Below are 229,236 nucleotides of genomic sequence, written 5' to 3'. Positions count from 1 at the left end.
GGTCGCCATTCCCGCCGAAACGACCTTCCGCACCTGCTTCATCATCGGCGCCGGTGCCGCCCTGGCCGGGGCGCTGGTCGTCCTGTTCATCCGCCGCAACCACCCCCGCGCCGAGGTGGTCGAGACGTCCGAGCACGCCGAATCCCTCACCTGACGACTCCCGTCCCCCAACGGCATCGCGCCTTCGAACCGAGTTCCCAGACGTCGACGCGGCCCCTTTCGCCGGTCTCCGCCGGTGAGTAGTGTGGGCCCCCCACGTCACTCAACGAGGAGACCGACCGTGCGCATCATCATCACTCAGAACATCACCCTCGACGGTCGCGTCGAGATGCTCGACGACTGGTTCGACCCGCAGGCCCAGGACGAGGAACTCTCCGCCGAACTCATGCGGCAGTCCGCGAATGAGGATGTGCTGCTGCTCGGGCGGCGGACCTTCGAGGACTTCCGCGGCTACTGGCCCGACCAGACCGACGACACCACCGGGATCGCGGAGCATCTGAATCAGGTCGACAAACGCGTCGTGTCATCGACGTTGGCCGAACCGGGGTGGCAGAACACGCAGATCATCAGCTCCGATCCCATGCGGGCGGTCGCCGACCTGCGCGAGGAACCGGGCCGCGACGTCATCGTCACCGGCAGCATCACCCTCACCCACGAGCTCATCGCCGAGGGGCTGATCGATGAGTATCGGATGTTCACCTACCCGGTCTGGCAGGGCCGCGGTCGCGGCTATTTCCACGACGGAGCACACTCGGCCAGACCGCCCCGACTGCGGCTCATCGATTCGAAAGCCTTCCCCAGCGGCATCGTGTATTCGGCCTACGAACCGAGCGAGTGACGAGCATCCTCCAGGAACTCGTCTGTATTCGTCCCACTCTCGTCCCCGGCCAATCTTGTGAGCCTGCTAGCGTTTCTGTTCATGGAGAGAACCGAGCTTGTCGTCTATGACCTCGACGGCGTCATCACTCGCAAGGACACGTTCACCGCTCTCGTCATAGGTCGACTCGTCCGCTCCCCATCGCGTTTCCTCCGGGCGCTGCCGGCATGCCTGACTTTCTTGTCTGGGCGGAAGGCACAGGCTTCACGACGCATTGCCGAGATCGCATTGTCCGGCATGTCCGACGACGACTACAGCACGCTTGCCGAACGCTTGGGCCAAAAGTTCGGTGCGGATTCGAGATGGATGCGCAGTGACGCCGTCGAACGCGTTCGCCGCCAACACGCATACGGTTCACGGATCGTCATCGCCACTGCGACAGAGCATCGACTCGCTTCGGCATTGCTTGCAACCGCGGAAATCCCCTTCGACGAGCTTTCCGCGTCGCGACTCGAAGTCACCACAGCCGGACCCAAAGTTGCCGATCACAGGGTCGGAGCACGAAAAGCGGACGCCTTGCGCAGTCTGGGCATTCCTCTCGAACGTGTGGAATTTGTCACCGATTCGCTGACCGACCTACCCACTGCCCGAGCGGCCGCCCGAGTAGTGCTCATGGGAGCGTCAGCTCACACACGACGACGATTCGACAAACACGGTATCCGAGTATCGAGAACGTCCTGACCTGAATTGATCGATCGACCCTGCTGCCTGCACCGCCCAGCAGCTCGCCCTGCCGGTTCAGTTCTCTCGGAGGCTCAGTCCGCTTGGTTCGCCGCGAAGTCCTTCCCCCACTCATTCATCGCCATCACGATCGGCTCAAGGCTGCGCCCCAGGTCCGTCAGTGAGTACTCGACCCTCGGCGGCACTTCCGGGTAGGCGGTGCGCAACACCACAGCGTCCTCCTCGAGCTCCCGCAGCTGCCTAGTGAGGGTCTTCGTATTCGCCAACGGCACCAACCGACCGAGTTCATTGAATCGACGCGTCCCGTCAAGGAGATGCTTGACAATGGTGAGCTTCCACGTGCCGCCGACCGCCGAAACCGCGACCTCGACAGGGCAGACCTCCATCGCACGACGCACAGGCAACCGCATACACACCTCCACAGGGACATAAATGTCCGTACTAGACAGTCTTACGCTAAGCGGCAACCATGGAACCATGCAAGGAGACAACACCCCTCGGACAGTCCTCTGGCTCAGCGCGCATCCCGAACCCTGGTCACTCAACGGAAGCCTGCGCAGCGCGGGAATCACCCATCTGCGGGAGGCAGGCCATGCCGTCCTGACATCCGATCTCTACGCCATGGGCTGGGATCCGGTCCTGAATCGGAGCGACGGTGCTCATCTCGCGAGCACCGATCAACCGAGCGCTGAGGCGACCGACACCGATTCCGTCCGCGCCCCCGCCCGCTTCCGCGTCAGCGCCGACACCCGCACCGCCCAGGTCGACGGCACCCAACCGCACGAGATCACCTGCGAACAGGAGAAGCTTCAGCGCGCCGACGCTGTTGTGGTTCAGTTCCCCCTGTGGTGGTACGGGATGCCCGCGATCCTCAAAGGCTGGTTCGACCGTGTCTTTGTCAGCGGCTTCGCCTTCGGCACCGACTCGCCCACGGGTCGCCGCCTTCGCTTCGAACAGGGACCGTTCGCAGGCAAGCGGGCTCTCGTCGTCACCACCCTCGGCGATCGTCCTCTGGCCATCGGGCCCCGAGGCAAGTCCGGTGAACTCCGGGAACTCCTCTTCGGCCTCCTCCACGGCACCTTCGCCTACACCGGCATGAGCGTACTCGAGCCCTTCGCCGCCCCCAGCGCCGACCGGATCGACGACTTCGACGCAGTCCGCGACCGCCTCGTCGGACGCCTCGACGGACTCTTCACCGAACCCGTCATCCCCTACCGACCGCAATTCACCGGTGACTACACACCTGAATGGGAACTCGCACCCCGTGTCTGCCCCGACGAACACGGGGTTCGCATCCACACCGCCGGCTGACCGAACACATTCGCGCTCTCCGTGCAACCGCCACCGACTCCAGGAGGAAACCCGTGATGCCCAACTCCGACGACGCCCGTCCAGCCACCGAAGTCCAACCAGCCGACATTGCCCAAGCAGCCGACGCCGCCCTAAGTAGTGAAGCCATCCAGGGATTCGACTCACGCATTCCCGAAGCCGACCTCGACGATCTCCGTGCCCGACTGCAATCGGCCCGCCTGCCCGAACCCGAGACCGTCGCTCGACCAAGCCCCGACCCGCGACGGTGGGACCAAGGCATACCGCTGAACGACCTCATGGAGCTCGTCGACTACTGGCGAACGGTCTACTCGTGGCGGGACTTCGAAGACCGCCTGAACGACATGGGCCAATTCCGCACCACCATCGACGGCCTGGGCATCCACTTCCTCCACCGTCGCTCGTCCCGATCGAACGCGACCCCGCTGATCCTCACTCACGGATGGCCAGGCAGCATCGCCGAATACATCGACGTCGTCGACGAACTGGCCGAGCCGACAGATCCCGATGCACCGGCGTTCCACTGCGTCGTGCCCTCGCTGCCCGGTTTCGGGTTCAGCGACAGACCGAGTGTCACCGGCTGGTCCACGGATCGAATCGCCGAGGCGTGGGTGACACTCATGAGCAGGCTCGGCTACGACCGGTTCGCGGCTTTCGGCGGCGACTGGGGTGGGGTGATCACAACCATCCTCGGTGGGCGCTTCCCCGACCACCTGATCGGAATCCACACCACCTATGCGCCCGGAATCCCGGGAGCCTCACTGGAGGGCCTGACGGCAGACGAGCGTGCCTGGGCCCTCGACGCCGAAGACTTCTGGACGCATCGGGCCGCCTATGCCCACCAGCAGGCGACGCGACCGCAGACCATCGGCTACGCCCTCGTCGATTCACCCGTCGGCCAACTCGCGTGGATCCTCGACAAGTTCGCCGAGTGGACGGACACCGTAGACTCCCCGTTCGAGACGATATCCCGCGACCGCCTGCTCGACAACGTCTCCCTGTATTGGCTGATGCGCACAGGCGCCTCGTCGGCGCGGATCTACTTCGAAAGCCACAACTCTCTCGACCCCGACCTGCGCGTCGACGTTCCCACCGCGATCACTATGTACCCGTACGACATCGAAAAGTATCCGCGTGCCCTCTCAGAGCACCGGTACCGCTCCATTGTGCGCTGGAGAGCCGCGGATCGCGGCGGACACTTTCCCTCGCTCGAAATGCCCGATGAGTTCGTCGCCGATCTCAGAGCCGGACTCTCAGCGATCCTCGCTGCGGACCGCTGAAGCACCTGGAACCATGCATCTGCCTTCGAGCCAACGGTGGAGCGCCGAAACACCTGTGTGCACCGTGGTCTCGGCTCTCTGCCTGTGTCTCGAGCAGAACTGTGCCTCACGCGGTGCCGAACATGACCTTTCGGCCGTCGGGGTCCTCGACGGTGACGACGACATCGTCGACCGCGACGATCGGCACACCCGCATGGCGGATCCGCTCGAGGAACCCCGCCTGATCGGGGATCCGGAAATACAGGTGCGTGAGGTTCGACTCGGCCACCGGCGGGAACGCATAGTCGGCGAATGCTTCGGCGGAGTGGAAGGCGATCTGGACTCCCTCGGTCTCAACGAGGAAGTAGGTGTACTCATCACTGCCGGCCGTCGTCAGCGGCTGACCGGCGATGTCACGGTAGAAGGCGGCGGTCGCCTCGGCGTCGGCGCAGGTGAGGAACACCCCACGGAACGTCGACTCCATTTCGGCCCCCTTCATGGTCGATCTCCGGTCGCATCCGACCGGTAGCCGAAGTGTACCCGCCGAGGCGGACGCGGGGCAGTCCTCATCGCGGACCCGCCGGCTGGGTTGATGTGCCTCCCGAGACCCCGATGCAAACACCCTTGCCAAGCGACACACATACTCCACACATTCTTCGGGGAGTCGCCCCTGCTAGCCTGGCAGGCTGTATCCGAGAGCAGGAGTGATTGTGCGAACCAACCGGTGGTTGCTGGGCCTGGCCATGTCCGTCTCCGTGGTGGCGCTGGCCGCGTGCGGAAGTCAGGGCGACGACGCGAAACCGCAGGAGTCCTCGGCTGCCGCCGAGCAGTCCCCCGGCGCCGATTCCGGCGAGCAGGGCCAGCAGGGCAAGCCCAACACGAAGGACATCCCCAAGGTGGTCGCCGAGGTCAACGGCGAGAAGATCATGAAGGACGACTTCGTCCCTCTCTTCGAGACCCAGTACCAGCAGATGCAGATGCAGGCGCAGCAGTCGGGACAGCCCGTCGATGAGAAGGATCTGAAGAAGCAGACCGCCGAGAACCTCGTGAGCACCGAAGTGCTCGTCCAGGAAGCCGACAAGCGCAAGATCTCGGTGACGGACAAGGACATCGACAAGGGGCTCAAGGAGTCCGCCAAGTCCGGGCAGATGAGCGAGAAGGACTTCCTCAAAGCCATGAAGGACCAGGGCATGGACGAGAAGAAGGTCCGCTCGGAACTGAAGAATCAGCTGAAGATCGAGGGCCTCGTCGAGGACGAGTACGGCGAGTTCGAGGTCAGCGGCGAAGAGATCGGGCAGGCCTATGAACAGGCCAAGGCCCAGCAGGAGCAGATGGCGCAGCAGGGCGGGCAGCAGCAGGAGATGCCCTCGCTGGACGAGATGCGGCCTCAGCTCAAGGAACAGGTGAAGAGCCAGAAGACCGACGAGGCGACGCAGAAGTTCGCGAAGAAGCTGCGCAAGCAGGCCGACGTCACGCTCCACCTCTGAGACCACCCCGGCACGGAAGTCCCATCTGACGGGAAACTTCGGCGTTTTCCGGAGAAAACGCTGAGCATTCCTCGCAATCTGCTTGTGTGAGCTCTACCCTTTAGTGGAATATCGGGTCGGTTGATTCTTCACAGACCCCGCGTTCGTCCGCTCTCCGTTGTCGACGGCGAGACGAGTTCCACCAACAGAAGGACTTCCCGTGGCTTCCATTCTCACGCGTTCGGCGATCGTTGCGCCGAAGCACTTCAACCGGTGGCTGATCCCGCCGGCGGCCCTGGCCATCCACCTGTGCATCGGGCAGGTCTACGCATTCAGCGTGTTCAAGATCCCCTTCATGACGCACTTCGACGCCGGTGAGGTCTCGATCGGCTGGATCTTCTCGATCTCGATCCTCATGCTCGGCATCTCCTCGGCCGTCTTCGGTCCCTGGGTGGAGAAGAAGGGTCCGCGCGCATCGATGGTCGCGGCCGGAACCTGCTGGGTCGTCGGCTTCTTCATCGCCTCGCTGGGCATCGTGTCCGGACAGCTGTGGCTGGTCTACCTCGGCTACGGCGTCATCGGCGGCATCGGACTGGGCATCGGCTACATCTCGCCGGTGTCGACCCTGATGAAGTGGTTCCCGGACCGTCCGGGCCTGGCCACGGGTCTGGCGATCATGGGCTTCGGCGGCGGTGCGCTCATCGCCAGCCCGATGTCGAACCAGCTCATGGCCTTCTACGGCGGCGGTGTCGAACCCGAGAATCTCGTCGCCGGCCTCACCCCGACGTTCATCACCCTCGGCATCGTCTACGCCGTCGTCATCGCCGCCGGCGCATTCGTCATCCGCGTCCCCCACCCGGAGTGGACGCCGAAGGGCTTCGACCCCTCGACGGTCGCGGCGAAGCCGATGCAGACCGAGGGCAATGTCGCTGTCCGCAACGCCATCCGCACTCCGCAGTTCTGGCTGCTGTGGGTCGCCCTCTTCCTCAACGTCACCGCGGGCATCGGCATCCTCGAGAACGCCGCCCCGATGATCCAGGCCTACTTCGGCATCACCGCCGCCGCGGCCGCGGGCTTCGTCGGTCTGCTCTCGATCGGCAATATGGGCGGTCGCTTCATCTGGTCGACGACCTCGGACTACCTGGGTCGGAAGAACAACTACATGCTCTACCTCGGCGGTGGAGCGGTGCTCTACCTGCTCGTCGCGTTCTTCGGCGGCGGATCGATCATCCTCTTCGTGCTCGCCACGCTCATCATCATCTCCTTCTACGGCGGCGGCTTCTCCACGGTGCCCGCCTACCTCAAGGACCTCTTCGGCGTGTACCAGGTCGGGGCCATCCACGGTGCGCTGCTCACCGCCTGGTCGGCCGCCGGAGTGGCCGGTCCGCTCATCGTCAACTCCGTCGTCGAGGCCGGCGAGGCGGCCGGCAAGTCCGGCCCCGAGCTCTACACCCCGGGCATGTTCATCATGGTCGGCGCCCTGATCATCGGCTTCATCGCCAACGCGCTGATCCGCCCGGTCAGCGAGAAGCACTTCGAACGCGAAGAGGACGTCGCCGCCAGGCAGGCCGCCGCCCTCGAAGAGAACTGAGGAAGAGCAACGATCATGACTGACTCCACCCCCATCGCCCACGTCCCCGACTCCGGTTCGCCGCAGTCACCCGTCGGCGGCGCCTACAAGACCGTCGGCACGGCCCTGACCGTCGTCGTGGCCGGCGGCCTCGTCTGGGGCCTGTCCCTGACCGCGATCAAGGCAGTGGCGATCTTCACCGGCTGACCCCTCGCCGAGGCGGCCCTGCGCAGCCGCGAGAATCCATCGAAAACCCCTTGCCGACCATTAACTTAAGTGCTTAACTTACTTCATGGATCTCGCTCATGAACTTCACGACCTGGTCCGCACACTCGATCGGTGGGCGGAGCAGATGCTCCGTCCCGAGGGGCTGACCTACAACCAGTACGTCGCTCTCGTCATCCTCGGCCAGCACCCGGGCATCACGGGACGGACACTGTCGAAGTCTCTCGGCGTCACCGAGGCCGCCGGGTCCGGGATCGTCACAGCGCTGCTGACCGACGGCCTCATCACCGACGGTGCGGCTCCGGGGTCCGGCAATCGACGGGAACTGCGACTCACCTCGGCGGGCGAGGACAAGCACGCGCACTGCGCACGCCTGCTCGGACACTCCCTCGACGACAATGCCCGAGCGATCGGCATCGACCCGAGCTCACTGGCCTCCACGATCCGCGCACTCCACGACGAGGTCCGCACCATCCGCTCCGACAACCCCAAGGACCGCTCATGACCCTCATCCTCGCTGCACTCGCGGCCGTCTGCGGACTGGTCCGCCTCGTTCTCTTCCTCGCCCTCCACCTCGTGCGGAGCGAGTATTCGTTCATCAGCCATGCCGTCAGCGACTATGCCGTCGGCAGCACGAGGCGCCTGAGCAGCGCGATGACCTGGGTGACGGTGCCGTTCTGGGGCCTGCTGGCCGCGGCCGTCGCCATCGGCATACCGGAATGGCCCGATTCGACGCTCGTGAGCATCGCCCTTGCCGTCCTCGCGCTCATCTTCGCCTTCCTGCCCTTCGTCCCCACCGACCTGGAAGGTGAGAAGCTGAGCACGACCGGCCGCCTGCACTACCTGATGGCCATCGCCTGGTTCGCCATCAGCTACGCCTGCATGGGCAACTTCGTCAGGCTCTTCACCGCCGAGGGGCCAGCACCCTTGGCGCAGACCCTGCACGCGATCTCCTGGATCGCGCTCGTGTCGCTGGTCATCAGCGTCGTCGCGCTCATCATCAGGCCCCTTCGTGCGAAGGCCTTCGGCATCGCAGAACGTGTCTTCATCCTCTCCGTCAGCCTCTTCTACATCGGCACGGCCCTCGGCATCATCGTCATCGCCGCCTGAGCGGGTCTCACCCCTCTCAGCACTCGACTGGCAAAGTCGAAGCTTCGCTCCAGCTGCGCCACAGCCTGGCCACAGCCTCCGGGTACTGAATGGGAGTCATCGGACACTCACACTCAGCACAGAAAGGCAGAGCCATGAACGAGTCGAAGCGCACGGGGTCAGCACACGCACGGACCGGCGCTGGGCACACGGGTGAGAATACATCCGGCACCGAGACGGCGGCGACAGCCGTCACCCGCTCCCGCCCGCACAGGCATCGATTCGCTCTGGCAGTGACAGGAGCGGCCGCGGCTCTGGCGCTGAGCATCGGGTCTGCCGCGGGCCTGTCGGCCTCCGCCGCGGGACACGCCCGAACGGTCGCGGCCGGGACCACCCAATCAGTCATCCCCTTCACCGGTCAGCCCACCGACCCCAGCCAGGGCGGCGACGGTTCGACGCAGCAGGACGCCGCACCGGCGAGCGCGGAAGAGTCCTCCGGTGTCGTCCTCATCGACATCCAGCTCGGCTACGAGAAGGCCGAAGCGGCCGGCACCGGCATCGTGCTGAGCAAGGACGGTCTCATCCTCACGAACAATCACGTCATCGCGGACTCGACCAAGATCGCGGTCACCGTGGCCACGACGGGCAAAACCTACGAAGCCAGCGTCGTCGGTTCCGACTCGGCTCATGACGTCGCCGTGCTCAGACTCAAGGACGCCACCGACCTCACACCGGCCGCCGTCGACGACGAGACCGTCCATGTCGGCGACGACATCACCGCCGTCGGCAACTCCGAGGGCGGCGGGCAGCTCCAGGCAGCCGATGGAACGGTCACCGACCTCGGCGCTTCGGTCACCACGACCGCTCAGGGCACCGAGGATTCGGAGACCCTGGACGGCATGATCCAAGTCCAAGCCGATATCGTCTCCGGCGATTCGGGCGGAGCCCTGCTCGATGATGAGGGCGAGGTCGTGGGCATGAACACCGCAGCCTCCTCCGGCACCCCGGTGGTCACCGGCTACGCCATCCCGATCGATTCCGCACTGACGACCGCCGAGTCGATCATCGCCGGTCAGCAGACGAGCACGAACACGCTCGGCTATCCGGCCTTCCTCGGTATCGGCGTCGGCCGGACCGAACGGTCGGACCAGCAGGACCGATCCGGACAGCCAGCACAGTCCGGCCAGCCCGGGCAGGGCATGCAGTCCGGGCAGACCGGGCAGGGCACGCAGTCCGGCCAGCCCGGGCAGGGCACGCAGTCCGGGCAGACCGGAACCGATGCGGTCGCAGGCGCCGTCGTCGCCGGGGTCTATGAGGACACCCCCGCCGCGAAGGCCGGACTGACCGCCGGTGACACGATCACCGCGATCGATTCGACGCAGATCAGCGACGGCACCGCGGCCTCGAGTGCGATCGCCGAGCACAAACCCGGCGACAGAGTGTCCCTGACCTGGACGGACACCACCGGTCAGAGCCATACCACCGAGGTGACCCTGACCGAAGGTCCCGCGTCCTGACACCAAGCCGGCCACGCTTCGGCCTCTGCCTGCAGTTCGACCGCAGGCAGAGGCCCGGCCCGTGTGCCCGCGATTGCCGTCCCACCCCGGCCGGGACGTAAGATCGGTCCATGCCCGGACACGAAGACAGCCCACCCCCGGAGCGACCGCACCGCCCCGGCCAAGCCGCTCGTGCCCGCGATACCGCTGCCCAGCGCACGCGGAACAGCCGCTCCCGCCTCGACTGGCCGACGATCCTGCGCAACATCGCCCTCGGCCTCGCGCTGCTGGCCGGAGTGTGGGCGGTCTTCAATGTCCGCCTGCCCTCCATCGACGTACTCCAGGAAGACATCCTCGCCGCCGGCTTCTGGGGCTTCGGTGTCTTCATCCTCATCTACATGGCCGTCGCCGCCACCCCGATCCCCGTGACGATCATGGCCACCGCCGGCGGCCTGATCTTCGGTCTGCCCTTCGGTACCCTGCTGTCGATGATCGGGGTCGTCGCCGGCTGCTGGATCGGATACTGGATCGCCAGGGCACTGGGCCGGGAGACGGTCATGCGGCTGCTCGGCTCCCACGCCGAGGCCGTCGAGTCCCGCCTCACCGGCGGTGGGTTCTACGCCGTGTGCGCACTGCGGCTCATGCCCGGCTTCCCCTATTGGCCGGTCAACTACGGCAGCGGGGCGCTGGGCATCGACAACCGCACGTTCCTCACCGCCACCGTCGTCTCCTCCCTGCCCGGCCAGCTCTCACTCGTGGCGGTCGGCGCCTTCATCGGCGAGCCGAATCTCATCAACGCCGTCGCCGTCGGCGTCTCCTGGGTGCTTGTCATCATCCTGACGATCATCACGATGCGTCGGTGGAAGTCCGCCCGCCACGACGATTCGCCTGAGCAGAGCAGCGATCATTGACTTCGCCCCGGTGATCGGCGCACGCTGAGACGGTGCAGCATCGCCCCTCCCCGGACATCCGGTGAGCCATCCTCCCTCCCGACGTGGGCTACGCGACGCCGCGCAGAGAGGACGACGCGATGACCGCCACCTACACCTGGGATCTCTTCACCACCGTCGACGGCTTCGGCTCTTTCACACCGGAGGGCGATTGGGGCGGCTACTGGGGCAAGCAGGGACCGGAGTTCCTCGCCCGCCGTGCCGCCCAGTACGGTCAGGAGCAGCGGCTGGTCATCGGGGCACGCACCTTCTGCATGTTCGAGAAGTTCCTCGCCCACCTCACCCCCGCATCCGAGGCGGAGGACCCGATCAACACCCGGATGAAGCACCTGCCCACGACCGTCATCTCCACGAGCCTGAGCCCGGGCGTCGACTGGCCCGATGCGACGGTCGAGACCGGCGCCCCCGCCGAGGTGGTCGCCCGGTTGAAGCGGGAATCGACGATCCCCCTACGCTCCCATGGCAGTCCCACACTCAACCGCGCACTCCTGGCCGCCGGTCTCATCGACCGCATCCAGGTGACGATGTTCCCCGTGATCAGCGGCCGCACCGGGGCCGTGCCGATGTTCGCGGGCGCACCCGATCTCGACCTCGAGCTGCTCGAGACGGTGACGCTGGACGACGGCATCGCCGAAGTGAATTACCGGCCAACGCTCCACGACGGCCGGCACAGCTGAGACCTCATTCGAAGTTCGGAGCCCGACGTTCCTGGAAGGCCCGGAACCCCTCGACGTAGTCCGGCGTCTGCCGGGCCGACTCCTGGAGGACGGCCTCCTCGGCGAGCAGATCGGCCATGCTCGGACGTTCGTCGGCGATCTTCTGCACGAACCCCTTCTCCATGGCGAAGGCCTCAGCCGGACCGGACACGATCTTCTCGAGCTTCGCTTCGACGAATTCGCTCAGGTCCGCGGCTGGGACCGCGCGGGAGACGATCCCGGCGACGGCCGCCTCGGCGCCGGTCATGAAGTCACCGGTGACGATGAGGTCCATGGTCCGGTGGTAGCCGACCCGATCGAGGAACACGTGATGGGCACCGGAATCGAGCATCGCACCGATCGCGGCGAACGGGGACCCGAACTTCGCGTCATCGGCGGCGAAGATGATGTCCGCGGCCGCCGCGACACCGAAGCCCAGCCCGAGAGCGGCCCCTTGGACCTGGGCGATGACGGGGATCGGCAGCGCCCTGATCGCCTGGAAGACGGGGGCGAAGGACTCGGCGAGGAACGCGTGTGCGTCATCGGTCTCGGCGTCGACGCCGCTGATATCGCGACCGGAGCAGAAGACCTTGCCCTCCCCGCGGATGAGGAGCACGCGCACACTGGGCACCGCCTCGGCGACCTTGGCCACGGCTGCCGCAAGGTCGCGGAGGTTGTCCGCATCGAGAGCGTTGCGGGAGGCGGGCCCGTCGAGGATGATCTCGGCGATGCGGCCGCGGTTCTTCAGCTGGATCTCGGTCATGGATGCTCCTTTGCGTGTCCTAACAGTGGTGCCGGCGCCCGTGGCGGGACTCCGGAGTGCGCCCGTGAGCGCGGGGTGTCACCAGGCGTAGAAGCCCTGCCCGGATTTCCGGCCGAGTTCGCCGGCCGCGACCTTGTCCTTCAGGATCTGCGGAGGGGCGAAACGCTCACCGACCTCGGCGGCGAGGTGTTCGGCGATGCCCAGGCGCACATCGAGTCCGACGATGTCCGTGGTCTTCAGCGGCCCGGCCGGATGCCGGTAGCCCAGCGTCATGGCACGGTCGATGTCCGCAGCCTCGGCGACGCCTTCTTCGACCATCCGCATCGCTTCGAGGGCGAGAGATACGCCGAGGCGGGAGGACGCGAATCCGGGCGAGTCCTTGACCGTGATCGCCGTCTTCGACAGTCCCGCGACCCATCCCTTGGCGACTTCGACGAGGCCGGGGTCGGTGTGGGTGCCGACGACGACCTCGACGAGTTCGGAGACGGGAACCGGGTTGAAGAAGTGGAGGCCGATGAGCGCCTGGGGGCGCGGCAGGGCGGCGGCGAGTTCGTCGATGGACAGCGCCGAGGTGTTCGTGCCGATGCTTGCCGCGGGTGCGTGCTTCGCGATGGCCGCGAGGATCTCCTGTTTGAGTTCGAGGACCTCGGGTACGGCTTCGACGACGAGGAGCGCTTGGTCGAGCATGGTCGGGTCGCGGACGACCTCGACGGTGCCTGGGACGTCGATGCCCTTGGACTTCGACTTCTCGACCGAGGCCTCGATGCGTTCCCGTGCGGCGGCGACGGTGTCTTCGGTGTTCTCGATGACGATGACCCGGGCGCCGGCGGTGGCGAAGGCGTGGGCGATGCCCGCTCCCATCCGGCCGCCGCCGTAGACTCCGACGGCTTCGGGCACGCGCGCGGCAGGGGTGCCGGCGGCCGCAGCATCTGCGGCCGGGGTGTCGGGGGTGGACTCGCTCATTCGCTCTCGCCTTCCTGCTGTGTCTGCGCACCGGTCTCGGCCTGGGCGGCCCGTTCGGCGGCCTTCTTCGCCCTCTTCGCCTCGCGCTTGGACAGGAACGCATCCATGCGGGCGAACTTCTCTTGCGATTCGAACAGCACGGCCTGGGCCAGATTATCAATGAGCGGGTGGGCTTCACGAGGAGCGTGGAAGGCGGATTTGCTCAACCGGACTGCCAAGGGCGCGAAGCTTGCGATCCGATCGGCCAGCGCCTGGCCGGCGAGTTCGAGATCCTCGGGGTCGACGACGTCGTTGAGAAGTCCGATCGCCTTGGCCTCATCGGCCTGGAGGGTGCGACCGGCGAGCAGGATCTCCTTGGCCCGGGGTTCGCCGACGAGTTCGCGCAGACGCCAGGCGGCTCCGGCGGCGGCGAGGATGCCGAGCCCGGTCTCCGGGTTGCCGATCTTCGTCGACGGTGTCCCGATGCGGAAGTCTGCGGCGAAGGCGAGTTCGGCACCGCCGCCGAGGGCGAATCCCTCGACGAGGGCGATGACCGGCATCGGCAGCTGTTGGATGCGGGAGAAGATCTTCGAGTTGATCCCGGCCAGGGCGTCGTCACGGCGGCGGTTGCGCAGCTGGGCGATATCGGCGCCGGCGGCGAAGACCCCGGAGGTGCCGGTGAGGATCGCGACCTTCGGTTCGGCTTCGAGCTCGGCGCACACGGAGTGGAGGGCGTCGACCATCGCCTGATCGATGGCATTGCGCACCTGAGGCCGGTTGAGCCGGATGACCGTGCGGTCGGGAAGGCGCTCGACGAGCAGCGGGGAGGCCGCTGCGTTCGTGCCGGCGCCCGAACCATTCGCTGCGTCGCCACCCGTACTCATGCGCGCTCCAGCAGCAGGGCCGAACCCTGGCCGACGCCCACGCACATCGTCGCCAGCCCCTTCTTCGCCCCGGCCTGTTCGAGCCGGTTGAGCAGGGTCACGGTGATGCGGGCTCCCGAGCAGCCGAGCGGGTGGCCGAGCGCGATCGCTCCGCCGAAGCCGTTGACGGTGGCCGGGTCGAGTCCGAGATCTCCCATGCACGCCAGCGACTGCGAGGCGAAGGCCTCATTGAGTTCGACGGCTTCGAGTTCGCCGACCCTCCATCCGGTGCGTTCGAGCACCTTCCGGGTTGCCGGTACGGGACCGACGCCCATGATCTCCGGGGACACTCCGGCATTCGCACCGGCGACGACGCGGGCGCGCGGGTTGAGGCCGTGCCTGTTCGCATAGTCCTCGCTGACGAGCACGACCACGGCGGCACCGTCGTTGAGCGAGGAGGAGTTGCCGGCGGTGATGAGCCCGCCTGGGCCGTGGATGGGCCGCAACCTGCCGAGCTTGTCCACGGTCGTATCCGCACGCGGTCCCTCATCGGCGGTGACCTCGCCGATGGGCAGGATCTCCGGATCGAAGCTGCCTGCGGCGGCAGCGGCCAGCGCCTTCTGGTGCGAGTCAAAGGCGAATTCGTCGAGGGCCTCGCGGGTCAGCTTCCACTTCTCGGCGACGCGCTCGGCCGTCTGCGGCATCGACAGGGTCGTGTCCTCACCGAAGGCGGGGTTCGTGAACCGCCATCCGATCGAGGTGTCCCAGGTCCGGCCGGGCTTCGACCAGGCGCGGCTCGGCTTCTCGCTCACCCAGGGGGCACGGGTCATCGATTCGACGCCCCCGGCCACGACCACCTCGGCGTCTCCGGCGGCGATCATCGCACGAGCGGTAGTGATCGCGGTCATTCCCGAAGCGCACAGGCGATTGACGGTGAAGCCGGGCACGGACTCGGGCAGGCCGGCCAGGAGCACGGCCATGCGGGAGATGTTCCGGTTGTCCTCACCGGCCTGATTCGCCGAGCCGAGGATGACCTCGTCGACGTCGGCCGGGTCGATTCCCGTCCGGTCGATGACGGTCCTCATCGTCGTGGCGACCAGGTCGTCGGGGCGCTGATCGGCCAGGACACCTCCGTAGCGGCCGATGGGGGTGCGCAGTCCGTCCAGAATGAATGCCTCAGGCATGGGTCTCCTCGTTGACAGGGGTGACGATCAGGTGGGTGACGGTCGAGTCCGGGGTGGGCGCGGGACGCGACCGTTCAGGGTCGTTCAGGAGTCGAAGTCGACGACGACCTCATCGCTGACGGGGAAGGTCTGGCAGGTGAGGACGAAGTTCGCCTCGACCTCGGCGTCCTCGAGGGCGTAGTTGCGGACCATGTCGACCTCGCCGCCGCAGATCTTCGCGCGGCAGGTTCCGCACACCCCGCCCTTGCAGGCGAACGGCAGATCGGAGCGCGATTCCTGTGCGGAATCGAGGATGGTCTTGCCCTGCGACATCGCCGAGGTGGTGCGGCGTCCGTCGATGACGACCGTGACCTCGCTGGTGGCGCCTTCGACGACCTTGTCGGCGTGGACGACCTCCGGCGGCGGTTCGTCGACGTAGAAGAGTTCGAAGTGGATCCTCTCCTTCGGCACGTCGAACTCGGCGAGCACCCTGCGGGCGTCTTCGAGCATCCCGAAGGGACCACACAGCCACACATGGTCCATGCTGCCGATCGGGACGATGGCGCTCAGCAGCTGCCGCAGCTTCTCCTCGTCGAGGCGGCCGGAGAAGAGTTCGACTTCGCGGGGTTCGCGGGAGAGGACGTGGACGAGGTCGAGCTGCTGGTTGCGGGCGTCCTTGAGGTCGGCGAGCTCCTCGGCGAACATCACGGTGTTCGTCTTCCGGTTGCCGTAGAGCAGGGTCACCGAGGCTTCGGGGTTCGACAGCACGGTCGACGCGATCGAGAGCATCGGGGTGATCCCGGATCCGGCCGCGATGCACAGATGCCGTCCGCCCTGGTCCGGGTCGGCCCGGAAGCTGCCCGAGGGCGGCTGGACCTCGATGACGTCGCCGGCACGGACCTCACGCACGAGCCAGAGGGAGAAGAGCCCTTCGGGGACCTCACGCACACCGATGCGCGGGTCGGATCCGGCCGGGGCGCAGATCGAGTAGGTGCGGCGGTGCTCCTGCCCGTCGATGCGGCGGCGCAGGGTCAGCGACTGTCCGGCGGCGAAGTCGAAGAGCTCGGCGTACTCCTCGGGCACATCGAAGGTCACGGCCGCGGAATCCTCGGTGAGGTGGTCGACGGACTTCACGGTCAGCGGGTAGAAGCTCGACCGGGAGGAGCCGTCGGCGCGCTGGGCGGTGGGGGCCGCCTCGGCGGTCTGATCGATCGTCTGGGTCATCAGATCTCCTTCACATGGTCGAACGGTTCCAGGCAGTCGAGGCACTGGTACATGGCCTTGCACGCGGTCGGGCCGAATTCGGAGGACAGTCTCACGTTCTCCGACCCGCACAGCACGCAGCTCACGGCGCGGCGGGTGGGCATGAGGGTCAGTGCCACCGGCCCCTGCCGGTGCGGTGCGGCTCCGGGCGGGGAGATGCCGGCATCCCTGAGTGCCTTCTTGCCGCGTTCGGTGATCCAGTCGCTCGTCCACGCCGGGGACAGGGACACGCGCACCTCGGCGTCGGGGAAGCCGGCGTCGAGGAGTTCGCGCTGTAAGTCATCGCGCATCGTCGCCATCGCCGGGCACCCCGAATAGGTGGGGGTGATCGTCGTGATGACGCGGCCATCCTCGATGCTCACATCACGGAGCACGCCGAGGTCGAGCAGCGTAAGCATCGGCATCTCGGGGTCCGTCACGCGTTCGGCGGCGGCACGGGCACGATCGATCGCCTCGGCGTCGGTGCCGGTCGGGTGGGTCTGCAGCATGGCGGTCACCACTGTCCCTCCGGATGCTCCCGGGCGACGACCTGCATCTCCGCGAGCAGCTTCGACAGGGCTTCGGTGTGGAGTCCGTCGCGGCCTTTGCGACCGTGCACGCCGACCCCGGCCAGCGATCCGCGGCCGGGACGATCGATGCCGGCGGCGGCGAAGACCTGGTCGATGATGACTCCGGCTTCGTCGGCCACCTCGGCGGGGTCGACGCCGATTCCGGCTTCGGCCACGGCGGCCTCGACCGGGTGGGATTCGAAGAGTTCGGTCCACAGCGGCCACAGCCCGTTCAGCGCGCTGAGCAGGCGGGACTTCGATTCCTCGGTGCCGCGGGCCAGGGTGAGGACCCAGCGTCCGGCGAAGTCGCGGTGGTAGGACATCTCCTTGACGCCCTTCGCCGCGATCGCGGCGAGCACGGTGTCGCGGCTGGTCGTCAGGCGTTCGAAGATCGACAGGCGCCAGGTGGAGTAGATGAGGATCTTCGCGACCGCCTCGGCGAAGTCGCCGTTGGGGACCTCGGCCAGGCGGACGTTGCGGAAGGCGAGGTCGTTGCGGAAGTACGCGAGCCGATCCTCATCGGGCACGGGTGAGCCCTCGGGCAGTTCGGGCACGAGCTCCGGATCGGCGGCCGCGGCGCGGGCGAGCAGGAGTCGGGCCTGCCCGAGGAGGTCGAGGGCGATGTTCGCCAGCGCGATATCCTCTTCGAGGTCGGGGGCGTTCGAGCACCATTCGGAGATCCGCTGGGAGAACACGAGCGCGTCATCGCCGAGCATGAGGCAGTAGGCGCCGAGGTCCTTCGCGTCGACCCCGTCGGGCACGGTCGTGTCGACGCCGGCCAGCGGGTCCTCGAAGTCGGTGCCGAAGGCCCAGTTCGCATCGTTGACGAGCAGGCCCGAGTAGGCGTTGTCGTGGGTGCCGTGGTCGACGTTGGTTCCCGCTTCATCGTGTTCGACGTGAACGGTGGGTTCGTTGTTCGCAGTCATTCGTCTCCCCTTCTCACATGTGGGGGACATCGTCGGGGATGTCGTAGAAGGTCGGATGCCGGTAGACCTTGTCGCCGCTGGGGGCGAACATCGGATCCTTCTCGTCCGGGCTCGAGGCCGTGACATCGGCGGAGCGGACGACCCAGATGCTCACGCCCTCGTTGCGTCGGGTGTAGACGTCGCGGGCATGGTGGATGGCCATCTGGTCATCGGTCGCGTGCAGCGACCCGACGTGGACGTGGTTGAGTCCGCGCTTGCCGCGCACGAAGACTTCGTAGAGCGGCCATTCGCCGCGGGTCGCACTCGCCGAGGCGGTGCCGGGGTTGGTCTCGGTCATTTCGCTGCCTCCTCGGCGGTGGTGGTGGAGCCGTCGGCGGACGGCACGGTGGGGGCGGCCGCAGTGGTGGCGTTGCCCGCGGTGGGGGCGGCCGCCTCGGCGTTCTGGTTCTCGGCGAAGGCGAGCGCGGCTTCGCGCACCCAGGCACCGTCGTCCCAGGCGCGCTTGCGGTGGGACACACGCTGTTCGTTGCAGGGCCCGTCGCCCTTGACGACGGCCCAGAACTCGTCCCAGTTCGGTGTCGAGAAATCATAGTGTCCGCGCTCTTCGTTCCACTTGAGGTTCTCGTCGGGGAACGTCACGCCCAGCGCCTCGGCCTGCGGAACGGACATGTCGACGAACTTCTGGCGCAGTTCGTCGTTCGTGTGGGTCTTGATACCCCAGGCCATCGACTGCTCGGTGTTCGGGGAGTTGTCATCGGGAGGGCCGAACATCATCAGCGAAGGCCACCAGAAGCGGTCGACCGACTCCTGGACCATGGCCCGCTGCTCGTCGGTGCCGCGCATCATCGTCATGAGCAGTTCGTAACCCTGACGCTGGTGGAAGGACTCCTCCTTGCAGATGCGGATCATGGCGCGCCCGTAGGGGCCGAAGGACGTCCGGCACAGCGGCACCTGGTTGCAGATCGCCGCACCGTCGACGAGCCAGCCGATCGTGCCCACGTCGGTGTAGGACAGGGTCGGGTAGTTGAAGATCGAGGAGTACTTCTGGCGGCCGGCGATGAGCTTCTCGGTGAGTTCGTTGCGCGTGGCGCCGAGGGTCTCTGCGGCCGAATAGAGGTAGAGGCCGTGACCGGCTTCGTCCTGGACCTTGGCCAGCAGGATCGCCTTGCGCCGCAGCGAGGGGGCACGGGAGATCCAATTGCCCTCGGGCTGCATGCCGATGATCTCCGAGTGCGCGTGCTGCGCGACCTGGCGGATGAGCGTCTTGCGGTAGGCCTCGGGCATCCAGTCCCGCGGTTCGATCCGGTCCTTGGCCTCGATCGTCGCGTCGAACTGCGCTTCGAGTTCCGCTTCATCGTAGCGATTGTCGTTCACTTGAGTCGTCATGACCACTCCACCCTTGGATGTGCCCTTGTCAGGACCTGCCTCGGTCAGCGGCTGCCGACCTCCCCATCGGTCCGACCATCGTCAGACCTCTGATCCAGGGCATCCATTTACTGACCATTTGTTCTGTATTGTTGCCACCAGTGTCGCACACCCCCGGCCCGGGTGCAATGCCGCCCCCGCGAACGGCTTCTATGCGCCTATCTTTCGCACACAGGCGCCCACCCGGCGCATCTGCCGGTCGATCCAGAGCGGCCTCGGCGCCTCGGGTTCAAGGAGTCGTCGCAACACCTGTCGGATCGACCAGACAAACTTCCTCCGGCCCAAGCGGCGCCTGCCGAATTTAGGTCAGCATCGGATACTTTCAGCGCCGGAAAATGTCCGATAGCGACCTATATTTCTCGGAAACTATCCGATAGCGACCTATTCCCGCTTCCGCTTGACGATGCGTGCGCGATTCGCAGGCCGGATCATCGTGTGACTTGACAGCGGCGACTATCGGAACGATATTTATTGACCAGATGGTCGTTTATTCTCCGACGGGCTGACCGTCCGGGATCACGGGGAACTCTCACCGTCGTCCACACGCAGCGGCGCAGGCACTCCTCGTGCACCGGCGCCAGAACCCGCGACTCGAGGAGGAGCCGACCTTGGGACAGCCCACCCACGATACGACGACCGCGGAGTCACAGACCCCGAACACCTCCACCCCCACCGAGGCGGCTCCACAGCCCGATCCCACAGGATCCACCGAGGCATCCAGCACCGGGGCAGCCCCACACGCTCCCATACCCACCGGCGCCGCCGCGATGTTCGCCAATGACCGCGCCTCACAGCACTTGGGCATCAAGGTCGATGACCACGGACCCGGCTGGGCGCAGTGCTCGATGACGATCACCGAGATCATGACCAACGGCCACGACATCACGCACGGCGGCTACGTCTTCCTCTTCGCCGACACCACCTTCGCCATGGCCTGCAACTACCCGGGCTCGATCACGGTCGCCTCGGGCGGAGACATCGACTTCCTCAAACCCACCTTCATCGGCGACGAACTCATCGCCCACGGCCGTGAGGTCATCAAACAGGGACGCTCGGGCATCTACGACGTCACCGTCACCCGCGGTGACGAGATCGTCGCCACCTACCGCGGTCGCTCCCGCACCCTGCCTCCCCGCACACCGTGACCGGCAGCAGGCGGGCGCAGCGCTGACGCGGCCGATGCCGCCGCCTGCCCACCCCCAACCACCCGCAGAGGACACGACGCCGGAGTCGGTGCCCCTCCTCGGCGGTCAGCGGATCGGACGCCCCGTCCGAATCCGGCACAGAGAAGAATTTCGCAAGGAGACGATGATGACTGACACCGACCTCGACGCCGGCGAACGGATGAGCCTCGACGAGCTGCGCGCCGACCAGCTGAAGAACCTCAAGACCACGGTGACCTCCGTATATGAGCAGGTGCCCTTCTACCGGAAGGCCTTCGACGAACTCGGCGTCAGCCCTGCGGACATCACGAGCCTCGACGACATCGCGAAGCTGCCCTTCACGACCAAGCAGGATCTGCGCGACAACTATCCCTTCGGGCTCTTCGCGGTGCCGCAGGAGCAGGTCGCACGCATCCACGCCTCTTCGGGCACGACCGGCCTGCCGACGGTCGTCGGGTACACGATGGGCGACCTCGACCGATGGGGTGCCCTCATCGCGCGGTCCATCCTCGGCGCCGGCGGCGAGCGCGGACAGATGATGCACAACGCCTACGGCTACGGACTGTTCACCGGCGGCCTGGGCGTCCACGGCGCCGAACGTCACGGCTTCACCGTCGTGCCGATCTCCGGCGGGCAGACTCCGCGCCAGGTGCAGCTCATCCAGGACTTCAAACCGGACATCATCACGGCCACGCCGACGTATCTGCTCACCATCCTCGACGAGTTCCATCGCCAGGGCATCGACCCGACGTCGACGAGCCTGAAGACCGCGATCTGCGGTGCCGAGCCGTGGACGGACGAGATGCGCAAGGAGATCGAGCAGTCCTTCAACATCAACGCCGTCGACATCTACGGCCTCTCCGAGGTCATGGGACCCGGTGTGGCCTGCGAGTCGGCCGTGACGAAGGACGGTCCGACGATCTGGGAGGACCACTTCTACCCGGAGATCGTCGACCCCTTCACCGGAGAGGCGCTGCCCGACGGCGAGGAGGGCGAGCTCGTCTTCACCTCGCTGACGAAGGAGGCGCTGCCGATCATCCGCTACCGCACGCACGATCTCGCGACCCTGCTGCCGGGAACCGCACGCCCGAACTTCCGCCGGATCTCGCGCATCACCGGCCGCTCGGACGACCTCATGATCATCCGCGGGGTGAATGTCTACCCGGCCAACGTCGAATCCGTGCTCTTCGAGTTCAGCCCGCTGAGCCCGCATTTCCAGCTCCTCCTCACCCGCCCCGGCCGGATGGACGAGATGACCGTCGAGGTCGAAGCCCGCGAGGGCGTCGGTGCGATCGAACTCGAGGGCCTCGACCGTCTCGTCGCGGCCCGCATCAAGGAGCGCCTCGGCGTCTCCTGCGGCGTCGACATCAAGCTGCCCGGCGACCTGCCGCGCTCGGTCGGCAAGATGAAGCGCATCATCGACCGCCGCGAAGGCATCCGCTGAGATGACGTGCGTCTCCGTGCGTCACGCGGCAGCCGATTAGACTGATCAGCATGCCCGAATCGTCCTCATCCGCGTCGGATTCCCTCGCCGAGGCGGCCGCCCGGTCCCCGCGCTCCGCCGAGTCGACATCGTCGACCGCCGCCCCCAAGCGCTCGCGCCGCGGTCGCCCCGGCTATGACCGGGAGACGCTCATCAACAGGGCCACCGAGGTGTTCGTCTCCCGCGGCTACGACGGCACCTCGATGGACACCGTCGCCCGGGAGCTCGGCATCACGAAGTCGGCGATCTACCATCATGTGAAGTCGAAGGAAGAGCTGCTGCGGTTGGCGATCAACCGCGGCATCGACGCCTTGGACTCAGCCGTCGAAGCCGAGAGCCATCGGACCGGGATCACCGCCCTCGAACGGCTGCGTCTGGCCGTGCGGGCCAGTGTGCTCATTCTCATCGAGTACCACCATTCGGTGACTCTGCTGCTGCGCGTTCGCGGGAACTCGGCCATCGAGCTCGAGGCCCTCGATGCGCGTCGCGCCATCGACGAGAAGATCCGCAGTCTCGTCTCCGCGGCGATCGACGAGGGCGGACTCCGCTCGGACTTCAGCCCCGGGCTCATCACTCGCCTGCTCTTCGGCATGGTCAATTCGATCACCGAGTGGTACCGCTCGAGCTACCCCATCGACCCCGACACCATCGCCGAGGCGGTCACCACGATGGCGTTCCAAGGGCTCGAGGCCTGAACCACCGGCCCTGGCCCGCCCAACAAAGTTGCGGGCTTGCGGAGCACTCAGCTGCGGGCCGTGGGGCACTCGGTTGCGAAATTGTGGGGCACTCAGTCGAAGTCGGTCGCCGCACCGGCAGCGAGAATCCACCCCAGCGTCGCCTCCGTCTCGGCCAGTAGCCGATCGCGCGGAGGCTCGTAGCCGCTGATGACCCAGTCGACGACCACCTGCAGCCCGGCACCGACGAGGACGTCGCCGAGGACCCGCCGTCGAGCCGGTGTCAGCGGCGGGCCCGCAGTCACCTCCGCCAGACGACCCACGAGCTCGTCGCCGATGGCGCGAGCGTATGAGCGGTACAGCTCATCGACCCGGGCGCTGACTCCCAGGACCTCGAAGAGGTGGACGCGCGCCCAGACCGGGTTGGCCTGCACCCAATCGAGGAAGCCGGCGACGAAACCGCGCAGCACCTCGCGAGCCTCACCACCGCCGCCTGCGAGCACCGCCTCGCGCAGATCGGCGACCACCCGCGCATAGACGGCACAGAGAAGGTCCTCGAGCGTCGCAAACGACTCATAGAAATAGCGCTTATTCAGCCCCGCCTCGGCGCAGACCGCACCGACGGTCGCGGCCCGATAGCCGTGGAGGCCGAAGATCTGCGCACCGGCGGCGATGATTCGTTCGCGCCGTGCACTCTCGCGGGCTCGGCGGCTGGCACCGGCATAAGGTCGTCCATGGTCGCTCACACTGTGATGTTGACAACATTCCACGCCGATTGCAAACTGGTACGACTCAGTACCAGAAGGAGCGAGGATGCCCGAGGATGCCTGACAGAACCCATGGAGACGCGGCGCTCAATGCCGCTCGGCGAGCGCGGGACCTCGCGGCGGCCACCGCCGACGACACCGTCGACCTCGTGGTCATCGGCGGCGGATTCACCGGTGTCGGCGTCGCCCTCGACGCCGTGACCCGGGGACTCAGCGTGGTCCTCATCGAACGCGGCGACCTCGCCTCGGGCACGAGCAGCTGGTCATCGAAGCTCGCCCACGGCGGTCTGCGCTATCTGGCCAAGCTCGACTTCTCCATCGCCTGGGAATCCGCCCTCGAACGCGGTCGGCTGATGGGCAGGATCGCACCGCATCTCATCCGTCCGCTGCCATTGGTCATGCCCCTCCATTCCGGGGTCGGCCGCCTCGATGCCGCGATGTTCGGAATCGGCTTCTTCGCCGGCGACGTCCTGCGCAGGCTCGCACGCACTCCGGCATCCCTGCTGCCCCGTCCCAGTCGCGTCTCGGCCGCCGCCGTGCGCGAGCAGGTTCCCGCCGCGGACGCCGAGGGACTCCGCGGCGGCCTGCTCAGCTGGGACGGTCAGCTCATCGACGACGCCCGCCTCGTGGTGGCCCTGGCCCGCACTGCCGCCGTCCACGGCGCACGCATCATCACCTACGCCGAGGCCACCGATATCGAACCCGGTCAGGTCGGTTTCGTCGACGAGCTCACCGGCGACCGGCACACGGTGCGTGCGAAGCAGATCGTCAACGCCACCGGAGTCTGGGCCGATACCTTGGCCGATGAGGTCGAACTCGCACCCAGCAAGGGGTCCCACCTGCTGGTTCGAGCCGAGCGCCTCGGCGACCCGGAGGTCGCGATCACGGCACCGGTGCCCGGCCATTTCGGTCGCTTCGTCTTCGCGGTCCCCTGGCACGAGGGGCTCGTCATGGTCGGTCTCACCGATTCCCCGCACCATGGTGCGGTTCCCGACCGGGCGATGCCCGATGACGAGGACCTCGACTTCCTGCTCGCAACCATCAACACCGCCCTGGCCGAGCCTCTCGCCCTGGACGACATCGTCGGCAGCTACGCCGGGTTCCGGCCGCTGCTGAAAACCTCGGGCTCTTCCAGCGCCGATCTCTCCCGCAGGCACGCACTGCTGCGGGACCCGCGCACCGATGCGCTGACCATCGTCGGAGGCAAACTCACGGAGTATCGGCGCATGGCCGAGGATGCCGTCGACGCCGTCGTCGAAGGCGGAGGCCTCACGGCCGGCCCGTCTCGGACGAAGTCGCTCGGACTCGTCGGCATCGGCACCCCCGATCCGAACCTGCCGGAGGCGCTGATCCGCCGCTACGGCACCGACGCGGCCAGCGTCGCGGCCTATGCCGAGTCCGATCCGACCCTCGGCGGCCCGGTGCGCACGGGCATCCCCTACAGCGGCGCCGAGGTCCGCTTCGCCGTCGACCACGAACTGGCCATCACCGTCGACGATGTCATCGACCGCCGTTCGCGGTGGGGGCTCGTTGAGGCCGACCGCGCCGATTTCGCCTCTGCCGTTCGCAGGCTGGCACCCGAACTGATCGTGAACACACAGGAAGAAGGATGACGCTGATGGACACCCCTCAACCGAGGATGCGCTGGTGGGGCTGGGGCGAGGACGGACACGACGGTCCCGTCAAACCTGGAGCGAAGAAGATGCTGAACAAGGTCTGCGGTCGGTCCGCCGGCGTCGTCAATCCGCCCATCGATCTCGACGACGTGCAGCTGCCCGCCCCGGCACTTCCGCGCGAGGCGTTCGCGCGCATCGCCGAGCTGCTCGGCGCCGGTCACATCCGCGACGATCATGCCCGGCGGGTCTCGCACTCCGTCGGTCGCAGCACCCCTGACCTCATCCGTCTGCGCAGCGGTGTGCTGAGCTCGGCCCCGGATGCTGTGCTCTATCCCGGCACCGACGCCGAGGTGGACGAGCTCCTGGCCATCTGCCAGGAGGAGCGGATCTCGGTCGTCCCCTTCGGAGGCGGCACCAGCGTCGTCGGCGGCATCGAGACCGTGCGCGGCGAGTTCAGCGGCAGCGTGTGCATCAGCCTGGCCCGGCTCGATGAGGTCGTCGACATCGATGAGGAGTCGCTGACAGTGACCGTTCAGGCCGGCGTCTTCGGCCCCGACCTCGAGGAGAAGCTCCAGGCAGCCGGCTTCACGCTCGGACATTTCCCGCAGTCGTTCGAGTTCAGCACCGTCGGAGGCTGGGTCGCGACCCGTTCGGCCGGTCAGCAGTCGACCGGATACGGACGCATCGACGCCAAGGTCCTCGGTCTGCGCTGCTCGACGCCCACCGGTCCCGTCGAGCTGCGCCCCTCCCCCGCCTCGGCGGCCGGCCCCGATCCTCGGCAGCTGATCGTCGGCTCCGAAGGCACCCTCGGCATCATCACCGAGGTGACGCTGGGCATCTCGCGCCTGCCGGAGGTCAGCCTGCCCGATGCCTGGTTCTTCCCCGATTTCCATTCCGGTGCGGCGGCGCTGCGGGAGATGGAGCAGACCGGTCTGCGACCGGATATCGCCCGGCTCTCCGACGTCAACGAGACGGCCTTCGGGCTCGCGCAGCTCGGCAGCGGGGTTCAGCGCAAGGGTGTTCTCGCCGTCCTCAGGGCCCGCGGCATCACGACCCCGTGCCTGCTGGTGCTGCGCTATGACGGGCAGAGGGCCTCGGCGCGGATGCGGCGGGCCGATGGACGCGACATCGCCAAGAGACACAAGGGCGTGAGCGTCGGCGGCTCCCCGGAGACCATGTGGGAGAAGCACCGCTTCTCGACGCCGTATCTGCGCGATCAGCTGCTCACGGAGGGAACGCTCGTCGACACCTTGGAGACCTCGGCTCCGTGGAGCGCGATCGAACAGCTCCACGACTCGATCGGTCAGGAGATCGAGGAGTCATTGGCGAAGCGGGGCACCCCTGCACTCGTGCTGTGCCACATCTCCCACCTCTACTCGACCGGCTGCTCCCTCTATTACACGATCTTCGCGCGCCAGGAGGAGGGCCGGGAGATCGCCCAGTGGAAGGCGCTGAAGACCGCGGCCAGCGATGCCATCATCGCCGGCGGCGGCACGATCACGCATCACCATGCCACCGGCCGCGACCACGCTCCGTGGATTCCCCGTGAGACCGGTGAGCTGTGGGTGCGGATGCTGCGCGCGGCGAAGGCCGAAGCGGATCCGGTGGGGATCATGAATCCCGGCAAGCTCATGAACGGACCGGATCAGCTGTGACAGCCGCTTCGCCTCCGCCGCTGCCGGTGATCCTCAACCCGACCGCCCGTCACGGAGAGGTGGGGCGGCGGATCGGGCCGATGAAGGCCGCCTTCGCTCGGAGGAGCTTGCAGGTCGAGGTTGTCGAGAGCCGCAGCGAGGCGCACGCGGGGGAGCTCGCCGCCGAGTTCGCCGGCCGCGGTGCGCCCCTCGTCGTCTCGCTCGGTGGAGACGGCCTGGTCCGCGCCGTCGGTGCCGGACTCCTCGGGACGCAGACGTCCCTGGGCATCATTGCCGGTGGCCGCGGCAATGATTTCATTGCGAAGCTCGGCATTCCGAAGGACGTCGAGGCGGCCGTCTCCGTCATCGCCGACGGATATGACCTTGCCATCGACACCCTCGACCTCGACGGGCTCATCTGCGTCGGCAATGTCAGCCTCGGCTTGGACACGACGGTGCAGGACTACGCCGATTCGACTCGCCGCATCAAGGGGCACTGGGTCTACCTGTACGGACTCATCCGCGCGATCAGGAGACCGACGCCCATCGACCTCGTCCTCACAGTCGACGGCGAGAGGCGCGGATTCCATGGGCTCTCGGCAGGTTTCGCGAACTCCGGCCGCTACGGCGGCGGGCTGAAGCTGTCCCCCGATGCGCAGGTCGACGACGGACTCATCGACGTGGTCCTCTTCGAAGACACGCTCGTGCCGCGCCTGGCCGCGGAGCTGGTCTCGTTCATGCTGGTCAGGCTTGGGTGGCACCCGCACATCAGCCTCAGTCACGCCACCGAGATCCGCATCGACACACCCCCGGGCGTGGATCCGGTCGTCATCATGGCCGACGGCGATGCGGTCGCTCGGACGCCGGCCACGCTCACGATCCGACCGGCCTCACTCAAGGTCCGCGTTCCACAGGACCGGAGAGCGTAACCGACCCGATGCTCCTCGTCTGCCGCAGGCAGAGACGGGGTTGCCCCACGCGAGCCCGGATGCCCTCAGTACTCCTTGGCCACCAAGGTGAGCACATCGTAGTTCGCGACGGGCTCCTCGTTCTGGTTGACGACCTGAGCGTCCCAGCGGACCTCCCCGTACTCGTCGGTCTCGCGCGGGGTGATGCGCTTGGCGGTCAGCGTCACCTTGAGCTTGTCGCCCGGGGAGACGGGCGTGATGAAGTTGAGCCCCTCGAGGCCGTAGTTCGCGAGCACCGGGCCGGGGTCCGGCTGGACGAAGAGTCCGGCGGCGAAGGAGACGATGAGGTAGCCGTGGGCCACGCGTCCCGGGAAGAACGGGTTCGCGGCGGCCGCCTCCTCATCCATGTGTGCGTAGAACGTGTCCCCGGTGAAGTTCGCGAAGTGCTCGATATCGTCGAGCGTGACCTCGCGCCATTCCGAGTCGAGGGTGTCGCCGAGGCGCAGGTCCGCAAGCGACTTCGTGAACGGATGCTCGCCGAGGCGGCGCTGCGATCCGCTCACCCATTCCCCGCCGATCGCGGTGAGCATGTCCGGGGAGGCCTGGATCGCGGTGCGCTGCATGAAGTGTTCGACACCGCGCAGTCCGCCCATCTCCTCGCCGCCCCCGGCCCGTCCGGGACCGCCGTGGATGAGGTTCGGCAGAGGCGAACCGTGGCCGGTCGACTCCTCGGCGTCGTCACGGTCGAGGACGAGCACTCGCCCGTGCCAGGGTGCGATCCTGCGGACGAATTCGGTGGCGAACTCGCGGTCGTGGGTGACGACCGAGCCGACCAGGGAACCGCGTCCGCGGGCGGCCAGACGGACGGCCTCCTCGGTGTCGGAATACGTGATGATCGAGGTCACGGGGCCGAAGGCCTCGATGTCGTGGACGGCATCGGCCCAGGCGTCATCGGCCTGGAGCACGGTGGCTGCGACATAGGCGCCGCCGTGTTCGGCGGCGAGGCGATCTGACTCCTCACGCCCGCCGGTGAGCAGGTGCGCTCCGCCGGCGAGGATCTCGTCGATGGAGTCGAGCACGTCGGCGCGCTGCTTGTCGGAGACCACCGGGCCCAGGCGGGTCGACTTCTCACGCGGATCGCCGACGCCCTGGGTGGCGAGCTTCGCGACGATGGCTTCGCTGACCGCCTCGGCGTGGGCAGCGGGGACGAAGGTGCGGCGGATCGCGGTGCACTTCTGGCCGGCTTTGACCGTCATCTCGGCGACGACGCCGGAGACGAACAGGTCGAATTCTTGCGTGCCGGGTCCGGCATCGGGACCGAGCAGGGAGAAGTTGAGCGAGTCCGCCTCGGCGAAGAATCGGGTGCCGCGCTCCGTGACGCAGTCGAGCCCGGACAGGCGGCGGGCGGTGTCCGCCGAGCCGGTGAAGGCGATGGCGTCCTGCTCGGCGAGGTGGTCGAAGAGCGGGGTGACGTCGCCGCTGACGAGCTGGATGGCACCTTCGGGCAGCAGGCCGGAATCGATCATGTCGGCAACGACCGCGCGCGTCAGGTGAGCGGTGTCGGTGGCGGGCTTGACGACGACGGGGACGCCGGCGACGAACATCGGGGCGAACTTCTCGAGCATGCCCCAGACGGGGAAGTTGAACGCGTTGATCTGCAGTGCCAGACCCTGTCGGGAGGTCAGGATGTGGCGACCGACGAAGGTGCCGTTCTTCGACAGTCGCTCGACACCGCCGTCGAGGTGGACGGTCGAGTTCGGCATCTGGCGACGGGCGACGCCGGAGTAGGTGAAGAGGGTGCCGATGCCGCCCTCGATGTCGACGAAGGCGTCGCGCTTCGTCGTGCCGGTGGTGAAGGAGATCTCGTGGTAGTCCTTCGTCCGCTCCATGAGGTGGGCGCCGAGCTGTTTGAGGATCACACCGCGCTGATGGAAGGTGAGCTTCTGCAGTTCGGGGATGCCGACCGTGCGCGCATGTTCGTCGACGGCGGCGAAGTCGAGGCCGGCCGAACTGACCTGGTGAAGGAGCTCACCGGTGGCGGCGTCGTGGACGGAGCGGGCGGACTCGGTCGCACCGGGCGTGTGCCAGGATCCTGCCACATAGGAACTGAGAATTTCGGTCATGCTTTGCTCTCCCTGGTGAAACGACGTCTCCCGGTTCACGGCGACCGCATTCGGCACCGCTGCCGATTCCTCCACAATATACTAACCAATCGGTCGGTAATTGTCATCGGACGACGGCGGAGGCGGAGCCGCGCTCAGGATGCGGCCGACGCCTCTGCGCAGGAGTGACACGGCGCATGTTCTGCCCTATGATCGAGACCAATTACTGACCAGACAGTCAGTCCCCCGCCACCTGTTCACCGACGGCACCGGCGATCACTCACGGTCGAGTATCACCGCCACCGGTGAGGTGCACGGCAATGTCGCCCAGCAACCGAAAGATCCGCTTATGTCCACGACAGCATCCGGCCCGTCCGCATCGCATCCGGCAGCACCCGCATCGATCACCCGCGAAGAGCGCAAGGTCCTCGCCGGCACCCTCGTCGGCACCACCATCGAGTGGTACGACTTCTTCATCTACGCGCAGGCCGCCGGGCTCGTCCTCTCGGCCCAGTACTTCGGGCCGCTGGCCTCAGACAATCCGGCACTCGGCCAGATCATGGCGTGGGCGTCTCTGGGCATCTCGTTCCTCTTCCGACCGTTGGGCGCGATCATCGCCGGCCACCTCGGCGATCGCATCGGACGCAAGAAGATGCTCGTGCTCACGCTCATTCTCATGGGGGCGGCGACTTCGCTCATCGGTCTGCTGCCGAACTACGCGATGATCGGCGTCGGCGCCCCGATCCTGCTCACTCTGCTGCGGATCCTTCAGGGCTTCTCCGCCGGCGGCGAGTGGGGCGGAGCCGCACTGCTGTCGGTCGAGCATGCACCGATCTCCAAGCGCGGCATCTTCGGTGCCTACCCGCAGATCGGCGTGCCGGTCGGCATGATCCTGGCCACCGGCGTCATCTGGATCCTGACCACCGTGCTCAGCCCCGAACAGTTCGCGAGCTTCGGCTGGCGCATTCCGTTCCTCTTCTCCGTCGTCCTCGTCCTCGTCGGCTATTACATCCGGCGCCAGGTCGAAGAGAGCCCCGTCTTCGCTGAGCTGGCCGAACGCAAGGCCGAATCCTCCGCGCCGCTGGGCACCCTGTTCAAGAAGAACACGAAGGAAGTCGTCCTCTCCGCGCTCATCTTCATCGGCAACAACGCCGTGGGCTACATGATCATCGCGTTCTTCGCCGCCTACGCCTCCCGACCGATCGAGGACGGCGGATCCGTCGGCCTCGACCGCGCACCCGTGCTGCTGGCGACGACGCTGGCAAGCTTCGGCTGGCTGATCTTCACGATGTGGGGCGGGGCGCTGTCGGACAGGCTCGGCCGCGTGCGCACCTTCCAGATCGGCTACATCCTCCTCATCGTCTGGCTCATCCCGACGTTCCTCATGATCGACATGGCCAACATCTGGGCCTACGGCATCGGCATCTTCGTCCTCACCGTCGGTATGGGCCTGTCCTACGGTCCGATGTCGGCGATGTACGCGGAGATGTTCCCCGCCCAGGTCCGCTACTCCGGTGTGTCGATCGGCTACGCGCTCGGCGCGATCCTCGGCGGCGCCTTCGCCCCGACCATCGCCGAAACGCTGCTCGCGGAGACCGGGAAGTCCATCTCGATCGCGATCTACATGATCATCGTGTGCATCATCTCGCTCATCGGCGTCAGCCTCGTCAAGGAGACCAAGGGCGTCGACCTCGGCATCACCAAGCACACGAGCTGAAACGCCCGGAGTGGTCCCGTTCGCTGCCTCTATGCTGGTGACGGGCCCGATCTGACCGGCAGGACGAGCCCTGGATCGACGACGAGGAGGATGCCCGCATGCCACCGGCCACGGAGCTGAGCCACACCGACATCGAGGCGGCCGCCGCACGGACCGGCGGGCGGGTACGGCCGGTCACGGTCACCTCGGCGCCGGAGGACGGGATCTTCTTCGCGCTCGAGTTCCTCCAGCACACGGGCACGTTCAAGGCCCGCGGTGCGCAGAATTTCATCCGCGCACACCTGGATGCCGGCACCTTCCCCGAGGCAGGGGTGACGATCGCCTCGGGCGGGAACGCGGGGCTCGCGTGTGCGTGGGCGGCCCGTGCGGCCGGGGTGCCCGCGACCGTGTTCCTGCCGACCACGGCCCCGAGCGTCAAGGTCGATCGGCTGCGCTCCTACGGGGCTCGCGTCGAGCTCGTCGGCAGCGAATTCGCCGAGGCGGCCGCCGCCTGCGACGAGTTCGTCGAGTCGTCCGGGGCGCTGGCCTCCCATGCCTACGACCACCCGCTCATCGCCGCCGGCGCGGGCACGCTCATGACCGAGATCCTCGGGCAGGTGCCCGATCTCGACACGGTCGTCGTCTCGGTCGGCGGGGGCGGGCTGTTCGCCGGAGTCGCGACGGCCGCTGCCCATCACGGAGTGCGCACGGTCGCGGTCGAGCCCAAGAACTGTCGGGCGCTCAATGCTGCACTCGAAGCGGGCGAACCGGTCGATGTCACGGTCGATTCGGTGGCAGCGGATTCGCTCGGAGCCCGGCGGGCGACGCCGCTGGGGGTGGCGGCTGCGCGGTCGGATCTGGTCACCTCGGTGCTGGTCGACGATGCGGCGATCAACGCCGCTCGGGAGCACCTGTGGGACGAGCATCGGCTCGCCGTCGAACATGCGGCGGCGACTGCACTTGCGGGGATCGACGGACCGCACCGCTCCGGTCAGTCGCGTGGATCGGACCGTTCCGACAGTTCAGGCGCCTCTGGCCCAGGCGCCTATGTGCCGGCTGCGGGCGAGAAGGTCTGCGTCATCCTGTGCGGGGCGAACACCAGCCTCGGAGATCTGTGACGCCGGCGGATTCCCGGCCCGAATGATTCCAGTGCTGACGGTCCTTAACTCTGGCGGTCCTTCGACCTCAGCGAGGCTTTGATGAGACCGAAGATCGCCATCGCGACAACCACGGCAATGATGGCCTTGACGAGGAACCACGCGATCGAGAACGCGATGTTGACCACCCACCAGGCGATGATGACGGCGATGATCGCGCCGATGATGCTCCACACGGTACTCATCTTCATGCCTCAAGCCTAGGCTCGAGCGCGGGTGGGTGCAATGACGGCCCGCACCATCCCAGCCGATCACCAGCTCCGGCTCATATGGCGATTCATCCCGGCAGCCCTCATCCCAGCGGCTGACATACCCGCCCTCATCCCGCCAGCTGGCGTTCCGGCACCCCTCATCCCGCCAGCTGGCTGGTCTCACCCCTTTAGTGCACTTCGCCATCAGGTTTGGTGCAGAACACCGTCACATTACGTACGGGCCATCAGTTCGCGTCATGATGATATGGACGAAATGTGGAAGTGCGACGCAACGTCGGCCGACGCACCAGCAAAACGCCGACTCAACCGACCGACGCGCCTCGACCGACGCACCTCAGCAAAGCGCCGACTCGGCCGGCGCCCCAGCAGAGCGCCGCCTCGGCAGAGCGCCGGGTCAGCCGACCGGCTCGGCACCGGCGGTGCTGACGGCTCGCACGGCTCCGGCCGTACGCACGGCGCGGGCCGACCAGCGACGGTCGGCGAAACCGACCTCGATCGGATGGTCGAAGGCGGCGGAGACCTTTTCGGAGGTGAGCACCTCGCCGATGGAGTCCGCGGCGGTCAGTCGTCCTTCGGAGATGAGTGCGGCGTGCGTCGTCGTCTCGGGGATCTCCTCGAGGTGGTGTGTGACCAGCAGTGTCGCCAGCTGCGGCGAGCGCACCGACAGGTCGTCGATGGTCTCGAGCAGCTGTTCGCGTGCTGCGACGTCGAGGCCGGTGGTCGGTTCGTCGAAGAGCAGCAGCTGCGGATCGGCGATGAGCGCACGAGCCACGAGCGTCTTCCCCCGCTCCCCCTGCGACAGCACCTTCCAGCCCGCGTCCGCACGCGAGGTCAGCCCCACCTCGGCGATGAGGGAGTCGGCTTTCGCCACCTCGTGCGGTTCCGGTTCCCAGCGCAGGGGGCGTTCGACGGTGCCGGTCAGGCCGGTGAGGACGACCTCGCGCACGGACAGGTTCGAGCGCAGCGGATGGCGCGGATTCACGTGCCCGATGAAGCGGCGGAGGGCGGCGAGTTCGACGCGGCCCATCCGGGATCCGAGGATGTCGACGGTGCCGGAGGTCGGGAACACCTGCGCCGAGGCGAAGCTGAGCAGAGTGGACTTTCCGGCCCCGTTCGGTCCGATGAGCACCCAGTGTTCGCCGGCTCGCATGCGCAGGTCGATGCCGTGGAGGATATGCGTCTGCCCCCGTCGGAACGTCACCCCGGCAATATCGAGGACGGTTTCGGCCACGTCCCACTCTCCTCTTGAGTTCGCTGCTCGGCGGGTTCCACGCCGAAGGTCCCGCCGTTCGGCCGGGCCCATTCGAGTCTAGGCCCACCCCTTGTCGAAGCCGCCGCCATCGGTCGCGGCCGCGTTCCACATATTGGATCGCGGAGTAAGACCTCTGACTCGTCGACGATCGCAGAATGAGACGCTCGACGCGCGTTCTTGGCCTGATGCCCCGCGGTCCGACCCTTCATTCCGCCGCTCGGGCGCACGGGCCATAATGGGGGCATGCACAATGGCGCCGACCCGAATGAGGAACTCCGCGAGGAACATCGCATCAGGATGCGTGGTCGACTCCTCCGCCGCTCCGCGTCGTTCAATGTCGCTCATGCCGTCGACTCGCTCGAGCCCGGCACCGGCGCCCAGAGCATCCAGCGCGCACTGACGCTGCTCAACCTCGTCGGCCTCATCGCCGGTGAGCGACGCGAAGGCGCAAGCCTGTCCGAACTCGCCTCGATCAGCGGCCGCCCGAAGGCCAGCGTCCACCGCATGCTCCAGGCGCTCATCGCCATGGGTTATGTCGAACGGCTCGAGGAAGGCGGGTACCGCCTCGGCGTGCAGTCCCAGATCCTCGGGCAGCTGGCGCAGAAATCGGTCGACCCCCTGGTCACGGAGTCCGAGTCGAGCCTGCTGCGCCTGGCCGAGCTCAGCCACGACACCGTGTTCCTCACCCTGCGCACCGGCAGCTACTCGATCTGCGCGCGCCGCGAGGAGGGCTTCGGCGAGATCTTCAACAACGCCCTGTCCGTGGGCGACCGGCACCCGCTGGGCATCGGGGCCGGGTCCTTGGCGATCCTGTCCGAGCTCTCCCCCGCCGAGGTGGACGCCCAGTTCGAGGCCAACGCCGAGATCCTCGCCGAACGGTATCCGAAGGTCTCGGTCCCGCACCTGCGCGACATCATCGACCAGGCCCGCATCGACGGCTTCGTCCACAATCCCGGGCTCTTCGCTCAGGGATCGTGGGCCGTGGGAGTGCCGTTGCGCATCCGCGGCTCCCGACCGCGCGCGGCTCTGTCGATCGCGAGCATCGCCGACCGCGTCACCGGGTCCCGGGTCGAACGCCTCGTCGCCCTGCTCCGTCGTGAGGCGAAGGCCATCTCCGAGGCGCTGAGCTCGCAGACCGACCCGGCCCCGGACTCCGGCGACCTCTGAGGCCCTGTCTCATCTGGCTCGTCCGCCCGGCCCCTTCCCTCCGCCCCGCCGCGCGGCCCTTTCGTTCCGCCGGCACACCTCACCCCGCCGAGGCGGCCCCGCGTTCGGCTGCCACCGTTTCGAGGATCTCTCCCATCCATCCGACCGCTGCCGGGTTCGGTCCCGTGCGGGTGACGAAGGAGACCCGTCTGGTGCCGAGGTCCTGCTTCGCCGGTCTGATCTCAACGGCGAAGCCCGTATCGACGGCGGCCTCCGTCGTCAGCGCACAGCCGAGTCCTTCGGCGACGAGTCCGTGGATCATATAGAGGTCGTCGCTGCGCATGAGCTCACGGACCTCGAGTCCGAGTGACCGGTAGACGCGATTGAGCACGCGCACCGAGGCTTCGGACTCATTGCGGCTCGACACCCACGCGACCTCACCCATCTGCTCGACGTCGAGCACGTGCTGCTTCGCCAGCTGCCCGTCACGGGCGACCATGACCCGGTAGGGCTCGTCGAGCAGGGTGCGCAGCCTCAGTTCGGGTCCGGCGAATTCGGGCAGTTCGGGGATGTCGTAGATGAGGCCGGCATGGACCTCACCGCTGTGGAGCATGCGCACCACCTCGCTGGGTTCGGCCTCGACGACCTCGACGCGCACCGACTTCTGCGCCTGCAGTTCGGCGATCGCGGCCGGCAGCAGGCGTGAGCCGATCGAGGAGAAGGATCCGATCCGCAGGGTGACCACGCCCGCGTCGCGCTGCGCGGTCACGAGCTGTTCGGCGCGGTCGATGCGCTCGAGCACGGGCGCGATCTCCGCAGCGAAGGACTCGCCCAAGGGCGTCAGCCGGGCTCCGCTTCGGGCCCGCTCGACGAGCTGCACGCGCAGATGCGATTCGAGTGTTCGCAGGTGGTGGGTCACGGTCGGCACTCCGTGGCCGAGCACCTCGGCGGCGCGGTTGAGGCTCCCCACCTCCCGGACGGCCTGGAGGACCCGGAACTGCTGCAGATTCATCATGGTATAGACACTATGACAGTGTGACCGATTTCTTGCTATAGCGTAGATCTCTTCGCTTCCGTAGCGTGAGTTCCATGCGCACCGATTCCCAGCTCTCCGAACTGCCCTCCGGCACCGTGGCCCACATCGACCCGCGCCAGCACGAGGCCCCGTACGCGGATGCCCTCCGCGCCCTGGCCGCCCAGGACTGGCAGCGTCTTCACGTCCCGGCTCATCAGGGCTCGGGCGCACATGCCCCGGGCCTGGCGGACATTGTCGGTGAGAGCGGCATGAGCATCGACTTCCCGATGCTCTTCAGCGGCATCGATCAGCAGAGTTGGCGGATGATCGATCACGATCGCCGGACTCCGATCGCGGCCGCCCAGAAGCTCGCCGCCGAGGCCTGGGGAGCCTCGCGCAGCTGGTTCATCACGAACGGCGCTTCCGGCGGCAACCACATCGCCACCACCGTCGTGCGCGGGCTGGGACGAGAGTTCGTGCTCCAGCGCAGCGTCCACTCCTCCGTCATCGACGGCATCATCCACGCCGAGCTGCGCCCGCATTTCGTCCACCCCCGGGTCGACGCCGGTCTCGGGTCCTCCCACGGCGTCACCGTCGCCCAGGTCGAGTCCGCACTCCGGCAGCACCCCGACAGCTCCGCCGTCTATCTGGTCTCTCCGAGCTACTTCGGTGCCGTGGCCGATATCGCCGCCATCGCCGAGGCGGCCCACTCCCACGATGTCCCGCTCATCGTCGATGAGGCCTGGGGCTCCCACTTCGGCATGCACCCGGATCTGCCGGTCAACGCGGTCCGCCTCGGCGCCGACCTCGTCATCTCGAGCACGCACAAGGGTGCGGGTTCGCTGGCCCAGTCCGCGATGATCCACCTCGGCCACTCCCGGCACGCCCGCCGCATCGACGGTCTCGTCGATCGGGTCGTGAAGTCCTACCAGTCGACCTCGAGCAGCTCTCTGCTGCTGGCTTCGCTCGACGAGGCCAGACGCCATCTGGTCACCCGCCCCGAGGCGATCGGCGCGGCCCTGGACACCGCCGCGGAGCTGCGCTCCCGGGTGAAGAGCGACACCCGCTTCCGTGATGCCACGCCCGATATCCTCGGCGGACACGATGCGATCGACCACGATCCGTTCAAGGTCGTCATCGACACCCGCGGCGCCGGAATCACGGGTGCCGAGGCCCAGTACCGGCTCATCCGCGACCACCGCATCTACTGCGAACTCGCAACCCCCTCGGCGCTGCTCCTGCTCATCGGTGCCACCTCGCCGGTCGACGTCGAACGGTTCTGGTCCGCCCTGCAGGCGCTGCCGCGATCGGAGTCCGAGCCGGAGCGTCCGATCGTCGTCCCCGGCAGCTGCGTCAAGCGCATGGAGATCAGCCAGGCGCATTTCGCGGACTCACAGGTCGTGGACTCCGCCGAGGCCATCGGTCAGGTCTCGGCCGACGCCCTGGCCGCTTATCCGCCCGGAGTGCCCAATGTGCTGCCCGGGGAAGTCCTCAGCGCCGAGGTGGTCTCCTTCCTCCGCATGACCGCGGCCGCACCGTCGGGATACGTCCGCGGCGCCCAGGACTCACGGATGGACACCTTCCGGGTCGTGAGCGATCGCTCCCGGGCCCGAGCCTGAAGCACCGAGGGGACCACTTGGTGTCGACCGGACCAGGCGCAACCCGCTCGCTCGAAGCCAAGTGGTCCGCTCGGCGAAGCGGGCTCGCGCCCCGCACTCAGCGCAGACTCAGCGCAGAACCACCGTCCTCTTGCCCGAGAGGAAGACACGGCCGTCGCAATGCCACTTCACGGCATTGGACAGCGCCTTGCATTCGGCGTCGCGGCCGGCAGCGACGAGATCCTCGGGGGCGAAGGAATGGTCGACCTCGACGAGCTGCTGGGCGATGATCGGCCCCTCATCGAGCTCGCTGTTGACGAAGTGCGCGGTCGCTCCGACGGTCTTGACCCCGCGCTCCCACGCCTGGTGGTAGGGCTTGGCGCCCTTGAACGAAGGCAGGAACGAGTGGTGGATGTTGATCGCGCGTCCGGTGAGCTCGCGGGCGAGATCATCGGAGAGGATCTGCATATAGCGGGCGAGCACCACGAGGTCGACTTCGAAGCGGTCGACGAGTTCGAGCAGCTTCGCCTCGGCCGCCGGTTTCGTCTCCTTCGTCACTGGGATCCGGAAGAACGGGATGTGATGCCATTCGACGAGTTCACGGTGGTCGGGGTGGTTCGACACGACGGCGGCGATCTCGATCGGCAGCTCGCCGACGCGGGCGCGGAAGAGCAGATCGTTGAGGCAGTGCTCGAACTTCGAGACCATGATGAGCACCCGTCGCTTCTCGCCCTGCGGCCACAGCTGCCAGGTCGCCCCGAACTCCTCGCCGATCGCCGCGAAGTCGGTCCGCAGCGCCTCGATCCCGTTGCCCGGCTCCTCGGAGACGCGGAAGTCGATGCGCAGGAACAGCTGCTGCGTCGACTGGTCATCGAACTGTTTGAACTCCTTGATGTCCCCGCCGTGGGTGAGCAGCGCACCGGTCACCGCATGGGTGATACCGGGACGCTCGGCGCATTCGAGAGTGAAGATGAAGTCCTGCATGTCTCTTTCCTTCTGCAGTCGGGGTTCGGCTGGATCGCGGCCGCTCAGCATTCGACGACGTTGACGGCGAGGCCACCGCGCGATGTCTCCTTGTACTTGGATTTCATATCGGCTCCAGTCTGCCGCATGGTTTCGATCGCCTGGTCGAGGCTCACTCGATGCGAGCCGTCGCCGTGCATGGCGAGCCTCGCGGCGTTGATCGCCTTCACCGAGGCGATGGCATTGCGTTCGATGCAGGGGACCTGCACGAGTCCGCCGACCGGATCGCACGTGAGTCCGAGGTTGTGCTCGAGACCGATCTCGGCGGCGTTCTCCACCTGCTCCGGCGTCCCGCCGAGCACGGCGCACAGGCCCGCGGCAGCCATCGCACAGGCCGACCCGACCTCCCCCTGACAGCCCACCTCGGCGCCGGAGATCGAGGCATTGCGTTTGAACAGGATCCCGATCGCCCCGGCCGTGAGCAGGAACTCGACGACCGCGTCGTCGCTCGCCGCACCGGGATCACCGGGGGCGTCGTCATCGACGGCTCCCTCGCAACCCGGCCCGTCCCCGATGACGAACCGGTCCATGTAGTGGAGCACCGCGGGGATGATACCCGCCGCCCCGTTCGTCGGGGCGGTGACGATGCGCCCGCCCGAGGCGTTCTCCTCATTGACGGCCAGGGCATAGAGATTCACCCATTCGAGGGCATCGAGGGAACCCGAGGCACGGTATTCGGCGGCCTCGAGCGTCGATCGCAGCTGCGGGGCCCGCCGCCCCACTTTGAGACCGCCGGGCAGGGTCGTCTCCGTGCGTGTGCACCCGTTGTGCACGCATTCGCGCATCACCGCCCAGATGTCGAGCAGCTGTTTGCGCAGCAGCTCGTCGTCCTGGCGCTGACGTTCGTTGACCGCCATCAGCTCGGCGATGCTCAGCTGGTGCGCACGGCACTGTGCGACAAGCTCATCGGCCGTGGAGAACTCGATGGCGTCCCCGTCCCGACCATGCCCGTCCCGATCGTCCGCGACTGTGTCGATCGCCTCGGCGGCCTCCTTCTCCGCGGCGAGCTCCTCAGCAGTGACGACGAATCCCCCGCCCACCGAGTAGCACTCGCGCTCGATGAGCCCACCGTCGACCTCGGCGCTGATCCGCATCCCGTTGGGATGGCCGGGCAGCGATTCGCGCAGGTGCAGGGTGAGGTCGGTCTGTGCGTCGAAGGGCACGGACATTCGCCCGCCGAGGTGGAGCGTGCCCTTCTCACGCACCTCGGCGACCAGCGGTCCCACCGAATCCGGGTCGAGGGTCTCGGGTTCCAATCCGCTCAGTCCCGCGAGCACGGCGGAATCCGAACCGTGTCCGATTCCCGTCGCTCCGAGCGAGCCGTAGAGTCCGACCCGGATCGCTTCGACGCGGCCGAGCAGCCCTGCGGCCTCGAGTTCCCGGACGAAGCGCACCGCCGCTCGCATCGGCCCCACCGTGTGCGAGGAGGAGGGGCCGATGCCGATGGAGAACAGGTCGAGGACCCCGAGCGCCATCAGCCGGTCCTCTCCGCTGTCACGCCGCGGTCGGCACCGGTCGCACCGTCGGCACCGTCGCCGAGGAACTCCGCCATGCCGTCGAGCAGCCAGCGGACCAGGTAGTCGGCGAAGCTCGCGCGCGGGTAGACGCGGTAGGTCTCCTCCGAGGAGTGGTGGAGGATGACCGGCACGGGGCCCAGCTGGGTGACGATCGCGGTGCCGATTCCGAAGGCGCGCGGGTGGAGGTCGGCGCGACAGCTCTTCTCGAGCACCTCGCGAGCTCTCCCACCGGAGAGTTCGAGGATCGTGCGGTTGGCCGAGAGGTCGACGGCCTGTCCGGGTAGCCCTTCGAGGCCCGCCTCGGCGACGAGGGTCTCCCCCGGCTGCTGCCGGCGGGAGACGTCGACGGCGAGGAATTCGTCGGGGCTCAGCCACAGGATGTGCAGCCCTGCACTGTCGCCGGTGACCTCGCCGACCCGGCGGGGCAGCGGCAGACCGAAGGCGTCTTCGAGCACTCGCCCCGAGGCTGAGTCGGGTTCGGCTCGGGCACCGAGCTGGACGGCGAACGGCAGTTCGCGCAGGGCCACGGCTCGGCCCCCAGCGGCCGATGCCTGAGCCATCTCGTCGGCCAGGTGAGCCGCCGGGGAGATGCGCAGGTCCTCGAGCGAACCGGCATCGGTGCGGTCGCGAACCGTTTGGGCAGCACTCCCCTGAGCAGTGCGGGCGGTGTCGGTGGAATAGGTGGTGTCAGCCATCGCGGCGGTTTCCTTCCGGGTCGTAGAAGACGGGCGAGGTGATCTCGACGTCGACGAGGGTGTCGCCGAACGGGGATTTCACGATCTCGCCTTCGCGGTTGCGGCCGTTCTCGACGAGGGCGAGTCCGAAGGGACGGTCGAGGCTGGGCGAGATGTAGGAGGAGGTGACGTGGCCGATCATCGGCACGGGTCCCTCGTCCGGCGTCACCGGCGTGGCCGAGGTGATGAGCTGTGCCCCCTCGGCCAGACGCGTGGTTCCGTCGACGGGCAGCACGCCCACGAGGTGCTTGCGGTCCTCCCGGGCCGTGTCGACACGGGAATAGGAGCGTTTGCCGATGAAGTCCTTGAACTTCGAGACGATCCATTCCATGCCGGCGTCGGCCGGGGTCACGGTGCCGTCGGTGTCCTGGCCGACGATGATGAAGCCCTTCTCGGCGCGCAGCACGTGCATGACCTCGGTGCCGTAGGGGGTGATGTCGAACTCGGCCCCCGCCTCGGCGACGGCCTCCCAGACGGCGAGCCCGTAGAACGTGTCGACGTTGATCTCGAAGGCGAGCTCACCGGAGAACGAGATCCGGCAGATCCGTGCGGGGATGCCGTTCGCCAGCGTCGTCTCCCGGAAGCCCATGAACTCGAAGGCCTCGTTCGACACTTCGAGGTTGGGGGCGAGTTTGGCGATGACCTCACGCGACCGGGGGCCGGCCACGGCGACGGTCGCCCACTGTTCGGTCACCGAGGTGAAGACGACGTCGAGTTCGGGCCACTCGGTCTGGTGCCATTCCTCGAGCCATTCGAGGACGGTCGCCGCCCCGCCGGACGTCGTCGTCATGTAGTAGTGGTCCTCGGCCACGCGCAGGGTCACGCCGTCGTCGAAGATCATCCCGTCGGGCTTGCACATCAGCCCGTAGCGGCCCTTGCCGACCTTCAGCTTCTTGAACCCATTCGTGTAGATCCGACCGAGGAACTCTCCGGCATCCGTGCCGCGGATCTCGATCTTGCCGAGCGTCGAGGCGTCTTGGAAGCCGACGGATTCGCGCACGGCCTTGCCCTCGCGCAGCACCGCCGCGTCCATGTCCTCACCCGGCTTCGGGTAGTACCAGGGACGCTTCCACTGTCCGACGTCCTCGAACTCGGCGCCGTGGGCGACATGCCAGGAGTGGATCGACGTGATGCGGGCCGGGTCGAACAGCTCGCCCTTGCGACGTCCGGCCAGAGCGGCGAACGGGACGGGGGCGAAGGGAGCACGGAAGGTCGTGTGACCGACCTGTCCGAGGTCCGCGGCTTCGCCCAGCACCGAGGCGATCGCGCCGATCGCGTTGACCGCCGAGGTCTTGCCCTGGTCGTTCGCCGTCGAGATCGAGGTGTAGCGCTTGATGTGCTCGACCGAGCGCATCCCCGCATTCATCGCCCGCTGGACGTCGGCGACGGTCTGATCGCGCTGGAAGTCGATGAAATGCGTGGTCAGAGCCGTGTGATCGTCCTTCGCCGAGGTGACCAGCCACAGCGGGCGGGCCGGGGCGCAGGCCATCGGCGCGGCGGCCGGAACGTTGAGTTCGATGGGGAAACCGGTGCGGTCGGCTGCGGCATTGCCGGCTTCGGCCCCCTGCCTGAGGGCCGCTTCGAGCGAGTAGTCGCCGTTGATCGCTCCTGCCGTGGACTGGTTCGGCACGGGGGCCGTCGGGACGAAGGCGGCGATGTCGGCTCGCCAGTGGATCGGGCCCTTGCGCTGGCCGTGGAGGTGGATGACCGGTGAGTGTCCGCCGCTGACGGCGAGCAGATCGACGGCGATGTCCTCACCATCGTCCTCTGCGACACCGTCCTCGTCGAGACCGGAGACCGTGATCGCACTGATCCGTCCCGCCGGGCCCTCACCTGCGGTGCCGCTGACGGCGGAGCCGAGGATGAGTCGTACGCCCGTCTCCTCGCTCACGCGCTTCGCCGCCGCCGAGGCGGTTGTCCGGGAGTCGATGACCGCGGGGATGTCGATGCCGGCTGCATGCAGGTCCGCGACGAGCTCGTAGGCGGAGTCGTTCGTCGTGGCCACGGCGATCGAGTCACCGGCGGCGACTCCGTAGCGGTTGAGGTAGGTGCGCACCGCCGTGGCGAGCATGATGCCGGGGCGGTCGTTGTCGGCGAAGACGATCGGACGATCATGGGCACCGGTGGCGAGCACGACCTGTCCGGCTCGAATGTGCCAGACGCGCTGGCGGGTGCCGGGGCGGGCCGATGCGGTGCCTGTGCTGTCCGGATCTCCGGCCCCGTCGGCGCCGACGAGCTCGACGGTGCGGTCTTCGAGGGCGACGAAATAGTTCGAGTCGTAGCTGCCGAAGACCGTGGTGTTCGGCACGCAGCTCAGTTCCTCGTCCTCGGCGAATCCGGCGAGGGTGGTCTCGATCCACTCGACGGGGTCCTGTCCGTCGATGGTCTCCGCGGCCGAGCTGCCCGAGGAGGGCGTCGATGCCGACAGCAGCGATCCGCCGGGGGCGGGACCATCATCGAGCAGCAGTGTCCGGGCACCGGATCTGCCTGCCTCACGGGCCGCGGCCAGGCCTGCCGGTCCCGCTCCGACGACGAGGACATCGGTGTGGACGTGCTTGTGTTCGTAGACGAGCTCGTCCTGGCCGGGGTCGAGGATGCCCAGACCCGCGAGGTATTCGGCTTCGAGCCCCTCGGTGATGGCGACGCGTGTGGCCGGCAGCATCGATTCGGAGACGTCCCCGGGGACGCGGGCCTTGACGCGCACCAGAGCGTTCGACTCTTCGATGCCTGCGCCGAGGATTCCGCGGGCCCGCGACAGGTAGGTGGAGTTGCCGCAGTCGACGCGGCCGGCGGCGATGAGGGCGCTGGCGATGGTGTCTCCGGCGAAGCCCGAATAGGACTGTCCGTCGACGGTGAAGGAGATCGGGCGGCTGCGATCGATGCCGCGGGCTCCGGCGATCCGGGTGTCGGTCAAGCGTGGGTCTGTCATTGTCCGGCCTCGCCTTCGAGTGTTGTCGGTCGGTTATCGCCCATCGGGTAGACGGCGATGAAGTCATAGGTCACGGTGTCGCGGACGGCGTTGAACCATTTGCGGCAGCCTGCGCTGTGGCTCCACATCTCCGCGTAGGCACCGCGGTCGTTGTCGCGGTAGAAGAGGTATTCGGCCCACTCCCTGTCGCTCAGGGCGTGTGGGTCGGCGGGGTAGGGCACGTGGGCCTGACCGCCGTAGTGGAATTCGGTTTCGTCGCGCGGCCCGCAGTTCGGGCAGTCGATGAGAAGCATGTCGGTCCTTTCCGTCTCGTATCGGCTCAGTGGGCCACGGCGGCAGCGCCGTGCTCGTCGATGAGGTGGCCGGTCTCGAAGCGGTCGAGTGCGTAGGGGGCGTTGAGCGGGTGGGGTTCGTCGTTCGCGATGGTGTGGGCGAAGGTGAGACCTGCCGCCGGAGTTCCCTTGAAGCCTCCGGTGCCCCAGCCGCAGTTGGCGTAGAGTCCTTCGACTTCGGTCTTCGACACGATCGGCGAAGCATCGAGGGTGACGTCGACGTTTCCGCCCCAGGTGCGCAGCACATGGGCTCGGGAGAAGATCGGGAACAGTTCGACCGCGGCGGCCAGCTGCTCCTCGATGACGTGGAAGCCGCCTCGTTGGCCGTAGCCGTTGTATTGATCGACTCCGGCGCCCATGACGAGTTCGCCCTTGTGCGCCTGGGAGACGTAGACGTGGACGTGGTTGGACATGACGACGGTCGGGTGCACGGGTTCGAAGAGCTCGGAGACCAGGGCCTGGAGCGGGTGGGACTGGATGGGCAGGCGGATGCCGGCCATCTCGGCGAGCACCGAGGAGTCTCCGGCCACGCACAGGGCGACCTTCTCGGTGGCGATCGGCCCGCGGGTGGTCTGGACTCCGACGACCTTGTCGCCGATGCGCTCGATATCGGTGACTTCGCAGTTCTGGATGATGTCGACGCCCATCTCATCGCATTTGCGGGCGAAGGCCCAGGCGACGTGGTCGTGCTTGGCGATGCCGGCGCGCGGCTGGAAGGTCGCGCCCATGACCGGGTAGCGCAGGTCGTCGCCGATGTTGATGATGGGGCAGACTTCCTTGACCTGTTTGGGGTCGAGCCATTCGGCGTCGACGCCGTTGAGGACGTTGGCGTTGACCCGTCTCTGGGATTCGCGGACGTCCTGGAGGGTGTGGGCGAGGTTGAGCACACCGCGCTGGGAGAAGAGGAAGTCGTAGTCGAGCTCTTCGGGCAGCTGTTCCCACAGCTTGAGTGACTTCTCGTAGATCGCGGCCGATTCGTCCCACAGGTAGTTCGAGCGGATGATCGTCGTGTTCCGGGCCATGTTGCCCCCGGCGAGCCATCCGCGTTCGAGGATCGCGATGTTTCTCATGCCGTGGTTCTTCGCCAGGTAGTACGCGGTGGCCAGTCCGTGTCCGCCCCCGCCGACGATGACGGCCTCATAGGACTTCTTCGGTTCCGGATTGCGCCACAGGAAGTCTGGGTGCTCGGGTAGCTGGTCAGCCATCAGCGTGCTCCGATCTCTGAGATGGTGGGGTAGAGCGGGTGGTCGTTCGCGAGTCGGGTGACCCGGCGGCTCAGTTCGGCAATGGTCTCGGGGCTCGCGCCGCCTTCGGTCGCACCGGCTTTGAGCACTTCGGCGATGATGTCGGTCACCTCGGCGAAGGCAGCGGATCCGAAGCCGCGGCTGGCCAGGGCCGGGGTGCCGATCCGCAGCCCCGAGGTGACCATCGGCGGGCGGGGATCGTCGGGCACGGCATTGCGGTTGACGGTGATGCCGATGGCGGCGAGCAGGTCTTCGGCCTGGGCGCCGTCGAGGACGGACTCTCTCAGATCGACGAGGACGAGGTGGACGTCGGTGCCGCCGGTGAGGACCGCGATGCCGCGCTCGGCGACATCGTCTTCGGTCAGGCGGCGCGCGAGTTCCGAGGCTCCGGCCAGGGTCCGTCTCTGCTTGTCGGCGAAGGTGTCGGTGGCAGCCAGGCCGAAGGCCACGGCCTTGCCGGCGATGACGTGTTCCAGCGGTCCTCCCTGCTGGCCGGGGAAGACAGCGGAGTTGATCTTCTTCGCAATGTCGGCCTCATTGGTGAGGATGATGCCGCCGCGGGGACCGCCGAGGGTCTTGTGCGTCGTCGAGGACACGACGTGGGCGTGCGGGACCGGTGAGGGGTGGAGGCCAGCGGCGACGAGACCGGCGAAGTGGGCCATGTCGACCATGAGGTAGGCGCCGACGGCATCGGCGATGCGGCGGAACTCGGCGAAGTCGAGCTGCCGGGTGTACGCCGACCAGCCGGCGACGATGAGCTTCGGCTCGTGCTCGTTGGCGAGTCGTTCGACCTCGGCCATGTCGACGCGTCCGGTCTCTTCGTCGAGGCCGTACGGGACGATCGAGTAGAGGCGACCGGAGAAGTTGATCTTCATTCCGTGGGTGAGGTGGCCGCCGTGGGCGAGGTTGAGGCCGAGCACGGTGTCGCCGGGACGGATGAGGGCGTGCATGACCGCGGCGTTGGCCTGGGCGCCGGAGTGCGGCTGGACGTTGGCGTACTCGGCGCCGAAGAGGGCCTTGACCCGATCGATGGCGATGCGTTCGATCTCGTCGACGTGTTCGCAGCCGCCGTAGTAGCGGCGTCCCGGGTAGCCCTCGGCGTACTTGTTCGTGAGCACCGATCCCTGTGCGGCCATGACCGCTGCGGCGGTGTGGTTCTCCGAGGCGATCATCTCAAGCCCCTCACGCTGCCGGGCCAGTTCGGCGTCGATGAAGCCCGCGATCTCGGGATCGAGTTCGGCGATCGCTGTGCTCAGTTCGACAGGCTCACGACTGGGGAAGACGGACTCCGGGGTCGCCTCGGCGAGGCTGTCAGGACGGGAGACGAGCTGCTCTGTCATGGATCTCCTTCGATCTGTGGCGATCAGACCTCGGCGTCTGATCGGCAACTAATATATCAGCTGTGTTCCTGTAGTCTATGCAGAGGAATCCGCTCAGTGCAACAGATTCGCCAGCACTTTCTTCAGGAGTCACCCCATGGCCACGCCCGCCGACGCGACGTCACCGACGCCGACTCTGGCGAATCGCGCCTATGAGATCCTTCGCCACCGGCTCATCATGCTCGACATCGGCCCCGGCGACCCGATCAACGAGGCGGCACTGAGCGCGGAACTCGAAGTCGGCCGCACCCCCATCCGCGAGGCCCTCAAGCGACTCGAGCGCGACCACCTCGTCGTGTCCTACCCGCGCCGGGGGACCTTCGCGACCAATGTCGATCTCACGGATCTGGCGACGATCTCCGAAATGCGGGAGGCTCTCGAGCCGATCGCGGCCAGACGGGCCGCACGCAGCCTCACCCCCGAGCGACGCCAGGACTTCACCGCAGCGATCTCCGACCTCAGGGCCCTCGGCTCGACCGACGAGCAGCGCACGCTCATGGAACGCGACCTCGAGGTCCATCGCCTCATCTACAGCTCAGTCGACAATCCGCACCTGTCCGAGACGCTCATTCGGCTCGATGATCTGGCCACCCGCATCTGGTGCCTCGTCATCCCTGGGATCCCCGATCTCATCGGCCACATCCGCGAGCACATCGATCTGCTCGAGGCGATCCTCGACGGCGATGAGGAATCGGTTGCCGCCCGTGCCGCCGAGCACGTCCGCGAGTTCGACAAGACCGTCCGCTCCACCCTGGGCTGAGCCCTCACCGAGGCGGAACCGACTCCAGTCGGAGGGGATCGATCCGCGTCGCACCCTCTCCGCCCGTTGACGCATCGGAGCTGCGGCACTAACGTTTGTCCAGGTGATATATCAGTTGTCGATCTGATGATCGGCGATCGCTCCATCCCTCAAAGAAGAAGGACTTCCATGACTGACACCTCTGCTGCCGCCCATCTGGCCACGACCGAGAAGACCAGCATCCTGCGCGTCATCACCTATGCGGGGGCGATCATCGCGTTCCTCATCGGCTCGGGCTTCGCGACCGGTCAGGAGATCCTCCAGTACTACGCGTCCTACGGATTCTGGGGTGTCTTCGGCACGGGCCTGCTCGTCCTCGTGCTCATCTCCTACGTCGCTGTCGAATTCTTCCTCACCGGCCGCCGCGAGCAGTTCGAGAAACCCTCGGGAGTCTTCTACCACTACTGCGGCAGGTACCTCGGCACGTTCTTCGACTTCTTCTCGATCCTGTTCGTCTTCCTGAGCTTCACGGTCATGATCTCCGGCGCCGGAGCAGTTTTCGAGGAGTACTACGGTCTGTCGAAGTACATCGGCGGTGTCGCCCTGGCCGCCGCCGTCGGACTCACGGTGTGGTTCGGGCTGACGAGCCTCGTCGATGTCATCGGAAAGATCGGACCCGTCATCGTCGTCGTGGCGATCGCTCTGGGCGTCTACGGCATCATGCGCGACCCGGAGGGGATCTCGACCGGGAATGCGATCCTTCCGAGCCTCGATGTCACGCAGGCCTCGTCGAACTGGTTCCTGGCGGGCCTGTCATACGTCGGCTTCTGCATGCTCTGGCTCGCGGCCTTCCTCTCAGCACTGGGCAAGACAGTGAAGAACCGTCGTGAAGCCACCGGCGGAGCACTCCTCGGCGGAATCGCGTTCTCGGCCGCGTGCATGGTCGTCGGCCTCGGACTGCTGGCGAACATCGAACAGGTCTACGATGCGGAGATCCCGATGCTCGTCCTCGCCGGCGACCTCGGCCCCTGGGTCGGCGCGCTCATCTCGGCGATGATCCTCGCCGGCATCTACACCACGGCCATTCCCCTGCTGTGGACGGTTTCTGCACGGTTCTTCGATGACAAGACGAAGAAGTTCAAGTACCTCACGATCGCCCTCGCGGCCCTCGGCACGATCGTCGGCCTGGTCCTACCGTTCTCGCAGATGGTCAACATCGTCTATGTCATCAACGGCTATGTCGGGATCGTGCTCCTCGCACTCATGATCATCCGCACGATCAGACATCTCACTGCCCGCAGCAGTCACTGACCTCACCGAGGTGATGCGACTCAACCGCCTCCCAGACGTCGGGTGATGGCGTCTGCCGCATGCACGCAGGCCTCACCGAGGTCTGCGATCCGGGCGGTATCTGCCCGGAATTTCGGCGCCGCGATGAGTACGGCCGCAACGACCTCTCCGCGATGATCGCGCACGGCCGCGGCCACCCCGACCTCGTGCGGGGAGGTCTCGGCGTCGTTGAGTGCGAAGCCGACGTCCCAGGTCGCCTCCTCGCCGCTCTCTGCGGCGAGGAAGACCTGGACCGATGCGCTCTGCTCGGTCCGATAGCGCGAGCCCAGCGTCGAGGTGTGTTTGACCGGCTGCGGACTCGGAATCTGTTCGACGGTGATCGCTTCGGACCCGTCCCAGACCATGAGGGCGCTCGTCTCTCCGGTCCTCTGCGTGAGGTCCTGCAGGATGGGATAGGCCGCTCGTCTCACATCCAGGTCCGCCAGCAGGGGACCGGCGATCGCAATGATTCCGAGTCCTAACCGGTATCGCCGTGATGCCCCCTGTTCGACGATGCCCTCCTGCTCGAGCGATGCGAGGATGCGAGACACCGTACTCTTGTGCAGCCCCACGCGCGGTGCGATCTCGGTGACACCGAGCTCCTGTCGATCCGGTGCGAAGCAGCGCAGGATGGCGACGGTGTTCTCGATGACCGAGGCACCACGGCGTGGATTGTCGGGCGATTGTCGGGACATAGTGTGAGTATATTCGCCCCCCGAGGGATCAGGCCGGGATGATGTTGTGCTCGGGCCCGAACGGGAACTTCGTGATGTCTTCGGACTCGTTCTCGCCGACGATGACAATGTCGTGTTCACGGTATCCGCCGGCGCCGGGCTGCCCCTCGGGGACGGTGATCATCGGCTCCATGGAAACGACCATGCCCGGTTCGATGACCGTGTCGATGTCCTCACGCAGCTCGAGCCCGGCCTCCCGACCGTAGTAGTGGCTGAGCACACCGAAGGAATGCCCATATCCGAACGTCCGGTTGGCCAGCAGCCCGTGCTCGATATAGATCTCGTTGAGTTCGGCAGCGATGTCCTTGCACACCGCCCCTGGTTTGATGAGTTCGAGGCCGCGCTGATGCACCTCGACGTTGACGTTCCACAGCTGAAGTGATCGCTCATCGGGTTCACCGTAGAAGAGCGTCCTCTCCAGCGCTGTGTAGTAGCCCGAGGGCATCGGGAAGCAGTTGAGGCTGAGGATATCGCCCTTGCGGATCTTCCGTGTCGTCGCCCAGTTGTGCGCGCCGTCGGTGTTGATTCCGGACTGGAACCACACCCAGGTGTCTCGCACCTCTTGGTCCGGGAAGGTCTTCGCGATCTCATGGACCATCGCTTCGGTGCCGATGAGAGCGACCTCGTACTCGCTGATGCCCTCGGTGATCGCGGCCTTGATCGCCTCACCGCCGAGGTCGCCGATCCGAGCACTGTGCTTGATGACCTCGATCTCTTCGGCCGATTTGATCATCCGCTGGCGCATGGCCGCCTGTGCGACGTCGACGAGCTCGGCATCGGGGAAGGCCGCTTGGATTCGGTTGCGGTTGTCCAACGGCAGGTTGTCGTCTTCGACGCCGAGTCGGCGAGGATTGCCGATGCCGCGCTGGCGCAGACCCTCCTGGATTGCGTAGTAGTAGTTGTCGCGGCGCCAGTCAGTGTAGACGATGTTCTCGCCGTAGCTCGTCCGCCACGGCATTCCGGCGTCGATGTTCGCAGTGATGGTCACCGTGTCATCGGCGGTGACGACCATCGCATAGGACCGTCCGAAGTAGGTGAAGAGGAAGTCCGAGTAGTACTTGATGTTGTGATACGAGGTGAGGACTACTGCGTCGAGCTCTTTCTCCGCCATGATCGCACGCAGGCCGGTCAGCCGCCGCTCCATCTCCGCATCGGAGAAGGTCAACGGCGTCTTGGCCCCGTTGTGGAGGACCTTGAGGCGGTCGAGGTCGGCGACGGAGGTGGTGTCGGCAAAAGTGGTCATTGATTTCTCCTGTTCCTTGGGCACGGTTGCACACTTGGTCCAACCGTGAGGGTGATTCTGCGCAGGTTCAGACTTCGCGCAGGGGTTTGTGGAAGGTCTCCTTGGCGCAGACGACGGCGCCGAGACAGATGGCGGCCGCAGCCATGAGATACCAGCCGGGGGCCAGGTTCGAATCGGTCAGACCGATGAGCAGTGTCGCCATGAAGGGGGCGGTGCCGCCGAACAGCGCGTTCGAGACGTTGAAGCTCACCGCGAAGCCGGTGTATCGGATCCTCGTCGGGAACATCTCGGCAAGGAAGCTGGGAAGCGTCCCGTCGTTGAGCGTGAGCATCGCGCCGAGTCCGACCTCGACGAGGATGACGACGGTGAAGCTGCCGGCGTCGAGAAGCATGAAGGCGGGAACCGTGAGGACGATGAAGGCAATGGAGGCGATGGTGAGCATCCGCTTGCGACCGAACCGGTCCGAGGCCAGCCCGGTGAGCAGGATGAAGCCGATGTAGGTCACGAGCGCGATGGTCGTGGCGATGAATGACTCGGTCGCCGCGTAGCCGAGTTCGGTTGTCAGGTACGTGGGCATGTAGGTGAGGACGACGTAGAACCCGACCGCGTTGAGCAGAACCGCGCACATCGCGATGAGGAGCGGTCGCCAGTAGTCGCGGAACATCGCAAAGACGGGCGCCTTGATGACCTCGTCCTGCTGTGCGAGTTCGCGGAACGCCGGTGTGTCTTCGAGCCGAGTGCGGATGTAGCGGCCGATCAGCCCCATGGGCGCGGCGAGGAAGAACGGCAGTCTCCAGCCCCAGCTCTCCAGCTGGCCATCGCTGAGCGTGGCCGAAAGCACCGCCGCGAGCACAGAGCCCAGCAGCAGCCCCGTCGCGGTGCTGGCAGGCACCACGGCCGCATAGAGCCCGCGGCGGCGAGGAGGGGCGTATTCGACGAGGAACGCCGAAGCGCCTGCATATTCGCCGGCGGCCGAGAAGCCCTGCACGAGGCGGACGATGAGCAGCAGAACCGGGGCGAAGAAGCCTGCCATGGCATAGCTGGGCAGGAGCCCGATCGCGAAGGTCGCGACGGACATGATGAGGATCGAGATCGACAGTGCCGAACGTCGCCCGATCTTGTCACCGATGTGCCCCCAGATGAAACCGCCGATGGGACGGACGACGAAGGAGACGGCGAAGACCGCGAAGGTCGACAGCAGAGCGAGGTTGCCCTCGGAAGCGGGGAAGAAGACGAGCGCGATGGTGGTCGCAAAGTATCCGTAGACGCCGTAGTCGAACCATTCGACGAAGTTGCCGACGAAGCTTGCGGAGACGACGCGCCGCAGGGTGCGCTTCTGTTCGAGCGTGGGCTGGGCGGGTGAAGACCCTTCGGTCTTCGCCGCATCATTGTCCTCTGGAGCGAGGTCGGACTTCATTGTCTTCTCCATCGTCGTGAACGGTGACGCTTCGACCATGTTGCATTCTTTACAACGTGGTTGCATTTAAGGCTATTGTGTCACCGGTCCCCGGTCAAGAGATTTTTCCCGGCAATGCGCAGAAGGCATGCGAAAGGCCCCGCCGGATCGAATGTCCGACGGGGCCTTTCGCCTGTGAGTCCCGGCCCTCCGGTGCCGCGGCACCGGAATCGGGCGCTTCCGCCTACCTGCTCGAGACGCGCCCGAAGAGGTTCGCGATCGGTGCCAGCAGCAGCGGCCTGGCCGCGAACCACCCGGCCACAACCACGACCATGGCCACGATGAACCAGATCAGTCCGGCCCATCCGACCACGTCGGTTCCCGCGAACATGTAGCCGAGGTTCTGTCGCAGTCCGGTCGTGAACACGAGGAACACGTGGACGAGGATGAAGAACACGAAGAACAGCATCGTCGGGAAGTGGATCGCCCGAGCCAGCGGCGCCGGGTAGATCTTGTTCAGCGTCGAAGCGTCCTTCGGCCACCATTCGCTCATGCGCACGCCCGTGATCGCTGCCAGAGGCGCGGCGATGAACACGACGATGAAGTACATGAGCTGTTGGAGCGCGTTGTAGTTGACCCACGCGTCTTCCATCGGCCATTCCATCGTCGCGTACTGCAGCATCGCCGACAGAGCATTCGGGAACACTTCCCAACTGGTCGGCACGATGCGCGCCCAGTGTCCGGAGACGAAGAGCAGCACCACGAAGACGACACCGTTGGCCAACCACAGCAGGTCGAGACCCGTGTGCAGCCAGAGGTTGATGCTGACCTTCTTCCCGCCCTTCTTCGGGGTGTAGAACGCCGGCGGCTTCTGCTGATGGCGCACCTGCAGACCCGAGCGGATGATGAGCACCATGAAGAAGATGTTGAGGAAGTGCGTCCACCGCACCCAGCCCGGGAAGCCCGGATCAACGAAGTCCGGGATGTGGTATTCGCCCGGGTAGCGTTCGAGGAACTCGGGCACGCCCGGCAGAGTCGTGACTCCGCGCGCGGCGAGGATGAGGATTCCGGCCACGACGATGAGTCCGCCGAGCCCCAGCCCGACGAGCTTGGACCACTGTCCCAGCGACTTCGAACCGATCATGACCGGTTCCTTCTTCGCTGCAGGCTTCGCCGAGGCAGTACTGGCCGAACCAGAAGACGCGGCCTTCGCAGCCGGTGCCGATTTTGCGGCCGGCTTGTCCGCGGTGCGTGCCGCAGACTGCTCCGACGACTTCGCGGCGGGCTTGGCCATCGGCTTGCGCTGCGTGGTTTTGGCCGTGGCCTTGGCTGCTGGCTTGCCCATGGGTTGGCGCTGCGCGGGCTTCTTCTCGGTCGCGTCGGAGGACTTCTCCGAACTCGCCGAGGCGGCTCCCGCTGCGGCGGCACCCGCACCGGCGGCGGCTCCCGCACCTGCGGCGGCCGCACCGGCGCCTACGCCGCCGATGCCGGTGCGTCGGCCCTGGGGCTTCTTCTCGCCCGATTCGTCACCGGGGGTCGGCTTCGAGTCCTGCTTCGTTTCAGCGGTCGACTGCGCATCATCGGCAGGCTTGTCTGCCTGAGCCGATGCGGTGTCGGTCGAGGGCGAATCTGCCGCGTCTCCCGGTGCCGAAGCGGAGGCTGGCTGCCCGGCTCCGGCAGTCTTCACTGCCGTTGCGGGGGCAAAGCCTTCCGGCGGCCAGGGGTCTCCCCCGGCGGTGCGGGGGAGTCCGCGGCGCAGCGGAACGTCCGAGAGCTCTCCGGAGCCCGAACCGCTCGCGGCGGCTGCGGCAGCTGCAGGAGCCGCGGACGACGACTCGGAGGCGGAATCGGCTGACGTGTCAGCTGAAGCGGTTTCGGCAGAGTCGGCCTGCGTTGCGGTGTCGTCCGCGGCCCGGTCGACGGGCGCAGCCGCTGCCGGAGCAGCGGCGCCGGCGGACGTGCCTCCTGCGGCCTTGACCCCGGCAGGCGCAAAGCCTTCCGGCGGCCAGGGCTCTCCGCCTTCGACACGGGGCAGACCACGACGCAGCGGAACCTCGCTCGCGGCCGCAGGTGCAGCCTCGGCGGCAGGTTCAGCGGTAGGTTCGTCCGACGATTCGGCTTCGACCGATTCGGTTTCTGCGCCGGTCGCAGCGGCGGCTCCGGCACCAGCGGTCGCAGCGGCTGCAGCCGGAGCTGCGGACGCCGACTCTTCGGTCGGCTCGTCGGCTTCTTCGGTCGGTTCATCGCTCGGGGTCTCAGCCTCGACGTCCGAGTCGGCAGCGGGTGCCGCAGACGCGCCGGTGGCTTTCACTCCGGCAGGAGCGAGGCCCTCCGGTGGCCATGGTTCGCCGCCTTCGACGCGTGGCAGACCACGACGCAGCGGAACCTCGACGGACTCAGCGGCAGTCGACTCAGCGGCCACCGGCTCAGCGGCAGTCTGCTCAACGTCGGTCGTCTCGGGCTCGGCCGCCTCGGCGGGGGAACCTTCATCCAGTTCCTCCGACTCGGACGTCGCCGCGATCCACGATGCGCCCTCTTCCAAGGGCTCACCGACGGTGCCCTCCGGGGGCCAGGGGTCACCACCTTCGACCCGGGGCAGGCCCGAGCGCAGTGAACTGGAATAGGTCGCCATATCAGGACTTGTTTTCGTTCAGTGTTTCGATCGCCTGCGGAACGACCTTGAACAGGTCGCCCACGACGCCGAAGTCGGCGATGTCGAAGATCGGAGCTTCGGCATCCTTGTTGACCGCGACGATGGTCTTCGATGTCTGCATTCCGGCCTTGTGCTGGATCGCGCCCGAGATGCCCAGTGCCACATAGAGCTGCGGGGACACGGAGACACCGGTCTGGCCGACCTGATGCGACTGTGCGATGTAACCGGCGTCGACGGCCGCACGCGAAGCACCGACAGCGGCACCGAGGACGTCGGCGAATTCGCCGACGAGTTCGAACGACTCTTCCGAGCCGACGCCGCGACCGCCGGAGACGACCTTCTGCGCACCGCGCAGTTCGGGCCGCGAGGAGGTCTCGACGATGGCTTCGAACGAATCGATCGAGGCGGCACGCTTACCGGAATCGGCGACCTCGAGGGCCTGCGTGTTCTCAGGCTGGGCTTCCGCACGGGTCTCGATCGCACCGAGGCGCACCGTGATGACGGGAGCGCCGAAGGTCGGAGCCGACGAGGCGGTGTAGCCGCCGCCGTAGACAGAGTGATCGGCCACGATGCCTTCGGAGTCGCGCTCGACGCCGATCGCGTCGACGGACACGGCCGAACCGCTGCGCACTGCGAAGCGGCCGGCGATATCGCGGCCGTCAAGGGTGTTGGGCACGAGCACGGCGTCGGGGGCGGTGAGCTCGGCGGCCGAAGCGACAGCATCGACGGCGGAGTTGCCGAGGTTGCCCTCGGCGACTTCTGCGGTCAGAGTCGCTGTGGCACCGAGTTCGGCGGCCTTCTGCGCCGCGGCATCGGCACCGCCGGAAGCGGAGAGGACGAGCGCGACGGGCGAGCCGATCTCAGAGGCGCCGCCGAGCAGTTCGGCGGCCGGCTTCTCCAGCTGGCCTTCGGCATCGGCGGTGAGGACGACGAGAATGGAGTCCTGCGGGAATTCTGACATGACGATTCTCCTTAGGCCAGACGGTTCTTGGTGAGGTACTCGGCGAGCTCGGCGCCGCCATTGCCTTCGTCGACGACCTTCTCGCCGGCTTCGCGCGGCGGCTTCTCAGCGACGGTGACCATGATCGAGCGAGCCACGGACTGGTCCTCGGCATCGATGCCCAGATCGGACAGGCCGATGACCTCGAAGGGCTTCTTCTTCGCGGCCATGATGCCCTTGAAGTTCGGGAAGCGGGCTTCGGGCAGCGCCTCGGTGATCGAGATGACGGCGGGCAGTTCGGCCGAGACCTGCTGCTTGCCGCCTTCGATCGCGCGGGAGCCCGAGACCTTGCCGTCGGTCAGTTCGACGGTCGCCAGGCCGGTCACGTGCGGGTAGTCGAGGTGCTCGGCGAGCATCGCCGGCATCATGCCGCCGTTGCCGTCGGTGGAGACGTTGCCGGTGACGACGACGTCGTATTCGCCGCGGCGGATGGCGGCGGCGAGCACCTCGGCGGTCAGACCGAGATCGGCACCGGCCAGGCCCTCGTCGGCGACGTGCACGGCGTTGTCGCCGCCCATGGCCAGACCCTTGCGGATCGTGGCGGTCGCGGTGTCCGGGGACATCGAGATGACGGTCACCTCGGTGTCGCTGTCGCTGTCCTTGTGTGCCAGTGCGACCTCGAGGGCGCGCTCACCGATCTCATCGAGGACGGCTTCCGAGGCACCGCGATCGGCAAGCCCGGTTTCCAAGTTCAGTTTCCGGTCACCGTACGTATCCGGGACCTCTTTGACCAATACCGCGATCTTCAAGGATGACTCCTTAGTTTCGTGAAGCAGTTGGGCTGCAGTGAGACTTCTGTCTCATAATCTACAGGTGGCTGTTTGTCGACGGTTAACCGGGTCCGGCCGGATCCGATCATCTCTTCAGTCACCAATGGTACGTGGTACGCACCACAGACATCCTCGTTACTGTACGAACGATCGACAGAATTTGTCCAATGCCTCGGACCGCGGCCCCACTTCCCCGCTTCCGCGCACCGGCCCGTTTCCCCGCACCTCGCAGACGCCCGAGCCTGCCCGGTGTGGCGCAGAACCCTCGCCGAGGCGGGGCTCTAGAATCGAGGAGGGACTCTAGAATGGGGTCAGACCGACAGGACACGGTCAGACCGACCCTTGCCTCCCGGTGCCGATCCGAACCCGGGCGGACAGGACGCGAACATCAACGGTGAAGGAGCGCCCCGTGGCTTTCGACCTCGACGACATCGACCGCAGCATCATCGCTGCCCTCGTCGAGGATTCGCGCCTGAGTGTGCGCCAGCTGGCCGAGCGCGTCCACATCTCCCGCTCGGCGGCGCACAAGCGCTTCACCACCCTCGTCGAATCGGGTGCGATCAGGAAATTCACCGCCGAGGTGGACCGCCGCGCCCTCGGCATGACCGTGACCGCGGTCGTCGTCGTCAAGATCGGCGAGCGCCCCTGGCCGCAGGTCCGCGACGACCTGGCCGAACTGCCGTTCGTCGAGAAGGTCCAAGCCGTCAGCGGCGACATCGACGCCCTGGTCACGGTCAACGCCCCGGACAATACGGCACTCTCACAGGTCATTCTGCGCCGGATCCACGAGGTGCCCGGCGTCGTGTCCTCCCGCTCGCTGCTCATCCTCGACGAGGCCGAGGGACACAGGCCCGGCGCCGGCTGAGCGATTCACCGGCTACGACTCACCGGCAGGGCGACTCACAGACAGGGCATCGGCCCCGCAGATGAACCGTGCGGTGAATCGTCGAAGCCCCCGGCACCGGAATTTGCGCCGAGGGCTCCATGACGTGAAACAGAGAGAATCACCACCATCGTGTCCAACACTTCAAGCCAGCGTGTCAACCGCCTTAGGCAAGACCGATGTTTCGTAATTCTCATAGGCTAGCCTAACCCGCAGCACGGCAACGCACAACAGGTCGTCGGCAACTATTTTCCCGAGACCGGCCGAATCCTCAGCGCGAGAGCAGCATGAGAGCGGCACCGGCGACGATGCGCCGGTACACCGGCTCTACGGACACCGTGTCTCCGTCTGCCTCAAAGAGCCCGAGCTCGGTCAGCTCCTGCAGCTCGTCCGCCAGCAATGTGGAGATCCGGCCGGCGCGCACCTCGTCGATGTCGAGCTCGGGAGGCTCGGGTGCGGAGTCGGGAGTGAGGATCTCGATGAGACGCTGGGCGATCGTGATCGCCGGGGCACCATAGTCCTCGCCGGGAACCAGGTTGATCACGTCGAGCAGCCGCTCGTAGATGAACGCGCCGATGACCGGCAGTGCCGCATCCGCGCTCACCACACCAGAGCGCCACTGGTCAGCGGCGTCGGCGGGCCTGACCTTCGTCCCAGTGATCTCGATGATCTCCGCGCTCTGCATGACGGCCCACATCGCCTCGAGGACGGGCACCTCATCCGCGCTGCGCGCATAGTTCACGCCGTCTTCGTACCGGGCGTTCGAGGCCACACCGACGGCATCGATGCCGAACTGTCCGGCCGCCTCGGCGATATCCGCTCGCTTCACCCGTCCCGTTCCGGTCACCTGTCGGGAGTCGCCGATCCACTCGAGGATTCCGGCGATGCCGGTGACGAGGCGGTTCTGCGTCATGGGCTGCGCGAGCTGCTCCTCGCTCAGTGCATTGGCTTCGACGGCGGCCATCAGGGCCGAGGGCAGCGGGTCGGTGCGCATGCTCGCGGCCTCGGCTCGGGCGCGAGCGGCGTTCCAGCGTTCGGGGGTCTCGTCGGTGTCCATGCGGAAGCGGAGATAGTTGTCGAGAGCTTCGAGGCTGTCGAGGAAGATCACCGTCGAAGGCGATTCGCCGTCGGCATTCTCGGCGCCCTCCTGTCCGTCGACGGCGAAGCTTTCAAGGACGTCGAGGAGGTCGTCGATTCCCTCCGGCTCGTCGATATCTGCGCGGGAGGATACGGCGATGCAGAACAGGAGGTGGGCGATGTCGAAGACCTCTGAGTCTTCATCGCCGTCGTCGTAGGCCTCGGCCAGCCAGTCGCGGAAGCGCTGGTAGAGCGGCATCTCGTAGACGGTCTTTTCGACCTCGTCCATTCGCTCATCGATGTCCCGCGGGTCAGCGGCAGCACCGGCTGCATTATCGGCAGCGTTCGATCCGCCGAGCCACTCGGGCAGGTCCTGCTCCACAGCGGGGCCGTCCTGAGCTTCCTGACCATCCTGGATCACTCGGTCGGTGGGGCTGTAGGTGCCGGCGACCGGTTCCGGATAACCGTCGAGGGGCATGAGTTCGTCGACGACGTCCTGCGCCGAAACCTTGTTTCGCTTGGTCAGGCGCACGACCACGGCGGCCACGGCGAGCATGGACCCTTCGAGGACGTGAAGTCCGCTGTTGCTGTTGATGAGGCGGTCGAGGCTGTCGACGACGCGCCCCTTGTGCGCCAGCGCCAGGATGTCGCGTGCCACGGCACGGGACTTCTTCGTCGGCCACTTCGGCGCCATCACTCCGCCCAGTTTGGGTCCGTGGGTCTCGTCGGTGAACCATTCGTCGACCAGGCCCATCGCCACCCCGGTCACCTGTGCGACGCTCGGATTGAAGTCCTCAGGATCCGAGGGCAGGGAGGCCACAACAGCCTCGGCGCGCTTGGTATCACCCTCGGCGAAGGCAAGGGAGAAGGACCGCAGCTTCCCCACCGCCAGTCCGCGATGGGCACCGACCGGAGTGAACAGACGGCGGTTGTACGCCACCTGTGCCCCTTCCATGGCTGCGTGGAATTCGGCTTCGGTGAAGTCCGCATCCGGATCGTCGATGTCGACGCCTTCAGCTTTGAGGAACGGCGCCAACTCCCGCATCATCCGATCGCCCATGCCGGGGTTGTGGCTGATTTTGCCGCCCGCTGCCATACCGTGGAATTCGGGACTGTCGAAGAAAGAAGACACGCACTGCTCCTGCCGAGGATGAACTGAAGCAATAACGGTAACAAGCCAGACCTCGTCCGCCCCAGAACCGACCCGGCATGGCCCCGCGTCTTTACCGAGATCACACTCCGGGCGAGCCCAGGGTCTTCCGCACCGCCCTGATGGTCAGCTCGAGGGACTGGGCGCGCGCGGTCGGATCGTCAACGCCGACACTCACGCTGAAGAGGTGTCCGGAGCCGATAGTGAGGTAGACGAATGCCGCCGCCCATCCGATCGGCACGCCCTCATCGATGGAGCCGTCCGCCTGCCCCCTTGCGATGACGGCTTCGAGCGGATCGTCCTCGTCGCCCGCAACTTCCGCGCCACCGCCCGCAGATTCTGCATCCGCACGGGACTCGGTGGCCGCCTCGGCGAAGGTCTCGTCGGTGATGATCGGGTTGTCGGCGAAGAGCAGGGTGAGCACATCGGGCAGCGTGAACAGCTCCGCGCAGATCCGCTCGAGCGCGGCCAATCCATCGCCGTCGCCGGGCCGGGCCTTCATGACCGCCTCACCGAATCGCCGGGCACCGAGCCGGGCCGCCGCGGAGACGAGCGCCTCCCGATCACCGAAATGCCGATAGAGAGTGGTGCGGCCGACGCCGATCGACTGCGAGAGCTCGATCATCGACGCCCGCGGGTTCGCAGCAAGCTGGGTCAGCGCCTCGCTGACCAGGGCATCTCGGCCCAATCGACGCATGCCCTGCACCGGCACACCCCCTCCCTGACTCGGTGAACGATACAGAGCAGTCTACTTGTGGAACACGCTTGTTCCACTTTGGTATCATGGAGTACCGCAAAGGCCTTCGAGGATTGAGCATGTGATGGATCAGCCCCGACAGAAGAACGACCCCACCGCCCGGCAGCCCCATACCGCTGCAACGTTCGCACTCAGTCGGACCGACGTCGTCGTCATCGGCCTCGTCTGCATCGGCATCGGCGTGGCGCTCGGATTCTTCCTGCCCGCACTCGGATCGATCGCCGCGACATTCCCCATTCCCTTCGGAGACGTCATCGAGAAGCTCAGCCGGTTCGACCAGGCGTGGGTTGTCATCGCCCGTCCGATCATCGGCGGGGCGCTCGGGCTCATCGCCACGTTCGTCATCGCCGCCTCGACGACTCCCCTGCGCATCGACGAGCACGGAATCACCATCGGACGAGACGACGACCACCCGCTGCGCATCTCCCGCTCCTCGTTTTCGACCGCATATTTCGCCGAGGGCAAACTCGTCGTCGTCACCGAAGGCGGGCATCAGGCCTTCAAGGGAACCGTCGAAGGCAAGAAAGCTGCGATCGCCGAGGCCTTCACCTCCCACGGCTATCGTTGGGGTGAGATCTGAAGACCGTGGCACCGGCGCGCCCGCGTGAATGAACCCCCGACCGCCCAGCCAAATGTCCACTCGGCCTGCCGGAACCGGCCCCTTCGTCCCGAGTTCGCGACACGTTTGGCCGCCCGTCCTCACCTGGCGTGACGCCATGGAATCGTGACTCGGCTCACGTCACCATGGGGGCATGACCATTGACGTTCCCACCACAGGCCGTTCACTGCCCCAGCTGCAGCCGATCAGCTTCATCGGCGCAGATGGCCGGCTCACCGACACCCCGACCGAGGGGCTGCGCATTCCCAGCGATCGCACCCTGACCGGGCTTTACCGGCAGATGGTCCTCGTCCGACGGTTCGAAGCACAGGTCACGCACCTGACCCGTCAGGGTCGACTCGCGACCTATCCCTCCGCGGCAGGTCAGGAGGCCGCCGAGGTGGGGGCCACCACCGCGCTGGCCCCCGGCGATTGGCTCTTCCCCACCTACCGGGACTCGGCAGCGCTGCTGACCCGTGGGGTGCCCGTGCCCGAGATCCTCGCGGCCTTCCGCGGCGACTGGCACTGCGGGTTCGACCCGCACGAGTACCACATCTCACCTGCGGCGACGCCTCTTGCGACGCAGACCCTGCATGCCACGGGATTCGCCATGGCGGCGAAACTCAAGGGAACGGATGCTGCGACTCTGACCTTCCTCGGCGACGGCGCCAGCAGCGAGGGCGATGCTCATGAGGCCCTCAACTTCGCCTCCGTCTGGCAGACGCCGACGGTCTTCGTCCTCCAGAACAACCAGTATGCGATCTCGACTCCGCTGCGGGAGCAGACGAACGCGACGATGCTCGCCGACCGGGCCGCCGGCTACGGAATGCCCGGGCTGCGCGTCGACGGCAACGATGTCGCCGCTGTGTTCGCCGCTGTCACCGCCGCCCTTGAGCGCGGCCGGAACGGCGACGGCCCCACCCTCATCGAGGCCCTGACCTACCGGATGGAATCGCACACGAACTCCGACGACCCGACGAAGTACCGCGACGCCGAGGAGGTCGAACACTGGAAGCAGTTCGATCCCATCGATCGTCTCGAGAAGTACCTGCGTCAGACCGGTGCCCTCGACGATGCCGGCGTCGATGAGATCGCCGAGGCGGCCGAGACCTTGGCCGCGTCCGTCCGCGATGCCATGAACACCGAGGCCGAGATCGACCCGCGCGAACTCTTCGCCCACGTCTACGCTCGCCCGCGCACCGCACTGGCCGAGCAGCAGCAGGTCCTCGAAGCCGAACTCGCAGCGGCGGGGCACGCATGAGCGTTGAAACGGGAACCGATTCCACCACCGATCCGACCGCGGTGAACGACGAAACCGCCACGGCCGCCTCGGCGAGCAATGTCGGGTCCGCCCCGTCCTCGGTGACGATGACGAAGGCGCTCAACCAGGCGCTGCGCGACAGTCTGGCCGCCGACGACACCGTGCTCATCTTCGGTGAGGATGTCGGCCGCCTCGGCGGGGTCTTCCGTGTCACGGAAGGACTGCGCGCGGAATTCGGGTCGAATCGGGTCTGGGACTCGCCGCTGGCGGAGTCCGGGATCATCGGCACGGCGATCGGCATGGCGATGAACGGGATGCGCCCGGTCGTCGAGATGCAGTTCGACGCCTACGCCTACCCGGCATTCGAGCAGATCGTGTCCCATGTGGCGAAGATGCGGAACCGGACGAAAGGCAAGGTCAGCCTGCCGATCACGATCCGCATTCCCTATGCCGGGGACATCGGCGGCGTCGAGCACCACTCGGATTCCTCCGAAGCGTATTGGACCTCGACTCCGGGGCTGACCGTCGTCACGCCCTCGAATCCGGCGGACGCGTATTCTCTGCTGCGCGAGTCGATCGCCTCCGATGACCCGATCGTGTTCATGGAGCCGAAGTCGCGGTACTGGATGAAGGAGACCCTCTCCCTGCCGGTGACCACGGCTGCGATGGACCGTGCTCAGGTCCTCCGCGATGGCACCGATGTCACCCTCCTCGCCTATGGTCCGACCGTGCGCACCGCACTCGATTCCGCGGAAGCCGGTGCCGAGCACGGTCTGTCCGTCGAGGTCATCGACCTGCGCACGCTGTCGCCTTTCGACGATGAGACCGTGTCCGCCTCGGTGCGCAAGACCTCGCGGGCCGCGGTCATCCATGAGGCCGCGCAGTTCGGCGGATACGGCGCCGAGGTGGCCGCCCGCCTCACCGAACGCAATTTCACGCACCTGTCGGCCCCGATCCTGCGGATCGCCGGGTTCGACGTGCCCTATCCCTCACCGAAGATGGAGGAGTACTACTTGCCGACGGTCGAACGCGTGCTCGATGCTCTCGAATCGTGGGATTGGGAGCTGTGATGAGTGCTGAGACGAGTTCTGTGCGTCGCGATGCCGGCTCCGCCGCGGCCACGCGCGAGTTCATCCTCCCCGACCTCGGCGAGGGGCTGACCGAGGCGGAGCTCATCTCCTGGAAGGTCGCCGTCGGCGATGAGGTCCAGGTCGATCAGATGGTCGTCGAGGTCGAGTCCGCGAAGTCCGTCGTCGAACTCCCCTGCCCCTACGCGGGACGCATCGTCAGCCTCCACGCCGCCGCCGGGGACACCGTCAGTGCAGGTCAGGCCCTGCTCTCCGTCGCCGAGGCGGGAGCCGAGGTGAGCGCGGGCGCTGAGTCGACAGCCGACGGCGGTTCCGAGAGCGCGGTGGCGAGCACGAGCGCAGTCGACGCAAACGGCGGAGACGACGGCGGCGAGACTGGCGCCGACGAATCGAACGGCGCGAACCTCATCGGCTACGGCACTTCGGAGCCGAAGACCAGGTCGACGAAGAAACGCTCGTTCGGCGGCAAGCACGCGGCCACACCGGATGCGACATCTACCGCCGCACCGACTGCGGCTCCCGCCGTTCCGACCGTCGTCCCGGATGCTCCAACGCAGCCGCCGACAGAGGCGCCCGCACGCGCTGATGGCTCGTTACCGTCCTCCACGGTCGACTCGTCGGTGTCCGCCGCCGACGAATCAGCGAGCGATGCGGACAACCACGTCTCCCCCGTATCCTCTCCCCTCGTGCGCAAGCTCGCGAAGGATCACGGCATCAGCGCCAAGCACCTGCCCGGTACCGGCCCAGGCGGGGTCGTGACCAGGGTCGATGTGCAATCAGCGATCGGGTCCGGGGCAGGTGCCGCTGCCCACGTCCCCGCAGGGACGTCGCCGGCAAACCAACCGCACCTGGGCACGGAACGGGGAGCCGCCTCGGCGAGCGCTTCCGCATCCCGAACAGCCGCTGCGGCGAAGTTGCCCGCCTTCGCCGGCGATGCCGCAGCAGCGAATTCCCATCGGTCCGACCGCGACACTCGCACCCCGATCACGGGGCTGCGGAAGGTCGTGTCCGAACGCCTCACGAAGTCGCGGCAGGAGATCCCCGAGGCGACGATCTGGCTCGACGTCGACGCCACCGAGCTGCTGACCACGAAGCGCGCGCTCGAGGCGCGCTCGGGAGAGAAGTACTCTCTGCTCTCGCTCGTCGCCCGCTTCGTCGTGGCCGGGCTGAAGAAGTATCCGATCATCAACTCCTCGATCGACACGGCCGCCGGTGAGATCGTCACCCACGGCGACATCAACCTCGGACTGGCCGCGCAGACTCCGCGCGGACTCATGGTTCCCGTCGTCCACGGGGCGGGCGAGATGAGCCTGCGACAGCTGCGCGATTCGGTGTCGGCGACCGTCGGCAAGGCGACGACAGGGAAGTTCGATCCGACTGAGCTCTCGGGAGGAACATTCACGCTCAACAACTACGGTGTGTTCGGCGTCGACGGTTCGGCCCCGATCATCAACCTCCCCGAGGTGGCCATGCTCGGTCTCGGCCGGATCAAGGAACGTCCCTGGGTCGTCGACGGACAGCTGACCGTGCGCAAGGTCATGTACCTGTCCTTCGTCTTCGACCACCGGGCCTGTGACGGTCAGGAACCGAGCGAGTTCCTCACCTTCGTCGCCGCCTGCATCGAGAACCCGATCTCGCTGCTCCCCGAGCTCTGAGGGCGCGGCGCCCTCAGGTAACGCGAACGTCGAAAAGGTCGTCGCTGGCGGCGCTCTTTTCGAGTTTCGCGCTACCTGAGCGACGACCAGGACAGCCGCCGGCTCCCTCCCTACCCGTCGAGCAGAGCCGCCGCGTACATGGGGCGGGCGGCATCGGCGCTCGGCGGGTGGAACAGTCCGGCCGCGGCATCGCGGAAGAGTCGGGAGAGTTCGTGCTTGTTGCCGAATCCGCTGCCGCTCGTGCACATGAGCGCGGTCTCCGTGCAGTGTCGGGCCGCCTCGGCGGATTTGATGCGAGCACCCACGAGCCGCAGCGGCCACCCTGCCCCGTGATCGACCAGGTCATCGAAGTCCCGCGCATAGGCATCGATCATCGCGGTCACCGGCATGAGGTCGAGGTGGGCGTCGGCCAGGCGGGTCCGGGCCTCGGGCACCTCGGCGAAAGCGGTGCCGGCCTTCGCGGACTTCCGCTTGTGGAGCCCGGCCGCACCGAGTTCCAGAGCCCGGCCGGCGACTCCCGCATAGACGGCGGCGATGAGCAGCTGGAAGTTGCTCGTGATGGCGAAGGTGAGCAGGTCGGGGTGTCTGCCGGCGGGGATGACCCGCGAGACCCGCTCGGGTCTCATCGGCACCTGGTCGAGGATGGTCGCCCGCGACTGCGAGGCCCGCATGCCGAGCACATCCCAGTCATCGGAGACGGTGATCCCCGGCGCCGAACGTTCGATGAAGCCGTAGACGAGTTCGCCCTCGGCCGGTTCATCGGCATCGGGTCCGGCGATGCCGTCGTCATCGGCGGCCACGGCCCCATGGACGATGAGCCGAGTCCACACGGGTGACAGCGACGTGAAGATCTTCACCCCGGTGAGTTCGAACCCGCCGTCCGCGGTGGGCACCGCCTCGGTCGTCGAGCCCTGCAGCACCCAGTCGTTCGAGGGTTCGGAGATGCCGAAGGCGAAGATCTCACCGGCCATGACCTCGTCGAAGACCCAGTTGAGCGAGTCGTCACCGCGATCATTCATCGCCTTGACCACGCCCGTGCACATGAGGTGCATGTTGATCGCCAGCGCGGTTCCCGGCGCCGCCGCGGCCAGTCGCTGCTGCAGCCGGGAGACCTCGAACAGGCTCAGCCCGGGTCCACCGTGGGTCTGCGGGACGAACAGGGTGAGGTAACCCAGTGACTTCAGCTCCTCAAGGTCCTCATCGAAGAACCGGTTCTCGCGGTCATAGACATCGGCCCGCCGCCGGAAGCGTTCGAGCGCCTCATCGGGCAGGTGCTTCTCGGCCAGTTCGCGAACGCGCATCTCACGGTCGGTCATCGTCTCTCCTCTGTTCTCAGCTGTGTTCATTCGTGCGCGCCGCACCCACCGCGGCGAGACTCCGGCTCAGGATGATCGCCCCGTTGTGTCCGCCGAAACCGAACGAAGTCGACAGCACGGTGGTGGCGGCCGCCTCGGCGAGGGTCTTGTCTTCATTCAGTTCACGGGCCTGGCCTGCGACGATGTCCCATTCGGGGAACTCGCGGTCATAGAGGTTGAGCGTCGGCGGCAGCACCTGATCGCGCAGCGTCATGATCGCGATGATCGCTTCGACCACGCCCGAAGCGCCGAGCAGATGCCCCGTCGATGATTTCGTCGCCGAAATCGGGATCGTTCGCCCGTCCTCGCCGAGGACCGCGTCGAAGGCGGCGAGTTCGGCCCGGTCCCCGGCCGGTGTGCCCGTGGCGTGGGCGTTGATGTGGTCGATGTCGCCGGGTTCCAGCCCGGCATCGGCCAAGGCCTGCACCATCGCCGAGGCGGCTCCCCGCCCATCCGGATGCGGATTCGTCGGGTGGTGGGCATCGCTGGCGGCGCCGAACCCGGCGAGTTCGGCGAGCGGTTCGGCCCCGCGTGCGGCGGCGGAGTCGGCGGATTCGAGGAGGATCGCGGCCGCCCCCTGGCTCATGACGAACCCGTTCCGGGCGCGGTCGAAGGGCCGGCTCGCTGCGGTCGGGTCATCGTCGAAGCCTGCGGCGAGGGCGCGCATGTTCGCATTCGAGGCGAGATTGACCGCGCCGAGGCAGTCCTCCATCCCGACGACGAGCACAGCCTCGGCGTAGCCGTGGCGGATGCGTCGCATGGCCTCTCCCAGGCCGATCGCCCCGGATGCGCAGGTCGCGGACACGCCTTGCCCGGGACCGCGGAGATCGAAACGCTGGCTGATGAGGGCGGCCGCCGAGTCCGGCGCACCGTGGATGGCCAGAGTCAGCGGCACCGCGCGGGGGCCGCCGGAATCGAGGACGCGGGTCGCTGACTGCATGGCATCGACGGGCCCAGATCCGGTGGCGGCGATGACGGCGGTGCGGTCACGGTCCCAGGGCAGTTCCTCGGCGGCCGAGGCGATTCCGGCCTGGCGGAGGGCCTGGTCGGCGGCGGCGATGGCCCAGTGCTGGACGGGGCTGAGACGGCGGGCGAGCGCTCGAGGCAGGATGGCCTCGGCGTCGAAGTCGCGGATCTGTCCGCCGATGCGCACCGCGAGGTCCGCGAACTGCTCACCGGCGAGGACGTCGATGGCGCTGATTCCGGTGCGGACGGATTCCCACAGGGATTCGGGGTCCTGCCCGCTCGGGGTGATGGCGCCGAGTCCGGTGACGACGACTCGGCGCGGTGGGGTGGTGGGGGTGTTCACAGTCGCTGTCCCTGTCCGTTCGTGATGAGTTCGGTGGCTTCCGTGCGCCGGATCTTCCCGCCCACGGTCCGCGGCAGTCGGTCGATCAGGTAGAACCGACGCGGCACGAACTGCGGGGCCAGGCGGGCACGCGCGTGAGCAAGCAGCGCGGCCTTGCCTGGGACAGACGGCGCAAGGCCGGCTCCGGTGGCGGACCCGGTTTCGATGACGAGGGCGACGATGCTGCCGAGGCTGTCGTCGGGCAGCGCGATCGCGCACGCCTCGCCGAGGCGGGGGCACGTCTCGAACGCCCGCTCGACTTCCGGCAGGGACACCTTGTGTCCTCCCGTGATCGCGATATCCCCGGCACGGCCGGCCAGTTGGAGCAGTCCGCCTTCGATGCGTCCCTGGTCGCCGACGCTGGCCCATCCGTCCGGGCCCTGGAGCTGCGCGTCGGTGGTGCCGGTGACGTAGCCGTCGGAGCACGCGGCGGCCCTGATCCACAGGGTGCCGATCTCTCCATCGGGCAGGGGTTGCCCGTCGTCTCCGCGCACCTCGGCCCCGATCGAGTCGTAGACGGTGATCCAGGTGCCGTCGCCGGCGCGGCTGTCGCCGATGAAGCCGATCTCGGCGGCACCGTAGTAGCTGATGAGTCGGGCCTCGGGGAGGACCTCGGCGAGACGGTCGCGGATGCTCGCGGGCAGGTTCGCTCCCCCGGTGACGAGGAGGTCGAGACCGTGGAAACGGTCGGGGGAACGCCCGGCCGCCTCGGCGAGGGCCTTGACCACAGCGGGCACGGCGACGATGCGGGTGATGGCTTCGTCCGCGATGCGCGGCCCCATGGTGAAGGGGTCGAAGTCGTCGGCGACGTGGACGCTGCCGCCGGTGGCAAGCGACTCGATGACCGCATAGAGGGTGAGGCTGTAGGACACGGGGCCGGGTGCGAGCGTGGCCACCTCGGGGAGCGGTTCGAGGTGAGCGGAGGAGACGGCCACATTGTCCCGGTACTGCTGCCGGGTCTTGATGAAGGCCTTGGGATTGCTCGTCGTGCCCGAGGAGAAGAGCATGAGGAAAGGTTCGCTCGCCTCGCGGACGGTCGGGGCCGGAGCCGGGGTGCCAGCGCTGCGGACCTGTGCCTCGCGTGTCGCGAATTCGGCCGGGGTGATCACGGTCCCGGTCCAGCCGGCGGCGGCGAGCGCCTCGGCGAGGGTGGGCGATTCGCTGATGACGAGGCCGATGCCTGTCGTGCGGATGACTCCGACCTGATGGTCGAGCGGCCACCGCGGATCGATGGTCGCCGAGACCGCGCGGTAGCCGGCGAGACCGGCGATGATGCGGGCGGTGAAGAACGCCGAGGTGGTGCTCACGGCCGTGATCGGAATTCCCTGGGTCTCCGGGGCGGGCCGCGGCGGTTCGGTCTGCGCCCGGTGGAGGGAGTCGACGACGGCGAACGCGACACGGGAGTCAGCGACGAGCTCCCCGTAGCTCAGTCGGGCCTCAGACCCGGCGAGGGCGAGCTGATCGGGGCGTTCGAGTGCCACGTCGAGGATCGTCGAGGTGATCGGCAATTCTGACCTCCAGAGTTCATGGCATTCCATCGGAGCGTTCGGCGGCACACCGGCGCACCATGTCGGCCGTTCCCACAGTACAACGTGGCCGACGCCCCCTCACCGCAGCCCTGCCACTGAGATACTTTCGAGTATTCGGATACTTCAGTGTATTCTGAAATCATGACTACCCCCTCCACACCCCGATTGACGCGCCGCGAGAGCCAGGAGCTCACCCGTCGACGCCTCATCGAATCGGCCGCCGGACTCTTCGCCGAGCACGGGGTGCGCGGCACCTCGCTCATCGCGGTCGCGGAGACCGCCGGGTTCAGCCGCGGGGCGGTCCATGGGAACTTCTCCGACAAGGACGAGCTCGCCGCGGCGGTCGTGCAGTTCGTCGTCGAGGATCTCGGGCCCGAGCTCGACCGGGCCCTGAGCTCGGCCGGGTCTGCGAACGACCGGCTCGCGGCCTATATCTCCACACACATCGACTACTGTCGCCGCGAACCGGCTCGGGCCGCAGCCATCATCGCAGCAGTGGGCTACCTCAGCCGGCCCGCTGCCCCGGCGCAGTCCTACGGCGAGCGCTCCGCCGATTCCATCGCCGACCTCGTGGCGCTCTTCGAGGACGGCCAGCGCCGAGGCGAGATGCGCAGCTTCGATCCCGCCACGATGGCCCTGGCTCTGCGTTCCGTCCTCGACACGGCAGTGCCCACCCATCCCAGCATCGAAGCGCACGAGATCATCACCCTGTTCGACCACGCCACCCGAGCCGAAGAGGCCCCACAATGACCTGGAATTTTCGCATCACCGTCCACGGGCGCTTCGCCGCACTCGACGAGGAGCAGCGCCGCAGCCTCCGTGCGGCACAGGACGATCACGACATGCTCTCCGCGCACTTCTCCCCCGAGGGCACGTTCCTCTACACGCCCGAGCTCGTGAACTATCAGCACCGATTTCTGGTCACCAGCGACGAGGCGGACCGCGATGACGCCGAAACGCTGGCGAGCATCCGAGCCGAGGAGCTCTCCGATGCCGACCTCGCCGCACGCGGCCTCGGCGGCAGGGTCGTGAGTGTCTCAGCGGTGTGCGTAGAAGAGGTCAAGGTGCGGACGAGGACACGGTCATGAGCACAGACGAAGCCGCCGACTGCGCTTCCGTGCCGAACCTCGAGGCCGCATTGACTCTGGCCTGGGCGAAGAGCTCTTTGGACACGACGGTCGGCGCGGCGCTCTCGCGCGTGGGGCTCAGCTTGGACGACCTTCGCCGACTGCGCCTCATCGATGCCCGGCCACAGGGGCTGGGCCGAGAGGACCTCGCCGAGGCGATGGGCGAGACGCTTTCACAGGCGGTGCGTGCCAGTCTGCCTCTGGTCAAACTCGGTTGGCTCTCACGCTCGGAATCGGGTGAGTTCTCCCTCACCGACAGCGGCCGCTTCCTCGTCGAGCAGTCCGAGGGCATCGCAGAGAAGGCGGCGCGCCGCTGGTTCGCCGAGAACGGCCTCGACCCCAGTGAGGTGTCGACGATCGCGGGGTCGGCCCCTGATGTCGATACTCAGTGGACCTTCGAGAGCTGAGCTCCCCAGCTGAGCGCCCCGCCGCAAGACAGCGAAAAACGGGCTGAGCGTCGAGACACACGTGCGTTCACACGTTTCTCGACGCCCAACCCGTTTATCGACGGTGTGCGGTCAAATATCAGTCAGCCACGTAGTACATGCGCTTGTTGACGAACTCGTCCATGCCGTAGGGACCGAGCTCGCGACCGAAGCCCGAACGCTTGGTTCCGCCGAACGGGATCTCCGCGCCTTCGCCGGCCGGGGTGTTGACGTTGGACATGCCGACGTCGAGGCGCTGAGCGAGCTTCGCGGCACGCTCGGGATCCTTCGCGAACACGGCACCGCCGAGGCCGAAGCGCGAATCATTGGCCAGCTCGAGGGCCTCATCATCGCTGCTGACTTTGTAGACGGTGGCCACAGGTCCGAAGAGCTCCTCGCGGTAGGCGTCCATCTCCGAGGTGACTCCGGTGAGCACGGCCGGGGTGACATAGGCCGAACCATCGGTGGCGAGTTCACCGCCGACGAGCTTCGCTCCCTGTTCGACCGCCCGATCGAGCTGCTTGCGCAGGTTCTCGGCCGCGCCCCGAGAGGACAGAGGCGAGTACTTGCCGTCGCCCGCCTCGGCGGGGGTGCCCTTCTCCCAGGACTGGGCACGTTCGGTCAGTCCGGACACGAAGTCGTCGTAGATGTCGTCCATAACGATCATCCGCTTGTTCGCATTGCACACCTGGCCGGTGTTGTAGAGGCGAGTGCCCCAAGCGGTGTCGACGGCCTCGTTCATGTCATCGGTGTCGAGGATGATGTAGGGGTCGGAGCCGCCGAGCTCGAGCACGGCCTTCTTCAGATGCTTGCCCGCCGTGGCGGCCACGGCCGAGCCGGCGCGTTCGGAACCGGTCAGGGACACGCCTTCGACGCGGTCATCGGCGATGATCGTCTCGATCTGCTCGTGCGTGGCGTAGATGTTGTTGTACACGCCCTCGGGGACGCCGGCTTCCTTCATGAGCTCGGCGATCTTCGCCGAGGAGCGGGGGCAGATCTCCGCATGCTTGAGGATGATCGTGTTGCCGAGCACGAGGTTCGGCGCGGCGAAGCGAGCCACCTGGTAGTACGGGAAGTTCCACGGCATGATGCCCAGCAGGGCACCGACCGGGCGGCGCTGGATGAACGCCTTGCCTCCGGACATCGATTCGATCGGCTCATCGGCGGCGAACTTCGGTCCGTTGTCGGCGTAGTAGTTGAAGATCGCCTCGCAGAACTCGGCCTCTTCCTCACCTTCGGCGGTGGGCTTGCCCATCTCCTCGGCGATGATCTTCGCGAGCTCGGCCTTGTGCTCACCGAACAGGGCTGCGACCTTGTTGACGACGGCAGCGCGCTCCTCGATGGTCTTGTCCCGCCAGGCCTGGAACCCCTTGTGCGCGGACTCGAGGACCTGCTGGATCTCCTCGTCGGTCGCGTTGTCGAACTTCTCGACGACTTCACCGGTGGCCGGGTTTTCGACGCGGTAGCCGCCTGCGGCGCTTCCTACATTGCTCATTCCAGACTCCTTTGACGTGGGCGCCTGTTGGCGCCGGCTAAGCAATCGCATACCTCTTCGCCGTCGGAATCGACGGATTGCGTATGCCTGTCTCACACGCTATCAACACGTGACCCGCGCAACAAGTGCCGGAACCTGGGGGAATCCTCAGTCCTGGATCGATCACCGACCCGCCACCGAGGGAGTGCGGATTCCGAATACGCTTCAACGAAATCCGCATGCCGTGAGTGCAGAACACAGCCACCTCCCAAGGGGCAGCCGCCTGCAAGGGGCAACCACCCCAAAGGGACTGCCGCCTCAGCGAAGGGAACGCACCGCAACAGCGAAACGGCCGCCCCCATACTGGGGACGGCCGCCTCGGTGAGGGAATCAGTCGAACCTGCGCGAGGAGCCGATCACGTCTCCGGCCTTCCAGTCGGCCCAACCGGGCTGATCGATCATGAACGATTCGATCGTGTCCTTGTCCGCCTTCAGCTGCGGATCGTGCTTGAGGTAGTGCTTCGTCTCCCGGGCGATGAGTCCGGAGAGGATGAGGATGCCAAGCAGGTTCGGCAGGGCCATGAGACCGTTCATCACATCCGAGAAGTTCCAGATCGGCTCGAGTTCGGTGGTGCAACCGACGAACACGACGAGGGAGAAGAAGATCCGGAACGGCAGCACTCCGCGCCGGCCGACGAGGCGTTCGACATTGCGATCGCCGTAGTAGGACCAGCCGAGCAGCGTCGAGAACGCGAAGAGGACGATGCCCAGCGTCACGACCCAGTGACCCCAATGACCGGGCAGACCGTGGGAGAAGGCCTCGCCCGTCATGAGCGCCGCACTGATCTGTTCCCCTGTCTCCGGATCGACTTCGTTCCAGGTCCCGGTGGCGATGATCGTCAGACCGGTGAAGCTGACGACGATGATCGTGTCGATGAAGGTCTGCGTCATCGACACGAGCCCCTGACGCACCGGATGCGAGGTTTTTGCCGCGGCTGCGGCGATCGGTGCCGAACCGAGTCCCGATTCGTTCGAGAACAGACCACGGGCCACGCCCATCTGCACGACGACGATGATCGCCGAGCCCGCGAATCCGCCGACGGCCGAAGTGCCGGTGAAGGCCTCGGTGAAGATCTGGGCGAAGGCAGAGGGCAGGGCGTCGATGTTCGCGATGAGGATGTAGATGGCGCTGAGGACGTAGAAGACGATCATGATCGGCACCAGGCCGGCCGTGACCCGTCCGATGGACTTGATGCCGCCGACGAGGACGACGAGCGTGAGGACCGTGAGCACAGCGCCGGTGATCCAGGTGGGAACCGACCAGCTCGACTCGACATTCGCCGCGATCGAGTTGCCCTGCGTCATATTGCCGATCCCGAAGCAGGCGAGGACGGCGAAGACGGCGAACATCAGGCCGAGGACCTTGCCGAGAGGACCTTTGATGCCGCGTTCGAGGTAGTACTGCGGGCCACCGGACTTCTCCCCGGCCTCATCGGTTCCGCGGAAGCGCACCGCGAGGAAGCCCTCCGCATACTTCGTGACCATGCCCAGCAGGCCGGTCATCCACATCCAGAACAGGGCACCGGGACCGCCGATGCCGATGGCAGTGGCCACGCCGACGATGTTGCCGGTGCCGACCGTGGCCGCCAGCGCCGTCGTCAGCGCCTGGAACTGCGAGATGTCACCCTCGGATCCGGCGTCCTTGCGCTTGAGAATGCCCAGACTCAGGGCCGGCAGCAGCTTCGTGAATTGCAGCCCGCCGAGGCGGAACGTCAGGTACAGGCCCGTGCCCAGCAGCAGCGGGATGAGTAGGAACGGACCCCAGACGAATCCGCTGATCGTATCGAAGAATTCGGCGGCAGCACCCATGATGTCACTTCACTTTCCAACGTCGGCGCGCGACGTGACCCAGATCATTGCAGAGAACAGTTCCTGACTGTACCCGATGAATGTTCTGGGAGAACACGGCGACTCCTGAGCCGACCCGGACTCAGACGCCGGGCTCAGAAGATCGAGCTGTAGGCGTTGAGCGCGAGCTGACCGCCGAGGTGGGCGTAGAGGACCGTGGAGTCCCTGTCGATGCCGCCCTGACCGACGAGATCGAGCAGCCCGGCCATCGATTTGCCCTCGTAGACGGGATCGAGGATGACGCCTTCGAGCTGAGCGGTCGTGCGGATCGCGTCGACGGTCGACTCGTCGGGGATGCCGTAGGCCGGCCCGGCCCAGCCGGAGCGGATGTCGATCTCGTCCTCGCGAATCCTCCGACCGAGTCCGATGAGCTCGGCAGTGGAGTTCGCAATGCGCCGGACCTGGTCACGGGTCTTGTCCAGGGTCGCCGAGGCGTCGATGCCGATGATCCGACGGGGACGCCCGCCGGCATCCTCGAGAGCCGCGAACCCGGCGATCATGCCCGCATGGGTCGAGCCCGTCACGGTGCACACGACGATGGTGTCGAAGAAGACCCCGAGCTCCTTCTCCTGCTCGGCGACCTCATAGGCCCAGTTCGCGAAGCCGAGTCCGCCGAACCTGTGCTCGGAGGCCCCGGCCGGGATCGGATAGGGCCTGCCGCCGGCCGCTTCGACCTCGGCGAGCGCATTCTCCCAGCTCGAGCGGATGCCGATGTCGAATCCGGCCGAGTCGAGGCGGACGTCGGCGCCCATGATGCGCGAGAGTTCGATATTGCCGACCGTGTCATTGCCCGGATCCTCCCAGTCCACCCAGCGCTCCTGGACGAGACGGGCCTTCAGGCCGAGATGGGCAGCGACGGCCGCGACCTGCCGCGTGTGGTTGGACTGGTAACCGCCGATCGAGACGAGCGTGTCCGCGCCCGAAGCGAGGATGTCGGGAACGATGTACTCGAGCTTGCGGGTCTTGTTTCCGCCGAACGCGAGTCCGGAGTTGACGTCCTCCCGTTTGGCCCAGACCCTCGCCCCGCCGAGGTGGTCCCCGAGCCTGCCCAATTCATGCACGGGGCTCGGCCCGAAGGTGAGCGGATAGCGGTCGAAATCGGTGATGGCCATGGGGACCCCTTCGTCGTCGTATCGTTCGACCGCGATCCCTGCTCTCTGCCGGAGACGACCAGCACATCGCGGCCAGTGATATGCAATATATTGCATTTCGGGCCTGTCTACAATGAGGTCGGCACCGCATCCCAGACTTCCACGACCGGTGCCGACCGCCATCCCGATGCCGACGAAAGGACCCCCGGTGCCGATTCCCGCGCATTCGCCCTCCCCGCAGCGCACTCTCCTGCGGGATGACGTCTACCGGTCGATCCGCGATGCGATCGTCCGCGGGCAGCTGGCCCCCGGAGAGCAGCTGCGCGATCAGGAGCTCGGCGCCTGGCTGCAGGTCTCGCGGACTCCGGTGCGCGAGGCCCTGCAGCGCCTGGCCCAGGCCGGTCTTGTTGTGGCCCAACCGGGGAGGATGACCCGGGTGGCGCCGGAGAATCCCGAGGCCATCGTCCATGCACGTCAGATCGCCGCCGAGCTGCATGCCCTGGCCATGAACCTCGCCGTCGCGGACCTCACCGGCGCGGACCTCGACGCCATGGAGCGAGCGAACGAGCGGCTGCGCGCGGCCCTCGACACCGCCGACATCGACGCAGCCATCACCGCCGATGACGAATTCCACGAGGTGGCCCTGTCCCGCAGCGGCAACCCGCTCATCGCCGATCACCTCGAGCTCGTCACGGCCACCCTGCGCCGCACCGAGTACCTCCACTTCGATTCGGTCGCCGGTTCGGCCTCGCCTGAGAAACACACCGAAATCATCGCGGCCGTCCGCGCCGGCGATCACGGCCTCGCCGTCGATCTCACGAGGCAGAACTGGGCTTCGCTCTCCGGTCGGCAGTCTCGACGATCGGAGTCACCGGCAAGTCCTTAAGTCATTTTATGACTTGTGCTAGAGTCCTGCTCACGATCACCGACGATCAAAGGACTCACGATGCAATCGACGACGAGACGCACCCCGACCGCCATCCTCGCAGCGGCATCCGCCGTGGTTCTCACCTCGAGTCTCCTGGCTCTGGGGCCGGCCCTTGCCACGAGCCCGGGCAGGGCGGCCGAGGCCGCCGCCCCGACGCTGGAGGCCGCCCCGTCCGCAGGCTGCGGGAGCGAGCAGACTCCGGGCAATGACGAACGGACGATCACCTCGGCGGGCGAGGATCGGACCTATCGGATCAACATCCCCCGCGACTACGAGGAGTCGACGCCGATGCCGCTGATCCTCGGCTTCCACGGCAACGGATCGGACGGAGCCGAGCTCCAGAACTACACGGGCCTGCCCACCCTCCCCGCCGTCACCGTCTTCCCCGATGGTGCACTCGACGACGGCAAACGCTCCTGGCAGGGTGCCCCCTATGCTAGCGGTGCCGACGATGTCCGCTTCGTCTCCGATCTGCTCGATTCGATCGAGGACGAGCACTGCATCGACCTCAATCGCGTCTATGCCACCGGCAAGTCCAACGGAGGCGGCTTCGTCTCGGTGCTCGCCTGCCATCTGCGCGACCGGTTCTCGGCCTTCGGCATCGTCGCCGGGGCCTACTATCCGCAGTCGACGAACGGCTGCGACTACTCGGAGCCGACGCCGATGCTCGCCATCCACGGCACCGGCGACGCGACGATGCACTACGACGGGGGCGAGCGCCAGGGCGAGACCTATCCGGGCGTGCGCGACTGGATCGAGCCCTGGGCCGAGGCTTCGGACTGCACGGCCACGACCGAGCGCAGGGTCGGCAAAAGGGGCGAGGATGTGCTGCGCACGAGCTGGAAGAACTGCACGGCTGGGACCTCCACCGCCAGAGGGAAGAGCTCGGGCGCCGAGGTCGAGCTCTATTCGGTCACCGACGGCGGCCACGTCTGGCCGGGTGAGGTGGTCTACAGCGGCGGCGGGTACGTGACGAAGCACTTCTCGGCGACCGACACCCTGTGGGCGTTCTTCGAGAACCACGCGGGACCGACACGTGACCGTTGACACATCCGCACCAAAGTGATTAGATGACTTAAACACTTGAAGGAGAGTGGCATGACACCATCCATCGGACTCGTCGAACGACTCACCCGTGAGATCGTCCAGACGATTCGTGCCGAGAACCTGCAGCCCGGCCAGACACTGCCCTCGGCGAAGGTTCTGGCCGAACGCTTCGAGGTCACCGTGCCCACGGTCCGCGAAGCCCTGCGTCGGCTCGAGGCCACGGGCTCGGTCGAGCTCATGCACGGCTCGGGGACCTATGTGCGCGAGGCGATCAATCGCCGCATCCTCGACAATCCGCACTATGTGCCCGTCGACCTCGCTGCGGCGATCGAGCTCCTCGACGCCCGCGTCGCAATCGAGCCGGGCATCGCCGAGCTGGCGGCCCAGATCCAGAGCGCCGAGGCGGTCGCCTCGATGGAATCCGCCCTCGACAATGCCCTGCAGGTCGAGACCGCGGTCCCAGCAGGCCACTTCCACGTCGAGCTCGCACGGGCTTCGGGCAACCGCGCCCTGCACGAGATGCTCGTCTCGCTGCTCGCGATCCACTCGCGCACTCAGCAGGCGGCGCGGACCACCTACGACCGGCTGCGTGACCACGATGAGCATGCGGACATCCTCGACGCGATCAAGCGCGGCGACGGATTCGAAGCCGCTCATCGCACCCGCAAGCACCTCGAGGCGATCAAGACCGTCGTCCTCGCGGACTGGGCCGATGATCCTCAGACAGACGACGCGGCGAACAAGGAGGCCGAACAGTGACCAGACAGCAGGTGAGCGAGATCCGCCCGGACATCCGCAGGTACGGGGAGCTCACTTCGCTCGAAGTCGAAGTCGCCAAGGAGCAGGGCAGCCTCCTCATCCTCCCGGTGGGCGCCTGTGAACAGCACGGCGATGCGCTGCCGCTGAGCACCGACAGCATCCGCGCCGAACATGTCGCACTCGCCGTCGCCGAAGAACTCGCCGCGAGGGCAGCGGCCGATGATCCGGCAGGCCGGGCCTTCGTCCTCCCCAGCGTCGACTACGGGGTCTCCCCGCACCACACCTTCCTCCCGGGCACGATCAGCCTCGACCCGCGGACCTTCATCGACATCGTCACCACGATCGCGGCCCGGCTCGCCGACTCGGGATTCGCCAAGCTCCTCGTCATCACCGGCCACGGCGGCAATCAGGCCGCGCTCGGCGTCGCCCAGCAGGTGCTGCTCGACTCCCATCCGAACCTCGTCTTCGCCCATTCCCCCGTGAGCGCGCTGGCGACCGAGACCACCGCCGCACTGCCCCGCACCGAGGTCAGCGGACACTGCGGGGAGTCCGAGACTTCCCAGGTCCTGGCCATCGACGACCGCCTCGTCGACTCCCCTCGGCTCGCGCCAGGGGCCACGAGACTCGACGAGCTCGACGACCGCGCACGGCTCAGCCGCACGAAGACCCCCGCGAGCGCAGTCACCTTCGACCGATATGCCGACAACGGGGTCCTCGGCGACCCCCGAACCGCCACTGCCAAGGCCGGTCGCGACCTCCTCGGCGAAGTCATCGCGAAACTCGTCGCCTACTCCCGAGACATGCTGCGCCTATGAGACATGCTGCGCCCATGACAGCCGAGATGAACTGACACCACCACTGACCACCCGCCCTCTCAGACCGATGGAGCTCACGGGCCCGCGATGAGTCATGCCCTTTTTCGCTCCTCCGCCATCCACCTGGAGACCCTGGAGACCGACATGGAAACGAGCACCACCGAGCGGACGCAGGAGAAGCTGCCGTTCGTCATCCGCGCCCTCAACGTCATCGAAGTCGTCGGCAACAAGCTGCCGAACCCCTTCTGGCTGTTCTGGATCCTTGCGGGGATCCTCGCCGCACTCAGCCTCGCCCTCTCCTTCGCCGGTGCCGGTGTCGAGGATCCCGAAACCGGGGAATGGACCCCGGTGAACAACCTGCTCAGCGGCAAGGGAATCGCCATGGCCGTGAGCACCGCACTCGAGGCCTATGAGACGTTCCCACCGCTCATCACGATCATGGTCGTCATCATGGGGGTCGCCCTGGCCGAGCGCACGGGGCTGCTGTCGACGGCGATGAAGGTCTCGATCGCCCGCGTTCCTGCCGGGCTCATCGTGTTCACGGTCGCGTTCATGGGCACGATCTCGCATGTCGCCTCGGCGGCGGCCTATGTCATCCTCGTCCCGCTCGGCGGGATGGTGTTCAAGGCGGTGGGGCGCTCCCCCGTCCTCGGTGTCATCGTCGCCTACACCTCGATCGCCTCGGGCTACGACGCCAGCCCCATTCCGACGCCCAACGACGCGATCTTCGCTGGCATCACAACGGCCGCGGCGAACATCATCGACCCCGACTACATCGTCACCCCGATCGGCAACTGGTACTTCAACATCACCAGCTCCATCCTGCTGGCCGTCGTCATCACCATCGTCACCGAACTCGTGCTCATGAAGCGCGACAACCTCGATGCCGACGAGGATGCCGAATTCGAAGACCTCGTCATCTCCGACAAAGAGCGCTCGGCTCTGCGTCTGGCCATGTTCGCCGTCAGCGCGGCGGTCATCGCCATCGTCGTCCTCGTCGTCCCCGAGGGGGCTCCCCTGCGCGGCGACGGCCCCTTCGGCGAGTCCCCGTTCCTCACCGGCATCGCCTTCCTCATCGCCCTGCTCTTCGGCATCGGCGGCATCGTCTACGGCTTCCGCGAGGGCACGATCGAGACCTGGTCCGACGTCCCGAAGCTCATGGGTCAGGGCTTGGCGTCGATCTCCGGAGTCCTCGTCCTCTTCTTCGCCATCGCGCAGTTCCTCGAGTACTTCGAGTGGACGAACATCGGCATGCTCGTCTCGGTCTCCACCTCGGAGCTGTTCATCGGACTCGGCCTGCCGACCTGGGTGGTCTTCGTCCTCGTTCTGCTCGTGCTCTCCGTCGTCAATGTGCTCATCACCTCCGGTTCGGCGATGTGGGCGATCATGGCCCCGGTCATCGTTCCGCTGCTCATGCTCCTCGAAGTTCCGCCGGAGACGAGCCAGGCGATCTTCCGCATCGCCGACTCCGGTTCGACGGCGATCACCCCGATGAGTCCCTACTTCATCCTCGCGCTGGGCTTCATGCAGAAGTATCAGAAGAAGGCCGGCATCGGCACGCTCGCCTCGCACACCCTGCCGCTGGCCGTGTGCATGACGATCACCTGGAGTCTCCTGTTCTTCCTGTGGTGGGGTCTGGGCATCCCGCTCGGTCCCGACGCCCCTGTGCGCTGACTCCATGTCCCCGTGCGCTGACTCGACTCCTCCGCCAGCGACATGACCAGGGTTTTCATGCCACACGGGCACCCGTCGCCGGTCGGCATCCGCACCCGCAGGCGGACTCCCGCGCGGCGACTGCATCGCGGACAGGTTCGCACGGCCCGCAGAAAGTCGCGAAAATTACAGATGTGAAACCTGTTGACGCACAAGTTTCGGGCACGATACTGTCCAGTAACACCCCGTGGTAACTTACGTCACAAAGTTCATGCCGGCGCAGGCGCCGGTGCCCTAGGAGGATCAATGAAGTTCCGCAATTCCGGCCTCGTCCGCAGGCTCGTCGCATCCCATGCCGGTCGCATCGCACTGGTTGCTGTCCCCACCGGCGTCGTGTCGGCCATGCTCATGGGCGGAGTCGCCCAGGGCGCCGTGCCCGTCTCATTCGCAGTCTCGGGCACACAGTTCAAGATCACCTCGTCGCAGCTCGAGGGCACCGGCTTCTCGCAGTACAGCGGCGTGGCCAAGGATGCCGACGGCGGCAAGCACCCGGTCGTCACCGCGAACATCAAGGACGCCACGCTCGAGAATCTCTGCCAGTCGGCAGCCGTCGACACCCCGATCGGCAAGGTGGGCGTGCTCATCAAGGCCGGCGGCAAGGGCACCCCCGCCTCGGCGAAGGACCTGCAGATCGGCATGACGGGACTCAAGGGCGACGCGGAATTCGAGAACATCCGCATCGGCGTCGATGCCTCTGATGTCAACACGAAGGCCAAGGGTTCGAAGGGCGACTTCGCTCAGGACGCGGACACGATCTCCATCAAGGACCTCAAGCAGGACTCGTGGAGCACGACCGCCTCGGTGTTCACCCTCAAAGACATGGCGCTGAAACTCACCGACGGATCGGAGACGTGCTCCTGATGAGGGAGACAACAGCCGACGGGCAGCCGACCGATGAACGGGAGGCAGCCGACCAGGACGCCACCGTGCAGAAGACGAGCCTGCTCGCGCTGTCCCGACGGAGTCGACGCGCCGGTGAGCAGAATGCCCACCTCGAATCCGATGTCGAGACGGCGGAATTCGCCGGTCCGGCATCGGAATCGAGGGCTGCTGACAGGAGCGAAGGAGCCGAGATGAGCGACGGCGCGAAGAAACGCCGCGGATTCAAGCAGTGGCGTCGGCAGCGGCCCTTCATCGGCGGCGTGCTGGCCGTGCTCGGAGGAATCGAGCTGTTCTTCTCAGGACAGCTGGATCTCGGGAACATGCAGATCCAGTTCGGCATCGAGGGACTCCAGGCGACGGTCATCCCGATCGCGATCGTGGTGCTCGCGCTCTTTGCGATCCTCAAGCCCACGCATCACGTGTTCTACGGGATCATCGCGCTCATCCTCTCCGTCTACTCGCTCATCGGGGTCAACCTCGGCGGGTACCTTCTGGGGATGCTGCTGTCGACCATCGGGGCGATCCTCGTCGTCGCCTGGATGGGACCGCGCGGACCGAAGCCCGGCCGGAGGGGAGACTCCGGAACCGCCGAGGAAGAAGGGGAGACTGCATGAGTGCGCCCAGCCGCCGAACGGCCGCCATACTGGCGGCAGCTGCCCTCGTCGTCCCCACCACCATCGGGGCCGGAACGATGACCGCCGCCCACTCGTCTCCGCTGTGCTCACTCGTGGGCACGTGCGATGACTCCGACGATTCCGCCAAGGACAAGACTCCCGCACCCGCGGGAACGATGTCTCCGGGCATGCCGCTGAAGCCGACGGATCCGCCGACCTCGGATCCCACGGTCCCCGCACCCACATCGCCGGGGCCGACGGACGAACCGAGCGAGGAGCCGTCGGATCCGGCCTCACCGGAGCCCACGGACCCCGGCGGTCTGGGTGTCGATGAGCCGGATGACGAACCGAGCGACGAACCGAGCGACGAGCCGAGCGACGAGCCGAGCGACGAGCCGAGCGACGAGCCGACAGACGAGACCAACGGCGAGTTTCCGGATCATGCGAAGCAGGACGAGAAGGCACCGATCTTCACGGACACTCCGGCCGCCATGGGTTCGGAGGGACTGTCGTTCAAGGGACTCAAGGGCATCTCGTTCGTCTCGGTGCCCACCGCCGACGGCGGGAGCGTCGTGACGCTGAAGCTCCAGGCCGAGGAGATCAAGATCACCGGCTTCTCGCTCACAGTGCGCCCGCCGGAGGAGGACCACGGCCTGGTGACGAAGGCCGACACGATGACGCTCAAGGGCGATGTCTCGGTCTACATCGGTTCGATCACCGCGACGACGAAGGACGGGAAGTCACTGACCCTGGGCCCGGAGACCCCTCCGCCCATGGATGACGTCGAACCGGGCCTGCTGCGAGTGACGATGGGACTCGTCGGATCCACCGCCGATTCGATCGCCTACTCGAACACGGATCAGAAGCTCAAGCACGCGGACTGATCTGCCTGACACCCAACGGGGTGGGGCACGGTCGGTCAGGGCCCGAAGGCCGCGGACTCAGTCCGCGGCCTTCTCGCGTTCCTGCTTCTTCCGACGCAGCGTATCGCGGACCTCACGCAGCTTGTCGCGCTTGCGTCTGCGTCCCGCCTCGGCGGCTCTGATCTGCTCCGGGGTCGGTTCGTGATCGCCCATCCCGACCTGCAGCTCCACGGGGGTGACCTCTCGGAGGACCCCCGCGTCGATCTTCGTGCGCAGCCGCAGGACCTCGAGGCGGAGGATGCGGGCCAGGAAGTAGATGCCGAGCAGGTTGGGGAAGGCCATGAGGAAGAAGATCGCGTCGGAGAAGGCGATGACCGAGTCCAGCGACATCGAGGCGCCGATGATGACGGCGACGATCCAGAAGATCTGATACGCCTTGTCGGCCTTCTTCGAGTTGCCGGTGAGATACCCCAGGGCCTGCTGGCCGTAGTAGCCGTAGGCGAGGATCGTCGAGAACGCGAAGAGCACGACGGCGATGGTGAGCAGGATCGGGAACCAGCTCGACACCGTGCCGAAGGCCTCGGCCGTCAGGCCGATGCCGTCCTCGGTGCTTTCGCTGTAGAGACCGGTGGTGATGATCGCCAGCGAGGTCAGGGTGCAGATGATGACGGAGTCGATGAGCGGCTCCCACATCGCCACGAAGCCTTCGGTCGCCGGCTTCGTCGTCTTCGAGGCTGCGTGCGCCATACCGGCCGAACCGATGCCCGCGGCATTGGAGAACAGGGCCCGCTGGATGCCGACGATGGCGACGCCCACGGCGCCGCCTGCGACGCCGCTGGGGCTGAAGGCACCGGTGACCATGAGGCCGAAGGCGTGCGGGATCTGACCGGCGTTGAGGACGAGGATGACGATGACGGACACGAAGTAGAGGATCGCCATGAGCGGGGTCAGCTTCGAGGTCCACTGGCCGATCTTCTTGATCCCGCCGAGGATGACCAGGGCGGTGAGTGCGGCGATGATCGCTCCGATGAGCCAGAGTTTGTCGGCGAAGAAGCTCGAGTCGCCGCCGGTGGCCTGGACGAGGATCGCGGCAGCCTGGTTCGCCTGGAACAGGTTGCCGGCGCCGATGACGCCGAGCACAGCCGTCAGGGCATAGAACACGGCGAGGAACTTGCCGAGCTTGGGTCGGCCGATCTCGGCCATGCCTGCCCGCAGGTAGTACATGGGACCGCCGGAGACGCTGCCGTCGTCGTTGATCTGCCGGTACTTCACACCGAGGGTGGCTTCGGCCATCTTCACGGTCATCGCGAAGAAGCCGAAGATGATGATCCACAGGGCGGCACCGGGCCCGCCGATCGTGATCGCCACGGCCACACCGGCGATGTTGCCCAGTCCCACGGTGCCCGAGAGTTCGGTGGCCAGGGCCTGGAAGCTCGAGACCTCACCCGGGTCGGTCTTGCGGGTGAACCGGCCGCGGATAATGCCGATGGAGTAGCGCAGACCGGTGATCGGCTGGAAGCGCAGGTAGACGGTGAGGAAGACGGCGGCGGCCATGAGCCACACGACGATGAGCGGGATGCCGAGATCGCCGATCTCCAGCTCGAAGAATACGATGTTGCTGAAGGTCTGTGCCGCGGGCCCGAGGAAGGATTCGATGGCCTCATCGACTCCGGCGGCGTTGAGGTCCACCGCGGGGGCGGAATGGGCGAGATGTTCAGTTATGGAAGTCATACCTGCGGGCGCGAGATTGCGTTTCGTCCGGAGGGTTGGTCCGGGACCGGCACCCGTGATCAACCTAACAACCGAAGAGGAGACTGTCAGCTTTCGCCCAGGAAAAGCGGTCAGCTCACAGGGTTTTCACAATTCGCTTCTTCATGAAGATGGCAGGGCTTGCGCCGGACGACGCGGATTCAGGGTCGCTCAGCGGCGAGGAATGCGACGAACGAATGCGCCAGGGCCCGGCCGGTCTCTTTGAGTTCCTCGTCGTGGTCGGCGACCTCGGCGATGATCGAATCCTCGGTCTTCCCTGCCGGCAGCGCGAGATCGTCTCCGTCGAGCCAGCGGGTGATCTGTCCGGCATCGGTCTCCGGGTGGAACTGCGTGCCCCAGGCGAATTCGCCGAGGCGGAAGGCTTGGACCGGGGCGTCCGATCCGGTGACGAGGAGTTCCGCACCGTCGGGCAGTGCCATCTCCTCCTGGTGGAAGAGCACGGCCGGCAGCCGACTCTCGGACAGTGACCCGAACACGGGGTCCGATTTCCCGGCCGGGGTGGCCGCAAGTTCGTAGATCCCGATCTGCGGGTGCGCCCGCCGAGTGATGGGGGCACGACCGGCGACGGCGAGCATCTCCCCGCCGAGGCAGATATTCAGGCTCGGGAACTCCCCGCCGATCGAGCGCTCCAGCAGTCGCCTGACCTCGGGGAACCACGGGTTCTCAGCGTCTTCGAGCGGTCCGGCGGATCCGCCGAGGACGATGAGGGCGTCGAAGGAGCCGACCGCGGGGATCACCTCGCCGAGGTACGGCCGGGTCACGACCACCTCGGCGCCAGCGTCTTCCAGCCACCGTCCGAAACGTTCGGGTCCGGTGCCGTGTTCGTGTTCGATGACGAGGATCCGCACAGTGCTCATGGCACCATTGTCACCCACTCAGCACGGGCGAGGATCGGCTCAGTTCGCGATCGCCGCCGTGTCTGCGTGTCCGATCGCGGCCGTGTCGGCGACGACCTTCTTGCGCAGAGCGAGGAAGAACAGGACGAGGCTGACGGACAGCGCGATGTGGCCGAGTCCCGCGATGCCGGCGATCATAGCGTTGGATTCTTCGCCGAGGACGGTCAGCGATCCGTGCCAGACCATCATGCCCGCGGTGAGCACGACGCCGATGTTGTAGGTGACGAAGAACCATGAGAAGAGCTTCGATCCCGACAGACCGAACACCTTGTCCAGGGCGAGGACGATGAGGAGGACGATGAACCCGAGTGTGAGCAGGTGAGTGTGGACGACGGCGAGCTGGGTGAACTCGCCTTCGGGGAAGTCGTTGGCCTTGGTGAACTCGCGGTAGAACAGTCCGGCGAGGACTCCGATGATCATGTACGTGAATGCTGCGTTGAATATCTTCTTCATGCTTCCACTTCATCAATTCGCGGGCGCGGTTTCCTGACCCGCAGGATTGAACTCGGAATCCAACTTTCGATTGATGTTTGTCCTCACACCCTCTCGACGCTCGAATCGGCGCATCGCAGGGCATCCGTCGGGTTAGCCTGAGCGCATGGCTATGGAGAACGTATTCTCGAAGATCGATCGCATCGCCGGAGGCAGCAAGGCGGGCATCGTCGTGGCGCCCGAGGGCCTCGAGCAGCCGAAGACGAAACGCGCCTTCTCCTGGATCACCTGGCTGCTCGCGTTCGAGCTCGCCCTCGGCTTCGGTGCCGTGGTCTATGCGATCATCATCGCCCGTGCCGGCGAGCCGGTGCCCTTCGCCGTGTGGATGCGCACCGTCGTCGTCCTCGGCATGACCGCGACGCTGTTCTACTTCTTCTGGCGAGCGACGAAGGGCCTCTACTGGGGCTATCAGCGGCTGCGCCTGTTCACGCAGATCTTCCCCGTCATCACCCTCGTCATGGCCGCGATCCCCGGCCTCTATCCGGTGTGGATGATCACCGAGCAGATCGTGTTCAGCCTCGTCATGATCGGCGTCGGCGACTTCCTCACCGGCGATCACCTGCGCGAGGTGTTCCGCAGACCCGAGGACTGATCGCCGAGGCGGCCGCCACCTGACAGATCAGCCCGCCACGAGGCGGTGCGCTTCCTGCCGATGTGCGGCGATGAGGGCCGCTTTGTCGAGTTCGACCCCGTCGGCGCCGATGGCGTTGCCGTCGATGACTCGCCACCGGCCGTCGACCATCACCCGGTCGGCCTTCTCCGCTCCGCAGAGGACGAGCGCGGGGATCGGGTCGTGAGATCCGGAGAACGCCAGCCCGTCGAGGCGGAACATCGCGAGATCGGCCCGCCTGCCCACCTCGATGGTCCCGATGTCTCCGCGACCGAGCGCAGCAGCCGAGCCCTTCGTCGCCCAGTCGAGGGCCCGGTCGCAGGTGACCGCCTCGGTGCCGTAGCGCAGACGTTGGACGTAGAGGGCCTGCCGGACTTCGCGGATGAGGTTCGAGGCATCGTTCGAGGCGGATCCGTCGACGCCGAGGCCGACGTTGACGCCGGCGTCTTCGAGTTCGACGGCGCGGGCGATGCCCGAGGCCAGGCGCATGTTCGAGGTCGGGCAGTGGGCGACGGAAGCCCCGGCGGCGCCGAGGCGGCGGATCTCCTCCTCGTCGAAGTGCACTCCGTGGGCCAGCCAGGCCCGATCGCCGAGCCAGCCCACGGATTCGAGGTAGTCGACGGTGCGCATGCCGAAGGTCTCGCGGCAGAAGTCCTCTTCGTCGATGGTCTCGGCCAGATGGGTGTGGAGGCGGACGTCGAGTTCGGCGGCCAGAGTCGCGGACTCGCGCATGAGTTCGGTGGTCACGGAGAACGGGGAGCAGGGGGCGAAGGCGATCTGGATCTGCGCTCCGTCGCCGCGTTCGTGGTAGCTCTCGACGAGGCGGCGGGAGTCGGCGAGGATCACCTCGGCGTCTTGGACGGTCTGCTGCGGCGGCAGTCCGCCGTCCTTCTCCCCCCGTGACATCGAGCCGCGGGTGAGCATGGCGCGCATGCCGAGCCTGCGGACGACGTCGACTTGGACGTCGATGGCGTCGTCCATGCCCGTCGGGAACAGGTAGTGGTGGTCGGCGGCGGTCGTGCATCCGGATTCGAGGAGCTCTGCCATGGCCACGGTCGTGGCGAGTTCGAGGGCGCGCGGGGTCAGCCGGGCCCACACCGGATAGAGGTTCTGCAGCCATCCGAAGAGGGGCAGATCCGCCACGGGCGCCCAGGCGCGGGTCAGCGTTTGGTAGAAGTGGTGGTGGGTGTTGATGAGCCCGGGTGTGATGACGTGTGCGGAGGCGTCGATGACCTCGCCGCGGAAGCCAGCCGCATCGCTGGGCTCACCACCGCTCGGCTCCCCACCGGCGGGCACGAGTTCGACGATGGTGCCCGTGGACCGGTCGATGACGATGCCGCGGGCCGCTCGATCAGGATCGACACCGGCACCGAGGTGGACGGCCAAGGGATCGCGCAGCCACAGTCGCGCTGTCGGGTCTCCGGTGTGGCCACCGGCGTTCGCGCGCTCGCTGCCTGTCATGTCGTGTGTCATATCGCCTGTCATGTCGTCGCCTTTCGGAGCTCGAAGCTCGGCCTGCGGTTCTCACTGCATGGCCCGTGATGAGTGACGACAACGCTGGGGGTCGACGCCACCAGCTCAGGTTTTCCGGCGTCTGCTGCTCCGCCGTCCGATGTCTCGGCCCTCCGATCTCTCGATCACTGGCCCGCAGATACCGATCTCACGGTTCATCTGCGCCGTCCGAACCCACGATCAGACGCATCAGCGCTGTGACCCGATCGTGCAGAGAGTCCGAACGACCCGGCTGTGCGGACCGTTCGACTCGCCTGTACGATGATCCGGAGCCACCGAACTGAGCGAACGATCAGTAGGTTGCCGTTTGACGAATACACCGACGAGCGAGACTCTAGCATGTGCCGCACGTCACGAAAACGTATTGCGCGTCGAATGGTATTCCTTTAGAGTTTTGCGATAAGGAAATCTTGTTTCGCACTTCGGAATTCTGAAACCGATTCCTCGGTCACAGTGGAGCTCCACACCGACCTTGCCGTCCAGAAACTGGAATACCAATCGGTTCGGCGCGGGGCGGAGCAGTAAGCGTTCGAGGACAACTCAACGGAGAGATAGATGTCGGTATCCCAACACTCACCTAAGAATGGCCGCGCATCGGCGGCCAAATCCCAGTCGCATCGTCCCGAGGACGAACGGCTTCCGGTCGGCAGCTCCTTCGCCTACGGCCTGCAGCATGTGCTGACCATGTACGGCGGAATCATCGCTGTTCCGCTCATCATCGGAAACGCCGCCGGCCTCGATGGCAACGGCATCAGCGTGCTCATCGCTTCGTGCCTGTTCATGGGCGGTCTGGCGACGATCCTGCAGTCGGTGGGCGTGCCCTTCTTCGGCTCCCAGCTGCCGCTGGTCCAGGGCGTTTCGTTCGCCGGTGTGGCCACGATGACGTCGATCCTCGCGGGTGGCGACGGTCTGCCCGCGGTGTTCGGTTCGGTCCTGGTCGCCTCGGTGATCGGCCTCGTCGTCGCACCCGCCTTCGCGCTCATCGTGAAGTTCTTCCCGCCGGTGGTGACCGGCACGGTCATCACGACGATCGGTCTGTCGCTCATGCCCGTGGCCGCGGGCTGGGCGATGGGCGGTGACGCGGAGGCCGCCGATTACGGCAGCATGCGCAATATCCTCATCGCAGTGGTCACCTTGGCCATCGTGCTCGTCCTCAGCCGCATCCCGGTGGCGATGGTCTCGCGCCTGTCGATCCTGTTGGCGATCGTTCTCGGCACCATCGGCTGCCTCATCTTCGGGTGGGCCGACTTCTCACACGTGCTCGATCGCGGAATCTTTGCCTTCCCGCAGCCTTTCGCGTTTGGTATGCCAACATTTTCGGCCGCCGCGATCATCTCGATGTTCATCGTCGTCATCGTCACGTTCGCCGAGACGACCGCGGATATCATCGCGGTCGGCGAGATCGTGCGGACCAAGGTCGACTCGAAGCGCATCGCCTCGGGTCTGCGTGCCGACATGCTGTCTTCGGCGGTGTCGCCGGTCTTCAACTCCTTCACTCAGTCGGCGTTCGCTCAGAATGTCGGGCTGGTGGCGATCACCGGTGTGAAGTCGCGTTTCGTGGTCACCGCCGGTGGTGCCATCCTCGTCATCCTCGGCCTGTTGCCGGTGATGGGCGGAGTTGTCGCGGCGGTGCCGACCCCGGTGCTCGGCGGCGCTGGCATCGTCCTCTTCGGCACGGTCGCCGCTTCAGGCATCCGCACTCTCGCGAAGGTCGATTATGAGGGCAACCTCAATATGATCATCGTCGCAGTGTCCCTGGCCTTCGGAATCATCCCGGTCGTCGAGCCCGATTTCTACACTTCCTTCCCCTCGTGGGTCGGCATCATCCTGCACTCGGGAATCTCCTCGGCGACGCTCATGGCGGTGCTGCTCAACCTCGTCTTCAACCACATCGGTGTGAAGTCGAAGGATCGAACGGATCGGTCGGTCTTCGTGGCGGGCACCGGACGGGTCATCCGCCAGGAGGAGCTGCAGCGGCTGATCGACAACGAGGCCATCCTCACCGAGGGCGACACCGTCAAGGACGGCAAGATCGTCGATTGCAACGGTGAAGAGATTCCGGTCGTCACCGATGCACAGCACGAGAAGGTCATCGAGGCGGCGAAGAAGGGCGAGGTCAAGACTCAGGATGACGTGCGTCGGCTGATCGAGGAGGAAGACAAGGGCTGATCCCTGTCCCTGCCAGAACCTCGGCGCGGGGTCGGTCGGAAGAACACGGGGTCGGTCGTAACAGCGCGGGGTGGGTCAGAACGGCGGCGGGTTCTCCGGATCCCAGCTCACGGTCCAGATCGACTCCTGCGCTTCCCGTGACCGGCGAGCCTTCGAACTTCGCCGGTCTCCGCCGGCGGTCGCCCCAGTGTCGGTCTCCGAAGCAGTGCCGGTCTCCGAGGTGTAACGCAGGACCGATCCCTCGCCGCCGTCCGTGCGGTCGGCCCACTCATCCCCTGCGCCCGTGCTGAGCGGGCTGTCCATACTGAGCGAGGTGTCCTTGCGCGAGGTGTCCGTGCCGGGCGGGGCGCCCGTGCGCGGGGTATCAGTGCTGGGCGGGGAACCTGTGCGCGCGGTGCAGGCAGAGTCAGCCTCGAACGGGGTGACCCTACCGCCACCCGCCCAGCCACCGAAGCCGGACAGGTCGTCGAAGTCGCACCGGTCCCCTGCTTCGGGGGCGGGCTCTTCGTCGACCGCCAGCCGGTCCGGCAATTGGTCATAGTTCTCCACCTGCCATGCGTGCTCGGCGTTGATCGGGTTATCCGGCGGGTGAATTGTCGTGACGACATCATGAGCGAAGGCATACTCCACGGCCCCAGCTGCGGTCGTGCGGATGGAGAACTTGCGGTCGGTCTTGAGCTGATGATGAGTCCGACACAGTGGGTGGAGATTGTCGAACGTCGTCTGGCCGCCTCGTACGGGATCGTCGTGGTCGAACGGGATGATGTGGTCGATTTCCGAGGTCTCGGCGCGACGGGTGCACCCCGGCACAGAACATGACTGCCACTTCCCGGTCAGCGGAGCGCGGACATCCGCCGGGATGTAGTAGCTCTTCGAGCGCGCGTCGATCGGGGTGCCGGTCGCCGGGTCGGTGAGTATCCGATGCCAGGTGGGACTGTCGCCGGCCAGAGCTTTCGCAGCATCGGCGGGCACGGGAGCACCGTCCGAAAACATTCCCGGAAGCCCCGAGCGGCCGACTGCGGTGAGATAGGGAACCGTCACCATCATCTTCGCCTGCTCACGCACCCATTGTCCGTGGGTGGGCATGGCGAGTTTGATGATCGACCTCACCTCGACGCCGGCTCCTGCCGATTCTTCGGCTTCCTGTGTGGCCGCCCGAGCTGCGCGGTCGACCGCGCCGGCCGAGATGGGGGCTTTGCGGTCGCCGGTCTCGATGGAGTCGAGAGCGACCTCTTTCGTGGAGGTCTCTCCGGTCGTTGTGTCATGAGCTGTCACGGCGATGACCATCTGCGGGGTCGCTCGCGTGGCGATGTCGAACATCAGGGCGGCGATGCTGTCCTGCTCGCCGACATCGATTCCGGACACATCCTGATCGGTGAACGCGGAGATGTTTCCGTTGCGGATGGCGCGCGCGAACGCCTCGATGCGCAGGAAGAAAGCCTGCAGTTCCACGGCAGGGCCCGACAGCATCACCGAAGCGGTTCCGTCGGCGTAGGTCGTGATGTCCACACGACGACGCCTCGCCGCGACTTCGAGACGATCCTCGACCGGAACGAGAGACGCTATCTTGAGGTTCAGGGACTTCCTGAAGGTTTCGATGGTGATGTCGGCGCGACGCTGTCCGAGGTAGGTGTCGAGACGCGGGACGTACTCGAACTCGACGTCCTTCACGGCCCGTGCCGCGACGAGCACATGCTCGATAGTGAACTCTCCGTTGAGGCAGCGGTCGAGGAACTTCGGCAGTCCGAAGACCAGAGTGAGAGCGTTCGTGATCTCGTTGTATGCACCCTCGATCGTCGCGCCGAGGACTGCAGTCAGTTCGGCGACTTCTTCTTTTGCGGCGAATTCGTGCGCCCACGAATTGAACGACCGGTAGAGCTGGAACTTCGGGAAATTCGGAAGCTGCTTCGGCGAGGCAGCCGCGGTGGGCTCGACTTCGGTCGCCTCAGCGTCGTCTGGCTCCGCACCGTCGCTCTCGACGTTTCCGGACCCAGCACTGTCGGACTCGACGTTGCCGACGGCGCTGGGATCGACGCCGTGCGCCTCAGCGTTGTCGGACTCGTCGCTTTCTGGCTCATCACCGTCGGGCTCGGAGGGTGCGTCTTTCGGCTCCCCGTCGCGGGCAGTGATGAAGCGGTCCACCGTCTCGGTGAAGGTGGCGTGGTGGTAGATCTCGCCCTCGGGAGCATAGCGGAGCCGATCGACGACCTCGGCGAGGAAGAGACCGGCGACGGCCTGGAGTTCTGCGATGCGTGCTCCGGTGCTCAGTCGTGCGATGCTCGCAACCACGGCCATGGGCGAGTCAGGGTCGACATCGAGGCGACGCGGTGATTCGGGGCCGACCAGCGGCGGAGGGGAAGACGGGGCCGTTAGGGAAGACGGCTCAATGGAGGAGCCATTGGAGCCTTCGATCGAAGGGTCACTCGAGGACTCGTTCGAAGAATCGTTTGAGGCAGGCTCAAGACCGTCGTTGCTCGGATCCTGGGGATCCTTCATCGGTCTCGCCGCCCTTCACGTCGATGTGAATGCCTTGGCTCTATTCTACTTCAGAACCAGATCAATGAATGTCACAATTCGATTACAAACCGAAGTGATCTATTTTTGATTGCTATTTGCAGACGTTTGTTCGAAGACAAACGGCGCTGAACCCGACACTTCTCGAAAGCGGACACGAGGCTCAGCCCTTGCCCCTTCAGCCGTTGGGTCATGCTCCTGCGGCGTCCTCGCGGCTACTCCAGGAGCAGGCCCGGCAGATCGCCCATCGTTGCGAACGTCTCGGCCGCTCCGACGGCCAGCAGCGTATCGACGCTGTGATGGACCGGCGAATCCGGGCAGAACCCGAGCACACGGGATCCTGCCGCAACACCGGCCATCACTCCGGTGGGCGAATCTTCGATCACGGCAGCCTCGGCGGGGTCGATGCCCAAGGATTCGGCAGCCGCGAGGTAGACGTCGGGGGACGGCTTCGAGTTCGGCTGCTCCATGCCGGAGAAGATCCGGCCGCCGAACGCATCGAAGAGTCCGACCTTCCGCAGCTGAAGTTCGATCTTCGGACGGTCTGCGCCCGATGCGCACGCGATCCTGTTCGGATAGGACTCAGCGAGGCGGTGCACCGTTTCCACGACTCCCGGGATCGCTTGGAGTGAGGCCTCGAGCCCCGCGTTGCGGCGCCGACGGAATTCAGTCATCCACTCATCGTCGATCCGGAATCCGGTGTGTTCCTCGATGATGTCGGCCTCGTCGCGGAGCATCTTCCCGACGAACCGGGCGATGCACTCCTCGGCGGTCAGCTGCCAGCCGAGTTCGACGAGCATGGCATGCAGAACACCGTTGGTGATGCTTTCGGAGTCGACGAGGACCCCATCGCAGTCGAAGAGAACGGCGGAGAATTTCGGGTGAGCTGCCATGGTTCGATTCTGCCATCCGCCACGGACATGAGAACACGGCCCCATGCCGCGCACATGGTCAACCGCAGCGACCCGAGCGACCGGTCCGTCAGGTCACAGCGACCCGATCGATACCGCCGTGTACAGAATGCGCGCGGAGGCGAGCGCGCACACGATGATGACCAGCGCGAACAGAGTCAGCCAGGCACCGGCCGGCAGTCGCGAATCCTGGGCGAGGATATAGGCATCGGACTGCTGCACGCGTCGGCGGCGGGTATGGACGCGGATGATCTTGACGAGGTCCCTGAGCGAACCGACCGTCAGCGCGGTGCCGAGCGCGGCGACGAAGACAGCGATCCATTCGAGCGGCAGGACTACGACGACGAGCTGGGCCGCGATCGCGGTGATCACGGCGATGATCGCACCCGCGAAGTTCCGGATGAAGAGGAGCGCCACGAGCAGAATCAACGCCCCCACCGACAGCGCCAGCGGGGCCCACCCGAAGACCGCCGAGGTGATGAGGACGAGACCGAGAACGCCCGGTGCCGGATATCCCCAGAACCCCGCCCAGGTGGCTGAGAAGCCGACTCGGCCGAAGGAGTTCATCTGCCCCGAATGATCGAAATTCAGCGAGATCCCCTTCACCACGCGTCCGGTGGTGAGGGCGGCAAATGCGTGGCCGAGTTCGTGGACGAAGGTGACGAAAAGACCGAAGAAGCGCCAGATGCCCGGGGTCAGCGTCACGAGGAGGGGCAGTCCGATGACGAGGACGAGCCCGACCACGTCGAGCTCGAGTCCGTCCTGGCGCCCGAATCCCGAGGTGATCGCGTCCCACCACGTCGCCGTTGCCTGCTTGAAGTCCATAGCGGCTCAGTCTACGAATCGAGCCTGTGCGACGTCCTCAGGTCTCACTCAACCGCGGTGATGGCCCGGGTTCAACCGCGGTGGCGGCCCGGGAACGAACGACCCTCACACCGCTTCGACGTCGACCCAGGCTCGGGTCGACACCGATTTCAGGACCGCTTCTGTCACGAGCACCGCGCGGACTCCGTCGCGGAGTGTGGGCAGTCCCTCCGGATCACCGCCGGCGAAGTACGAGTAGGAGTCGGCGACGAAGGAGTTGAAGGCGTCCTGATATCCCTGCGCGTGGCCGGCCGGGACCGCACACAGTCTCGCGGCATCGGCGTGCATCGTTTCGGGATCACGGACAAGGAGGCGACTCTCGTCTCGGCGTCCCCACCACAGACGTTCCGGCTGCTCCTGGTCGAACCGGAGGCTCGCCTCGGTGCCGGCGATCTCGACGGTGAGCGAATTCTTCCGTCCCGGTGCCAACTGGGACACGAGCAGCGTGCCGATGGCTCCACCAGCGAATTCGGCGGTGACGGCCACGGTGTCTTCCGTCGCCACGGAGGCCCCGCCTCGGCGAGGGTGGACGGTCCGTGTCGTCGCCACCAGGGACGAGATGCGGTCGTCGACGATGAACTCGATGAGGTCGACGAGGTGGGAGCCGATGTCCGCGAACGCACGTGAGGGTCCGCCGCGGGCCGATTCGACGCGCCAGTTCTCATCGTCGGCGCCGAGCAGCCAGTCCTGCAGATACCCGGCGTCGACGGTGAGCAGCCGGCCGGCTCCACCGGCGCGAAAGCGGGCACGAGCCTCGCGGACCATCGGATGGAAGCGGTAGACGAAGGGGACGGTCCCGGCCAGTCCCTGCTCCTCGGCGCGAGCGAGCACGGCCCGGGCAGATGGCGAATCGGTCGCCAACGGCTTCTCGCAGATGATCGCGGAACCGGCATCGAGCGCCCGCAGCGACTGTTCGGCGTGGACATCGTTGGGAGTGCACACGTGGACGATGTCGAGAGACCGGTCGATGAGTTCGTCGACAGATGCGGAATCCGCGAACCCGAGTTCGGCAGCCGCCCGGGCGCTGCCGGTGGGCCCGGACGTGGCGACGGTGTCGAGCACGGCCCCGGCCGCACGCGCTGCCCGACTGTGGACGCGCCCCATGAACCCGCCGCCGATCACACCGATGTGGGGCGGTCGGCCCCCTACTGAAGCACCTTTGACCATGCCTCATTATGCAATCGCGCGCCCAGTCCCGTCGACCGCGCACCGGCACCGACACCGAGGTGGCGACCGGCGGACCGGCACCGAGGTGGCGACCTGCGGACCGACGGGCGCCACATAGTGGAACCGACGCGCCCGTGCCACGGTGCGGCGGTCCGTGGACTCGCCCCGGGCCTCTACACTGAGAGAAGTGGCCGCACGATCCCCCGTTCGCTGCGTGCGCCACGTCTCCGAAGGAGTGTCATTGTCCCAGAACCGCCCATTCGCCCAGGTCGACGTCTTCTCCGCAGTTGCCTACCGCGGCAATCCCGTTGCCGTCATTCTCGAGTCCGATGACCTCGATGACGAGCAGATGGCGCGGATCGCCAATTGGACGAACCTGTCCGAGACCACTTTCGTCCTCTCCCCCACGGACCCCGCCGCTGACTACCGCCTGCGGATCTTCACTCCGCACCGGGAACTGCCCTTCGCCGGCCACCCCACCCTCGGTTCGGCCGCGGCCTGGCTCGACGCCGGAGGCACACCCAAGCAGGAGGGCCGAATCGTCCAGGAATGCGGTGCCGGACTCGTCGACATTCGCCGAGGCGGCCCCACCCTCGCCTTCGCCGCTCCCGAACGCCTGCGCACCGGTGAGCTCGACGAAGCGTACGTGGCGCAGATCGCAGCGGCCCTCGGCGTCGATCGCGGCAACATCCTCGATCATCAGTGGGTCGACAACGGCCCCGGCTGGGCGGCCGTGCGGCTGCGCAGCGCCGAACAGGTGCTCGCTCTGTCCCCCGACTTCTCGGCGGTCCCCGATGCCAAGCTCGGTGTCCTCGGCTCCCATCCGGCCGCCTCGGCGCACGAATATGAGATCCGCGCCTTCGTCCCCGGCGTCGGCGTCGCCGAAGACCCCGTCACCGGCAGCCTCAATGCTTCCGTCGCGCAGTGGCTCATCGGCGCCGGCCTCGCCCCGGACTCCTATACGGCCACTCAGGGCACCGCGCTCGGCCGCGCCGGGGTCATCTCGATCACCCGAGACGACGATGAGATCTGGGTCGGCGGCGCCACGACCGTGTGCTTCCGCGGGACGGTGATCGCATGAACCGCCATGTCACCGAGGTGAACAAACCGAAGAAGCGGCTGCGCATCTTCCACGGTCGCATGTACTTCGCGCTCCAGGCCCTCGCGGGGGCCGCGTGGTGGCTGGGCACCGCGACGATCCCCGCCGTGCAGACGGCGACGCTGGGCGGAATCGACCCGCTGATCATCGCCATCGTCGACATCCCGCTCTTCGTCATCGGCTCGGCCCTGGCCGCGCTCAACTTCCGCTGGGCCGTGTGGATCGCCACGGGCTGGAGTGTGCTCGTCGCCCTCGGCATGATCATCTACGCGACCGCCACCACCGAGGCGGGACTCGGTGCCGTACTCATGATCCTCGCCGCGCTCGGCAGCGTGCTCGCCGGCGCCCTCATGCTCTACGGCCGCATCCCGTCCGAGAAGCTCCTCATCGGCCCCTTCGCCTTCCACAGTTCGCACACCCGCGTGCGCTCCCACCTGCTCGTGCGCACCACGATCCAGGTCGTCATCTTCTGGAGCGTCTTCCTCGTCATCATCCCCCTGATCATCAACAGCTTCGAGGACCGATGGGGCCTCGCCTACAAGTTCCCGATCCTGGTGGCCGTCCTCGGCTTCGCTCTGCTCGCGTTCTCCAGCGTCATCGGAGTGTGGTCGGCCCGCGCGATCGCGAACTTCGGCTCCGGAACCCCATTGCCCGGACAGATGGCCAACCACCTGGTCACCCGCGGACCCTACTCCTTCGTCCGCAACCCGATGGCCATCGCGGGCATCGTCCAAGGCGTGTCGATGGGTGTGCTCATCGGCTCATGGCTCGTCGTCGTCTACGCACTCGTCGGCTCGCTGCTGTGGAACTGGCTCATCCGCCCCCACGAGGAGGCCGACCTGTATGAGCGCTTCGGCGACGAATACCGCGAATACGCCGACCGGGTGTACTGCTGGTGGCCGCGATACTCACAGACCTCGTCGGCGGACCTTGCCGACGAGGCCTGATCGGACTCTCGGCGCACACGGGCGAGCTGCCCTCACCCTGCGTCGTGGAACGTCACCGCGTAGCCGTCGAGGTCGGCGATCGTGAAGGTGAGACCGAAGGGGCTGGGGGCCGGCGCGCGGAGGATCTCGACCCCTGCCTCGGCGAGGGAGTCATGGAGAGCGCGCGCATCTTCACATCTCAGCCACAACGCTACCCCGTTCCCCGGACGGTCCCCGGAATCGAGATCGACGCCGGGCAGCGGTTCGCGCACCGCGAAGGGGATCGGCGAGGTGGTGAACACGACCGCTCCGGGAGGTGCGGATGGGGCGCGAGTGAGTCCGAGCTTCGATTCGTAGAACTCGGCGGCCGCTTCGACATCGCGCACCTGCACGGCGATGAAGTCCGGACCGCTCACTGCGCCGACCGACCCCGTGCCGGCCGACCCTGCTCTGACTGACTCCGGATTGCCTGATTCAGTGCTGGCTGACTCAGTGCTGGCTGACGCATTCATGACGTTCTCCCTGCTCTTTCGGCACCCCGCCGCTTGACGGAACTCCATATTCGTTGAATGTCAGCATCCTGACATCAGCAAATGTATGTCAGAATACTTACATGGGTCAAGGTTCAGAGAGTCACGATGTGGAGACGGACACTGATGGGCGGACGAACGATGCGGCACCGGTGGCGCTCGAATCCCACCTCGGCTATCAGCTCAAGCACCTGCAGACGGCGCTGCGGTCTCGGATGGACGAGACGCTGCGACCGCTGGGGCTGACCACGCCGCAGTACAACTGCCTCGAGCAGCTGCGCAGGCGGCCGGGAGCGTCGAATTCCGAGCTTGCCCGCGGCGCCTTCGTCACCCGGCAGACGATGAACACTCTTCTGCGCGGAATGCAGGACCGCGAACTCGTCACCCGCCCGGTGAAGGCCGACTCCGGTCGTGTCCTGCCCACGCGTCTCACCCCGGCGGGCGAAAGGCTGCTCGACCGGGCGGCGTCGCGAGTCGAGGCGATCTCGGACCGGATGGTCTCGCCACTCGACGAAGAGACGCGGACGATGGTCACCGAGGCGCTCGGTCTGTGCATCGCGGCCCTCGAGGCTCCGGAGAACGGCTGAGAATCCGGAGAACGACTGGGGGAGATCCGATATCCGGCATACTCCCTAGACGGCCGCGAGCTCCCGGCCTGAATCACTTCGCGCCCTCCGCTTCGGCCATACGGCCATGCAGCACAGGCCGAGGAGCGCGCCGATGCCCGCGCCGATCGTGTTCGTGACGAGGTCGCTGAGCGTGGCGAACCGGGTCTGCGTGAGCACGGTGCCCTGGAAGATCTCGATGGCGGCGCTGAAGCCCGCACCGAAGAGGAACCCGAACCACCAGCGGCTGCGCCCGAAATGCAGGGCGGCAAGGAAGCCGAAGGGAATGATCATCGCCACATTGCCGAGCTTCTCGACCCGTTCGTAGGTCAGCCAGGCCGTCTCCCGGTGAGCGGCGAAGAGGTCGAGTGCGTACCCGATGAGGGTGTCCGGGCCGGTGCCCATCTGCTGCGGGGTCAGCGTGATGGCGGCGATGAAGAGGGTGTAGAGAACGAGAAGGGCCAGCGGCGCACCGACGGTGCGCTGATCACGATCTGTCATCACCGTCCAACATACGGCCGAATCCTTGGAGAGCGGTCAACGGATCTCGTGAACGATGGGGTTGGAACGTCCTCAACGGACCTCGTGATCGATGGGTTCGTCGTCCCACCTCGGCGGCCAGATGGTCATGACGATGAGCCCGAGCAGCGCGCCGATCCCGGCACCGAGGCTGTTCGTCACGAGGTCGCTGATCGTGGCGAAGCGGGTGGGCGAGAGCAGGGTCGCCTGCGTGCCTTCGATGAGGCAGGTGAAGGCGATCCCCGTGACCCAGCCGACCCACCAGCGGCTGCGTCCGCACTGGAGCGCGACGAGCAGACCGAAGGGAACGAACATGCCGACGTTCGCGAGCTTCTCGAGGATGTCGTAGTCGATCCACGCCGTCACCGGGTGAGAGGCGAGGAACTCGAGCAGTCGGGCGATGAATGAACCGGAACCCGTGTCGAGCTGGTTCGGGGTGAGCGTGACGAGGCCGATGAAGATCGTGTAGAGGATGAGCAGCGCCAAGGGCACGGTCCGCACCCGCCTCTTCGACCCTGTCATCGAACCCACCCCCTCACCACTGTTCAGCGACCTCGACTCAGATGACTTCGCTCAGACTGCTTCGACATCGTCGAAGCTCGCGGTGTCGATGACGACGCGGAAGCGCACATCTCCGGCCACGACCCTGTCGTAGGCGGCGTCCGCCTCGGTGACGGGGATCGTCTCGATCTTCGCGGCGATGCCGTGCTCGGCGCAGAAGTCGAGCATCTCCTGGGTCTCGGCGATGCCGCCGATGTTCGATCCGGCGAGCACCTTGGCCCCGCCGATGATCGAACCGAAGGACAGCTTCTGCTTCTCCGGCGGCAGTCCGACGACGGCCATGACTCCACGCGGCCCCAGCAGGTGGAGGTAGCGGTCGACGGGGATGTCGGCGCTGATCGTGTTGAGGATGAGGTCGAATTCGCCGTTGTGCCGGCGGAAGAAGCCGTCCTCGGTGGTGGCGAGCATCCGCTTCGCACCGAGGGCGAGCGCATCGGCTTCCTTGTTGAGCGTGCGTGAGAGAACGGTCACCTCGGCGCCCATGGCCGCGGCGATCTGCACACCCATGTGGCCGAGCCCGCCGAGCCCGACGACAGCGACCTGCTTGGGTGCGCCGTTCTTCTTCTCACCGGCGCCCCACCGGGCCAGCGGCTGGTAGGTGGTGATGCCCGCGCACAGCAGCGGGGCGGCGACGTCGAAGTCGAGGGAATCGGGAATGCGGCACACGAAGCGTTCGTTGACGACGACCTTCTGAGCGTAACCGCCCTGCGTGATCGTGCCGTCGACGTCTTCGACGTTGTAGGTGCCGACACTGCCCGTGAAGCAGTTCTGCTCCTGGCCGGCCCGGCACTCCTCGCATTCGCCGCAGGAGTCGACCATGCAGCCGACTCCCACACGGTCGCCGACCTTCCACCCTGTGACCTCGGAGCCGACGGCTTCGACGACGCCGGCGATCTCATGGCCGACGGTCAGCGGGAAGTTCGCCTCACCCCATTCGTTGCGGATGGTGTGGATGTCGCTGTGGCAGATGCCCGCGGCCCTGATGTCGATGACGACGTCGTCGGGACGCGGGTCGCGCCGCTGGATGGTCGTGACGGAAAACGGCTGGTCCGGCCCGGTCTTCTGCAGTGCCTTGACGCTGATGCTCATGTGCTCTCCTTGTTCGGATATGCGAAACTGGGCCCCATCGTCCAGCGCCTGACGCCCGCAGTCTATTCCATGCATCGGCGCTGATCTTTCAGTTCGCACTCAGTGCTCGAATCGGGCTCCCACCGGCTCAGTCCTCGTCCCAACTCGGTCTTCGAACCGACTCAGTCCTTGATCGCGCGCTGCCCGATGTTCAACTCGAGAGGGAAATCGACGGGGGCATCACCGAAGAGCAGTCGACCCGCCGAGGCGGCCGCCGCCCTGATCTCCTCCGCCGCCCGTTCGGCCTGCTCGGCCGGGGCGTGGACGATGACCTCATCGTGGAGGAAGAAGACAAGGTGGGCGCGGCGTGAGAACACCGGTCCCGAGGCCGCCGCCGGTTCCGAGGCAACCGGTTCGACAACCGACCGACGGGTCGATCCCGACCCGTCGCTGTCTCCGTCGATTGCGGGCAGCCGGGCCAAACGCAGCCGCAGATCGGCGAGCCAGGCCAGCGCCCATTCGGCGGCGGTGCCCTGGACGACGAAGTTGCGGGTGAACCGTCCCTGGTCACCGGCGGCCCGGCGGGCCCGCTGTTCATCGACGCCGGTGGCGTCGAAGCGGTTCGCGGCCTTCTGCAGGCGCTGCCAGCCCTCGCTCGGCGGCGGGGAGGTCCGCCCCAACCAGGTGGACACGACTCCCCCACGCACTCCCACCTCGGCGGCGGAATCGACGAGATGCATCGCGGCGGGGAAATTCGTACGCAGGCGAGGCACCAAGGCACCCGCCTCACCGGTCGTCGAACCGTACATGGCACCGAGCACCGCGATCTTCGCCTCCTGCCGCGTGGCCACGACTCCGGCATCGACGAGCCCGGAGTACAGGTCTTTGCCGAACCCGGCCGCGGCCATCGCCCGGTCCCCGGACATGGCGGCGAGCGCACGGGGTTCGAGCTGAGCGACGTCGGCGGAGACGAGACGCCATCCGTGGTCGGCGCGCAGGGCCGGGCGCAGCTGCCGCGGAATCTGCAGAGCTCCTCCCCCACTGGCCGCCCAACGACCGGTGACGACGCCGCCGGGCACATAGACCGGCCGATAGCGACCCTCATCCACCCACTCATCGAGCCAATGCCAGCCGTTGGCGCTCAGCAGCCGCGCCATCTTCTTGTATTCGAGCAGAGGTGCGATCGCCGGATGCTCGCTGCCGCTCAGCTCCCATTTCGAAGTCGAGGCGACGTTGATGCCGGCATTGTGCAGGGAGGACAGCAGCCGGTTCGGGGAGTCGAGGTTGACCCGCGGGTCCTCGAGCGCGGCACGGACCTGATCGGCCTTCGCCAGCATCTTCGCGGGTTTCCCATCACGGATCGGCCGGGGCCCGAGGAGCTCAGTGAGGATCCGGTCGTGCTCGGCCTCGTCCCAGGGCACCCCGGCCGCTCGCATCTCCGCGGCGACGAGCCCTCCGGCCGATTCCGCGGCCAGCAGCAGACGCAGCCGACCCGGATCGCCTGCGCTGTCGACGGCGGCGGTCTGGCGGGCGAACTCGGCCAGGGCCGCCTCAAGGTCGTGCGGCACCTGCGGGACACGGCCGCGGCCGGCGTCGACCTCGAAGAGCGCGGCGGCCTCCTCACCGTCCTCGGCGCCGGTGGGCGCGGCGTCCCAATCCTCGGCGGCACGGAGCGGCTCGGCGGCGGTGACGAGTTCGGAGCGGGCGAGGATCGCATGAGCCAGTCGCAGATCGTGGCAGCGTTCGATGCTCACCCCGGCCGCCAGCAGCGGCGGGTACCACTTCGGGGTGTCGCTGAAGACCCATCTCGGCGGGGGTGTGCGCTGATCCGCCCCGTCGGCGCCGGACCCGTCGGGGCCGACAGCGGCGTTTCCGGCCGGGTTCTCACGGTCACGGACGAACTCGGGCAGGGCCGCCTCGGCGAGTTCGATCCGACCGATCTGTGCACCTGTCGCATCGAGATCGACGATGCGGATCCGCGCCCCCTCGAGCCCGGTGCCGGGCACGGTCCCGAGCACGCAGGCGGCGGGCAGCTGATCGGGGGCGACGGTCATGGGTTCAGCCTACGCCGCGACGAGCTGCGGAAGGGCCCTTCACGAGCACTCTCGGCACGATGCGGACCCGCCCGGTCCGCACCTTGACCTCCGCGCCGAGAACGACAGTGATCCTGGTAACGTCGGAAGCGAATTCCGGGTGCCGAACTCCGCTCGAAAGGCTCGATCACAACATGGACGTTGTCTCCTCCCTCACCTCAGCCCTGCCGGCCTCGGCCGTCATCACCGATCCCGACTCGATGGACGCCTATCGCTGGGATCGAGCGAACGATCCTGATGCCGGCGTACCGCTGGCCGTCGTCCGAGTGTCCTCCACCGAGGAGGTGCAGCAGGTCGTGCGCATCGCCGCCGAGGCGAAGGTGCCGATCGTGCCCCGCGGCGCCGGTTCCGGACTGTCCGGAGGCAGCTCCGCGATCGCCGGCGGAATCGTCCTCTCACTGGATCAGATGCGCGAGATCAGCATCGATCCGATCACGCGCATGGCCGTCGTCCAGCCGGGTGCCTTCAACGCCGAGGTGAAGGCCGCCGCCGCCGAACACGGCCTGTGGTACCCGCCGGATCCCTCGTCCTTCGAGTTCTGCTCGATCGGCGGCAACATCGCCACGAACGCCGGCGGTCTGTGCTGCGTGAAATACGGCGTGACCACGGACTATGTGCTGGGCATGACGGTGGTGCTCGCCGATGGGCGGGCCGTAAATCTCGGTGGACCCAGGCTCAAGGACGTCGCGGGTCTGCCGCTGACGAAGCTCTTCGTCGGCTCCGAAGGAACCCTGGGCATCATCACCGAGGTGACCCTGCGACTCATTCCCGCCCAGCTGCCCCCGACGACCGTCGTCGCGATGTTCGGCAAGCTCGCCGATGCCACGCAGGCCGTGCTCGACATCGCGAAGGCCATGCGGCCGTCGATGCTCGAGTTCATGGACAAGCCGTCGATCAACGCCGTCGAGGACGAACTGAAGATGGGTCTCGACCGGGAGGCCGAGGGCATGCTCGTCATCCAATCCGACGAACCCGGAGAGCATTCGAGCGTGCAGGCGGCGCTCATCGAAGAGATCTGCAACTCCAACGCCGCCTCCGAGTGCTACCTCACCGCCGACCCCGATGAGGGCGAAGCCTTCGTCACGGCCCGCCGCATCGCGATTCCGGCCGTGGAGAAGAAGGGCGCTCTGCTGCTCGAGGACGTCGGAGTCCCGCTGCCGAAGCTCGGCGACCTGGTCCTCGGCATCGAGAAGATCTCGGCCGAGCGTGAGGTCACGATCGCCGTCATCGCCCACGCCGGCGACGGCAACACGCACCCCCTGCTCGTGCTCGACCCGAAGGATGAGGCGCAGCAGGAGCGCGCGCGCATCGCCTACGGCGAAGTCATGGACCTGGCGACCGGCCTCGGCGGCACCATCACCGGTGAGCACGGCGTCGGCCGGCTCAAAGCCCCATGGCTCGCGCCCTACCTCGGCGAGGACGTCATGGAGCTCAACCACCGGATCAAACAGGCCCTCGATCCTGACAACATCTTCAACCCCGGATCGGTCTACACCGGACTCGTCTGAGCACCCGGCCGGGCCGAACCGCCTCGGCGGAAGGAATTCGTGGAAGAATTCTGAGCACGGTGTTGAATCGACGTCGATTCGATCGTCTTCTCTGTGAGCGACCGAAATCCGGTCGCCGCACACAGAACGGAGCGAACCATGCGCTACTCACTGATCTTCCACGCCCCCGAGCCCGGAGTCGACGGCCCCGCCCCCACCGAAGAGGACTTCCAGGAGATGATGCGCCTCATGGACGACTTCGGCCAGGCCCTGACCTCGGCCGGAGTATTCGTCGCCTGGGAGATGCTCGCACCCCACTCCGAGACGAAGACCGTGACCCGGAGGACCGGAGAGGTCGTCATCGAGGATGGGCCCTTCGCCGCGGCGAAAGAGGCTCTGGCCGGGGTCGTCGTCATCGACGTTCCCGACATCGAGGCGGCCCTGACTTGGGCCGAGAAATTCCCCGGCACGAGCTACGGCACGATCGAGATCCGACCCGCGGCGACTTCGTTCGTCGACGGCACCTGGACCCGACCGGGTGACGGGCCGGCCCGATCGGGCGACTGCCCGTCCCGACCGGACCAGTCGTCCTGAACTCCTCGCCGCGATGACCGAGCCCGCAGAGATCACCGATCCTGCCGAGTGGGCGATGAACCTGTCCCAGGACGGCTGGGGCAGGATCATCGCGCTCATCGCGGCCGCCGACGGAGACATCGCCGGCGCCGAGGATGCACTGGCCACCGCGCTCGAACGTGCCGTCACCGCGTGGCGGGCCCAGGGGCCGCCCGACAATCCCGAAGGGTGGCTCTACCGGGTGGCGCTCAATGCTCGCCGGGACGTATGGAAGTCTGCGGCCGCCCGGACCGCGACCGCCCTCGACGAGGAGACGATCGACCGGATCGACCAGGGTGGTGCGCATATCGACCGGGCGACGGGCCGCCTCGGTTCCTATCCTTCGAGCATTGATTCTGCGAGCGCCGATTCCGCCGATCTTGCCCCCTACGCTCTGCCCGATCAGCGCCTCGAACTCCTCGCCGCCTGCGCGCATCCGGACATCGACGCGGCCGCCAGGCCGCTGCTCATGCTCTCGGCGGTGATGGGAATGACGGCGAAGCAGATCGCCGCGGCCATGGCCCTGCCGGCCGCCACCGTCTCTGCCCGTCTGACCAGGGCGAAGAAGCGGGTTGCCGGTCTCGGCGTCGCCTTCGGCAGTCCCGACCGCCTCGACCTCGAGTCCCGTCTGCCCGATGTGCACGAGACGATCTACGGAGCCTTCGCCATCGAATGGACTCATGCGGCGGCCCAGCCGCGAGACGGCATGATCGGCGAGGCCCTGTACCTATCCCGTCTCGTGGCGCAGCTGTGCCCTGGCGACGGCGAATCCCACGGACTGGCCGCCCTCATCCACCTCTCTGCCGCTCGCTTCCCCGCCCGACGCAGCGGTGACGGGCGATTCGTTCCCCTCTCCTGTCAGGACCCCAACTTCTGGGACCAAACACTCACCGAGGCCGGCGAGCGCCACCTCGTCGAGGTCCACCGCTGCGGACACATCGGCCGATTCGGACTCGAGGCGGCCATCCAACTCCTCCATATGGCAGGAATCCGCACCGGGTCCACGGATTGGCCGATGCTGCTGCGCCTCCACGACGACCTCGCGCAGGTCGCGCCGAGCCTCGGCGGCTCGGTCTCCCGGGCGGCCGTCCTCGCGGAGGTCGACGGCCCCGAGACGGGACTGATGGCGCTCGACGCACTCGATGCCGACTCACCACGCCTTTCGGCTTTCCAACCGGCCTGGGTGCTGCGGGCTCATCTGCTGACCCGCCTCGGCCGCACTGACGAGGCGGCCACGGCGCGTCGGCGCGCCCTCGACCTGACCACCGACCCTGCCGAACGCGCCTACCTCTCGGTAGGGCTCACCTGAGACCGAGGTCACCTCGTCTTCGGGATGGGCCGGGGTACGGCATATGATGGTGGAATCAATCCACAGACTCCGAAATCCTCCTGCATGCACAATTCCTCTCAGACCGAACCGCCTCCGGCCGCCGCAGGCACAGCTCAGGGCTTCGCCCATGCCAAGGCCATCCTGTTCGGCGAACACGCGGTCGTCTACGGCTCTCCCGCCGTCGCCGTGCCGTTGCACGGCCTCGGAGTCCAGACCGATATCCGCCGGTCACCGGAGCAGGAGACCCGGATCGAGAGCCAGCTGTTCTCCGGGAACGCGCAGACCGCCCCGGAGCCGATGGGTCCCGTCGTCGCCGGGCTGACCGCCGCCCTTGAGGGCGTGGGCGATCCCGACGCCGAGGTGGAGCTGCTCATCCGTTCGGCGATCCCCCACAGCCGGGGCTTGGGATCGAGTGCCGCCGTGGCCACATCCGTCGCCCGGGCCGTGGCGAATCTCCATGCCACCGTCTTCGACGAGGAGGCCCTCCACGAGATCGTGCAGGCCGCCGAGACCGTCGCCCACGGCCGCCCCAGCGGCATCGATGCCTGGGCAGTGGCCAAACCCGCCCCGATCCGCTTCCAGACCGGGTGCGCGGAGACGATCGATGTCGGTCAGCGCCTCGTCTTCGTCCTCGCCGATTCCGGTCACCACGGGTCCACCGCCGAGGCGGTCGGCGGAGTGCGTGCCCGCCGTGACGCGGATCCGACGCGCATCGGCGCGATGATCGACCGCTTGGCCGAGCTCACCGATGCCGCCGTGGACGATATCCGCTCCGGTGACCAGGTGACGATCGGCCACCGCATGCTCGAGGCCCATGAGCTGCTCAGCGGCCTCGGCGTCTCCACCCCGAGCCTGGACTCCCTCGTCGCTGCGGCCACCGCGGCCGGAGCCCGCGGGGCCAAGCTCACCGGCGGAGGTCTCGGCGGCTGCGTGCTGGCCCTGGCCGATGGAGACGACGCCGCCGAGGAACTGGCGGATGCGCTGCGCGCCGCGGGAGCTCCCCGCACCTGGACGACGGAGGTCAGACCGACATGAGAACGACGACGGCGCGGGCCTACCCGAACATCGCCCTGGTCAAATACTGGGGCAAAGCCGATGAGGAGCTCATCCTGCCCGCCGCGGGCAGCCTCTCGCTGACCCTGGACCACTTCGAGACCACGACCACGGTGGTTCCCGCCCCGGAGGCGGCCACCGATGTCCTCGAACTCGACGGCAGCCTCGCCGATCCCGGGCAGACGAACCGCATCTCCGTCTTCCTCGACCATGTCCGCGAACTCGCCGGACGCGAGGACCGGGTCCTTGTCCGCTCCCGCAACTCCGTGCCCACGGGTGCCGGACTGGCCTCCTCGGCGTCGGGCTTCGCCGCCCTGGCGACCGCGGCCGCCGCAGCCTTCGACCTCGACCTCGATGCCCGCGAGCTCAGCCGTCTGGCCCGCCGCGGTTCGGGATCGGCCTGCCGGTCCATCGCCGCAGGGATGGCCGTGTGGCATGCCGGTGACGACGAGTCCTCGTTCGCCGAATCCGTCGACGCCCCGGACATGCGCATGATCATCGTCACCGTCAACCGCGCCAGGAAGGCCGTGTCCTCCCGCGAGGCGATGCGTCTGACGGCGGAGACCTCCCCGTTCTACTCCGGTTGGGTGTCCTCGACCGAGGACTACCTCGAGCAGATGGTCGCGGCCTGCTCCGCCGAGGACTTCACCCGCATCGGCGAGATCACCGAATCCCATGCCCTGCGCATGCACGGACTCATCCAGTCCACTGTGCCCCCGATCCGCTTCCTCAACCCGACCAGCCATGCGATCTTCGACGCCGTGGCCGAAGCCCGCGAGCACGGGATCAAAGCCTATTCGACCGCCGATGCCGGTCCGAACGTCGCCGTCATCGTCCGCCCCTCCGACGCCGAGGCGCTGGCGGAGAGGCTCTCCGGATTCGGCGATGTCCGCGTCGTCGGCCCCGGCCCCGGCGCCCACCTGCTCACCGCCGCTGACGAAGTCCCGCCCGCTGCGGGCACGTCTGCGGGTGAAGGCAGCCACGCATGATCGAGACCCGGGCGCCCGGAAAGCTCTTCATCGCCGGAGAATACGCCGTCGTCTCCCCCGGGCAGCCGGCGGTGCTCGTCGCCGTCGATCGCTGCATCACGGTGCGGCTGACCGAGAGTGAGGACTCCGGCCGCATCCACTCCTCCGAATACGGTCAGGCACCGCTGGTGTGGCACCGGGAGGAGAACGGCGAGGCCATCGTCCTCGAGCATCGTCCTGCCGACTATGTGCTCTCGGCGATCTCGACCGTCGAGGAGCTGCGGGCCGCCCGAGGTGCGGACCCTCGCTATTTCGATCTTGAGATCTCCAGCGAACTCGATGACACCGACGGCCGGAAGTTCGGGCTCGGCTCCTCGGCCGCGGTGACCGTGGCGACGGTCGCGGCCCTCGCCGAGTTCTACGAGCTTCGCCTCAGCCCCGCCGAACGCTTCAAACTCGCGCTGCTGGCAACGATCGCGATCTCGCCGAACGCTTCGGGCGGAGATCTGGCCGCCAGCACCTTCGGCGGGTGGATCCGCTACTCTTCGCCCGACCGTGCCGCCCTGCGCGCCCACCGTGAGGCCCATGGCGTCGTCTCGGCACTGAACTGCTCGCAATGGGCGGGCTCTTCTGCGCGGCGGATCACTCCTCCCGCCTCTCTCGATCTCCTCGTGGGATGGACGGGTTCACCGGCCTCGACCGAGCACCTCGTCAAACGCGTCCACTCCCCCGGCGCCGCACACGATGCTGCGCCCGCACCTGAGGCTGGCCCGGCACCTGAGGCCGGCCCCGCGCCCGTAGCCGCCGAGCCGCGTCCCTTCTCCTCCTTCGCCGCCGATTCCCATACTCTCGTCGACGATCTCGTGTCCGCCTTCGATGACGATGATGCCCAAGCGGCGCTGAAGACCATCCGCGCCGCTCGCGCCCTGCTCCAGCGCCTCGGCGAGACCTCGGGCAGCCTCATCGAGACCGCCACCCTGCACCAACTGTGCGAGATCGCTGAAGCACACGGTGCCGCCGCGAAGCCCTCGGGCGCCGGCGGCGGCGACTGCGGGATCGCAATGGCCCATTCCCACACCGATGCGCAGACCATCCTGACCGGCTGGGAAGCCGCAGGCATCCGACCATTGGACCTCGGCACCCACCGAGAGGAAGGCGAGATCGATGAGTTCTGAGACCCCCGAGGCCAAGGCCTCCCGCGCCTCCCGCAAGGACGACCACGTCCGCCTCGCTTCGGCGCAGCAGACCGAAGGGCCCCGCCGCAGCGACTTCGACGACCTCGAGTTCGTCCACCATGCGCTGTCGGGCACCAGTCCCGAGCGCGTCGACCTCTCCGTCGACCTCGGCGACTGGACCTGGCCGACCCCCTTCTATGTCAACGGCATGACCGGCGGCACCGAGACCACGGCGAAGATCAACCGGGACCTCGCGATCGCCGCGGCCGAGACCGGTCTGCCCATGGCCTGCGGGTCGATGAGCGTGGCCCTTGACGATGCGGAGGCCGCGAAGGGCTTCACCGTCATCCGGGAGGAGAACCCGCACGGCTTCGTCATGGGCAACCTCGGCGCCGGTCGCAGCGCCGACGATGCCCGCCGGGCCGTCGAACTGCTCGAGGCCGACGCCCTGCAGCTGCACATCAACCCCGTCCAGGAGACCGCGATGCCCGAAGGCACCCGCGACTTCTCCACCTGGCTGTCAGGGCTCGAGGACATCGTCGCCGCCTGCCCCGTGCCCGTCGTCGTCAAAGAGGTCGGCTTCGGACTCAGCCGCCGCACCCTGTCGCTGCTCGCCGGCATCGGGGTCCGCTTCGCCGATGTCTCCGGTGCCGGCGGCACGGACTTCCTGCGCATCGAGAACGACCGCGCCGGGGCCAGCGACTTCTCCATGCTCACCGGCTTCGGCCAGTCCGCCCTGGCCTGCCTGCTCGACGCCCCACCGGAATGGACCACCCCCGCTGACACCGGCGACGCGTCGACGACCACCGGCGACGCGAATGCCGACGGCGTCTCGTCACGTGTGCTGCTGGCCTCCGGCGGAGTCCGCAACCCCTATGATGTCGTCAAAGCGCTGGCCTGCGGAGCTCGTGCCGTCGGTGTCGCCGGCACCTTCCTGCAGACCGTGCTCGATCACGGTCCGGACGGACTCGTCGAACTCGTGCGCACCTGGCAGACTCAGACCTCGGCCCTGTTCGCTCTGCTCGGTGCCGAACGGTCCACGGATCTCACGGGCACGGACCTGCTCACGCGAGGCCGCCTCGGCGAGTTCGCCCGGCTGCGCGGAATCGACGTCACCGCGCTCTCGCACCGAACTGACGTTCTTTCGAGGAGGAATCAGCTGTGAAACAGCAGACCACGATGACCGGGATCCCGACCACCTGGGTCGGTCCCCTGCGGGTCAGCGGCGAAGCGCTGGCTCCGACAGGCACCCACACCGAAGTGGCCGTGCCCCTGGCAACGTACGAAACCCCGCTGTGGCCCTCCGTCGGTCGCGGCGCGTCGATCTCGCGTGAGATCGACGGCGGCATCCGCACCGTCATCGTCGATGAGCGCATGACCCGGTCGGTGCTCTTCGTCGCCGAATCCGCGATCGGCGCCGAGGCGGCCGCGCAGGCCATCCGACACCGCATGCCCGAACTCGAGGACGTCGTCTCGGCCGGCAGCAACCATGCCCGGCTCATCGAGGTCCACCCGGAGATCGTCGGCAATCTGCTCTTCGTCCGCTTCGCCTTCCGGACCAACGACGCTTCGGGCCACAACATGGTCACCCAGGCCTCGGACACGCTCATGGAGCGCATTCTGTCCTGGCAGCTGGGCCTCGACTACGGTTCGGTGTCGGGCAACTACTGCTCGGACAAGAAGGCGACCGCGGTCAACGGGATCCTCGGGCGCGGCCGCAATGTCGTCGCCGAGATCCTCCTGCCCCACGAGGTCGTCGAACGCCGCCTGCGCTCGACCGCGGAGAAGATGACCGAGATCGTCATCCGCAAGAACCTCGTCGGGTCGACGATCGCCGGGGCGCTGCGATCGGCGAACGCCCACTATGCGAACATGCTGCTCGCCTTCTACCTGGCCACGGGTCAGGATGCGGCGAACATCGTCGAGGGCTCGCAGGGGATCACCTATGCGGAGAACCGACCCGAGGGCCTGTACTTCTCGACCACCCTGCCGCATCTCATCGTCGGCACCGTCGGCAACGGCAAGGATCTGCCGCATGTCGACGAGGCGCTGGAGCGACTCGGCTGCCGCGAGGACCGCGAGCCCGGTGCGAACTCGCGCCGTCTGGCCGCGCTCATGGCCGCCACCGTGCTCTGCGGTGAGCTCTCGCTGCTCGCCGCGCAGACGAACCCGGGCGAGCTCATGTCCACACATCTTGAGATGGAACGCAGAGAGGACGGCGAGGCCGCATGACACCGATCGGCATCGACGACATCGAGTTGACCACGACCCATCATGTCGTCCGACTCGACGACTTCGCCGAGGCGAACGGCACCGATCCGAACAAGTTCCGTCTCGGTCTCGGGCAGGACGAGTTCAGCTTCCCGGCGCCCGATGAGGACATCGTCACCATGGCCGCCGCGGCCGCAGCACCCATCATCGAACGCAGCGGCACCGAGGGCATCAGGACGATGCTGTTCGCCACGGAGTCCGGCACCGACCAGTCCAAGGCCGCGGGCATGGCGGTGCATTCGCTGCTCGAGCTGCCCTCGCAGATGCGCATCATCGAGGTCAAAGAGGCCTGTTATTCGGCGACTGCGGCGCTGCAGGCCGCCGTCGGCATCGTCACGCGTTCACCCGGCCAACGCGTCCTCGTCATCGCTTCGGACGTCGCCCGCTACGAACTCGACACCGCCGGCGAGCCCACTCAGGGTGCCGGAGCCGTGGCGATGCTCGTCTCCGCGAACCCGAGGCTGCTCGAGATCGAACCGGTCTCGGGCCTGAACTCCGCCGATGTCGATGACTTCTGGCGGCCGAACGATTCGACGACCGCGATCGTCGACGGTGCTCTGTCCGTCACCGCATACCTCGACTCCCTCACCGGCGCCTGGAACGATCTGCAGACGCAGGACGGACCGGGAATCGACGAGATCGACCGCATCCTCTACCACCAGCCGTTCACGAAGATGGCGAAGAAGGCGCAGGTCCACCTCGCCGGTCTGACCGGAGCGGTGCTCGACACCGAGATCGTCGCGGGTGCTCAGACCGCTTCTGCCTCCGACCCGCGCGATACGGGACTGGCGGCGAGCACCCTGTACAACCGCCGTCTCGGCAACTCGTACACCGCTTCGCTGTATGCGGGTCTGTGTTCGCTGCTCGACCACGATTCGGATCTCGCGGGCAGGCGCATCGGACTCTTCAGCTACGGCTCGGGAAGCGTCGGAGAGTTCTTCACCGCCCGCGTCGTGCCCGGCTATGAGCAGCATTCGCATCGCGAGACCGTGACCGCGGCACTCGATGCCCGCGTGCCGCTGTCCATCGACGAGTACCGCGCCCTGCACGCGACCGAGCTGCCGAGCGCCGAGGACGTCTCGACCCCGAAGGTGACCGCGGGACCGTTCCGCTTCGCCGGGGTCACGGGCCGCGCCCGCGTCTACGAACGCAGCTGAGCCGCGACCTCCCACCCCGTCGGGCCCCGCGGCGCAGCCTCGCGCCGCGGTCTCCCGCCCCGGTGCTGCGGGCTTGCGCCGCGGGGCTCTTCTGCAGACACGACGAAGCCCCTCACCCGACCTTCTCGAGGTCCCGGTGAGGGGCTTCATGTTCGCTGTGCGCGAGGGGGGACTTGAACCCCCACGACCTTGCGGCCACTGGCACCTGAAGCCAGCGCGTCTACCAATTCCGCCACTCGCGCGAACAAGAGAAAACTCTAGCATCGCTGACGGCGAAACATAAAACCGGATGGAGCGAAAGCGCACAAACGTGTCCACGTTCACATTTCCCGTCCTTGATCACAATTGTCCGACGACCCTCCCCCGTCCCCCGCGGTGCCGCCGTCCCGGCGCCTGCACCGCGCCCCGCGCAGCCCGCACACCACCTCTCACCATCCCCGCGACTTCACTGGACGCGGGCCGAGAATCCCGGCACAGCTTCGCCCCGAGAACACGCGCGACGTGAGTTGAGAGCCTCACCGCGTTAGGATTGGGTGTTGATGTGCTCAGACTGTGCCCACCCGGGACCACCTGGTCAGGGCCCACACAGACGCGTGGCGAAGAGTTCGTCTGCGACCGGCAACACCTGATGAGGAGGTGCCATGGGGATACTCGATCGCTTCGAGAAGGGGCTGGAGAGCGTCGTCAACGGCGCCTTTGCCAAGGCCTTCCGATCACAGGTCGAACCCGTCGAACTCGCCGGCGCTCTGCGCCGTGAGGCCGACAACAAGGCCGCCGTGGTCTCCCGCGGCCGCACACTGACAGCCAACCACTACATCATCGAGCTCTCACCGACGGATCACGACCGACTCTCCGGTCTCGAGTCCGAACTGCGCTCGGATCTGCGCCAAGTCATCGGCGATCACGCCGTCGAGCAGGCCTACAGCTTCGTCGGTCCCGTGTCCGTCGAATTCTCCTTGGCCGATGACCTCGACACGGGCATGTACCGGGTCGTGTCCTCGACTCAGCGCCCCGACGGCTCCCCGGCCGCGCAGCCGGCCAATCGCGGCGGCTACGACCCGGTCTCCCGGGCCAACCCGGTCGTCGGCGAGTCACCGAACTCCGGCTCCCGGCCCGTGACCCCGCGCCGCACCCCGGAACCGGCGCGGGCGACACCCGCCCCGCGCGCCAATCCGGCCCCCCGACCGGCCTCCGCACCTGCCCCCGCACGCAGCCGCACGATCGAGGCCAGCGTGACCATCGACGGTCGCGCCCAGCAGCTGCGCCAGGGCACGAACACCTTCGGCCGCTCCTCGTCGAGTTCGGACTTCGTCATCGACGACCCGGGCGTCTCCCGCCGCCACTTCGAGATCATCGTCGAAGGCGACCATGCGGTGGCCAACGACCTCGGTTCGACGAACGGCACACTGCTGCACGGACGCAAACTCACCTCGGCGAACCTCTCCGACGGCGACATCCTCCTCGCCGGAGAGGCCGAAGTCCACTACAGCGAGCGAGACGCCCAGTGAGCGAATTCACCGTCACCGTCTTCCGGCTGGCCTTCTTCGTCATCCTCTGGCTCTTCGTCCTCGGAGTCGCCGGAGTTCTGCGCCGCGACATCTTCGGTCCCCGCCGTTCCCGCGCCGGACGGAAATCTCGCCGAGGCGGCTCCAAGGCCACCGCGCCCCCGCCGGCCCGTCCGGCTCCCGCACCCCGGCAGGCCCCCGCGGCCGCACCGGTCGCCCACGCCCATCCGGGCACCATCCGCATCACCGACGGCCCACTGGCCGGTCAGTCGCTCATGCTCTCCGGAGCCCCCGTGACCTTCGGCCGTGCGCCGGACAACACGATCGTCATCAACGACGACTTCGCGTCCAGCCACCATGCCCGGATCTCCGCGAAGAACGGCGCCTGGCTGCTCGAGGACCTCGGTTCGACGAACGGCACCATCGTCGACGGATCACGCATGACCGGCCCTGTGCGGCTGAGCATCGGCACCCGGATCACCATCGGACATACGACCCTGGAGACCCAATCGTGACGACCGGCGGTACCATCACTCTCCGTTCGGCAGCCCGGTCTCACACCGGGCTGGTGCGCAAGAACAACCAGGATTCCGGCTATGCCGGACCGAACTTCCTGCTCATCGCCGACGGTATGGGCGGTCACGCCGGCGGTGACGTCGCCTCGGCGATCACCGTCGCCCGTCTGGCCGAACTCGATGAGGAACCCGGCGGCGAGGACGCGCTCGAACTGCTGCGCACCTCGATCCTCGACGCCAATGACCGGATCGTCCGCGGCGTCGGCGAACAGCCCGAACTCGCCGGAATGGGCACCACCGTCACCGCGGTGCTGCGCGCCCCGGGCAATCGCTTCGCACTCGCCCATATCGGCGACTCCCGCGGCTATGTTCTGCGCGACGGTCGGCTGCAGCCGATCACCCATGACCACACCTTCGTCCAGATGCTCGTCGACGAAGGCCGGATCACCGCCGAGGAGGCCGAGACCCACCCGCAGCGTTCCGTGGTGATGAAGGTCCTCGGTGACGTCGGCGCCTCCCCCGATCTCGATCTGTCCCTGCGCGAAGCCCAGGTCGGCGACCGCTGGATGCTGTGTTCGGACGGACTGACCGGCTTCGCCGACCTCGACGACATCTCCCGAGTCCTCACCGAGGTGGCCGACCCCGACGAGGCCTGCCGCCAGCTCATCGATCTCGCCCTGGCCGGCGGCGGAGCCGACAATGTCACCGTCGTCGTCGGCGATGTCCTCGAAGGCGAAGTCGAGACTCCCGGCGGAGTCTCCGTCGGCTCCGTCCACATCAATCCCCGCTATGCGGCGATCGGTGCGAATCCCGAGACCGAACCTGCTGCGGACACCGACACCCAAGCGGCCTACGAGGACGCAGAGATTCCCACCGACACCGTGCCGATTCAGGCCGTCGACGGCGAGGCCGATGACGACGTTCAAGCCCAGGACGGCACCACTCGGCAGCTGCGGACCAAAACCGCCGCGGATGAGGAGGACGACCTCGACGACGAGGTCGAGAAAAGGTCCTACCTCGGATGGATCATCACCGCCATCGTGATCATCGCGCTGGCCGTGGGCGGCTTCTTCGCCTACAACTACGTCAGCAACCAGTACTACGTCGCCGCCGAAGACGGCAAGGTCTCGCTCTACCGCGGTCTCGACACCACACTCGGACCCATCGAGCTCAGCCGCCTCGTCGACACCACCGACATCGAGATCGACAGCCTCAACAGCTATTCGCAGGACCGTCTGCACGGTTCGATCCCCGCCGGTTCGCGCGATGAAGCCGACCGCATCATCGACAACCTGCGCAAGGAATCCGACCGCTCGACCGGTGTGACCGGCAACGTCGAGGATTCGACGAACCCGACCGACCCGGCACCCTCACCTCCGGATTCGAAATCCGCCGACCCCAGTGATGCGATCACCCGGGAGTCGCAGTGATGAACCAGGCTCCCTCGCAGACCGCGCGACCCAGACCCTACCGGCTGGCCGAACTCGGTCTCCTGATCCTGGCCATCGCCGTCGCCACCAGTGCTTATGCCCTTGTCGGCCTCGGCGTCGAGGGCACGATCCCGGCCAACGTCTACGGTTATGCCGGCTGGCTGGCCGCCCTGGGCCTCATCCTCCATGTCGTCGTCTGGATCAAGGCGAAGTACGCCGACCCCGTGCTCGTGCCGATCGCGGTGCTGCTCAACGGGCTCGGACTGGCCATGATCTATCGCGTCGACCTCGGACGGAAGGAATACCTGGGTTCGGCCATGACCCAGCTGGTGTGGATGACACTGGGCGTGGGACTGGCCATCGCGGTCATCTTCGTCGTCCGTGACCACCGCTGGCTGCGCCGCTACACCTTTGTGTCCGGCTTCGCCGCCCTGGTCTTCCTCCTGCTGCCGCTCGTCCCAGGCCTCGGCAAGACCATCAACGGCGCCCGCATCTGGATCGGTGTCGGGCCCCTGTCCTTCCAGCCCGGTGAGATCGCGAAGATCCTGCTGGCGATCTTCTTCGCCGGCTACCTCGTCAGCTACAAGGACCAGCTCGTGGCCGCCGGGCCGAAGATCCTCGGCATCCGGTTCCCCCGCCTGCGCGACTTCGGTCCCATCGTCATCGCCTGGGTCGCCAGCGTCGGCATCCTCGTGTTCGAGAAGGACCTGGGCACCTCCCTGCTCTTCTTCGGCCTCTTCGTCGCCATGCTCTACGTCGCCACCGCCAAGGTCTCCTGGATCATCCTCGGCCTCGGCTTCTTCTCCGCCGGCGCCGTCGCTGCGACCTTCCTCTTCTCCCACGTCGGACAGCGAGTGTCCGGGTGGCTCAATGCCCTCAGCCCCGAGGAGTACAACAAGACCCCCGGCGGCTCCTACCAGCTGGTGCAGGGCCTGTTCGGCATGTCCAACGGCGGACTCATCGGCACCGGTTTCGGTGAAGGACGACCGAATATGGTCCCCTACGCCGAATCCGACTTCATCTATGCCAGCTTCGGTGAGGAGATCGGCCTGGCCGGACTCTTCGTGCTCCTGCTGTGCTATCTCTTCATCTTCCAGCGCGGCATCCGCACCGCCCAGCAGCTGCGCGACGGCTTCGGCATCCTGCTGGCCACCGGACTGTCCTTCACGATCGCCCTGCAGGTCTTCGTCGTCGTCGGCGGCGTCACCCGCCTCATCCCGCTGACGGGTCTGACCACGCCGTTCCTGGCGCAGGGCGGATCCTCGCTCATCGCGAACTGGATGATCATCGCTCTGCTGCTGCGGATCTCGGACAATGCCCGCCGCCCCGTCGAGGAGTTCCACACCGGCGTCCTCAAGGTCACCGAGGATCCGGAACCGGCGATGAACACCGCACCGGCCGCGGTCGGAACCGGGGCCGCGGTCGGTCCGGCCGCCTCGGCGAACGCTGTCGACGAGGATGACCCGACGACGAACCTGCGCCGCACCGACGACGAGGCCGCCACGACGAACCTGCCGCCCGCACGCGGCCAGGACTCGGACAACACCGACCCCACGGACTCACGACCCTCCGGAGGTGAACGATGAAGAAACCGCTGACACATATCGCAGTCGTCGGATTCGTCATGTTCGCGCTCCTGTTCGGGTCGACGAGCTGGGTGCAGTACGTGACCGCGGACTCGCTCAACGACAACCAGCTCAACAACCGTCGGATCCTCGACCAGCTCGCTCGCGACCGCGGCCCGCTCCTCGTCGACGGCACCCCGATCGCGTATTCGGAACCTGTCGACGACAAGTACAAGTACCAGCGCAAATACGGTTCGGACAATCTCGATCCGCGCGCCTACGCTTCGCTGACCGGCTTCTACTCGGTGGTCTCCGGTGCTTCGGGCATGGAACGCGCCGCCGGGGACTACCTCTCCGGTGACTCCGATGCGCTCTTCTACGACAAGGTCGGATCCTTCTTCACCGGTGAGCAGCCTCGCGGCGCGGCCGTGGAGCTGACGATCGATCCGAAGGTGCAGCAAGCGGCATGGGACGGTCTGGGCAACCAGAACGGCGCGGCCGTGGCCATCAACCCGAAGACCGGGAAGATCCTCGCCATGGTCTCGACCCCCGGCTGGAATCCCAACGCCCTGGCCAACCACGACACGGATGCCGCCAACAAGGCCTTCGAGAACCTCGAATCGGCCGAGGGCAAACCCGCCTACAACCGTGCCATCGGCGGCAATCTCTACCCGCCAGGATCGACCTTCAAGGTCCTCGTCGCCGCCGCTGCCCTCGAGTCCGGGGACTACGAACCCGATTCGCAGCTCAACGGTCCCGCGACGCTCGACCTGCCGCAGACCACGGCGACGATCGGCAACTCCCATTCCGGCGCCTGCCGCAACGGCGGGCACCCGACCCTGGCCGATTCGCTCGCCGAATCCTGCAACACCTCGTTCGCCTCGCTCGGCATGGACCTCGGTGAGGACGCGGTCGCGAAGCAGGCGGAGAAGTTCGGCTTCGGCAAGGACCTCGAGATCCCACTCAACGTCACCCCGTCGTCGTTCCCGTCCGATCTCAACCCGCCGCAGCTCGCGCAGTCCTCCCTCGGTCAGTACGAGGTCCGGTCGACCCCGATGCAGATGGCGATGATGACTGCCGGCATTGCGAACGGCGGAAAGATGATGAAACCGCAGCTCGTCGACCGGGTGCTCAACGCGAACACCCTCGAACCGATCTCCGAGACCCGGCCGAAGGAACTATCCCGCCCCGTCTCCGGCGATACGGCCGACAAGCTCACCGAGATGATGACCGGAGTCGTCGACAACGGCACCGCATCGGTGGCGAAGATCGACGGAATGAAGGTCGCCGCGAAGACCGGCACCGCCCAGCATGCCAAGGGCGCGGCACCCCACGCCTGGTTCATCTCCTTCGCCCCTGCCGAAGATCCGGAGATCGCGGTCGCAGTCGTCGTCGAAAACGGTGGAAACGCAGGCAACGAAGCTTATGGTGCGACGGTGGCAGGACCGATCGCGAAGAACATGATGGAAGCGGTGGTCGAGAAATGAGACCCGTCGAAGGCACCCTGTTGGGCAACCGATACAAACTCACCTCCCGCATCGCCGTCGGCGGCATGGGCGAGGTCTGGAAGGGCGTGGACTCCGTCCTCGGCCGCGAGGTCGCGGCGAAGATCCTCAAGGACGAATACCTCTCCGAATCCACCTTCCTCGCCCGCTTCCGCGCAGAGGCGCAGAACATGGGTCGGGTCTCCGACCCGGGGATCGCCGGCGTCTACGACTACGGAGACGAGGACGGCTCACCCTACCTCGTCATGGAGTACGTTCCCGGGGAAGCGCTGTCGGCGATCATCGAACGCAGCGCGCCCCTGTCCGAGACCGACACCCTGAGCATCGTCACCCAGGCCGCTGCCGCGCTCGGTGCCGCGCACAAGGTCGGGGTCATCCACCGCGACGTCAAGCCCGGCAACATCCTCATGACCCCGGACTTCCGGGTCAAGATCACGGACTTCGGCATCGCCCGCGTCACGGATCAGGCACCGCTGACGAAGACCGGTCAGGTCATGGGCACCGCCCAGTACCTGGCCCCCGAACAGGCCACCGGCAAGGGTTCGGGCCCCGGCTCGGACCTCTATGCACTCGGCATCATCGCCTACGAGGCCCTGGCCGGGCAGCGCCCCTTCACGGGCGACTCGCAGGTCGCGATCGCCATCGCTCAGGTCAACCAGCAGCATCCGCCGCTGCCGGACACGGTCTCCGAACCGCTGCGCCGATTCGTCGACTGCCTGTTGGAGAAGAAGCCCGAACGTCGCCCTTCCGATGCGTTCAAGGTCGCGAAGGCCGCCGAGGCGCTCTCCGCCGGGGACGTCGCCGGTGCCGAGGAGCTCGTCCCGCAGATGCGGCACGGCAATGCCGCCGCCGAGGCGCTGACCCAGGTCTTCAACAATCCCGACCCCGTGCCCACGACGAAGGCCATTCCCGTCACCGCGTCCCAGGACGCCACGCAGGTCTACCCGAACAGCCAAGCTCCCGGTTTCGCCGGCGCTGCCGGTGCGGGAGCCGCGGGTGCGGCCGGGACCGGCGAACTCGACCCGAACGATCCGCAGAACCAGGATCTCGAGAAGGACAAGCAGTCGAACAAGGGCCGCGTCCTCATCTGGATCCTTGCGATCATCGCCCTCATCGCCGTCGGTTCCCTGCTGTGGTTCTTCCTCGGCGGGGGAAATGCCGAACCCGAACCGGATCCCTCGACCTCGGCGCCGACCTCGGAGGCCGCAAAGACGATCGAGATCGATCCGAACGACTACATCGGACTGAGCGAATCCTCGGCGACGCAGAACCTCGAGAACAAGGGGCTGAAAGTCGACGCCACCGAGATCAACTCGGATCGCGCCGCCGGAACCGTCGCCGATGTCGGCGAGGGCGACAACGGCTACACCTTCGTAGAGGGCGACACCGTCACCCTCTACGTCTCGGCCGGTCCCGCCGAACAGCCAGAGGAGCCGGCCTCGGATTCCGGATCCGATGGGGGTCAGGGCAACGACTCGGGGTCGAACTCGGACTCGGGTTCCTCCTCCGATTCGCAGGACCAGGGTTCAGGCTCCGGATCCGATTCGCAGGACAGCGAGACGGGCTCGGACTCGGGTTCTTCGAGCGAATCGAGCGCCGATGATTCCGGAAACGACAGCGGCAGCGAATCCGATTCCGGAAGCGAAAGCGGTTCCGACAACGGTTCCGACACGGACAGCGGTTCGGGCAGCGGCTCGAACGGCGGCGACACAAGCTCCGGAAGCGGATCGAACTCCTCGGACAACGCGAACAGCGGCGAGGCCAGTGGGAACCCGGGTGGGAACAACGGCAATGACTAGACCCTGAACGATCACGAGAAGCGAAGAGTTTGCAATACTGAGAACTCAACCCGGAACGGGCGAGACCGAACCCACCGGCCGGGTGAGACAAGCGGAGGACATAGATGACTGAACCCAAGGTGCTGTCGGGGCGTTACGAAGTTCGTGCGCTCCTCGGCCGTGGGGGCATGGCAGAAGTGCACGAAGGCGTCGACAACCGGCTCGGCCGCCGCGTCGCCATCAAACTTCTGCGGTCCGATCTCGCCCGCGATCCTTCGTTCCACACCCGACTCAAGCGTGAAGCGCAGTCCGCGGCCGGTCTCAATCATCCCGGCATCGTCTCCGTCTACGACTCCGGTGAGGAGGAGTTCGTCGAATCCGGCGGCTCGTCGGTGTCTGTGCCCTTCATCGTCATGGAATACGTCGAGGGCCAGACCCTGCGCGAAGTGCTCAACGAGCACGGCACGCTCACCGTCGACGAGGCGCTCAACGTCATCGCCGGCGTCCTCTCCCCGCTCGAATACTCCCACCGCAACGGCATCGTCCACCGCGACATCAAACCCGCGAACGTCATGCTCACCCCCGAGGGTGATATCAAGGTCATGGACTTCGGCATTGCGCGGGCGCTCAAGGACAATTCGGGGCTGACGCAGACCCAGTCGGTGGTCGGCACCGCCCAGTACCTCTCCCCCGAGCAGGCCCGCGGCGAGGTCGTCGACGCCCGTTCGGACCTGTACTCGACCGCCTGCCTGCTCTATGAGCTGCTGGCCGGTCGTCCCCCGTTCGTCGGGGACTCACAGCTGGCCGTGGCCTACCAGCACGTCGGAGAGACCCCACAGCCGCCGAGCTTCTACAACCAGAACATCCCGCCGGCCGTCGACCGTCTCGTCCTCCACGCTCTGCTCAAGGACCGCGACGCCCGCTACCAGGACGCCTTCACCTTCCGTGAGGATGTTCTGGCCGCTCGCGACGGGCGTCCCATGAGCTTCGAGGACGACGCCGACGCCACACAGGCGTACCCGATGATGGCACCTCCGATGACCGCTCCGATGGCTCATGCCAACGAGGCCGAACCCGTTCCCGAAACCGGGCCCGTGTCGGCGATCATGACCAACCAGGAGGAGCGTCCGCCGCAGAAGCGGTCGCGCGCCTGGGTCTGGATCGGCAGCATCTTCGTCCTCCTCGCCCTGGCCGCCGTGGCCCTGTGGGTGTACGAGATCAACAAGCCCGAGCCGATCGTCCAGGTCGAGGTCACGGATGTGGCTAACATGGACGCCGATGAAGCCGAGGCCGCGCTCATCCAACAGGGCCTGCGCGTGGACACGGACGAGAAGTACAGCGCCGAAGTCGACGAAGGCAAGGCGATCGAGACCGACCCTCCGGGCGGTCAGAAGGTCGACAAGGACAGCGTCGTCAAGCTGATCATCTCCTCGGGCCCCGAGTCCGTGAAGATCCCCGATGTCACCGGCAAGACCGAGGAGCAGGCGCGGAAGATCATCAACGACGCGAAGTTGCAGGCCGGCACCCATATCTCCCAGAATTCCCCGGATGTAGAGAAGGGCGTGGTCATCGAGACCAAGCCCGGTGACGGTCAGGAAGTCGATGTCGACTCGAATGTCGACCTCGTCGTGTCCTCCGGAATGGTCGAGGTCCCCGATGTCACCGGCAAATCCGCCGAGGAAGCCTGCAAGATCCTCGAGGGCGACGACTATCAGCTCGGCTGCAAGACCGAAGAGGTCGAAACGGCCGATCACGACGAGAAGAAGGTCTACGAGCAGTCCGCCACCGAAGGCAGCGAGGTCAAGCAGGGCAGCGAGATCACGGTGAAGGTGGCCAAGAAGCCGCCGGAGCCCTCACCGTCGGTGCCCTCGATCCCCGGTGGCATCCCGACCTCACCGAGCGATGACGACGCCGACAGCGATGGCGGCGGAGACGACGGCAAGGACGACAAGGACACCGACTCGATGGGCGGCGGACTCTTCGACGGCTGGGCCGACGCCTCCGGGCACTGAGATCCTGCCGCCGTTGAGGCCCTGCCGCGCCCGCGAGGGCGCCTCTGCAGGGTCTCAGTCCAAGGTGATGAACAGGTCCGTGCGCAGTTCGGCCGGATCCGCCTCGGGACCGGGTTCGGTGACATAGAGTTCGATGAACGGCAGACCCGGATGGTGACCGGCGGCCACTGCTTCCTTGAGCAGCTGTGCCCAGGTCTCTCCGAGTCCGTCGTAGCCGCCGATGTGGCTGCGCACGGCCATCGAACCGGCCGGCAGCTGTGAGGGAATGACGATGCGTCCGCCGGAGATCGGCTGGGCGTTCGTCAGCCCCGCGGAGATGGGGATCCCCACCTGCAGATCCACGGTTTCGCTCGGCTGCCGGGTGTAGAGGGCGAAGGCCGGTCCCGCGGGGTCGACTCCCGCTTCGGACAGGACGGGGAAGATTTCGGAGAACGTGGCATCGAAGAGCGCCGGCAGCTCGGCCATGGCCACGTCCCGGGCCTCGACGACCGCGGCCGGGGTCCCCGGCACTTCGAGCACGGTGAGTTCAGTGAACGGTTCTTCGCGCAGATAGCTCGGTTCTGACATCGCGGTGGCCTCCTTGCGCACTGTGATCGTTGTGCACACGATCCTAACGATCGGCCGCCTCGGCGAGAACCCCGAGCACGCAGGTCGGCGGGAATTCTCAGGCGATCGCGGTCGCCAGCGGAGACATTCCGGCCGCCGCCTGGGCAACACCTGCGAGACCGCACACCTCGAGCCAGTTGCCGAGCATGAGGTATCCGTGTTCGGTGAGGACGGACTCCGGGTGGAACTGGACGCCGAACAGCGGCTTGTCACGATGTTCGATGGCCATGACGATGCCGTCTTCCGTGCGGGCGGTGACGGTGAACCTCTCGAGGTCGAGGGTCTCGTCGACGATCGTCAGGGAATGGTAGCGGGTCACGGTCAGCGGGCTCGGGCAGCCGAAGAAGATGCCCGCGCCGTCGTGGGTGATCACCGAGGTCTTGCCGTGCATGAGCACGGGTGAATGCGTCACCTGCGCGCCGAACACCTCGCCGAGGGCCTGATGGCCGAGGCAGACGCCGAAGACCGGCATGCCCGCGGATTCGGCCCACCCCAGCAGAGACGGGCACACTCCGGACTCTGAGGGAACGCCGGGCCCGGGGGACAGAAGCACACCGTCGTAGGCGCTCACGGTCTCCGGCATCGTCTCGGCGGGGATGTCGTCGTTGCGGACGACGTCGACCTCGGCGCCGAGCTCACGCAGGTACGACACGAGCGTGTAGACGAAGCTGTCGTAGTTGTCGATGACGAGGATCTTGGTCATTGCTCTCCGTTGCGTCATTGTCCGCCGTCGGTCACGGTCGCGTTGTTGAAGGGCATGTAGGGGGCGATGACGGGGAAGACGTACTGCATGAGCAGCAGCACCACCGCCGCGATGAGGATGAGCGCGAGGATGAGCTTGACGACCCAGTTGCCGGGGAGCAGTCGCCAGATGAGCGCGTACATGTCAGGCACCACCGTCCTTGCTGACCTTGTCGTAGGCCTTCGAGTCCTTGATGTTGTCGGGAGCTCCGTCGCTCGCTGGAGTCCAATCGGTGAGTTCGGCGTAGGCGACGTAGCGTTCCCGTGCGGAGAACATCGGGTTGCAGGCCGTCATCGTCAGGATCCGGTCCTTGCCCTTGTAGTCGGGTTCGTTCGGCACCGGGGCGAGGACCTCGACGGCGTCGGGCAGGATGATGTCGAAGTTGCGGAAGGTGTAGGTGTAGAAGCCGTCCTTGGTCTGGACGATGATCTCATCGCCGGGCCGCAGGTTCGCGATCTCGTTGAACGGCTTGCCGTAGGTCACGCGGTGGCCGGCGACGGAGAAGTTTCCGACTTCGCCGGGCATCGCCGAGTTCGGGTAGCGGCCGACGCCCATCCGGTTGAGCACGGGTTCGAGGTCGACGCCTTCGGCGACGGTGCGGTAGTAGTCGTCGCCGAAGCGGGGGATGTAGAAGATGCCGAAGGCGTGGTTCTTGTCCACCGGGTCGGCGACGACGGGTTCGTCCGGGTCATCGGGCAGTTCGTTCGGGTCCTGGTTCGCCCAATCCTGCGTGAGTTCGTCGGCGAGGACTTCGTTGTCGCGGTTGGCCTGGATGTCCGTCCACCACAGCTGCCAGACGACGAACAGGATGAGGATGAGGCCCGCGGTGATGCAGAGTTCGCCGAAGGTGCGGATGGTGCCGCGGATCGGACCGAGTGGTTCGCGCTGCACGGGCAGGCGCCGACGCGACGTCGCCGCCTGCTCCCTCCGGGATCGGGGCGGGGGCACCGGATGCTGGGGTGGGTGCTGGGCCGAATGCTGAGGTGGGTGCTGAGACGTTTCAGGGGCATCGGAGTACACAGCCGTCGGCTGCCCCTGTGCCGCGGCCGCTTCGGCCTCACGGCGACGCAGTTCGCGCCGGCTGGGCAGCGGCTGGTCACCGTGGGCACCGGTCGGCTGCGAAGAGTGTGGAGGCTGTGACGGCGAGGTCTGGCTCTGTGCAGGACGGATAGTGGGTCGCGTGGGCGGATTCGCGCCCGGTTCGTTACCCGAGGAGGAACTATTGACCACTTCTGCTCCGTGACTGTCACTGCGTTGTCGGGGCTCGTCCGGCAGTCAAGCCAGTACACCCCTATGCACTTTATCCTATGAGAATCACCGTTCGGAGCGCGTTCGGGGCGCTTTCAGGGTAGTCGGAGTTTTTCACTGTGACCTCCCTCGCGAGTAGACTGGTCACCGATTGTCCCCAACCATTCATCCGGCGGCCCCTGCAGCGGTCGACCGTCAAAGGAGTACTCGTGGCCAAGTCCAAAGGACGGACCCAGCGCCCCCAGCGCACTTCTCGCACATCGTCGGCGGCAAAGGCCCAGCAGGCAGAGGCCACCGACGAGGTCGAGGCTGTCGAGACCGAAACGGTCGACACCGAGGCGACAGAGGCAGAGGGCACCACAGAGACGGTGAACGAGACCGAGTCCGAGGACACTGAGTCCAAGGAGCCCGAGTCCCAGGAAGCCGGGTCCGACGAGGCTGCGGAGTCGGATCAGGCCGCGGACGAGGACGATGAGAAGGCTGCGGGCAAGGACAAGAAGTCTGTGGAGAAGAAGTCCGGGGAGAAGAAGACCGCGGCCGCGGACTCGGCGAAGTCCAGCGCATCGAAATCCGGCACCGCGAAGTCCGGCGCTGCGAAGGCGTCGACATCGAAGGGCGCGTCCACCAAGCGCACCTCCCGGTCGGGCAATCCGGCCAAGCGTTCGCAGGGCCGCAAGACCGCAAGCTACACCTCGGCGACCGGTCAGCAGACGATCAAGCCGAACCCGAGCTGGTTCCTGCCCGTGCTCATCGGCCTGCTCGTCGTCGGACTCATCTGGCTCGTCACCTTCTACATCACCCAGGGTGCTTTCCCCGTCGAGGCCTGGGGCAACTGGAACATCCTCATCGGCTTCGCCTTCTTCGTGGCGGGGCTGATCATGTCCACCCGCTGGCGCTAGATCGAGGCGCCGGTGGGGGCGCCTCGCCCCGTGCCGACTCACCCCGTGTTCATGACGTCGGTGTCAACAATCCACAGGGGATGAGTTATACCCAAGCCGGGTGCGTCAGTTGTGGATAACTTATTTTAAGCCTCTGACCAGGCTAAACACACGCATGTAAGTTTTCCACGTTGTGGACAGAGCCTGTGGACAAATAATTTTCCACCGCGGAATGCACACAAGACGGCTTTAATCTGCTATAAGTCTTCGTCGGTTCCGCGCCCGGGACCTGGTGCCGGATCCTCCGCCTCGTCACAGCCCCAGACCGAACATCCTCCAGGCCCCGCCCGCCGCCATGAGCACCATCAGCGCGAGCGCGGTCAGGGAGAAGACGAGGCTGCGGCTCCACTGCGGACCGAGCAGTCCCGCGCAGCCGAGGACGAAGCCCGTGAGCAACCCGCCGAGGTGGGCCTGCCAGGACACTCCCTCGACGAGGAAGCCGTACCCGAAGTTCAGGGCCACGAACGCCACCACTCCGACGATGTTGCGGTCGAGGCAACGGCTGGGCACGAGGAGGACGCCGATGATCGCGAACACCGCTCCCGAGGCGCCGATGTGGTGAGTCACCCAGTCGCGGCTGAAGGGGTCGGCGAGGACGAGCACCATCGCCGAACCGCCCACGGTGCCGAGGAGGTAGATGAGAAGGAACTTCACACGCCCCAGAGCCCTCTCGACGAACGACCCGAAGAAGAACAGTCCGATCATGTTCGCGAGCAGGTGGAACGGGTTCGGCTCCTCGTGGACGAGGGCGACCGTGAGGATCCGCCACGGCTGTTCGAGTGTGAGCGCCGGCACGAAGCCCAAGCGGTGAACCAGGTCGAGGGCGGGGATGAGTTCGGCGAGGAAGGCCACCGCGGTGACGATGAGGATTGTGCGGGTGACCATCGGAGGGGATGCAGAGAGGGCCCGGCCGGTGTCCCGTGCCGAGCCCTCGTCAGGTGTGTCCATCACACCATCGTACTCAGTGGCCCGTCAGTGTCTGAAGGGCCTGCAGTCCATGGAGGACCCGTCTCACTTCTCGGTGATGTCGACCTTCTCGATGACGACCGGTTCGACCGGCTTGTCCATCGCAGCGGTGGGCACGCCCTCGATCTCGTCGACGACCTTCTGACCGGCTGCGTCGGCGACCTCACCGAAGATGGTGTGCTTGCCGTTGAGCCACGGGGTCTCGGCGGTGGTGATGAAGAACTGCGAACCGTTGGTGCCGCGTCCCATCTGCTTGCCGGCATTCGCCATGGCCAGCAGGTACTTGCGATCGAACTGGAGCTCCGGGTGGATCTCGTCGTCGAAGGTGTAGCCGGGGCCGCCGGTGCCGGTGCCCAGCGGGCAGCCGCCCTGGATCATGAAGTTCGAGATGATGCGGTGGAAGCCGAGTCCGTCGAAGAAGGGACGCTTGGTCGGCTCACCGGTCGAGGGATCCGTGAACTCACGCTCACCCTGGGCCAGCTCGACGAAGTTGGCCACGGTCTTCGGGGCGTGGTTTCCGAAGAGGTTGATGGTGATGTCACCGTGGTTGGTGTGCAGGACTGCTGTATGCGTTGCGACTGTAGTCATGTGCTCATTCTTCCACGCCGCGGCGGTGAATGCAGTTTCGCACCGGCTCCATTGCCGAGTCTGTCAGGCTCTCTGCAGACAATTCGAGGACATCCGCTGTCCACAGGTCTTCCCGTAGGCCGTAGACTGGCACTGATCACTTGACCACCGACATCGAAGGATTGGGAACGTATATGTCGAAGAAGCCCACTCGAGATCAGCTCAGTTCGAAGCTCGATTCCGCGAAGCAGACGTCACTCCGAGTCCTGGCAGATGCCAGCGAGAACGCGGCCCCGAAGCTGCGTGAGGCCGCTGACAAGGCTCGTCCCCAGGTCGAGGCTCTGGCCGGCCGGGCAGAGGAGTTCGCCGAAAAGGCGCGCCCGCAGGTCGAGGCTCTGGCCGACAAGGCCAACGATCAGGTTCACTCCTGGGCCGACAAGCTCGAGGCCTACCGTCCCGAAGCAACCGAGCGCGCCGGCAAGTTCGCCTCGAACGCCGCGAACTCCCTGGCCGGCGTCGAGACCCCGAAGCTCATCGATGACCTGGCCGTCCGCCTCACCGGCGACAAGAAGGCCATGAAGAAGGCCCGCAAGGCTCTCGCCGGCGCCGGGAAGCGCATCGAGAAGGACACCGCTCGCAAGTCCGGCGGCGGCAAGGCCGCACTCGTCTGGACCCTCGTCATCGGTTCGGCCGCCGGAATCGGCTACTACGTGTGGAAGAAGGCGCAGCCGGTCGAAGACCCATGGTCGACCCCGCTGCCGAACAACCGTCCCGCCGATGCTCGCCCGGTCGGGTCGACCCCGGCTTCGCGTCAGGGCGCGACCACCCAGGTCTCTCAGACCTCGGTGCCCTCGACGAAGGCGCAGGGCGAGGACGAGGTTCCGGCTCCGAAGCCGGTCGTCAAGCCCGCCGAGGCGCAGGCCGGCGAGGATTCTGACGCCAAGCACTGAGACCGACCACGCGGCGCTGATTCCGTCGGCGTCGAGTGTGTGAAGCGAACCGATCGGTTCGCCTGAAATCGCCGAGGCGGCCCACCCATCCGGTGGGCCGCCTCGGCGCATCTGTGCCCGGAATCTCCCCGCCAGGCTGCTGCTCGGCAGGTCCTAGTCGTCGGCGTCGAGGACTTCGCGTCCGGCCGGACCGCCGCGGGGGAACCCTCCGGCACGGTGGGCGGCCAAGAGTCCCGTGATCGTGAAGGCCAGAGTGGCGGCGAGGACGAGCAGCAGCGGAGCCGTCCATCCGCCGGTCGCCGTGTTGAGCCAGCCGGCGAAGGGCGGAGCCAGGGTCGCGGCGAGGTAGCCGCCGCCCTGCACCCTGGCCGAAGCCGAAGCGGTCTGTGCATCGCTGCCGGCGGTGCGGGCGATGATCGAGAAGATCGCGGTGAAGCCGCCGCCTTGGGCGATGCCGCCGGTGATCGCCCACAGACCATAGGCTCCCGGTGCCAGCAGCAGGCCCACGGGCAGGGACAGCCAGAGGCCGGCGACGATCGCCACGGGCATCCAGGGCTGCGACTTCGCGGCGAGCAGCGGGACGCCGAAGGCACCGAGGATCGCCGCGATCTGGAACAGAGAGGCCGTGCTGCCGGCCGTGGCCGGGGCCAAGCCGATGGTGTCGGCCAGATAGCTCGGCAGCCACGTCGTCGTCGTGTAGTAGGCGATGGACTGGCCGGAGAAGGTGATGATGAGCAGAGCGATGATGCCGCGGAAGGCGGCGGGCGCCTGGCTCCACTTCTGCTTCGATGCGGGGGCGGCCGCCTCGGCGGTGGGGTCCGTCTCGGTGCCGACGGCGGCGGCTTCGGCGGCCCGCGCCGCTTCCCTGCCCCGGCGGATCCTCACACGGATGAGGACCATCCAGAAGCCGAGGCCGATGAACGCGAGCAGCGCCCACGCGGCCAGGGCCCAACGCCAGCCGAAGGCCGCGGCCATGGGCCCGGTGCCGATGAGTGTGGCCATCGAACCGATGTTCATCATCGCCGAATACAGGCCGGTGACCATCGACACCTGATCCCACGGAACCTCACGGCGGATGATGACGGGCACGACGATATTGCCCAGGGTGATCGCCACACCGATGATGCCCGTGCCCGTAAGCACGAGCCAGGACGGACCGACCGACCGCAGCACCGTGCCTACCAGCACCCCGGTCAGGCAGGCGAGGACTGTGGTTTCGGCGCCGAGGCGGGTGATGAGCTTCCCCGCCAGCGGGGTGGCGAGCGCGAACAGGAGGACCGGCAGTCCGGTGAGCAGACCGAGCCCGGCCGCGCTGAATCCCGTGCCCTCCTGGATCGCGGGCAGGATCGCGGTCGGCGCGATGATCGGGGTGCGCAGATTGAGCGCCAGGATGATGATGCCCAGGACGATCCAGGGCAGCATCCTCTTTGCGGAGGATCGGGGAGCGGAGCTCACATGCGCTTGGGGACGCGGATGCCGAGCACTCCGAGACCGGCTTCGAGGACCTCGAGCACGATCGTCGACAGGCGCAGACGGGAGTCCCGCAGCTCCTCGGTCTCGGCGATGAGCACCGGGCACTGCTCGTAGAACGAGGTGAAGCCCTGAGCGAGGTCGAACAGGTAGGTGCACAGACGGTGCGGCGCGGAGCCGGCCGCCGCCTCGGCGAGGACATCGGCGAAGCCGAGGAGGATCAGCGCCAGCTCACGTTCGGCCGGCTCATCGAGGCTGATCGCCGCGTTCTCGACGCGGGCCGTCTCGACTCCCTCGGCTTCGGCCTTGCGTCCGATGGAGCGGATGCGGGCGCCTGCGTACTGCAGGTACGGGGCGGTGTTGCCGATGGGCGCGAGCATCCGGTCGAGGTCGAAGGTGTACGAGGTGTCGTGGGCGACGGAGAGATCGGCGTACTTCACCGCACCGATGCCGACGATGCGTGCGACCTCTTCGGCCTCCTCGGCGCTGAAGTCGACGTTCGAATCGGCCAGGGTCGTCTTCGCCCGGGCCACGGCCTCTTCGAGGAGTTCTCCCAAACGCAGCGGGGCACCGGAGCGGGTGCGCAGGATCTTGCCGTCGGAGCCGAGCACATTGCCGATCTTCACATGTTCGGCTTCGAAGGTCTCGGGCAGCCACCCGGCTTCGCGGGCGACGGTGAAGATCATCTCGAAGTGCATGGCCTGCGGGGTGCCGACGACGTAGAGGGCACGGTCGACGCCGAGGTTCATCGCGCGGTTGCGCACGGCCGCGAGGTCGGTCGTGGCGTAGCCGTAGCCGCCGTCGGACTTGCGGATGATGAGCGGCAGGGGTTCGCCGTCCCGTCCGGTGAAGCCTGCGGGGAACACGCACAGGGCCCCGTCGGAGATGCGGGCCAGGCCTTTGGACTCGAGTTCGTCGCAGACCTCGGCCAGGACGTCGTTGTAGGTGGACTCGCCGGCGAGGTCGTCGTCGGTGAGCGTGACGTCGAGGAGGGAGTAGATGCGGTTGAAGTAGTCGCGGGAGTATCCGACGAGTCTCGTCCACAGTCCGAGGGTGTCTTCGTCGCCGCCCTGGAGCTTGACGACGCGGGCGCGGGAGCGGGTGGCGAAGGCCTCATCCGAGTCGAATTTCGCCCGCGCCGCCTGGTAGAAGGCGTTCGGATTCTCCGACACCTCGGCGGCGGCTTCGGAGTCGACGCCGACGTCGAGGAGGTGCTCGATGAGCATGCCGAACGGGGTGCCCCAGTCGCCGATGTGGTTCTGGCGGATGACTCTGTTGCCGAGGAATTCGTGGGTGCGGGCCAAGGCGTCGCCGACGACGGTGGTGCGCAGGTGCCCGACGTGCATCTCCTTGGCCACATTCGGTGCCGAGTAGTCGATGGCGATCGTCTTCGGGTCCGTGTTGACCGCGGCCTCTGCCGCTGATCCGGCGGCAAGGGTGTCGGCGAGGAACTCGGGCGTGAACGTGAGGTTGATGAAACCGGGGCCGGAGATCTCCGGGGGCAGGCAGATGTTGGCGAGGTCGAGGTGCTCGACGATCTGCGCGGCGATGTCACGCGGCTTCGACTTCAGCTTCTTGGCCAGGGGCAGGGCCACATTGGCCTGGAAGTCCGCGAACTGGCTGCTCCTGATCACCGGGTCGCGTCGTGCGAAGTCCTCGCCGAAGGCATGGGCGAGGGCGGCGGCGAAACGGTCCGAGAGCACAGAAGTCAGAGATGGCATGAGCCCATTCTATTGCCGCGTGCAAGTTGCCTGAGCATCGGTTCCGGGCCTGCGCCGCCCGGCATCGGAGCTTGTAATGTGGGTCACGTGACTTATCTTCGCTATCCCCATGTCCATGCCGATCTCATCACCTTCACCGCCGACGACGATGTCTGGCTCGTGGAATCCGCCGGCGGTCGCGCCTGGCGGCTGACCTCTGACCGTGTGCCCGTGCGATCGCCGCGGATCTCCCCCGACGGTGCGCACGTCGCATTCGTGTCCTTCCGGACGGGTCAGCCCGAGCTCATGGTCGCCGAGGTGGACACCGGGGCTCTGCGCCGGCTCACCTGGCTCGGTTCGACGACCATGACGATGCTCGGGTGGCATGACAGCGCCCATGTCCTCGTCGCCGCAAACGCCGGAGAGTTCGAGGTCCGCAACCATGTGGTGAAGGCCGTGGGCCTCGACGGCGGTGTCGAACGCCTCGAGTTCGGTCGCGCCTCCGGACTGGCCCGCCACCATTCGGGAGTCACCGCTCTGTCGACGCCGTTCTCCCGTCCGCCCGCGCACTGGAAGCGCTATCGAGGCGGCACCGCGCCGAGGCTGTGGCTCGACCGAGTCGGCGGCACGAACGCCTCGGGCATCCCCGATGGCTCGGGTGCCCGGTGGCAGCGGCTGCTGCGCGAGGATGAGGCCTCGCTGACCGACCCGCTGTGGGTCGGCGATTCCCTCGTCTTCACCTCGGATCGCGCCGCGACGTTCCCTCATCATGCCCAGGAGCAGGCGAACCTGTGGATCATCGACGGCTTGGCCACGGCCGCCTCGGCGAGCGGATCCGGCTCCGGTGCCGGCACCGGCTCGGGCGATGCGTCGATCGAACCCCGCCAGCTCACCGATCAGGGGGAGGCCGAGGGCTATGTCCGCGATGCCACGACCGATGGCACCCGCATCGTGTGGCACAGCCGCGGTGAGATCAAGATCCTCGACAGCCTCGACGCGCAGGTGCGCACACTGTCCGTGACCCTGCCGGGCACCCAGGTGCAGCCGCTCAGTCTCGACCCGAAGACCGGGATCAACAGCATCAGCCCTGATCAACAGGGCAATGCTTCGGTGCTCGAGTGGCGGGGGAAGACGTTCTGGCTGGCTCATCGGGAGGGCCCGGCGCGGGCGCTGTGCGCGGATTCCTCGATCCGCACCCGCGAACCCCTCGTCCTCGGCACGACCGGTCAGGCCGCGTACATCACCGATGTCGAAGGGGAGGACGCGATCGAGGTCGCGTCCCTGACCGGGGAGAAGCCGCCTCGGCGGATCGGGGCCGGAGCCCTGGGGCGGGTCCTTCACCTGCGGACGGATCCGGCGGGGAAGATGCTCGCGACGATCTCCCACGACGGGTCGATCCGGCTGATCGAGGTCGGCAACGGGCGCACCCGACTGGTTGGACATTCCGGACACGGTGAGGCACGCAGCCCGCGGTTCTCCCCCGACGGGAAGTACCTCGTGTGGTCGCAGCCGACGCAGGGCGAGGAGCTGCTCGCGCAGCTGATGATCGTCGAGGTGAAGTCCGACCGGCCCGCGCAGCCGCTGACGACAGGCAAGTTCAACGACTTCTCGCCGACGTTCACCGGTGACGGGAAGTTCGTCGCCTTCCTCTCCGACCGCACCTTCGACCCCTCGTACAACCAGCATTCCTTCGACCTGTCCTTCAACGGCGTCACCCGCCCCTGGCTGCTGCCGCTGACCGCCGAGGAGCCGGCCCCGTTCGGGCCGAGCGCCGGCGGCTGGGCGGTCAGCGAGACCGAGGAGTCCAAGCCCGAGCGCGCCAAGGCGGAGAAGCCGGCAGCCACCGCCGAGGTCGAACTCGACGGCGCCGAGGAGCGGATCCTGCCGTTCCCCGTCGCCTCGGGAGTGTTCCGCGACCTCGAGGCCGCCGACGGCGGTGTGCTGTGGATGCGCAAGGGCGATGCCGAGGGCGGTGAGCTCGGCTCCCAGCGAGCCGGCGCCGCCGATGACAAGCCCGCCGAGGTGGTCCAGCACTTCGACTTCGCCAAGCGCAAGGTCACCACCGTCGTGGACAAGGCCGATGACTACGAGGTCTCCGGTGACGGCAAGCTCATCGTCGTCCGCTCCGAGGGCGAGATCAGCGTGCTTCCGGCGACTCGGAAGGTCGAGGCCGACGATGACGAGAACGTCTCCGTCGACGTGACCCGGCTGCGGTTCGAACTCGACCGGCGCGCCGAGTGGCTGCAGATGTTCGAAGAGAACGCGCGGATCATGCGCGACCACTACTGGCGTGAGGATATGAACGGGGTGAACTGGGAGTCCGTGACCCTGCGCTGGCGTGCCGTCGCGGCGAAGGCGCTCACCCACGACGACCTCGTCGACATCCTGTGGGAGACCGTGGGCGAGCTCAACACCTCGCACGCCTATGTCTCCGGGCCGAATGGGCTGGGCGATGAGTCGAAGAAGCTCGGCTTCCTCGGCGCGGATCTGGAGAAGACCGCCGAAGGGTGGACGATCACTCGCATCCTCCCCGGTGAGAGCAGTGAGCCGGAGGCAAGGTCGCCGCTGCGGCAGGCCGGAGTCGGCGCGCAGCCCGGCGATGTCATCGTCGCTGTCAACGGTCAGCCCGTCGACGAGGCGGCCGGGCCCGCCGCACATCTGCAGGGGGCCGCGGACACGATCGTCGAGCTCACTCTGCGCCGCGGCCGCCGCAAGGACCGCACCGTCGCCGTCATCCCCTTGGCCGGTGAGGAGGTCCTGCGCTATCAGGACTGGGTGCGCTCTCGGAGGGAGTACGTGGCGGAGAAGTCTCAGGGCCGCATCGGCTACGTCCACATTCCCGATATGACCTCCTACGGCTGGGCGCAGCTGCACCGCGACCTGCGACAGGCGATGGGCTGCGAAGGCGTCATCACCGACGTCCGGTTCAACCGGGGCGGGCACACGAGTGCGCTCGTGGCCGAACGCTTCGCCGACAGCGTCGTGGCATGGAACCAGGCACGCAGCTACGACGTCATGGGCCGGGACCCCGAGGACGCACCGCGCGGGCCCGTGGTGTTCTTGGCCAACGAGTTCTCCGGCTCCGACGGTGACATCATCAACGCACGCGTGCAGGCCAAGGGCATCGGCCCGGTCATCGGCGTGCGCACATGGGGCGGCGTCGTCGGCATCGACGGGCGCTACGAGCTCGTCGACGGCACCGGAGTGACCCAGCCGCGCTACGCCTTCTGGATCGAGGGCAAGGGCTGGGGCGTGGAGAACTACGGCGTCGAACCCGATATCGAGGTCGAGCACGATCCCGGCCAGCTCTTCGCCGACGACGATCCGCAGCTCGATCGCGCCATCGCCGAGGTGTTCGCCGGCCTGGAAGCCCATCCCGCCGCCCAGGCTCCCGAGTTCCCGCCCCCGCGCGTGCAGCCCCTGAAGAAGGACGCGTCTCCCGCCGCCGACCCCGAGGAGTGACGCCCCGGCCGCCTCAACCGAGGCGCCGACCCCGAGGAGTAATGCCCCGGCAGAGGAGTAGTGCCTGGCCCCTCACTCAGGTGGGCTCAGGTGGTCAGGCCGCGCCCCGGCAGGCCCCGTCTGCGCCGCCACTCGCGCACTAACCACATTTGGGACTATTCATCAGTTCGCGTACTGATGGATAGTCCCAAATGTGTGAAAAGGCGGACGAAACCTATGTGCGGGTGTACCAACTGCAATGAAAGCCGGCGGCGATGTGGTCACCGGGGACGACACCCCGGACAGCCGGCAGGCTGAACACCGCGGACAGCCCGGCAGGCTGAACACCCGATCAAAACTCAGGCAAAGCGGTCGGGCTCTGAACCCCGGGGCACCGGACACGCTGCTTCAGTCGTCGACGGGCACGAGCGCCCAGATGCCGAAGGACAGCAGCACGAAGCCGGGAATGATGCCGCTGAGGACCGGGATGAAGTCGAGAGCACCGGCGAAGAAGACGATGAATCCGGCGATCCCGCAGGCGGTGACGACCGTGGCGAGAACGTGGAAGCGCCCGAGCTTGAACACAGAGCCGAGCGCGTAGAAGTGCGTGCCCACGACGAACGCCACCCAGGCGATGCCGAGTTCGGGATGGCCGATTCCCGAGAGCAGGCGCGTGCCTGCGAAGAGCGCGAGGGCCTCGATGGCCACGATGACCCAGTAACTGCGGCCGAAGGGGTGTGCTCCGCGCACCGCGCTGTCTGTCGCGGTTTCAGAGACTGAGCCGTCTGCGGCGGGCGCTCGTGTGTCTGCGGTGGGAGTCTGTGCATCTGCGGCGAGCGCCCGGCCGCGCCCCATGCGCCGCAGGCTGCGCATCGCAATGAAGACGATGACCGCGAAGACGGCGATTCCCACAACGAGCACGCCTATCCGGCCCACGGTCGAGAACTGACTGCTGTTGACGATGAGGAAGACGAGGCCGAAGGCGCCGCCGATGAGTGACCCGATCTCTGCTCCTGCAGCAGGCTGGGGTCGGTGGTCCGCCATCTGATTCGTCATCATTTCATCCTGAGTGTTTGTCCTGCACTGAGCCTCAGCGGGCGGATGTTCCCTGTCGGCACAGGTTCGCGTGGGCCACTCTGCCAAGATGTTCTGTCGTTTCGATCTATTCTTACACCGCTTTCACACACTTGGGACTATTCATCAGTTCGCATACTGATGAATAGTCCCAAATGTGTGAACGAGCGGACGAAACCTATGTGCGGGTGTACCAAATGCAATGAAAGCCGGCGACGACGTGGCTCTGCGGCCGGCCGAGCACCGATTGCACGGGAGTCGTAGACTCGAAGAAAGCGAGCGAAAGGAGCATCCGTCGATGTCCGAGAAGAAGGGCTCCGCTCAGAGCAGCACACCGACAGTCCGGGTCCGACGCATCTACGACGAAGTGCAGAAGGCCGACGGGACACGCGTCCTCGTCGACCGGGTCTGGCCGCGCGGAGTGAGCAAGGACAAGGCCGAACTCGACGAGTGGATCAAAGACGTCGCGCCCTCGACCGAACTGCGCAAATGGTATTCCCATGATCCCGAGAAGTTCGATGAGTTCGCGCGCCGCTTTCGGAAGGAACTCGACGAGGCCGAGGCCGCCGAGGCCCTCGATTCTCTCCGCGATCTGGCGAAGAAGGGCACACTCACGCTCCTGACCGCGGCGAAGCGCGATGACATCAGCCAAGCGACGGTGCTCGCCGAGATCCTCAACGGCGGCAAACAGACGAGCGGTAAGCAGACGAATAGCAAGCAGACCAGCAGCAAGCAGACCAGCGGCAAGAAGAAGACTAGCAGCAGCTCGAACGACGGCAAGGACGGACAATGAGCGAGATCACCCCCGACACCCGTGACTGGGCCGACGTCCTCACCGGCGGCTGCCCCGACTGCGGCTTCTCCGGGCGTGAGGATCCGACCACGGCCCCCACCACCGTCACCGAGGCGGCCGCCACCTGGCAGACGGTTCTGACCAGGGATGACGCCACCGTCCGGCGCACCCCCGCCCGATGGTCGGATCTCGAGTACGCCGCCCATATGCGCGACATCTTCGAGGTCTTCGACCGTCGCACCGAGCTCATGCTCACCGAGGTCGATCCGACCTTGGACAACTTCGACGGGGACGCGGTCGCCCTCGCCTCCGATTACGAGCATCAGAACCCCGCCGAGGTGGCCCCCGCCCTCCGTACGGCAGCCGAGTCCTACGCCGCCCGCCTGTCCCAGGTGCGCGGGGACGAATGGGACCGCCGGGGATTCCGCTCCGACGGGCGCGAGTTCACCGTCGCCTCACTCACGCTCTACGGACTCCACGAAGTCCGGCACCACCTCGGCGACGTCGGGGCCTGAACGATTCTGTCGCGGTCCGAGCAATCCATCGGACCCGCAATCCATCGGACCCGAACAGCTCCTCTGGTGCAGCTGACCGATTTATTGGACACATCTGTCCAAAATACTTTAGGCTCGGCCTGTGGGCAGGAAGAAGAGCTTCGACGAACAGGCAGTCATCACCGCCGCCATCGCCGTCTTCAGCGAACACGGCTACGTCGGAACCGATGTCGGCCTCGTCTGCGAGCGGGCGAACATCGGCCGGTCGAGCTTCTACAACACCTTCGACAGCCTCGACGCTGTCTTCCTCCGCGCGCTGGAGGACTACACGTCCAGCGGCATCCCCATCCGTGAAGCCCTGCTCGATTCGCACCGACCGGCCCCGGTGCTGCTCATGGAGCGCCTCGGCGGGGAACTGACGATCCAATGTGCGGATCAGAAGAAGATCGGGTGTCTGTCGGCGAATACCGCCGCCGAGCTCGGGCGCGAGGTCGATGCTGTGAGCACGATCCTCGATGCCGACCGCGAGGCCTGGATCGCCACCTATGCCGCGCTCATCGCACGCGGGCAGTCGGCCGGGGACCTCCTCGGTGACATCGATGCCGCAGTCCACGCCCGCCTCGTCTTCAGCGTCCTGGCCGGGCTGCGCATCGCCGCACGCATCATGCCAGCAAGCGAAGTCCTCGACCAGGTTCGCGCCTTTGTCGCGGGTCTGTGCACCCCGGCGGGCAGAGCCACCCTCGACACCACCGACCCGCGTCCGGGTACACCCGGTCCGGGTACTCCTGATTCGGACACTCCTGATTCGGGCACATCGACGAAAGGCATCCCCTCCGCATGAGCACGAGCACCCCGGCCCTCGAGCGCAGGCCTCGTGTCCCTGCTCAGGTCTACCTGCTGGCCGCCGTCATCTTCTGCCTCGGCACCAGCGAGTTCATGATCGCCGGGATCCTCGAACCCCTGAGCGCTGACCTGGGCGTGTCCATTCCGCAGGCGGGCCTGCTCATCACTGGCTTCGCCGTGGGGATGATCGTCGGTGCGCCGGCCATGACCCTGCTGACCCTCACCCTGCCGCGACGGGCGACGATGATCATCACGATCGTCGGCTTCGCCGCTCTCCACATTCTGGCCGCACTGTCGCCGGACTACGGGCTGCTCATGGCGACCCGAGTCCTCTCGGCTTTCGCGTGCGGCGGATTCTGGGCGGTCGCGGCCGTCCACACCACACGCATCTCACCGGCCGCGGTGCAGGGTCGGGCTCTGGCCAACCTGGTCGGCGGACTCACCGTGGCCAACCTCGTGGGCGTGCCCATGGGCACCTGGATCGGCACGCAGTTCGGCTGGCGCGCGACCTTCTGGGCCGTCGCCCTCGTCACTGCCCTGGCCGCGGTTCTCATCACGTTCACGATCCGACCGGACGCCACCGTCCGACCGGACACTGATTCGCACGACACAGACGCTGAGCCGAGCGGCGACGCACCGCACACCGCTGAGGCGAAACCGGGTCTGCGCACCCTCCTGCGGGCGGAGCTGGCCGCTTTCAAGGGACCACGCATCTGGCTGGCTCTGAGTACGACTGCGCTGTTCCAAGCCTCTGTGTTCGCCTCGTTCTCCTACTTCTCTCCGCTGCTCACCCGCGTGGCCGGACTCTCACCGGAACTCGTTCCCGCTGTACTCGCGGCCTTCGGCATCGGCGCCTTCGTCGGTGTCGTGGTGGGCGGTCGCCTGGCCGACCGCAACGTCTTCGGCAATATCATCGGCAGCCTCGCAGCCCTGGCGATCAGCCTCGGCGCCCTGTGGCTGTGCGCGGAGAACGGGGTGCTCGCGATCATCATGATCGTCCTCATCGGCGCCAGCGGGTTCTCCATCGCCGGAGCACTCAATACCCGTGTCTTCCAGATCGCCACCGACGCACCGACCCTGGCCGCGAGCGTGAACACCTCGGCGTTCAATGTCGGCAACGCGCTCGGCCCGGCTCTGGGCGGGTGGGTCATCGCCGCAGGTCTGGGCTTCAGGGCCCCGATCATCGTAGCGATCGGTCTCGCGCTGGCGGCCCTCATCATCGTGGCCGTGGCGATCAGGGTCGAAACCCGGGTCTTACCGAAGGACCGCAGCGTCCTCAGGCCCAGGCGAGTCGACAGTCGGTCGGCGGCGAGCTCTGCATCCCGCTGTCCGCCACGTCAGATGTCCGATCAGACCCGCTGACCTGCCTGCGCATGGTCTCCGAGCCGCTGTAGCCAACGGATGAGCAGCTGAGTCTCGGCAGATCCGAGCACCTCGGCGTGGGAGGCAGCGTATTCGATGACCGAGTGGGCGAACTTCACATCCGCGGCCCCTGACTGCGAGGTCCCGGTGATCGCGGCGAACACACCGTCACGCACCGCTGCCGACAGCTGTTGATCGGGAACGGCCGCGATGATGAGGCGCAGGGTCACACCGATATTGGCAGCGAGGATATGGGCAGCTGCCTGCTCCGAATCGACGACGAGACGCCCCTGAGCCTCTGCCTCCGCTGTCAACGAGCCCAGGATCTCGCTCGCCCGCGACTGCTCTGCCGGTGCATAGCCTGGACGGACCTTGCCATACATGAGCGTGTAGAACCCGGGATTGTGCAATCCGAACTCGACATGGGCATCCCACCCCGTGCGCAGATCTTGAATCGGATCCCCACTCGACTCCATCGCCATCTTCTCTCCCAGGTACATGTCGAACCCGCGCTCGATCACAGCATCGATGAGTCCTTGTTTGCTGCCGAAGAAGTGGTAGAGAGTCGGCATCTTGACACCGACGGCATCGCACACTGCGCGCAGCGAGAAGTCCTCTCCGGGAGAGGCGGCAATGAGATCGGCCGCTGCATTGAGCAGCCGGGTTCGTGTATCGATGGTCGGGATCTCTGTCATATCGCTATATTATCGTGTACTATCGATATAGCACTGTATATCAACGATATAGCGAGGTTGAGAATGACCGCCACTACACTGACGAACAAGAACATCCTCATCGCCGGAGGAGGGAAAAACCTCGGTGGCCTCATCGCACGACAAGCCGCGGGGGCCGGGGCGAATGTCGCCATCCACTACAACTCGGACTCGTCTCGACCCGAGGCCGAGGACACCCTGGCCGCAGTCGAAACCCACGGGGTCAGGGGAACGCTGATCAGCGGCGACCTCACTCACCCCGAGGTCGTTACGGCACTCTTCGATGACGCCGAGGCCGCCCTGGGAAGAATCGACATCGCCGTCAACACCGCCGGCAAGGTGCTGCGCAAGCCGATCCTCGACACGAGCGAGGACGAGTACGATGCGATGTTCGACATCAACTCCAAGGCGGCCTACTTCTTCATCAAGGAGGCAGGCAGGCATCTCAACGACGACGGTCAGATCATCACCATCGTCACCGCTCTCCTGGCCGCATTCACCGACGGATACTCCACCTATGCCGGCGGAAAGAGCCCCGTCGAGCACTTCACTCGAGCTGCGGCGAAGGAATTCGGCGAGCGCGGAATCTCCGTCACCGCCATCGCCCCAGGGCCGATGGACACTCCGTTCTTCTATGGGCAAGAGACCCCGGAGCGCGTCGAATTCCACAAATCCCAGGGTCTGAGCAATAGACTCACCCAGATCGAGGACATCGCTCCGATCGTGCGATTCCTCGCGACCGAGGGCCGATGGATCACCGGTCAGACCATCTTCGCCAACGGCGGATACACCACCCGCTGACGAAGACCTCCGCAACAGACGGAGACCCATACGACAGACAGATCCCTCACTCGAACAGGATTCACCATGGAAAATCTGCAGATCCCGGATACCGTCGCCAGGTTCATCGACATCGTCAATGCCCACGATGAGAACGGTTTCCTCGACGCCTTCGCCCCGGCGGGCACCGTCGATGACTGGGGCCGGGAATTCACCGGCCGCGAGGCCATCAAGACCTGGAGCGACACGGAGTTCATCGGCGCAGATGGCATCCTCACACCGGAGGAGGTGTCGACTGCAGGCGACCGTGTCACCGTGATCGGCGACTGGCGGTCGACCCACGCCAACGGACGATCCTCTTTCGCGTTCGATCTGGTCGGAGACCGAATCGCGAAGATGACGATCAGAGAGGGCTGAGCGGACATGCCTGCAGCCCGCCGGCCCTCACTCAAGTGAGCCGGCAGGCAGCAACCGCTCGCGCGTATCCTTCCACGGCTTGTCCCAGGACATGTCCTCAGGAAGCAGGGCCCGACCGCAGGCGCTGCACACTTCGCCCCGGACGGTCTCGTTGCCGCAGGTCTCGTGGATGAGTGCCATGTGTCCGCCGCCGTCCGGGAGCTCCGTGTACTTCTCAGCCCAGAGCGCCAGCTGTTGGAGAATCGGCAGAAGGTCGGCGGCGGCCTCGGTGGCCGCGTAGCCCTGCCGGATGCGCGCGCCGTCGGCGTAGTCGACCTTCGTCAGCAGTCCGGCATCGAGCATCGCCCGCAGCCGTCGGCTGAGCACAGCTTCGGAGATCCCGAGGTTGTCGCGCAGCTCATCGAAGCGTCCGCGTCCGTGGAGGACATCGCGGACGATAAGCAGCACCCACGGGTCTCCGAGCACATCGAGCGACCTCCTGACCGGGCAGAGTTCCTGGGACCAGTCCGAGCGGAGCGCCATCACAGCTTCCTTTCTTCAGAGAAGTCTGTCTATACTTCCTCCAGTATAACTTCTTCGAAGAAAGTTCGAGGGTCCGATGCCGACCACCCCCGAAACCCAGCCCGCCGGCGCCGCCCAGTCTCGTCAGCCCAGGTCCGACGCCCGTCGCCGCATCCATCCCGCGTGGCTGGTTGCGGCTGTCGCCTTCATCGCTCTGCTCGCCGCCGCCGGATTCCGTGCGGCCCCCGGTGCGCTCATGGTCCCACTCCACGCAGACTTCGGGTGGTCGATGAGCAGTATGTCCCTAGCCGTAAGCGTCAATCTGCTGCTCTACGGGCTCACCGCCCCCTTCGCCGCAGCACTCATGGACCGCTTCGGCATCCGCCAGGTTGTGGCGGCAGCATTGACGTTCGTCGCCCTCGGCGCCGGAGGCAGCGTACTCATGACCGCGTCCTGGCAGCTGTTCATCTTCTGGGGAGTGCTCATCGGCCTGGGTACCGGTTCGATGGCCCTCGTCTTCGCCGCGACCATCGCCGATCGCTGGTTTCTCGCCCGTCGCGGGCTCGTCATGGGCATCCTCACGGCCGGATCGGCAACGGGCCAGCTGATCTTCCTGCCCCCGGTCGCCACGATCGCCGAGTCCATCGGCTGGCAGCCGGCCTCGCTGCTCATCGGCATCGCGGCGCTGGCTGCGGTGCCGCTGGTATGGTTCGTCCTTCGCGATCACCCGTCTGACCTGGGAGTCCTGCCCTACGGAGCGATCGAGGACGACGACCGCTCTGGTGCTGCCACTGACACATCCGTCTCGTCCGTCCCCACCAAGCGAAGCGAAACCGGAGCCACCCGCCGCGCCTTCGAGGGCCTATTCATCGCCGCTCGTCACCGGTCTTTCTGGGCCCTCGCCATCGCCTTCGCAATCTGCGGAGCGACGACGAACGGCCTTATCGGCATCCACTTCATCCCCTCGGCCCACGACCACGGGATGCCGGCATCGACTGCGGCCGGTCTGCTCGCCGTCGTCGGGATCTTCGACATCGCCGGCACTGTGTTCTCCGGTTGGCTGACCGACAAGTTCGATCCCAGGATCCTCCTCGTCGCCTACTACACCTTCCGTGGAGTCGGCCTGCTAATCCTGCCGTGGCTGCTGTCGGACACCATCCACCCGAGCATGGTGCTCTTCATCGTCGTCTACGGCCTCGACTGGGTCGCGACGGTCCCGCCGACGGCCACCCTGTGCCGAGAGATTTTCGGCGAGTCCGGCACCATCGTCTTCGGCTGGGTCTTCGCAGCCCACCAGATCGGGGCCGCCGGTGCAGCGTTTGCCGCCGGAGTCGTCCGTGATGCCTTCGGTGAGTACACCTACGCCTGGTGGGGCGGAGCAGCCATGTGCGTGATCGCTGCGGTCCTGTCCTTCGCAGTCAAAAGACGTCTCATCGACGATCGCCCGGAGCTCACCCCCGCCGAGGCGGGGCTCTAGTCCCCGCTCAAGCCCAGCTCACCCGTCCTCGCCCCGCGAGGCGGGTTCTCCTCGCCCAGCTAACTCGCAGTTCAGCTCTTCGCTTCGGGCTCCCAGAGTTCGATCCGAGTCCGTTCGGGGTCGGTCTCCCAGCCGAAGCGATCGATTCCGTCCATCTGCCGGGTCTGTGCAGCCATCTCGGCACCGGCGTTGCGCAGCTGTGCGATCAACGAGTTAAGGTCTGCGACGCGGAAGTTGAGCATCGTCTGCTGCCACAGTCCGTGCTCACAGAAGCCCAGTCCGAGCACATCTCGGTACCAGTCCGTCATGGCCTCGGGGTCGTCCGCGCGGAGGAATCATCCGCCGATTCCGGTCACTTCCTCCATGCGCCGTCTTCGTCTCAGAGATGGACACGAGTGTCGCGGAATGGCGCGAGAGGATAGTTTGTTACAGGGCACAGATCGTCAACCCGTGAAAGGACGTTCCATGAGCAAGTTCGCTGTCACCAATGCCAACACCGGCGAGGTCGAGGAGGAGTTCGCCTCCGTACCCGTCGAAGAGATTCCCAACTACATCGATCGTGCTCATGAGGCACACCTGTCCTGGAAGGAGACGCCGCTCTACGAACGCGCGGCGATCCTGCGCAAGTTCGCCGATCTCGTCGATGAGAACGCCGATGAGATGACCGACATCATCGGTCGCGAGATGGGCAAGGTCAAGAAGCAGGGCCTCGGCGAAGTCGACAAGGTCGCCCGCACCGCCCGCTGGATGGCCGACAACGCCGCCACGAACCTGGCAACCACGCACTTGGCCGCCGCAGGAGCGGCGAGCAGCTATGTCGAGCACCAGCCCCTGGGCGTGCTCCTGGGCATCATGCCGTGGAACTTCCCGTACAACCAGATCGCCCGCTTCGTGCTGCCGAACCTCATGGTCGGCAACTCGATCATCATGAAGCAGGCCTCGATCTGCCCGAAGTCCTCGCAGTACTTCGAGGATCTCCTCACCGAGGCGGGGCTGCCCAAGGGTGTCTACCAGAACATCTACCTCGACTCCTCCCACGCCGAGGAGGTCCTCAAGGACTTCCGCGTCAAGGGCTTCTCGCTCACCGGTTCCGAAGGTGCCGGTGCTTCCGTGGCCGCGATCGCCGCGAAGTACTACAAGCGCGCCGTGCTCGAGCTCGGCGGCAATGACCCGGCTGTCGTCCTCGACTCGAAGGACGTGGCGTCCGTGGCGCAGAAGCTCGTCGGGCTGCGCCTGGCGAACGCCGGACAGGTCTGCACCTCGCCCAAGCGCATGATCGTCGTCGATGAGCTCTACGACGAGTTCGTCGCAGAGGCTGTCAAGGCCGTCGAAGCAATGAAGATCTCCGACTTCGACGACCCCGAAGTCGGCATGGGCCCCGTGTCCTCCGAAGGCGCGCGCGACGAGATCGTCGAGACGATCGACAAGGCCGTCGCCGACGGTGCGACCCTGCTCACCGGCGGGAAGAAGCTCGACCGTCCGGGCTGGTTCATGTCTCCGGCCGTGATCACCGACATCGACCCGAAGTCGGACCTCGGCTGCAATGAGCTCTTCGGACCGGCCGTGATGATCTACCGGGCCAAGGACGAAGAGGATGCTCTGCGTCTGGCCAATGACACCGAGTACGGTCTCATGTCCTCGGTGTGGACCGATGACCTCGAGAAGGGTCAGGAGTTCGGCAAGAAGATCAACGCTGGCATGACGCTCATCAACGCCCACATGGAGTCGGGTCCCGAATACCCGTTCGGCGGCATCAACCGCTCCGGCTACGGCCGCGAGAACGCTCAGTGGGCGTTCCAGGCCTTCACCAACGAGCACCTCATCCGCGTGCACAACTGATCAGCTGCACACGTGATCGGCTGACCGACTGAGGTCTGCGCCCTCCGCGCAGGATCTCCGTCACCGAGGTGGCCGGACGGGCCCGATCGACCGCGAAATCTCCGCGGTCGATCGGGCCTTCGTCGTCTCCTCGGTCCGTCGATCACTCGGCCGGGTGATCACTTTCGTACGGCAGATGACGTTGCGTTTGTATAACGCTTCTCCAGCGGTCGCGGTGACGGTGGGCCACCTCGGCGGGAATTTGCCCCACCCCAACGACGTATGGGCCTGTGACCTGCGACGATACTCGTGACTGCCCTTGCCTCCACCACCCTTTCTCCACTGTCCGCCGAAGCCCCAGGGACGTGATCGGAACGGTGCCGCATGTGCGATGTGAGCTGCACCGCTTTGACTCTCCTGTGCCCCCGGCATACTGTGAAAATTCTGAAAGACCAATGGATGTTCTTTGAATGTGAGGCAGATGTGAAATTGAGAAAGCGACTCTTCTCCGGAATTGCGATCGCGGCATCACTGGCCCTGACCGCCGGACTCTCGGCCTGTTCCTCCGGCGGCGACGACGAGGATGCGCCGCTCGAGGACACGTACACCTACGCCACAGACACCTCGTTCGTGCCCTTCGAATTCAAGAAGGGCGGCGAATACGTCGGCTTCGACATCGACCTCATCACGGCTGTCGCCGATGAAGCCGGGTTCGAACTCAAACAGGAAGTGACGAACTTCGACGGCATCATCCCCGGTCTCCAGACCGGATCCTTCGACCTCGCCGTGGCCGGCATCAGCATCACCGACGAACGCAAGCAGACGATCGACTTCTCCGACCCGTACTACAAGTCCGGTCTCATCCTCGGTGTGCCCACCGACAATGACGACATCAAGAGCATCGACGACCTCGACGGCAAGACCGTGGCCACCCGCCTCGGATCGACGAGTGCCGCCTACATCGACGAGAACATCGACGGCGCCGAGGCGAAGACCTACGAACAGCTCGACCAGGCCTACCTCGCGGTCGAGTCCGGCAGTGCCGACGCGGTCCTCTACGATCAGCCCAACGTCGCCTACTACATCCGCACCGAAGGTGAGGACAAGCTCAAGATGGTCGGCGACCTGCTCGAAGCGCAGGACTACGGCATCGCGATCTCCAAGGACAACCCGAACCTCGTCAAGGCCGTCGACGAAGCCTTGGCCACCATCAAGGAGAACGGGAAGTACGCGGAGATGTACAAGGAATGGTTCGGCGAAGAACCACCGGCCGAAGACTGACATCCCAGTTGTGAGAGCACAGCGGACTGCGGGCAGGGGAGCCATCCCGTGCCCGCAGTCCTGTGGAAGGAAGATATGTCCCGCTTAGCCCAATTCAACTGGGTCGGAGTCATCGACTACATCCCGGCACTGCTGCAGGGTCTGTACTACACGCTGCTCGTCTCCGTCGTCGGACTCATCATCGGCTTCATCCTCGGTGCGATCTTCGGCCTCGGCCGCATCTCCCGCAGCAGGATCGTCTACAGCCTCTCGACCGTCTACATCGAGGTCCTGCGCGGGACCCCCGTGCTTGTGCAGGCGATCTGGATCTACTTCGCCCTGCCGCTCATCATCGGCTTCAACATTCCCTCACTGACCGCCGGCATCGTCGTCATCGGCCTGAACTCCGGAGCCTATATCGCCGAGATCGTCCGCGGCGCGGTGCAGTCGGTGGAGAAGGGGCAGATGGAGGCCGGACGGTCTCTCGGGCTCTCCCAGCACCTGACGATGCGCTATGTCATCTGGCCGCAGGCGTTCAAGCGGATGATCCCACCGCTGGGCAACCAGTTCATCATCAGCATCAAGGACACCTCGCTGCTGTCGGTCATCCTCGTTCCCGAACTCATCTTCCAGGGCCGCCTCGTCGCGTCCAACCACTTCAACGCCGTCGAGATCTATACGACGGTCGCGATCTTCTACCTGGTCATCACGCTGACTCTGTCGAAGGTCCTCAATGTCATGGAGAAGAGGCTGACTCACTGATGATCATCCGCGTATCCGATCTGCACAAATCCTTCGGTGACAACGAAGTGCTCAAGGGCATCGACTGCGAGGTCGAGCCGCAGGAAGTCGTCTGCGTCATCGGGCCCAGCGGTTCCGGCAAGTCGACGTTCCTGCGCTGCCTCAACATGCTCGAGGAGATCACGAGCGGTGAGGTCGTCATCGACGGCAAGAGCCTCACTGACAAGAACACGAACATCAATGAGGTGCGCACGGAGATCGGCATGGTCTTCCAGCAGTTCAACCTCTTCCCGCACATGAGCGTGCTCGAGAACATCTCCTTGGCACCCCGGAAGGTGCGCAGCCTCAGTCAGCAGGCTGTGCGGGACAGGGCGCTGAAGCTGTTGGACAAGGTCGGCCTCGGTGACAAGGCCGAGGCCTATCCCGCACAGCTCTCCGGCGGTCAGCAGCAGCGCGTGGCCATCGCGCGGGCCCTGGCGATGGAACCGAAGATGATGCTCTTCGATGAGCCCACGAGTGCGCTCGACCCCGAACTCGTCGGCGAAGTGCTCGCTGTGATGAAGCAGCTCGCCGAGGAGGGGATGACCATGGTCGTCGTCACCCACGAGATGGGCTTCGCCAGTGAGGTCGCCGACAGAGTGCTGTTCATGGACGCAGGCGCCATCGTCGAGGAGGGGACACCGCAGCAGATCTTCAAGGCCCCGACGTCCGAGCGCACGAAGTCCTTCCTCAACAAGGTGCTGTGAGAACCCTCGACACGGTGCTGTGGGAACGTCCCGGCAGATGATGGGAGCAAGGTAAGGGAACTCGAACCCCTGAGAGCCTCACACCGGAGCAGAGTCGACGGTTCAGCCGAGCGCGGGTTCGACGCGGATCGCCTCGGCGGCGTCGAGGGCGAGTTCGACACTCTCACCGTCGATGTCCACGGCGATCGAGGACGCCGCTGAGCTGATCGCCGTCACCGTCAGGCGCGTGCCGATGACGATCCCTCGGTCGGTGAGATAGCGCAGCAGCTCGGGAGACCGGTCGGAGACACGGACAACCGAGACCTCGTCCCCGGGGGTGGTCTCCTCCAAACGGCGACTCGGGAACGAAGCGGTGTGCCCGTGCGCATCGGGGATGGGATCGCCATGCGGGTCCCGGTCCGGGTCTCCGAGGGCGGCGTTCATCCGCTCGAGCACGAGGTCGGAGACGGCATGTTCGAGCCGGTCGGCCTCCTCGTGGACCTGGTCCCAGGTCAGTCCGAGGGCTTCGACGAGGTAGGTTTCGACGATCCGGTGGCGTCGGACGATCTCCACGGCAGTCCGCCGCCCCGCGTCGGTCAGGACGATCTGCCCATAGGGTTCGTAGTCGATATAGCCGTCCCGGGCGAGCTTCTTGAGGTTCGCCGATACCGTCGAGGCGGTCACACCGAGCTGTTCGGCCAGATCCGTCGTGGCGGGGCGACCGCCCGGCCATTCGTAGGCCTTCCAGATGAGGGTGACATAGTCCTCGACCATCCGAGTCACTGCAGGGCGCGGCATGATCGTCATTCTACGCACGTGCCTTCGCCCGATCGGTGGGTGCCGCCTCGGCGAGGGCATCACCGCGGGTTTCATCTGAGCTCTCATGCCCGGATCGGCGGAAGGGTGCGGCCAGCGTGGGCAGGATGTGGCGACGGTGAAGGACGAGGAAGACGATCGCCAGTCCCGCCTGAATCACCGAGAGCACAAAGCGTCCGGACGTGTCCGTGACGAAGAACTGCAGCCCGAACAGTCCCGCCAGGCCCAGCGCCGGTGCCCAGTGGAAGCGCAGCGCGAGGATGATCGCCACGCCGAGGATGGTCTGCGTGGCCGTGAGCGTGAACTCCTCGACCTGGCGAGGGTCCAGGGGCAGCCCCAACCCGCCCCCGCCGGCGAAGTGCGCGATCGGCAGGGACCCGACCAGCAGACTCCACTGGTTGACCTTGGCGGCGATGAGCGTGCCGATCGCCGCCCCGCCCATCCCGCGCAGGGCGAACATCGCGGCGATGACGAACTCGGGTGCCTCGGAAGCCAGAGGGGCCAGCCATTGGACGAGGAAGTAGCTGTCGATGCCGAGGCTCTGCCCCGAGGCCACGAGCGCCTCGGCGAAGGGTTCGGCGCTGAGCAGGATGATCGCCGCGGAAACGACGAACAAGGCGATCACGGTCGCCCGTCGGCCCCTCGTCGGCATTGCCGCGATGTCGGCGGCGGCACCGACGAATTCGCCTTCCGCGTCTCCGGCGGACCGGCCGGCGCACCAGAGGTAGGCGGCGAAGATGAGCACGAGCCCGATGCCGAACCATATCGGGATGCTGCCGATGAGCGGGATGGCGAAGGCGAGGACACCGAGGATGATGAGGAACCCGATGTCCATCCGACTGCCGGGCTCGAGTCGCAGCGAGGCCGGTGCGTCGGCGGCCCTGCGCTTGGTCATCCGGCGGGCGGCGAGGAGGGCGATGATGACCACGAGCGGCCAGCCGAAGCCGAGCAGCAGCCGGTTCGATCCGGTCATGTTCGCGGCCGCGAAGTGCAGGTAGTCGGGATCGGAACCGGAACGGAAGGCGTAGAAGAGGTCGACGGCGTATTCGGGGAGGACGGCGATGAGCGACAGCAGGGCGATCGCCAGGGCTCCCGAGATGTCCTTCTGCACCGCCTCGGCGGCCCAGGCCAGGAGGAAGGCGGCAGCGACGATCGCGGTGCCGAAGGCGAGGAGATCGAGGACGGGGGCCGCCTCGGTGCCGGTGATGCGCAGCACCACGGCGGGTGCGGCGATGAGCAGGCACACCGTGATGCGGCGAAGAAGTGCTGTGGGCATGTCTTCCAGACTTCCCGGCGCGAATCGGGTGTGTCTACGGACAACTGAGACTTAGACGTCTCCAACAATCGCATCGGCCCCCGCGATCCGTCTGATTCTGCGGTTCGCGGGGGCCGGGCAGCAGGGTTCGTGTGCTTGAGATCACCGGTCGGCGGACAGTGCCGCGGCCAGGTATCTCGCCGAGGGGCCCGCCCCGTCGGCGACGATGTCCGCGGGTGTGCCCGCGGCCACCACCCGTCCGCCGTCGTCTCCGGCCCCGGGACCGAGCTCGATGACGTGGTCGGCGACGGCGACGACCCGCATATCGAGCTCGACCATGACGACGGTGTTGCCGGCATCGACGAGTCTCTGCAGGTGAGCGACGAGACGGTCGGCATCGGCGCAGTGCAGCCCCGACGTCGGCTCGTCGAGCACGTAGAGTGTGTCTCCGCGCTGTGAGCGCTGCAGTTCGCTGGCGAGCTTGACCCTTTGGGCTTCGCCGCCTGAGAGTTCGGTTGCGGGTTGGCCGAGGCGCAGATACCCGAGTCCGACGTCGATGAGTGCGGTCAGCGAGCGGAGGATGTCGAATTCGCCGGTGAAGAACTCGTGGGCCTCTTCGACGCTCATGTCGAGGATCTCGGCGACATTGCGTCCGCGCCAGACGATTTCGAGGGTGCTCGATTGGAAGCGGGTTCCGTGGCAGTCCGGGCACTCGGTGTAGACCGAGGGCAGGAAGAGCAGCTCGACCATCACCGAGCCCTCACCTTCGCAGGTCGGGCAGCGGCCGCCGGCGACGTTGAAGGAGAACCGGCCGGGTCTGTAGCCGCGTTCTCGGGCTTCGGGAGTTTCGGAGAAGCGGCGACGCACATGGTCGAACAGGCCCGTGTAGGTCGCAACGTTCGAGCGCGGGGTGCGGCCGATGGGTCTCTGATCGATGCTCACGACCCGACGGATGCCCGTGAGATCGCCGGTGACGCTGCCGCGCAGTTCCTCGGATCCGTCGACGAGCAGCAGCTCGTCGCCCTCGGGTTCGGTTTCGCGAGCCTCGGCGGGAGCACCGAGCCGGTCGCCGACGACCACGGGAAGCACCTGGCTGACCAGGCTGGACTTTCCTGAACCCGAGACACCGGTGACCGCGGTGAGCGCTCCCAGCGGGACCTGAAGGCTCACATCGTCGAGGTTGTTGCGTCGGATGTTCTCCAATCGCATCCAACCCTGCGGTGAGCGGGGTTCGTGCGGGTCCAGTCCGCGATTGCCGAAGACGTACCCCCGAGTCACGGAGTCCTCGATCTCGGCGAGACCGGCCGTGGGGCCGCTGTAGAGGACGTCTCCGCCGCGTTCGCCGGCCCCGGGTCCGATGTCGACGAGCCAGTCGGCGTGCCGCATGATGTCGACGGAATGTTCGACGACGAAGAGACTGTTGCCGCGCGCCTTCAGCCCGTCGAGGATGCCGACAAGAGCGTCGACGTCCTGCGGGTGCAGACCGGCCGAGGGTTCGTCGAGCACATAGACGACGCCGAAGAGCTCCGAGGTCAGCTGCGTGGCCAGTCGCAGACGCTGCAGCTCCCCTCCGGACAGCGTCGGGGTGGTCCGATCGAGCGAGAGGTATCCGAGCCCGAGATCGCTGATGGGTCGCAGTCGGTCGATGAGACCCTCGCCGAGGCGGACCGTCGTCGCCCGCTTCTCCGCGGAGGGATCTGCCGTGGTCGGATGACGGTCCGCGGCTGGATCGTCCGATGATGCCTTGGCCGCGGCGACGGCCTCGTTGAGGACGGTCATGAGTTCGTGCAGCGGAAGAGCGGAGAATTCGGCGATGTCGAGCCCGGCGATCGTCACGGACAGGGCTTCGGGTTTGAGCTTCTTGCCGTGGCAGACCGGGCAGGGTCCGGCGGTGAGGAACTCGGCCACCCGCCGTTTCATCGCTGCGCTCTTCGTGTTCGCGAAGGTGTCGAGCACATATTTCCGGGCACCGACGAACGTTCCCGAGTAGGTCGGTTCGGCGCCCGCGGCGATCGCTTCGCGCGCCTCGGCGAGGGTGAGCCGGGAGTGGACGGGAAGGTGCGGGGTCTCCTCGGTGTAGAGGATCCAGTCGCAGTGCTCGCGCGGCAGGTCCTGCCAGAGCACGTCGACGTCGTAGCCGAGGGCCACGAGCACATCGCGCAGCTGGTGACCGTGCCAGGCCTTCGGCCAAGACGCGATCGCGCGTTCCCTGATCGTCAGCGTCGGGTCCGGGACCATCCTCTCCTCCGGCACCTCGTAGACGCGGCCGATCCCATGGCATTCAGGGCAGGCGCCTTCGACGGTGTTCGTCGAGAAGTCCTCGGCCAGGAGCATCGGCTCATCGTCCGGGTAGTGGCCAGCCCGTGAGTAGAGCATGCGCACGAGGCTGGAGACGGTCGTGATGCTGCCGACGCTCGAGCGGGCGCTGCGTCCGCCGCGCTGCTGCTGCAGGGCCACGGCCGGCGGCATGCCCGTGATCGAATCGACGTCCGGGACTCCGGCCTGATCGATGAGTCGCCGGGCGTAGGGGGCCACGGATTCGAGGTAGCGGCGTTGGGATTCCGCGTACAGGGTCCCGAAGGCCAAGGAGGATTTGCCCGACCCGGACACTCCGGTGAACACGACGAGTGCGTCCCGGGGCACGCTGAGATCGATATCGCGCAGATTGTGCTCCCTCGCCCCGCGGACCCTTACGTCCGATTGGATCTCGGGGGAGTGCGTCGGATGCGAGTGAGTCGGATCCGAATGCGCGGAGGAGGTCATGACGTCACCGTACCAAGGGCGGAGTCGAACTCGCCGAGGCGGCCACAGACGCGACCGCTGTCCCGGGGTTCCCCGGGACAGCGGTCATGCGGTCGGTGCGCCGATCATTCCGCGGGTGCGCCGGCGCTCGGTTCGACCACCTCGGCGGTGTGATCTTCCTGGTCTTCGGGCTTCTTGATGAAGAAGGCGAGGACGACGGACACGAGCGCGATGACCGCGGCCAGCAGGAACGCCGTCTGCGCACCGGGAGCACCGGCCTCGGCCACGGTCCGACCGGCGGCCTGACCGGAGTGCAGGGCCGCGGAGTAGATCGAGATGAGCAGGGCCGTGCCCGCCGCACCCGCGACCTGCTGCAGGGTGTTGAGCGCGGCCGAGCCGTGCGAGTACAGGCGACGGTCGAGCGAACCCAGGGACGCCGAGAACAGCGGTGTGAACGAGGCGGCCAGGCCCACGGACATCCCGGTCTGGACGACGACGAGGACCCAGGTGGGCGTCGCCGGAGTCACGATCGAGTACGAGAACATCGCCACGGCGATGAGGATCGTGCCGGGGACGAGCAGCGTCTTCGGGCCCCGTGCGTCGTAGATGCGACCCATGACGGGACCGAGCAGACCCATGAGGACCGATCCGGGCAGGAGCACGAGTCCCGACTGGGTGGCGTTGAGCCCGGCGACGTTCTGCAGGTACAGCGGCAGCAGGGAGAAGGTGCCGAACATCGCCAGCGCCACCACGGCCATGATGACCACGGAGATGACGTAGTTGCGGGAGTTGAACACGCGCAGGTCGAGCAGGGCGCCGTCGCGGCGCTGCAGGACGAGCTGACGCCACACGAAGAAGCCGAGGAACACGACGCCGCCGCCGATCGCACTCCAGGCCAGACCGGCCGAAGCGCCACCGCCGGAACCGCCGGAGCCGAACTGGCTGAGGCCGAAGACGATGCCGCCGAAGCCCAGCGCGGAGAGCACGATCGAGAGGACGTCGATGGGAGCGTGGGTGGACTCGCCGAGGTTGGTCATCCACTTCGCGCCGAGTCCCAGGGCGACGAGGCCGATCGGCAGGACGATGGCGAAGAGCCAGCGCCAGCCGAGGCTGTCGAGGACGATGCCCGACATCGTCGGTCCGATGGCCGGGGCCAGGGAGATGACGAGGCCGACGCGGCCCATCATGCGGCCGCGCGAATGCGGCGGGACGACGTTCATCATCGTCGTCATCAGCAGCGGCATCATGATGCCCGTACCGCCGGCCTGGACGATGCGGCCGATGAGCAGGAGTGAGAAGCCGGGTGAGACGAGGCAGATGAGGGTGCCTGCGCTGAAGAGGATCATCGCGGCCAGGAAGATCTGGCGCGTAGTGAAGCGCTGGAGCAGGAAGCCGGTGGTCGGGATGACCACGGCCATGGTGAGCATGAAGGCACTCGTCATCCACTGGCCGAGTTCCGGCGGGATGTCGAGGGAGGCGTTGAGCTCGGGGATGGCGATGGCCATCGTGGTCTCATTGAGGATGGCCACGAAGGCGGCCACGAGCAGCAGCCAGATGACCCGCATCCCGGCGGGATCGATGGTCTCCTGCTGCGGGGCCTGCGCGCGTGCGGGTGAGCTGTCGCTGGACAAGACGGTGCTCCGTTCGGATGTATCTGTGGGGCCCTGGATGTGGGCGGAGGCCGCACGCAGATGCCGAATCGGCGCGCAGACGAAAGTAAGAACAGCAACTCAGACTAACGTATTCCCGTTTCCGGCCGATAGTGGGGAGAACCCGAAACCTCAGCGATCTCCGTCACGGCGGGCATCGGTGGCGTCCGGTCCCGCCTCGGCGAGGTCACCGGGATCTGCGATGGCGAGCGAGTTCACCGTCTCTTCGATTCGACGTATCGGATGTTCATTCCGGCGCTGTTAGCGTCGACAGCGGAAGTCACGAGCCCACTTCGGGCACGCCTCCATGTCAATCAGTCGACCGGAGCGAACAGAAGAGAATGACTCTGAAGAACGTCACCACGAAGACCATGACAACCGCGATGATCGCCGGAGCCGCCGTGCTCGGCACCGGATCGATGGCCTCGGCGAGCCCGGAGGCGGAGAAGAAGTTCTCGAGCATCGGAGACTTCCTCAACCACTACAAAGGACAGTCGCCGGCGAACTCCCAGGGCAGGTATCAGGGAGAATGCGTCAGCCTCATCTCCCGGGCGCTCGAAGAGGTCCACGGTGTCGACCACGGCGCGTGGGGCGAGGCCATCGACTACCAGTCCGGCGGCTCCGGCGGGACCAAGATGAAGCAGAATGGCTTCACCTGGCACACGGACCAGAAGTTCGAGAACGGCGACATCCTCGTCTGGGGCACCGGGAACGACACCTCTGCTTACGGCCACATCGGCATCTACTACGAGGGACAGGTGTGGCACCAGAACTTCAACAACAACCGCACCCTGCACACCTATGACGGCCTCATCGACGGCTACCTCGGATATTGGCGAGCCTGAAGCACTCCCGGTCTCAAGGGCCCGGCCCATAACCCGAGTACTCAGCGAACGACGAAGGCTCCGAACCGCAATGGTTCGGAGCCTTCGTGTTACGAGTGCTGTCTCAAAACTACTCGAGTGGAGGTAAGGGGACTCGAACCCCTAACCCTCTGCTTGCAAAGCAGATGCGCTACCAATTGCGCCATACCCCCGAATCGGGCTCTCACCCTCACACCGAGTCGGTGTGTTCGGACCATTCGGCTTGGGCACTCTGATTCAGGTGCCGCCACCGGAAGAACACTCCCAGTCCCACCGCTGTGAGACCGCTGAGAATCCACTTCCTCATGATCCTCCTCGAAAGGAAATCCCCGAACTGGGGACGTGGGCCTACCTGGACTTGAACCAGGGACCTCTTCGTTATCAGCGAAGCGCTCTAACCGCCTGAGCTATAGGCCCTTATCGGGGTGAACCCGAAGTAAAACGATACCCAACCCCTGCCGACAAACACAAATCGGCTTCCAGTGACTCGCCTCACAGCCACACTCCCACCCAGCACTACCCGACGGCGGCCCAGCAACCTCGCGCCAAGTTGCTGGGCCGCCGTCGGGTAGCAAATGGGGTCAGTCGTCGGTGAGGGTGAGGCTGAAGCCACCGGCGATGAGGGATCCGATGTTGTAGATGAACGCAGCCAGGGTCGACAGAGCCGTCATCAGCACGATGTTGATCACGGCGATGATGAACCCGGCGGCCACGACTCGGCCGAAGCCGAAGATGCCGACGATGCGCTCGGCCGACTCGGCGCCGGCGAGTTCGCTCATCGTCGATTCGAGACCACTCATCACACCGGTCGCCTGCAGCACGACCCAGAGGACGATGAAGGCGACGATCGTGGCGATGCCGATGGCCACGGACATCAGGAACGACATCTTCATGACCGACCACGGGTCGACCGCGGAGACGGTGAGGCGGACGGTGCGAGGGCCTTTCTTCTTCTTGCCCTTGCCGCTGTCGACCATGTTCTTCACACCCATCTTCACGCCGCCGGAGCTGGCGCGGACGGTGTTGGAAGCGCTTCCCATCGCCGAGGTGGCTGTGCGGTTTCCGCCGCCCGACCCCTGCGAGCCGGTCGGCTGGGACCCGGCCGGCTGAGACCCGGAGGCCTGGGAGCCGGCCGTGGCCGCCTCCTGGGCGCCGGTGTGCGCGGATGGTCCCGAACCTGTCGAAGGAGCCCTGCCGGGCTTCGGCGAAGCCTTCGGCGCGGGCGGAGCGACGACCGTGGCCTTCTGTGAGGTCTGGTTGGCAGAGCCCTGACCGGACGATGCCGGACCGGACGCCCCCTGACCGGAGCCGCTGCCGGTCGCTTCGGCTGACTTCGCGTCGTTCTTCGACGAACCCGCCGTCAGCCGCGTCGAGCCGCTCGACGTCCGTATGATCTTGCCTGAGCCTGGCTGTTTGCTATCGCTCACTCTTCCACATCCTCGTTGCCGGTCTGAGGCTCTGCGACCTCACCTTCCGGGACTTCGGCATCGTCTTCAACTTCGTCCTCGACCTCGGCCTCGGGACCACGGGTCACTGCGATGATACGGTCTTTCTTGCCCGGTTTCGCAAACACAACACCCATGGTGTTGCGTCCCTTCGCCGGAACTTCATCGATGTTCGACCGAACGATCTTGCCCTTCTCCATGACCACGAGGACCTCTTCGCCTTCTTCGACGATGAGCCCGCCCACCAAGTCTCCGCGCTGTTCGGTGATCTTGGCAACCCGGATTCCCAGACCGCCACGGCCCTGCAGACGGTATTCGTCGACGGGGGTCCGCTTCGCGTATCCGCCTTCGGTGACGACGAAGACGTAGGTGTCGGGTTGGACGACATCCATCGTCAGCAGTTCGTCATCGCCCTTGAACTTCATGCCGGTGACGCCTCCGGTGACTCGGCCCAGGGGACGAATCGACTCGTCGTCGGCAGCGAAGCGAATCGACATGCCCTTGCGCGAGATCATCAGCAGGTGGTCTTCGGAACCGACGATGCGGGCCGAGACCAGCTCATCGGGCTGCCCCTTGTATTCGCGCAGGTTGATGGCGATGACACCGCCGGTGCGGTTCGAGTCGTATTCGCTCAGACGCGTCTTCTTCACGACACCCGAACGGGTGGCGAGGATGAGGAACTCCGCTTCCTCATAGTCGCGGATGGACAGGACCTTCGCGATCGACTCACCCGGCTGCAGCGCGAGCAGGTTCGCCACGTGCTGACCCTTCGCGTCGCGTGAGCCCTCGGGCAGCTCATAGGCTTTGGCCCGGTACACCCGGCCGGTGTTCGTGAAGAACAGCAGCCAATTGTGCGTCGAGGTGACGAAGAACTGTTCGACGACGTCATCACCGCGCAGAGCGGCTCCCTTGATGCCCTTGCCGCCACGGTGCTGAGCGCGGTAGAGGTTCGTCTGCGTCCGCTTCGCGTAGCCTCCGCGGGTGATGGTGACGACGACTTCCTCTTCGGGGATGAGGTCCTCGATGGAGACGTCCCCGTCGAATCCGGCGAGGATCTTCGTGCGGCGGTCATCGCCGTAGCGATCGACGATCTCGTCGAGTTCCTCGGACACGATCTCCCGCTGGCGAGCGGGCGTTTCGAGGATGTGGTTGTACTCGGCGATCAGCTGTTCGATCTTGTCGGCCTCTTCCTGGATCTTCAGGCGTTCCAGGGCGGCCAGGCGGCGCAGCTGCAGGTCGAGGATCGCATTGGCCTGGATCTCGTCGACCTCGAGCAGCTCCATGAGTCCGGTCCGGGCCTCGTCGGAGGACGGGGACCGACGGATGAGGGCGATGACCTCATCGAGGGCGTCGAGCGCCTTGAGGTAGCCGCGCAGGATGTGGGCACGTTCCTCGGCCTTGCGCAGACGGAACTGCGTGCGTCGGACGATGACCTCGATCTGGTGCTTGACCCACAGGCGCAGGAAGGAGTCGATGCTCAGCGTGCGCGGCACGCTGTCGACGAGCGCGAGCATGTTCGCCGAGAAGTTCTCCTGCAGCGAGGTGTGCTTGTAGAGGTTGTTGAGCACGACCTTGGCCACGGCATCGCGTTTGAGCACGATGACCAGGCGCTGGCCGGTGCGGCCCGAGGACTCATCGCGCAGGTCCGCGATGCCTGCGACCTTGCCGTCCTTGACGTAGGAGGCGATCTTCGCGGCCAGAGTGTCCGGGTTGACCATGTACGGCAGCTGGGTGACGACGAGGCAGGTGCGGCCCTGGATCTCTTCGACTTCCACGACGGCGCGCTGAGTGATCGAGCCGCGTCCGGTGCGGTAGGTGTCCTCGATGCCCTTGCGGCCGAGGACCGTCGCACCCATCGGGAAGTCGGGGCCCTTGATGATGCCGAGCAGAGCTTCGAGGGCCTCTTCCTTGCTCGCCTCGGGGTGGCTCAACAGCCACTGGGCGCCGGCGGCGACCTCACGGAGATTGTGCGGCGGGATGTTCGTGGCCATGCCCACGGCGATGCCGGCGGAACCGTTGACCAGAAGGTTCGGGAACCGGGAGGGCAGAACCATGGGTTCCTGGTTGCGCCCGTCGTAGTTGTCCTGGAAGTCGACGGTGCCCTCTTCGATGTCCCGGACCATCTCCATGGCCAAGGGTGCCATCTTGCACTCGGTGTAACGGGGTGCGGCCGCACCGTCGTCGCCCGGAGAACCGAAGTTGCCCTGGCCGGCAACGAGCGGGTAGCGCATCGTCCACGGCTGCACGAGGCGGACCATGGCATCGTAGATCGCCGTGTCACCGTGCGGGTGGTACTGACCCATGACGTCGCCGACGACACGGGAGCACTTGGAGAAGTTGCGGTCGGGGCGGTAGCCGCCGTCGAACATCGCGTAGAGCACACGACGGTGGACCGGTTTGAGTCCGTCGCGGACGTCGGGCAGGGCACGACCGACGATCACGCTCATTGCATAATCGAGGTACGACCTCTGCATCTCGAGGTTGAGATCGACCTGCTCGACCCGGTTGATTTCTGTTCCGATATCGTTCTCGTCAGCCAATGTGGGTTCTTCCCTTGTGTCTTAACCGTATGCGACGGCAGTAGGTGAGTTCGTCAGAGTCTGTCTCCGCCGTCTCCGGCGGTGCTGATCAGATGTCGAGGAAGCGGACGTCCTTCGCGTTCTCCTGGATGAAGCGGCGGCGGGAGTCGACGTCATCGCCCATGAGGACCGTGAAGATCTCATCGGCGACGATCGCATCGTCGAGGGAGACCTGCTTGAGCAGACGATGGTCCGGATCCATCGTCGTCTCCCACAGCTCCTCATAGTTCATCTCGCCCAGACCCTTGTAGCGCTGGATGGCGAGGTCCTTGGGCAGTCGCTTGCCTTCGGCCCGTCCGGTCTCGAGCAGACCGTCGCGCTCTTTGTCCGTGTACGCGAACTGGTGAGGCGCGTTCGACCACTTGAGCCGGTAGAGCGGCGGGGTGGCCAGATACACGTAGCCGTGTTCGATGAGAGGCTTCATGTACCGGAAGATCAGGGTCAGCAGCAGGGTCGTGATGTGCTGACCGTCGACATCGGCGTCGGCCATGAGGACGATCTTGTGGTAGCGCAGCTTGTCGAGGTCGAATTCCTCACCGATGCCGGTGCCGAAGGCGGTGATCATCGCCTGGACCTCGTTGTTGCCCAGGGCCCGGTCGAGGCGGGCCTTCTCGACGTTGAGGATCTTACCGCGCAGCGGCAGGATCGCCTGCGTATTCGGGTTGCGTCCCTGGGTCGCGGAGCCGCCGGCGGAGTCACCCTCGACGATGAAGACTTCGGATACGAAAGGGTCCTTCGACTGGCAGTCCTTGAGCTTGCCGGGCATGCCCGAGGACTCGAGGAGTCCCTTGCGTCGGGTGGCCTCACGGGCCTTGCGGGCGGCGAGACGAGCCTGCGAGGCCTGCAGCGCCTTGCGCACGACATCCTTGCCCTGAGCCGGATTCGACTCGAACCAGTGCCCGAGCTCATCGCGGACCACCCGCTGGACGAAGCCCTTGATCTCGGAGTTGCCCAACTTCGTCTTCGTCTGTCCCTCGAACTGCGGATCGGCGAGCTTGACGGAGATGACGGCGGTCAGTCCCTCGCGGATGTCGTCGCCGGTGAGGTTGGGATCCTTCTCGCGGATCAGCTTCTGCTCCCGGGCGTAGTTGTTGACCAGGGAAGTCAGTGCGGTGCGGAAGCCCTCTTCGTGGGTGCCGCCCTCATGAGTGTTGATGACATTGGCGTAGGTGTGGACGGATTCGTTGTAGGCCGTCGTCCACTGCATCGCGATCTCAAGCGAGAGGGTCTGTTCGCCCTCCTCGGCTTCGAAGACGATGACATCGGGGTTGACGAGGTCGACCTTCTTCGACGAGTTGAGGTACTGGACGTAGTCGAGCAGACCGTGCTCGTAGTTGTACGTCACCGAGCGCGGCTTCCACTCGTCGGCCTCGTCTTCGTCGATCTGGACATCCGAGTCGTCGACCTCGTTGTGGCGCTCATCGGTGAGGCTGATCTTCAGCCCCTTGTTGAGGAAGGCCATCTGCTGGAACCGCGCGCGCAGATACTCATAGGAGAAGTCCGTGGTCTCGAAGATCGAGGCATCCGGCCAGAAGGTCACGGTCGTCCCGGTCTCCTCCGTCTCCTCACCGCGCCGCAGCTCACCGGTGGGCACACCGCGGACGAAGTCCATCGACCACGTGTAGCCATCGCGCTTGACCTCGACGGCCAGGCGTTCGGAGAGGGCGTTGACGACCGTCGATCCCACACCGTGGAGACCGCCGGCCACGGCGTAGCCGCCTCCGCCGAACTTGCCGCCGGCGTGGAGGACCGTGAGGATCACCTCGACGGTGGGCTTGTTCTCCGTGGGGTGCATCGCCACCGGCATTCCGCGCCCGTCGTCGGTGACCTGGACGCCGCCGTCAGCGAGGATCGTCACCTCGATATGGTCGCAGTAGCCGGCCATCGCCTCGTCGACCGAGTTGTCGACGATCTCCTGAACGAGGTGGTGGAGACCACGTTCCGAGGTCGAACCGATGTACATGCCGGGTCGTTTCCGGACTGCCTCGAGACCCTCGAGTACCGTGATGTCGCCGGCATCATAATGAGGCTGATCCTCGGTCGTCATGTGACTCCTTGTTCGGATGGTCGCTATCAGCTCCCCATTCTACCGCGCTGTGGGCTGAAATGCCCGTAAGCGGCCTGAGAAGGCGGATTTCCCGAATTTTCGGACCGCAGATGTACCCCCGGACACCTACGGGACCGGCTGTGGCCGTTTAAGGCCCTCTGAGTTCTTCCCAGAAACTGAGCGCCGGCACCGAGTTCCGACGGTCCCGCACAGGAGATCGCCGAGGCGGCTGCGCCCTTTCACCCGAATGTGTCCCGCGGGCCGCGGCCGGCCACCGACCGCCGACCCCGTTTGAAGCTGCGTCCCTGCGGACCCTTGATCTCGATCTCCGTGATCGTGGCCGAACCCAGCCCCTCTTCGAGGCGGCGCAGGATCGTCGGTTTGAGCACGCGCAGCTGAGTCGCCCACGTCGTCGAGTCAGCGGCGATGACGAGCAGCGGCGGTGAGAAGTCGACAGGAGTCGCATGTTGGGCCACCTGCTGGCCGACGAGATCGGGCCACCGCCCCAGGACCTTGCCGATGTCGAGGGAAGAGGACCAGCCGCGGTCGGAGATCAGGGAACCGAGCACGGACGACACCGACTTCGGGTCGCGTCCGTCCTTGCCCGATCCCGAGTACACGACTTCTCCGCGCAGGCGGGATCGGCGCCGGCTGCGGACGAACTTCGCTTCTGTGACCTCCATGCGGCGAACCCGATCGAGCGCTTCGAGGGCAGCGACAGGAGTGGAGAACTCCCGGACGATTCCGCTCATGAGGCGCTCCGGGTCGAGCTCTCGCTCTCTGCCTGGTGCTCACTCGCCGGCGGATTCGCACTCGCCGGCCCGTCGGCGCCGGCGAACAGCCCGGCCTGGTCGATCCGGGTACCTTCGAGTCCTTCGGGCAGATCCGAATCGACGGCGGCGGTGATGAAGACCTGTTCGGCGGCCGTGACTCGCGAGGCCAGGCGGTTGCGCCGGCCCGTGTCGAGCTCGGCGAAGACGTCGTCGAGGACGAGGATCGGCTGTTCGGCGGCGGAGCCGGCATCGGCAGAGAGCAGGTCCCATCCGGCCAGCTGCATGGCCAGGGCCAGCGACCAGGTCTCCCCGTGAGAGGCGTAGCCCTTCGCCGGATGCGAACCGATGCGCAGCGAGAGGTCGTCACGTCCCGGGCCGTGCAGCGTGAGTCCGCGTTCGATCTCCGTGGTGCGTCGCCGGTCGAGTGCCTCCAGCAGCAGCTCTCTGCACTCGGCGGCGGAGCCGGCCTGAGAATAGTCGATGCGCGAATCGTAGGAGATGTGCGCACCTTGGCGTTCGAGCCGCGCGTCAGCGGCGATGTAGGCGAAGTTCTCCTGCAGAGGGGCCACGATGTCGGACAGGATCCGCTGCCGACCGAAGATGAGCTCGGACGCGGAATCGGCATAGGCCATGTTCCAGATGTCCAGAGTCGCCTCGAGGCCGGGATCACGATCTTCGCGCAGTCGCTTCAACAGCGCATTGCGCTGTTTGAGAGCGCGTTCGAAGTCCGTGATGATCGAGGCGAAACGCGGATTGCGCGCCACGACGAGGGTGTCGATCCATGAGCGACGCTCCGCCGGTTCGCCGCGGACCAGGCTGAGGTCCTCGGGGGCGAAGATGACACAGGAGACGAGGCCGAGGATGTCCTTGAGCTTGACCGCGTTCCGATTGACCCGGGCTCGGTTGGCCCCTTTGGCCTGAATGGTGACTTCGACGGTGGCATGCCGCTGTTCCCGTCTGACCAGTGCCGAGACCGTCGCGGCCGGGCGGTCCTCGTGCACCAGTGGGGCGTCGAAGGCCACTCGGTGGGAGCGCTGATGGGCGAGGTACCCGATCGCCTCGACGATATTGGTCTTGCCTGTCCCGTTGTCCGCCACGAAAGTGGTGACTCCGGGAGAGAACTCGAGGTCGAGTTCCGGATACGACCGAAAGTCACGCAGGGAGAGTCGGGATATCCACATTCAGATCCGCGTGGGCATGAGCAGGTAGCGATACGACTCGTCGGCGGGGCCGTCGAGTTCCTTCTGCCCGGAGATGATGACCGGCTTCATCGGCTGGGTGAAGGAGAAGTTCACATAGGGGCTCTCGACCGCTGCGAGCCCCTCGGCGATGTAGTGCGGGTTGAAGCCGACCGTGATCTCCTCGCCCTGGAGAGTCGCTTCGACGGCTTCTGAAGCCTGCGCATCGTCACCGGTGCCGGCATGGAGGGTGAGCATTCCGTCGGTGGCTTCGAATCGCAACGGGGTGTTGCGCTCAGCCACGAGAGAGACACGACGGACGGCCTCGCGCAGCACAGCGGTCTCGACGATGGCATGGATCGGCACCGAGTCCGGGAACAGTGACCGGACCTTCGGGTATTCGCCCTCGACGAGCAGTGATGTCGTGACTCGCCCGGCCGAGGTGAACGAGATGAGGTCCTTGCCCGCATCGGTGCTCAGACCGATGGTGACATCGCCGCCGAGGGATTTCGAGACATCGGAGAGTGTGCGCCCGCGCAGCAGTGCCACGGCGGAGACATCGGGGCGACCAGGGTGCCAGGTGAACTCGCGGACAGCCAGACGGTACCGGTCGGTGGCGAGCAGAGTGACCTTCTCGCCCTCGATCTCAACGCGGACGCTGGTGAGGATCGGCAGGGTGTCGTCCTTCGAGGTCGCGATCGTGACCTGGGAGACGGCGTTCTGGAACTCGCCTGCGGACACGGTTCCGGAGTCTTCGGGAACCTGCGGCAGTGCCGGGTATTCGGCCACGGGCATGGTCATCAGCGAGAAGCGCGAGGAGCCGCAGGTGACGTCGACCTTCGCATCGATCTGTTCGAGGGTGACCTCTTGATTCGGCAGAGCCTTGGAGATGTCGGCGAGCAGTCGTCCGGATACGAGCACGGTTCCGGCGGAGGCGACATCGGCGCCGATCTCGACACGGGAGGAGACTTCGTAGTCGAAGACGGCCAGACGGACGGTGCCACCGGCTTCGGCAGTGATGAGGATGCCTGTGAGGACCGGAGCGGAAGGACGGTTGGGCAGAGTCTTGGTCGCCCAGGTCACCGCGTCGGCGAGTACATCGCGATTGACTTTGAACTTCAAGGGGGATGCTTCCGCGTTCACTTTACTCCTTCGGGGTGGCCACCCGACCTGCTCAGGGCATCTGGCACAAGACTCTGGGTTGCACGGCACAGGCTCGATACTGCTCGGAAAACTTTACACAGCCTATCGGATGAATGACCACCTCAGCAGAGGCGATCAGGAGGGCTGCAGCGAAAGTGCACGTGGGAGTGCCGAAAAGGGCTCAGAAGAGGGTGAATCTCGGATCCGAGAACTGGCTGAGATCCTGTGTTCGAATATTCTCCGGCTCGTCATCCCGTTGAACCCGAGCTCCGGAGCTCGGTGCTCACCGAGCGAAGCAGTCGGTGGCGGTCGCCCTCTTAAGAGTTGAATTCACTTGGTAGAAGTATCAGCACCTGTGGAGACTGTGGACAAGTGCTGCTTACCCCCTAGTAGTCAAGGGAACGAGCCGCTTATGGACCTGTGGATGCCTTGTGCACCGCGACGAGGGCGTCGGTGGGCGCTTGGGTAAACACAAGCATGTAGTTCACATCTTTCCACTCAGGCAGCTGGTCTGTCCACCGGTCTGTCCCCAGCTGTGAGCAATTGTCCCCAGGGTTATCCACAGATGTGCATACCGCGTTCTATAGGCGGTGCTGTTGTTTAATGCGGTTTGTGAGTTCAGTGACCTGCGTGTAGACGGCTCGTCTTTCGGCCATCTGAGTTCGAATCTTCTTGTTCGCGTGCATAACGGTGGTGTGGTCGCGTCCGCCGAAGGCCTGACCGATCTTCGGCAGGGACAGATCGGTGAGCTCCCGGCACAGGTACATCGCGATCTGTCGGGCCGTGGTCAGGGTGCGGGAACGCGAAGTACCGCACAGGTCGTCGAGCGTGAGGCTGAAGTAGGCAGCGGTCTGACCCATGATGTCGGCGGCAGTCACCGCAGGAGTGTCGTCCTGGGTGATGAAGTCCTTGAGGACGGTCGCGGCCAGGGAGACATCGATCTGCTGGTCGTTGAGGTTCGCGAACGCGGTGACGCGGATGAGTGCCCCTTCGAGTTCGCGGATGTTCGAGGACACACGGGAGGCGATGTATTCGAGGACATCGTCGGGGACATCGAGGTGTTCGGCGGCGGCTTTGCGCCGCAGAATCGCGAACCGGGTCTCCATATCCGGCGGCTGCACGTCGGTGAGCAGGCCCCATTCGAAGCGGGAGCGCAGCCGCTCCTCGAACCCTTTGAGCATCTTCGGCGGCTGGTCGGAGGTGATGACGACCTGCTTGGCCTCATTGTGTAGAGCATTGAAGGTATGGAAGAACTCTTCGACCGTCGCATCCTTGCCCTGCAGGAACTGGATGTCGTCGATCATGAGGATGTCGACTTCGCGATACCGACGCTGGAAGGCCGGGCGCAGCGCGTTCGAGGTCTTCGACGAACCGATCGTGTTGATGAAGTCGTTGACGAACTCTTCGCTCGAGACGTACTTGACGCGGATCTCAGGGAAGAGCTGAGTCGCGTAGTAGCCGATCGCGTGGAGCAGGTGGGTCTTGCCGAGTCCCGAATCCCCATAGATGAACAGAGGATTGTAGGCCTTGGCAGGAGCTTCGGCGACGGCGAAGGCCGCAGCATGGGCGAAGCGGTTCGAAGCACCGATGACGAAGGTGTCGAAGGTGTACTTCGGGTTGAGCTGGGCGACGCCGGGAGCATCGACGGGCGGGACCATGGGGGCGGCGGTCGCCTCGGCGATCTTGAGTTCGCGCTCGGTCATCCCCTGCGTCGACCGTGCCTGGTGTGTCTGCGGCATCTGCGGTGCGGCAGGTGCCTGGTGGCCGGTCGGGTGACCGAAATCCTGCCCGGCGGGTGCCGGCGCCAGGGAGGGGGCAGCCTCGGTGCGCGGTGATTCCGGATTCGGCTGCTGAGCGTCGGGCATCGGCCGCTGGTCCTGGACCGGGGCGGGAGCTCCCGTCGCCGAGGTGGAGGTGACCGGATCGATGGGAACCTGAGGTCCCGGGGTCGGTTCCCCGATGAGATCTTCGAAGCGGATCGGCACGTCGAGTTCGGGATCGACGACGAAGCCGAAAGTCACGTCGAAGCCGAGAACCTTGGAGAACTCCCTGGTCAGAGGACCGAGAAGTCGAGTCTCGATGGTGCGGCGGGTGTGTTCGTCGCGCACGGCGAGGAGAACGAGCGCATTGTCCACGAGGGCTTTGGGCACAGCGAGGGAGAGGAATCCCTTCTGATGCGCCGTGAGTTCCGGGTCCTGATCCAGGGTTGAGACCACCGTGCGCCAGCGGCTGATGAGCTCATTCTTGGAGTTCGACACCGTCAATCTTCCTCAACTTTCAAAATATTCGTTCTCGGCGTGATCCACACCTGTGCATGACTTCCACATAGTTTTCCACAGATTGTGGACTCGTGCTGGCTCAGGCCAGTGAATCTCCACACTCGTGGATAAGCTTGTGGAAAACTACATGAGTGTGACTTGTGGACGAGGTCGGATGGCGCGGATGTGAACCGTGATGAATTTTCGCCGAGCGTGATGTGAAACATGGGAGCCGCGTTTGACCGTCTGGTTGCGGCCTCGCTAAGATGGAGTGTCCTGTGTACCGGGCTTCATCCGATTATCCTGATCATCTTTTGGCTCTTATGCACAGGAGTGCTCGGCGGTCGAGACTCTCACCGCCGTTTTTTGTGAGAACGCACCGGCGTTCACCCGCAACCTAGAATCGGAGACTGAAGTGAGCAAGCGTACATTCCAGCCCAATAACCGTAAGCGCGCCAAGAAGCACGGCTTCCGTCTGCGCATGCGTACCCGTGCAGGCCGTTCGATCCTGGCCGCACGTCGTCGCAAGGGACGTTCCGAACTTTCGGCCTGAGTGTGCTTGACGCGGCGCACCGGATCCGCAGCAGCGAGGACTTCAGACGAGTCTTCAGAGCCGGTGTCCGGGTGCGCTCAGAGCATCTCATGGCGCACTGCCTGAGAGGCACCGATGATACCCACGCTCCTCGCGTGGGTTTCATCGTATCCAAGGCCGTGGGCAACGCCGTGGTGCGCAACCGCACGAAGCGGCGTCTGCGCGAGATCATGCGCCCGCGTCTGGGCGAACTGAGAGCCGGAGAGCTGTTCGTGCTCCGGGCGCTGCCGCACGCGGCCGACGCGGAGTTCTCGGTCCTCGAGGCCGAGGTCGATCAGCTGTTGGCCAAGGCACAGAAGAAGCTGGAACATCGTGGACGCCGAGCATGATCTGAAACATGTCTCCGAGGTGCCCGGCCGTCCGTCCGGCTTCTGGCCGACGGTGGGGTGGATCGTCCGGATCGGGCCGCGCATGCCGTTCGTCTGGTTCATCCGGGCCTATCGGATCGTGGTCTCACCTCTGTACGGCCAAGTATGCCGCTACTATCCCAGCTGTTCCATGTACGGCCTCGAGGCCTTCGAGATACACGGAGTTCTCAAGGGACTGGTGTTAACTGGATGGCGCATACTGCGATGCAACCCGTGGTCCCACGGCGGAGTCGACCACGTGCCGGGTTCGGCGCGGGAGGCCAGATCGAAGATCATTCACGGCGGCGAGGCCCGCAGCTGAAGAACACAGACCACATAGGTCCCCGCAAACACGCGGATCGGCGGACTGGCTCGGGGCGCGTCGAGCGTGTCGCGCCAACCGATGAACAATGGCAAAATGAACGATCGTGACGAATCGTTGTAACGAGGAGAACTGAATGGGATGGATCGACAACCTGCTCTACCCGCTGCAGTGGGTAGTGGCATGGATCCTTGCGATCTTTCATGAGATCTTTACTGCTGTCGGCCTGCCCGCAGACAACGGCTGGACCTGGGTGCTGTCGATCGCCGGACTGACCGTGGTCATCCGCGCTCTGCTCATCCCTCTCTTCGTCTACCAGATCAAGTCGCAGCGCAAGATGCAGCTCCTGCAGCCGGAGATCCAGCGCCTCCAGGCGAAGTACAAGGGCAAGAAGGACCAGTACTCGCGTCAGGCCATGGCCGAAGAGCAGATGGCGCTGTTCCGCGACAACAAGACCAGCCCATGGGCGTCATGTCTGCCGCTTCTCGTGCAGATGCCGATCTTCTTCTCGCTCTTCCGCGTCATCCGCAACATGCCGGACGTCGCGAACGGGTCGATGGACGCTATCGGCGGTTTCACACGGGATCTCGCGGTTCAGGCCGAGAGCTCCTCGGTCTTCGGCATTCACCTCTCCGCTGTGTTCACCGATCCGGGAGTCTCGGTCAAGCTCCTCACCGGTGTCCTCATCGTCATCATGGCCGGCACGATGTTCATCACGCAGAAGCAGATGATGGCGAAGAACATGTCGGAGTCCGCTATGGCGAACCCGATGATGCAGTCGCAGAAGATGCTTCTCTACGTCATGCCGCTGGTCTTCGGCTTCGGCGGTATCTACTTCCCGCTCGGTGTTCTCATCTACTGGCTGGTCTCGAACTCCTGGACGATGGCCCAGCAGCACATGGTCATCCGCAATATGCCCGCACCCGGTTCGAAAGCCGAGAAGGAGATGCTTGAGCGCAAGGCTCGCAAGGGCAAGACTGTGAAGCAGGAAGAGATCCAGGGCCAGACCGCCACCGAGGAGGCCGCGAAGAAGAGTGGCCAACGGCAGCAGCCCGTGAGCAAGAACCGCAAGAAGAACAAGAAGCGCTGAGGACACGAACATGACCGAAGAGAAGATCGACGAGACCTCCGAGCAGACAGCTGAGGAGACCTCGACCAAGCCGAGCCGTGCCGAGCTCCTCGAAGAAGAGGGTGAGATCGCCGCGGACTACCTCGAAGAGCTTCTGGATCTTGCCGATATCGACGGAGATATCGATATCGATGTCGCCGACGGTCGTGCACAGCTGTCGATCGTCTGCGAGGACGACGAGGATTCGAACCTGAAGACCCTCGTGGGCAAGGAAGGGCGCACCCTCGGAGCTCTGCAGGAGCTGTCCCGACTGACCGTGCAGACGCAGACCGGTCAGCGGTCTTGGCTGATGCTCGACATCGACGGCTACCGCAACAGCAGGCGCGATGAGCTCATCAAGAAGGCGAATCGTGCCTTCGACGAGGTCAAGGACGGCGGCGAGGAGTTCGCCTTCAAACCGATGAACAGCTTCGAACGCAAGATCATTCACGACCAGGCGGCACGTGCCGGTCTGGTGTCGGAATCCGAGGGCGAAGGCGACGGTCGTCATGTCGTCGTCCGGCTCGCCGATGACTGATCTGCCTGAGACCGGCAGCGAACTGCCCGAGATCGAAACGCCGCCTGTCGGCACCGAGGAGTACTTCGGTGCGGCATTCCCCGCGGCTCAGCGCTACGCCGAACATCTGGCGACCACCGGCATCGAATGGGGTCTCATCGGACCCCGTGAGGTCGACCGACTGTGGACTCGTCACATCCTCAACTGCGCCGTCGTCGCCGAATACGTCGGTGAGAGCGACGTCGTCGGTGATGTCGGCAGCGGAGCCGGCCTGCCCGGGATCCCGATTGCACTGCTGCGTCCCGACGCGAAGATCGTCCTCATCGAACCGATGGAACGACGCGTCGAATGGCTGAGCATGGTCGTCGATGATCTGGGTCTGGAGAATGTCCGGATCGTCCGCGCCCGTGTCGAGGAGCTCGTGGACGAGGAGATGTTCACCGTCGTCACAGCACGAGCGGTCAAGGCGATGACGACTCTCATCGAATGGACGCGTGAAGTGATCAGCCCTGGAGGCCGTATCCTGGCGCTCAAGGGAGCCTCGGTCGAGGACGAGCTGGTCAAAGCGAAGAAACTGATCAAGCGATATCGGCTCTCGCAGCCGAAGATCCACGTCGTCGATGGCGGCGGCATTCTCGAGGTCCCGAGTCGTGTCGTCGAGATCGTGAAGAAATAGTACGAAGTAGAGTTGGTCTAGGCTGGATGAGAGCCTTGTGAAACCGATGGATGATGGAGTGCGCCCTATGCCGATCATGGATGAGTCGTCTCCCATTGGTGCCGCGATTGCACGGGACAACCGGCGTGCGGATCGACTGTCGCAGACAACCTTTCCACGGCCGGATGACACCCGCATCTTCACGATCGCGAACCAGAAGGGCGGGGTCGGGAAGACCACGACGGCGGTGAACATCGCAGCGGCGCTGGCCAACCAGGGCCTCAACGTCCTGCTCATCGACATCGATCCGCAGGGCAATGCGAGTACGGCTCTGGGAATCGATCATTATTCCGAGGTCACGAGCATCTACGACGTACTCATCGACGATGTCCCGATGCGTCAGGCCGTGGCTCAGTGCCCGGATTTCGACACACTCACATGCGTGCCTGCCACCATCGATCTCGCCGGAGCCGAGATCGAGTTGGTCTCATTGGTCGCTCGCGAGCAGCGACTGCAGCGGTCTCTGGGCATCTATCTCAGCGAAGAGGAAGCCGCCGGGAACCGGGTCGATTACGTCATCATCGATTGCCCGCCGAGCCTCGGTCTGCTCACTGTCAACGCCTTTGTTGCCGCTCGCGAGGTTCTCATCCCGATTCAGTGCGAATACTACGCACTCGAGGGCCTGAGCCAGCTGCTGAAGAACATCCAGCTCATCCAGAAGCACCTCAATCCGGCGTTGGCGATCTCAACGATTCTGCTCACGATGTATGACGGGCGGACGAACCTCAGTGCACAGGTCGCCGAGGATGTCCGCACTCACTTCCCGGAACAGGTTCTCGGTACGGCGATTCCGCGTTCAGTGCGGATCTCGGAGGCTCCGAGCTACGGGCAGACCGTGATCTCATATGATCCACATTCGAGCGGTGCACTCTCGTACCGAGAGGCCGCAGAAGAAATCGCGAATCGAGGAGTAAGTCGTGGCTGAACGCAAGAAGAGGGGCCTGGGACGCGGCCTCGGAGCACTGATCCCCGACGCGAACTCCAGTGATCGTCCAGTCGATGTCTTCTTCTCCGGCGGGAATGGCGAAGACGGCAAGAGTGAGGGTGAACACAAGACCTCCCGGACCGCTCGTACCGATCCTGCTGCTTCGATGCAGTCCTCACGCCGTCGCAAACCCAAGGCCGGATCTGCAGTGAAGACGGAGAACGAAGCGAAGTCGTCGGACTCGGACTCGTCGAAGTCGTCGACAGCGAAGACAGCGAAATCATCGACCGCGAGTACCTCTCCGAAGACGGCAGCGAAGACGACCACGAAGACGGCTGCGAAGACGACGGCGTCCAAGAGTGCTGGTGCGACTGGCTCATCGTCGAAAACAGCTGCAGGTAAGACGTCCAGTGGAAAGCCAGCGCGCTCGAGCTCGACGACGAAGTCGACCGGCGGCACGAAATCGACGAAGACCGCTGCGGGGGCGACCAAGTCGGCATCCGGTACTCGAAGCACGACGTCGCCTTCCACAACCGCTGCTGCGTCTTCCAACGCCGTTTCCGGCTCTTCCAACGCCGCTTCTGCACCAAAGACAACTACTGCAGCGGACAAGGCTGATACTCCAGCGGGGAAGGCCAATACTTCCGCAGACAAGTCCACAGCGTCGTCAAAGAAGGACGTGGGCTCCAAAACCGTCGAGCCTTCGACGACCGCAGGTTCCCCAGCCTCCGATCAAGCGACTCAAATTGCTGAATCATCCCCGAAAGCCGTCGCGGATACCCCGGCAGAGAATCCGGATTCTGTCTCTTCAACCGCTGAGTCATCATCGGACGTCCGTGAAACGCATCCCGGTGTCTACACATCATCCGGCTATGACCCGGCCGACAACAAGGCTGATCAGGACGAAGGCAACGAAGACACCGATAATGTATCAACTACATCGGTAGTGGATACTGCTGATAGTGACGCCTCGGGCGATGAGGTCGCGGCTTCTTCCGACGCAGCGAGTGCAGACGACGAGTCTTCAACCTCAGAAGACTCCGCTGCCGCCGGTGATGAAGAAGCAGATCCGCACGATGGCGTCGAATCGATCCCGGACACGGAGTTCGGTGAGATCGACGTCGACCTCATCGATGCGAACCCCCGTCAGCCCCGAACGGTCTTCGATGAGGATCTCCTGGCCGAGCTGGTTCACAGTATTCGGGAGATCGGAGTCCTGCAGCCGGTTGTCGTCCGGCAGAAGCCCAGTGATCGGTCGCGCTTTGAACTCATCATGGGTGAGCGTCGTCTGCGAGCGACGAAGGACGCGGGGCTCCCGACGATTCCTGCGATCATTCGATACGTCGAAGACACGGATCTACTCCGAGACGCACTTCTCGAGAACCTGCATCGGGCGGAACTGAATCCGCTGGAAGAAGCGGCCGCCTATGGTCAGCTGCTCGAAGACTTCGGATGCACGCAGGAAGAGCTGTCCGAACGCATCGGTCGTTCCCGTCCACAGATCTCGAATACTCTGCGTCTGCTGCGTCTTCCGCCGCTCGTTCAGCGCAGAGTTGCGGCGGGCGTGATTTCGGCCGGCCACGCGAGAGCGATCCTGGGACTGCGCGAACCCGAACATATGGAAGTTCTTGCGCAGCGCATTGTCGCGGAGGGACTGTCCGTGCGTGCATCGGAAGAAGCTGTTGTGTTGCTCAACCGCGGTGACTCGGCGAATGTTTCACGTGCAACGACGAAGGTGTCTCCGGAATTCATCGCGGTTGCCGAACGACTCGGCGATCGCTTGGATACGAAGGTGAACATCTCCGTCGGTAAGCGTAAGGGAAAACTGAGCGTAGAGTTCGCTAACCAAGAGGATCTCGATCGCATTCTTGGCCTGTTGGGAATTTCTGCCGAAGAAGACGGCTGAACTCCAGAGTTGAAAAGAGTCAACGCCCGGCGGGTGTCACCGCCGGGCGTTGTGCTATCCACACTGAGACATGGGTTTTAGAGTCAAGCGGTTCGCTTCATGAATGTATGATTCCGCGGCCAAACGGCTGATTGCCCTCGCTGAGCTCGACAGCTTCGAATACGGATTGATGCTCGAGCCACTTTTCTAGCTTCAGGCTCCTGTGCCCCTCGGAGGTTGACCGCATCTACCGCTGCCTATCCGGTCCTCACCGGAGAATATAGTTCTTCCTTTGGCGCTGTGAGATGCTTGCTCCCCGGGTTGCCTACCCGCCCCGGTGTAATAGCAACTTCGCAAAGGTTGACGCGAAGTGCAGTCGCAAGGGTATCTCCTGCGGCTTGTTTGGGGCCGTTCCACGTGAAACAAAAGCTGGTGTCGATATACCATCGCGGCCCGGATCTGTTTCTCTCGGTTACCATGATGTTCAGTCGACTACTCCGCGACCGGAACGTATATTTTGGTCTATCCGGTTTGAATCGGCCCAGCTGGGTAGCTTCGAAAGTTTGGAATACGTCGGTGGAATGTTTGGTTAGGCGTTGGCCTGGGTCCGACGTTGGACTGGAACTTCACAGCTCCGATGTTTCACGTGAAACTATCAGGGCCACAGCCATACCTGTGCGACCAATCGGTGGCTTTGTCATAGACATACTGGACCGGTGGTTTTTGAAATTGACGTGCTCGACGTATGGGGTTCATGCTTCACGAGAAACGGTGGTGGACGCTATTTCTCCGCCCAATGGAGCTATCTTCTTCTACCGAACGCTGTTTTCAAATCGGCCGCGAGATCAGCTCGTGATTGGGGGCATTCCCTGTGTATTGGTCCGACGCTCTGTTAGACGTTCCATTGTGATTGCTACATGGAGACAGCAGCCGGACGATCGCAGACTCTGTTTCACGTGGAACGTATCAATCAGGAATGCCTGTTGCCTAAGAAGGTGGTCATTAGCGCTGATACCGACATAGTACTCAATCTAAGCAATGGTGTGTCGCCGATATCGATAGGTCACGTTTCACGTGAAACTAGGGCGTCGCCCACAGTTCGATCTGGTGGGTCAAGGCAATTGTCGCCAATGCATGTATTCGTGAACCTGTATCTACGAGGAATTCGGTGCATTCGCATTTACCGGTACCGTCATGCATTTTCGAAGAACTGCTGTCACGTCCCTCTAGCACCAGCACTACCAGGGTAGGTCTGTACTCGCATCGCTTGCTTCAGTACGTGTACTGGCGTATCGGAAGATCGGGGACGATTAAACGGACACGACAGTTTCACGTGGAACGACCCGAAGGGCGCGCTTTTTAACTCAACCTCGTTCCAATGCGTTGAACACCTTCTGCGCGATACCACGGTCCAGACGCTGCTAGTCTTGTGGATCGCTGGCTGCGTGTAGGAAGTTGCTTGTGTCAGATAGGGTACCCATTGAGTTCATTGCCAGAAGGTGGCGCTGGTGGCAGGGCGGGCTGGATGTGTGATCGGCCAACGCGGGGCTTCACGGATTTGCCCAACTCTACGGAACTATCGTGGCGCATCGGCATGCGTGTGGATGACGAGCTCTTTTGCCCCTGCTGTGGTCGTAAGTGTTTCACGTGAAACAAGGTGATACGCCCGAGCTATTGTGAATTGCCGGCCTTGGCCTGATTCGGCGGGCAGGCGTGCCTGGACCACAGTCCCCTCTATATATGGTTGTCGTGTTGTGCTTCCGACAAATTGATGACTGAAGTCGGGAGGAATGCAACTTCACCGTGGCCCCGGTTGATGATGGCGTGCATTGAATCTACCGGTGTGTTCAGGCCGCTGGTTCATCTCGTGAAGTTCCGGGGTCGCATAAGTGATTTCGTTCTATTGGAAGAAGCGAACCGAGGATCGGCGTTACGACACCATAGTGGGTTCATAGTTGACTTTCGGGCGACGGTCCACTCGCTGAGCCGCCTTCATCCCGCTGGGCCGCATCAGGTGTTTCATGTGGAACGGCTAGTTCGATCATTCGTCGAGCGAATAGCTCCAAAGAAGAGGTGCGTGTTGTCCCTTGTAGCACCGGGGATAGTACATCGGTGTCTTGTCACGGCGCCTCCGCTCTTGCTCAACCTTTTCCATCCATCGGAACAAATGCTGCTGAATCATCGATAGTTCCAAATATCGCCAATACCGCCCATATTGGTGGGTGTAGCTGCGGTTCCGAGGAGGGCCGTGACTGCGACATGGCATGACTGAGGGGGCCCAAGGAGGTCTTTGACAAGACCGACACTTGCCAGATGCGTCCTTGATGCATCACATGCGCCGCCCGCCGTTATTGGATCCGGCCAAACTGATGGTAGAGACGATTGTGTATCCCGACTACTGAACTCGCCTGCTCCATCCGTTGCGGGCCGGACCTTAAGTAGTGTTCATCTTGGGGTAACTGCCGAAGCCCGTTCTCGAGCTTTGCGTGGTCCTATTTAACGATTAGTGCGTTGTTGTGTTTCACGTGAAACAGCGCGGGCGAAAGAAACGGCGTTGGATTGATTGCCGCTGTGCCCTCTCTCCGGGCCCCCGAGAATTTGAAGAATTGTGTGAGCCGGGACCGGCTGCAGAGCGATGTTTCATGTGAAACGCGGAGCGGCCGGTCGTGGCTAACTGCGGGCGGTCACTACCTGCAGTTGAGCATTGAGGTCAGCTGAGTGCTTTGATCGCTTCGAGGCTGAGGGCGCCAGTCTGAGGATCGTTGTCTTCTCTTATATAGAGGCGCTGCAACCCGGCTGCGATACCATCCGCGATCGAATCGCGAACATATGGATCTTGGAGGCTTTCGAGATCGTCAGCGTTGGTGAGGTACCCGGTGACGACATGGACCTTCGGAGTCTTGAGTCGCTTGAGTGAATACCAAGTTCGCGCATGAGTTCGGCAGTCGAGCATTCCGGTGCGCGCGACGACCTCCCCCTGGATGAGCTCCGCAAGTTTCTGCCCAGTGGGTGAGTTCAGATCGCTCTGTCGTTCATGTCCGAAGTAGAAGGTGGCGATTCCATTCGCATCTTTTGACTTGCTGACATCTGCGGTGACAGTGATGACTGCGGATGCGCCTAGTGCATCAGCCCGATTGACCTCGACGGTATCGCCTTCGAGAAGAAGTGCCCCCGCGCCGATGGCCTCAAGCCGTCCGACAAGGCGAGATGCAATATCGAGAGTGATCTGACGCTCGAGCGCGGACTGCTCTTCCGACATCGGCAGACTCTCGAAATCTACAACTGTAGTTGCAGCCTCGACGACAAACGTCCGTCCGACCAGTGAGGTGCCGGATGCCGCCACTCGCGCACGCTCCTGGAGAGCGAAGAGATTTCCCGTGTCCTGGTTTCGGTTGATGGCATTGAGCCCGCGCAGCGTCTGTGGCCCGGTCACGCCATCGACCTTGGTTCCGAGACTCATCTGCAGTTCCTTGACGGCCGCCTCGGTTCGGGCAGCGTACTCGGCATCGATTCTGCCAGGGTAGAAGCCCAAACCGGCGAGTCTTGTCTGCAGGACGACGACATCATCGCCTGTGAGCACTCTGACGGGGTCAAAGCGAAGCACTCGGTCGCCCAGCTGGTATCTGGCCTGTTCGAGCTCCGAAAACGTCTCAGGGCCCAACACACCGTCGCACAGGATTCCGCGGTCCTGCTGGAATTGTCGCACTGCCAGTTCGAAGGGGCGGTCGAAATCGGCCGATTCGGTATCACCGATGTTGAGTCCCAGGCGCGCCATCTGGCTTTTGATATTCGGCAACATCTCAGAAATGTCACCGCGCGTATAGCGCGGTTGGTTCGTGTTCGTCAATGCGTTGCCAATCTTCTGTGGAGCGGTTGCGGGGTCGGGTTCAATGGTGCAGATACGCCTAAGGCGCCTGTTGATAGTACAACAGGCGCCTTAGAACTCGATCAGATGAATTCGGAGAGCTCATCCTCGAGAGCAGGCTTCGGACGGGCACCGATGATGGTCTTGGCGACTTCACCGTCCTTGAAGACGTACAGAGCGGGGATCGAAGTGATTCCGTAGGTGCTCGCCGTCTCGAGATTCTCATCGGTGTTGACCTTGACCACGTTGAGCTTCTCTCCGTGCTCTTCTGCGATCTGGTCGACGATGGGGCTGACCATGCGGCACGGACCGCACCAAGGTGCCCAGAAATCGACGAGCACAGGCTTGTCGGACTTCAGTACGGTCTCTTCGAATGTTGCATCAGTGACTTCTGTCGACATGGTTGACCTTCCTTCACAACGAGTTTCACTATCGAGAACAGTGGTGCTGGCGGATTCATTCCCGCCTTGGGCCCGGTGCCGCTCCTGAGCGGGATGCAGCTTGATCAGGAAGCGACGGCGGCCTCAGCCGAAACTGGCACCGCAGCGGCGTCAAGATCAGCGAGGTAGTGCTCTGCGTCGAGTGCCGCTGAGCAGCCTGAGCCGGCCGCAGTGATGGCCTGACGGTAGACGGAGTCGATGACGTCGCCGGCGGCGAAGACGCCTTCGACCGATGTCTTGGACGTGCGGCCTTCGACACTGAGATAGCCATCGGGGCGCATGTCGAGCTGGTCGGCGAAGAGACTGGTGCGCGGGTCGGAGCCGATGGCCACGAACATGCCGGTCACCGGAAGCTCGGAAGTCTCACCGGTGACAGTATTGCGAATCGACAGACCCGTGAGGGAATCCTCGCCGTGGACCTCGGCGACTTCGCTGTCGAGAAGGAACTCGAGCTTCTCATCTGCCTGTGCGCGATCTTGCATCGCCTGCGAAGCACGCAGTTCCTGGCGACGGTGGACCAGCGTGACCTTCGAAGCGAAGCGAGTGAGGAACGTGGCCTCCTCCAGGGCGGAGTCCCCTCCACCGATGACGGCGATATGCTGATCGCGGAAGAAGAAGCCGTCGCAGGTGGCACACCAGCTGACGCCGTGTCCCGACAGCTGCTTCTCATTGGGCAGTCCCAGTTCACGGTAGGCCGAGCCGGTCGAGAGGATCACGGCTTTGGCCGTGTAGCGAGCACCAAGGGCGGTCTCGATCTCATGGGCTCCGGGGTTGAGCTTGAGGGTCTCGACATCGTCGTAGATGACCTCGGCACCGAATTTCTCAGCCTGCTCGCGCATGTTCTCCATGAGCTCGGGCCCCTGCACACCGGCGGGGAAACCGGGGAAGTTCTCCACATCGGTGGTGTTCATGAGCTCGCCGCCCGCTGTCACCGAACCTGCGATGACGACCGGCGAGAGGTTGGCGCGAGCCGCATAGACGGCGGCGGTGTAGCCGGCCGGACCCGACCCGATGATCACCAGTTGAGTATCAGTCATGTGAAAAGATCCCTGCTTCTGTTTGCTGTGCCCGACCCGTTATGGCGTGTCGTGCGGAGTGACTATCGTTTCTATAACCGTACGGTGCCGTGGACTATTCCGCACCTGCTGCCGCAGCTGCCTCGCCGCCCGCGGCACCAGCTGCGGAGAGACCATGTCTGTCAGGAGAACTGCACGGAGCTGATCGTGGCCTTGAAACCGCCGTCTGTCTGCGGCAGATCGGTCACCCACAGAATCAGCTTGTCGGTGGTGACCTTCTCATCGAACTTGACGGTGACTCCGCCATCGGCGTCGAAGACACCTTCGCCGATGACCTTCGCGTCCGCCGGATCGTCTCCGTCGCGGATCTCGAACTTACCGCCGGAGCTGCCTGACTTGACCTTGACCTTGCTGACGGTCGACTCGTCTTCGAACTCGAAGAGCAGACCGACTCCCGATTTGAGGTTGCCGAAGCTCGCCGAGTTGTAGCGGTCCGTGTTCCACGAACCCTCGGTGTTCGGAATGACGTTCTCGGTCTCACTGTCATGTTCCGAACCGTCACCCTCGGGATCGAGTGATTCGACCGACTCGATCTTCGGCGGATCAGCCTTCGGAGTCTCCTTCTTGGCCTTCTTCGTCGGTTCCTCGCTCGGAGCGGAGGACTCAGCCACCGGAGCAGATTCGTCATCACCGGAATTGAAGTTGATGACGACGATGCCGATGATGATCGCCGCGACGACGGCGAGACCGAGCACCAACCACAGGAACGGCTTCCGGGTGGCTGCGAGATCGCGATCCTCCGAAGCAGAACCGCCGCCGCTGCCACCGGTCGCTGCACCGGCGGACCCTGCCCCGGCCCCTCCAGCCCCGGTCGTTCCCGCGACTGCGGCCCCTCCTGCGACTGCAGCTCCACCTGCGACTGCAGCTCCGGCCGCGGCCGACTTGGTCGAAGGCGTCTTCGACGATGTCGGCTTCGGTGCGGCGGCCGCAGCGGTGGAATCGCTGTGCTGCTGACGCGGCCGTCCTGCCGCCTTGCGTTCGGCCGGGCGAACGGACGCCGAATCCGCGGTCGGCGATTTCTCGGTCGGCGGGGCCGCCTCGGTGCTGTGATCGTCATCGGTGTCCGGGGACAGCCGACGTATCTCCTTCGGCGGTGCCGCGGCATTGGCTTCCTGCTGCCGCGCGGCCGAGCTCGCTTCGAAAGCGGCAAGACGGCGGCGCGCCTCCTCTTCCTTCGCCTTCGCGATGCGACGTTCCCGCTCGTATTCGCGGCGCTGATGTTCGCGCTGCTGCTCATCGGTTTCGAACATGCCGCCGAGGAACCAGGACCCGTCGTCCTCTTCTTCGTCGTTGTCCATGATCACGCGCGTGTCGTTCTCATCGTCCTCGTCTTCGGGGACGATCTCGAGAGCCTGAGTGTCTGGGTCGGGATCGTCCTCCCGGCTCATGATCGGGGTTGTGAGGTTCTCATCGTATTCGTGAGCGGCGTATTCGGAGTATTCGGAATAGGTCTGCTCCGGCTCCCACTCCTCCCAGTCCTGGGCAGCGCTGTCGAGCTGCTCCTTGGCGATGGGGAAACTCGAGGCCTCCCTCATCTGCATCCGATCCGCGTAGCGTCCCGTAGTGCGTCCGACGACGCCCGCGGCCAGACCACGAGTGCCGGGACGAGTGATGCCCACGCGCACAAGAGCGGCCTGTACCTGATCCTCGCTGGCGCTGGCCGCACCCTCGGGGCCGGGGCCGATGGTCTTCGACCGGGGCGCAGGCAGGCTGGTCGCCTCATCGAAGCTGCGCGGCGAGGTCTCGAACAGCGTCTCGTTCTCAGCTACGGGCGCGCGGTTGACGTAGCGCAGCAGCTCCGGATCCCAGGAGTCGATGTAGCCGAGGATCTCGGCGACCGACCCGGGGCCGGGATCCGAACCGGTGATGATTCCACTGACGAAGTCGTCGAGCTCATCGGAGACATCGGGGTTGAGTGCCTTGACCCGCGCGATGCGCGCATTCTCCTTCTCCGCAGCAGGCAGGCCGTCGAAGGCTTCTTCGCCGGGCCAGTAACCGGTCAGAGCCGCGTAGAAGAGCTGGACGAGGGCCAGCGCGTCCCGACGCGAGGCCTTCGTCGGCGTGTAGTCCGTCTGCTCGACGAGCCCGGTGTCCAGCGCCAATGCCGCATCGATGCCGATGCCGGCGATGATCACCGCACCCTTCGAGGTCAATCCCACGACGCTCGGGCGCAGGAACATGTGGAACAGTCCCCGCCTGGCCGCCGTCACGAGTGCGGTGCCGATCTCGCCGATGAGTGCGCAGGCGGCGTCGACGGGCAGCGGCGACCGCGGGAGGATCTGATTGAACGGCGTCACCGCGATGCGTTTGATGACGATGTAGTCCAGGCCGTTCGAATGCCCGACATCGAGCGTCGGTGCGATGCGCGGGTCACCGAGGATCGACACGCGCCGAGCCGCCTCGAGGACATCGTTGGACCCGTCGGCATCGGCGACGAGGATGAGCACGGGCTCATCGAGGATCGCGTCGAGGCCCGTGCACACGGCACCGACCTCGGGCTTATCGGGAAGCCAACGTCGGTCCACAGTCGATACGACATAGCGACCGGCCACCACCATGCCGGGTTCGATATCGATCAGGACGACCACCTCCGGTGGGGATTCAAGGGCTCAGGCTGCTCTTCTTAGTTTTCCAGCTACCACGTCAATAATCGAATGCAACTCTCTGACTCTGAGCAAATAACAAGCTCCGATGAAGAAAAGGAGCATGACGGTGCCGACGAGGGCGGTCGTGGCGATCGCCGGCAGGCGACCGGCCAGCGCGAAGTCCGGGAAGAAGTACAGCAGTCCGAAACCGGCACCTCCGGCGATGATCGCAGCGAGCAGGAACTTCACGTGCGAGGTGAGGATCTCGCGCAGATCGATCGCACCGAGGCGCTTCTTCAGGACTGCAAACGAGATGACCATCGCGAACAGGTAGCCCAGACTCATGATGAGACCGATGATCGCCACCGTCACCGACTTCGGGAAGATCGAAGCCGAGAGCACCGCCAGGGACTGGAAGATGATCTGCGGCAGCTGGATGAGGAACGGGGTCTTCGCATCCCCGTAGGCGTAGAACACGCGCTGTGCCAGATAGTTCGCGCTGAAGGGAACGAGCCCGAAGACCATCGTGATGATGACCAACCCGATGGCCATGGCCTGCTCGCGACCAGGACCGGCGATGATCATCGCCACCGGCGAGGCGAGGACGACGAGGGCGGCGAGAGCGAAGGTATTGACCATCCCGACCATCCGCACACCCATCGAGAAGTCGCCGACGACCGCCTCGGTGTCGTTTTCGGCGGCGTCCTTGGCCAAAGAGGTGAACAGGGCCGTGGCCAGGGATACTGCGATGAGCGAGTGCGGGAGCATGAACACGAGGTACGCATTCGTATAGGCCGTGTTCGAAGCGTTTCCGTCTCCCGGCACCGAGGATCCGGCGGCGACTCGGGAGATGATGAGGAACCCGATCTGACCGACGAGCATCGCCGCGAACGTCCAGAAGGCGACCTTGCCGGCCGCTCCGAGTCCGACCCCGCGGAAGCCGAAGGTCGGTTTGTACTTGAAGCCGATGCGTTTGAGTGGCCAGAGGAGGATGAGCGCCTGAGCTGCCACGCCGAGGGTGGCGGTGCCGGCGATGAGGGCGATCTTGTCCGGAGTCCAGGTATCCAGTCCGTGCGGGGAGGCGTTGTTCGTTCCGAAGACGATGATGAAGACCGCGAGGCCGGCGATCGCCACGATGTTGTTGAGCGCGGGCGCCCACATATACGGGCCGAACGAGGACTTCGCATTGAGGACTTGGCCCAGCAGCGTATAGAGGCCGTAGAAGAACAGCTGCGGCAGGCACCAGTACGCGAAGGCCGTGGCCAGCGCCAGCTGTTCGTGACTCCACCCCGAGGAATAGAGCCAGACGAGCAGCGGGGCCGCGACGGTCGCGATGATGGTCACCGCGCCGAGGATGAGGAAGGACAGGGTCAGCAGCCGGTTCGTGAAGTCCTCGCCGCCGTCCTTCTGTTTCGAGGCACGCACGATCTGCGGGACGAGCACGGCATTGACCACACCGCCGGCCAGCAGCATGTACAGGGTGTTGGGCACCTTGTTCGCGACGTCGAAGGCGTCGGCCTGGACGAAGGTCACACCGATCGCGGTGGCCAGCATCGAGGCCTTGGCGAAGCCGAGCACCCGCGAAGTCAGGGTGCCTGCGGTCATGATTGCCGAGGACCGGGCCAGGGATGAGAAGCTGGACAAGCGCTACCTCTTTTCGGGGTCGTCGGTCTGGGCGCGGGCCATCGCGTCGGCCAGCTGCTGTTCGGGGATCTTCGGACGCCCGCGCGAGATCGTCTTGATCAAGCCGATCACGAACACCGCGGCCAGGGCCAATCCGGCCACGGCCGTGCCGATGTTCTCCCAATCGGCGCGGACCCGCACAAGCAGCGACTCATCCCTGGGCAGGACGGCCCCATCGTCGGTGACCATCTCGATCGTGGTCGGCACATCGGCATTGGCCAGGCCTTCGACGGGGACGTCGACACGCATCGTCTCCGCAGCCGGAACCTGCACGGTCTCCGTCTCCTGGGTCCGCAGCTGCGGGGTGGAGGATTTCATTCGGATCCGCAGAGTCGCCTCGGCGGGGGAATCATTGACGATCGTGACGGGAATCGTCGTCTTCACGCCGGTGACGAGGAGGACGGACGATCCCTTGCGCAGGTGCAGGCTGTCCATGAGCTTCCGGCTCTGGTCCCGGGCCTTATCCGCGCAGTCGTTCGCCTTCGGATCCAGGGTCCACGCCGCCGAGGTGCAGCTGAGCAGTTCCCGATCCAAGCGGATGTCCGCGCTCTTCCGGTCGCTGAAGACGCTGTTGAAACCCGTCTGGTTCGATCGGGTCTGGGCCAGGGACGTCACCGTGGATTTGCGGATGTGCGCAGCGTCGGAATCGGTGCGGAGCAGCCCGCGGGCCTCCGACGGCGAGTCGAGGAGTTCGTCGGCCCCGGTCGGGGCGATCCACGGCGCGGAGGTGAGCGCCTCGACCGTCTTCTCCCACCCCGCCGAGGCGGCCGTGCGCGGCAGGGGCACCAGGAGGTTGCGCGCGCGATAGGGGGCTTCGGATTGGATCGCGGCCGATTCGGCGACGAGCTCGGACAGCGCCGAGGCGGGATGTTCGGAAGTGATCGCGGCGGTGCTCATGTCCGTGAGCTTCGAATCGGTGATCAGCGTATCGATCGTCGATTCCCCATCGTCGGTGATCGTCGTCTGCGAATGGGCATCGTCGTGGATGCCGGTGATCGACGGCTGCTGCTCATCACTGAGGATCGCAGTGGAGTTGCCCGACTTCTTCAGTGCCCGCAGTCCGCTCTTCGTCGCGCTGCCGGCCACCGGCCAGGCGATGTCCGTGCGTGCTTCGGGGAAGACGTCCTTGACGATCGCGCGCTGCTTCTGCGCGAAGGAGCCGAGCCGGTCGATCTTGCTGCCGTGGAGTGAGTGGAGATCGGGATCGCCGAAAGGCAGGGCGACGACCGTGTGCTTCTGTGCCTTGGAGACGAAGTCCTCGTACCAGGCGTCGAGGCGTTTGCGGCGCTCCTCTTCGGCTTTGAGTTCGGCGTCGCTGGCTCCGGTGTCCTCGTTCTCAGCGACTCCGACCGGTGGGGTCTGGGTCTGCTCACCGTCCTCGTCGCCGGCCTCCTCGGTCTGCTCCGAGTCCTCGCCGTCGGCGGGAGGAGGTTCGGCGATCGCGGCTTCGAAGGAGGTGATGACTCTCGGGTCGACGGCGAGTGCGAGTTCTTTGTGGTCGAGCAGCTTCATGATCGTCGACAGCGAACCGCCGTCTGCGATGGCCTTGTCGAGCTGCTCGGCGGGGATGAGTCCGTCCTCGGAATGTCCGGGCAGAGTGACCGGGGCGAGCAGGCTGAGCTTCGTCTGGTCGAACTTCGGCGTCGGATACCACGTCGTGAAGCCGAGCGCGGAGGCGCGCAGTCCGGTGCCGTCGCCGAGCTGAACGGCGAGACCGCGCGGACCCCAGGAACTCACGGGCGAGGACTTGCTCAGGCCCAGGTCGTCGGCCTCGACAGTGAAGGTGAACTCGGCGGAGGTGCCGGGATCGATGGTGTCCTCGATCGGCGTGTCGAGGGTGATCCCCGAGTCGCTGTCCGCCTCGGAGCTCTTGTCCTTCTCTGCCTTCTTCCGGGCCTTCGGTCCATCGTGTTCGAGGTCGGCGACGGTGCGGTGCTCAGACCCTCCCCGCTTCCAGTCGCTGAGCCGGGACTCCGAATCGAGCTTGCGGGTCGACATCTGCAGACTCAGGGTCGGCTTCTCGATCGCCTTGTCGGTGGGGTTCGCGACGATTCCGCGGACCGTGAGCGTGCCCTTCTCATCGACCCAGGGTGTGACCTCGTCGAGGGTGATCGTGGGCTTGTCCGCCTGTGTATCGGTCGTCTGCGCCTCCGTGGTGCCCTGAGTATCGGCTGCTGCCGGGGATGCGGACAGAAGCGGAAGCGCGAAAACCGGCCCTGCGAGCAGCATGAGCGTGCTCAGCAGGGCGGTGACGAATCGCAGGCGGCGGATGGGAATGGGTTTCACTGCTCCAGTCGGGACACCATCGGTCGGGCGGCGGCGACGATGCGGCGCTCATTGGCGAAGGAGAGTCGCGAACGCAGGTCGTTGAAGGGCACCCACGCGGCATCGATCGCTTCTTGGTCAGGATCATTATCCACTGTCAGGGTCCCCGATCGTGCACGGAGGAGGAAATGGTGGACGAGTTTGTGGATCCGGATCCCGGTCACGGTGAACCAGTAGTCGACGGTGCCCAGCGGGCAGATGATCTGTCCCGCGATCCCGGTCTCCTCCTCCACCTCACGGCGGGCTGCCTCGGCGGGAGTCTCGGTGCCTTCGAGATGGCCCTTGGGCAGGCACCATTCGATCCGGCCGGCCCGGTTGATGCGCGCGATGACGGCCACGGTCAGCTTCGGATGAGAGAAGTCGACGACGATGCCACCGGCGGAGATCTCCTCCACCGTGGTGCGGCGGGACGCCCGGGGTCCCGGCTTGGGCATCGGTGTGGTCATTCTCCTACCTTAGTAGGCGAATCTTGGAAGTTCCGTGTCACCGGCTCCCGGTAGGCTTATGGGGATCGGAACTTCCGCCTGTGGCCGGGCGGCATGTCTGAGCCGGCAAGAGCAGAAATCTGGAAGAGAAGGAGCTCGGTGGACCCGCAGACCGCGCACGCCCGACTGCACGACAAGCTCGATGAGCTCGAACACATCCTCGGCCCGCTGGGTCAGAGGTTCTCCGCGGCCGGTTTCGAACTCGCCCTCGTCGGCGGGTCCGTCCGTGACGCGCTGCTCGGCCGTCCGATGCCCGACCTCGACTTCACGACCGATGCGCATCCCGATGACATCCTCGGGCTCATCGCCGACTGGGTCGACACGCACTGGGACATCGGTCGGGAATTCGGCACCATCGGAGCCGTGAAGTCCGGTGTGCAGATCGAGATCACGACCTACCGCGCCGAAGCCTATGAGTCCGATTCGCGCAAACCGACCGTGCGCTTCGGCACGGACCTCGACGCCGACCTCGTCCGCCGCGACTTCACCATCGGGGCGATGGCGATCCGCCTGCCGTCGAAGACCTTCGTCGATCCGCACCAGGGCTTCGACGATCTCATCGCTGGGCGCATCCGCACTCCCGGCGCGCCCGCGGACTCCTTCTCCGATGATCCGCTGCGGATGATGCGCGCGGCGCGATTCACCTCTCAACTCGGGCTCGACCCTGTTTCCGAGGTGGAGCTGGCGATGACCGAGATGGCCGAACGCATCGACATCATCTCCGCCGAACGCATCCAGGTCGAACTCGTCAAACTCATGACCGGCATCGATCCGGCCGCCGGCATCGACCTGCTTGTGCGCACCGGCCTCGCCGACCACGTCCTGCCCGAGGTGGCGGGACTGCAGCTCGAGACCGACGAGCACCACCGGCACAAGGACGTCTACCAGCATTCGCTGACCGTGCTGCGTCAGGCCATCGAACTCGAAGAACGCTATGCCGCGGCCCAGGCGGAAGCCGGCATGGCCGATGATGATCCGCAGCGTCTCAGAGTCCCGGACTTCGTCGTCCGCTTCGCCGCGCTCATGCACGATGTCGGCAAACCGGCCACGCGCCGCTTCCAGCCCGGAGGCGCTGTGACCTTCTACCACCATGATGCGGTGGGAGCGAAGCTCACGGCCAAGCGGATGAAGGCGCTGCGCTTCGACAAGGACACGACGAAGGCGGTCGGCCGCCTCGTCGAACTGCATCTGCGGTTCTACGGCTACGGGGATGCCGGCTGGACGGATTCGGCGGTGCGCCGCTACGTCACCGACGCCGGTCCCATGCTCTCCCGTCTGCACATCCTCACCCGTGCCGACGTCACCACCCGCAACAAGCGCAAAGCCGACCGGTTGGCTTTCGCCTATGACGATCTCGAGAAGCGCATCGACGTCCTCGCCAAGCAGGAGGAACTCGCGTCGATCCGTCCCGACCTCGACGGCCGGCAGATCATGGAGATCCTCGACATCGAACCATCGCCGCTGGTGGGCCGCGCGTACAAGCATCTGCTCGAGCTGCGGATGGAGCACGGACCACTCGGGCCCGAGCGCGCCGAGGCGGAGCTGCGCACATGGTGGGAAGACCACGGTCAGTGACCGACTGCTGCTGATCCGCCTGCGCCGAGTTCTCGACCGACCCCGCTGATCTGCGGACTGATCTGTGCTGATAGTTTCGGAATCGTCTAGATTTGTGCTTGGCGTCACAGACTGTGGCGTGGGCGATAGTGTGAGGAGAGAGCAATGACGGTGACCGACGAGTTCAGAGCAGCCCGAGATCAGCTGATCGAGCTCCGCAGCGACTACGACGCTGCCCGCGAGAAGTTCGAATGGCCGCGTTTCACACACTTCAACTTCGCCCTCGACTGGTTCGACAAGATCGCGGAGAACAATGACAACCCGGCCCTGTGGATCGTCGAACAGGACGGAACCGAGGGCAAGTGGAGCTTCGCGGAGCTCTCGGCCCGGTCGAACCAGGTGGCCAACCACTTCCGCCGCGCCGGCATCAAGCGTGGTGACCATGTCATGGTCATGCTCAACAACCAGGTCGAACTGTGGGAGACGATGCTCGCCGGCATCAAGCTCGGCGCCGTGCTGCTGCCCGCGACGACGCAGCTGGGGCCCATCGATCTGACCGATCGCGTCGAACGCGGCAAGGCCGAGTTCGTCGTCGCCGGCACCGAGGATGCCGCGAAGTTCGATGATGTCGAATCCGAAGTCGTGCGCATCGTCGTCGGCGGTGAGCCCACCCGCCAGCAGGACTACAGCTACTCCGACGCCGATGAGGAGAGCACCGATTTCGACCCGCAGGGCAGCTCACGAGCTGATGACCTGCTGCTGCTCTACTTCACCTCGGGCACGACATCGAAGGCGAAGATGGTCGCTCACTCGCACGTCTCCTACCCCGTCGGCCACCTTTCGACCATGTACTGGATGGGACTGACCCCGGGCGACGTCCACCTCAACGTCGCCTCGCCCGGTTGGGCCAAGCACGCGTGGTCGAACATCTTCACTCCGTGGATCGCCGAGGCCTGCGTCTTCCTCTACAACTACTCGCGCTTCGACGCGAACGCGCTGATGGAGACCATGGACCGGGTCGGTGTGACGAGCTTCTGCGCCCCTCCGACAGTGTGGCGGATGCTCATCCAGGCCGACCTCAAGCATCTGAAGAATCCTCCGACGAAGGCCCTGGGCGCCGGCGAGCCGCTCAACCCCGAGGTGATCGACCGCGTCAAGAACGACTGGGGCGTGCTCATCCGCGACGGCTTCGGCCAGACCGAATCGACCCTGCAGATCGGCAACCCGCCGGATCAGGAGCTCAAGTACGGTTCGATGGGCAAGGCCCTGCCCGGCTTCGACGTCGTGCTCGTCGACCCGGCCACCGGCGAAGAGGGAGACGAGGGCGAGATCTGTCTGCGTCTCGACCCGCGTCCCATCGGCCTGACCAGCGGCTACTGGAGCAACGAGGAGAAGACGGCCGAAGCCTTCTCCGGCGGCGTCTACCACACCGGTGACGTGGCCGAACGCGATGAGAACGGGTTCATCACCTACGTCGGCCGTGCTGATGACGTGTTCAAGGCCAGCGACTACCGACTCTCTCCGTTCGAACTCGAGAGCGTGCTCATCGAACACGAAGCCGTCGCCGAGGCGGCCGTCGTGCCCTCGCCGGACCCGCTGCGCCTGGCCGTGCCGAAGGCCTATGTCGTCGTCTCCGACAAGTTCGAGGCCAACGCCGAGACCGCACGGTCGATCCTCGCCTACTGCCGTGAGAATCTGGCACCGTACAAGCGCATCCGCCGTCTCGAGTTCGCCGAACTTCCGAAGACGATCTCCGGCAAGATCCGACGCGTCGAGCTGCGGGCGCGCGAGGACCAGCTCCACCCGTTCAGCGGCGAACCCGCCGTCGAGGGCAGCGAATACGCGGATACGGACTTCGACCTCAAGAGCTGACTCCGGTCGGTCGCACCCCTGGCCCCCGGCCGCCTCGGTCGTGCAAACGCGCCGTTCAACAGGGAGTCAGGTTTTCGATGGTTCCTCGTATCGAAAACCTGACTCCCTGTTGAATGTGAGCAAACACGCACATGTCATGGTTGAAAATCATGCCGTGAAGTAAAATACCTGGTGAGATGCTCTGCGCCGGGTTACTCGGTGGACTGTACGGTAACCTCTCGCGATCGGAGGGTACGAGGCTCAGCACTTTTTCACCCTCTACTAAAGAAGGCGTGCCAGACTGAGGGGCGTCTTTGACCTTTTTCGGACCTCGTCGCCACGCATCGCGGCAGGCTGACTGACCTGGAGGACCTTGGGTGGCTAAGGGACAACACAGAGCCAAGAACATCGGCAGGAATACGAAGAATCTGCTCAACTACCCGCGAGCGGGTGTGAGCGGCTGGACTCGTTTCCTGCCGAGCATTCGCGTACTCGTCGTCGGCGGGCTCAGCCTCGTCATCGCGCTGTGCGTGCTCTTCGCTGTCGGATATGCGGCGACGGACATCCCGGAGCCGAACCTCGAGGCAACCGGTCAGACCTCGACGATCTACTACAGCGATGGCAAGACCCCCATCGGCCAGTACAAGGTCGAAGACCGCAAGTCCGTGGAGTTCGACGAGATCTCCGAGCCGATGCAGAAGGCCGCGATCGCCGCTGAGGACACCTCGTTCTACGAGAACCGCGGCATTTCGATCAAGGGTCTGTCCCGAGCGGTGGTCGGTGTGGCGACGAACAAGTACGCGGGTGGCGGTTCGACGATCACCCAGCAGTACGTGAAGAACTTCTACCTCACGAACGAGCATTCCTTTGATCGCAAGATCAAGGAGATGTTCATCTCGCTCAAGATCGACCAGCAGCAGTCGAAGGACGAGATCCTCACGAACTATCTCAACACCATCTATCTGGGCAGGCGCTCCTACGGCGTCGAGGTGGCTGCACAGAACTACTTCGACAAATCGGCGAAGGACCTCGACGTCAGTGAGTCCGCTCTCTTGGCCGCGATGATTCAGCGTCCCGGTGCTGCCGACCCCTCGGATAATCCCGAGGCTTACGAGGACCGCTTCGACTATGTGGTCAAGTCGATGGTCGACGAAGGCTTCATCACCGAAGATCAGGCCGTGAAGGTCAAGTTGCCGAAGGTGGAGAAGCAGAACAAGGAATCCTCGCTGTCCGGCCAGAAGGGCTACATGTGGGACTTCGTCCGCCGCGAGGCACTGCGGAAGCTCGACATCGATGAAGCCCAGCTCGACCGCGGCGGCTACAACATCGTCACAACTTTCGACAAGGATCGGATGAAGGCGGCCGAACAGGCCATTAAGTCATTGCCGCCGAACCAGCCCGAAGGCATGCAGGCCGGACTCGTCTCGATCGACCCGGACAACGGTGGAATCGAAGCCTTTTACGGTGGCAAGAACTATCTCGACCAGGCATTCAATGCCTCCACACAGAGCCATGTGCAGGCCGGTTCGACGTTCAAGCCCTTCGCCCTTGTGGCCGGGTTCGAGAACGGTGTGCGCCTGACCGATTCCTACCCCGGTTCCAGCCCGACAACGTTGAACAATGACGGCACGCCCTGGCCGGTGAAGAACTTCGGGAATACGAGCTACGGACCGGTGAGCCTGCTCAAGGCGACCCAGTCCTCGATCAATACAGCCTATGCCGCTCTGAATGTGCAGGTCGGGCCGGACAAAACCGTAGACGTCGCCGAACGTGCGGGACTGAGCCCGAACTGCACGAAGAAGGAGATGAAGGCCGGCAATACGGGCGGCTGCTCGATCGAGCTGACCCCGAACCCGTCGAACGTGCTCGGCACACCGAGTGTCAAGCCCATCGATATGGCTTCGGCGTACGCGACCTTCGCCTCCAACGGTGTCCACCACGAGACCCACTCGATCAAGACGATCCACCAGGGTGCCGAGGACAAGGAAGTGTACAAGGCCGAGACCAAGGGAAAGCGCGTCTTCGACAAGGCCGTCGCTGCGGAGACCTCCTACGCTCTGCAACAGGTCGTCAACGGCGGATCGGGCAGCTACGCCCAGAACGTCGGTCGACCCGTAGCCGGGAAGACCGGTACTTCCACGTCGAACAAGTCGGCTTGGTTCTCCGGCTACACCCCGAACCTCGCAACCTCGGTCGTGCTCTACCGCGAAGTCGACGGCAAGTCGATCTCGATCGGACCCTATGGCGGACGCGGCGAAGTCACCGGTGGCTCATTCCCCGTGCAGGTGTGGACAGACTACATGCAGCAGGCCCTCCAGGGTGAGAAGGTCGAACAGTTCCCCGCCCGCGGAGAACTGCCCGACAAGCCGAAGCCGAAGAACACCAACGCTCCAGCGGCTCCGAAACCCAAGCCTGCTCCCAAGGCTCCGTCGGACAACAGCGACGGCGATAAGAGCAAGGAGACCAAGGCTCCGATCGAGCCGCCGAAGGACGACGAGGACAAGGACAAGAACAAGGACTCGGATTCCAAGGACGGCAACAAGGACTCCGAAAAGGACGCCGACGGTAAAGATTCCGACGGCAAGGACGACAAGAACTCCGACAACGGGGACAACGAGGATTCGGGTGACGGAGGCGACGGCGACGAGTCCGGTTCGGATGAGGACCCGCCGAAGGATAAAGATGATGGGCCGGCAGGCAAGCTTCCTGTTGAGCCGCCGAAGTCGCCGGGGCGCAATGACTAGTAACCTCTAGCCATGCCCTCGAAGCCCAGTACCCGGATCGCCGAGCCTCTGCTCGGCGGTCCGGTCGGCATTCACCTCGGTGTCGCCGGTCGCCGGTTCCGCAGCGCGCAGGCGTACGCCTTCGCAGCAGTCCTCGGTGTCACCACTTTCCTTGCCCTGGCACTGCAGGGGCCGTGTCTGAACTCGGGATACGAACAGCCCGCCGCCTCGGCGAGGATGTGCGCGGGCCCCCTCTCAACGGCCTTCGCCGGTGACGTCAATCCCGAAGTGCTCGGCCGCTCGCACGGTGGTGCGGGAGCATTGGCACCACTCGAGGCCCGCCTGGTCGACCTGCTCCACCTGGTCACGAACGACGTCTCACTGTTCATGGTCGTCGTGCTCCTGCTCAACACCGCCGGGATCGCGGCCCTCGGTGCGGGACTGCTCGTCCTCGCCCGCGAACGCGCCTGGCTGATCGCGGTTTTCGCCTCCCCGCTCATTCTCTTCACCCTCGGCTCCACACTCGACCCGCTCGCCCTAGCCCTGAGCATTTGGGCGATGGTCCTCTTCACAGGCTCTCCGCCGGTACCTCCGCGCGGCTGGCCGGCCGGCGTGCTGCTGGGCATCGCGGCATTCATCAACCCGCTCGCCCTGCTCGTCCTCCTCGCCCTCGCCGTGGCCGGGCCGCACCCGGCACGGGGACTTCAGCCACGGGACCCGCGGATGATGCTCGCCGCGGCCATGATCACCTCGGCGCTTCTGCTCGTCATCGACCGCACGGCTGTCGACCGGGTCATCCACTGGTACTCCGATGCTGTCGACGGCGGCTCCTTCGCCTCGATTCTGCTCATGGCCGACCTCGGCGACACCGCACTGTGGGCCCCGCTGTGGATCATCGCCAGCGGCGGAGTGATCCTCGCCGTGGCCATCGCCCTGCACATGGTGCGACGCACCGGCCTCGACCCGGCCGTGTCCGCGTGTCTGCTCATCGGAGGCTGCCTGCTTCTGGCACCGGGCCTCATGCCCTGGGACAGCTTGTGGCTGCTGCCGTTCGTCGCCCTGTCCATCCGCCGCTGGTGGGTGCTCATCGTCTGGACCCTCGCCGAGGCGGTCTTCGCCGTCGGCATCCGACTCGGCGATGTCTCCGGCTACGAACTCGACGAGGGCCTCGATGCCGCCTTCGTCGCGCTCTTCGCCCTGCTGCGACTCCTCGCCCTCGTCCTCGTCGTCATCATGGCCGGGGACAACCTCTACCGGCGACGGATCCGCGGCCGCACGGCGACGGAGGGGCCGCCTCGGCGAGGGGAGGAACCTCGACACCCGCCCACGCCCGATGCCGACGCAGGGTACGGGGACCATCAGGACGCAGGCCGTAAGGAAGACCACGCGGACGGACATGACAGCTCGCCGATGCGTCGACTAGACTAGCGAGGTCTGTTCCCATTTCGTGACCAGCACGGAAGCGGGACGGACATGCATATACCCTCCTGCCATGGACCGACCATGGCCGCAAAGACCAGAGGAGGTGGGTGACATATGCGTAAGTACGAGCTCATGCTCATTCTTGACAACGACCTCGAAGAGCGGACGCTGGCTGACACCGTGAACAACCTGATCAAGGTTGTCCCGGCTGAGAACGGCACCGTCGACAACGTGGACATCTGGGGACGTCGTCGCTTCGCGTACGAGATCCAGAAGAAGTCCGAGGGCTACTACGTCGTGGTGGATTTCCACGCCGAGCCTGCAACGACCAAGGAACTCGATCGTCAGCTCGGACTCAACGAGTCCGTTCTGCGCACGAAGATCCTCCGCCCGGACGCCAAGTAAGGCATCTAAGCTACCTCGCTTCAAGGAGCATTCAATGGCAGGCGAAACAGTCATCACGGTCGTCGGGAACCTGACCAGCGATCCCGAACTGCGCTTCACACCCAACGGTGCTGCAGTCGCAAACTTCACCGTGGCCTCGACGCCGCGTATCTTCGACCGTCAGGCCAACGAGTTCAAGGACGGGGAAACCCTGTTCCTGCGCTGCTCGGTATGGCGTGAAATGGGAGAGAACGTCGCCGAATCCCTGCAGCGTGGTACACGGGTCGTCGTTCAGGGCCGTTTGAAATCCCGGTCCTTCGAAACCAAGGAAGGCGAGAAGCGCACCGTCATGGAGCTGGATGTCGACGAAGTCGGCCCCAGCCTGCGACGCGCCACCGCCCAGGTGACGAAGAACACCCCCGGCGGCGGAGGATTCTCCGGCGGCGGCAACTTCGGCGGAGGCCAGGGCGGAGGCGGCCAGCAGGGCGGCTTCGGCAACCAGCAGTCCTCCGGATGGGGCAACAACCCCCAGCAGGGCGGCCCTCAGGGCAGCCAGCAGGGTGGTCAGCGCCAGGGCGGCTACGGCCAGGGCAACAACGCACCGGGCAACGATCCGTGGGCATCATCGAACCCGCAGAGCGGAAACGGCGGCTGGGGCAACCCGGGCGCCGACGAACCCCCGTTCTGATCCACGTCTGAAGACATTTCGTTAACAGGAGATACTCATGGCCAAGCCAGAGATCCGGAAGCCTATCAAGAAGAAGGCTAATCCGCTCAAGAAGGGCGAAGCGGCGACCATCCACTACAAGGACACCGCTACGCTCCGTAAGTTCATTTCCGACCGCGGCAAGATCCGTGCACGTCGCGTCACCGGTGTGACCGTGCAGGAACAGCGCGTCATCGCAAAGGCTGTCAAGAACGCCCGCGAGATGGCACTTCTGCCCTACTCGAGCTCAGCTCGCTGATCGGAGGGAAAGAAATATGCCTAACCGCAAAGTGATTCTGAACCAGGAAGTCGACGGCCTCGGTGCCGCCGGCGATGTCGTCGAGGTTCGTGCCGGATACGCACGCAACCTGCTGCTGCCCCGTGGCTGGGCTTCGGCCTGGAGCGCCGGCGCCGAGAAGCACATCGAGTCCGTCCGCAAGGCCCGTCAGGCCAAGCAGATCGCCGACCACGATGAGGCTGTCAAGGTCAAGGGCGAACTCGAGTCGTCCACGGCTCGCATCGACATGAAGGCCGGCAAGAACGGTCGCCTCTTCGGCGCCGTCACCCCGGCTCTCGTGGCCGAAGCGCTGCAGACGGCAATCGGGCACGACTTCGATCGTCGCCAGGTCGCTCTGACCGAGCACGTCAAGACCCCGGGCAGCTACAACGCTGTCGTGCGCGTCAACGACGAGATCACCGCGAAGATCAAGTTCGAGGTCATCGGCAAGGCCTGATCGGCCCCATCCGTTGATCCGGACGTGGCGAGAGGGCTGCCCGGTCCGTACCGACCGGCACGACCCTCCCCACACCACCGCCGAGGCGGCACCTGTATTCAGGTGCCGCCTCGGCGCGTCTGTCAGGGTTTGCGGCGTCCGCTGGAGCGTGCGGCGTCGGTTGGAGCAGATCGGCCCTTCAGGCATCGGCCGGATAGGTGACGCGTGCATCCTCATCGAGCACCGCCCCCGCACTCAGCTTCGCCGCATCGATATGGTCATGGCCGAGCACGTGGGCGACCTTGAGCCCACGGCCGAGCAGCTGATCGGCGATGATCCTCCGGTGGCAGCGCCACCACACGGCTTCTGAGCACATGAGCGCACATCGTACGTCCTCACCCCAGTCGACGAGGGTGTCGAGGTCCGTACGGAACTCCTCGGACAGGCAGTGGTCGGCGTAGTTGTGGAAGCTTCTGTTCTGCCACCAAGCGTTGACGTCGAACGGCACCGTGCGGCTGACCGGTCGCCGGCCGGTCAGTCCCTCGAGGCGCCGCAGCTCGATCCCCGCCTCGGCGAGGTCGGTCTCAAGGGTGTCGGCGTTGAACTGGGGATTCCGGTTCGATCCTGGGAGTTTGCGGACGTCGACGACCACCTCGGTGCCGGTGGCCGTGAGGAGATCGATGAACTCGTTCAGTTCACGATTCGAATGCCCGATGGTGAGAAACTCGGATTCCCTTGCCGCGGGGGTCGGGTCGGTCATCGCTTGTCGATGCGGTGAAGTGCGCTGCCCTTGTGCGCGGCGATGTGGTCGGTCTTATCGCTGCGGATCTCGTACTGAGGTTCGTCCGGCGATGCCCGTCGGTTGTGCCCCTTGTACTCGAAATCCGAGGTGTGGACCTTGGTGATCGTACCGGAGACCTCGCCCGCTTCCGAGTTCCATCCCACGTGATCACCGACGTTGAATTCGGATCCCATGCTGCCTCCTCGACCTCAATGGCTGTGTTCCCATCCAAACACGAAGGTCGACGGAAGGGAACCAGGTGTCTCGGGGTCCTCGCTTCCGACCGACCGGCCGGTGTGCAACAGTGGAAGGGTGGCCCGCCGATCACCGGCATGAGCGAACGGAGAGTCCATGAACAGGCTGTTCATCAGCGCTGGCAACCGATTGGTCGCCTCGATCGTCCTCGGTCTCGTCGTCGGCGTCGTCATCGCGCTGGTCGAGGCCGCCGCATTCGCGACACTCGTCGGGATCACCGTTGTCACCACGACCTTCGTCATCCTGGGCACGGCAGTGCTGTGGCCCATGGACGCCGAGGCGACTCAAGCGAATGCGAAGCGCGAGGACTTCCGGCCCATCATCGACGAGGTCGTCGTCACCGTCGCCCAGCTGCTGGGCATCGGCGGCATCGTCGGTCTGCTCATCATGGGAGGATCCGATGCCGGACCCCTGCCGGCAGCGATCGCCCTCCTCGGTGTGTTCATGTCCTGGGCCGGCCTGCAGCTGCTCTACTCCGCCCGGTACGCTTTCCTATACTTCGACGGTGACGAGCCGGCGGGCATCGACTTCAACACGGATGTCCCGCCGAGATATCAGGACTTCCTCTACTTCGGGTTCTCCGTGGGCATGTCCCTCGGAGTGCCCGATACGAGTGTGTCGACCACCGAGATCCGGGCCGTGTTGCTGCGCCACAGCCTCCTGTCCTACATCTTCAACGCCGTCATCCTCGCCACGGCGATCAACCTCGTCGTGGGAGTGTTCATCGACTGAGTCCGAGGGAGGCGTCGGGGAGCTCAGTCAGTGCTGAGATCGGCGATGAGGGCGTCGATGAAGGATTCGCAGGCGGCGATCTGCTCGAGTTCGATGAACTCATCGGGAGCGTGCGCCTGGGCGATGTCTCCGGGCCCGCAGACGACGGTCGGGATGCCCGCGTTCGAGAACAGCCCCGCCTCAGTGCCGTAGGTGACCTTGTCATCGGTGGCGATGCCGCCCCAGTTCGCGGCGAGGTCGACGATGTCGGCACCGGCGGGAGTCTCGCAGCCGGGGGCACCGGCTTCGATGGTGAAGTCGACGCCGGCGGTGTCGTTCTCGGCCGCCATCTGGCGACCCAGGCGCGCGGCTTCGGCGCGGAAACGGGCGATGAGCTCTTCCCGATCGACCGAGCCCAGCGATCTGAACTCGAACTGCACGCTCGCCTCGGCGGGGATCGTATTGACGGCGATGCCGCCGCTGAACGTGTTCGCCGTGACCGAGGTGAACGGCACGACATAGGCCTCGTCGAAGGGTCCCTCGGTGCGGAATTCGGCGGCGACCGCGTGGACGAAGGCGACGAACTCGGAGGCGTAGGCGATGGCGTTGACGCCTTCGGGAGTGAGCGAGGAGTGAGCGGCCACACCGTGGAAGTCGACGCGGAAGACGTTCATCGACTTGTGACCGCGGATGACGCGCATGCTCGTGGGTTCGCCGACGACGCAGCCGCGAGGTGCCAGCTGCGCCTCGGTGATCGCTTCGACGAGGGACACCGCACCGACGCATCCGATCTCTTCGTCATAGGAGAAGGCGAGGTGGATGGGTTCGCGCAGCTTCGCGGCCGCCAGGGTCTCGAGGCGGGAGAGGATGACGCCGACGAAGGACTTCATGTCCGCACTGCCGCGGGCATAGTACTTTCCATCGCGGATCTCGGGTGCGAATGGGACCGATGACCAGTCCTGGCCGTCGACGGGGACGACATCGGTGTGACCGGAGAGGACGACTCCGCCGGTCTTCGTGCCGTCGGCGGCGGGTATGGTGGCGAGCAGGTTGGCCTTCGTGCCCTCGGGATTCGGGATCCGCAGGAAGGTGATGCCGGCGGCTTCGAGGCGGGCTTCGACGTGCTCGATGAGCGGGAGGTTCGAGTCCCGGCTCGTCGTGTCGAACGTGATGAGATCGGTGATCTCGGAGATGGTGGCCTCGGCGGGCTGAGCTGGCACGACTGCTCCTGACGGTCGGATGCTGATGGCGTCGATCCGGTCGTCTCGCTGAGTCTGTGGCGCAGAGCCCGTGCGGTCCCGGCGCAGGACAGCGGTGACCAGACCCCTCTCACTCTACGGGTCGGGCTTCGCCAGCGCGCCACCGGCCCGGTGCCTGGACGTGGAGCACCCCGGCCCGTGCCTGGACGCGGAGCATGCCGGCCCGTCAGCGTCACAACCTCCCGGCAGCCGCACAACCTCTCGCCAGCCGCACAGCCTCCCGTTGCACCGGTGCGTTGTGGCGGTAAGAGTCCGGTGTGGCGGGAACGGTGAGGGATGCTCAGCCCCTGGCAGGGGTGTGTGGGGTGTGCGAGCGAGAGATCTTCAGACTCCAGCGAGGATCAGCAGGGCTTCATTTCGTGTTTCGAGTCCGTCGTCAGGGATTTCGGCCGACAGCTCTTCGCGCATGACCGCTCGCTTCACCGGATCCATCGTCAGCTGAGCCGAGTAGGTGAACAGCATCGACAGCCAATTGTGCCTCGAATACCAGAGATCTTCGGCGAAAACGGATTCGTGCGGCGTGAAACCGGAGGCACGCAGCTGTGTGAGGGCAGGGTGCTCGACAGCGTCGAAGTTGCCCGCGGTCTCTGCCGTGCCCGGGTCCGCTGGCGTGCTCGGGTCCGCAGCAGTCCTCGGATTCGGTGCAGCACCCAGATTCGGTGCAGCACCCAGACTCGCGGTCGTGCCCTCGGCGTGGAAACGAGCGGAGATCGCATCGAGCCGGTCGCGGAACTCACCCTTCGGTTCGATATCGTTCCAGGCCAGGGCCAGTTTTCCCGCGGGTTCGAGCAAGGTGCGGATTCGCGGCAGAGCAGCAATCGAGTCTACCCAGTGGAAGGACTGTCCGAAGCTGATGAGGTCGAACATGCGGCCGTATGCCTCCCAATCCTCGAACGTCGAGATCTCCACTTCGAGGCCCTTGGACCTGGCGACCTGTGCCATCGCGGTGTCCGGTTCGACCGCGAGGATCTCAGCCCCTGCGTCCCTCAGCTGGGTCGCGAGGATGCCGGTTCCCGAACCGACGTCGAGGATGCGCGGGTCGCCCGTGCGAGACTCGGCGGTCGTCCTGGCTGCCTGCATGATCTCCGTGATGAGTGGGGCAGGATACTTCGGCCGGTAGGCGTCGTAGTCTCGGGCCACCTCGCCGAAGGATTCCGCCCGCTCACGATCCTCGAAATACTCCATCCACCGAGCCTAGCGTTCATGGGCGGCTCGGAGCCGCCTCGGCGAGTTGGGGGTTCTGATCAGATACTGATCGACTCGGGCTCGGGGAACTCCGCGAAGCTCAGCTCGTCATCGGTCGGGGCCAACTCGAGATAGCTGGGAATGTCGTCGTCGATGAAGAGCAGGAGCATCGCCCCGGATACACCGGCAGTGAGGACGATGCGATCCGACCAGTCCCCGTCGCCGCCTTGGTCGTTGCGTTTGTCATCGTCGGTGCGATGTCTGGGGCGCATGCCGATGCTCGGGCAGATGCCGCAACCACATTCATTTGTCACCAGCACCTCGCCGAGGCTGTTCTCCCAGGTCCGTCTCCGTTCGGCCGTGATCGGCACCGGCGGGTCCCAGGCGTCTCGCTGCTGAGAAGTGAAGTTCGCGTAGTCCGATTCGTCGGGAGAGGTCGTGGCACAACGGATGATGAACAGCGCGACACTGTGTTCTCGGGCGGTCAAGGGGCGGGCCATGGTGGTACTTTAACCCGATTGACGGCGCGCTGGGAGCTCTTCTCCTACAGGCAGCGGCTCAACCACCCGGTCCAACGGGGCGCTATGTCGGCAACGGGGCGTTGTGCGGTCAACGGTGCCTTATGTGGCCGACGCTCGGACTCCCCGCCGAATTCCCAGGTGAGAATCCGCCTGCGGATGCGGGTTGAGGGCCGTGGTTTCGCTAAAGTCGTTGAGCAGGGGGTAACGATGTCGATCGAGAAGACACCATCCGTTCCGCGCTTCGGTGCGGCAGGTGGAACCGGCGGGCCGGCCGAGCTCACGGCCGAAGACCAGGAGCGCGCTCGCGGGCTGAAGAAGATGCGCACACTCGCGCTCTCGTTGCTCATCCTGGCCACGCTCATCTTCCTGTCCACTCATCTCTTCACCGACAACACCGGTGTCTGGGGTTTCGTCTCCCGCGCCTCGGAAGCCGCGATGATCGGCGCGATCGCCGACTGGTTCGCCGTCACCGCGCTCTTCCGCCACCCCCTCGGCCTGCCGATCCCGCACACCGCGATCATCCCGCGCAAGAAGGACACCCTGGGCGCGAGCCTCTCGGCCTTCGTCGCCGCGAACTTCCTCCACGCCGAGGCGGTGTCGACGAAGATCCGATCCGCCGAGGTGTCTCACCGGGTCGGAGAATGGCTGGCCAAACCGGGCAACCGTGACATCGTCGTCGACCGTGCCGCAGGCGGGCTCGAGTACGTGCTCGCGCGCATCGACGATGACTCGATCGCGGCACTGACCAGGAACGTCATCATTCCCAGGCTCGTGGCGACTCGCAAGACACCGGTGCTGGCACAGCTGCTGCGCCAGATCGTGCTCGACGGAGCCCACCACAAACTCGTCGACCTCATCATCGCCGAGGCGTACACCTGGCTGCGCGACAATCCGCAGGTCATCGACGAGATCGTTCACAACCGGGCACCGTCCTGGGTACCCGATTTCGTCAACGAACAGCTGGCGAACCGGCTCCAGCGTGAGGTGCTCGGCTGGGTCGCCAACGTCCGCGACGACGAATACCACAAAGCCCGGCAGGCCCTCGACGCCTGGCTCGTCGACCTCTCCGACGACCTCGACTCCGAGACCTCGCTGTCACAGCGAGCCGAGGTCATCATCAACGACCTGCTCAGCCAGGACGGGGTCATCGAATCGGTGCTCGAGATCTGGACCTCGCTCAAGGCGCTGCTGCGCGAGGCGATCATCGACAGCGACGGTGAAGTGCGCGCCCGCATCTGGCAGCTCATCGGTGAATTCGCCGACCGGCTGCAGTCCGACTCGGACTTCTCCCGCCGCATCGACGATCGGATCGCGACCACGGCCGGCGACCTCGCCGAGAGTTTCGGCCCCGAAATCGCCAGCGTCATCTCCGACACCATCGAACGGTGGGACGCGAAGGAAGCCGCCGAACGCATCGAACTCTACGTCGGCCGCGACCTCCAGTACATCCGCATCAACGGCACCGTCATCGGCGCCCTCGTCGGACTCCTCATCCACACCGTCATCGTGCTGCTGCCGGGGTGATCTCGGAGCAGGGCGGGTTCTGACGGCGACTTGGACAGAGCTGTCCGATGAACTCAGGGATGCGCGGTTGCCGAGTGCGGCATTGCTGACTCGGTACGTGCTCGGCGTCAGGCGCCGTCGGACTGGTGGACGAGCTGGATGAGATTGCCGACCGTGTCGTCGAGGACGGCCGTGGTGATCGGACCCATCGTGGCGGGCTCCTGAGTGAACGTCACTCCGAGGCTCTTCAGGCGTTCGTACTCGGCCTGGACGTCGTCGACGGCGAACTGATTCATCGGGATCCCATCGGCCACGAGCGCCTCGGTGAAGGGCGCCACCGCGGGGTGCGAATTGGGTTCGAGGACGATCTCGACCCCATCCGGCTCCTCCGGTGAAACCACGGTCAGCCACCGGGGACCGCCCATGTCGATGTCGTGTTTGAGCACGAAGCCGAGCTTGTCGGTGTAGAAGTCCAAGGCCTTCTGCTGATCGGTGACGAAGATGGATGTCCAGTTGATCTTCATGATGATTCCTCTGTGGCGGTGGGTTCCCGGTTCGCGTTCTCGCGTCCGGTTGACGAAATCGCGTCCTGTGGCCAGCGATCGGCGATCGCCGTCAATGGGGTGGGATCGATCTGGTGGAACTTGAATCGACCCTCTTTCCTCGACCTGACCAATCCGGCCGATTCAAGGGTCTCGAGATGCTGTGACACCGCCTGCCTCGACAGGCCGAGGCCATGCTTGGTGGCCAGGCGGGCGCAGATCTCGAACAGCGTCTGTTCGTCTCGGACGCAGAGCTCATCGAGGATCGTGCGCCGCGTCGGATCGGCGATGGCGCGGTAGATGTCAACCACACCGAAAACAATAGGCAAGTCAGCACTTGCCTGTCAATGCGTTCGCTGCTGTCAGTATGCTCGCTGTCGAGGCTGTCGAGGCTGTCGAAGGTGCAGATCCGTATCGGTTTTCCGTTTCCGAAGGTCGGGTTTTCCCGCAGCGGTCGACAGGGTGACTTCATAGTGGCGAGGGCCGTCGGACGAGAGCATGGAGACATGACTTCTTCACAGACCCCTGCACAGCATCTTCCCTCCATCATCACTGCCGGCGGCGTCACCAAGCACTTCAATCAGACCTATGCACTCGCCGGCATCGACCTCACGATCGGACTCGGCGAGTCCCTGGCGATCATGGGGCCCTCCGGTTCGGGCAAGACCACCCTCCTCCACTGTCTGGCCGGCATCATCCATCCCGATGACGGTCGCATCCGCCTCTCGCCGACCGACCGCAGCGCGGCCGCGGACATCACCTCGCTCAAGGAGTCCGGGCGCACCGCCCTGCGCCGCGAAGTCTTCGGCTTCGTCTTCCAGCAGGGACTGCTCCTGCCCGAGCTCACCGCCCTGGACAATGTCGCGCTCGCCGCCATGCTCGCCGGAATGAATCGCTCGGACGCCACCAAGCACGCGCGGGCCTGGCTCGATCGCCTGGGCCTGGCCGAACACGTCACCAAACGCATCGGACAGCTCTCCGGCGGACAGGCCCAGCGAGTGGCGATCGCCCGCGCCCAGGTCACCCAGCCCGTCGTCACGTTCGCCGACGAACCGACCGGCGCCCTCGACTCGCGCACCTCCGCCGAGGTGCTCACCGAGCTGCTCGACTCCACGACGGGCCGGGGGTCCACCCTCGTCGTCGTCACCCACGATGAGAACGTCGCCGCCCGCTGCTCCCGCATCGTCAGGCTCGCCGACGGTCGCATCGTCGCCGACTCCGCGCTACAGGGCACCACCCACCAGGCCCCGGCCCACCAGCCCCGAGTCCAGAACCACGGATGAGGGCACCGATGAATCTCCTTCCCATCCTCCTGTCCCGACAGTCCCTGACCTCGACGACGGCGAAGCTCGTGGGCATCGCCTTCTTCTCCTGCTCGACGATCTTCCTCACCGTCGCCGCCGGTGCCTGGGCGTTCACCGACCGCCCCGAAGTCACCGGATACGCCGAGGTCGCCGGGCTCTACCAACTCCTCGCGGTCCTCGCCACTGTCTTCCTCGTCGTTCCCGCGACCAGCCTCGGAGTCGCCTCGGCGAAGCTCAGCGCTCGCCGCCAGGACGAACGTCTCTCGACGCTGTCCCTGCTCGGCGCGAAACGCAGCACGATCCGGCTCGTCGCCGTCGCCGAACCCTTCATCCCCGCCTCACTGGGCATCCTCGCCGGAATCGGCGGCTACCTGCTCGTCGCCTGGCCGCTGAGGTTCATCTCCTTCGTCGGCGAACCCCTGGGCTATCAGGGCCTGCTAATGCCGATCTGGCTGCTCGCTGCGGTCGTCGCGGGCCTTCTGATCGTCTGCCTGCTCGCTTCGCTCATCGGCCTGCGGAAGATCACGATCTCCCCGCTGGGCGTGCGCACCCGGTCCCTGGCACGGAGGTTCCCCCTGGCCCGCGTCATCGCGACCATCCTGCTCGTCCTCGTCGTGGCCATCGCCACCTACGTCTCGACTCAGATGCGGCTGTCGACGACGGCCACCATCATCTTCAGCATCGCAACGATCGGCATCGCCCTGCTGCTCATCAGCGTCATCGGTGTCCTGTGCATCCGCATCCACGCCGGCATCTCGGCGCGCATCGCCCGAGGTCCCGCCTCGGTGATGGCGGCCGGAATGATCGCCGACGCCCCCGGACAGTACTGGCGTCGGGTCGCCGGGCTGGCGATGATCACTTTCATCGCCGTCGTCGGCGGGGCGGGAACGGCGATGATGCGCGGCGGTCAGGAGGACTTCACCGCCGAGGACCGAGCCGTCATGGGCCCGTACCAATACCTCGGCGACGACATCTTCACCGGGCTCATCCTCACCCTGGTCATCGCCTTCGTCCTCGTCATCGTCTCCGCCACGATCAATCAGGCCGCAGACATCCTCGACCGTGCCACGACCTACCGCGAGCTCCACGCCGCCGGAATGACCCAGCAGATGATGCACCGGGTGACCGTGAACGCGGTGATGTCGCCGATCCTCCTCGTCACCGTCGTCTCCCTGTTCCTCGGTGGGATCCTCGCCTGGCTCATGGCGTCGGTGAGCGACCTCGGCGATCCATTCACCATCGGAGTCGTGACCGCCGTCCTCGTCGGCGGGGTGGCGATGGTGTGGTTGGGTCTGCAGTTCACACGCCCCCTCGTCCGCCGGGTCACCGAGGCGGAGCCCGAGAACCGGGCCCCCGCCGAGGCGGCCGCGCAGGCTTCCCCGACACTGACCCGGGCCTGAGAGGAGATCCCTTGTCCACTTCATTTCGCACCGTTTCCCTCGTGCTCGGGCGTCGGTCGCTGACCTCGCCGACTTCCGTGCTCGTGGCAGCAGCCTTCTTCGCCTGCGCCACACTGTTCCTCACGGTGGCGGCGGGTGCCTGGATGTTCTTCCAGATCCCACCGAACCCGGACCCCGCCGAAGCGGGATTCGACATCATGTACAAGACCCTGGCCGCGTTGGCCACGGCACTGCTGATCATCCCCGCAGCGACTTTGGCCTCGGCTTCGGCCACCCTGTCCGCCCGCCGACAGGACGAACGTCTGTCGACGATGTCGCTGCTCGGAGCCGAACGCAGACAGATCACGGCACTTGCCGTGGCCGAACCTCTCATTCCCGCCCTGGTCGGGATCGTTCTCGGCGTGGTCGGCTATGTGGGTCTGGCGCTGCCGGTCAGCTTCATCCACTTCATGGGCCGGCCCATCGGGTACGAGAACATGCTCATGCCGGCCTGGCTCGTCCTCATAGTGGTGGCCGGACTCGTCCTCGTCTGTGCAGGTTCGGCGCTCATCGGGCTGCGCAAGGTCGCGGTCTCCCCGCTGGGTGTGCGGACGAAGAGCCTGGACCGGAAGTTCCCCGTGGGCCGGGTCGTGGTCACGGTGCTGGCAATCTGTCTGCTGCCGGTCGTGTACGCACTGACCCAGAGCGGCGGCCTCGGCGTGGGAGTCATTCTGGCCGCAGTGGTCGGCTTCTTCGCGCTCGGTCTCATCGTCGTCGACCTCGTCGGCGGACTCCTCGTCCGCTGGTTCGCTCACCTCAGCGGCAATCGCGCGGCCACCCCCGAACGTCTCATCGCCGCCCGTCTCGTCTCCGACGAGCCGAAGAGGTTCTGGCGTCGGGTCTCGGGACTGGCGATGGCCGCCTTCACCGCGGCCGTGTGCGGGTCCGGCGTGGCCCTCATGCAGCTCGGACTCGACACCGCCGAGGACCCGCAGTCAGGGATGAGAGAGAGCGATATCCACCTCTTCCACGACCTCTTCACCGGAGTGCTGCTCGTCATGGGCATCGCGATCGTGCTCATCGCCGTCTCGGCGGTGATCAACCAGGTCGCCGACATCCACGACAGGGCCGACACCTTCTCCGACCTCTTCGCCGCAGGCGTCGACCCCCAGCTCATCCACCGCGCACTCGTGCGGGCCGTCATGGCACCGGCGATCTGGGTGTCGCTGCTGGCCGGAGGGCTCGGTCTGCTGCTCGTGCTGCCCTTGGCCGGGGCGGCGCTCGTGTTCAAACCGGTCACGTTCCTCACGATCCTGCTGACCGTCGTCGTCGGCATCGTCATCATCCGTGCCGGACTGCAGCTGACGAAGCCGATCCTGCACTCCGTGGCCACGGCCGGGCGGGCTCGGGACTGAGAAGTCCGCACCGTCACCGAGGCGGCTCGCCGGGTCACGGTGGGCTGCCTCGGTGACGGTGTCCGGAGGCGCCGGCGGATACGATCATGTCCGTGCCGGAACCTACCATGGTCGGTGTCCGGTCGCAGCGGTGGCCGGGTACAGTTGGAGCGCACCACATGGGGTGGGCGAAGACGAGGCTGTGAGGAAGAGGAACACGATTGAGCAACGACCAGGGCTATGACGGTCTGAGGACCCCGCCGCAGGACGTCGAGGCCGAGCAGAGTGTGCTCGGTGCGATGCTTCTGTCGAAGGACGCCATCGCCGACTGCGTCGAGACGATGAAGGGCGATGACTTCTACAAGCCCGCTCACGAAACCATCTACGAGGCGGTCCTCGACCTCTACTCCCGCGGCGAACCCGCGGACTCGGTGACTGTGGCGAACTACCTGACGAAGACCGGCGACCTCGCCCGCGTCGGCGGTGCCGCCTATCTGCACACTCTCATCTCCTCCGTTCCGACCGCGGCCAACGCCGGCTACTATGCCGCGATCGTCAGCGAACAGGCCGTGCTGCGCCGCCTCGTGGAGGCCGGCACCCGCATTGTGCAGATGGGCTATGACGCCGAAGGCGACACCGACGACGTCGTGAACTCCGCGCAGGCGGAGATCTACAAGGTCACCGAACGTCATACCACCGAGGACTACGTCATCCTCTCCGACATCCTCGGCGAGGTGGCTCAGGAGATCGAGCGCAACGGCAACACCGACGGGCAGACCGCGGGCGTGCCCACCGGCTTCGTCGAATTCGACAACCTCACCAACGGTCTGCACCCGGGCACGATGATCGTCATCGCCGCCCGCCCCGGCGTCGGCAAATCGACGTTGGCGCTCGACTTCATCCGCTCTTCCGCGATCCACAACGATCAGGCCGCTGTGTTCTTCTCACTCGAGATGGGCAAGAACGAACTCGTCATGCGTCTGCTCTCCGCGGAGTCGGAGATTCCGCTGCAGAACCTGCGTCGTGGCGAGCTCAGCCCACACGACTGGACGACCTTGGCCGCGACCGAAGCCCGCATCAACAGTGCCCCGCTGTTCGTCGACGATTCGCCGAACATGGCGCTGACCGAGATCCGCGCGAAATGTCGCCGCCTCAAACAGCAGCACGATCTCAAGATGGTCTGTGTCGACTACCTGCAGCTGATGTCCTCGGGCAAGCGCGTCGAATCCCGTCAGCAGGAGGTCTCGGAGTTCTCCCGGTCGCTGAAGCTGTTGGCCAAGGAGCTCGAGGTTCCTGTCATCGCGCTGTCTCAGCTCAACCGCGGCAGCGAACAGCGCACCGATAAGCGGCCGATGATCTCGGACCTGCGTGAGTCCGGTTCGATCGAGCAGGATGCGGACCTCGTGCTGCTCATCCACCGTGAGGACATGTACGACAAGGAACACGAACGTGCCGGTGAGGCCGACATCATCGTCGCCAAGCACCGTGCCGGTCCGACGATGGACATCCCTGTGGCGTTCCAGGGCGCGAAGTCCCGGTTCGTCAACATGCCGCAGTGATGAGCGGTGCCCGGATGGACAGCGCCGGAAGGAAAGGAATGGCGGCGTGAGGGACCGACGTCGGAATCGGGGCAGCCGGAACCCCCTGAGCATCGTCATCGTCGGCGCCGTCTTCCTCATCGGCACCGGAGTGGTCTTCGCGCTCGGCTACCTGATTCCGTCCGCGCAGCTGCTGACCATCGTCCTCGGGGTCCTCGTCTTCGTCGGAGTCACTTTGGCGATGCGCATGATCATGGGCAGCGCATGGGCGTATTGGTACACCGGTCCGGTCGTCGCAATCGCCCTCATCGGCACGGTGATGCTCGCCGAGGATGTGGCCCTGTCACAGTCGGGCGAAGTCACCGAGGTGGTCGTCGTCGACCACAAGGTCGAGGTGAAGACCCGGCACGACTCGAGTTCGTCCCGGTCTCGGAAGGCCTACACGCACACCTACACCCTCGAGCGCACCGACGGCAGTCCGGTCGCCGAGCCGCTCATCTACCGCGGCAAGGACGGCTTCGATGATTTCGACGAGGGCGATACGATCACGGTCCTCATCGACCCCGAGGGGACGGCACCGACCCAACCGGTCGACGACGTCGACTTGGGCAGCGATATCGGCGTCATCGTCACCGGACTAGTCGCCTCGGGGATCGTGTTCTTCATCTGCGGAATCGTCGTGCTGCTGAGATGGACGCGCTCGCCAGCGCCGCAGATCGTCCGCTGAGGACACGGCACGAGGTGATCGTCTGTGCCTACTATGGCAGGCATGGACACCACCCCCAATGACCTGCTCGTGCTGCTGGCCGTCTCCCGCACGGCGAAGTTCACGACAGCGGCACACCACTTGGGGCTGACCCATTCGACGGTCTCCCGACGCATCGCGGCGTTGGAGAAATCCCTCGGCGGCCGTGTCCTGGCCCGCGCTGACAGCGGGTGGGAGCTCACGGAGCTCGGAGAGCGGGCCGTGGTCGTCGCCGAGCAGATGGAGGCGGCAGTGCTCAGCCTCGGCGAACAGGGACAGGCGCCGGATCCGGTGGCAGGAGTGGTGCGGATGACCGCCACCGACGGCTTCAGTGCCTACGTGGCCTCTCCCGCGGTGGCCAGGCTCCGACGCCGACATCCGGGCCTGAGCGTCGAGATCGTCACCGTCACTCGCCAAGCCCTGCAGCAGAGGTCGGGGCTCGACATCGAAGTCGTCGTCGGCGAACCGCGCGTGCACCGGGCGGAGGCGGTGAAGCTCGGCGACTACGAACTCGGACTGTACGCCGCACGCGACTATCTGGCCGCCCACAGCACTCCCTCCTCGGTGGACGAACTGAGCGAACACCGACTCGTCTACTTCGTCGACTCCATGCTCCAGGTCGACGATCTGGACGCACCGACGCGGCTCTTCCCCTCAATGAAAGATGCCCTGACTTCGACAAACGTCTTCGTCCACGTCGAAGCCACCCGAGCGGGTGCCGGGGTCGGATTCCTGCCGTGCTTCATGGCTGATCGCCATGCGGACCTCGTGCGCCTCTTCCCCGACACGGTGGCCGAACGTCTGCCCTACTGGATGGTGCTGCGCCCCGACTCGCTGCGCAGACCCGCCATCGCCGCGGTCGTGCAGGCCCTGCGCGACCAGACCGTCGCTCACCAAGAGGCGCTCTTGGGTCGGGGCCGAAAGACCGGTGACACGAGGGAGTGAGTCCGGCTCGGGCAGGTGCTCACCGGAACGACCCCCTAGGCTGGGTGGGTGACCGAGGAAGGGAATTCGATGAGACGCACCATGCAGGTCAGCGGCAGCATTGTCATCCGTGCAGAGGCCGACGCCATCTGGGCGCAGGTGGCCGATCCGACGCAGATGCCCCGGTGGAGTCCGGAGAACACCGGTGCCAGCACCCGCGCGGATGCACGCCCGTTGTCGGTGGGCGAGGTCTTCGAAGGCACCAACCGGCGGGGCCGCGCGAGGTGGGTGACCGAGAGTGTTGTCATCGATTCCGTGCCGGGCCGGCGGTTCGCGTTCACGGTGCGCAAGATCGGTCCCCGTTCGCCGTCTCTCGAAGGCAGCAATGCCACGTGGTCCTATGACTTCGAGGACCTCGGCGGAGCGACGCGAGTCACCGAGACCTGGAACGATGATCGCACCGGCTGGCCGGATTGGGTGGCCGCGGTCTTCGATCGTGTGGTCACGCGCGGGCAGTCCTTCTCGGACTTCCAGCGCATCAACATCTACCGCACGCTCACCGCGATGAAGGACGAGTTCGAACAGGGAAGCTGATCGGTCCCGCGCAGCACCGAGGTCCTGCCCGCAGACGGCGACTGGGAATGGGTGGAACGCATCCTGCCGTCGTCGCCCGGCGAATCACTGGTTCTGCGGCGGGAGGGCGGAGACGAGCGGATGGTCCTTGTCGATCACGCCCATGCCGGCAGCCCCGCCCGGGGAGCCGATGTCGTCGAAGAACTCGACATTGGCCTTGTAGTAGCTCGACCACTCCTCGGGCACGTCATCTTCGTAGAAGATCGCCTCCACCGGGCAGACCGGCTCACAGGCTCCGCAGTCGATGCATTCGTCCGGATGGATATAGAGCATCCGTTCGCCTTCGTAGATGCAGTCCACCGGGCACTCATCCACACAGGCACGGTCCTTCACGTCCACACAGGGTTGAGCGATCACATATGTCATACTGGCCACGTTAGGCCCTGCGACTGAACTTCGGCTCAATGCGAAGCGTGCTCTGCCCAGGCGGAGTTGCTCTGGTTCTCGTCAGCGGTTCGTCGGTTCCAGCAGCTCCAGACCAGCCAGATCCCGGCGCAGGGACTGTGCGTCGGTGAAGACGAGACCGATGAATCCGAGCTTCCGTGCGGCTTCGATGTTCGACGGCAGGTCATCGACGAAGACGGTCCGGCTCGGGTCGAGGTCGAACCGCTCGGTGAGCACGTGGAAGATCGCCGGATCGGGTTTGATGAGCTTTTCGCGCCCGGAGACGACGACGTCTTCGAGCTCATTGATGGCCGGTGCCGCTGCAGGGGCATGGTGGAAGGTCTCGGCCGCCCAGTTCGAGAGGCCGAGCAGTCTGGTCCCTGAGTCCTTGAGCTCGGCGACGACCTCGGCCATGCCCTCGACCGGACCGGTCAGGGACTTCTCGAAGCGCTCGTAGTAGAGGGAGATGATCTCGCCGTGGCGAGGGTCCGTCGCAGCGGCCCGCGCGACGATCTCGGCGACCGGAACGCCGGCGTCGGAGGCGGAGTTGAGGGCGGAGAAATCCGCTTCGGCGGCGAAGTCGCGCCATTCTTCGGCGCTCATCCGGTCAGCGAGCGGACCCGACTGGTCCCATCCGATGAGGACGTTGCCGAGATCGAAGACCACGGTCGTCGGAATGGAGGAGTCGGGCTGAGACATGAGGGCACCACCTGTGTGATCGGATTCGCTGAGTCACAACCCACGCTACCGGGTGCGGTGAGTCTCGGTACCGAAGACGGCGGTGAGGCTGCTTCCGGAGGCCGGGGATGAACCGGCAGGAGGGGCCTCGGCGGGTGGCCGGGCGACTACATCAGTCATCGGCTGCGACCGTGCTCCCGGCTGCGCATGATCGCCAGAATCAGGGCGATGACGAGGAAGATCAGCGAGAGTCCCCAGAAGAGGACGGCGAAGTTTGTCAGCGGCGGAATATGCGCCGCGACGTGGCACGCGGTGACGAGGAGCAGCAGGGCGATGATCCAGCTCAGCCGACGTCCTCTTCTCATCATGCCTCCGCCCCCGTCGTGTGTCTGAGCACTCCTGTGATCGTTGCCACGACTGTAGAAGTCGCAACAGTTATATGTCAACGTTCCTTGGCCTATGGTGGGCGCTGGACCGACGGCGCAGCAGCTGAGAGCTCGGTTCCGCACGGACAGACCATGAATTGCACGGACCGGATATGAAGAGCGCGGACCGGGCATGAATAGAGCGAAGCACCGAGGCAGCTGACTGCTTCGGTGCTTCGCTGGTGGAAACCATCCGACCGCGACTGGTGACCGATGAGACGATCACGACGGTGCCGAAAGCGGAGGGTCTCCGATGAATCTCAGAAGTCTCGAGAGAGACCTGTGATGTCTCTGATGAGACTCACAGTGAGTCTCAGAGGCCGCGGACGCGAGTCGCCTGCAGGCCCTTGGAACCCATCTCAGAGTCGAACTCGACGTTCTGACCCTCGGTGAGCTCACGGTAGCCGGAGGCTTCGATCGCGGAGAAGTGGGTGAACACGTCAGCCGAACCGTCGTCAGGCTGGATGAATCCGAAACCCTTTTCCGCGTTGAACCATTTCACGGTACCTGTTGCCATAATCTTTGTATCCTTATTTTTAGCTGATGACCGCTGGTGCGGTCGTGATGGTCGGACCCGTGACCGGGTCCGGCTGTTCACACCTGCAGAGCCTGGAGCTGATCGACAGTGCCGAGCAGCCGTTGGTCTGATGGTGTGACTTCTCGTTGGACGAACCGAGTGTCGTACGCGGATCCAACGAAAAACTGTGGTGAAACCGAAGCTCCGGAATTCGTGCTGATGTGAAAAATCCTTGTCTCAGGCGAAGAAGCGGAAAGCTCGGTGACGATAACGCACTCGAAGGTGCTGGATTGAAGTCGAGGTACGACTGGACTGAAAAGTGAAGAGAAAGTATGAGAAGCGCGGATGGTAGACACGCGCTGATTCGGCGACTGCAGGGCGCGGAGCGAATCTACCTACGCTCGCAACGCCACACGTTCCGCACAGTGTCGTACAGGAACAAATCCATTCTAACAGAGTCTGGACGGCTTGAATGACGGATTGCACTGAGAACCTGTGTTTAGGATTGTATGCAATCTGAAACAGAGTGAAATGAAGGAGTGCAGGTTTGCCGGAGATCGGACCGCGGCGTCAGCGTCGTCTCGCCATGAAGTACCGACGCCGCCGCACCATCGTGGCCCTGATCGCGGTCATGGTCATCGCAGTTCCGGTGACGATCGTGGCGGTCGTTCACAACCTCAGTTCCAATATCAGCTCCTCGCCCCTGCGTGCCGGAGAGGAGAGTGCCGTGCCCGAGAAGCTCACGGACGAGACGAATGTGCTCATCCTCGGTTCGGACACGCGAGATCTCGACTCCGGGAACGCCGAGGACGACGGCAGCACCGGCGAGGGCATGGGTGTCGAGGACGGCGGGCACGGAGCCGCCTCTTCGGGATACGGCACGGCCGAAGGCGCTCGCAGCGATGCGATGATCCTCGCCCACATCTCGGCCGACACCTCCCGCATCGATGCTGTTCAGATCCCGCGAGACACGATCATGGACATCCCCGCCTGCACCGACACCGGCTTCGGAGCCTCGAGCGCCGTCCACGGAATGATCAATTCCGCCCTCAACTCCGGTCCCGCCTGCTCGGTCTCCGCTGCCGAAGCCCTGACCGGCGTGCGCATCGATCACTTCATCGAGGTGAATTTCGACGGTTTCGCGACGATCGTCGATGCCCTCGGCGGGATCACCGTCGATCTCGACGAACCGCTCAAGGACTCCAAGGCCCAGCTCGACCTGCCTGCCGGTCACCAGACCATCGACGGCAGCGATGCCCTCGCGCTGGCTCGCACCCGCCATGCCGTCGGCGACGGCAGCGACATCTCCCGCATGGGCAATCAGCAGATGGTAATGGAATCGATCATCGACCGGGCCAAGAGCGCGCAGGTCCTGTCACGTCCCGACCGCCTCTACAGCTTCCTCGACGCCGTCACCTCTTCGCTGAGCGTCGACGAAGAACTCGACTCGGTTTCGGCATTGGGTTCCTTGGCCTCGACGGTCTCCTCGGTGCCCGAGGACGCGATCACCTTCGCGATCATGCCCTGGACGAAGGCTCCTGAGGACCCCAACCGGGTCGTCATCGCCCCCGAGGCGGATGCTGTCTTCACCGCCATCGCCGAGGACGAACCGATTGTGGACCTCGCCCTGGACTGAGTTCGTGACAATACAGAGTGCGCGGAGCATGCCGTCCAGGAGAAATGCCAACCCCGTCCAGACATCATTCATCCTCGGCTCCTAGACTGACCCGCATGTCTACGATCGAAATCACTCAGGACAACTTCGAATCGACCATCAACGACAACGAGATCATCCTTCTCGACTTCTGGGCCGATTGGTGCGGCCCGTGCAAGCAGTTCGCTCCGGTCTTCGAACAGGCCGCAGAGGCCAACCCCGACATAGCCTTCGGCAAGATCGACACCGAAGCCCAGCAGCAGCTGGCCGGCCTCTTCGCGATCTCCTCGATCCCGACGCTCGTCGCCTTCCGCCAGGGAATCGTCGTCTTCGCTCAGCCGGGTGCGCTCGCCGCACCGCAGCTCGAGCAGGTCATCACCGCCGTCAAGGGCCTCGATATGGACGAAGTCCGCGCCGAACTGGCCAAGCAGGACGCTGCCGCCTCGACCGAGGCCGCGGACGACGGCCCCGATTCCATCCCCGCCGATCCGGGCGTCGACCAGTGACCGAATCCATCGCTGTCCCGGATTCCGTGGCGGCCTGGGAAGAGCGCTACTCCGAATCTGACGACCCCGTGTGGTCGGGCAGCCCGAATGAAGCCCTCGTGGCCCTCGTCGGTGACATGGCGCCCGGCCGCGCCCTCGACGTCGGCTGCGGAGAGGGTGCCGATGTCGTCTGGCTGGCCGAACACGGCTGGGACGCCACCGGAATCGATCTGTCGACCACGGCCATCGACCGTGCCCGCAGGGCCGCCGACGACCGCGGAGCGAAGGCCGACTTCGCCGTCGCCGACATCTCCACCTGGGCACCGGAGTCCGCATCATCGGAAGACGCCGATCGCCGAGGCGGCTTCGACCTCGTCACCGGATTCTTCCTCCACACCCGGTTGCCCGACACCCGGGAAGAGCTGCTCGCCCGGGTCGCCGAACATGTGGCACCGGGCGGTGCCCTGCTGCTCGTCTCCCATGCCACGATGCCGCCGTGGGCGGCCGAACACAATGAGAAGCTCGACCACGGGATGGACCACCACCACGAACCGGTGAGCCCGAACGGAGACTTCGCTCTGCTCATCGGTGCCAGCCCCGATCGCTGGGAGATCGAACTCGCCGAGACCCGGACCCGACAGGTGACCTCACCGGACGGCGAACCCGCCGAACTCGATGACGCCATCCTGCTCGCTCGCCGGGTCTGAGCCGGTCCCTTCCCGGGGCCTGAACCCAAGCTCTTTCCGCCTGAGCCGAACGGTCGTCACCGACCGCTCGACTCAGGCGGTCTCACCTTGCAGGACGCGGTGATTCCACTGCGGCTCGCCTGATGCATTTTCCGCATGTGAGGGTCTATGGTTGAGCCATGGCTCGGTTCAGCTTCCTCGAGTGGCCGGTACTCCGGCAATTCCGCACCTCGGACAAGACGGGACGCGGAGAATCTGTCGTGTCCCAGAAGACCCGAGACACCACCCCGCGCACGGCTACGGCCGATAAGGTCGTCCAGTCCGTGTGCCCCTACTGCGCCGTCGGCTGCGGACAGAAGATCTTCGTCAAGGATGACAAGGTCGTGCAGATCGAAGGCGACCCGGATTCGCCGATCTCGCGTGGACGTCTCTGTCCGAAGGGAGCCGCCAGCGAACAGCTGGTCAATGCCAACGGACGCGTCACCGAGGTCCTCTACCGCGCTCCGCGTGCCAAGGACTGGCAGAAGCTCGATCTGGATACGGCGCTCGACATGGTCGCCGACCGCTTCATCGAAGCCCGCCGCAACCATTGGGAGGACGTCGACGACAAGGGACACCCCCTGCGTCGCACGATGGGCATCGCCAGCCTCGGCGGGGCGACCATCGACAACGAGGAGAACTACCTCGCGAAGAAGCTCTACACGGCGGCGGGCGCGATACAGATCGAGAACCAGGCGCGCATTTGACACTCCGCCACGGTTCCCAGTCTGGGAACCTCGTTCGGGCGAGGCGGCGCCACACAACCCGTCCAGGATATGGCGAATGCGGACTGCATCATCATCCAGGGATCCAATATGGCCGAGTGCCACCCCGTGGGCTTCCAATGGGTGACCGAGGCCAAGGCCCGTGGTGCCCGCATCATCCACGTCGATCCTCGTTTCACCCGCACCACTGCGATCGCGGATAAGCACGTCCCGATCCGGGCGGGCTCGGACATCGTGTTCCTCGGTGCGCTCATCAACCGTGTGCTCAGCGACGGTGCGTACTTCGATGAGTACGTCCGCGCGTACACCAACGCGACGAATCTCATCAGCGAGAACTATCAGGACACAGAAGACCTGGACGGACTCTTCTCCGGGTTCGACCCCGAGACGAACTCCTACGACAATTCGACCTGGTCGTACCAGACCGATGAGTCGGGGGCGCCCATCACCGATGAGACCCTGAGCGACCCGCGCACGGTCTTCCAGATCCTCAAACGCCACTACTCGCGCTACACGCCTGAGATGGTGGCCGAGAACTGCGGCATCAAACCGGAAGACTTCGAATACCTCGTCGAGTCGGTGACCCGGAATTCGGGGCGCGAACGCACCACGTGCTTCGCCTACGCCGTGGGCTGGACCCAGCATTCGCTGGGCGCCCAGTTCATCCGCACCGCCTCGATCCTCCAGCTGCTGCTGGGCAACATGGGTCGTCCCGGCGGCGGCATCATGGCCCTGCGCGGACACGCCACGATCCAGGGTTCGACCGATATACCGACCCTGTTCAACCTGCTGCCCGGCTACCTGCCGATGCCCAGCGCCGGAGTCCATGAGACCTTCGACGACTACGTCAAGGCGGTGGGCACTCCGGAGACCCACAAGGGCTTCTGGGCGAACGGACGCAGCTATGCCACCAACCTGCTCAAAGCGTGGTGGGGCGATGCCGCCACGCCGGAGAACGACTTCGCCTACGACTACCTGCCGAAGATCAACGGTGCCCACGGCACGTATCAGACGCAGGTCCGCATGCTCAACGACGGTGTCGACGGGTACTTCCTGCTCGGCCAGAACCCGGCCGTCGGCTCGGCCAACGGGCGGATGCAGCGCATGGCGATGAGCCACCTCAAGTGGATAGTCGTCCGCGACTTCCGTCTCATCGAATCCGCCACCTGGTGGAAGGACGGCCCCGAGATCGCCAGCGGTGAGCTCAAGACCGAGGACATCGAAACCGAGATGTTCTTCATGCCCGCGGCCAACCACACGGAGAAAGCCGGCACCTTCACCCAGACGCAGCGTCTCGTGCAGTGGCGGCACAAGGCCGTCAACCCACCCGGCGATGCGCAGAGCGAACTCGACTTCTTCTTCGAACTCGGCAAACGGGTGCGCGAGAAGCTGGGGGACTCCGACGATCCTCGTGATCGTCCGCTCCTCGACATGACCTGGGACTACCCGGTCGATGAGGAGGGTGAGGTCGACGCCGAATCCGTGCTGGCCGAGATCAACGGCTACTACGTCGGCGGTGACAAGGACGGACAGCCGCTCGATAACTTCAATCAGATGACCGACGACGGCACCACCGCAGGCGGCTGCTGGATCTACGCGGGAATCTATTCAGGCGGCGAGAACATGGCCGCCCGACGCAAGCCCCGAGCCGAGCAGGACGAGACCGCCGCCGAATGGGCCTGGGCCTGGCCGGCGAACCGACGGATCCTCTACAACCGCGCCTCTGCAGCACCCGACGGCACACCCTGGTCGGAGCGGAAGAAGTTCGTGTGGTGGGACGAAGAGACCGGAAAGTGGACGGGCAAGGACGTCCCCGACTTCCCGATCGACCGGGCACCCTCGGCCCGCTCGGATCAGCCCTACGGCGGACCCGCCAACCTCGACGGGGACGATCCGTTCGTCATGCAGGCCGACGGCAAGGGCTGGCTGTTCGCGCCCAGCGGCATGGTCGACGGGCCGATGCCCACGCACTACGAGCCGCAGGAATCCTCGGTGGCCAACCCGCTCTACGAGCAACAGTCGAGCCCGACACGACTGGTGATGCGCAGGGAGGACAACCTCTCGGCCCCGGCCGCAGGCAATCCCGGTTCCGAGGTCTACCCGTACGTGTTCACGACCTACCGCCTGACCGAGCACCACACCGCAGGAGGAATGTCGCGGTGGCTGCCCTACCTCTCGGAGCTGCAGCCGGAGATGTTCTGTGAGATCTCCCCGGAGCTCGCCGCCGAGGTGGGACTCGAGCCCTACGGATGGGCGACGCTGGTCTCCCCGCGCGCCGCCATCGAGGCCCGCGTGCTCGTGACCCGGAGGATGACGCCGTTGACGGTCGGCGGGAAGACCATCCACCAGATCGGCCTGCCCTACCACTGGGGCGTCGGCGGAGACGCCACGGTCGAAGGTGACTCCGCGAATGATCTGCTGGGCGTGACGATGGACCCCAATGTGTTCATCCAGAACAGCAAGTACGTGGCCGGCACGATCATTCCGGGACGCCGTCCACGGGGTCCGGAGCTCGTCGATTTCGTCGAGAAGTATCAGCGTGAGGCGGGTCTGAGCCCGGAATCGGGCAATCAGCTGGTCACGGTCTCCGATGACGTCGTCGCCGAGTCCCTGGCCGCGGACTCTGCGGCCAGCAAGGGCGGGCATCCGCATCGCGGTGGGGACTCCGCCGTGGGTGTCACCCCTGGGCGCACCCTCGGAGACGAAGCCGTCGACAGTGCCGATGATCGCACGGGCCGGGCCGATCTTGGACCCACCGACAGCGTGGACCAGAACCCGACCGAGACCGTGGACGCGAACCGCGCGGACGATGGGGACCCGACCGATGGCGACCCCGACCGCGGTTACATCGGCAAGGATGCCGACAAGGCTCAGCAGGGCAACCTCGGCGAGGGTGCCCAGACGGATACGGTGGACACCACAGGAAACGAGGAGGAGGACTGATGTCGACATCGACCGTCGAGAACGATGCCGTTGCGGATGGGCACTGGCACGGTTCCGCGCACGAGCGCAAAGGGTTCTTCACCGATACGTCGATCTGCATCGGCTGCAAGGCCTGTGAGGTCGCCTGCAAGGAGTGGAACAACAATCCGCAGGACGGGACCTACGAACTCCTCGAATCCTCGTATGACAACACGGGCAGCCTCGGGGCGAACACCTGGCGACACGTCGCCTTCATCGAACAGGACTCCGAGCGGATCGAAGCCGCCCGCGAGTCGGGGCGGAAACTCGTCAACCTCGGCATGCCGACGATCCGTCCGCGCACGGATGAGTCGGCAGGTGCCCAGCCACTCGGCGGTGCCCTCGGTGCGGCAGCGGATGGGTCTGCCGGAAGCGGAGGACTGCCCTCGACCCCACCGATGGGCATCGATCTGCTGGCACCCGGCGCCCTGGAACCGAGCGATCCCGAGGACATCGCCAACCTCGATACGACGCCCCCGGACACGGCGGACTTCCGCTGGCTGATGTCCTCGGACGTGTGCAAGCACTGCACCCACGCCGGCTGCCTGGACGTGTGCCCCACGGGAGCGCTCTTCCGCACGGAATTCGACACCGTCGTCGTGCAGAACGACGTCTGCAACGGCTGCGGAACGTGCGTGGCCGGCTGTCCCTTCGGCGTCATCGAGCGCCGCGATGACGGCACGATCAACACACCCACCGACCGTGATCGCAGCGCCTCGGACATGGACGTGCCGGACAAGAACACGGCCAACAAGTGCACCCTGTGCTATGACCGCCTCGTCGATGGGCAGGAACCGGCGTGCGCGCAGACCTGCCCCACGGAATCGATCAAATTCGGCGACCATGACGACATGGTCGACAAGGCTCACGCCCGCGTGGCCGATCTCCATGCGAAGGGTCTGACCGAGGCTCGCCTCTACGGCGCGAACCCGAACGACGGGGTCGGTGGCACCGGATCGGTCTTCCTCATCCTCGACGAGCCCGAGGTCTACGGGCTGCCGCCGGATCCGCGTGTGCCGACGAAGGACCTGCCGAAGATGTACGCCAATGCCGGCATCGCGGCGCTCGGCATGGTCGCCGCCGTCGGACTCGCCTTCCTCGGGAGCCGCCGTTGAGCACGTCCGAATATGACTCCTACCGTCCACCCGAGCCGGAAGGCGGACGCAAGAAGCGCCGCCGAGGCGGTCGGCCCGGTGGCGGTCGTGGTGGACCGGGTGCCGGTGGTCGGCGAGGCGGTGGCTGGAAGAACCGCGGGGCCGACGGCAACCGTGAGATGCCGATGGTCGAGGACGTCGAATTCACCTCCTACTACGGTCGACCCATCGTCAAGGCTCCGCCCTGGGGCGATGAGATCGGGCTCTACCTGTTCCTCGGCGGTCTGGCCGGTGGCTCGGCCCTCTTGGGTCTGGGCGCACAGTTCAGCGACCGTCCCGGTCTGCGCATCGCTTCACGGATGACAGCGATCACCGCAACAGGAATCGGGGGAGCGGCGCTCGTGGCCGACCTCGGCCGGCCCGAACGGTTCCTCAACATGATGCGCGTGTTCAAGGTCAGCTCCCCGATGAGCCTGGGCACCTGGATCCTCTCCGGCTTCGGCGTCGGTTCGGGCGTGCTGACCGCCATCGAAGTCGATCGCCTGACCGGTGAGAAGCTGCTGCCGCTCGGCCCCCTGCGCCGCGTGCTCCACGCCCTCGAAACGCCTGCCGCCATCGAGTCAGCGCTCTTCGCCACACCTCTGGCCGCCTACACGGGCGCGCTGCTCGGCGATACCGCGGTTCCCACGTGGAACGCTGCCGGTCGCAACGGACTCTCATATGTGTTCGTGGCCTCGGCATCGATGGCCGCCGGGGGAGCGGGAATGGCGCTGGCTCCGATCCGCGAGACCGGTCCGGCTCGTCTTCTGGCGCTGACCGGTGCCGCCGGTGAGATGGTGGCGATGGATCAGATGAAGAAGGGCATGCACCCCGCCGAGGTCGATCCGATGGAAGACGGCGAACCCGGCCACAAACTCCACCGGGCCGAGAAGCTGCTCCTTGCCGGTGCCGCCGGTGCCGCCGCCGTCGAGGTGGCGGCACGAGTGTTCGCGAAGAAGCTGGCCGGTAAGACTGACGCATCGAGTGGTGCCTTCGGTGCCGGGGGCAAGCGGAGCTGGAAGACGAGGACGGCGCTGCGTGCGCTCTCGGTCGTCTCCGGTGCGGCACTCGCCGCCGCCTCGGCGTACACCCGCTTCGGGGTGCTCGAGGCCGGCATCGAATCGACGAAGGATCCGCGTCACGTCGTCGAACCCCAGCGCGCTCGCCTCGAGGAGCGTCGGGCCCGCGGCATCACCGACGACTCGATCACGACCGGCTGGTAGGGGCGCTGGCTGGCAGACGACGCTGAGGCCGATGCCGCCGGACCCCTCACCCGCAGCGACATAACCTCCCGGTGCACCGCTGCGCTATGCCGCTATCGGTGTGTTGTGCCGCTATCGGTTCGCTGTGCGGTCAGAGATGTGTTTTGTCGCTGACGGTGTGAGATGCTCCGGGTGTTGTGCGGGCAACAGCGTGGGATGCTCTGCACGGCCAGCAAGACGGGTTGCAAAACACAGCATGTGCAGTAGCGTAGGAAGTCTATGAAGAAGCTGCTCCAGGATCGTCAGAGCGTCAGACTCGGTGTGTTCATGGCGCTGCTCTTCCCGTTCATCTATTTCGGCATGAGCCTTTTGGGCTTGGGCAATGACGCCTTCTCCTGGTGGGAGGCACTGCTTGTCGGCCTCGGGAACGGTGTCCTCTTCTGGTTCTTCTTGTCCAGCTTCCGACAGTTCCGCGACGAGGACGTCACTCCGAACCGAAGGTGAATCTCACCGCACGTGCACGCCCGAGCCGATGGTGATCTCGCCGATGATCGGGTGGCCGGGCAGTTCACCGACGACGAGCAGTCCGCCTGAAGTCTGCGCATCGGCGAGGAGGAACAGCTCGTCCTCGGTCACCGAGTCGTCGGCGGTGAGGTTCGGGCGCACCCAATCGAGATTGCGCCTGGTTCCGCCCGAGACATAACCATCGGCGATCGACTCATCCACTCGGTCGAGGCGGGGCACCGCGGCCGCGTCGATGACGGCGCCGACCCCAGAGGCCCGAGCCATCTTGAACAGGTGTCCGAGCAGCCCGAATCCGGTGACATCCGTGGCCGCTCGCACCCCGGCCGCGACGGCCGCCCGGGCAGCATCGGCATTGAGCGAGGTCATCGTGGCGATGGCTTCGTCGAAGTTCTCACCGGTGACTTTGTGCCGGTTGTTGAGGATGCCCACCCCGATCGGTTTGGTCAGTGTCAGGGGAAGCCCCACCTCGGCGGCATCATTGCGCATGAGCTCATCGGGGTGGGCCACCCCGGTCACGGCCATTCCGTACTTCGGCTCGGGATCGTCGATCGAATGCCCGCCGGCGACGGGGCAGTTCGCCTGCGCCGCGACGTCGAGCCCACCGCGCAGGACTTCGGTGAGCAACTCCATCGGCAGCTTCTCACGCGGCCATCCCACGAGATTGATCGCCGTGACCGGCGTCCCGCCCATTGCATAGATGTCCGACAGTGCGTTCGCCGCAGCGATCCGACCCCAGTCGTAGGCGTCGTCGATGACCGGTGTGAAGAAGTCCGCTGTCGAAAGCACCGCGAGATCCTCGCGGATCCGCACCGCCGAGGCATCGTCACCGTCGTCGAGACCGACGAGAACATCCGGACCCGGCTGCCCGACCAACCCGCGCACCGCGTCCTCGAGCTCGCCCGGAGGAATCTTGCAGGCGCACCCTCCACCATGGGCGAATGAAGTCAGACGATCATGAATCGCAGTCATACCCGGAGACTAACACTGGTGGGGATCGGCGTGGCCGGCCGCCGACACACGGTCACCGGTGTGGAGTGCCACCGGATCGGGGCTGAGGCTCGATCGTGAATCGGGCCGGGTCCCCTCGGCGACCGTTCGCGATAGGATTGCCGGTGGAGGCGTCCGTGTCCTGGTGGGCGCCCTGGTCTTCAAAACCAGTGAGACCGAGCATCTCGGTCTGGCGGGTTCGATTCCCGTCCGCCTCCGCCACAGTCCACCCGTTTCGCCGGCGGACGCGAAGGCAGGCGAGAGCAGCGCGCCACCGGTTCGCGCCCGTGCGTCGGCACACCCGAGGAGGCCCCATGGTCGAGTCCGACCCGCGTCGCAGCATACCGCGCACGGACCTCCTCCTCGCCTCACCGGACATCATCGCCGCAGGTGAACACCTCAATCAGGCGACGGTCAAGGCGATCATCACCGAAGTCCAGAACGCCGCCCGCAATGGTGAGATCCCCGTCGCCGAGGTGACCCCCACCCTCGTCTCCACGCTTCGTTCCCGTACGGCTTCCTCCCTGACCCCGGTGCTCAACGCCACCGGCATCCTCGTTCACACGAACCTCGGCCGCGCACCACTGTCACCTGCGGCAACGCAGGCCGTCACCGAAGCAGCCGGATACGTCGACGTCGAAATGAACCTGGCCGGCGGCAAACGCAGCAAACGCGGAACCGGGGCGAAGACCGCACTGCTGCGAGCCTGCCCCGCAGCTGGGGACGCCCTCGTCGTCAACAACGGTGCCGCCGCTCTGCTGCTTGCGGTCACGGCACTGCGAGGCCGCGGCGCTGCATCCGGGACTGTCGGGTCGACTGCCACCGCCGGTTCAGCTGCCGGCAGTCCCGACGAGATCGTCATCAGCCGCGGTGAGCTCATCGAAATCGGTGCCGGCTTCCGTCTCACCGACCTCATGACCACCACCGGCGCCCGCCTGCGTGAAGTCGGCACGACGAACCGAACACACCTCTCCGACTACGCCGAGGCGATCGACGCGACCACATCGAGTCTGCTCAAAGTGCATACGAGCAACTTTCGCGTCGAAGGGTTCACCGCCTCCGTCGACGTCGCAGAACTGCGCACTCTCGCCGACGAACACGATCTGCCGCTCATCGTCGATCTCGGCTCGGGCCTCTTCACCCCCGATCCCTCACTCCCGGCAGAACCGGACATTGACACCGCTCTGCGTGCCGGTGCCGACCTCGTCATCGTCTCCGGCGACAAACTCCTCGGAGGACCTCAGGCCGGACTCATCCTCGGCCGCACCGAAGCGGTGCAGGCGGTGGCGAAGCACCCCCTGGCCCGAGCGCTGCGGACCGACAAACTCACCCTCGCCGCGCTCGAAGCAACGATCACGCACACCGCAAACCCCGTCCACGATGCCCTCCACATCGACCCGGATCACCTGCGCAGACGCACCGATTCCCTCGCCGAGGCGGTCGGAGCGAAGGTCGTGGCCCACGACGGACGCGTCGGCGGCGGGGGAGCCCCCGGCGTACCGCTGCCTGGTTGGGCAGTGGAACTTCCCGAAGCCTGCGCCGCCGCACTGCGGACCGGAGACCCCGCGATCGTCGCTCGCACCCACCAGGGGCGCTGCCTCGTCGACCTGCGATGTGTGCCCGAGGCAGACGATGACCGCATCGCCGCCGCAGTCCGGCGGGTGCTGACCGCGGACCACCTCGGCGAAGAATCTCACGACAACGATGCCTGATCAGAATCCGCACCCCGACACCTTCGTCATCGCCACCGCCGGGCACGTCGACCACGGCAAGTCCACCCTGGTCAATGCCCTCACGGGAATGGAACCCGACCGGTGGGCCGAGGAGCGCAAACGCGGCCTGACGATCGACCTCGGCTTCGCGTGGACGACTCTGCCCTCGGGTCGGGAACTCGCGTTCGTCGACGTCCCCGGGCATGAGAAGTTCCTCGCGAACATGCTCGCCGGCCTCGGACCGGCACCCATCGCCTGCTTCGTCATCGCCGCCGACAAGGGCTGGCAGGCCCAGTCGAGCGACCACCGCGACGCGATCGCCGCGCTCGGGATCACCCGCGGCCTCGTCGTCATCACCCGCGCCGACCTCGCCCCCGACACCATCGAGACCACGAAATCGCAGGTCGGCGCCCAGCTGCGCGGCACTCCACTCGAGCACGCTACCATCGTCACGGTCTCCGCCACGACCGGGGACGGTCTGCCCGAGCTCATCTCCGTCCTCGACGAGGTCACGGCCGCGGCCGAGCCCGCGGACACCTCGGCGCGGGTGCGGCTGTGGGTCGACCGCGCGTTCACGATCAAGGGCGCGGGCACCGTCGTCACCGGCACGCTCACGGCCGGGACGCTGCGCACGGGCGACACCGTCGATCTGGTCGGTGAGACGATCGGCCGGACCGTGACCGTGCGCGGACTGCAGTCGAAGAACTCCACCACCACCGAGGCGGTCCCGCAGGCCCGCGTCGCCGTGAACCTGCGCGACACCCCCGCCGAGGATCTCCACCGCGGCGACGCCCTGCTCACCCCCGATGCGTGGCCGGTCGTCGACGTCATCGACGTCCGCCGCACCATGGGCGAGGCCCTCGACGCGGGCGTCCGCGAACTCATGGCCCACATCGGCACGGCCGCCGTTCGCGCCCGACTGCGAGGATTCGGCGCCGACCACGCCCGGCTCACGCTGGAACGGCCTCTGCCGCTGCGGCTCGGTGACCGGATCGTGCTGCGCGCGCCGGGCAGCCGCAACGTCTTCGCCGGCCTCGTCGTCCTCGACGTCGACCCGCCCGAACTCTCACGCCGGGGCGCCGGTGCCCGCCGCGGACGTCAGTTGGCCGAGCGTCCGGTCGAGGGGGACATCCTCGCCGAGGTGGCCCGCCGCGGTGCCGTCGAACGCACCGTCCTCGTCCGATTCGGTCTGGAAGTGTCGAGTTCTTCCCGGCCCGAGGAGGTCGAAGCCGTGGGCGGATGGCTCGTCCACACTCCCGCGCTCGCCGCCTGGGTCGAAACCGCGAGGACCCTGGTCGGCCGCGAACTCACAGCCCGACCGATGGCCGCTGGAGTCCCCGTCAAAGCCGTTGCCGAAGCACTGCGGCGAGGCGTCGAGACAGCCGACAGCGCTCGCAGCGCCGCAGCGAAGACACCGACGAAAGCACGCCTGCCCCTGCCCGAAGGCGCGGCCGCGGCGACTCGCACCCTGCTCGGCGAGATCATCTCCCGCGCCGGCCTCGAAACCGTTGACGGCATGGTCCGGCCGCCCGGCCACGCGGCGGATCTCGGACCCGCCGAAGCCGGACTCGTCGAACTCGAACGACGTCTCGCCGCCGATCCGTTCTCCGCCCCGGAAGCCGATGACCTCCGCGAACTCGGTCTGGGAGCGCGGGAGCTCGCGGTCGCCGAGAAGGCCGGACGGGTGCTGCGCCTCGGCGACGGAATCGTCGTCTCCCCACGCACCCCCGCCCAGGCGATGCGTGAACTCGCCGGTCTTGAGCAGCCGTTCACAACGAGTCAGGCCAGACAGGCGCTGGGCACGACGCGGAGGACGGTCATTCCGCTGCTCGAACACCTCGACTCGCGCGGGTGGGCGCGTCGTCTCGACACCACTCACCGCGAGGTCGTGCGCTGAACCCGTGACCCATGCGGTGATGGGCCGCCTCGGTGAAAGTCTGCGATCTGTACTACGATCATTTCGGAATGATCGTTCGCGTCCCTTCGGGCGCTTCTGTCGATGGTATGGGTGATAACAGACCGCGGTGATGGAGCCGCGGTGCCGCTTGATCTTGCCTTGACCCCACCATGCCACCATTCGAAACCACCACAGGAGCAACCATGTCGAACTATCGCGTCCAGAATCCCGCCACCGGTCAGACCGTCGAAACCTTCGCCGAGGCGACCGACACCGACATCGACAACACCGTCGCTGCCGCCCACGCCACCTACCTGACCTGGAAGGACACCGACATCCAGGAGAGGGCGGGAATCGTCCGCCGCGCGGCCGAGATCTTCCACGAACGCAAAGACGAACTTGCGCGCACGATCTCGACGGAGATGGGCAAGTCCTATGAGGAGTCCGTCGACGAGGTCGAGTTCGCCGCCGACATCATCGAGTACTACGGCGTCCACGGCCCCAGCCTGGCCACGGACTACCAGATCCCGAGCACGATCCCCGGAACCGCCCGCATCGAGGCCCTGCCCATCGGCGCGCTGCTCGGCGTCATGCCCTGGAACTTCCCGTACTACCAGGTGGCCCGCTTCGCGGCCCCGAACCTCGTGCTCGGCAACACGATCATGCTCAAGCATGCCGATATCTGCGGCCGTTCGGCTCTGCTCATCGAGGAGATCTTCCTCGCGGCGGGTGTGCCCGAAGGCGGCTACTCGCACCTGTTCGCCAACCACGACCAGATCGCTTCGATCATCGCCGACCCCCGCGTCCAGGGCGTGTCCCTGACCGGTTCCGAGCGGGCCGGTGCGATCATCGGCGCGCAGGCGGGGCAGAACCTCAAGAAGGCCGTGCTCGAACTCGGCGGAATCGACCCCATGGTCGTCCTCGACGCTTCGGATGTCGCCGCGGTGGCCCGTGAAGCCTGGGAATTCCGCACCTACAACGCCGGACAGGTGTGCAACTCGAACAAACGGCTCATCGTCATGGACGACATCTACGAGGAATTCGTCGACGAACTCGTCAAGCTCGGCACCGGTCTCAAGCCCGGAGACCCGGCGAAGCTCGGTGACGACGAGTACGTGCCGCTGTCATCGCGGACGGCAGCCGAGACGGTCGACGCCCAGGTGAAGAAGGCCGTGTCCGAGGGCGCCCGGGTCCTCGTCGGCGGGGAGCTGGGCGAAGGACCGGCCGCCTACTATTCGCCGACGGTGCTCGTCGACGTGCCCCGGGACTCCGAATCCTATGGCGAGGAGATATTCGGACCGGTGGCCACCGTGTACAAGGTCTCCAGCGACGAGGAGGCCCTCGAGCTGGCCAATGACTGCGCACTCGGGCTCGGCGGATCGGTCTTCTCCACCGACGAGGCGCGCGCCGATCGGGTCGCTGCAGGTCTCGAGGTCGGCATGACGCATGTCAACACCATCGCCGCCGAGGCCGCCGAGATCCCCTTCGGCGGGGTCAAGCGCTCCGGTTTCGGCCGCGAGATGGGCCCGATCGGCATGGGCGAATTCGTCAACAAGCGCCTCCACTTCGTCGCGAAGTAGGCCGCCGCCGATTCTCCGCGGTCTCCTAACTGTGGTCACCTATGCCCTAGGTGCCTACAGTTAGGAGACCGCCATGCTTGTCATCACCCCTCGGTAGAATGATGGGCGTGACGGCGACGGGGGCGGGTGACGGCCATCAATTCGATATCATTCGGTGAGCTTCTGCGAGAGTGGCGAACCAGACGGCAGCTCAGCCAACTCCAGCTGGCCACGCGCGCCAGTGTGTCAACGCGCCACCTCAGGTACCTCGAGACGGGTGTGTTTTGTCAACTTTTTTCCGGCCAAAAGAGCGCCGAAAATCCAGCCAGGCGAGCATGGTTTCCAGCCGTGTGAGCTCCGCGTCCGATACGGGGAACGTGCCTACCCGTGCAGGGCTGCGGATGG

At 65.8% G+C, this 229,236-nt stretch carries 204 protein-coding genes, 4 tRNA genes and 1 pseudogene (1 of these 209 only partly in view); 113 read left to right on the top strand and 96 right to left on the bottom strand.

The window, feature by feature from the left end; all coding sequences use genetic code 11:
* The 3 genes from ACPUD7_RS03945 to ACPUD7_RS03935 form a co-directional block, all read left to right on the top strand.
* On the top strand, nt 1-154 hold the 3' end of the coding sequence (locus ACPUD7_RS03945; protein WP_425119193.1) for an MFS transporter. Its footprint begins 1,346 nt before the window's first position; 154 of the gene's 1,500 nt are visible here — the last part of the coding sequence; its start codon lies beyond the left edge, outside the window; its stop codon occupies nt 152-154.
* A gap of 126 nt (nt 155-280) precedes the next feature.
* On the top strand, nt 281-838 hold the full coding sequence (locus ACPUD7_RS03940; protein WP_425119192.1) for a dihydrofolate reductase family protein: 558 nt from the start codon (nt 281-283) through the stop codon (nt 836-838).
* 81 nt (nt 839-919) lie between these two features.
* Nucleotides 920-1,558, top strand: coding sequence for a haloacid dehalogenase-like hydrolase (locus ACPUD7_RS03935; protein ID WP_135537553.1), 639 nt, complete (start codon nt 920-922; stop codon nt 1,556-1,558).
* A gap of 74 nt (nt 1,559-1,632) precedes the next feature.
* On the opposite strand, the gene ACPUD7_RS03930 is transcribed toward ACPUD7_RS03935, so the two are convergent.
* Nucleotides 1,633-1,968, bottom strand: coding sequence for a winged helix-turn-helix transcriptional regulator (locus ACPUD7_RS03930; RefSeq protein ID WP_205683282.1), 336 nt, complete (start codon nt 1,966-1,968; stop codon nt 1,633-1,635).
* A 67-nt stretch (nt 1,969-2,035) separates the two neighbouring features.
* On the opposite strand from ACPUD7_RS03930, the gene ACPUD7_RS03925 reads away from it, so the two are divergent.
* Together ACPUD7_RS03925 and ACPUD7_RS03920 are read left to right on the top strand one after the other, a co-directional pair.
* The gene (locus tag ACPUD7_RS03925; RefSeq protein WP_135537554.1) at nt 2,036-2,869 is read left to right on the top strand and encodes an NAD(P)H-dependent oxidoreductase; all 834 of its coding nucleotides are present in this window, start codon (nt 2,036-2,038) and stop codon (nt 2,867-2,869) included.
* 56 nt (nt 2,870-2,925) lie between these two features.
* Nucleotides 2,926-4,167 carry an epoxide hydrolase family protein gene (locus ACPUD7_RS03920; protein WP_135537555.1) on the top strand — a complete coding sequence of 414 codons (1,242 nt, stop codon included), beginning with the start codon at nt 2,926-2,928 and terminating at the stop codon, nt 4,165-4,167.
* Nucleotides 4,168-4,273: 106 nt separating this feature from the next.
* Here the strand turns inward: ACPUD7_RS03920 and ACPUD7_RS03915 are convergent, their stop codons facing one another.
* Nucleotides 4,274-4,645, bottom strand: a complete 372-nt coding sequence (locus tag ACPUD7_RS03915; RefSeq protein WP_425119191.1) for a VOC family protein — start codon at nt 4,643-4,645, stop codon at nt 4,274-4,276.
* A gap of 211 nt (nt 4,646-4,856) precedes the next feature.
* Between ACPUD7_RS03915 and ACPUD7_RS03910 the strand changes: the two genes are divergently transcribed.
* From ACPUD7_RS03910 to ACPUD7_RS03875, 8 genes are all read left to right on the top strand, one after another.
* Nucleotides 4,857-5,633, top strand: coding sequence for a SurA N-terminal domain-containing protein (locus ACPUD7_RS03910; RefSeq protein WP_240689554.1), 777 nt, complete (start codon nt 4,857-4,859; stop codon nt 5,631-5,633).
* Between the two features lie 199 nt (nt 5,634-5,832).
* On the top strand, nt 5,833-7,203 hold the full coding sequence (locus ACPUD7_RS03905; protein ID WP_135537557.1) for an L-lactate MFS transporter: 1,371 nt from the start codon (nt 5,833-5,835) through the stop codon (nt 7,201-7,203).
* Between the two features lie 15 nt (nt 7,204-7,218).
* Nucleotides 7,219-7,389, top strand: coding sequence for a hypothetical protein (locus ACPUD7_RS03900; protein WP_167854326.1), 171 nt, complete (start codon nt 7,219-7,221; stop codon nt 7,387-7,389).
* Between the two features lie 85 nt (nt 7,390-7,474).
* Entirely contained in the window at nt 7,475-7,912 is a 438-nt protein-coding gene (locus tag ACPUD7_RS03895; protein WP_425119190.1) for a MarR family winged helix-turn-helix transcriptional regulator, read from the top strand.
* Nucleotides 7,909-8,517 carry a DUF998 domain-containing protein gene (locus tag ACPUD7_RS03890; protein WP_425119189.1) on the top strand — a complete coding sequence of 203 codons (609 nt, stop codon included), beginning with the start codon at nt 7,909-7,911 and terminating at the stop codon, nt 8,515-8,517. Before ACPUD7_RS03895 ends, ACPUD7_RS03890 begins: the two co-directional genes overlap by 4 nt.
* A gap of 134 nt (nt 8,518-8,651) precedes the next feature.
* The gene (locus ACPUD7_RS03885) at nt 8,652-10,013 is read left to right on the top strand and encodes a S1C family serine protease (protein WP_425119188.1); all 1,362 of its coding nucleotides are present in this window, start codon (nt 8,652-8,654) and stop codon (nt 10,011-10,013) included.
* A 110-nt stretch (nt 10,014-10,123) separates the two neighbouring features.
* Nucleotides 10,124-10,903, top strand: a complete 780-nt coding sequence (locus ACPUD7_RS03880) for a TVP38/TMEM64 family protein (RefSeq protein ID WP_425119186.1) — start codon at nt 10,124-10,126, stop codon at nt 10,901-10,903.
* 119 nt (nt 10,904-11,022) lie between these two features.
* Entirely contained in the window at nt 11,023-11,619 is a 597-nt protein-coding gene (locus tag ACPUD7_RS03875; protein WP_135537562.1) for a dihydrofolate reductase family protein, read from the top strand.
* Between the two features lie 4 nt (nt 11,620-11,623).
* Here ACPUD7_RS03875 and ACPUD7_RS03870 read toward each other — a convergent pair whose 3' ends face one another.
* The 9 genes from ACPUD7_RS03870 to paaA all read right to left on the bottom strand — a co-directional run bounded on the left by ACPUD7_RS03870 (nt 11,624) and on the right by paaA (nt 19,491).
* Nucleotides 11,624-12,400: an enoyl-CoA hydratase/isomerase family protein gene (locus ACPUD7_RS03870; RefSeq protein WP_135537563.1), complete on the bottom strand. Its 777-nt coding sequence runs from the start codon at nt 12,398-12,400 to the stop codon at nt 11,624-11,626.
* Nucleotides 12,401-12,478: 78 nt separating this feature from the next.
* On the bottom strand, nt 12,479-13,363 hold the full coding sequence (locus ACPUD7_RS03865) for a 3-hydroxyacyl-CoA dehydrogenase family protein (RefSeq protein WP_425119185.1): 885 nt from the start codon (nt 13,361-13,363) through the stop codon (nt 12,479-12,481).
* Nucleotides 13,360-14,226 carry an enoyl-CoA hydratase/isomerase family protein gene (locus ACPUD7_RS03860; RefSeq protein WP_425119184.1) on the bottom strand — a complete coding sequence of 289 codons (867 nt, stop codon included), beginning with the start codon at nt 14,224-14,226 and terminating at the stop codon, nt 13,360-13,362. Before ACPUD7_RS03860 ends, ACPUD7_RS03865 begins: the two co-directional genes overlap by 4 nt.
* On the bottom strand, nt 14,223-15,389 hold the full coding sequence (locus tag ACPUD7_RS03855; protein WP_425119183.1) for a thiolase family protein: 1,167 nt from the start codon (nt 15,387-15,389) through the stop codon (nt 14,223-14,225). The genes ACPUD7_RS03860 and ACPUD7_RS03855 overlap by 4 nt, the downstream gene beginning before the upstream one ends.
* A gap of 84 nt (nt 15,390-15,473) precedes the next feature.
* Entirely contained in the window at nt 15,474-16,592 is a 1,119-nt protein-coding gene (gene paaE, locus ACPUD7_RS03850; RefSeq protein WP_425119182.1) for a 1,2-phenylacetyl-CoA epoxidase subunit PaaE, read from the bottom strand.
* Nucleotides 16,592-17,119 carry a 1,2-phenylacetyl-CoA epoxidase subunit PaaD gene (paaD, locus tag ACPUD7_RS03845; protein WP_425119255.1) on the bottom strand — a complete coding sequence of 176 codons (528 nt, stop codon included), beginning with the start codon at nt 17,117-17,119 and terminating at the stop codon, nt 16,592-16,594. Before paaD ends, paaE begins: the two co-directional genes overlap by 1 nt.
* A 5-nt stretch (nt 17,120-17,124) precedes the next feature.
* The gene (paaC, locus tag ACPUD7_RS03840) at nt 17,125-18,105 is read right to left on the bottom strand and encodes a 1,2-phenylacetyl-CoA epoxidase subunit PaaC (RefSeq protein WP_425119181.1); all 981 of its coding nucleotides are present in this window, start codon (nt 18,103-18,105) and stop codon (nt 17,125-17,127) included.
* Between the two features lie 13 nt (nt 18,106-18,118).
* The gene (gene paaB / locus ACPUD7_RS03835) at nt 18,119-18,442 is read right to left on the bottom strand and encodes a 1,2-phenylacetyl-CoA epoxidase subunit PaaB (protein ID WP_425119180.1); all 324 of its coding nucleotides are present in this window, start codon (nt 18,440-18,442) and stop codon (nt 18,119-18,121) included.
* Nucleotides 18,439-19,491 carry a 1,2-phenylacetyl-CoA epoxidase subunit PaaA gene (paaA, locus tag ACPUD7_RS03830; protein ID WP_425119179.1) on the bottom strand — a complete coding sequence of 351 codons (1,053 nt, stop codon included), beginning with the start codon at nt 19,489-19,491 and terminating at the stop codon, nt 18,439-18,441. Before paaA ends, paaB begins: the two co-directional genes overlap by 4 nt.
* Nucleotides 19,492-20,138: 647 nt before the next feature.
* On the opposite strand from paaA, the gene paaI reads away from it, so the two are divergent.
* From paaI to ACPUD7_RS03815, 3 genes are all read left to right on the top strand, one after another.
* Nucleotides 20,139-20,675: a hydroxyphenylacetyl-CoA thioesterase PaaI gene (gene paaI, locus ACPUD7_RS03825; RefSeq protein WP_240689555.1), complete on the top strand. Its 537-nt coding sequence runs from the start codon at nt 20,139-20,141 to the stop codon at nt 20,673-20,675.
* Between the two features lie 166 nt (nt 20,676-20,841).
* Nucleotides 20,842-22,137 carry an AMP-binding protein gene (locus tag ACPUD7_RS03820; protein ID WP_135537854.1) on the top strand — a complete coding sequence of 432 codons (1,296 nt, stop codon included), beginning with the start codon at nt 20,842-20,844 and terminating at the stop codon, nt 22,135-22,137.
* A 50-nt stretch (nt 22,138-22,187) separates the two neighbouring features.
* A complete protein-coding gene (locus tag ACPUD7_RS03815) occupies nt 22,188-22,871 on the top strand; it encodes a TetR/AcrR family transcriptional regulator (RefSeq protein ID WP_135537570.1) in 684 nt (227 codons plus the stop codon).
* Nucleotides 22,872-22,963: 92 nt separating this feature from the next.
* Here ACPUD7_RS03815 and ACPUD7_RS03810 read toward each other — a convergent pair whose 3' ends face one another.
* Nucleotides 22,964-23,596, bottom strand: a complete 633-nt coding sequence (locus ACPUD7_RS03810) for a TetR/AcrR family transcriptional regulator (protein WP_167854328.1) — start codon at nt 23,594-23,596, stop codon at nt 22,964-22,966.
* A gap of 77 nt (nt 23,597-23,673) precedes the next feature.
* Between ACPUD7_RS03810 and ACPUD7_RS03805 the strand changes: the two genes are divergently transcribed.
* The 3 genes from ACPUD7_RS03805 to ACPUD7_RS03795 are packed head-to-tail and all read left to right on the top strand — an operon-like array spanning nt 23,674 to nt 27,796.
* A complete protein-coding gene (locus ACPUD7_RS03805; protein WP_135537572.1) occupies nt 23,674-25,230 on the top strand; it encodes a glycerol-3-phosphate dehydrogenase/oxidase in 1,557 nt (518 codons plus the stop codon).
* A 5-nt stretch (nt 25,231-25,235) separates the two neighbouring features.
* Complete coding sequence (locus ACPUD7_RS03800) at nt 25,236-26,888, top strand: FAD-binding oxidoreductase (RefSeq protein WP_135537573.1); 1,653 nt, start codon at nt 25,236-25,238, stop codon at nt 26,886-26,888.
* The gene (locus tag ACPUD7_RS03795) at nt 26,885-27,796 is read left to right on the top strand and encodes a diacylglycerol/lipid kinase family protein (protein ID WP_167854329.1); all 912 of its coding nucleotides are present in this window, start codon (nt 26,885-26,887) and stop codon (nt 27,794-27,796) included. The genes ACPUD7_RS03800 and ACPUD7_RS03795 overlap by 4 nt, the downstream gene beginning before the upstream one ends.
* Nucleotides 27,797-27,861: 65 nt before the next feature.
* Here ACPUD7_RS03795 and paaZ read toward each other — a convergent pair whose 3' ends face one another.
* Nucleotides 27,862-29,898 carry a phenylacetic acid degradation bifunctional protein PaaZ gene (gene paaZ, locus ACPUD7_RS03790; protein WP_135537575.1) on the bottom strand — a complete coding sequence of 679 codons (2,037 nt, stop codon included), beginning with the start codon at nt 29,896-29,898 and terminating at the stop codon, nt 27,862-27,864.
* Between the two features lie 328 nt (nt 29,899-30,226).
* On the opposite strand from paaZ, the gene ACPUD7_RS03785 reads away from it, so the two are divergent.
* Together ACPUD7_RS03785 and ACPUD7_RS03780 are read left to right on the top strand one after the other, a co-directional pair.
* Nucleotides 30,227-31,594, top strand: a complete 1,368-nt coding sequence (locus ACPUD7_RS03785; protein ID WP_135537576.1) for an MFS transporter — start codon at nt 30,227-30,229, stop codon at nt 31,592-31,594.
* Nucleotides 31,595-31,692: 98 nt separating this feature from the next.
* On the top strand, nt 31,693-32,691 hold the full coding sequence (locus ACPUD7_RS03780; protein WP_135537577.1) for a serine/threonine dehydratase: 999 nt from the start codon (nt 31,693-31,695) through the stop codon (nt 32,689-32,691).
* Between the two features lie 44 nt (nt 32,692-32,735).
* On the opposite strand, the gene ACPUD7_RS03775 is transcribed toward ACPUD7_RS03780, so the two are convergent.
* Nucleotides 32,736-32,921, bottom strand: coding sequence for a hypothetical protein (locus ACPUD7_RS03775; RefSeq protein WP_135537578.1), 186 nt, complete (start codon nt 32,919-32,921; stop codon nt 32,736-32,738).
* 415 nt (nt 32,922-33,336) lie between these two features.
* Nucleotides 33,337-34,173 (bottom strand): ABC transporter ATP-binding protein, encoded by an 837-nt coding sequence (locus ACPUD7_RS03770; protein WP_135537579.1) that lies wholly within the window; start codon nt 34,171-34,173, stop codon nt 33,337-33,339.
* A 264-nt stretch (nt 34,174-34,437) separates the two neighbouring features.
* Here ACPUD7_RS03770 and ACPUD7_RS03765 point away from each other — a divergent pair, with 264 nt between their 5' ends.
* On the top strand, nt 34,438-35,361 hold the full coding sequence (locus ACPUD7_RS03765; protein ID WP_425119178.1) for an IclR family transcriptional regulator: 924 nt from the start codon (nt 34,438-34,440) through the stop codon (nt 35,359-35,361).
* 79 nt (nt 35,362-35,440) lie between these two features.
* Here the strand turns inward: ACPUD7_RS03765 and ACPUD7_RS03760 are convergent, their stop codons facing one another.
* Nucleotides 35,441-36,355 (bottom strand): LysR family transcriptional regulator, encoded by a 915-nt coding sequence (locus ACPUD7_RS03760; protein WP_425119177.1) that lies wholly within the window; start codon nt 36,353-36,355, stop codon nt 35,441-35,443.
* A 74-nt stretch (nt 36,356-36,429) separates the two neighbouring features.
* On the opposite strand from ACPUD7_RS03760, the gene ACPUD7_RS03755 reads away from it, so the two are divergent.
* Nucleotides 36,430-37,974, top strand: coding sequence for an aminotransferase class I/II-fold pyridoxal phosphate-dependent enzyme (locus ACPUD7_RS03755; RefSeq protein WP_425119176.1), 1,545 nt, complete (start codon nt 36,430-36,432; stop codon nt 37,972-37,974).
* Between the two features lie 108 nt (nt 37,975-38,082).
* Here the strand turns inward: ACPUD7_RS03755 and purU are convergent, their stop codons facing one another.
* The 7 genes from purU to glyA are packed head-to-tail and all read right to left on the bottom strand — an operon-like array spanning nt 38,083 to nt 47,072.
* Entirely contained in the window at nt 38,083-38,937 is an 855-nt protein-coding gene (purU, locus tag ACPUD7_RS03750) for a formyltetrahydrofolate deformylase (protein WP_425119175.1), read from the bottom strand.
* Nucleotides 38,938-38,981: 44 nt separating this feature from the next.
* Complete coding sequence (locus tag ACPUD7_RS03745; RefSeq protein WP_425119174.1) at nt 38,982-40,451, bottom strand: L-serine ammonia-lyase; 1,470 nt, start codon at nt 40,449-40,451, stop codon at nt 38,982-38,984.
* Nucleotides 40,451-41,188: a sarcosine oxidase subunit gamma gene (locus tag ACPUD7_RS03740; RefSeq protein ID WP_425119172.1), complete on the bottom strand. Its 738-nt coding sequence runs from the start codon at nt 41,186-41,188 to the stop codon at nt 40,451-40,453. Before ACPUD7_RS03740 ends, ACPUD7_RS03745 begins: the two co-directional genes overlap by 1 nt.
* Nucleotides 41,181-44,156 carry a 2Fe-2S iron-sulfur cluster-binding protein gene (locus ACPUD7_RS03735; protein ID WP_425119171.1) on the bottom strand — a complete coding sequence of 992 codons (2,976 nt, stop codon included), beginning with the start codon at nt 44,154-44,156 and terminating at the stop codon, nt 41,181-41,183. The genes ACPUD7_RS03740 and ACPUD7_RS03735 overlap by 8 nt, the downstream gene beginning before the upstream one ends.
* Nucleotides 44,153-44,449: a sarcosine oxidase subunit delta gene (locus ACPUD7_RS03730; protein ID WP_135537587.1), complete on the bottom strand. Its 297-nt coding sequence runs from the start codon at nt 44,447-44,449 to the stop codon at nt 44,153-44,155. Before ACPUD7_RS03730 ends, ACPUD7_RS03735 begins: the two co-directional genes overlap by 4 nt.
* Before the next feature lie 26 nt (nt 44,450-44,475).
* Entirely contained in the window at nt 44,476-45,693 is a 1,218-nt protein-coding gene (locus tag ACPUD7_RS03725; protein WP_135537588.1) for a sarcosine oxidase subunit beta family protein, read from the bottom strand.
* The gene (glyA, locus tag ACPUD7_RS03720; protein WP_135537589.1) at nt 45,693-47,072 is read right to left on the bottom strand and encodes a serine hydroxymethyltransferase; all 1,380 of its coding nucleotides are present in this window, start codon (nt 47,070-47,072) and stop codon (nt 45,693-45,695) included. The genes ACPUD7_RS03725 and glyA overlap by 1 nt, the downstream gene beginning before the upstream one ends.
* 136 nt (nt 47,073-47,208) lie before the next feature.
* Here glyA and ACPUD7_RS03715 point away from each other — a divergent pair, with 136 nt between their 5' ends.
* Both ACPUD7_RS03715 and ACPUD7_RS03710 read left to right on the top strand, forming a co-directional pair.
* Nucleotides 47,209-47,871: a GntR family transcriptional regulator gene (locus ACPUD7_RS03715; RefSeq protein WP_135537590.1), complete on the top strand. Its 663-nt coding sequence runs from the start codon at nt 47,209-47,211 to the stop codon at nt 47,869-47,871.
* 168 nt (nt 47,872-48,039) lie between these two features.
* Nucleotides 48,040-49,161, top strand: coding sequence for a hypothetical protein (locus tag ACPUD7_RS03710; RefSeq protein WP_425119169.1), 1,122 nt, complete (start codon nt 48,040-48,042; stop codon nt 49,159-49,161).
* Between the two features lie 20 nt (nt 49,162-49,181).
* Here the strand turns inward: ACPUD7_RS03710 and ACPUD7_RS03705 are convergent, their stop codons facing one another.
* The 6 genes from ACPUD7_RS03705 to ACPUD7_RS03680 all read right to left on the bottom strand — a co-directional run bounded on the left by ACPUD7_RS03705 (nt 49,182) and on the right by ACPUD7_RS03680 (nt 56,954).
* Entirely contained in the window at nt 49,182-49,874 is a 693-nt protein-coding gene (locus ACPUD7_RS03705) for an IclR family transcriptional regulator (RefSeq protein WP_135537592.1), read from the bottom strand.
* 28 nt (nt 49,875-49,902) lie between these two features.
* Complete coding sequence (locus tag ACPUD7_RS03700) at nt 49,903-51,156, bottom strand: aminopeptidase P family protein (protein ID WP_425119168.1); 1,254 nt, start codon at nt 51,154-51,156, stop codon at nt 49,903-49,905.
* Nucleotides 51,157-51,223: 67 nt separating this feature from the next.
* The gene (locus tag ACPUD7_RS03695; protein ID WP_135537856.1) at nt 51,224-52,573 is read right to left on the bottom strand and encodes an MFS transporter; all 1,350 of its coding nucleotides are present in this window, start codon (nt 52,571-52,573) and stop codon (nt 51,224-51,226) included.
* A 223-nt stretch (nt 52,574-52,796) separates the two neighbouring features.
* On the bottom strand, nt 52,797-55,184 hold the full coding sequence (locus ACPUD7_RS03690; RefSeq protein ID WP_425119166.1) for a cytochrome b/b6 domain-containing protein: 2,388 nt from the start codon (nt 55,182-55,184) through the stop codon (nt 52,797-52,799).
* A 1-nt stretch (nt 55,185) separates the two neighbouring features.
* Nucleotides 55,186-56,166 (bottom strand): electron transfer flavoprotein subunit alpha/FixB family protein, encoded by a 981-nt coding sequence (locus tag ACPUD7_RS03685; protein ID WP_425119164.1) that lies wholly within the window; start codon nt 56,164-56,166, stop codon nt 55,186-55,188.
* Nucleotides 56,167-56,177: 11 nt separating this feature from the next.
* Entirely contained in the window at nt 56,178-56,954 is a 777-nt protein-coding gene (locus ACPUD7_RS03680) for an electron transfer flavoprotein subunit beta/FixA family protein (protein ID WP_425119162.1), read from the bottom strand.
* 430 nt (nt 56,955-57,384) lie between these two features.
* Between ACPUD7_RS03680 and ACPUD7_RS03675 the strand changes: the two genes are divergently transcribed.
* The gene (locus ACPUD7_RS03675) at nt 57,385-57,840 is read left to right on the top strand and encodes an Lrp/AsnC family transcriptional regulator (protein ID WP_135537597.1); all 456 of its coding nucleotides are present in this window, start codon (nt 57,385-57,387) and stop codon (nt 57,838-57,840) included.
* A 289-nt stretch (nt 57,841-58,129) separates the two neighbouring features.
* Here ACPUD7_RS03675 and ACPUD7_RS03670 read toward each other — a convergent pair whose 3' ends face one another.
* On the bottom strand, nt 58,130-60,067 hold the full coding sequence (locus tag ACPUD7_RS03670) for a hypothetical protein (protein ID WP_425119161.1): 1,938 nt from the start codon (nt 60,065-60,067) through the stop codon (nt 58,130-58,132).
* 100 nt (nt 60,068-60,167) lie between these two features.
* Nucleotides 60,168-60,797: a TetR/AcrR family transcriptional regulator gene (locus ACPUD7_RS03665; protein WP_425119160.1), complete on the bottom strand. Its 630-nt coding sequence runs from the start codon at nt 60,795-60,797 to the stop codon at nt 60,168-60,170.
* A gap of 109 nt (nt 60,798-60,906) precedes the next feature.
* Here ACPUD7_RS03665 and ACPUD7_RS03660 point away from each other — a divergent pair, with 109 nt between their 5' ends.
* The 4 genes from ACPUD7_RS03660 to ACPUD7_RS03645 all read left to right on the top strand — a co-directional run bounded on the left by ACPUD7_RS03660 (nt 60,907) and on the right by ACPUD7_RS03645 (nt 65,444).
* Complete coding sequence (locus ACPUD7_RS03660) at nt 60,907-61,422, top strand: YqeB family protein (RefSeq protein WP_425119159.1); 516 nt, start codon at nt 60,907-60,909, stop codon at nt 61,420-61,422.
* A gap of 172 nt (nt 61,423-61,594) precedes the next feature.
* Nucleotides 61,595-62,701 carry a pyruvate dehydrogenase (acetyl-transferring) E1 component subunit alpha gene (gene pdhA / locus ACPUD7_RS03655; RefSeq protein ID WP_135537600.1) on the top strand — a complete coding sequence of 369 codons (1,107 nt, stop codon included), beginning with the start codon at nt 61,595-61,597 and terminating at the stop codon, nt 62,699-62,701.
* Nucleotides 62,698-63,771 (top strand): alpha-ketoacid dehydrogenase subunit beta, encoded by a 1,074-nt coding sequence (locus ACPUD7_RS03650; protein ID WP_425119158.1) that lies wholly within the window; start codon nt 62,698-62,700, stop codon nt 63,769-63,771. Before pdhA ends, ACPUD7_RS03650 begins: the two co-directional genes overlap by 4 nt.
* On the top strand, nt 63,771-65,444 hold the full coding sequence (locus tag ACPUD7_RS03645; protein WP_135537602.1) for a dihydrolipoamide acetyltransferase family protein: 1,674 nt from the start codon (nt 63,771-63,773) through the stop codon (nt 65,442-65,444). Before ACPUD7_RS03650 ends, ACPUD7_RS03645 begins: the two co-directional genes overlap by 1 nt.
* Nucleotides 65,445-65,554: 110 nt before the next feature.
* On the opposite strand, the gene ACPUD7_RS03640 is transcribed toward ACPUD7_RS03645, so the two are convergent.
* From ACPUD7_RS03640 to ACPUD7_RS03630, 3 genes are read right to left on the bottom strand one after another with little or no spacing between them, the layout of a single operon-like run.
* Nucleotides 65,555-66,760, bottom strand: a complete 1,206-nt coding sequence (locus ACPUD7_RS03640) for an acyl-CoA dehydrogenase family protein (RefSeq protein ID WP_425119156.1) — start codon at nt 66,758-66,760, stop codon at nt 65,555-65,557.
* A 16-nt stretch (nt 66,761-66,776) separates the two neighbouring features.
* Nucleotides 66,777-68,108: a beta-ketoacyl-[acyl-carrier-protein] synthase family protein gene (locus ACPUD7_RS03635; RefSeq protein ID WP_425119155.1), complete on the bottom strand. Its 1,332-nt coding sequence runs from the start codon at nt 68,106-68,108 to the stop codon at nt 66,777-66,779.
* Complete coding sequence (locus tag ACPUD7_RS03630; RefSeq protein ID WP_425119154.1) at nt 68,105-69,655, bottom strand: class I adenylate-forming enzyme family protein; 1,551 nt, start codon at nt 69,653-69,655, stop codon at nt 68,105-68,107. Before ACPUD7_RS03630 ends, ACPUD7_RS03635 begins: the two co-directional genes overlap by 4 nt.
* Before the next feature lie 162 nt (nt 69,656-69,817).
* On the opposite strand from ACPUD7_RS03630, the gene ACPUD7_RS03625 reads away from it, so the two are divergent.
* From ACPUD7_RS03625 to ACPUD7_RS03615, 3 genes are read left to right on the top strand one after another with little or no spacing between them, the layout of a single operon-like run.
* On the top strand, nt 69,818-70,426 hold the full coding sequence (locus tag ACPUD7_RS03625) for a TetR/AcrR family transcriptional regulator (RefSeq protein WP_425119153.1): 609 nt from the start codon (nt 69,818-69,820) through the stop codon (nt 70,424-70,426).
* A complete protein-coding gene (locus ACPUD7_RS03620; RefSeq protein ID WP_425119152.1) occupies nt 70,423-70,764 on the top strand; it encodes a DUF6204 family protein in 342 nt (113 codons plus the stop codon). Before ACPUD7_RS03625 ends, ACPUD7_RS03620 begins: the two co-directional genes overlap by 4 nt.
* Nucleotides 70,761-71,210: a hypothetical protein gene (locus ACPUD7_RS03615; protein WP_425119151.1), complete on the top strand. Its 450-nt coding sequence runs from the start codon at nt 70,761-70,763 to the stop codon at nt 71,208-71,210. The genes ACPUD7_RS03620 and ACPUD7_RS03615 overlap by 4 nt, the downstream gene beginning before the upstream one ends.
* A gap of 118 nt (nt 71,211-71,328) precedes the next feature.
* On the opposite strand, the gene ACPUD7_RS03610 is transcribed toward ACPUD7_RS03615, so the two are convergent.
* The 3 genes from ACPUD7_RS03610 to ACPUD7_RS03600 form a co-directional block, all read right to left on the bottom strand.
* Nucleotides 71,329-72,723 carry an NAD-dependent succinate-semialdehyde dehydrogenase gene (locus tag ACPUD7_RS03610; protein WP_425119150.1) on the bottom strand — a complete coding sequence of 465 codons (1,395 nt, stop codon included), beginning with the start codon at nt 72,721-72,723 and terminating at the stop codon, nt 71,329-71,331.
* Between the two features lie 369 nt (nt 72,724-73,092).
* Nucleotides 73,093-74,571 carry an alanine/glycine:cation symporter family protein gene (locus ACPUD7_RS03605; RefSeq protein ID WP_135537614.1) on the bottom strand — a complete coding sequence of 493 codons (1,479 nt, stop codon included), beginning with the start codon at nt 74,569-74,571 and terminating at the stop codon, nt 73,093-73,095.
* A 134-nt stretch (nt 74,572-74,705) separates the two neighbouring features.
* The gene (locus ACPUD7_RS03600) at nt 74,706-75,722 is read right to left on the bottom strand and encodes a 1-aminocyclopropane-1-carboxylate deaminase (RefSeq protein WP_135537615.1); all 1,017 of its coding nucleotides are present in this window, start codon (nt 75,720-75,722) and stop codon (nt 74,706-74,708) included.
* 187 nt (nt 75,723-75,909) lie between these two features.
* Between ACPUD7_RS03600 and ACPUD7_RS03595 the strand changes: the two genes are divergently transcribed.
* From ACPUD7_RS03595 to ACPUD7_RS03560, 8 genes are all read left to right on the top strand, one after another.
* Nucleotides 75,910-76,587, top strand: coding sequence for a GntR family transcriptional regulator (locus tag ACPUD7_RS03595; protein WP_135537616.1), 678 nt, complete (start codon nt 75,910-75,912; stop codon nt 76,585-76,587).
* Between the two features lie 60 nt (nt 76,588-76,647).
* Nucleotides 76,648-77,676 (top strand): alpha/beta hydrolase family esterase, encoded by a 1,029-nt coding sequence (locus ACPUD7_RS03590; protein WP_135537617.1) that lies wholly within the window; start codon nt 76,648-76,650, stop codon nt 77,674-77,676.
* A gap of 51 nt (nt 77,677-77,727) precedes the next feature.
* A complete protein-coding gene (locus ACPUD7_RS03585; RefSeq protein WP_135537618.1) occupies nt 77,728-78,435 on the top strand; it encodes a FadR/GntR family transcriptional regulator in 708 nt (235 codons plus the stop codon).
* Nucleotides 78,432-79,250 (top strand): creatininase family protein, encoded by an 819-nt coding sequence (locus ACPUD7_RS03580; RefSeq protein WP_135537619.1) that lies wholly within the window; start codon nt 78,432-78,434, stop codon nt 79,248-79,250. Before ACPUD7_RS03585 ends, ACPUD7_RS03580 begins: the two co-directional genes overlap by 4 nt.
* Before the next feature lie 144 nt (nt 79,251-79,394).
* On the top strand, nt 79,395-80,924 hold the full coding sequence (locus tag ACPUD7_RS03575; protein WP_135537620.1) for an AbgT family transporter: 1,530 nt from the start codon (nt 79,395-79,397) through the stop codon (nt 80,922-80,924).
* A 285-nt stretch (nt 80,925-81,209) separates the two neighbouring features.
* Complete coding sequence (locus tag ACPUD7_RS03570; RefSeq protein ID WP_135537621.1) at nt 81,210-81,824, top strand: DUF6230 family protein; 615 nt, start codon at nt 81,210-81,212, stop codon at nt 81,822-81,824.
* Nucleotides 81,824-82,459 (top strand): DUF6114 domain-containing protein, encoded by a 636-nt coding sequence (locus tag ACPUD7_RS03565; protein ID WP_205683283.1) that lies wholly within the window; start codon nt 81,824-81,826, stop codon nt 82,457-82,459. Before ACPUD7_RS03570 ends, ACPUD7_RS03565 begins: the two co-directional genes overlap by 1 nt.
* Nucleotides 82,456-83,343 carry a hypothetical protein gene (locus tag ACPUD7_RS03560; RefSeq protein ID WP_425119149.1) on the top strand — a complete coding sequence of 296 codons (888 nt, stop codon included), beginning with the start codon at nt 82,456-82,458 and terminating at the stop codon, nt 83,341-83,343. The genes ACPUD7_RS03565 and ACPUD7_RS03560 overlap by 4 nt, the downstream gene beginning before the upstream one ends.
* Nucleotides 83,344-83,400: 57 nt before the next feature.
* Here ACPUD7_RS03560 and ACPUD7_RS03555 read toward each other — a convergent pair whose 3' ends face one another.
* The 3 genes from ACPUD7_RS03555 to ACPUD7_RS03545 form a co-directional block, all read right to left on the bottom strand.
* Nucleotides 83,401-85,053, bottom strand: a complete 1,653-nt coding sequence (locus tag ACPUD7_RS03555) for an alanine/glycine:cation symporter family protein (RefSeq protein WP_425119148.1) — start codon at nt 85,051-85,053, stop codon at nt 83,401-83,403.
* A 179-nt stretch (nt 85,054-85,232) separates the two neighbouring features.
* On the bottom strand, nt 85,233-85,949 hold the full coding sequence (locus tag ACPUD7_RS03550) for a type 1 glutamine amidotransferase (RefSeq protein ID WP_425119147.1): 717 nt from the start codon (nt 85,947-85,949) through the stop codon (nt 85,233-85,235).
* 39 nt (nt 85,950-85,988) lie between these two features.
* A complete protein-coding gene (locus ACPUD7_RS03545; protein ID WP_425119146.1) occupies nt 85,989-86,441 on the bottom strand; it encodes a DUF2871 domain-containing protein in 453 nt (150 codons plus the stop codon).
* A 145-nt stretch (nt 86,442-86,586) separates the two neighbouring features.
* Here ACPUD7_RS03545 and ACPUD7_RS03540 point away from each other — a divergent pair, with 145 nt between their 5' ends.
* Complete coding sequence (locus ACPUD7_RS03540) at nt 86,587-87,072, top strand: hypothetical protein (protein ID WP_135537626.1); 486 nt, start codon at nt 86,587-86,589, stop codon at nt 87,070-87,072.
* 27 nt (nt 87,073-87,099) lie between these two features.
* Here the strand turns inward: ACPUD7_RS03540 and ACPUD7_RS03535 are convergent, their stop codons facing one another.
* Entirely contained in the window at nt 87,100-88,551 is a 1,452-nt protein-coding gene (locus tag ACPUD7_RS03535) for an 8-oxoguanine deaminase (protein WP_135537627.1), read from the bottom strand.
* A 606-nt stretch (nt 88,552-89,157) separates the two neighbouring features.
* On the opposite strand from ACPUD7_RS03535, the gene ACPUD7_RS03530 reads away from it, so the two are divergent.
* The gene (locus ACPUD7_RS03530; RefSeq protein WP_135537628.1) at nt 89,158-90,771 is read left to right on the top strand and encodes a nucleobase:cation symporter-2 family protein; all 1,614 of its coding nucleotides are present in this window, start codon (nt 89,158-89,160) and stop codon (nt 90,769-90,771) included.
* A 75-nt stretch (nt 90,772-90,846) separates the two neighbouring features.
* Here the strand turns inward: ACPUD7_RS03530 and ACPUD7_RS03525 are convergent, their stop codons facing one another.
* The 4 genes from ACPUD7_RS03525 to ACPUD7_RS03510 all read right to left on the bottom strand — a co-directional run bounded on the left by ACPUD7_RS03525 (nt 90,847) and on the right by ACPUD7_RS03510 (nt 96,227).
* Nucleotides 90,847-93,060, bottom strand: a complete 2,214-nt coding sequence (locus tag ACPUD7_RS03525) for an HNH endonuclease signature motif containing protein (RefSeq protein WP_425119145.1) — start codon at nt 93,058-93,060, stop codon at nt 90,847-90,849.
* Nucleotides 93,061-93,500: 440 nt separating this feature from the next.
* Nucleotides 93,501-94,178, bottom strand: a complete 678-nt coding sequence (locus ACPUD7_RS03520) for an HAD family hydrolase (RefSeq protein WP_135537630.1) — start codon at nt 94,176-94,178, stop codon at nt 93,501-93,503.
* A 93-nt stretch (nt 94,179-94,271) separates the two neighbouring features.
* The gene (locus ACPUD7_RS03515) at nt 94,272-95,021 is read right to left on the bottom strand and encodes a M50 family metallopeptidase (protein WP_135537631.1); all 750 of its coding nucleotides are present in this window, start codon (nt 95,019-95,021) and stop codon (nt 94,272-94,274) included.
* Nucleotides 95,022-95,126: 105 nt separating this feature from the next.
* Entirely contained in the window at nt 95,127-96,227 is a 1,101-nt protein-coding gene (locus ACPUD7_RS03510) for a Gfo/Idh/MocA family protein (protein ID WP_425119144.1), read from the bottom strand.
* 241 nt (nt 96,228-96,468) lie between these two features.
* Between ACPUD7_RS03510 and ACPUD7_RS03505 the strand changes: the two genes are divergently transcribed.
* Nucleotides 96,469-97,308, top strand: coding sequence for a PhzF family phenazine biosynthesis protein (locus ACPUD7_RS03505; RefSeq protein WP_425119143.1), 840 nt, complete (start codon nt 96,469-96,471; stop codon nt 97,306-97,308).
* Nucleotides 97,305-98,273 carry a methyltransferase family protein gene (locus ACPUD7_RS03500; protein ID WP_425119142.1) on the top strand — a complete coding sequence of 323 codons (969 nt, stop codon included), beginning with the start codon at nt 97,305-97,307 and terminating at the stop codon, nt 98,271-98,273. The genes ACPUD7_RS03505 and ACPUD7_RS03500 overlap by 4 nt, the downstream gene beginning before the upstream one ends.
* Nucleotides 98,274-98,305: 32 nt before the next feature.
* Here ACPUD7_RS03500 and ACPUD7_RS03495 read toward each other — a convergent pair whose 3' ends face one another.
* Nucleotides 98,306-98,668: a VOC family protein gene (locus ACPUD7_RS03495; RefSeq protein ID WP_425119141.1), complete on the bottom strand. Its 363-nt coding sequence runs from the start codon at nt 98,666-98,668 to the stop codon at nt 98,306-98,308.
* Between the two features lie 197 nt (nt 98,669-98,865).
* Between ACPUD7_RS03495 and ACPUD7_RS03490 the strand changes: the two genes are divergently transcribed.
* Nucleotides 98,866-99,369, top strand: coding sequence for a MarR family winged helix-turn-helix transcriptional regulator (locus ACPUD7_RS03490; RefSeq protein ID WP_135537635.1), 504 nt, complete (start codon nt 98,866-98,868; stop codon nt 99,367-99,369).
* Between the two features lie 45 nt (nt 99,370-99,414).
* Here ACPUD7_RS03490 and ACPUD7_RS03485 read toward each other — a convergent pair whose 3' ends face one another.
* The 4 genes from ACPUD7_RS03485 to ACPUD7_RS03470 form a co-directional block, all read right to left on the bottom strand.
* Nucleotides 99,415-99,888: a VanZ family protein gene (locus ACPUD7_RS03485; protein WP_425119140.1), complete on the bottom strand. Its 474-nt coding sequence runs from the start codon at nt 99,886-99,888 to the stop codon at nt 99,415-99,417.
* Nucleotides 99,889-99,960: 72 nt separating this feature from the next.
* Nucleotides 99,961-100,428 carry a VanZ family protein gene (locus tag ACPUD7_RS03480; RefSeq protein ID WP_425119139.1) on the bottom strand — a complete coding sequence of 156 codons (468 nt, stop codon included), beginning with the start codon at nt 100,426-100,428 and terminating at the stop codon, nt 99,961-99,963.
* 51 nt (nt 100,429-100,479) lie between these two features.
* The gene (locus ACPUD7_RS03475; RefSeq protein WP_135537637.1) at nt 100,480-101,556 is read right to left on the bottom strand and encodes an NAD(P)-dependent alcohol dehydrogenase; all 1,077 of its coding nucleotides are present in this window, start codon (nt 101,554-101,556) and stop codon (nt 100,480-100,482) included.
* Nucleotides 101,557-101,717: 161 nt separating this feature from the next.
* A complete protein-coding gene (locus tag ACPUD7_RS03470; RefSeq protein WP_425119138.1) occupies nt 101,718-103,589 on the bottom strand; it encodes a bifunctional 3'-5' exonuclease/DNA polymerase in 1,872 nt (623 codons plus the stop codon).
* Between the two features lie 173 nt (nt 103,590-103,762).
* Between ACPUD7_RS03470 and ACPUD7_RS03465 the strand changes: the two genes are divergently transcribed.
* From ACPUD7_RS03465 to ACPUD7_RS03425, 9 genes are all read left to right on the top strand, one after another.
* Nucleotides 103,763-105,136 (top strand): FAD-binding oxidoreductase, encoded by a 1,374-nt coding sequence (locus ACPUD7_RS03465; RefSeq protein WP_425119137.1) that lies wholly within the window; start codon nt 103,763-103,765, stop codon nt 105,134-105,136.
* A gap of 138 nt (nt 105,137-105,274) precedes the next feature.
* Nucleotides 105,275-105,709: a YciI family protein gene (locus tag ACPUD7_RS03460; RefSeq protein ID WP_135537640.1), complete on the top strand. Its 435-nt coding sequence runs from the start codon at nt 105,275-105,277 to the stop codon at nt 105,707-105,709.
* Between the two features lie 13 nt (nt 105,710-105,722).
* Complete coding sequence (locus tag ACPUD7_RS03455; RefSeq protein ID WP_205683285.1) at nt 105,723-107,036, top strand: RNA polymerase sigma factor; 1,314 nt, start codon at nt 105,723-105,725, stop codon at nt 107,034-107,036.
* Nucleotides 107,037-107,120: 84 nt separating this feature from the next.
* Nucleotides 107,121-108,092 (top strand): mevalonate kinase, encoded by a 972-nt coding sequence (mvk, locus tag ACPUD7_RS03450; protein ID WP_167854332.1) that lies wholly within the window; start codon nt 107,121-107,123, stop codon nt 108,090-108,092.
* Nucleotides 108,089-109,099 (top strand): diphosphomevalonate decarboxylase, encoded by a 1,011-nt coding sequence (mvaD, locus tag ACPUD7_RS03445; protein WP_135537642.1) that lies wholly within the window; start codon nt 108,089-108,091, stop codon nt 109,097-109,099. Before mvk ends, mvaD begins: the two co-directional genes overlap by 4 nt.
* On the top strand, nt 109,096-110,253 hold the full coding sequence (locus ACPUD7_RS03440; protein WP_135537643.1) for a phosphomevalonate kinase: 1,158 nt from the start codon (nt 109,096-109,098) through the stop codon (nt 110,251-110,253). Before mvaD ends, ACPUD7_RS03440 begins: the two co-directional genes overlap by 4 nt.
* Nucleotides 110,243-111,418, top strand: coding sequence for an alpha-hydroxy-acid oxidizing protein (locus tag ACPUD7_RS03435; protein WP_425119136.1), 1,176 nt, complete (start codon nt 110,243-110,245; stop codon nt 111,416-111,418). Before ACPUD7_RS03440 ends, ACPUD7_RS03435 begins: the two co-directional genes overlap by 11 nt.
* Nucleotides 111,415-112,485: a hydroxymethylglutaryl-CoA reductase gene (locus ACPUD7_RS03430; RefSeq protein ID WP_240689559.1), complete on the top strand. Its 1,071-nt coding sequence runs from the start codon at nt 111,415-111,417 to the stop codon at nt 112,483-112,485. Before ACPUD7_RS03435 ends, ACPUD7_RS03430 begins: the two co-directional genes overlap by 4 nt.
* Nucleotides 112,482-113,681, top strand: a complete 1,200-nt coding sequence (locus ACPUD7_RS03425; protein WP_425119135.1) for a hydroxymethylglutaryl-CoA synthase — start codon at nt 112,482-112,484, stop codon at nt 113,679-113,681. Before ACPUD7_RS03430 ends, ACPUD7_RS03425 begins: the two co-directional genes overlap by 4 nt.
* A 158-nt stretch (nt 113,682-113,839) precedes the next feature.
* Here ACPUD7_RS03425 and ACPUD7_RS03420 read toward each other — a convergent pair.
* Nucleotides 113,840-113,923: transfer RNA gene (locus ACPUD7_RS03420), tRNA-Leu, on the bottom strand.
* Between the two features lie 399 nt (nt 113,924-114,322).
* Here ACPUD7_RS03420 and ACPUD7_RS03415 point away from each other — a divergent pair.
* From ACPUD7_RS03415 to pknB, 7 genes are all read left to right on the top strand, one after another.
* A complete protein-coding gene (locus ACPUD7_RS03415; RefSeq protein WP_425119134.1) occupies nt 114,323-115,189 on the top strand; it encodes an FhaA domain-containing protein in 867 nt (288 codons plus the stop codon).
* Nucleotides 115,186-115,701 (top strand): FHA domain-containing protein FhaB/FipA, encoded by a 516-nt coding sequence (locus ACPUD7_RS03410; RefSeq protein ID WP_135537647.1) that lies wholly within the window; start codon nt 115,186-115,188, stop codon nt 115,699-115,701. The genes ACPUD7_RS03415 and ACPUD7_RS03410 overlap by 4 nt, the downstream gene beginning before the upstream one ends.
* 53 nt (nt 115,702-115,754) lie before the next feature.
* Nucleotides 115,755-117,131 (top strand): PP2C family protein-serine/threonine phosphatase, encoded by a 1,377-nt coding sequence (locus tag ACPUD7_RS03405; protein WP_425119133.1) that lies wholly within the window; start codon nt 115,755-115,757, stop codon nt 117,129-117,131.
* Entirely contained in the window at nt 117,131-118,717 is a 1,587-nt protein-coding gene (locus ACPUD7_RS03400) for an FtsW/RodA/SpoVE family cell cycle protein (RefSeq protein WP_425119132.1), read from the top strand. Before ACPUD7_RS03405 ends, ACPUD7_RS03400 begins: the two co-directional genes overlap by 1 nt.
* Entirely contained in the window at nt 118,714-120,183 is a 1,470-nt protein-coding gene (locus ACPUD7_RS03395) for a peptidoglycan D,D-transpeptidase FtsI family protein (protein WP_425119131.1), read from the top strand. Before ACPUD7_RS03400 ends, ACPUD7_RS03395 begins: the two co-directional genes overlap by 4 nt.
* Nucleotides 120,180-122,000 carry a protein kinase domain-containing protein gene (locus tag ACPUD7_RS03390; RefSeq protein WP_425119130.1) on the top strand — a complete coding sequence of 607 codons (1,821 nt, stop codon included), beginning with the start codon at nt 120,180-120,182 and terminating at the stop codon, nt 121,998-122,000. Before ACPUD7_RS03395 ends, ACPUD7_RS03390 begins: the two co-directional genes overlap by 4 nt.
* A 104-nt stretch (nt 122,001-122,104) precedes the next feature.
* The gene (gene pknB / locus ACPUD7_RS03385; RefSeq protein ID WP_425119129.1) at nt 122,105-123,991 is read left to right on the top strand and encodes a Stk1 family PASTA domain-containing Ser/Thr kinase; all 1,887 of its coding nucleotides are present in this window, start codon (nt 122,105-122,107) and stop codon (nt 123,989-123,991) included.
* Nucleotides 123,992-124,045: 54 nt separating this feature from the next.
* On the opposite strand, the gene ACPUD7_RS03380 is transcribed toward pknB, so the two are convergent.
* The 4 genes from ACPUD7_RS03380 to ACPUD7_RS03365 form a co-directional block, all read right to left on the bottom strand.
* Nucleotides 124,046-124,558, bottom strand: a complete 513-nt coding sequence (locus tag ACPUD7_RS03380) for a GyrI-like domain-containing protein (RefSeq protein WP_425119128.1) — start codon at nt 124,556-124,558, stop codon at nt 124,046-124,048.
* Between the two features lie 97 nt (nt 124,559-124,655).
* Nucleotides 124,656-125,300: an anthranilate synthase component II gene (locus tag ACPUD7_RS03375; RefSeq protein WP_425119127.1), complete on the bottom strand. Its 645-nt coding sequence runs from the start codon at nt 125,298-125,300 to the stop codon at nt 124,656-124,658.
* 14 nt (nt 125,301-125,314) lie between these two features.
* On the bottom strand, nt 125,315-125,491 hold the full coding sequence (locus ACPUD7_RS03370; protein ID WP_425119258.1) for a hypothetical protein: 177 nt from the start codon (nt 125,489-125,491) through the stop codon (nt 125,315-125,317).
* Complete coding sequence (locus ACPUD7_RS03365; protein WP_425119126.1) at nt 125,484-126,230, bottom strand: class E sortase; 747 nt, start codon at nt 126,228-126,230, stop codon at nt 125,484-125,486. Before ACPUD7_RS03365 ends, ACPUD7_RS03370 begins: the two co-directional genes overlap by 8 nt.
* A 566-nt stretch (nt 126,231-126,796) precedes the next feature.
* On the opposite strand from ACPUD7_RS03365, the gene ACPUD7_RS03360 reads away from it, so the two are divergent.
* The gene (locus ACPUD7_RS03360) at nt 126,797-127,486 is read left to right on the top strand and encodes a cell division protein CrgA (protein ID WP_425119125.1); all 690 of its coding nucleotides are present in this window, start codon (nt 126,797-126,799) and stop codon (nt 127,484-127,486) included.
* A 291-nt stretch (nt 127,487-127,777) separates the two neighbouring features.
* On the opposite strand, the gene ACPUD7_RS03355 is transcribed toward ACPUD7_RS03360, so the two are convergent.
* Both ACPUD7_RS03355 and ACPUD7_RS03350 read right to left on the bottom strand, forming a co-directional pair.
* Nucleotides 127,778-128,473: a rhomboid family intramembrane serine protease gene (locus tag ACPUD7_RS03355; protein WP_425119124.1), complete on the bottom strand. Its 696-nt coding sequence runs from the start codon at nt 128,471-128,473 to the stop codon at nt 127,778-127,780.
* A gap of 63 nt (nt 128,474-128,536) precedes the next feature.
* Nucleotides 128,537-129,079, bottom strand: coding sequence for a peptidylprolyl isomerase (locus tag ACPUD7_RS03350; protein WP_425119122.1), 543 nt, complete (start codon nt 129,077-129,079; stop codon nt 128,537-128,539).
* Nucleotides 129,080-129,252: 173 nt separating this feature from the next.
* On the opposite strand from ACPUD7_RS03350, the gene ACPUD7_RS03345 reads away from it, so the two are divergent.
* Complete coding sequence (locus ACPUD7_RS03345; protein ID WP_425119121.1) at nt 129,253-130,008, top strand: hypothetical protein; 756 nt, start codon at nt 129,253-129,255, stop codon at nt 130,006-130,008.
* Between the two features lie 153 nt (nt 130,009-130,161).
* Here ACPUD7_RS03345 and ACPUD7_RS03340 read toward each other — a convergent pair whose 3' ends face one another.
* On the bottom strand, nt 130,162-131,430 hold the full coding sequence (locus ACPUD7_RS03340; protein WP_425119120.1) for a CynX/NimT family MFS transporter: 1,269 nt from the start codon (nt 131,428-131,430) through the stop codon (nt 130,162-130,164).
* Between the two features lie 29 nt (nt 131,431-131,459).
* Complete coding sequence (argS, locus tag ACPUD7_RS03335) at nt 131,460-133,199, bottom strand: arginine--tRNA ligase (RefSeq protein ID WP_425119118.1); 1,740 nt, start codon at nt 133,197-133,199, stop codon at nt 131,460-131,462.
* 87 nt (nt 133,200-133,286) lie between these two features.
* On the opposite strand from argS, the gene ACPUD7_RS03330 reads away from it, so the two are divergent.
* Nucleotides 133,287-136,640 carry a S41 family peptidase gene (locus ACPUD7_RS03330; protein ID WP_425119117.1) on the top strand — a complete coding sequence of 1,118 codons (3,354 nt, stop codon included), beginning with the start codon at nt 133,287-133,289 and terminating at the stop codon, nt 136,638-136,640.
* A gap of 387 nt (nt 136,641-137,027) precedes the next feature.
* Here the strand turns inward: ACPUD7_RS03330 and ACPUD7_RS03325 are convergent, their stop codons facing one another.
* A complete protein-coding gene (locus ACPUD7_RS03325) occupies nt 137,028-137,675 on the bottom strand; it encodes a hypothetical protein (protein ID WP_425119116.1) in 648 nt (215 codons plus the stop codon).
* 316 nt (nt 137,676-137,991) lie between these two features.
* Between ACPUD7_RS03325 and ACPUD7_RS03320 the strand changes: the two genes are divergently transcribed.
* From ACPUD7_RS03320 to ACPUD7_RS03305, 4 genes are all read left to right on the top strand, one after another.
* The gene (locus ACPUD7_RS03320) at nt 137,992-138,486 is read left to right on the top strand and encodes a DUF488 domain-containing protein (protein WP_425119115.1); all 495 of its coding nucleotides are present in this window, start codon (nt 137,992-137,994) and stop codon (nt 138,484-138,486) included.
* Complete coding sequence (locus ACPUD7_RS03315; protein WP_425119114.1) at nt 138,483-139,001, top strand: DinB family protein; 519 nt, start codon at nt 138,483-138,485, stop codon at nt 138,999-139,001. Before ACPUD7_RS03320 ends, ACPUD7_RS03315 begins: the two co-directional genes overlap by 4 nt.
* A gap of 121 nt (nt 139,002-139,122) precedes the next feature.
* Entirely contained in the window at nt 139,123-139,821 is a 699-nt protein-coding gene (locus ACPUD7_RS03310; protein WP_425119113.1) for a TetR/AcrR family transcriptional regulator, read from the top strand.
* Nucleotides 139,818-141,185 carry a Cmx/CmrA family chloramphenicol efflux MFS transporter gene (locus ACPUD7_RS03305; RefSeq protein WP_425119111.1) on the top strand — a complete coding sequence of 456 codons (1,368 nt, stop codon included), beginning with the start codon at nt 139,818-139,820 and terminating at the stop codon, nt 141,183-141,185. The genes ACPUD7_RS03310 and ACPUD7_RS03305 overlap by 4 nt, the downstream gene beginning before the upstream one ends.
* On the opposite strand, the gene ACPUD7_RS03300 is transcribed toward ACPUD7_RS03305, so the two are convergent.
* Nucleotides 141,173-141,880, bottom strand: coding sequence for a TetR/AcrR family transcriptional regulator (locus tag ACPUD7_RS03300; RefSeq protein ID WP_425119110.1), 708 nt, complete (start codon nt 141,878-141,880; stop codon nt 141,173-141,175). The genes ACPUD7_RS03305 and ACPUD7_RS03300 overlap by 13 nt on opposite strands.
* A 63-nt stretch (nt 141,881-141,943) precedes the next feature.
* Here ACPUD7_RS03300 and ACPUD7_RS03295 point away from each other — a divergent pair, with 63 nt between their 5' ends.
* Together ACPUD7_RS03295 and ACPUD7_RS03290 are read left to right on the top strand one after the other, a co-directional pair.
* Nucleotides 141,944-142,699: an SDR family oxidoreductase gene (locus ACPUD7_RS03295; protein ID WP_425119109.1), complete on the top strand. Its 756-nt coding sequence runs from the start codon at nt 141,944-141,946 to the stop codon at nt 142,697-142,699.
* 66 nt (nt 142,700-142,765) lie between these two features.
* Nucleotides 142,766-143,095 (top strand): nuclear transport factor 2 family protein, encoded by a 330-nt coding sequence (locus ACPUD7_RS03290; protein WP_425119108.1) that lies wholly within the window; start codon nt 142,766-142,768, stop codon nt 143,093-143,095.
* Nucleotides 143,096-143,122: 27 nt separating this feature from the next.
* Here the strand turns inward: ACPUD7_RS03290 and ACPUD7_RS03285 are convergent, their stop codons facing one another.
* Complete coding sequence (locus tag ACPUD7_RS03285; RefSeq protein WP_425119106.1) at nt 143,123-143,617, bottom strand: winged helix-turn-helix transcriptional regulator; 495 nt, start codon at nt 143,615-143,617, stop codon at nt 143,123-143,125.
* Nucleotides 143,618-143,693: 76 nt separating this feature from the next.
* Here ACPUD7_RS03285 and ACPUD7_RS03280 point away from each other — a divergent pair, with 76 nt between their 5' ends.
* On the top strand, nt 143,694-145,073 hold the full coding sequence (locus ACPUD7_RS03280) for an MFS transporter (RefSeq protein WP_425119105.1): 1,380 nt from the start codon (nt 143,694-143,696) through the stop codon (nt 145,071-145,073).
* A 71-nt stretch (nt 145,074-145,144) separates the two neighbouring features.
* Here ACPUD7_RS03280 and ACPUD7_RS03275 read toward each other — a convergent pair whose 3' ends face one another.
* Entirely contained in the window at nt 145,145-145,381 is a 237-nt protein-coding gene (locus ACPUD7_RS03275) for a VOC family protein (RefSeq protein ID WP_425119104.1), read from the bottom strand.
* A gap of 157 nt (nt 145,382-145,538) precedes the next feature.
* On the opposite strand from ACPUD7_RS03275, the gene ACPUD7_RS03270 reads away from it, so the two are divergent.
* From ACPUD7_RS03270 to ACPUD7_RS03255, 4 genes are all read left to right on the top strand, one after another.
* Nucleotides 145,539-146,912, top strand: coding sequence for an NAD-dependent succinate-semialdehyde dehydrogenase (locus ACPUD7_RS03270; protein ID WP_425119103.1), 1,374 nt, complete (start codon nt 145,539-145,541; stop codon nt 146,910-146,912).
* Between the two features lie 462 nt (nt 146,913-147,374).
* Nucleotides 147,375-148,172, top strand: a complete 798-nt coding sequence (locus ACPUD7_RS03265; RefSeq protein WP_425119102.1) for a transporter substrate-binding domain-containing protein — start codon at nt 147,375-147,377, stop codon at nt 148,170-148,172.
* A gap of 75 nt (nt 148,173-148,247) precedes the next feature.
* On the top strand, nt 148,248-148,913 hold the full coding sequence (locus ACPUD7_RS03260) for an amino acid ABC transporter permease (protein WP_135537694.1): 666 nt from the start codon (nt 148,248-148,250) through the stop codon (nt 148,911-148,913).
* Nucleotides 148,913-149,638 (top strand): amino acid ABC transporter ATP-binding protein, encoded by a 726-nt coding sequence (locus ACPUD7_RS03255; RefSeq protein WP_276606420.1) that lies wholly within the window; start codon nt 148,913-148,915, stop codon nt 149,636-149,638. Before ACPUD7_RS03260 ends, ACPUD7_RS03255 begins: the two co-directional genes overlap by 1 nt.
* Before the next feature lie 102 nt (nt 149,639-149,740).
* On the opposite strand, the gene ACPUD7_RS03250 is transcribed toward ACPUD7_RS03255, so the two are convergent.
* From ACPUD7_RS03250 to ACPUD7_RS03235, 4 genes are all read right to left on the bottom strand, one after another.
* A complete protein-coding gene (locus ACPUD7_RS03250) occupies nt 149,741-150,415 on the bottom strand; it encodes a metal-dependent transcriptional regulator (RefSeq protein WP_425119101.1) in 675 nt (224 codons plus the stop codon).
* 10 nt (nt 150,416-150,425) lie between these two features.
* On the bottom strand, nt 150,426-151,709 hold the full coding sequence (locus ACPUD7_RS03245) for a sodium:proton exchanger (protein WP_425119100.1): 1,284 nt from the start codon (nt 151,707-151,709) through the stop codon (nt 150,426-150,428).
* Between the two features lie 141 nt (nt 151,710-151,850).
* Nucleotides 151,851-154,451, bottom strand: coding sequence for an excinuclease ABC subunit A (locus ACPUD7_RS03240; RefSeq protein ID WP_425119099.1), 2,601 nt, complete (start codon nt 154,449-154,451; stop codon nt 151,851-151,853).
* A 104-nt stretch (nt 154,452-154,555) separates the two neighbouring features.
* The gene (locus tag ACPUD7_RS03235; RefSeq protein WP_135537878.1) at nt 154,556-155,995 is read right to left on the bottom strand and encodes a DHA2 family efflux MFS transporter permease subunit; all 1,440 of its coding nucleotides are present in this window, start codon (nt 155,993-155,995) and stop codon (nt 154,556-154,558) included.
* A gap of 425 nt (nt 155,996-156,420) precedes the next feature.
* On the opposite strand from ACPUD7_RS03235, the gene ACPUD7_RS03230 reads away from it, so the two are divergent.
* Nucleotides 156,421-156,924, top strand: coding sequence for a CHAP domain-containing protein (locus ACPUD7_RS03230; protein WP_135537698.1), 504 nt, complete (start codon nt 156,421-156,423; stop codon nt 156,922-156,924).
* A gap of 118 nt (nt 156,925-157,042) precedes the next feature.
* Here ACPUD7_RS03230 and ACPUD7_RS03225 read toward each other — a convergent pair.
* From ACPUD7_RS03225 to dnaA, 9 genes are all read right to left on the bottom strand, one after another.
* A tRNA-Ala gene (locus ACPUD7_RS03225) sits at nt 157,043-157,115 on the bottom strand.
* 170 nt (nt 157,116-157,285) lie between these two features.
* A tRNA-Ile gene (locus ACPUD7_RS03220) sits at nt 157,286-157,359 on the bottom strand.
* Between the two features lie 164 nt (nt 157,360-157,523).
* Nucleotides 157,524-158,369 (bottom strand): DUF3566 domain-containing protein, encoded by an 846-nt coding sequence (locus tag ACPUD7_RS03215; RefSeq protein ID WP_240689565.1) that lies wholly within the window; start codon nt 158,367-158,369, stop codon nt 157,524-157,526.
* A complete protein-coding gene (gene gyrA, locus ACPUD7_RS03210) occupies nt 158,366-160,927 on the bottom strand; it encodes a DNA gyrase subunit A (protein WP_425119098.1) in 2,562 nt (853 codons plus the stop codon). The genes ACPUD7_RS03215 and gyrA overlap by 4 nt, the downstream gene beginning before the upstream one ends.
* An 88-nt stretch (nt 160,928-161,015) precedes the next feature.
* Nucleotides 161,016-163,013: a DNA topoisomerase (ATP-hydrolyzing) subunit B gene (gyrB, locus tag ACPUD7_RS03205; RefSeq protein WP_135537700.1), complete on the bottom strand. Its 1,998-nt coding sequence runs from the start codon at nt 163,011-163,013 to the stop codon at nt 161,016-161,018.
* Between the two features lie 239 nt (nt 163,014-163,252).
* A complete protein-coding gene (locus ACPUD7_RS03200; protein ID WP_425119097.1) occupies nt 163,253-163,765 on the bottom strand; it encodes a DUF721 domain-containing protein in 513 nt (170 codons plus the stop codon).
* Entirely contained in the window at nt 163,762-164,967 is a 1,206-nt protein-coding gene (gene recF / locus ACPUD7_RS03195) for a DNA replication/repair protein RecF (RefSeq protein WP_135537702.1), read from the bottom strand. Before recF ends, ACPUD7_RS03200 begins: the two co-directional genes overlap by 4 nt.
* On the bottom strand, nt 164,968-166,107 hold the full coding sequence (gene dnaN, locus ACPUD7_RS03190; RefSeq protein ID WP_425119096.1) for a DNA polymerase III subunit beta: 1,140 nt from the start codon (nt 166,105-166,107) through the stop codon (nt 164,968-164,970).
* A 581-nt stretch (nt 166,108-166,688) separates the two neighbouring features.
* On the bottom strand, nt 166,689-168,365 hold the full coding sequence (gene dnaA / locus ACPUD7_RS03185) for a chromosomal replication initiator protein DnaA (RefSeq protein WP_135537703.1): 1,677 nt from the start codon (nt 168,363-168,365) through the stop codon (nt 166,689-166,691).
* A gap of 415 nt (nt 168,366-168,780) precedes the next feature.
* Here dnaA and rpmH point away from each other — a divergent pair, with 415 nt between their 5' ends.
* The 7 genes from rpmH to ACPUD7_RS03150 all read left to right on the top strand — a co-directional run bounded on the left by rpmH (nt 168,781) and on the right by ACPUD7_RS03150 (nt 172,891).
* Nucleotides 168,781-168,918, top strand: coding sequence for a 50S ribosomal protein L34 (rpmH, locus tag ACPUD7_RS03180; RefSeq protein WP_135537704.1), 138 nt, complete (start codon nt 168,781-168,783; stop codon nt 168,916-168,918).
* Between the two features lie 2 nt (nt 168,919-168,920).
* Nucleotides 168,921-169,286 carry a ribonuclease P protein component gene (gene rnpA, locus ACPUD7_RS03175; RefSeq protein ID WP_135537705.1) on the top strand — a complete coding sequence of 122 codons (366 nt, stop codon included), beginning with the start codon at nt 168,921-168,923 and terminating at the stop codon, nt 169,284-169,286.
* The gene (yidD, locus tag ACPUD7_RS03170; protein ID WP_240689567.1) at nt 169,270-169,626 is read left to right on the top strand and encodes a membrane protein insertion efficiency factor YidD; all 357 of its coding nucleotides are present in this window, start codon (nt 169,270-169,272) and stop codon (nt 169,624-169,626) included. The genes rnpA and yidD overlap by 17 nt, the downstream gene beginning before the upstream one ends.
* A 136-nt stretch (nt 169,627-169,762) precedes the next feature.
* Nucleotides 169,763-170,716 carry a membrane protein insertase YidC gene (yidC, locus tag ACPUD7_RS03165; RefSeq protein WP_135537706.1) on the top strand — a complete coding sequence of 318 codons (954 nt, stop codon included), beginning with the start codon at nt 169,763-169,765 and terminating at the stop codon, nt 170,714-170,716.
* A 10-nt stretch (nt 170,717-170,726) separates the two neighbouring features.
* Complete coding sequence (locus ACPUD7_RS03160; RefSeq protein WP_135537707.1) at nt 170,727-171,272, top strand: protein jag; 546 nt, start codon at nt 170,727-170,729, stop codon at nt 171,270-171,272.
* A complete protein-coding gene (rsmG, locus tag ACPUD7_RS03155; protein ID WP_425119095.1) occupies nt 171,265-171,927 on the top strand; it encodes a 16S rRNA (guanine(527)-N(7))-methyltransferase RsmG in 663 nt (220 codons plus the stop codon). Before ACPUD7_RS03160 ends, rsmG begins: the two co-directional genes overlap by 8 nt.
* Nucleotides 171,928-171,994: 67 nt before the next feature.
* Nucleotides 171,995-172,891, top strand: coding sequence for a ParA family protein (locus ACPUD7_RS03150; protein WP_135537709.1), 897 nt, complete (start codon nt 171,995-171,997; stop codon nt 172,889-172,891).
* On the opposite strand, the gene ACPUD7_RS03145 is transcribed toward ACPUD7_RS03150, so the two are convergent.
* On the bottom strand, nt 172,808-173,503 hold the full coding sequence (locus ACPUD7_RS03145) for a hypothetical protein (RefSeq protein WP_240689568.1): 696 nt from the start codon (nt 173,501-173,503) through the stop codon (nt 172,808-172,810). The genes ACPUD7_RS03150 and ACPUD7_RS03145 overlap by 84 nt on opposite strands.
* A 67-nt stretch (nt 173,504-173,570) precedes the next feature.
* Here ACPUD7_RS03145 and ACPUD7_RS03140 point away from each other — a divergent pair, with 67 nt between their 5' ends.
* Nucleotides 173,571-174,797, top strand: coding sequence for a ParB/RepB/Spo0J family partition protein (locus ACPUD7_RS03140; protein ID WP_240689569.1), 1,227 nt, complete (start codon nt 173,571-173,573; stop codon nt 174,795-174,797).
* 2,689 nt (nt 174,798-177,486) lie between these two features.
* Here ACPUD7_RS03140 and ACPUD7_RS03135 read toward each other — a convergent pair.
* The 7 genes from ACPUD7_RS03135 to ACPUD7_RS03105 form a co-directional block, all read right to left on the bottom strand.
* Nucleotides 177,487-178,623: a peptidoglycan-binding protein gene (locus tag ACPUD7_RS03135; RefSeq protein WP_425119094.1), complete on the bottom strand. Its 1,137-nt coding sequence runs from the start codon at nt 178,621-178,623 to the stop codon at nt 177,487-177,489.
* 101 nt (nt 178,624-178,724) lie between these two features.
* Nucleotides 178,725-179,042, bottom strand: a complete 318-nt coding sequence (gene trxA, locus ACPUD7_RS03130) for a thioredoxin (RefSeq protein WP_135537710.1) — start codon at nt 179,040-179,042, stop codon at nt 178,725-178,727.
* Nucleotides 179,043-179,146: 104 nt separating this feature from the next.
* Nucleotides 179,147-180,118 (bottom strand): thioredoxin-disulfide reductase, encoded by a 972-nt coding sequence (gene trxB, locus ACPUD7_RS03125; RefSeq protein ID WP_425119093.1) that lies wholly within the window; start codon nt 180,116-180,118, stop codon nt 179,147-179,149.
* Between the two features lie 161 nt (nt 180,119-180,279).
* Complete coding sequence (locus tag ACPUD7_RS03120) at nt 180,280-182,745, bottom strand: virulence factor MviN (RefSeq protein ID WP_425119092.1); 2,466 nt, start codon at nt 182,743-182,745, stop codon at nt 180,280-180,282.
* Between the two features lie 21 nt (nt 182,746-182,766).
* Nucleotides 182,767-184,386, bottom strand: a complete 1,620-nt coding sequence (gene murJ / locus ACPUD7_RS03115) for a murein biosynthesis integral membrane protein MurJ (protein ID WP_425119091.1) — start codon at nt 184,384-184,386, stop codon at nt 182,767-182,769.
* A 3-nt stretch (nt 184,387-184,389) separates the two neighbouring features.
* The gene (locus tag ACPUD7_RS03110; protein WP_425119090.1) at nt 184,390-186,711 is read right to left on the bottom strand and encodes a DUF6049 family protein; all 2,322 of its coding nucleotides are present in this window, start codon (nt 186,709-186,711) and stop codon (nt 184,390-184,392) included.
* Nucleotides 186,708-187,196: an NUDIX domain-containing protein gene (locus ACPUD7_RS03105; RefSeq protein ID WP_135537714.1), complete on the bottom strand. Its 489-nt coding sequence runs from the start codon at nt 187,194-187,196 to the stop codon at nt 186,708-186,710. Before ACPUD7_RS03105 ends, ACPUD7_RS03110 begins: the two co-directional genes overlap by 4 nt.
* Nucleotides 187,197-187,334: 138 nt before the next feature.
* Here ACPUD7_RS03105 and ACPUD7_RS03100 point away from each other — a divergent pair, with 138 nt between their 5' ends.
* The 8 genes from ACPUD7_RS03100 (at nt 187,335) to rplI (ending at nt 196,609) form a co-directional block, all read left to right on the top strand.
* The gene (locus ACPUD7_RS03100) at nt 187,335-188,810 is read left to right on the top strand and encodes a CCA tRNA nucleotidyltransferase (protein ID WP_240689572.1); all 1,476 of its coding nucleotides are present in this window, start codon (nt 187,335-187,337) and stop codon (nt 188,808-188,810) included.
* Nucleotides 188,811-188,954: 144 nt separating this feature from the next.
* Entirely contained in the window at nt 188,955-190,661 is a 1,707-nt protein-coding gene (locus tag ACPUD7_RS03095) for an AMP-binding protein (RefSeq protein ID WP_135537716.1), read from the top strand.
* 356 nt (nt 190,662-191,017) lie between these two features.
* A complete protein-coding gene (locus ACPUD7_RS03090) occupies nt 191,018-193,384 on the top strand; it encodes a transglycosylase domain-containing protein (protein ID WP_425119089.1) in 2,367 nt (788 codons plus the stop codon).
* A gap of 12 nt (nt 193,385-193,396) precedes the next feature.
* Nucleotides 193,397-194,791: a hypothetical protein gene (locus ACPUD7_RS03085; RefSeq protein ID WP_425119088.1), complete on the top strand. Its 1,395-nt coding sequence runs from the start codon at nt 193,397-193,399 to the stop codon at nt 194,789-194,791.
* A gap of 108 nt (nt 194,792-194,899) precedes the next feature.
* On the top strand, nt 194,900-195,190 hold the full coding sequence (gene rpsF / locus ACPUD7_RS03080) for a 30S ribosomal protein S6 (RefSeq protein WP_025779601.1): 291 nt from the start codon (nt 194,900-194,902) through the stop codon (nt 195,188-195,190).
* Nucleotides 195,191-195,224: 34 nt separating this feature from the next.
* Nucleotides 195,225-195,857 (top strand): single-stranded DNA-binding protein, encoded by a 633-nt coding sequence (locus tag ACPUD7_RS03075; protein ID WP_135537717.1) that lies wholly within the window; start codon nt 195,225-195,227, stop codon nt 195,855-195,857.
* 37 nt (nt 195,858-195,894) lie between these two features.
* Nucleotides 195,895-196,134: a 30S ribosomal protein S18 gene (gene rpsR, locus ACPUD7_RS03070; protein WP_135537718.1), complete on the top strand. Its 240-nt coding sequence runs from the start codon at nt 195,895-195,897 to the stop codon at nt 196,132-196,134.
* Between the two features lie 16 nt (nt 196,135-196,150).
* Complete coding sequence (gene rplI, locus ACPUD7_RS03065; protein ID WP_135537719.1) at nt 196,151-196,609, top strand: 50S ribosomal protein L9; 459 nt, start codon at nt 196,151-196,153, stop codon at nt 196,607-196,609.
* A gap of 178 nt (nt 196,610-196,787) precedes the next feature.
* Here the strand turns inward: rplI and ACPUD7_RS03060 are convergent, their stop codons facing one another.
* Together ACPUD7_RS03060 and ACPUD7_RS03055 are read right to left on the bottom strand one after the other, a co-directional pair.
* Nucleotides 196,788-197,348, bottom strand: a complete 561-nt coding sequence (locus tag ACPUD7_RS03060) for a DUF488 family protein (RefSeq protein ID WP_135537720.1) — start codon at nt 197,346-197,348, stop codon at nt 196,788-196,790.
* The gene (locus ACPUD7_RS03055; protein ID WP_135537721.1) at nt 197,345-197,563 is read right to left on the bottom strand and encodes a DUF2945 domain-containing protein; all 219 of its coding nucleotides are present in this window, start codon (nt 197,561-197,563) and stop codon (nt 197,345-197,347) included. Before ACPUD7_RS03055 ends, ACPUD7_RS03060 begins: the two co-directional genes overlap by 4 nt.
* Before the next feature lie 157 nt (nt 197,564-197,720).
* Between ACPUD7_RS03055 and ACPUD7_RS03050 the strand changes: the two genes are divergently transcribed.
* Complete coding sequence (locus ACPUD7_RS03050; RefSeq protein ID WP_425119087.1) at nt 197,721-198,356, top strand: DUF1345 domain-containing protein; 636 nt, start codon at nt 197,721-197,723, stop codon at nt 198,354-198,356.
* A 23-nt stretch (nt 198,357-198,379) separates the two neighbouring features.
* On the opposite strand, the gene argE is transcribed toward ACPUD7_RS03050, so the two are convergent.
* The 3 genes from argE to ACPUD7_RS03035 all read right to left on the bottom strand — a co-directional run bounded on the left by argE (nt 198,380) and on the right by ACPUD7_RS03035 (nt 201,279).
* On the bottom strand, nt 198,380-199,555 hold the full coding sequence (gene argE, locus ACPUD7_RS03045) for an acetylornithine deacetylase (protein ID WP_425119086.1): 1,176 nt from the start codon (nt 199,553-199,555) through the stop codon (nt 198,380-198,382).
* Nucleotides 199,556-199,918: 363 nt separating this feature from the next.
* Nucleotides 199,919-200,779: a class I SAM-dependent DNA methyltransferase gene (locus ACPUD7_RS03040; RefSeq protein ID WP_425119085.1), complete on the bottom strand. Its 861-nt coding sequence runs from the start codon at nt 200,777-200,779 to the stop codon at nt 199,919-199,921.
* A 59-nt stretch (nt 200,780-200,838) separates the two neighbouring features.
* Entirely contained in the window at nt 200,839-201,279 is a 441-nt protein-coding gene (locus ACPUD7_RS03035) for a hypothetical protein (RefSeq protein WP_425119084.1), read from the bottom strand.
* Nucleotides 201,280-201,507: 228 nt separating this feature from the next.
* On the opposite strand from ACPUD7_RS03035, the gene ACPUD7_RS03030 reads away from it, so the two are divergent.
* Nucleotides 201,508-202,824, top strand: coding sequence for a DUF445 domain-containing protein (locus ACPUD7_RS03030; protein WP_135537726.1), 1,317 nt, complete (start codon nt 201,508-201,510; stop codon nt 202,822-202,824).
* A gap of 107 nt (nt 202,825-202,931) precedes the next feature.
* Here ACPUD7_RS03030 and ACPUD7_RS03025 read toward each other — a convergent pair whose 3' ends face one another.
* Together ACPUD7_RS03025 and ACPUD7_RS03020 are read right to left on the bottom strand one after the other, a co-directional pair.
* Nucleotides 202,932-203,327, bottom strand: coding sequence for a VOC family protein (locus tag ACPUD7_RS03025; RefSeq protein WP_425119083.1), 396 nt, complete (start codon nt 203,325-203,327; stop codon nt 202,932-202,934).
* Nucleotides 203,324-203,656, bottom strand: a complete 333-nt coding sequence (locus ACPUD7_RS03020) for an ArsR/SmtB family transcription factor (protein ID WP_425119082.1) — start codon at nt 203,654-203,656, stop codon at nt 203,324-203,326. The genes ACPUD7_RS03025 and ACPUD7_RS03020 overlap by 4 nt, the downstream gene beginning before the upstream one ends.
* 195 nt (nt 203,657-203,851) lie before the next feature.
* Here ACPUD7_RS03020 and ACPUD7_RS03015 point away from each other — a divergent pair, with 195 nt between their 5' ends.
* The 7 genes from ACPUD7_RS03015 (at nt 203,852) to ACPUD7_RS02985 (ending at nt 211,223) form a co-directional block, all read left to right on the top strand.
* A complete protein-coding gene (locus ACPUD7_RS03015; protein ID WP_425119081.1) occupies nt 203,852-204,628 on the top strand; it encodes an ABC transporter ATP-binding protein in 777 nt (258 codons plus the stop codon).
* An 8-nt stretch (nt 204,629-204,636) separates the two neighbouring features.
* Complete coding sequence (locus tag ACPUD7_RS03010; protein ID WP_425119080.1) at nt 204,637-206,049, top strand: FtsX-like permease family protein; 1,413 nt, start codon at nt 204,637-204,639, stop codon at nt 206,047-206,049.
* 11 nt (nt 206,050-206,060) lie between these two features.
* Nucleotides 206,061-207,443 (top strand): FtsX-like permease family protein, encoded by a 1,383-nt coding sequence (locus ACPUD7_RS03005; RefSeq protein ID WP_425119079.1) that lies wholly within the window; start codon nt 206,061-206,063, stop codon nt 207,441-207,443.
* A 200-nt stretch (nt 207,444-207,643) separates the two neighbouring features.
* On the top strand, nt 207,644-208,981 hold the full coding sequence (gene dnaB / locus ACPUD7_RS03000) for a replicative DNA helicase (RefSeq protein ID WP_135537731.1): 1,338 nt from the start codon (nt 207,644-207,646) through the stop codon (nt 208,979-208,981).
* Nucleotides 208,982-209,027: 46 nt separating this feature from the next.
* Nucleotides 209,028-209,687, top strand: coding sequence for a hypothetical protein (locus ACPUD7_RS02995; protein WP_425119078.1), 660 nt, complete (start codon nt 209,028-209,030; stop codon nt 209,685-209,687).
* Between the two features lie 42 nt (nt 209,688-209,729).
* On the top strand, nt 209,730-210,650 hold the full coding sequence (locus ACPUD7_RS02990; RefSeq protein WP_425119077.1) for a LysR family transcriptional regulator: 921 nt from the start codon (nt 209,730-209,732) through the stop codon (nt 210,648-210,650).
* Nucleotides 210,651-210,719: 69 nt separating this feature from the next.
* On the top strand, nt 210,720-211,223 hold the full coding sequence (locus tag ACPUD7_RS02985; protein WP_135537734.1) for an SRPBCC family protein: 504 nt from the start codon (nt 210,720-210,722) through the stop codon (nt 211,221-211,223).
* An 84-nt stretch (nt 211,224-211,307) separates the two neighbouring features.
* Here ACPUD7_RS02985 and fdxA read toward each other — a convergent pair whose 3' ends face one another.
* From fdxA to ACPUD7_RS02965, 4 genes are all read right to left on the bottom strand, one after another.
* On the bottom strand, nt 211,308-211,628 hold the full coding sequence (fdxA, locus tag ACPUD7_RS02980; protein ID WP_135537735.1) for a ferredoxin: 321 nt from the start codon (nt 211,626-211,628) through the stop codon (nt 211,308-211,310).
* A gap of 81 nt (nt 211,629-211,709) precedes the next feature.
* The gene (locus ACPUD7_RS02975; protein WP_135537736.1) at nt 211,710-212,345 is read right to left on the bottom strand and encodes an HAD family hydrolase; all 636 of its coding nucleotides are present in this window, start codon (nt 212,343-212,345) and stop codon (nt 211,710-211,712) included.
* Between the two features lie 155 nt (nt 212,346-212,500).
* Nucleotides 212,501-212,689 (bottom strand): hypothetical protein, encoded by a 189-nt coding sequence (locus ACPUD7_RS02970; protein WP_205683294.1) that lies wholly within the window; start codon nt 212,687-212,689, stop codon nt 212,501-212,503.
* 373 nt (nt 212,690-213,062) lie between these two features.
* Complete coding sequence (locus ACPUD7_RS02965; protein ID WP_062240453.1) at nt 213,063-213,266, bottom strand: cold-shock protein; 204 nt, start codon at nt 213,264-213,266, stop codon at nt 213,063-213,065.
* 547 nt (nt 213,267-213,813) lie between these two features.
* Here ACPUD7_RS02965 and ACPUD7_RS02960 point away from each other — a divergent pair.
* The 7 genes and pseudogenes from ACPUD7_RS02960 (at nt 213,814) to ACPUD7_RS02930 (ending at nt 222,655) form a co-directional block, all read left to right on the top strand.
* Complete coding sequence (locus tag ACPUD7_RS02960) at nt 213,814-214,902, top strand: LCP family protein (RefSeq protein WP_240689576.1); 1,089 nt, start codon at nt 213,814-213,816, stop codon at nt 214,900-214,902.
* Between the two features lie 95 nt (nt 214,903-214,997).
* Complete coding sequence (gene trxA, locus ACPUD7_RS02955) at nt 214,998-215,426, top strand: thioredoxin (protein ID WP_135537738.1); 429 nt, start codon at nt 214,998-215,000, stop codon at nt 215,424-215,426.
* Nucleotides 215,423-216,112: a class I SAM-dependent methyltransferase gene (locus ACPUD7_RS02950; RefSeq protein ID WP_425119076.1), complete on the top strand. Its 690-nt coding sequence runs from the start codon at nt 215,423-215,425 to the stop codon at nt 216,110-216,112. Before trxA (ACPUD7_RS02955) ends, ACPUD7_RS02950 begins: the two co-directional genes overlap by 4 nt.
* Before the next feature lie 158 nt (nt 216,113-216,270).
* A pseudogene (fdnG, locus tag ACPUD7_RS02945) lies at nt 216,271-219,438 on the top strand (formate dehydrogenase-N subunit alpha); the annotation flags it as partial.
* A gap of 359 nt (nt 219,439-219,797) precedes the next feature.
* Nucleotides 219,798-220,931 (top strand): 4Fe-4S dicluster domain-containing protein, encoded by a 1,134-nt coding sequence (locus tag ACPUD7_RS02940; protein WP_205683295.1) that lies wholly within the window; start codon nt 219,798-219,800, stop codon nt 220,929-220,931.
* Complete coding sequence (gene nrfD, locus ACPUD7_RS02935; protein ID WP_135537742.1) at nt 220,928-222,172, top strand: NrfD/PsrC family molybdoenzyme membrane anchor subunit; 1,245 nt, start codon at nt 220,928-220,930, stop codon at nt 222,170-222,172. Before ACPUD7_RS02940 ends, nrfD begins: the two co-directional genes overlap by 4 nt.
* 258 nt (nt 222,173-222,430) lie before the next feature.
* Complete coding sequence (locus tag ACPUD7_RS02930) at nt 222,431-222,655, top strand: hypothetical protein (RefSeq protein ID WP_425119075.1); 225 nt, start codon at nt 222,431-222,433, stop codon at nt 222,653-222,655.
* Nucleotides 222,656-222,658: 3 nt separating this feature from the next.
* Here ACPUD7_RS02930 and selD read toward each other — a convergent pair whose 3' ends face one another.
* A complete protein-coding gene (gene selD, locus ACPUD7_RS02925; RefSeq protein WP_425119074.1) occupies nt 222,659-223,645 on the bottom strand; it encodes a selenide, water dikinase SelD in 987 nt (328 codons plus the stop codon).
* 145 nt (nt 223,646-223,790) lie between these two features.
* Here selD and ACPUD7_RS02920 point away from each other — a divergent pair.
* From ACPUD7_RS02920 to ACPUD7_RS02905, 4 genes are all read left to right on the top strand, one after another.
* Nucleotides 223,791-223,885, top strand: a tRNA-Sec gene (locus ACPUD7_RS02920).
* A gap of 92 nt (nt 223,886-223,977) precedes the next feature.
* Nucleotides 223,978-225,375 (top strand): L-seryl-tRNA(Sec) selenium transferase, encoded by a 1,398-nt coding sequence (selA, locus tag ACPUD7_RS02915; RefSeq protein WP_425119073.1) that lies wholly within the window; start codon nt 223,978-223,980, stop codon nt 225,373-225,375.
* A complete protein-coding gene (gene selB / locus ACPUD7_RS02910; RefSeq protein WP_135537746.1) occupies nt 225,368-227,272 on the top strand; it encodes a selenocysteine-specific translation elongation factor in 1,905 nt (634 codons plus the stop codon). Before selA ends, selB begins: the two co-directional genes overlap by 8 nt.
* 203 nt (nt 227,273-227,475) lie before the next feature.
* Nucleotides 227,476-228,852 carry an NAD-dependent succinate-semialdehyde dehydrogenase gene (locus tag ACPUD7_RS02905; RefSeq protein WP_425119072.1) on the top strand — a complete coding sequence of 459 codons (1,377 nt, stop codon included), beginning with the start codon at nt 227,476-227,478 and terminating at the stop codon, nt 228,850-228,852.
* Nucleotides 228,853-229,236 lie beyond the last annotated feature (384 nt).

Source organism: Brevibacterium sp. FAM 24630 (genome assembly GCF_049804075.1).
Classification (GTDB): domain Bacteria; phylum Actinomycetota; class Actinomycetes; order Actinomycetales; family Brevibacteriaceae; genus Brevibacterium.
This window is presented reverse-complemented; position numbering and strand designations above follow the sequence as displayed.

What these genes read in the sequence shown, in the direction of transcription:
- ACPUD7_RS03935 (WP_135537553.1), top strand. Translation starts at nt 920, where the DNA reads ATGGAGAGAACCGAGCTTGTCGTCTATGACCTCGACGGCGTCATCACT.
- ACPUD7_RS03930 (WP_205683282.1), bottom strand. Translation starts at nt 1,968, where the DNA reads ATGCGGTTGCCTGTGCGTCGTGCGATGGAGGTCTGCCCTGTCGAGGTC.
- ACPUD7_RS03925 (WP_135537554.1), top strand. Translation starts at nt 2,036, where the DNA reads ATGCAAGGAGACAACACCCCTCGGACAGTCCTCTGGCTCAGCGCGCAT.
- ACPUD7_RS03920 (WP_135537555.1), top strand. Translation starts at nt 2,926, where the DNA reads ATGCCCAACTCCGACGACGCCCGTCCAGCCACCGAAGTCCAACCAGCC.
- ACPUD7_RS03915 (WP_425119191.1), bottom strand. Translation starts at nt 4,645, where the DNA reads ATGAAGGGGGCCGAAATGGAGTCGACGTTCCGTGGGGTGTTCCTCACC.
- ACPUD7_RS03900 (WP_167854326.1), top strand. Translation starts at nt 7,219, where the DNA reads ATGACTGACTCCACCCCCATCGCCCACGTCCCCGACTCCGGTTCGCCG.
- ACPUD7_RS03895 (WP_425119190.1), top strand. Translation starts at nt 7,475, where the DNA reads ATGGATCTCGCTCATGAACTTCACGACCTGGTCCGCACACTCGATCGG.
- ACPUD7_RS03890 (WP_425119189.1), top strand. Translation starts at nt 7,909, where the DNA reads ATGACCCTCATCCTCGCTGCACTCGCGGCCGTCTGCGGACTGGTCCGC.
- ACPUD7_RS03885 (WP_425119188.1), top strand. Translation starts at nt 8,652, where the DNA reads ATGAACGAGTCGAAGCGCACGGGGTCAGCACACGCACGGACCGGCGCT.
- ACPUD7_RS03880 (WP_425119186.1), top strand. Translation starts at nt 10,124, where the DNA reads ATGCCCGGACACGAAGACAGCCCACCCCCGGAGCGACCGCACCGCCCC.
- ACPUD7_RS03875 (WP_135537562.1), top strand. Translation starts at nt 11,023, where the DNA reads ATGACCGCCACCTACACCTGGGATCTCTTCACCACCGTCGACGGCTTC.
- ACPUD7_RS03870 (WP_135537563.1), bottom strand. Translation starts at nt 12,400, where the DNA reads ATGACCGAGATCCAGCTGAAGAACCGCGGCCGCATCGCCGAGATCATC.
- ACPUD7_RS03865 (WP_425119185.1), bottom strand. Translation starts at nt 13,363, where the DNA reads ATGAGCGAGTCCACCCCCGACACCCCGGCCGCAGATGCTGCGGCCGCC.
- ACPUD7_RS03860 (WP_425119184.1), bottom strand. Translation starts at nt 14,226, where the DNA reads ATGAGTACGGGTGGCGACGCAGCGAATGGTTCGGGCGCCGGCACGAAC.
- ACPUD7_RS03855 (WP_425119183.1), bottom strand. Translation starts at nt 15,389, where the DNA reads ATGCCTGAGGCATTCATTCTGGACGGACTGCGCACCCCCATCGGCCGC.
- paaE (WP_425119182.1), bottom strand. Translation starts at nt 16,592, where the DNA reads ATGACCCAGACGATCGATCAGACCGCCGAGGCGGCCCCCACCGCCCAG.
- paaD (WP_425119255.1), bottom strand. Translation starts at nt 17,119, where the DNA reads ATGCTGCAGACCCACCCGACCGGCACCGACGCCGAGGCGATCGATCGT.
- paaC (WP_425119181.1), bottom strand. Translation starts at nt 18,105, where the DNA reads ATGACTGCGAACAACGAACCCACCGTTCACGTCGAACACGATGAAGCG.
- paaB (WP_425119180.1), bottom strand. Translation starts at nt 18,442, where the DNA reads ATGACCGAGACCAACCCCGGCACCGCCTCGGCGAGTGCGACCCGCGGC.
- paaA (WP_425119179.1), bottom strand. Translation starts at nt 19,491, where the DNA reads ATGACGACTCAAGTGAACGACAATCGCTACGATGAAGCGGAACTCGAA.
- ACPUD7_RS03820 (WP_135537854.1), top strand. Translation starts at nt 20,842, where the DNA reads ATGACTGACACCGACCTCGACGCCGGCGAACGGATGAGCCTCGACGAG.
- ACPUD7_RS03815 (WP_135537570.1), top strand. Translation starts at nt 22,188, where the DNA reads ATGCCCGAATCGTCCTCATCCGCGTCGGATTCCCTCGCCGAGGCGGCC.
- ACPUD7_RS03805 (WP_135537572.1), top strand. Translation starts at nt 23,674, where the DNA reads ATGCCTGACAGAACCCATGGAGACGCGGCGCTCAATGCCGCTCGGCGA.
- ACPUD7_RS03800 (WP_135537573.1), top strand. Translation starts at nt 25,236, where the DNA reads ATGGACACCCCTCAACCGAGGATGCGCTGGTGGGGCTGGGGCGAGGAC.
- paaZ (WP_135537575.1), bottom strand. Translation starts at nt 29,898, where the DNA reads ATGACCGAAATTCTCAGTTCCTATGTGGCAGGATCCTGGCACACGCCC.
- ACPUD7_RS03785 (WP_135537576.1), top strand. Translation starts at nt 30,227, where the DNA reads ATGTCCACGACAGCATCCGGCCCGTCCGCATCGCATCCGGCAGCACCC.
- ACPUD7_RS03780 (WP_135537577.1), top strand. Translation starts at nt 31,693, where the DNA reads ATGCCACCGGCCACGGAGCTGAGCCACACCGACATCGAGGCGGCCGCC.
- ACPUD7_RS03775 (WP_135537578.1), bottom strand. Translation starts at nt 32,921, where the DNA reads ATGAAGATGAGTACCGTGTGGAGCATCATCGGCGCGATCATCGCCGTC.
- ACPUD7_RS03765 (WP_425119178.1), top strand. Translation starts at nt 34,438, where the DNA reads ATGCACAATGGCGCCGACCCGAATGAGGAACTCCGCGAGGAACATCGC.
- ACPUD7_RS03760 (WP_425119177.1), bottom strand. Translation starts at nt 36,355, where the DNA reads ATGATGAATCTGCAGCAGTTCCGGGTCCTCCAGGCCGTCCGGGAGGTG.
- ACPUD7_RS03755 (WP_425119176.1), top strand. Translation starts at nt 36,430, where the DNA reads ATGCGCACCGATTCCCAGCTCTCCGAACTGCCCTCCGGCACCGTGGCC.
- purU (WP_425119175.1), bottom strand. Translation starts at nt 38,937, where the DNA reads ATGCAGGACTTCATCTTCACTCTCGAATGCGCCGAGCGTCCCGGTATC.
- ACPUD7_RS03745 (WP_425119174.1), bottom strand. Translation starts at nt 40,451, where the DNA reads ATGGCGCTCGGGGTCCTCGACCTGTTCTCCATCGGCATCGGCCCCTCC.
- ACPUD7_RS03740 (WP_425119172.1), bottom strand. Translation starts at nt 41,188, where the DNA reads ATGGCTGACACCACCTATTCCACCGACACCGCCCGCACTGCTCAGGGG.
- ACPUD7_RS03735 (WP_425119171.1), bottom strand. Translation starts at nt 44,156, where the DNA reads ATGACAGACCCACGCTTGACCGACACCCGGATCGCCGGAGCCCGCGGC.
- ACPUD7_RS03730 (WP_135537587.1), bottom strand. Translation starts at nt 44,449, where the DNA reads ATGCTTCTCATCGACTGCCCGAACTGCGGGCCGCGCGACGAAACCGAA.
- ACPUD7_RS03725 (WP_135537588.1), bottom strand. Translation starts at nt 45,693, where the DNA reads ATGGCTGACCAGCTACCCGAGCACCCAGACTTCCTGTGGCGCAATCCG.
- glyA (WP_135537589.1), bottom strand. Translation starts at nt 47,072, where the DNA reads ATGACAGAGCAGCTCGTCTCCCGTCCTGACAGCCTCGCCGAGGCGACC.
- ACPUD7_RS03715 (WP_135537590.1), top strand. Translation starts at nt 47,209, where the DNA reads ATGGCCACGCCCGCCGACGCGACGTCACCGACGCCGACTCTGGCGAAT.
- ACPUD7_RS03710 (WP_425119169.1), top strand. Translation starts at nt 48,040, where the DNA reads ATGACTGACACCTCTGCTGCCGCCCATCTGGCCACGACCGAGAAGACC.
- ACPUD7_RS03705 (WP_135537592.1), bottom strand. Translation starts at nt 49,874, where the DNA reads ATGTCCCGACAATCGCCCGACAATCCACGCCGTGGTGCCTCGGTCATC.
- ACPUD7_RS03700 (WP_425119168.1), bottom strand. Translation starts at nt 51,156, where the DNA reads ATGACCACTTTTGCCGACACCACCTCCGTCGCCGACCTCGACCGCCTC.
- ACPUD7_RS03695 (WP_135537856.1), bottom strand. Translation starts at nt 52,573, where the DNA reads ATGAAGTCCGACCTCGCTCCAGAGGACAATGATGCGGCGAAGACCGAA.
- ACPUD7_RS03690 (WP_425119166.1), bottom strand. Translation starts at nt 55,184, where the DNA reads ATGGCGACCTATTCCAGTTCACTGCGCTCGGGCCTGCCCCGGGTCGAA.
- ACPUD7_RS03685 (WP_425119164.1), bottom strand. Translation starts at nt 56,166, where the DNA reads ATGTCAGAATTCCCGCAGGACTCCATTCTCGTCGTCCTCACCGCCGAT.
- ACPUD7_RS03660 (WP_425119159.1), top strand. Translation starts at nt 60,907, where the DNA reads ATGGATCAGCCCCGACAGAAGAACGACCCCACCGCCCGGCAGCCCCAT.
- pdhA (WP_135537600.1), top strand. Translation starts at nt 61,595, where the DNA reads ATGACCATTGACGTTCCCACCACAGGCCGTTCACTGCCCCAGCTGCAG.
- ACPUD7_RS03650 (WP_425119158.1), top strand. Translation starts at nt 62,698, where the DNA reads ATGAGCGTTGAAACGGGAACCGATTCCACCACCGATCCGACCGCGGTG.
- ACPUD7_RS03645 (WP_135537602.1), top strand. Translation starts at nt 63,771, where the DNA reads ATGAGTGCTGAGACGAGTTCTGTGCGTCGCGATGCCGGCTCCGCCGCG.
- ACPUD7_RS03640 (WP_425119156.1), bottom strand. Translation starts at nt 66,760, where the DNA reads ATGACCGACCGTGAGATGCGCGTTCGCGAACTGGCCGAGAAGCACCTG.
- ACPUD7_RS03625 (WP_425119153.1), top strand. Translation starts at nt 69,818, where the DNA reads ATGACTACCCCCTCCACACCCCGATTGACGCGCCGCGAGAGCCAGGAG.
- ACPUD7_RS03620 (WP_425119152.1), top strand. Translation starts at nt 70,423, where the DNA reads ATGACCTGGAATTTTCGCATCACCGTCCACGGGCGCTTCGCCGCACTC.
- ACPUD7_RS03615 (WP_425119151.1), top strand. Translation starts at nt 70,761, where the DNA reads ATGAGCACAGACGAAGCCGCCGACTGCGCTTCCGTGCCGAACCTCGAG.
- ACPUD7_RS03610 (WP_425119150.1), bottom strand. Translation starts at nt 72,723, where the DNA reads ATGAGCAATGTAGGAAGCGCCGCAGGCGGCTACCGCGTCGAAAACCCG.
- ACPUD7_RS03605 (WP_135537614.1), bottom strand. Translation starts at nt 74,571, where the DNA reads ATGGGTGCTGCCGCCGAATTCTTCGATACGATCAGCGGATTCGTCTGG.
- ACPUD7_RS03600 (WP_135537615.1), bottom strand. Translation starts at nt 75,722, where the DNA reads ATGGCCATCACCGATTTCGACCGCTATCCGCTCACCTTCGGGCCGAGC.
- ACPUD7_RS03590 (WP_135537617.1), top strand. Translation starts at nt 76,648, where the DNA reads ATGCAATCGACGACGAGACGCACCCCGACCGCCATCCTCGCAGCGGCA.
- ACPUD7_RS03585 (WP_135537618.1), top strand. Translation starts at nt 77,728, where the DNA reads ATGACACCATCCATCGGACTCGTCGAACGACTCACCCGTGAGATCGTC.
- ACPUD7_RS03575 (WP_135537620.1), top strand. Translation starts at nt 79,395, where the DNA reads ATGGAAACGAGCACCACCGAGCGGACGCAGGAGAAGCTGCCGTTCGTC.
- ACPUD7_RS03570 (WP_135537621.1), top strand. Translation starts at nt 81,210, where the DNA reads ATGAAGTTCCGCAATTCCGGCCTCGTCCGCAGGCTCGTCGCATCCCAT.
- ACPUD7_RS03565 (WP_205683283.1), top strand. Translation starts at nt 81,824, where the DNA reads ATGAGGGAGACAACAGCCGACGGGCAGCCGACCGATGAACGGGAGGCA.
- ACPUD7_RS03560 (WP_425119149.1), top strand. Translation starts at nt 82,456, where the DNA reads ATGAGTGCGCCCAGCCGCCGAACGGCCGCCATACTGGCGGCAGCTGCC.
- ACPUD7_RS03555 (WP_425119148.1), bottom strand. Translation starts at nt 85,053, where the DNA reads ATGACTTCCATAACTGAACATCTCGCCCATTCCGCCCCCGCGGTGGAC.
- ACPUD7_RS03550 (WP_425119147.1), bottom strand. Translation starts at nt 85,949, where the DNA reads ATGAGCACTGTGCGGATCCTCGTCATCGAACACGAACACGGCACCGGA.
- ACPUD7_RS03545 (WP_425119146.1), bottom strand. Translation starts at nt 86,441, where the DNA reads ATGAAGAAGATATTCAACGCAGCATTCACGTACATGATCATCGGAGTC.
- ACPUD7_RS03540 (WP_135537626.1), top strand. Translation starts at nt 86,587, where the DNA reads ATGGCTATGGAGAACGTATTCTCGAAGATCGATCGCATCGCCGGAGGC.
- ACPUD7_RS03535 (WP_135537627.1), bottom strand. Translation starts at nt 88,551, where the DNA reads ATGACAGGCAGCGAGCGCGCGAACGCCGGTGGCCACACCGGAGACCCG.
- ACPUD7_RS03530 (WP_135537628.1), top strand. Translation starts at nt 89,158, where the DNA reads ATGTCGGTATCCCAACACTCACCTAAGAATGGCCGCGCATCGGCGGCC.
- ACPUD7_RS03520 (WP_135537630.1), bottom strand. Translation starts at nt 94,178, where the DNA reads ATGGCAGCTCACCCGAAATTCTCCGCCGTTCTCTTCGACTGCGATGGG.
- ACPUD7_RS03515 (WP_135537631.1), bottom strand. Translation starts at nt 95,021, where the DNA reads ATGGACTTCAAGCAGGCAACGGCGACGTGGTGGGACGCGATCACCTCG.
- ACPUD7_RS03510 (WP_425119144.1), bottom strand. Translation starts at nt 96,227, where the DNA reads ATGGTCAAAGGTGCTTCAGTAGGGGGCCGACCGCCCCACATCGGTGTG.
- ACPUD7_RS03500 (WP_425119142.1), top strand. Translation starts at nt 97,305, where the DNA reads ATGAACCGCCATGTCACCGAGGTGAACAAACCGAAGAAGCGGCTGCGC.
- ACPUD7_RS03490 (WP_135537635.1), top strand. Translation starts at nt 98,866, where the DNA reads ATGGGTCAAGGTTCAGAGAGTCACGATGTGGAGACGGACACTGATGGG.
- ACPUD7_RS03485 (WP_425119140.1), bottom strand. Translation starts at nt 99,888, where the DNA reads ATGACAGATCGTGATCAGCGCACCGTCGGTGCGCCGCTGGCCCTTCTC.
- ACPUD7_RS03480 (WP_425119139.1), bottom strand. Translation starts at nt 100,428, where the DNA reads ATGACAGGGTCGAAGAGGCGGGTGCGGACCGTGCCCTTGGCGCTGCTC.
- ACPUD7_RS03475 (WP_135537637.1), bottom strand. Translation starts at nt 101,556, where the DNA reads ATGAGCATCAGCGTCAAGGCACTGCAGAAGACCGGGCCGGACCAGCCG.
- ACPUD7_RS03470 (WP_425119138.1), bottom strand. Translation starts at nt 103,589, where the DNA reads ATGACCGTCGCCCCCGATCAGCTGCCCGCCGCCTGCGTGCTCGGGACC.
- ACPUD7_RS03465 (WP_425119137.1), top strand. Translation starts at nt 103,763, where the DNA reads ATGGACGTTGTCTCCTCCCTCACCTCAGCCCTGCCGGCCTCGGCCGTC.
- ACPUD7_RS03460 (WP_135537640.1), top strand. Translation starts at nt 105,275, where the DNA reads ATGCGCTACTCACTGATCTTCCACGCCCCCGAGCCCGGAGTCGACGGC.
- ACPUD7_RS03455 (WP_205683285.1), top strand. Translation starts at nt 105,723, where the DNA reads ATGACCGAGCCCGCAGAGATCACCGATCCTGCCGAGTGGGCGATGAAC.
- mvk (WP_167854332.1), top strand. Translation starts at nt 107,121, where the DNA reads ATGCACAATTCCTCTCAGACCGAACCGCCTCCGGCCGCCGCAGGCACA.
- mvaD (WP_135537642.1), top strand. Translation starts at nt 108,089, where the DNA reads ATGAGAACGACGACGGCGCGGGCCTACCCGAACATCGCCCTGGTCAAA.
- ACPUD7_RS03440 (WP_135537643.1), top strand. Translation starts at nt 109,096, where the DNA reads ATGATCGAGACCCGGGCGCCCGGAAAGCTCTTCATCGCCGGAGAATAC.
- ACPUD7_RS03435 (WP_425119136.1), top strand. Translation starts at nt 110,243, where the DNA reads ATGAGTTCTGAGACCCCCGAGGCCAAGGCCTCCCGCGCCTCCCGCAAG.
- ACPUD7_RS03425 (WP_425119135.1), top strand. Translation starts at nt 112,482, where the DNA reads ATGACACCGATCGGCATCGACGACATCGAGTTGACCACGACCCATCAT.
- ACPUD7_RS03415 (WP_425119134.1), top strand. Translation starts at nt 114,323, where the DNA reads ATGGGGATACTCGATCGCTTCGAGAAGGGGCTGGAGAGCGTCGTCAAC.
- ACPUD7_RS03400 (WP_425119132.1), top strand. Translation starts at nt 117,131, where the DNA reads ATGAACCAGGCTCCCTCGCAGACCGCGCGACCCAGACCCTACCGGCTG.
- ACPUD7_RS03395 (WP_425119131.1), top strand. Translation starts at nt 118,714, where the DNA reads ATGAAGAAACCGCTGACACATATCGCAGTCGTCGGATTCGTCATGTTC.
- ACPUD7_RS03390 (WP_425119130.1), top strand. Translation starts at nt 120,180, where the DNA reads ATGAGACCCGTCGAAGGCACCCTGTTGGGCAACCGATACAAACTCACC.
- pknB (WP_425119129.1), top strand. Translation starts at nt 122,105, where the DNA reads ATGACTGAACCCAAGGTGCTGTCGGGGCGTTACGAAGTTCGTGCGCTC.
- ACPUD7_RS03380 (WP_425119128.1), bottom strand. Translation starts at nt 124,558, where the DNA reads ATGTCAGAACCGAGCTATCTGCGCGAAGAACCGTTCACTGAACTCACC.
- ACPUD7_RS03375 (WP_425119127.1), bottom strand. Translation starts at nt 125,300, where the DNA reads ATGACCAAGATCCTCGTCATCGACAACTACGACAGCTTCGTCTACACG.
- ACPUD7_RS03355 (WP_425119124.1), bottom strand. Translation starts at nt 128,473, where the DNA reads ATGGACACACCTGACGAGGGCTCGGCACGGGACACCGGCCGGGCCCTC.
- ACPUD7_RS03350 (WP_425119122.1), bottom strand. Translation starts at nt 129,079, where the DNA reads ATGACTACAGTCGCAACGCATACAGCAGTCCTGCACACCAACCACGGT.
- ACPUD7_RS03345 (WP_425119121.1), top strand. Translation starts at nt 129,253, where the DNA reads ATGTCGAAGAAGCCCACTCGAGATCAGCTCAGTTCGAAGCTCGATTCC.
- ACPUD7_RS03340 (WP_425119120.1), bottom strand. Translation starts at nt 131,430, where the DNA reads ATGCTGCCCTGGATCGTCCTGGGCATCATCATCCTGGCGCTCAATCTG.
- argS (WP_425119118.1), bottom strand. Translation starts at nt 133,199, where the DNA reads ATGCCATCTCTGACTTCTGTGCTCTCGGACCGTTTCGCCGCCGCCCTC.
- ACPUD7_RS03325 (WP_425119116.1), bottom strand. Translation starts at nt 137,675, where the DNA reads ATGACGAATCAGATGGCGGACCACCGACCCCAGCCTGCTGCAGGAGCA.
- ACPUD7_RS03320 (WP_425119115.1), top strand. Translation starts at nt 137,992, where the DNA reads ATGTCCGAGAAGAAGGGCTCCGCTCAGAGCAGCACACCGACAGTCCGG.
- ACPUD7_RS03315 (WP_425119114.1), top strand. Translation starts at nt 138,483, where the DNA reads ATGAGCGAGATCACCCCCGACACCCGTGACTGGGCCGACGTCCTCACC.
- ACPUD7_RS03305 (WP_425119111.1), top strand. Translation starts at nt 139,818, where the DNA reads ATGAGCACGAGCACCCCGGCCCTCGAGCGCAGGCCTCGTGTCCCTGCT.
- ACPUD7_RS03300 (WP_425119110.1), bottom strand. Translation starts at nt 141,880, where the DNA reads ATGACAGAGATCCCGACCATCGATACACGAACCCGGCTGCTCAATGCA.
- ACPUD7_RS03295 (WP_425119109.1), top strand. Translation starts at nt 141,944, where the DNA reads ATGACCGCCACTACACTGACGAACAAGAACATCCTCATCGCCGGAGGA.
- ACPUD7_RS03290 (WP_425119108.1), top strand. Translation starts at nt 142,766, where the DNA reads ATGGAAAATCTGCAGATCCCGGATACCGTCGCCAGGTTCATCGACATC.
- ACPUD7_RS03285 (WP_425119106.1), bottom strand. Translation starts at nt 143,617, where the DNA reads ATGGCGCTCCGCTCGGACTGGTCCCAGGAACTCTGCCCGGTCAGGAGG.
- ACPUD7_RS03280 (WP_425119105.1), top strand. Translation starts at nt 143,694, where the DNA reads ATGCCGACCACCCCCGAAACCCAGCCCGCCGGCGCCGCCCAGTCTCGT.
- ACPUD7_RS03275 (WP_425119104.1), bottom strand. Translation starts at nt 145,381, where the DNA reads ATGACGGACTGGTACCGAGATGTGCTCGGACTGGGCTTCTGTGAGCAC.
- ACPUD7_RS03270 (WP_425119103.1), top strand. Translation starts at nt 145,539, where the DNA reads ATGAGCAAGTTCGCTGTCACCAATGCCAACACCGGCGAGGTCGAGGAG.
- ACPUD7_RS03260 (WP_135537694.1), top strand. Translation starts at nt 148,248, where the DNA reads ATGTCCCGCTTAGCCCAATTCAACTGGGTCGGAGTCATCGACTACATC.
- ACPUD7_RS03255 (WP_276606420.1), top strand. Translation starts at nt 148,913, where the DNA reads ATGATCATCCGCGTATCCGATCTGCACAAATCCTTCGGTGACAACGAA.
- ACPUD7_RS03250 (WP_425119101.1), bottom strand. Translation starts at nt 150,415, where the DNA reads ATGCCGCGCCCTGCAGTGACTCGGATGGTCGAGGACTATGTCACCCTC.
- ACPUD7_RS03245 (WP_425119100.1), bottom strand. Translation starts at nt 151,709, where the DNA reads ATGCCCACAGCACTTCTTCGCCGCATCACGGTGTGCCTGCTCATCGCC.
- ACPUD7_RS03240 (WP_425119099.1), bottom strand. Translation starts at nt 154,451, where the DNA reads ATGACCTCCTCCGCGCATTCGGATCCGACTCACTCGCATCCGACGCAC.
- ACPUD7_RS03235 (WP_135537878.1), bottom strand. Translation starts at nt 155,995, where the DNA reads ATGCGGGTCATCTGGCTGCTGCTCGTGGCCGCCTTCGTGGCCATCCTC.
- ACPUD7_RS03230 (WP_135537698.1), top strand. Translation starts at nt 156,421, where the DNA reads ATGACTCTGAAGAACGTCACCACGAAGACCATGACAACCGCGATGATC.
- gyrB (WP_135537700.1), bottom strand. Translation starts at nt 163,013, where the DNA reads ATGACGACCGAGGATCAGCCTCATTATGATGCCGGCGACATCACGGTA.
- ACPUD7_RS03200 (WP_425119097.1), bottom strand. Translation starts at nt 163,765, where the DNA reads ATGAGCGGAATCGTCCGGGAGTTCTCCACTCCTGTCGCTGCCCTCGAA.
- recF (WP_135537702.1), bottom strand. Translation starts at nt 164,967, where the DNA reads ATGTGGATATCCCGACTCTCCCTGCGTGACTTTCGGTCGTATCCGGAA.
- yidC (WP_135537706.1), top strand. Translation starts at nt 169,763, where the DNA reads ATGGGATGGATCGACAACCTGCTCTACCCGCTGCAGTGGGTAGTGGCA.
- ACPUD7_RS03160 (WP_135537707.1), top strand. Translation starts at nt 170,727, where the DNA reads ATGACCGAAGAGAAGATCGACGAGACCTCCGAGCAGACAGCTGAGGAG.
- rsmG (WP_425119095.1), top strand. Translation starts at nt 171,265, where the DNA reads ATGACTGATCTGCCTGAGACCGGCAGCGAACTGCCCGAGATCGAAACG.
- ACPUD7_RS03150 (WP_135537709.1), top strand. Translation starts at nt 171,995, where the DNA reads ATGCCGATCATGGATGAGTCGTCTCCCATTGGTGCCGCGATTGCACGG.
- trxA (WP_135537710.1), bottom strand. Translation starts at nt 179,042, where the DNA reads ATGTCGACAGAAGTCACTGATGCAACATTCGAAGAGACCGTACTGAAG.
- trxB (WP_425119093.1), bottom strand. Translation starts at nt 180,118, where the DNA reads ATGACTGATACTCAACTGGTGATCATCGGGTCGGGTCCGGCCGGCTAC.
- ACPUD7_RS03105 (WP_135537714.1), bottom strand. Translation starts at nt 187,196, where the DNA reads ATGACCACACCGATGCCCAAGCCGGGACCCCGGGCGTCCCGCCGCACC.
- ACPUD7_RS03095 (WP_135537716.1), top strand. Translation starts at nt 188,955, where the DNA reads ATGACGGTGACCGACGAGTTCAGAGCAGCCCGAGATCAGCTGATCGAG.
- ACPUD7_RS03085 (WP_425119088.1), top strand. Translation starts at nt 193,397, where the DNA reads ATGCCCTCGAAGCCCAGTACCCGGATCGCCGAGCCTCTGCTCGGCGGT.
- rpsF (WP_025779601.1), top strand. Translation starts at nt 194,900, where the DNA reads ATGCGTAAGTACGAGCTCATGCTCATTCTTGACAACGACCTCGAAGAG.
- ACPUD7_RS03075 (WP_135537717.1), top strand. Translation starts at nt 195,225, where the DNA reads ATGGCAGGCGAAACAGTCATCACGGTCGTCGGGAACCTGACCAGCGAT.
- rpsR (WP_135537718.1), top strand. Translation starts at nt 195,895, where the DNA reads ATGGCCAAGCCAGAGATCCGGAAGCCTATCAAGAAGAAGGCTAATCCG.
- rplI (WP_135537719.1), top strand. Translation starts at nt 196,151, where the DNA reads ATGCCTAACCGCAAAGTGATTCTGAACCAGGAAGTCGACGGCCTCGGT.
- ACPUD7_RS03060 (WP_135537720.1), bottom strand. Translation starts at nt 197,348, where the DNA reads ATGACCGACCCGACCCCCGCGGCAAGGGAATCCGAGTTTCTCACCATC.
- ACPUD7_RS03055 (WP_135537721.1), bottom strand. Translation starts at nt 197,563, where the DNA reads ATGGGATCCGAATTCAACGTCGGTGATCACGTGGGATGGAACTCGGAA.
- ACPUD7_RS03050 (WP_425119087.1), top strand. Translation starts at nt 197,721, where the DNA reads ATGAACAGGCTGTTCATCAGCGCTGGCAACCGATTGGTCGCCTCGATC.
- ACPUD7_RS03040 (WP_425119085.1), bottom strand. Translation starts at nt 200,779, where the DNA reads ATGGAGTATTTCGAGGATCGTGAGCGGGCGGAATCCTTCGGCGAGGTG.
- ACPUD7_RS03035 (WP_425119084.1), bottom strand. Translation starts at nt 201,279, where the DNA reads ATGGCCCGCCCCTTGACCGCCCGAGAACACAGTGTCGCGCTGTTCATC.
- ACPUD7_RS03030 (WP_135537726.1), top strand. Translation starts at nt 201,508, where the DNA reads ATGTCGATCGAGAAGACACCATCCGTTCCGCGCTTCGGTGCGGCAGGT.
- ACPUD7_RS03025 (WP_425119083.1), bottom strand. Translation starts at nt 203,327, where the DNA reads ATGAAGATCAACTGGACATCCATCTTCGTCACCGATCAGCAGAAGGCC.
- ACPUD7_RS03015 (WP_425119081.1), top strand. Translation starts at nt 203,852, where the DNA reads ATGACTTCTTCACAGACCCCTGCACAGCATCTTCCCTCCATCATCACT.
- ACPUD7_RS03010 (WP_425119080.1), top strand. Translation starts at nt 204,637, where the DNA reads ATGAATCTCCTTCCCATCCTCCTGTCCCGACAGTCCCTGACCTCGACG.
- ACPUD7_RS02990 (WP_425119077.1), top strand. Translation starts at nt 209,730, where the DNA reads ATGGACACCACCCCCAATGACCTGCTCGTGCTGCTGGCCGTCTCCCGC.
- ACPUD7_RS02985 (WP_135537734.1), top strand. Translation starts at nt 210,720, where the DNA reads ATGAGACGCACCATGCAGGTCAGCGGCAGCATTGTCATCCGTGCAGAG.
- fdxA (WP_135537735.1), bottom strand. Translation starts at nt 211,628, where the DNA reads ATGACATATGTGATCGCTCAACCCTGTGTGGACGTGAAGGACCGTGCC.
- ACPUD7_RS02975 (WP_135537736.1), bottom strand. Translation starts at nt 212,345, where the DNA reads ATGTCTCAGCCCGACTCCTCCATTCCGACGACCGTGGTCTTCGATCTC.
- ACPUD7_RS02970 (WP_205683294.1), bottom strand. Translation starts at nt 212,689, where the DNA reads ATGAGAAGAGGACGTCGGCTGAGCTGGATCATCGCCCTGCTGCTCCTC.
- ACPUD7_RS02965 (WP_062240453.1), bottom strand. Translation starts at nt 213,266, where the DNA reads ATGGCAACAGGTACCGTGAAATGGTTCAACGCGGAAAAGGGTTTCGGA.
- trxA (WP_135537738.1), top strand. Translation starts at nt 214,998, where the DNA reads ATGTCTACGATCGAAATCACTCAGGACAACTTCGAATCGACCATCAAC.
- ACPUD7_RS02940 (WP_205683295.1), top strand. Translation starts at nt 219,798, where the DNA reads ATGTCGACATCGACCGTCGAGAACGATGCCGTTGCGGATGGGCACTGG.
- ACPUD7_RS02930 (WP_425119075.1), top strand. Translation starts at nt 222,431, where the DNA reads ATGAAGAAGCTGCTCCAGGATCGTCAGAGCGTCAGACTCGGTGTGTTC.
- selD (WP_425119074.1), bottom strand. Translation starts at nt 223,645, where the DNA reads ATGACTGCGATTCATGATCGTCTGACTTCATTCGCCCATGGTGGAGGG.
- selA (WP_425119073.1), top strand. Translation starts at nt 223,978, where the DNA reads ATGGTCGAGTCCGACCCGCGTCGCAGCATACCGCGCACGGACCTCCTC.
- selB (WP_135537746.1), top strand. Translation starts at nt 225,368, where the DNA reads ATGCCTGATCAGAATCCGCACCCCGACACCTTCGTCATCGCCACCGCC.
- ACPUD7_RS02905 (WP_425119072.1), top strand. Translation starts at nt 227,476, where the DNA reads ATGTCGAACTATCGCGTCCAGAATCCCGCCACCGGTCAGACCGTCGAA.